The 229,764-nt window shown below is 68.1% G+C and carries 195 protein-coding genes, 1 tRNA gene and 6 pseudogenes (2 of these 202 running past the window's edge); 111 read left to right on the top strand and 91 right to left on the bottom strand.

Annotated features, from left to right (window positions below; all coding sequences use genetic code 11):
- Window positions 1-1,673: the 3' portion of an amylo-alpha-1,6-glucosidase gene (locus WS78_RS26740; RefSeq protein WP_059578784.1), read on the top strand. The gene continues 601 nt to the left of window position 1, outside the view; the window shows 1,673 of its 2,274 coding nt (coding positions 602-2,274); its start codon lies beyond the left edge, outside the window; the stop codon is at window positions 1,671-1,673.
- Window positions 1,674-1,769: 96 nt separating this feature from the next.
- Window positions 1,770-2,033: a hypothetical protein gene (locus tag WS78_RS26735; RefSeq protein ID WP_038752486.1), complete on the top strand. Its 264-nt coding sequence runs from the start codon at window positions 1,770-1,772 to the stop codon at window positions 2,031-2,033.
- 25 nt (window positions 2,034-2,058) lie between these two features.
- On the opposite strand, the gene WS78_RS36380 is transcribed toward WS78_RS26735, so the two are convergent.
- Window positions 2,059-2,490 carry a hypothetical protein gene (locus WS78_RS36380; protein WP_156437510.1) on the bottom strand — a complete coding sequence of 144 codons (432 nt, stop codon included), beginning with the start codon at window positions 2,488-2,490 and terminating at the stop codon, window positions 2,059-2,061.
- On the opposite strand from WS78_RS36380, the gene WS78_RS26725 reads away from it, so the two are divergent.
- The 4 genes from WS78_RS26725 (at window position 2,452) to WS78_RS36375 (ending at window position 4,891) form a co-directional block, all read left to right on the top strand.
- Window positions 2,452-2,928 (top strand): VOC family protein, encoded by a 477-nt coding sequence (locus WS78_RS26725; RefSeq protein WP_038752483.1) that lies wholly within the window; start codon window positions 2,452-2,454, stop codon window positions 2,926-2,928. The genes WS78_RS36380 and WS78_RS26725 overlap by 39 nt on opposite strands.
- A gap of 167 nt (window positions 2,929-3,095) precedes the next feature.
- Entirely contained in the window at window positions 3,096-3,755 is a 660-nt protein-coding gene (locus WS78_RS26720) for a glutathione S-transferase family protein (protein WP_059578777.1), read from the top strand.
- 25 nt (window positions 3,756-3,780) lie between these two features.
- Window positions 3,781-4,491 carry a DUF899 family protein gene (locus WS78_RS26715; RefSeq protein ID WP_059578774.1) on the top strand — a complete coding sequence of 237 codons (711 nt, stop codon included), beginning with the start codon at window positions 3,781-3,783 and terminating at the stop codon, window positions 4,489-4,491.
- 112 nt (window positions 4,492-4,603) lie between these two features.
- Window positions 4,604-4,891 carry a hypothetical protein gene (locus WS78_RS36375; RefSeq protein ID WP_226377314.1) on the top strand — a complete coding sequence of 96 codons (288 nt, stop codon included), beginning with the start codon at window positions 4,604-4,606 and terminating at the stop codon, window positions 4,889-4,891.
- A 1,370-nt stretch (window positions 4,892-6,261) separates the two neighbouring features.
- Here the strand turns inward: WS78_RS36375 and WS78_RS26710 are convergent.
- From WS78_RS26710 to WS78_RS36370, 3 genes are all read right to left on the bottom strand, one after another.
- Window positions 6,262-7,644, bottom strand: coding sequence for a sensor histidine kinase (locus tag WS78_RS26710; RefSeq protein WP_038752476.1), 1,383 nt, complete (start codon window positions 7,642-7,644; stop codon window positions 6,262-6,264).
- Window positions 7,641-8,303, bottom strand: coding sequence for a response regulator (locus WS78_RS26705; protein WP_059578771.1), 663 nt, complete (start codon window positions 8,301-8,303; stop codon window positions 7,641-7,643). The genes WS78_RS26710 and WS78_RS26705 overlap by 4 nt, the downstream gene beginning before the upstream one ends.
- 523 nt (window positions 8,304-8,826) lie before the next feature.
- On the bottom strand, window positions 8,827-9,066 hold the full coding sequence (locus WS78_RS36370; protein ID WP_156437511.1) for a hypothetical protein: 240 nt from the start codon (window positions 9,064-9,066) through the stop codon (window positions 8,827-8,829).
- Window positions 9,067-9,249: 183 nt separating this feature from the next.
- On the opposite strand from WS78_RS36370, the gene WS78_RS26695 reads away from it, so the two are divergent.
- Both WS78_RS26695 and WS78_RS26690 read left to right on the top strand, forming a co-directional pair.
- Complete coding sequence (locus WS78_RS26695; protein ID WP_059578763.1) at window positions 9,250-10,110, top strand: MurR/RpiR family transcriptional regulator; 861 nt, start codon at window positions 9,250-9,252, stop codon at window positions 10,108-10,110.
- A gap of 384 nt (window positions 10,111-10,494) precedes the next feature.
- Complete coding sequence (locus WS78_RS26690) at window positions 10,495-10,764, top strand: YodC family protein (RefSeq protein ID WP_081989964.1); 270 nt, start codon at window positions 10,495-10,497, stop codon at window positions 10,762-10,764.
- Window positions 10,765-10,949: 185 nt separating this feature from the next.
- Here the strand turns inward: WS78_RS26690 and WS78_RS26685 are convergent, their stop codons facing one another.
- Both WS78_RS26685 and WS78_RS26680 read right to left on the bottom strand, forming a co-directional pair.
- Window positions 10,950-11,276: a superinfection immunity protein gene (locus tag WS78_RS26685; RefSeq protein ID WP_059578759.1), complete on the bottom strand. Its 327-nt coding sequence runs from the start codon at window positions 11,274-11,276 to the stop codon at window positions 10,950-10,952.
- Between the two features lie 166 nt (window positions 11,277-11,442).
- Window positions 11,443-11,850 carry a rhodanese-like domain-containing protein gene (locus WS78_RS26680; protein WP_059578754.1) on the bottom strand — a complete coding sequence of 136 codons (408 nt, stop codon included), beginning with the start codon at window positions 11,848-11,850 and terminating at the stop codon, window positions 11,443-11,445.
- A gap of 111 nt (window positions 11,851-11,961) precedes the next feature.
- Here WS78_RS26680 and ftrA point away from each other — a divergent pair, with 111 nt between their 5' ends.
- The 4 genes from ftrA to WS78_RS26655 all read left to right on the top strand — a co-directional run bounded on the left by ftrA (window position 11,962) and on the right by WS78_RS26655 (window position 16,566).
- Window positions 11,962-12,918, top strand: coding sequence for a transcriptional regulator FtrA (ftrA, locus tag WS78_RS26675; RefSeq protein ID WP_038752461.1), 957 nt, complete (start codon window positions 11,962-11,964; stop codon window positions 12,916-12,918).
- 626 nt (window positions 12,919-13,544) lie between these two features.
- Window positions 13,545-14,996, top strand: coding sequence for a M20 family metallopeptidase (locus tag WS78_RS26665; RefSeq protein ID WP_059578746.1), 1,452 nt, complete (start codon window positions 13,545-13,547; stop codon window positions 14,994-14,996).
- A gap of 109 nt (window positions 14,997-15,105) precedes the next feature.
- Window positions 15,106-15,471 (top strand): TfoX/Sxy family protein, encoded by a 366-nt coding sequence (locus tag WS78_RS26660; RefSeq protein WP_038752693.1) that lies wholly within the window; start codon window positions 15,106-15,108, stop codon window positions 15,469-15,471.
- Between the two features lie 516 nt (window positions 15,472-15,987).
- Complete coding sequence (locus WS78_RS26655) at window positions 15,988-16,566, top strand: NnrU family protein (RefSeq protein WP_059578743.1); 579 nt, start codon at window positions 15,988-15,990, stop codon at window positions 16,564-16,566.
- Between the two features lie 428 nt (window positions 16,567-16,994).
- Here WS78_RS26655 and WS78_RS26645 read toward each other — a convergent pair whose 3' ends face one another.
- Together WS78_RS26645 and WS78_RS37290 are read right to left on the bottom strand one after the other, a co-directional pair.
- The gene (locus tag WS78_RS26645) at window positions 16,995-17,570 is read right to left on the bottom strand and encodes a hypothetical protein (protein WP_059578738.1); all 576 of its coding nucleotides are present in this window, start codon (window positions 17,568-17,570) and stop codon (window positions 16,995-16,997) included.
- A 163-nt stretch (window positions 17,571-17,733) separates the two neighbouring features.
- Window positions 17,734-18,162 carry a hypothetical protein gene (locus WS78_RS37290; RefSeq protein ID WP_161788689.1) on the bottom strand — a complete coding sequence of 143 codons (429 nt, stop codon included), beginning with the start codon at window positions 18,160-18,162 and terminating at the stop codon, window positions 17,734-17,736.
- A gap of 114 nt (window positions 18,163-18,276) precedes the next feature.
- Between WS78_RS37290 and WS78_RS37285 the strand changes: the two genes are divergently transcribed.
- The 3 genes from WS78_RS37285 to WS78_RS26630 all read left to right on the top strand — a co-directional run bounded on the left by WS78_RS37285 (window position 18,277) and on the right by WS78_RS26630 (window position 19,886).
- Entirely contained in the window at window positions 18,277-18,885 is a 609-nt protein-coding gene (locus WS78_RS37285) for a helix-turn-helix domain-containing protein (RefSeq protein WP_197419445.1), read from the top strand.
- A gap of 254 nt (window positions 18,886-19,139) precedes the next feature.
- Window positions 19,140-19,592: a GNAT family N-acetyltransferase gene (locus WS78_RS26635; RefSeq protein WP_059578730.1), complete on the top strand. Its 453-nt coding sequence runs from the start codon at window positions 19,140-19,142 to the stop codon at window positions 19,590-19,592.
- A gap of 75 nt (window positions 19,593-19,667) precedes the next feature.
- Window positions 19,668-19,886: a DUF1653 domain-containing protein gene (locus WS78_RS26630; RefSeq protein WP_038752445.1), complete on the top strand. Its 219-nt coding sequence runs from the start codon at window positions 19,668-19,670 to the stop codon at window positions 19,884-19,886.
- Window positions 19,887-20,482: 596 nt separating this feature from the next.
- On the opposite strand, the gene WS78_RS26625 is transcribed toward WS78_RS26630, so the two are convergent.
- Together WS78_RS26625 and WS78_RS26620 are read right to left on the bottom strand one after the other, a co-directional pair.
- A complete protein-coding gene (locus WS78_RS26625; RefSeq protein ID WP_038752442.1) occupies window positions 20,483-21,694 on the bottom strand; it encodes a winged helix-turn-helix domain-containing protein in 1,212 nt (403 codons plus the stop codon).
- Window positions 21,695-22,157: 463 nt separating this feature from the next.
- On the bottom strand, window positions 22,158-23,555 hold the full coding sequence (locus tag WS78_RS26620) for an MFS transporter (RefSeq protein ID WP_038752439.1): 1,398 nt from the start codon (window positions 23,553-23,555) through the stop codon (window positions 22,158-22,160).
- A gap of 512 nt (window positions 23,556-24,067) precedes the next feature.
- Between WS78_RS26620 and treA the strand changes: the two genes are divergently transcribed.
- On the top strand, window positions 24,068-25,777 hold the full coding sequence (gene treA / locus WS78_RS26610; protein WP_059578722.1) for an alpha,alpha-trehalase TreA: 1,710 nt from the start codon (window positions 24,068-24,070) through the stop codon (window positions 25,775-25,777).
- A 379-nt stretch (window positions 25,778-26,156) separates the two neighbouring features.
- Here the strand turns inward: treA and WS78_RS26600 are convergent, their stop codons facing one another.
- Complete coding sequence (locus tag WS78_RS26600) at window positions 26,157-27,047, bottom strand: helix-turn-helix transcriptional regulator (RefSeq protein ID WP_059578712.1); 891 nt, start codon at window positions 27,045-27,047, stop codon at window positions 26,157-26,159.
- Window positions 27,048-27,492: 445 nt separating this feature from the next.
- On the opposite strand from WS78_RS26600, the gene WS78_RS26590 reads away from it, so the two are divergent.
- Window positions 27,493-28,317 carry an autoinducer binding domain-containing protein gene (locus WS78_RS26590; protein ID WP_059578708.1) on the top strand — a complete coding sequence of 275 codons (825 nt, stop codon included), beginning with the start codon at window positions 27,493-27,495 and terminating at the stop codon, window positions 28,315-28,317.
- A gap of 217 nt (window positions 28,318-28,534) precedes the next feature.
- Complete coding sequence (asnB, locus tag WS78_RS26585; protein WP_059578703.1) at window positions 28,535-30,505, top strand: asparagine synthase (glutamine-hydrolyzing); 1,971 nt, start codon at window positions 28,535-28,537, stop codon at window positions 30,503-30,505.
- 44 nt (window positions 30,506-30,549) lie between these two features.
- Here asnB and WS78_RS26580 read toward each other — a convergent pair whose 3' ends face one another.
- From WS78_RS26580 to WS78_RS26565, 4 genes are all read right to left on the bottom strand, one after another.
- Window positions 30,550-31,026 (bottom strand): winged helix-turn-helix domain-containing protein, encoded by a 477-nt coding sequence (locus WS78_RS26580; RefSeq protein ID WP_059578700.1) that lies wholly within the window; start codon window positions 31,024-31,026, stop codon window positions 30,550-30,552.
- A 316-nt stretch (window positions 31,027-31,342) separates the two neighbouring features.
- Entirely contained in the window at window positions 31,343-31,570 is a 228-nt protein-coding gene (locus tag WS78_RS36365; protein WP_059578695.1) for a hypothetical protein, read from the bottom strand.
- Window positions 31,567-33,795: a xanthine dehydrogenase family protein molybdopterin-binding subunit gene (locus tag WS78_RS26570; RefSeq protein WP_059578690.1), complete on the bottom strand. Its 2,229-nt coding sequence runs from the start codon at window positions 33,793-33,795 to the stop codon at window positions 31,567-31,569. The genes WS78_RS36365 and WS78_RS26570 overlap by 4 nt, the downstream gene beginning before the upstream one ends.
- Before the next feature lie 3 nt (window positions 33,796-33,798).
- Window positions 33,799-34,260: a (2Fe-2S)-binding protein gene (locus tag WS78_RS26565; protein ID WP_038752415.1), complete on the bottom strand. Its 462-nt coding sequence runs from the start codon at window positions 34,258-34,260 to the stop codon at window positions 33,799-33,801.
- Between the two features lie 193 nt (window positions 34,261-34,453).
- On the opposite strand from WS78_RS26565, the gene WS78_RS26560 reads away from it, so the two are divergent.
- From WS78_RS26560 to WS78_RS26550, 3 genes are all read left to right on the top strand, one after another.
- Window positions 34,454-35,443, top strand: coding sequence for an AraC family transcriptional regulator (locus WS78_RS26560; RefSeq protein ID WP_059578687.1), 990 nt, complete (start codon window positions 34,454-34,456; stop codon window positions 35,441-35,443).
- A gap of 157 nt (window positions 35,444-35,600) precedes the next feature.
- Window positions 35,601-35,999: a nuclear transport factor 2 family protein gene (locus tag WS78_RS26555; RefSeq protein ID WP_038752688.1), complete on the top strand. Its 399-nt coding sequence runs from the start codon at window positions 35,601-35,603 to the stop codon at window positions 35,997-35,999.
- A gap of 91 nt (window positions 36,000-36,090) precedes the next feature.
- On the top strand, window positions 36,091-36,282 hold the full coding sequence (locus WS78_RS26550; RefSeq protein ID WP_156437512.1) for a hypothetical protein: 192 nt from the start codon (window positions 36,091-36,093) through the stop codon (window positions 36,280-36,282).
- A gap of 135 nt (window positions 36,283-36,417) precedes the next feature.
- Here WS78_RS26550 and WS78_RS26545 read toward each other — a convergent pair whose 3' ends face one another.
- Complete coding sequence (locus tag WS78_RS26545) at window positions 36,418-36,774, bottom strand: DUF3564 domain-containing protein (RefSeq protein WP_038752406.1); 357 nt, start codon at window positions 36,772-36,774, stop codon at window positions 36,418-36,420.
- A gap of 443 nt (window positions 36,775-37,217) precedes the next feature.
- On the opposite strand from WS78_RS26545, the gene WS78_RS26535 reads away from it, so the two are divergent.
- From WS78_RS26535 to WS78_RS26525, 3 genes are all read left to right on the top strand, one after another.
- Window positions 37,218-38,456, top strand: coding sequence for an SfnB family sulfur acquisition oxidoreductase (locus WS78_RS26535; RefSeq protein ID WP_059578677.1), 1,239 nt, complete (start codon window positions 37,218-37,220; stop codon window positions 38,454-38,456).
- Window positions 38,457-38,460: 4 nt separating this feature from the next.
- Window positions 38,461-39,675, top strand: coding sequence for an SfnB family sulfur acquisition oxidoreductase (locus WS78_RS26530; protein ID WP_038752401.1), 1,215 nt, complete (start codon window positions 38,461-38,463; stop codon window positions 39,673-39,675).
- 68 nt (window positions 39,676-39,743) lie between these two features.
- On the top strand, window positions 39,744-41,147 hold the full coding sequence (locus WS78_RS26525; RefSeq protein WP_038752398.1) for an LLM class flavin-dependent oxidoreductase: 1,404 nt from the start codon (window positions 39,744-39,746) through the stop codon (window positions 41,145-41,147).
- A 559-nt stretch (window positions 41,148-41,706) separates the two neighbouring features.
- On the opposite strand, the gene WS78_RS26520 is transcribed toward WS78_RS26525, so the two are convergent.
- Window positions 41,707-43,035 (bottom strand): ATP-binding protein, encoded by a 1,329-nt coding sequence (locus WS78_RS26520; protein WP_059578674.1) that lies wholly within the window; start codon window positions 43,033-43,035, stop codon window positions 41,707-41,709.
- Complete coding sequence (gene bprR / locus WS78_RS26515) at window positions 43,036-43,761, bottom strand: two-component system response regulator BprR (RefSeq protein ID WP_038752686.1); 726 nt, start codon at window positions 43,759-43,761, stop codon at window positions 43,036-43,038.
- 230 nt (window positions 43,762-43,991) lie between these two features.
- Between bprR and WS78_RS26510 the strand changes: the two genes are divergently transcribed.
- Window positions 43,992-44,738 carry a MipA/OmpV family protein gene (locus WS78_RS26510; RefSeq protein ID WP_059578669.1) on the top strand — a complete coding sequence of 249 codons (747 nt, stop codon included), beginning with the start codon at window positions 43,992-43,994 and terminating at the stop codon, window positions 44,736-44,738.
- Window positions 44,739-44,761: 23 nt separating this feature from the next.
- Complete coding sequence (locus WS78_RS26505; protein WP_059578988.1) at window positions 44,762-45,949, top strand: SDR family oxidoreductase; 1,188 nt, start codon at window positions 44,762-44,764, stop codon at window positions 45,947-45,949.
- Between the two features lie 22 nt (window positions 45,950-45,971).
- Here the strand turns inward: WS78_RS26505 and hpaR are convergent, their stop codons facing one another.
- Entirely contained in the window at window positions 45,972-46,409 is a 438-nt protein-coding gene (gene hpaR / locus WS78_RS26500) for a homoprotocatechuate degradation operon regulator HpaR (protein ID WP_059578665.1), read from the bottom strand.
- A gap of 165 nt (window positions 46,410-46,574) precedes the next feature.
- Here hpaR and WS78_RS26495 point away from each other — a divergent pair, with 165 nt between their 5' ends.
- From WS78_RS26495 to hpaI (WS78_RS26465), 7 genes are all read left to right on the top strand, one after another.
- The gene (locus WS78_RS26495) at window positions 46,575-47,264 is read left to right on the top strand and encodes a fumarylacetoacetate hydrolase family protein (RefSeq protein ID WP_059578661.1); all 690 of its coding nucleotides are present in this window, start codon (window positions 46,575-46,577) and stop codon (window positions 47,262-47,264) included.
- Window positions 47,261-48,025, top strand: a complete 765-nt coding sequence (locus WS78_RS26490; RefSeq protein WP_059578658.1) for a fumarylacetoacetate hydrolase family protein — start codon at window positions 47,261-47,263, stop codon at window positions 48,023-48,025. Before WS78_RS26495 ends, WS78_RS26490 begins: the two co-directional genes overlap by 4 nt.
- 23 nt (window positions 48,026-48,048) lie before the next feature.
- On the top strand, window positions 48,049-49,512 hold the full coding sequence (gene hpaE / locus WS78_RS26485) for a 5-carboxymethyl-2-hydroxymuconate semialdehyde dehydrogenase (protein ID WP_038752382.1): 1,464 nt from the start codon (window positions 48,049-48,051) through the stop codon (window positions 49,510-49,512).
- A gap of 69 nt (window positions 49,513-49,581) precedes the next feature.
- A complete protein-coding gene (gene hpaD, locus WS78_RS26480) occupies window positions 49,582-50,430 on the top strand; it encodes a 3,4-dihydroxyphenylacetate 2,3-dioxygenase (RefSeq protein WP_059578654.1) in 849 nt (282 codons plus the stop codon).
- A 58-nt stretch (window positions 50,431-50,488) separates the two neighbouring features.
- Window positions 50,489-50,881, top strand: coding sequence for a 5-carboxymethyl-2-hydroxymuconate Delta-isomerase (locus tag WS78_RS26475; protein WP_059578650.1), 393 nt, complete (start codon window positions 50,489-50,491; stop codon window positions 50,879-50,881).
- A 23-nt stretch (window positions 50,882-50,904) separates the two neighbouring features.
- The gene (hpaH, locus tag WS78_RS26470) at window positions 50,905-51,708 is read left to right on the top strand and encodes a 2-oxo-hept-4-ene-1,7-dioate hydratase (RefSeq protein ID WP_038752374.1); all 804 of its coding nucleotides are present in this window, start codon (window positions 50,905-50,907) and stop codon (window positions 51,706-51,708) included.
- A 9-nt stretch (window positions 51,709-51,717) separates the two neighbouring features.
- Window positions 51,718-52,524: a 4-hydroxy-2-oxoheptanedioate aldolase gene (gene hpaI, locus WS78_RS26465; RefSeq protein WP_038752371.1), complete on the top strand. Its 807-nt coding sequence runs from the start codon at window positions 51,718-51,720 to the stop codon at window positions 52,522-52,524.
- Here the strand turns inward: hpaI (WS78_RS26465) and WS78_RS26460 are convergent.
- The gene (locus WS78_RS26460) at window positions 52,518-53,351 is read right to left on the bottom strand and encodes an AraC family transcriptional regulator (RefSeq protein ID WP_059578647.1); all 834 of its coding nucleotides are present in this window, start codon (window positions 53,349-53,351) and stop codon (window positions 52,518-52,520) included. The genes hpaI (WS78_RS26465) and WS78_RS26460 overlap by 7 nt on opposite strands.
- Here WS78_RS26460 and WS78_RS26455 point away from each other — a divergent pair.
- Together WS78_RS26455 and WS78_RS26450 are read left to right on the top strand one after the other, a co-directional pair.
- Complete coding sequence (locus WS78_RS26455; protein ID WP_197419447.1) at window positions 53,271-53,804, top strand: hypothetical protein; 534 nt, start codon at window positions 53,271-53,273, stop codon at window positions 53,802-53,804. The two genes, WS78_RS26460 and WS78_RS26455, sit on opposite strands and share 81 nt — an antisense overlap.
- Before the next feature lie 13 nt (window positions 53,805-53,817).
- Window positions 53,818-54,783 (top strand): quinone oxidoreductase family protein, encoded by a 966-nt coding sequence (locus tag WS78_RS26450; protein ID WP_059578640.1) that lies wholly within the window; start codon window positions 53,818-53,820, stop codon window positions 54,781-54,783.
- 206 nt (window positions 54,784-54,989) lie between these two features.
- Here WS78_RS26450 and WS78_RS26445 read toward each other — a convergent pair whose 3' ends face one another.
- From WS78_RS26445 to WS78_RS26430, 4 genes are all read right to left on the bottom strand, one after another.
- Window positions 54,990-56,081, bottom strand: coding sequence for a porin (locus WS78_RS26445; RefSeq protein ID WP_059578635.1), 1,092 nt, complete (start codon window positions 56,079-56,081; stop codon window positions 54,990-54,992).
- Between the two features lie 514 nt (window positions 56,082-56,595).
- Window positions 56,596-57,663, bottom strand: a complete 1,068-nt coding sequence (locus WS78_RS26440) for an ABC transporter ATP-binding protein (RefSeq protein WP_038752357.1) — start codon at window positions 57,661-57,663, stop codon at window positions 56,596-56,598.
- Complete coding sequence (locus tag WS78_RS26435) at window positions 57,656-59,425, bottom strand: ABC transporter permease (protein WP_059578631.1); 1,770 nt, start codon at window positions 59,423-59,425, stop codon at window positions 57,656-57,658. Before WS78_RS26435 ends, WS78_RS26440 begins: the two co-directional genes overlap by 8 nt.
- 94 nt (window positions 59,426-59,519) lie before the next feature.
- Complete coding sequence (locus WS78_RS26430; protein WP_038752352.1) at window positions 59,520-60,608, bottom strand: ABC transporter substrate-binding protein; 1,089 nt, start codon at window positions 60,606-60,608, stop codon at window positions 59,520-59,522.
- A 128-nt stretch (window positions 60,609-60,736) separates the two neighbouring features.
- On the opposite strand from WS78_RS26430, the gene WS78_RS26425 reads away from it, so the two are divergent.
- Both WS78_RS26425 and WS78_RS26420 read left to right on the top strand, forming a co-directional pair.
- The gene (locus tag WS78_RS26425; RefSeq protein WP_038752349.1) at window positions 60,737-61,408 is read left to right on the top strand and encodes a response regulator; all 672 of its coding nucleotides are present in this window, start codon (window positions 60,737-60,739) and stop codon (window positions 61,406-61,408) included.
- Window positions 61,405-62,976, top strand: a complete 1,572-nt coding sequence (locus tag WS78_RS26420) for a sensor histidine kinase (protein ID WP_059578628.1) — start codon at window positions 61,405-61,407, stop codon at window positions 62,974-62,976. The genes WS78_RS26425 and WS78_RS26420 overlap by 4 nt, the downstream gene beginning before the upstream one ends.
- A 607-nt stretch (window positions 62,977-63,583) precedes the next feature.
- On the opposite strand, the gene WS78_RS26410 is transcribed toward WS78_RS26420, so the two are convergent.
- The 8 genes from WS78_RS26410 to WS78_RS26375 all read right to left on the bottom strand — a co-directional run bounded on the left by WS78_RS26410 (window position 63,584) and on the right by WS78_RS26375 (window position 73,109).
- Window positions 63,584-64,453 carry an MOSC domain-containing protein gene (locus WS78_RS26410; RefSeq protein WP_038752344.1) on the bottom strand — a complete coding sequence of 290 codons (870 nt, stop codon included), beginning with the start codon at window positions 64,451-64,453 and terminating at the stop codon, window positions 63,584-63,586.
- A gap of 325 nt (window positions 64,454-64,778) precedes the next feature.
- Window positions 64,779-65,744 (bottom strand): ABC transporter substrate-binding protein, encoded by a 966-nt coding sequence (locus WS78_RS26405; protein ID WP_038752341.1) that lies wholly within the window; start codon window positions 65,742-65,744, stop codon window positions 64,779-64,781.
- 631 nt (window positions 65,745-66,375) lie between these two features.
- On the bottom strand, window positions 66,376-67,578 hold the full coding sequence (locus WS78_RS26400) for a c-type cytochrome (RefSeq protein ID WP_059578623.1): 1,203 nt from the start codon (window positions 67,576-67,578) through the stop codon (window positions 66,376-66,378).
- Between the two features lie 200 nt (window positions 67,579-67,778).
- Entirely contained in the window at window positions 67,779-68,639 is an 861-nt protein-coding gene (locus WS78_RS26395) for an ABC transporter ATP-binding protein (RefSeq protein ID WP_394335896.1), read from the bottom strand.
- Window positions 68,633-69,862: an ABC transporter permease gene (locus WS78_RS26390; RefSeq protein WP_059578620.1), complete on the bottom strand. Its 1,230-nt coding sequence runs from the start codon at window positions 69,860-69,862 to the stop codon at window positions 68,633-68,635. The genes WS78_RS26395 and WS78_RS26390 overlap by 7 nt, the downstream gene beginning before the upstream one ends.
- A gap of 4 nt (window positions 69,863-69,866) precedes the next feature.
- The gene (locus WS78_RS26385) at window positions 69,867-70,940 is read right to left on the bottom strand and encodes an ABC transporter substrate-binding protein (protein ID WP_038744296.1); all 1,074 of its coding nucleotides are present in this window, start codon (window positions 70,938-70,940) and stop codon (window positions 69,867-69,869) included.
- Between the two features lie 58 nt (window positions 70,941-70,998).
- Complete coding sequence (locus tag WS78_RS26380; protein ID WP_059578615.1) at window positions 70,999-71,841, bottom strand: class II aldolase/adducin family protein; 843 nt, start codon at window positions 71,839-71,841, stop codon at window positions 70,999-71,001.
- 182 nt (window positions 71,842-72,023) lie between these two features.
- Window positions 72,024-73,109, bottom strand: coding sequence for an LLM class flavin-dependent oxidoreductase (locus WS78_RS26375; RefSeq protein ID WP_059578985.1), 1,086 nt, complete (start codon window positions 73,107-73,109; stop codon window positions 72,024-72,026).
- A 603-nt stretch (window positions 73,110-73,712) separates the two neighbouring features.
- Between WS78_RS26375 and WS78_RS26365 the strand changes: the two genes are divergently transcribed.
- Window positions 73,713-74,945, top strand: coding sequence for an acyl-CoA dehydrogenase family protein (locus WS78_RS26365; RefSeq protein ID WP_038747603.1), 1,233 nt, complete (start codon window positions 73,713-73,715; stop codon window positions 74,943-74,945).
- A 141-nt stretch (window positions 74,946-75,086) separates the two neighbouring features.
- On the opposite strand, the gene WS78_RS26360 is transcribed toward WS78_RS26365, so the two are convergent.
- On the bottom strand, window positions 75,087-76,070 hold the full coding sequence (locus tag WS78_RS26360; protein ID WP_038747606.1) for a LysR family transcriptional regulator: 984 nt from the start codon (window positions 76,068-76,070) through the stop codon (window positions 75,087-75,089).
- A 62-nt stretch (window positions 76,071-76,132) separates the two neighbouring features.
- On the opposite strand from WS78_RS26360, the gene WS78_RS26355 reads away from it, so the two are divergent.
- From WS78_RS26355 to WS78_RS26335, 3 genes are all read left to right on the top strand, one after another.
- Entirely contained in the window at window positions 76,133-76,732 is a 600-nt protein-coding gene (locus WS78_RS26355; RefSeq protein ID WP_059578979.1) for a cysteine dioxygenase family protein, read from the top strand.
- A gap of 740 nt (window positions 76,733-77,472) precedes the next feature.
- Window positions 77,473-79,542, top strand: a complete 2,070-nt coding sequence (locus WS78_RS26345; RefSeq protein WP_082717590.1) for a rhodanese-related sulfurtransferase — start codon at window positions 77,473-77,475, stop codon at window positions 79,540-79,542.
- A 919-nt stretch (window positions 79,543-80,461) separates the two neighbouring features.
- Complete coding sequence (locus WS78_RS26335; RefSeq protein ID WP_038747611.1) at window positions 80,462-81,664, top strand: porin; 1,203 nt, start codon at window positions 80,462-80,464, stop codon at window positions 81,662-81,664.
- 977 nt (window positions 81,665-82,641) lie between these two features.
- On the opposite strand, the gene WS78_RS26330 is transcribed toward WS78_RS26335, so the two are convergent.
- Window positions 82,642-82,995, bottom strand: a complete 354-nt coding sequence (locus tag WS78_RS26330) for a hypothetical protein (protein WP_038747752.1) — start codon at window positions 82,993-82,995, stop codon at window positions 82,642-82,644.
- 369 nt (window positions 82,996-83,364) lie between these two features.
- Here WS78_RS26330 and WS78_RS26320 point away from each other — a divergent pair, with 369 nt between their 5' ends.
- Entirely contained in the window at window positions 83,365-84,159 is a 795-nt protein-coding gene (locus tag WS78_RS26320) for an enoyl-CoA hydratase (protein ID WP_038747616.1), read from the top strand.
- Between the two features lie 279 nt (window positions 84,160-84,438).
- On the opposite strand, the gene alr is transcribed toward WS78_RS26320, so the two are convergent.
- Window positions 84,439-85,563 (bottom strand): alanine racemase, encoded by a 1,125-nt coding sequence (alr, locus tag WS78_RS26315; RefSeq protein WP_038747621.1) that lies wholly within the window; start codon window positions 85,561-85,563, stop codon window positions 84,439-84,441.
- A 538-nt stretch (window positions 85,564-86,101) separates the two neighbouring features.
- On the opposite strand from alr, the gene WS78_RS26310 reads away from it, so the two are divergent.
- The 3 genes from WS78_RS26310 (at window position 86,102) to egtD (ending at window position 88,870) form a co-directional block, all read left to right on the top strand.
- Window positions 86,102-86,482, top strand: coding sequence for a DUF427 domain-containing protein (locus tag WS78_RS26310; protein ID WP_059578613.1), 381 nt, complete (start codon window positions 86,102-86,104; stop codon window positions 86,480-86,482).
- Between the two features lie 173 nt (window positions 86,483-86,655).
- Window positions 86,656-87,891 (top strand): ergothioneine biosynthesis protein EgtB, encoded by a 1,236-nt coding sequence (gene egtB / locus WS78_RS26305; protein WP_038747755.1) that lies wholly within the window; start codon window positions 86,656-86,658, stop codon window positions 87,889-87,891.
- A gap of 4 nt (window positions 87,892-87,895) precedes the next feature.
- Window positions 87,896-88,870 (top strand): L-histidine N(alpha)-methyltransferase, encoded by a 975-nt coding sequence (gene egtD / locus WS78_RS26300; protein WP_038747627.1) that lies wholly within the window; start codon window positions 87,896-87,898, stop codon window positions 88,868-88,870.
- 226 nt (window positions 88,871-89,096) lie between these two features.
- On the opposite strand, the gene WS78_RS26295 is transcribed toward egtD, so the two are convergent.
- The 4 genes from WS78_RS26295 to WS78_RS26280 form a co-directional block, all read right to left on the bottom strand.
- Window positions 89,097-89,573, bottom strand: a complete 477-nt coding sequence (locus WS78_RS26295; protein ID WP_059578610.1) for a DUF3455 domain-containing protein — start codon at window positions 89,571-89,573, stop codon at window positions 89,097-89,099.
- A gap of 286 nt (window positions 89,574-89,859) precedes the next feature.
- Window positions 89,860-90,606 carry an immunity protein Imm33 domain-containing protein gene (locus WS78_RS26290; RefSeq protein ID WP_059578607.1) on the bottom strand — a complete coding sequence of 249 codons (747 nt, stop codon included), beginning with the start codon at window positions 90,604-90,606 and terminating at the stop codon, window positions 89,860-89,862.
- A gap of 157 nt (window positions 90,607-90,763) precedes the next feature.
- Entirely contained in the window at window positions 90,764-91,579 is an 816-nt protein-coding gene (locus tag WS78_RS26285) for an alpha/beta hydrolase (protein WP_059578604.1), read from the bottom strand.
- A gap of 13 nt (window positions 91,580-91,592) precedes the next feature.
- Entirely contained in the window at window positions 91,593-92,885 is a 1,293-nt protein-coding gene (locus WS78_RS26280) for an MASE1 domain-containing protein (RefSeq protein WP_059578601.1), read from the bottom strand.
- A gap of 691 nt (window positions 92,886-93,576) precedes the next feature.
- Here WS78_RS26280 and WS78_RS26275 point away from each other — a divergent pair.
- The 12 genes from WS78_RS26275 (at window position 93,577) to WS78_RS26205 (ending at window position 104,249) form a co-directional block, all read left to right on the top strand.
- Window positions 93,577-94,020 carry a MarR family winged helix-turn-helix transcriptional regulator gene (locus WS78_RS26275; protein WP_059578596.1) on the top strand — a complete coding sequence of 148 codons (444 nt, stop codon included), beginning with the start codon at window positions 93,577-93,579 and terminating at the stop codon, window positions 94,018-94,020.
- Window positions 94,021-94,107: 87 nt separating this feature from the next.
- Window positions 94,108-94,665 carry an isochorismatase family protein gene (locus tag WS78_RS26270; RefSeq protein WP_059578591.1) on the top strand — a complete coding sequence of 186 codons (558 nt, stop codon included), beginning with the start codon at window positions 94,108-94,110 and terminating at the stop codon, window positions 94,663-94,665.
- Complete coding sequence (locus WS78_RS26265) at window positions 94,662-96,128, top strand: DHA2 family efflux MFS transporter permease subunit (RefSeq protein WP_059578586.1); 1,467 nt, start codon at window positions 94,662-94,664, stop codon at window positions 96,126-96,128. The genes WS78_RS26270 and WS78_RS26265 overlap by 4 nt, the downstream gene beginning before the upstream one ends.
- 37 nt (window positions 96,129-96,165) lie before the next feature.
- Entirely contained in the window at window positions 96,166-96,363 is a 198-nt protein-coding gene (locus WS78_RS26260; protein ID WP_059578581.1) for a helix-turn-helix domain-containing protein, read from the top strand.
- Between the two features lie 348 nt (window positions 96,364-96,711).
- Entirely contained in the window at window positions 96,712-97,317 is a 606-nt protein-coding gene (locus WS78_RS26255; protein ID WP_059578577.1) for a TetR/AcrR family transcriptional regulator, read from the top strand.
- 106 nt (window positions 97,318-97,423) lie between these two features.
- The gene (locus tag WS78_RS37820; protein WP_059578572.1) at window positions 97,424-97,711 is read left to right on the top strand and encodes a hypothetical protein; all 288 of its coding nucleotides are present in this window, start codon (window positions 97,424-97,426) and stop codon (window positions 97,709-97,711) included.
- A gap of 214 nt (window positions 97,712-97,925) precedes the next feature.
- Window positions 97,926-98,606 (top strand): type 1 glutamine amidotransferase domain-containing protein, encoded by a 681-nt coding sequence (locus WS78_RS26245; protein WP_038747649.1) that lies wholly within the window; start codon window positions 97,926-97,928, stop codon window positions 98,604-98,606.
- A 376-nt stretch (window positions 98,607-98,982) separates the two neighbouring features.
- The gene (locus WS78_RS26235; RefSeq protein ID WP_038747652.1) at window positions 98,983-100,080 is read left to right on the top strand and encodes an NADH:flavin oxidoreductase/NADH oxidase; all 1,098 of its coding nucleotides are present in this window, start codon (window positions 98,983-98,985) and stop codon (window positions 100,078-100,080) included.
- Between the two features lie 1,102 nt (window positions 100,081-101,182).
- Window positions 101,183-101,944 carry an enoyl-ACP reductase FabI gene (gene fabI, locus WS78_RS26220; RefSeq protein WP_038747654.1) on the top strand — a complete coding sequence of 254 codons (762 nt, stop codon included), beginning with the start codon at window positions 101,183-101,185 and terminating at the stop codon, window positions 101,942-101,944.
- 199 nt (window positions 101,945-102,143) lie between these two features.
- Window positions 102,144-102,572: a GNAT family N-acetyltransferase gene (locus WS78_RS26215; RefSeq protein ID WP_059578564.1), complete on the top strand. Its 429-nt coding sequence runs from the start codon at window positions 102,144-102,146 to the stop codon at window positions 102,570-102,572.
- A gap of 105 nt (window positions 102,573-102,677) precedes the next feature.
- A complete protein-coding gene (locus WS78_RS26210; protein ID WP_059578559.1) occupies window positions 102,678-103,745 on the top strand; it encodes an AI-2E family transporter in 1,068 nt (355 codons plus the stop codon).
- Window positions 103,746-103,874: 129 nt separating this feature from the next.
- Window positions 103,875-104,249, top strand: a complete 375-nt coding sequence (locus tag WS78_RS26205) for an outer membrane protein assembly factor BamE (protein ID WP_038747662.1) — start codon at window positions 103,875-103,877, stop codon at window positions 104,247-104,249.
- 55 nt (window positions 104,250-104,304) lie between these two features.
- Here WS78_RS26205 and WS78_RS26200 read toward each other — a convergent pair whose 3' ends face one another.
- A complete protein-coding gene (locus tag WS78_RS26200; protein ID WP_059578555.1) occupies window positions 104,305-106,134 on the bottom strand; it encodes an alpha/beta fold hydrolase in 1,830 nt (609 codons plus the stop codon).
- Window positions 106,135-106,430: 296 nt separating this feature from the next.
- Between WS78_RS26200 and WS78_RS26195 the strand changes: the two genes are divergently transcribed.
- On the top strand, window positions 106,431-108,410 hold the full coding sequence (locus tag WS78_RS26195) for a carboxypeptidase-like regulatory domain-containing protein (RefSeq protein ID WP_156437445.1): 1,980 nt from the start codon (window positions 106,431-106,433) through the stop codon (window positions 108,408-108,410).
- A 45-nt stretch (window positions 108,411-108,455) separates the two neighbouring features.
- On the opposite strand, the gene pdxR is transcribed toward WS78_RS26195, so the two are convergent.
- Window positions 108,456-109,964 (bottom strand): MocR-like pyridoxine biosynthesis transcription factor PdxR, encoded by a 1,509-nt coding sequence (gene pdxR / locus WS78_RS26190; protein WP_059578546.1) that lies wholly within the window; start codon window positions 109,962-109,964, stop codon window positions 108,456-108,458.
- 104 nt (window positions 109,965-110,068) lie between these two features.
- Here pdxR and WS78_RS26185 point away from each other — a divergent pair, with 104 nt between their 5' ends.
- Complete coding sequence (locus WS78_RS26185) at window positions 110,069-110,788, top strand: pyridoxamine 5'-phosphate oxidase family protein (protein WP_038747670.1); 720 nt, start codon at window positions 110,069-110,071, stop codon at window positions 110,786-110,788.
- 147 nt (window positions 110,789-110,935) lie between these two features.
- Here WS78_RS26185 and WS78_RS26180 read toward each other — a convergent pair whose 3' ends face one another.
- From WS78_RS26180 to WS78_RS26150, 7 genes and pseudogenes are all read right to left on the bottom strand, one after another.
- Entirely contained in the window at window positions 110,936-112,372 is a 1,437-nt protein-coding gene (locus tag WS78_RS26180; protein WP_038747672.1) for a heavy metal sensor histidine kinase, read from the bottom strand.
- Entirely contained in the window at window positions 112,369-113,067 is a 699-nt protein-coding gene (locus tag WS78_RS26175) for a heavy metal response regulator transcription factor (RefSeq protein WP_059578543.1), read from the bottom strand. The genes WS78_RS26180 and WS78_RS26175 overlap by 4 nt, the downstream gene beginning before the upstream one ends.
- Window positions 113,068-113,097: 30 nt before the next feature.
- The gene (locus WS78_RS26170; RefSeq protein ID WP_226377313.1) at window positions 113,098-114,864 is read right to left on the bottom strand and encodes an efflux transporter outer membrane subunit; all 1,767 of its coding nucleotides are present in this window, start codon (window positions 114,862-114,864) and stop codon (window positions 113,098-113,100) included.
- Window positions 114,865-115,568: 704 nt separating this feature from the next.
- Window positions 115,569-116,819: an efflux RND transporter periplasmic adaptor subunit gene (locus WS78_RS26165; RefSeq protein WP_059578539.1), complete on the bottom strand. Its 1,251-nt coding sequence runs from the start codon at window positions 116,817-116,819 to the stop codon at window positions 115,569-115,571.
- A gap of 15 nt (window positions 116,820-116,834) precedes the next feature.
- Window positions 116,835-120,053 carry an efflux RND transporter permease subunit gene (locus tag WS78_RS26160; protein WP_059578535.1) on the bottom strand — a complete coding sequence of 1,073 codons (3,219 nt, stop codon included), beginning with the start codon at window positions 120,051-120,053 and terminating at the stop codon, window positions 116,835-116,837.
- A gap of 209 nt (window positions 120,054-120,262) precedes the next feature.
- Window positions 120,263-120,433, bottom strand: a pseudogene (locus tag WS78_RS37815) (helix-turn-helix domain-containing protein); the annotation flags it as partial.
- Window positions 120,434-120,533: 100 nt separating this feature from the next.
- Window positions 120,534-121,319, bottom strand: coding sequence for a Crp/Fnr family transcriptional regulator (locus tag WS78_RS26150; RefSeq protein WP_059578531.1), 786 nt, complete (start codon window positions 121,317-121,319; stop codon window positions 120,534-120,536).
- Window positions 121,320-121,473: 154 nt separating this feature from the next.
- Here WS78_RS26150 and WS78_RS26145 point away from each other — a divergent pair, with 154 nt between their 5' ends.
- Window positions 121,474-123,135 (top strand): acyl-CoA synthetase, encoded by a 1,662-nt coding sequence (locus WS78_RS26145; protein ID WP_059578527.1) that lies wholly within the window; start codon window positions 121,474-121,476, stop codon window positions 123,133-123,135.
- 33 nt (window positions 123,136-123,168) lie between these two features.
- Here WS78_RS26145 and WS78_RS26140 read toward each other — a convergent pair whose 3' ends face one another.
- On the bottom strand, window positions 123,169-125,142 hold the full coding sequence (locus WS78_RS26140) for an APC family permease (protein ID WP_038747700.1): 1,974 nt from the start codon (window positions 125,140-125,142) through the stop codon (window positions 123,169-123,171).
- Window positions 125,143-125,303: 161 nt separating this feature from the next.
- Window positions 125,304-127,358 (bottom strand): methyl-accepting chemotaxis protein, encoded by a 2,055-nt coding sequence (locus WS78_RS26135; protein ID WP_059578523.1) that lies wholly within the window; start codon window positions 127,356-127,358, stop codon window positions 125,304-125,306.
- An 885-nt stretch (window positions 127,359-128,243) separates the two neighbouring features.
- Between WS78_RS26135 and WS78_RS26130 the strand changes: the two genes are divergently transcribed.
- Window positions 128,244-128,573, top strand: coding sequence for a hypothetical protein (locus WS78_RS26130; protein ID WP_038747703.1), 330 nt, complete (start codon window positions 128,244-128,246; stop codon window positions 128,571-128,573).
- Window positions 128,574-128,739: 166 nt separating this feature from the next.
- Here the strand turns inward: WS78_RS26130 and WS78_RS26125 are convergent, their stop codons facing one another.
- Together WS78_RS26125 and WS78_RS26120 are read right to left on the bottom strand one after the other, a co-directional pair.
- The gene (locus tag WS78_RS26125) at window positions 128,740-129,234 is read right to left on the bottom strand and encodes a 2,4'-dihydroxyacetophenone dioxygenase family protein (protein ID WP_059578520.1); all 495 of its coding nucleotides are present in this window, start codon (window positions 129,232-129,234) and stop codon (window positions 128,740-128,742) included.
- Between the two features lie 540 nt (window positions 129,235-129,774).
- Window positions 129,775-130,725, bottom strand: a complete 951-nt coding sequence (locus WS78_RS26120; RefSeq protein WP_059578515.1) for a LysR family transcriptional regulator — start codon at window positions 130,723-130,725, stop codon at window positions 129,775-129,777.
- 58 nt (window positions 130,726-130,783) lie between these two features.
- Here WS78_RS26120 and WS78_RS26115 point away from each other — a divergent pair, with 58 nt between their 5' ends.
- The 3 genes from WS78_RS26115 (at window position 130,784) to WS78_RS26105 (ending at window position 134,866) form a co-directional block, all read left to right on the top strand.
- A complete protein-coding gene (locus WS78_RS26115; protein ID WP_059578510.1) occupies window positions 130,784-132,187 on the top strand; it encodes an aspartate aminotransferase family protein in 1,404 nt (467 codons plus the stop codon).
- A gap of 190 nt (window positions 132,188-132,377) precedes the next feature.
- A complete protein-coding gene (locus WS78_RS26110) occupies window positions 132,378-133,895 on the top strand; it encodes a CoA-acylating methylmalonate-semialdehyde dehydrogenase (RefSeq protein ID WP_038747714.1) in 1,518 nt (505 codons plus the stop codon).
- A gap of 287 nt (window positions 133,896-134,182) precedes the next feature.
- Entirely contained in the window at window positions 134,183-134,866 is a 684-nt protein-coding gene (locus tag WS78_RS26105) for a murein hydrolase activator EnvC family protein (protein ID WP_226377312.1), read from the top strand.
- Window positions 134,867-135,508: 642 nt separating this feature from the next.
- Here WS78_RS26105 and WS78_RS26100 read toward each other — a convergent pair.
- Window positions 135,509-135,880: a COG4315 family predicted lipoprotein gene (locus WS78_RS26100; protein ID WP_038747721.1), complete on the bottom strand. Its 372-nt coding sequence runs from the start codon at window positions 135,878-135,880 to the stop codon at window positions 135,509-135,511.
- A gap of 240 nt (window positions 135,881-136,120) precedes the next feature.
- On the bottom strand, window positions 136,121-136,921 hold the full coding sequence (locus WS78_RS26095) for a helix-turn-helix transcriptional regulator (RefSeq protein WP_038747724.1): 801 nt from the start codon (window positions 136,919-136,921) through the stop codon (window positions 136,121-136,123).
- 122 nt (window positions 136,922-137,043) lie between these two features.
- Between WS78_RS26095 and WS78_RS26090 the strand changes: the two genes are divergently transcribed.
- Together WS78_RS26090 and WS78_RS26085 are read left to right on the top strand one after the other, a co-directional pair.
- Window positions 137,044-138,450: an APC family permease gene (locus tag WS78_RS26090; protein WP_059578507.1), complete on the top strand. Its 1,407-nt coding sequence runs from the start codon at window positions 137,044-137,046 to the stop codon at window positions 138,448-138,450.
- Window positions 138,451-138,479: 29 nt separating this feature from the next.
- Window positions 138,480-139,610, top strand: coding sequence for a DmpA family aminopeptidase (locus WS78_RS26085; RefSeq protein ID WP_059578502.1), 1,131 nt, complete (start codon window positions 138,480-138,482; stop codon window positions 139,608-139,610).
- Here the strand turns inward: WS78_RS26085 and WS78_RS26080 are convergent.
- The 3 genes from WS78_RS26080 to WS78_RS26070 all read right to left on the bottom strand — a co-directional run bounded on the left by WS78_RS26080 (window position 139,601) and on the right by WS78_RS26070 (window position 144,027).
- Complete coding sequence (locus WS78_RS26080; protein WP_038747733.1) at window positions 139,601-141,244, bottom strand: histidine-type phosphatase; 1,644 nt, start codon at window positions 141,242-141,244, stop codon at window positions 139,601-139,603. The genes WS78_RS26085 and WS78_RS26080 overlap by 10 nt on opposite strands.
- 173 nt (window positions 141,245-141,417) lie before the next feature.
- Window positions 141,418-141,636: a hypothetical protein gene (locus WS78_RS26075; protein ID WP_038747735.1), complete on the bottom strand. Its 219-nt coding sequence runs from the start codon at window positions 141,634-141,636 to the stop codon at window positions 141,418-141,420.
- A 126-nt stretch (window positions 141,637-141,762) separates the two neighbouring features.
- Window positions 141,763-144,027 (bottom strand): FUSC family protein, encoded by a 2,265-nt coding sequence (locus WS78_RS26070; RefSeq protein WP_059578499.1) that lies wholly within the window; start codon window positions 144,025-144,027, stop codon window positions 141,763-141,765.
- Between the two features lie 211 nt (window positions 144,028-144,238).
- Here WS78_RS26070 and WS78_RS26065 point away from each other — a divergent pair, with 211 nt between their 5' ends.
- Window positions 144,239-145,249 carry a LysR family transcriptional regulator gene (locus WS78_RS26065; protein ID WP_038747741.1) on the top strand — a complete coding sequence of 337 codons (1,011 nt, stop codon included), beginning with the start codon at window positions 144,239-144,241 and terminating at the stop codon, window positions 145,247-145,249.
- Between the two features lie 5 nt (window positions 145,250-145,254).
- On the opposite strand, the gene WS78_RS36350 is transcribed toward WS78_RS26065, so the two are convergent.
- On the bottom strand, window positions 145,255-145,617 hold the full coding sequence (locus WS78_RS36350) for a hypothetical protein (RefSeq protein WP_156437444.1): 363 nt from the start codon (window positions 145,615-145,617) through the stop codon (window positions 145,255-145,257).
- Window positions 145,618-145,670: 53 nt separating this feature from the next.
- Entirely contained in the window at window positions 145,671-145,973 is a 303-nt protein-coding gene (locus WS78_RS26055; protein WP_059578495.1) for a DUF4148 domain-containing protein, read from the bottom strand.
- A 319-nt stretch (window positions 145,974-146,292) separates the two neighbouring features.
- Here WS78_RS26055 and WS78_RS26045 point away from each other — a divergent pair, with 319 nt between their 5' ends.
- The 6 genes from WS78_RS26045 to codA all read left to right on the top strand — a co-directional run bounded on the left by WS78_RS26045 (window position 146,293) and on the right by codA (window position 152,353).
- The gene (locus WS78_RS26045) at window positions 146,293-147,447 is read left to right on the top strand and encodes a porin (RefSeq protein ID WP_059578490.1); all 1,155 of its coding nucleotides are present in this window, start codon (window positions 146,293-146,295) and stop codon (window positions 147,445-147,447) included.
- A 124-nt stretch (window positions 147,448-147,571) separates the two neighbouring features.
- Entirely contained in the window at window positions 147,572-148,036 is a 465-nt protein-coding gene (locus WS78_RS26040) for a VOC family protein (protein WP_038753844.1), read from the top strand.
- Window positions 148,037-148,086: 50 nt separating this feature from the next.
- A complete protein-coding gene (locus WS78_RS26035) occupies window positions 148,087-148,407 on the top strand; it encodes a hypothetical protein (RefSeq protein WP_156437443.1) in 321 nt (106 codons plus the stop codon).
- Between the two features lie 190 nt (window positions 148,408-148,597).
- Window positions 148,598-149,860 (top strand): cytosine permease, encoded by a 1,263-nt coding sequence (gene codB / locus WS78_RS26030; RefSeq protein WP_038753838.1) that lies wholly within the window; start codon window positions 148,598-148,600, stop codon window positions 149,858-149,860.
- 4 nt (window positions 149,861-149,864) lie between these two features.
- Window positions 149,865-151,097, top strand: a complete 1,233-nt coding sequence (locus WS78_RS26025; protein WP_038753836.1) for a PucR family transcriptional regulator — start codon at window positions 149,865-149,867, stop codon at window positions 151,095-151,097.
- Window positions 151,097-152,353: a cytosine deaminase gene (gene codA / locus WS78_RS26020; protein WP_059578482.1), complete on the top strand. Its 1,257-nt coding sequence runs from the start codon at window positions 151,097-151,099 to the stop codon at window positions 152,351-152,353. The genes WS78_RS26025 and codA overlap by 1 nt, the downstream gene beginning before the upstream one ends.
- A 45-nt stretch (window positions 152,354-152,398) precedes the next feature.
- Here codA and WS78_RS26015 read toward each other — a convergent pair whose 3' ends face one another.
- From WS78_RS26015 to WS78_RS26000, 4 genes are all read right to left on the bottom strand, one after another.
- Window positions 152,399-153,703: an MFS transporter gene (locus WS78_RS26015; protein WP_059578480.1), complete on the bottom strand. Its 1,305-nt coding sequence runs from the start codon at window positions 153,701-153,703 to the stop codon at window positions 152,399-152,401.
- A 196-nt stretch (window positions 153,704-153,899) separates the two neighbouring features.
- On the bottom strand, window positions 153,900-154,832 hold the full coding sequence (locus tag WS78_RS26010) for a BKACE family enzyme (RefSeq protein ID WP_059578476.1): 933 nt from the start codon (window positions 154,830-154,832) through the stop codon (window positions 153,900-153,902).
- Between the two features lie 62 nt (window positions 154,833-154,894).
- A complete protein-coding gene (locus tag WS78_RS26005) occupies window positions 154,895-155,692 on the bottom strand; it encodes an SDR family oxidoreductase (RefSeq protein WP_059578474.1) in 798 nt (265 codons plus the stop codon).
- A gap of 104 nt (window positions 155,693-155,796) precedes the next feature.
- Window positions 155,797-156,513 carry a GntR family transcriptional regulator gene (locus tag WS78_RS26000; protein ID WP_038753823.1) on the bottom strand — a complete coding sequence of 239 codons (717 nt, stop codon included), beginning with the start codon at window positions 156,511-156,513 and terminating at the stop codon, window positions 155,797-155,799.
- Window positions 156,514-156,860: 347 nt separating this feature from the next.
- On the opposite strand from WS78_RS26000, the gene WS78_RS25990 reads away from it, so the two are divergent.
- Window positions 156,861-158,207, top strand: coding sequence for a chloride channel protein (locus WS78_RS25990; protein ID WP_059578470.1), 1,347 nt, complete (start codon window positions 156,861-156,863; stop codon window positions 158,205-158,207).
- 394 nt (window positions 158,208-158,601) lie between these two features.
- Here the strand turns inward: WS78_RS25990 and WS78_RS25985 are convergent, their stop codons facing one another.
- The 6 genes from WS78_RS25985 to WS78_RS25960 form a co-directional block, all read right to left on the bottom strand.
- Window positions 158,602-158,931, bottom strand: a complete 330-nt coding sequence (locus WS78_RS25985; RefSeq protein ID WP_059578971.1) for a hypothetical protein — start codon at window positions 158,929-158,931, stop codon at window positions 158,602-158,604.
- Window positions 158,932-159,385: 454 nt separating this feature from the next.
- The gene (locus tag WS78_RS25980; RefSeq protein ID WP_226377311.1) at window positions 159,386-160,876 is read right to left on the bottom strand and encodes a cytochrome-c peroxidase; all 1,491 of its coding nucleotides are present in this window, start codon (window positions 160,874-160,876) and stop codon (window positions 159,386-159,388) included.
- Between the two features lie 142 nt (window positions 160,877-161,018).
- On the bottom strand, window positions 161,019-162,686 hold the full coding sequence (locus WS78_RS25975; RefSeq protein WP_059578468.1) for a phospholipase C: 1,668 nt from the start codon (window positions 162,684-162,686) through the stop codon (window positions 161,019-161,021).
- A gap of 176 nt (window positions 162,687-162,862) precedes the next feature.
- Complete coding sequence (locus WS78_RS36345) at window positions 162,863-163,048, bottom strand: hypothetical protein (RefSeq protein WP_156437442.1); 186 nt, start codon at window positions 163,046-163,048, stop codon at window positions 162,863-162,865.
- A 96-nt stretch (window positions 163,049-163,144) separates the two neighbouring features.
- On the bottom strand, window positions 163,145-164,149 hold the full coding sequence (locus tag WS78_RS25965) for an alpha/beta hydrolase (protein WP_059578462.1): 1,005 nt from the start codon (window positions 164,147-164,149) through the stop codon (window positions 163,145-163,147).
- Between the two features lie 81 nt (window positions 164,150-164,230).
- Window positions 164,231-165,199: a LacI family DNA-binding transcriptional regulator gene (locus WS78_RS25960; RefSeq protein ID WP_038753852.1), complete on the bottom strand. Its 969-nt coding sequence runs from the start codon at window positions 165,197-165,199 to the stop codon at window positions 164,231-164,233.
- A 577-nt stretch (window positions 165,200-165,776) separates the two neighbouring features.
- On the opposite strand from WS78_RS25960, the gene WS78_RS36340 reads away from it, so the two are divergent.
- The 5 genes and pseudogenes from WS78_RS36340 to WS78_RS25935 form a co-directional block, all read left to right on the top strand.
- On the top strand, window positions 165,777-165,956 hold the full coding sequence (locus WS78_RS36340; protein ID WP_059578458.1) for a hypothetical protein: 180 nt from the start codon (window positions 165,777-165,779) through the stop codon (window positions 165,954-165,956).
- Window positions 165,920-167,467 (top strand): UxaA family hydrolase, encoded by a 1,548-nt coding sequence (locus tag WS78_RS25950; RefSeq protein WP_059578453.1) that lies wholly within the window; start codon window positions 165,920-165,922, stop codon window positions 167,465-167,467. The genes WS78_RS36340 and WS78_RS25950 overlap by 37 nt, the downstream gene beginning before the upstream one ends.
- Before the next feature lie 265 nt (window positions 167,468-167,732).
- A complete protein-coding gene (locus WS78_RS25945) occupies window positions 167,733-169,076 on the top strand; it encodes an MFS transporter (protein ID WP_059578448.1) in 1,344 nt (447 codons plus the stop codon).
- Entirely contained in the window at window positions 169,045-169,839 is a 795-nt protein-coding gene (gene hpaI, locus WS78_RS25940) for a 4-hydroxy-2-oxoheptanedioate aldolase (RefSeq protein WP_038753806.1), read from the top strand. Before WS78_RS25945 ends, hpaI (WS78_RS25940) begins: the two co-directional genes overlap by 32 nt.
- A 174-nt stretch (window positions 169,840-170,013) precedes the next feature.
- Window positions 170,014-170,733: pseudogene (locus WS78_RS25935) on the top strand (IS5 family transposase); the annotation flags it as partial.
- A gap of 181 nt (window positions 170,734-170,914) precedes the next feature.
- On the opposite strand, the gene WS78_RS25930 reads toward WS78_RS25935, so the two are convergent.
- Complete coding sequence (locus WS78_RS25930; RefSeq protein ID WP_059582741.1) at window positions 170,915-171,724, bottom strand: IS5 family transposase; 810 nt, start codon at window positions 171,722-171,724, stop codon at window positions 170,915-170,917.
- Between the two features lie 534 nt (window positions 171,725-172,258).
- On the opposite strand from WS78_RS25930, the gene WS78_RS25925 reads away from it, so the two are divergent.
- Window positions 172,259-172,858: a LysE family translocator gene (locus tag WS78_RS25925; RefSeq protein WP_059582745.1), complete on the top strand. Its 600-nt coding sequence runs from the start codon at window positions 172,259-172,261 to the stop codon at window positions 172,856-172,858.
- A gap of 159 nt (window positions 172,859-173,017) precedes the next feature.
- Here WS78_RS25925 and WS78_RS36335 read toward each other — a convergent pair.
- Window positions 173,018-173,305 (bottom strand): annotated as a pseudogene (locus tag WS78_RS36335) (transposase); the annotation flags it as partial.
- A gap of 887 nt (window positions 173,306-174,192) precedes the next feature.
- Here WS78_RS36335 and WS78_RS25915 point away from each other — a divergent pair.
- The 4 genes from WS78_RS25915 to WS78_RS25900 are packed head-to-tail and all read left to right on the top strand — an operon-like array spanning window position 174,193 to window position 179,790.
- Window positions 174,193-175,809: a tryptophan halogenase family protein gene (locus WS78_RS25915; RefSeq protein ID WP_059582748.1), complete on the top strand. Its 1,617-nt coding sequence runs from the start codon at window positions 174,193-174,195 to the stop codon at window positions 175,807-175,809.
- Window positions 175,809-176,894 carry a monodechloroaminopyrrolnitrin synthase PrnB family protein gene (locus WS78_RS25910; protein ID WP_059582751.1) on the top strand — a complete coding sequence of 362 codons (1,086 nt, stop codon included), beginning with the start codon at window positions 175,809-175,811 and terminating at the stop codon, window positions 176,892-176,894. Before WS78_RS25915 ends, WS78_RS25910 begins: the two co-directional genes overlap by 1 nt.
- Window positions 176,895-176,952: 58 nt before the next feature.
- Window positions 176,953-178,653 carry an NAD(P)/FAD-dependent oxidoreductase gene (locus WS78_RS25905; RefSeq protein WP_059582754.1) on the top strand — a complete coding sequence of 567 codons (1,701 nt, stop codon included), beginning with the start codon at window positions 176,953-176,955 and terminating at the stop codon, window positions 178,651-178,653.
- A 24-nt stretch (window positions 178,654-178,677) separates the two neighbouring features.
- Window positions 178,678-179,790, top strand: coding sequence for a Rieske 2Fe-2S domain-containing protein (locus WS78_RS25900; protein ID WP_059582758.1), 1,113 nt, complete (start codon window positions 178,678-178,680; stop codon window positions 179,788-179,790).
- Window positions 179,791-179,986: 196 nt separating this feature from the next.
- Here the strand turns inward: WS78_RS25900 and WS78_RS25895 are convergent.
- The 3 genes and pseudogenes from WS78_RS25895 to WS78_RS25885 all read right to left on the bottom strand — a co-directional run.
- A pseudogene (locus WS78_RS25895) lies at window positions 179,987-180,706 on the bottom strand (IS5 family transposase); the annotation flags it as partial.
- 43 nt (window positions 180,707-180,749) lie between these two features.
- Window positions 180,750-181,028: a hypothetical protein gene (locus tag WS78_RS25890; RefSeq protein WP_059582737.1), complete on the bottom strand. Its 279-nt coding sequence runs from the start codon at window positions 181,026-181,028 to the stop codon at window positions 180,750-180,752.
- A 60-nt stretch (window positions 181,029-181,088) separates the two neighbouring features.
- Window positions 181,089-181,727 (bottom strand): response regulator, encoded by a 639-nt coding sequence (locus WS78_RS25885; RefSeq protein ID WP_038753166.1) that lies wholly within the window; start codon window positions 181,725-181,727, stop codon window positions 181,089-181,091.
- 254 nt (window positions 181,728-181,981) lie between these two features.
- Here WS78_RS25885 and WS78_RS25880 point away from each other — a divergent pair, with 254 nt between their 5' ends.
- From WS78_RS25880 to WS78_RS25865, 3 genes are all read left to right on the top strand, one after another.
- Window positions 181,982-182,701 carry a hypothetical protein gene (locus WS78_RS25880; RefSeq protein ID WP_156432417.1) on the top strand — a complete coding sequence of 240 codons (720 nt, stop codon included), beginning with the start codon at window positions 181,982-181,984 and terminating at the stop codon, window positions 182,699-182,701.
- 122 nt (window positions 182,702-182,823) lie between these two features.
- Window positions 182,824-183,045, top strand: coding sequence for a hypothetical protein (locus tag WS78_RS25875; RefSeq protein ID WP_038753207.1), 222 nt, complete (start codon window positions 182,824-182,826; stop codon window positions 183,043-183,045).
- Window positions 183,046-183,431: 386 nt separating this feature from the next.
- Complete coding sequence (locus WS78_RS25865; protein ID WP_059582728.1) at window positions 183,432-186,269, top strand: AMP-binding protein; 2,838 nt, start codon at window positions 183,432-183,434, stop codon at window positions 186,267-186,269.
- On the opposite strand, the gene WS78_RS25860 is transcribed toward WS78_RS25865, so the two are convergent.
- On the bottom strand, window positions 186,239-187,135 hold the full coding sequence (locus WS78_RS25860; RefSeq protein WP_059582725.1) for a helix-hairpin-helix domain-containing protein: 897 nt from the start codon (window positions 187,133-187,135) through the stop codon (window positions 186,239-186,241). The genes WS78_RS25865 and WS78_RS25860 overlap by 31 nt on opposite strands.
- A 551-nt stretch (window positions 187,136-187,686) precedes the next feature.
- Here WS78_RS25860 and WS78_RS25855 point away from each other — a divergent pair.
- A complete protein-coding gene (locus WS78_RS25855) occupies window positions 187,687-188,169 on the top strand; it encodes a MarR family winged helix-turn-helix transcriptional regulator (protein ID WP_038753175.1) in 483 nt (160 codons plus the stop codon).
- Window positions 188,170-188,613: 444 nt separating this feature from the next.
- A complete protein-coding gene (locus WS78_RS25850; protein ID WP_059582721.1) occupies window positions 188,614-189,030 on the top strand; it encodes a cupin domain-containing protein in 417 nt (138 codons plus the stop codon).
- Between the two features lie 46 nt (window positions 189,031-189,076).
- Here the strand turns inward: WS78_RS25850 and WS78_RS25845 are convergent, their stop codons facing one another.
- The 4 genes from WS78_RS25845 to WS78_RS25830 all read right to left on the bottom strand — a co-directional run bounded on the left by WS78_RS25845 (window position 189,077) and on the right by WS78_RS25830 (window position 192,252).
- Complete coding sequence (locus tag WS78_RS25845; protein ID WP_038753179.1) at window positions 189,077-189,493, bottom strand: DUF1801 domain-containing protein; 417 nt, start codon at window positions 189,491-189,493, stop codon at window positions 189,077-189,079.
- Window positions 189,490-190,077: a hypothetical protein gene (locus tag WS78_RS36330; RefSeq protein WP_156437579.1), complete on the bottom strand. Its 588-nt coding sequence runs from the start codon at window positions 190,075-190,077 to the stop codon at window positions 189,490-189,492. Before WS78_RS36330 ends, WS78_RS25845 begins: the two co-directional genes overlap by 4 nt.
- Window positions 190,078-190,297: 220 nt before the next feature.
- Window positions 190,298-191,433, bottom strand: a protein-coding gene (locus WS78_RS25835) for an IS3 family transposase (RefSeq protein WP_394335868.1) whose coding sequence is annotated in 2 segments (ribosomal slippage) — window positions 190,298-191,178 and window positions 191,178-191,433 — 1,137 coding nt in all. Because the reading frame shifts where the segments join, the coding sequence is not laid out codon by codon here.
- Between the two features lie 734 nt (window positions 191,434-192,167).
- Window positions 192,168-192,252, bottom strand: a tRNA-Leu gene (locus WS78_RS25830).
- A 1,004-nt stretch (window positions 192,253-193,256) separates the two neighbouring features.
- On the opposite strand from WS78_RS25830, the gene WS78_RS25825 reads away from it, so the two are divergent.
- The 5 genes and pseudogenes from WS78_RS25825 (at window position 193,257) to WS78_RS25805 (ending at window position 198,563) form a co-directional block, all read left to right on the top strand.
- The gene (locus WS78_RS25825) at window positions 193,257-194,084 is read left to right on the top strand and encodes a p-hydroxycinnamoyl CoA hydratase/lyase (protein ID WP_038753182.1); all 828 of its coding nucleotides are present in this window, start codon (window positions 193,257-193,259) and stop codon (window positions 194,082-194,084) included.
- 187 nt (window positions 194,085-194,271) lie between these two features.
- A pseudogene (locus tag WS78_RS25820) lies at window positions 194,272-194,523 on the top strand (aldehyde dehydrogenase family protein); the annotation flags it as partial.
- Window positions 194,520-196,397, top strand: coding sequence for a feruloyl-CoA synthase (locus WS78_RS25815; protein WP_059581833.1), 1,878 nt, complete (start codon window positions 194,520-194,522; stop codon window positions 196,395-196,397). The pseudogene WS78_RS25820 and the gene WS78_RS25815, both read left to right, overlap by 4 nt.
- A 100-nt stretch (window positions 196,398-196,497) precedes the next feature.
- Window positions 196,498-196,842, top strand: a pseudogene (locus tag WS78_RS25810) (hypothetical protein); the annotation flags it as partial.
- On the top strand, window positions 196,839-198,563 hold the full coding sequence (locus WS78_RS25805) for a tannase/feruloyl esterase family alpha/beta hydrolase (protein ID WP_059581863.1): 1,725 nt from the start codon (window positions 196,839-196,841) through the stop codon (window positions 198,561-198,563). The pseudogene WS78_RS25810 and the gene WS78_RS25805, both read left to right, overlap by 4 nt.
- A gap of 486 nt (window positions 198,564-199,049) precedes the next feature.
- On the opposite strand, the gene WS78_RS36325 is transcribed toward WS78_RS25805, so the two are convergent.
- Entirely contained in the window at window positions 199,050-199,538 is a 489-nt protein-coding gene (locus WS78_RS36325) for a hypothetical protein (protein ID WP_156437548.1), read from the bottom strand.
- A 366-nt stretch (window positions 199,539-199,904) separates the two neighbouring features.
- Here WS78_RS36325 and WS78_RS25780 point away from each other — a divergent pair, with 366 nt between their 5' ends.
- Entirely contained in the window at window positions 199,905-200,723 is an 819-nt protein-coding gene (locus WS78_RS25780) for a hypothetical protein (RefSeq protein WP_038753192.1), read from the top strand.
- A 128-nt stretch (window positions 200,724-200,851) separates the two neighbouring features.
- On the opposite strand, the gene WS78_RS25775 is transcribed toward WS78_RS25780, so the two are convergent.
- Window positions 200,852-201,466, bottom strand: a complete 615-nt coding sequence (locus WS78_RS25775; protein ID WP_038753194.1) for a TetR/AcrR family transcriptional regulator — start codon at window positions 201,464-201,466, stop codon at window positions 200,852-200,854.
- A gap of 115 nt (window positions 201,467-201,581) precedes the next feature.
- Between WS78_RS25775 and WS78_RS25770 the strand changes: the two genes are divergently transcribed.
- Window positions 201,582-202,019 carry a hotdog fold domain-containing protein gene (locus WS78_RS25770; protein ID WP_038753195.1) on the top strand — a complete coding sequence of 146 codons (438 nt, stop codon included), beginning with the start codon at window positions 201,582-201,584 and terminating at the stop codon, window positions 202,017-202,019.
- A 178-nt stretch (window positions 202,020-202,197) separates the two neighbouring features.
- Window positions 202,198-203,295: a branched-chain amino acid ABC transporter substrate-binding protein gene (locus WS78_RS25765; RefSeq protein ID WP_059581812.1), complete on the top strand. Its 1,098-nt coding sequence runs from the start codon at window positions 202,198-202,200 to the stop codon at window positions 203,293-203,295.
- An 83-nt stretch (window positions 203,296-203,378) separates the two neighbouring features.
- Here the strand turns inward: WS78_RS25765 and WS78_RS36320 are convergent, their stop codons facing one another.
- Window positions 203,379-203,774: a hypothetical protein gene (locus WS78_RS36320; RefSeq protein WP_156437547.1), complete on the bottom strand. Its 396-nt coding sequence runs from the start codon at window positions 203,772-203,774 to the stop codon at window positions 203,379-203,381.
- Here WS78_RS36320 and trhA point away from each other — a divergent pair.
- Window positions 203,769-204,389, top strand: a complete 621-nt coding sequence (gene trhA / locus WS78_RS25755) for a PAQR family membrane homeostasis protein TrhA (RefSeq protein WP_059581806.1) — start codon at window positions 203,769-203,771, stop codon at window positions 204,387-204,389. The genes WS78_RS36320 and trhA overlap by 6 nt on opposite strands.
- An 86-nt stretch (window positions 204,390-204,475) precedes the next feature.
- On the opposite strand, the gene WS78_RS25750 is transcribed toward trhA, so the two are convergent.
- Both WS78_RS25750 and WS78_RS25745 read right to left on the bottom strand, forming a co-directional pair.
- Window positions 204,476-204,997: a hypothetical protein gene (locus WS78_RS25750; protein WP_038753203.1), complete on the bottom strand. Its 522-nt coding sequence runs from the start codon at window positions 204,995-204,997 to the stop codon at window positions 204,476-204,478.
- Window positions 204,998-205,639: 642 nt separating this feature from the next.
- Entirely contained in the window at window positions 205,640-206,470 is an 831-nt protein-coding gene (locus WS78_RS25745) for a lectin OAA family protein (protein WP_059581801.1), read from the bottom strand.
- Between the two features lie 638 nt (window positions 206,471-207,108).
- Here WS78_RS25745 and WS78_RS25740 point away from each other — a divergent pair.
- Window positions 207,109-208,581: a glycosyltransferase family protein gene (locus tag WS78_RS25740; protein ID WP_226377310.1), complete on the top strand. Its 1,473-nt coding sequence runs from the start codon at window positions 207,109-207,111 to the stop codon at window positions 208,579-208,581.
- Between the two features lie 302 nt (window positions 208,582-208,883).
- The gene (locus tag WS78_RS25735) at window positions 208,884-210,347 is read left to right on the top strand and encodes a radical SAM protein (protein WP_226377309.1); all 1,464 of its coding nucleotides are present in this window, start codon (window positions 208,884-208,886) and stop codon (window positions 210,345-210,347) included.
- Between the two features lie 294 nt (window positions 210,348-210,641).
- On the opposite strand, the gene WS78_RS25725 is transcribed toward WS78_RS25735, so the two are convergent.
- The 3 genes from WS78_RS25725 to WS78_RS25715 form a co-directional block, all read right to left on the bottom strand.
- A complete protein-coding gene (locus WS78_RS25725; protein ID WP_059581787.1) occupies window positions 210,642-211,946 on the bottom strand; it encodes a flavin-containing monooxygenase in 1,305 nt (434 codons plus the stop codon).
- A gap of 4 nt (window positions 211,947-211,950) precedes the next feature.
- On the bottom strand, window positions 211,951-213,015 hold the full coding sequence (locus WS78_RS25720; protein ID WP_059581784.1) for an S-adenosylmethionine:tRNA ribosyltransferase-isomerase: 1,065 nt from the start codon (window positions 213,013-213,015) through the stop codon (window positions 211,951-211,953).
- A 1,032-nt stretch (window positions 213,016-214,047) separates the two neighbouring features.
- Window positions 214,048-214,515, bottom strand: a complete 468-nt coding sequence (locus WS78_RS25715) for an Lrp/AsnC family transcriptional regulator (RefSeq protein WP_038743926.1) — start codon at window positions 214,513-214,515, stop codon at window positions 214,048-214,050.
- 325 nt (window positions 214,516-214,840) lie between these two features.
- On the opposite strand from WS78_RS25715, the gene WS78_RS25705 reads away from it, so the two are divergent.
- The 8 genes from WS78_RS25705 to WS78_RS37275 all read left to right on the top strand — a co-directional run bounded on the left by WS78_RS25705 (window position 214,841) and on the right by WS78_RS37275 (window position 224,628).
- The gene (locus WS78_RS25705; protein ID WP_038743928.1) at window positions 214,841-216,226 is read left to right on the top strand and encodes an amino acid permease; all 1,386 of its coding nucleotides are present in this window, start codon (window positions 214,841-214,843) and stop codon (window positions 216,224-216,226) included.
- A 32-nt stretch (window positions 216,227-216,258) separates the two neighbouring features.
- Window positions 216,259-217,461 carry an amino acid aminotransferase gene (locus tag WS78_RS25700; protein ID WP_038743930.1) on the top strand — a complete coding sequence of 401 codons (1,203 nt, stop codon included), beginning with the start codon at window positions 216,259-216,261 and terminating at the stop codon, window positions 217,459-217,461.
- Window positions 217,462-217,807: 346 nt separating this feature from the next.
- A complete protein-coding gene (locus tag WS78_RS25695) occupies window positions 217,808-218,197 on the top strand; it encodes a DUF488 domain-containing protein (RefSeq protein WP_038743932.1) in 390 nt (129 codons plus the stop codon).
- A 758-nt stretch (window positions 218,198-218,955) separates the two neighbouring features.
- On the top strand, window positions 218,956-219,171 hold the full coding sequence (locus WS78_RS25690) for a hypothetical protein (protein WP_145986896.1): 216 nt from the start codon (window positions 218,956-218,958) through the stop codon (window positions 219,169-219,171).
- A gap of 607 nt (window positions 219,172-219,778) precedes the next feature.
- Window positions 219,779-220,333, top strand: a complete 555-nt coding sequence (locus WS78_RS25685; protein WP_063889465.1) for a hypothetical protein — start codon at window positions 219,779-219,781, stop codon at window positions 220,331-220,333.
- An 809-nt stretch (window positions 220,334-221,142) separates the two neighbouring features.
- Entirely contained in the window at window positions 221,143-222,177 is a 1,035-nt protein-coding gene (locus tag WS78_RS25675) for an acyltransferase family protein (RefSeq protein WP_059581778.1), read from the top strand.
- A gap of 234 nt (window positions 222,178-222,411) precedes the next feature.
- Window positions 222,412-224,346, top strand: a complete 1,935-nt coding sequence (locus tag WS78_RS25670) for a collagenase (RefSeq protein WP_059581774.1) — start codon at window positions 222,412-222,414, stop codon at window positions 224,344-224,346.
- A 60-nt stretch (window positions 224,347-224,406) separates the two neighbouring features.
- Window positions 224,407-224,628: a hypothetical protein gene (locus tag WS78_RS37275; protein ID WP_059581773.1), complete on the top strand. Its 222-nt coding sequence runs from the start codon at window positions 224,407-224,409 to the stop codon at window positions 224,626-224,628.
- Here the strand turns inward: WS78_RS37275 and WS78_RS25660 are convergent.
- Complete coding sequence (locus WS78_RS25660) at window positions 224,622-224,939, bottom strand: DUF4148 domain-containing protein (RefSeq protein ID WP_059581857.1); 318 nt, start codon at window positions 224,937-224,939, stop codon at window positions 224,622-224,624. The genes WS78_RS37275 and WS78_RS25660 overlap by 7 nt on opposite strands.
- 760 nt (window positions 224,940-225,699) lie before the next feature.
- Window positions 225,700-226,866 (bottom strand): FAD-dependent monooxygenase, encoded by a 1,167-nt coding sequence (locus WS78_RS25650; RefSeq protein WP_059581766.1) that lies wholly within the window; start codon window positions 226,864-226,866, stop codon window positions 225,700-225,702.
- 158 nt (window positions 226,867-227,024) lie between these two features.
- Here WS78_RS25650 and WS78_RS36315 point away from each other — a divergent pair, with 158 nt between their 5' ends.
- Entirely contained in the window at window positions 227,025-227,228 is a 204-nt protein-coding gene (locus WS78_RS36315; protein WP_145986892.1) for a hypothetical protein, read from the top strand.
- Window positions 227,229-227,571: 343 nt separating this feature from the next.
- On the opposite strand, the gene WS78_RS25640 is transcribed toward WS78_RS36315, so the two are convergent.
- Complete coding sequence (locus WS78_RS25640; RefSeq protein ID WP_038743963.1) at window positions 227,572-228,321, bottom strand: helix-turn-helix domain-containing protein; 750 nt, start codon at window positions 228,319-228,321, stop codon at window positions 227,572-227,574.
- Window positions 228,322-228,681: 360 nt separating this feature from the next.
- Here WS78_RS25640 and WS78_RS25630 point away from each other — a divergent pair, with 360 nt between their 5' ends.
- A complete protein-coding gene (locus WS78_RS25630) occupies window positions 228,682-228,870 on the top strand; it encodes a DUF2964 domain-containing protein (RefSeq protein WP_038743965.1) in 189 nt (62 codons plus the stop codon).
- Window positions 228,871-229,097: 227 nt separating this feature from the next.
- On the opposite strand, the gene WS78_RS25625 is transcribed toward WS78_RS25630, so the two are convergent.
- On the bottom strand, window positions 229,098-229,547 hold the full coding sequence (locus WS78_RS25625; RefSeq protein WP_038744168.1) for a hypothetical protein: 450 nt from the start codon (window positions 229,545-229,547) through the stop codon (window positions 229,098-229,100).
- Between the two features lie 205 nt (window positions 229,548-229,752).
- Here WS78_RS25625 and WS78_RS25620 point away from each other — a divergent pair, with 205 nt between their 5' ends.
- Window positions 229,753-229,764: the 5' portion of a DUF1488 family protein gene (locus WS78_RS25620; protein WP_038743967.1), read on the top strand. 279 nt of this gene lie beyond the right edge of the window; only the first 12 of its 291 coding nucleotides appear in the window; its start codon is at window positions 229,753-229,755; its stop codon lies off the right edge, out of view.

The following is a 229,764-nucleotide window of genomic DNA, read 5'->3' as shown; positions in this document are numbered from 1 at the left end:
GGCTGCGCTACGACGGGCTCGACGCGGTCGAGCGCGGCGTGCGGATCGGCTTCGATCCGACGCCCGACACGCTCTCGGTCGATCGCGCCGACTACACGCTGACGATCGCCGCGCAGGCGTGCGTGTCGCTGTATCTGACGGTCGAGGCGCGCGTCGGCGCCGCGCACGCGAGCGGCGACGCGTTCGCGCAGCAGCCGTGCATCGCGGCGGGGCGCGGCGCGCTGCGCAAGGCGCTTGCCGCCGTGCACCGCGCGATGCGCGAGCGGCGCCGCACGATGGCGCGCGTGCACACGAGCAATCCGCTCTTCAACGCGTGGCTCGACCGCTCGCTCGCTGACCTCGGCTTGCTGACGACATCGCTCGAATCCGGCCCGTATCCGTATGCGGGCATCCCGTGGTTCTCGACGCCGTTCGGCCGCGACGCGGTGATCACGTCGCTGCAGATGCTGTGGCTGCAGCCGTCGCTCGCGCGCGGCGTGCTGCGGTTTCTCGCCGAGCATCAGGCGCGCGAGACGGCGGCGTTCCGCGACGCGGAGCCGGGCAAGATCATGCACGAGTTCCGCAAGAGCGAGATGGCGGCCACGGGCGAAGTGCCGTTCGCGCTCTACTACGGCGGCGTCGACACCACGCCGCTGTTCGTCGTGCTCGCGGGCGCGTATCTCGAGCACACCGACGACGAATCGCTGATCGACGAGCTGTGGCCGGCGCTCGAGCGCGCCGCGCAATGGGTGATGAGCGTCTGCGACCGCAACCCGCGCGGCTTGCTCGACTATCAGCGCACGTCCGCGCGCGGCCTCGCGAACCAGGGCTGGAAGGACAGCCAGGATTCGGTGTTCCATGCGGACGGCCGTTTTCCGGCCGGGCCGATCGCGCTCGTCGAAGTGCAGGCGTACGCGTGCGCGGCGTTCGACGCGATGTCGGCGTTCTCGCGCCGGCGCGGCCATGCGGCCGACACCGTGCGCTACGCGCAACGCGCGAAGGCGCTGCGCGAGCAGGTCGAGACGCTGTTCTGGATGCCGGAGGCGGGCTTCTACGGGATCGCGGTCGACGGCCACGGCGAGCTGTGCCGCGTGCTCGCGTCGAACGCCGCGCATCTGCTCGCGTTCGGCCTGCCCGAGCAGAGCCGCGGCGAATCGGTCGCGCGCGTGCTCGGCTCGACGCTCTTCAGAACCGGCTGGGGCGTGCGCACGCTCGCGGCGGGGCAGCCGCGCTTCAACCCGATGGCGTACCACAACGGCTCGATCTGGCCGCACGACAACGCGTTCGTCGCGCGCGGCCTCGCGCGCTACGGCGACAAGCGCTCGGTGCTCGATCTGCTGCGCGCGCTGTTCGAGGCCGCGGTGAGCTTCGACATGCGGCTGCCCGAGCTTTTCTGCGGTTTTCCGCGCCGGCCCGGCGAGCCGCCGACCGCGTATCCGGTCGCGTGCCTGCCGCAGGCGTGGGCGGCGGGCGCGCCGTTCATGATGCTGCAGGCGTGCCTCGGCATCTCGGTCGACGCGGCGCGGCGCGAAGTGCGCATCGAGCGGCCGGATCTGCCGGAAGGCGTCGACTGGTTGCGCGTCGACGATTTGCGCGTCGGCGACGACGGCGTGTCGCTCACGTTCCGGCGCGTCGAAGGGCAGGTGGTCGCGGCGGCGGAGCCGAGCGGCGTGCGCGTCGTCACGGTGCTGTGAAGATTGCGCTCGCTCGCGTCGGGCGCGCGGCGCTCGCCATACAATGACGGCATCGATCCACGATTCGCAACGAGCCGATAGACGGGAGGCATCATCATGACGAACGAGAAGCCGGACGAAGCGCGCCGGCAAGACGATCAGCCGAAGCTCGAGCAGTTCGAGGCGGCCGTCGATCACCTGCACGAGTCGATCCAGTCGCAGAGCATCGCGGCCGGCGCGGCGAAAGGCATCCTGTTCAGCCTGATCGAGACGCTCGGCGCGCTCGTCGGCGATCCCGACCTGCCGGAGCATGCGCGCTCCGGCTACGAGGCGCTGCGCGACAAGGCGAGCGAGCTGAAGGCGAACCTCGAGAAGCGCTGACGCGACGCGCGCGGCCGGTGCCCGCTTATTGCCGCGGCGCGGAAAGCGCCGTGCTTTCAAGGGCTTGGCGCGCGCGTGCGCAGGATATCCACATATTTGTCGACAGAAATTGTTGATAACCCGCGGCGGCGGGCCGCGCGAAGCGGCTGCCCGTTTCTTCCGCGTTATCCGCTGCGTGCGCAGCATGCGCGGCCCGGCCGACCGGCCGGATGCGATTGATCGACGCGCTTTCCGGCATCGTGTGCGATGCCGCGTCGACGCCGGCGCGCGCCGGCTGCGGCCGGCCGTTCACCTTACGGGAAAAATTTTTGCGGCGCATGTCGAATTCCGCCCGCTTCGTTCGTCGTGGCGATAGAGCGCCTCCGCGCAAGCGGCGCGCTCGATCGATGAAACCATTCGAAGCCAAGGAGCCGCGATCATGCCTGATGCAGTCAAACCGATCCCCGAGGGGATGCATTCGCTCACCCCTCATCTGATCTGCGACGGCGCCGCCGCCGCGATCGAGTTCTACAAGAAGGCGTTCGACGCCGTCGAAATCACGCGGCTGCCGTCGCGCGAGGCCGGCCGGCTGATGCATGCAGCCGTCAGGATCGGCGATTCGACGCTGATGCTCGTCGACGAGATGGGGAGCTGCGGCGCGCTCGGGCCGAAAGCGCTGAAAGGCTCGCCCGTGTTCATTCATCTGTACGTGCCGGACGTCGACGCGGTGATCGCGCGCGCGGTGGAGGCGGGCGCGAAGCTGACGATGCCCGCGGCCGACATGTTCTGGGGCGACCGCTACGGCCAGATCGAGGACCCGTTCGGCCATCGCTGGTCGGTCGCGACGCACAAGCGCGACTTGACTCCCGAGCAGATCCGCGAGGGGATGGAGCAATGCGTGCCGCCCGCGCGGTGAGCGCGGTGGCCGGCGCGTGAGGTTCGTGAGGTTCGTGAGGCGCGCGACGCGCGTGCGCCGGCCGGGCGAACGCATGACGCGGCGCGGGCGGCGTGCGCCCTGCCGCGCGTTTTTTTCGACGGGCGGCGTGCGCGCGTCGCGCGCCCACTCGACCGAGGAGGAACGCAATGAGCTTGAAGTTCTATGGGCATCCGTTCTCGTTGTATTGCCAGAAGGTGCTGGTCGCGCTGTACGAGTACGACTTGCCGTTCGAGTGGCGGCTGCTCGCGGGCGACACGCCGGACGCGAACGCCGAATTCGCCGCGCGGTGGCCGCTCAAGCACATGCCGATGATCGTCGACGGCGAGCGCACGGTCGTCGAGTCGACGATCATCGTCGAGTACCTGGGCCTGCGGCGCCCGGCGAACGCGCGGCTGTTGCCCGCCGACGCCGGCTTGGCGCTCGACGTGCGCATGATGGACCGCTTCTTCGACTGCTACGTGTCGACGCCGCTGCAGAAGATCGTGTTCGACGCGCTGCGGCCGCAGGCCGAGCGCGATCCGCGCGGCGTCGCCGATGCGCGCCGGATGCTCGGCACGTCGTATGCGTGGCTCGAACGCGCGCTCGAGGGCCGCGACTGGGCGGCGGGCGGCGCGTTCAGTCTTGCCGACTGTTCGGCCGCGCCGTCGCTGTTCTACGCGGACTGGACGCATCCGATCGATGCGTCGCTGCAGCGCGTGATCGCGTATCGCAAGCGGCTGCTCGCGCGGCCGTCGTTCGCGCGCGCGCTCGACGAGGCGCGTCCGTATCGGCACCTGTTCCCGCTCGGCGCGCCCGACCGGGATTGAATCGTTCGATCGACAGGAGACTGACATGACAGTGAGTTCCACGCTGACGCCCGCCGCCGAGCTCGTGAAGCGCAACACGACGCGCTGGCCGAACGAGAGCGACGCATACCGTCGCGCGCGCGACGCGCTGCTCGTCGAGGAGATCGAGTTGCGCCGGCACGTCGAGCGCGTCGCCGCGCTGCGGCGCACGCTGCCGCCGGGCGGCGAGGTGACGGGCGATTATCGCTTCGAAGGCGAACGCGGGCCGTGCGGCTTCGCCGGCCTGTTCGGCGACAAGGCGACGCTCGTCGTCTACAGCTACATGTTCGGGCCGCAGCGAGAGCGGCCGTGCCCGATGTGCACGTCGCTCCTCGGCGCATGGAACGGCGAGGCGCGCGATGTCGAGCAGCGCGTCGCGCTCGCGGTCGTCGCGCGCTCGCCGATCGAGCGGCTCGTCGCGTTCAAGCGCGAGCGCGGCTGGCGCGATCTCAAGCTGTATTGCGATCTCGACGGCCGGTACAGCCAGGACTATCACGCGATCGGCGCAGACGGCGGCGAAGATCCGGCGATCAACGTGTTCACGCGCCGCGACGGCGCGATCCGCCATTTCTGGAGCGGCGAGCTGGGCGGCTGGAGCGTGGACCCGGGGCAGGACCCGCGCGGCGCGCCCGATCCGATGCCGCTATGGACGATCCTCGACATGACGCCGGAAGGGCGCGGCGTCGACTGGTATCCGAAGCTCGATTATCCGGTGTGAGCGACGCGCGCGTCATCGCGGGCGCGAGGTCAGGGCGGCGGCCGACGCGAAGGCGCGCGACGGCCGCCGCGTGCGCGAGCGGTCGCTCGCAAGTTCGCGCGAGCCGGCGCGCGTGAGCGCTTTCGTTGCCATTTCCCGGGCTGCGTCGCCGACGCTTCGCGACGGTTTGTGCCGACGGTACGACGATTCCGGAAAAATGTCGATATATCAATTGTTTGGCGCTGAGTTCGCCGAGATATCCACAAGCTTGCGCACAAAATCTGTGGAAAACCCTAATGTCGAGAATGCATTGTGGATTGTTTTGTCGCGCGGGCGCTTGCGCCGTGACGAGTCGGCGCGGCGCGACGCGCATGCATGCGCATGCGGCGAACCGATTTCCGTCGCCGTGCCGCAGTTCTGACTGCTCGGCGAAAGTGTCGTCGGATCAATGTGTTGTGCGCCCGATGCTCAGGATGTCCACAAGCTTGCCAACAAAAATTGTGGACAAGGCCCGACTTCAGATCGCGCATCGAAGATTCGCCGAATGCCGAGCGCATCGCTCGATATCGCGCGTTGAAATGCCGGATGTTGATGGTCCGCACGGGCGCGAACATGGCGCGCTCGTGCCGCTTGTTTGGTGCGTACGAGAAAACGTCGGCGGATCAATGAGTTGACTGTCGGATGCCCAGCCTATCCACAAGCTTGCCAACAAAAAATGTGGAAAAGGCCGCGATGCGATCGCGTTCGCCGACGCGATGGCGCGATTGTCGAACCCCGGCCGCGACGCCGCGCCGATCTGCGCGAAAAGGGGTATGCCGACGCCATGTGCCGCTTCATTGACATGCGGAGAAAAGTGTCGCTGGATCAATGGCTTGAGAATCGGATGCTCAGGATGTCCACAAGCTTGGCCACAAAAATTGTGGAAAAGGCGATGCGGAAGCGCTGCCGGAGATGCGGCGGCCCGGCTGCTCAAGCCGGCATGGGCGAACGGGGGTTCGACCGGCGGCTCGCATGCGATGAACTTGCGTGCGCTGCTTCTTTGTCGCCCTGTTCGTGAAAATGTCGCAGGATCAATTGCTTGGGCGGCGGATGCTCAGGATATCCACACGCTTGACCACAAAAATTGTGGAAAAGCGGCTCGGCCATCGAGCATGTCGAATGGCCGGACGGCGCGAGGCAGTGCGCGAGTTGCACGCGCGAAGACGTCAAAGGCCGTTGGCGACAGCGCGATTCCGTACGTGCCGCCGCTTGCCTGAGCTGCTCGACAAAAGTCCAATGGATCAACGAGTTGATCGCGGCGCACCCCGGATCTCCACAAGCTTGCCAACAAAAATTGTGGAAAACGACGGCGCATTTCTTATGGGCGATTTCGGTGAACGGATGTTCATATGTCGCGAAGCCGACGTGAGCAGCTCTGCGCACAGGCAACGCCGCATGCCGCGTACGTGCGCGCGTAGGCGCAGCGTGCCGCATTCGTGACACCTTTGGGAAAACGCTGCCGCATCAATGACTTGATCGCCGGATGCTCAGGATGTCCACAAGCTTGCCAACAAAAAATGTGGACAAGGACGTGGCGTTCGGCGCGCGATGATCGTGCGGTTCGCGTGATGAATTGGGTGATTCGCCGATTCAGTGGTTTACCCACTCACTGGTTTGCCGATCTGCCGACAAACCGACAAACCGATCCGCCGCCCCACCAAGCAGCGCACGTGCCGACCGCAAAGAACACGCCACCTCCGCCGGGCGTCGACGCGCAACCGAGCCGGCCGCCGCGCCCGCGTGCCGCGCCGCTCACGCCCGCGGCTTCGCGCCGAAGCGTACCGTCACCGTCAACCCGCGCCCGTCGGCGCCGCTCGCGAGCGACACCTCCGCGCGATGCTGCTCGGCGATGCGCTTGACGATCGACAGCCCGAGCCCGCTGCCCGACGCCGACACGAGCTGCGCGCCGCCGCCGCGATAGAAGCGCTCCCACACGCGCGGACGATCGGCCACCGGAATGCCGGGGCCGTTGTCGCGCACTTCGAGCGCGGGCGCGCCGCCGGCGTCGGCGCGCGCTTCGACGTCGACGCGCGCGCCCGCGCCCGCATAGCGGATCGCGTTGTCGACGAGATTGTTGAGCAGCACGCGCAGCGTGTCGGCGTTGCCTTGCACGCGCACGGGCGCCGTGCCGACCGCGCCGAGATCGACATGCTGCGCGCTCGCGACGCGCGAGCGCTCGGCGACGACCGAGCGGCACAACGCGGCGAGATCGACGTCGGCGAACGTCGCCGATTGCGCATCGGGCTCGAGGCGCGCGAGCGTGAGCAACTGCTCGGCGAGATGCGACAGGCGCGTCGTGGCGGCCTGGATCTGCGCGAGGATGCGCGCGCGCTCGTCGGCGCTCGCCGTGCGTTGCAGCAGCTGCGTCTGGATCGACAGGCCCATGATCGGCGTGCGCAATTCATGCGCGGCGTCCGCGATGAAGTTCCGCTGCAGCGTGAACGAGCGGTCGAGCCGGGCGAGCAGATCGTTGATCTCGGACGCGAGCGGCTGCGCTTCGGTCGGCACGGTCGTGATGTCGAGCTGGTCGAGGTGATTCGCATGACGGCGCTTCAGGCCCGCGGCAATCGCGCCGAGCGGCCGCAGCCCGTAACCGATGCCGAGCCACAGCCCGACCGCGAGCAGCGGCAGCAGCGACAGCACCGGCCAGAGCAGATGCACGGCGATGCCCGCGATCGCCTCCCAGCGCGCCTGGCGCGGCTGCGCGACGCGGATCGTGGTGCCCGCGCTCTCGCGCACGTACGTGTGCCAGCGCTGGCCGCCCGCGTCGAGCGCCACGAAGCCGGCCGCAGCGGGCGGCGGCAGCTGCGTTGCCGGATCGGTCGTGAATTGGAGCTGGCCGCCGCGCCATACTTGCAGCAGCACGTCGTCGGAATCGTAATCGGCCGGGTGGCGCTTGCCGAGCTTGTCGCGCCCCTCGATCGACAGCTTGCCGCTGTCGTCGACCTGAATCTGCTTCGACATGCTGCGCATCTGATCGTCGAGCAGATCGTCGAGCTCGCGCAGCGCGCCCCAGTAGGTGCCCGTGCTCGCGAGCACGCCGACGACGCACGCGGCGGGCAGCAGCCACATCAGCAGCCGGCCGCGCAGCGATGCGGTGAGCCGGCGCGCGAAGCCGCGCGGCGCGCCCGTCATGCGCCGTCTCCGATCCGGTAGCCGACGCCGCGCACCGTGAGGATCGTGTCGTGGCCGAGCTTCTTGCGCAGGTTGTGGATGTGGACCTGCACCGCGTTGCTCTCGATTTCCTCGCCCCAGCTGTACAGCCGCTCCTCGAACTGCTCGCGCGAGATCACCGCGCCCGGCTCGCGCATCAGCTCGTGCAGCAGCACGAATTCCTTCGGCGACAGCGCGACTTCCTCGTCGCCGCGCCACACCTGATGGCGCGCCGGATCGAGCCGCAGCACGCCCGCCGCGAGCACCGTCTGCGCGCGCCCCGTCTGGCGGCGGTTCACCGCGCGGATGCGCGCGAGCAACTCTTCGAGCGCGAACGGCTTGACGAGATAGTCGTCGGCGCCGCAGTCGAGCCCGGCGATCCGGTCGGGCAGCGCGTCGCGCGCGGTGATCACGATCACGGGCAGCGCGTCGTCGCGGCGCCGCAGCGCGGCGAGCACCGCGAGGCCGTCCTTGTCCGGCAGGCCGAGGTCGAGCAGCAGCAGCCCGTACGGCGTCGTGCGCAGCGCGAGCGACGCCGCGTCGCCGTTCTGCACCCAGTCGACCGCGAAGCCTTCCTGTTTCAGTCCTTGTTCGAGCCCGCTGCCGATGAGCGGATCGTCTTCGACGAGCAATACGCGCATGTTTCGAGATTCCGTCAGAGCGCGGCGCGCGCGTGCGCGTGCATGCCGCTTGCGGGAATGATAAGCGCTCGATGCTTAGCGGCGGCTTAAAGCGTCGGGAAATGCGGAGCGCGACGCGATGGGGCGGGCGACGGCGGGCGCGGGTGAGCCTAGATGGTCGTAGATGGGCGATTTGGTGCGCGACGGCGCGAATCGCCGGCGCAGCGATGGATCGGCGCGCGTCGATCGAAGATTTGGGGATCGGGGCTTGAAGGCGCGCTGAAACGAGGGAGTCGCAAGGGAATGTGATGACGACATTGATGAAGTCCCCGAATGAAGTCCTCGAATGGGACGATCGGCGAGACATCGAAACGGCGAAGAAGCGGTGAATCGAGGTGGGGCAACGATCGCGGGACCGAATGAATCGACGGGTGAAACTTCGCCGGATCGAAGCGGGCGGCGAGGATCGTTGAGATTGGAATTATTGAAGGAGATCAGAAGATCGGATGACTCGAAGGCCCGAAGGTCCGAAGGCCCCAAAGCCTCAAAGCCTCAAAGCCCCAAAGCCCCAAAGCCCCAAAGCCCAAAGGCCCAAAGGCCCAAAGGCCCAAAGGCCCGAAGATCGAAAAATCTGACGATCGGAAGGATCGGAAGGATCGGAAGGATCGGAAGGATCGGAAAGATCGGAAAGATCGGAAAGATCGGAAAGATCGGAAAGATCGGAAAGATCGGAAAGATCGGAAAGATCGGAAAGATCGGAAAGATCGGAAAGCGCGTCATCCATCGCATCTTCTGCAAGCATGGCGGGCCGGCCCGACAATGCGCGCGCGAATCCGAATCACGGCGCGCTGCCGGGCAGGTCGCGGCGAACTTGGCCCCGGCCCCATCTCGCGCCGCCCGGCATTCGCAGGCATCGACCGCGCAATGCGGGTGATACCATGGCCGATCGACTTTTTCCCCGACCACGATGCCCGCCGATTTCGATGAACTCGCGTCCCTGATCCGGGCGCAATTTTCCGAGCTGAGCCCGCAATTCCAGGTGGGCGCGGCGTTCCTGCTCGATCATCCCGACGAGGTGGCCGTGTCGTCGATGCGCAAGGTCGCGCAGCGCGCGAACGTGCAGCCGGCGTCGCTCGTGCGGCTCGCGCAGCAATTCGGCTTTCCGGGCTGGAACGAGCTGCGCGATCTGTTCGTCGCGCGCGTGCGCACGCGGCCGCAGCCGCTCACGCAGCGCGCGCGTTCGCTCGTGAAGCCGAACGCGAAGGCCTCGCTCGCGGCCGATCTGCTCGCCGCGCAGCGGCACAACCTCGAGGCGAGCGCCGCGCAGAACGCGCAGGCGCTCGCCGAGGCGGCGAAGCTGATGCGCAAGGCCGCGCACGTGCATGTCGCGGGCTTCCGGTCGTGCTATCCGGTCGCGTTCGGCCTTGTCTACGGCTATCGGCTGTTCCGGCCGACGGTGTCGCTGCTGACAGGCGTGGCGGGCTCGCTCGACATGGAGCTGCGGACGATCGCGAAGAACAGCGTGACCGTCGTCGTCAGCTTTGCGCCGTATTCGGCCGAGGCGACGCGCGTCGCTCAGGCGGCGCGCGTGCAGGGCGGCAAGATCGTCGCGATCACCGACAGCGCGGTGTCGCCGATCGCGCTGCACGCCGACGCGCAACTGATCTTCACGCACGACAGCCCGTCGTTCTTCCCGTCGCTCGTCGCCGCGCATGCGCTGGTGGAAGCGCTCGTCGCGCAATTGCTCGCGCTCGAAGGCGGCGACGCGATCGCGGCGCTCGAGCAGGCCGAGGCGGAGCTGCACGCAAAGGGCGCATACGTCGTCTGAGTGCGGCGCCGCATTCGCGCGGATTGCAAAAGTCTTTCAAGCCGCCATATCCGGAGCATGCCGTTTACTCCCGGCGCATTCGATGATAAATCTGCTCCGCAATTGGAAACGTTTCCACGTATCGATGCGCTGAATTAGATTGGCGGCGATTGTTGCATTGCAAATGAAATTGCGGCGCAACACGCCGCCAAGGCCGCTCTGGCGCGCTGTCGAGCGGCCAAGGTCGCGTAACGATGCCGCCACTTATTAACCCGATTCGAAAAAAAGTTTTAATGGCGACTTGCCGGCTATTCAGTCGATTGCTAATCTGCGGGAGATGAACGAATAGCTGGATCGAAGATCCGGAAAAATGAATAAATAAATTATTTCCGAAAAAGGGCCACCATGATGACTTACCGTGATACGCATACCACTTCCTTTCGGGTCGGCGACGTCGTGACGCTCAAGACGGGCGGTCCACGCATGACGGTGACGTACGCCGGCCCGGTCGTGTTCGACACGGGCGAATGGGTGATCTGCCAATGGTTCGACGAGCACGGCGAATTCCGCCAGGAGATGTTTCCGAACGAGACCGTCGTGCTCGAGCCGCGGACGATTTCGGCGGGGCTCGCGCGGATGCGCTCGCAGTCGGTGCGCGGCGGTATGCAGGCGTGACGCGGGATCGCGCGTCCGAGCGTCAAGCATTCGTCAGGAAAACGGCGCACGCGTGAGCGCCGAACGCTGCGCCGCGGCCCGAACGGGCGCGCGGCGTAGTCGCATGTGCGGGTGGGTGCCGCTGCGTTGCCGCTCAGGCCGACCGCTATCGCGCGCGAGGACGCGAGAAACGCGGCGGGGCGCAATCAGCGAGTGCCTTGCTTTTCGGCCCAGCGCTCCTGCGCGGCGATCCGCCGCTGCACGCGTTCGACGAGGCCCGTCGAGAACGTCTTCATGCTGATCGCGCGGCGCTCGAGCAGCACCTCGCCGGCGAAATTGTTGGCCGCGTTCGGCTGCAGCGCCCAGTAGAGCGTCAGCAGCCAGCCGATTCCCGTCCAGCCGAGCAGCGCGTTGAACAGCGCGATCGTGAGCTTGTCGCCGCGGCCGCGGCGATCGGCGACGATCGCCGGAAGAAAATAGAGCGCGATCGCGACGACCGAGCCGCCAATCTGGATCAGGATTCCCATCTGCATGAGGCTTCTCCATCCGTGCTGCGGTGCGACTTGACGTCGCACCTACGATGGCGTTGATTGTCGCGCTTTTTCGGTTGTTGTGCAGACAACTAATTGTTGCGGATTCGTAACGGATCGATCGCTGCCTTACGCTGGCTTACACCGGTTGACGGCGCCTTACGCAACGTTACGTTTGCGCGCCGTCGGCGCGCGCGAGCGCGAACCCTTCGTCGAGCCAGCCCGTCACGCCGCCCAGCATCAGCTTCACCGGCCGGCCGAGGCGAGCGAGCCGCAGCGCCGCGCGCGCCGCGCCGTTGCAGTGCGGCCCCGCGCAATAGACGACGAAGCACGTGCCGCGCGCAAATTCCGCGAGCTTGCTTTCAACGATCTTTCGATGCGGCAGGTTGAGCGCGCCGGGCACGTGTCCGGCCGCGTAGAGGCCGGGGCCGCGCACGTCGAGCAGCACGAAATCGGGCGCGCCGGACGCCAGCGCGTCGTGCACGTCCCAGCAATCGGTCTCGAAGGCGAGCGATGCCGCGAAGTGCGCGGCGGCGGCCGCGCTGTCGGCGGCGGGCGTTTCGGTGACGCGGGACATGGCCGGTTCTCCTCGTGTCGAATGGTTGCGGTGGCGAACGAGCGCTCAGTATCCGGATCGCGCGCGTCGCACGACAGTGGCGCGATCGACAACTTCCGGTAACATCGCGCCATGCACAATCATCTCGTCGTCGCGCTCGCGTACGATCGGCTCTGCACTTTCGAATTCGGCTGCGTCGTCGAGCTGTTCGCGCTGCCGCGGCCGGAACTCGGCGTCGACTGGTATCGCTTCGCGGTCTGCGCGAGCGAGCCGGGGCCCGTGCGCGCGGCGGGCGGCATCAAGGTCGAAGCACCGTATCGGCTCGCGCTGATGGATCGCGCGGACACGATCGTGATTCCCGGCTGGCGCGATCCGGACGAAACGCCGCCCGAGCCGCTGTTGAAGAAGATCCGCGCGGCCCACCGGCGCGGCGCGCGGCTTTGCTCGATCTGCTCGGGCGTGTTCGTGCTTGCCGCGGCGGGCGTGCTCGACGGCGCGACCGTCACGACGCACTGGCGTTACGCGCAGCGTCTGCAGGCGCGCTATCCGTCGCTGCGCGTGAATCCCGACGCGCTCTACGTCGACGAAGGGCGGATCGTCACGTCGGCGGGCTCGGCGGCGGGCCTCGACATGTTGATGCACATCGTGCGCCGCGATCACGGCAGCGCGATCGCCAATCGCGTCGCGCAGCGGCTCGTGCTGCCGCCGCATCGCGACGGCGGCCAGGCGCAGTTCGTGCCGCGGCCGCTGCCGGGCGTCGGCGGCGATCGGCTCGCGAAGCTGATCGACTGGATGCGCGCGCATGCCGCGCAGCCGCACACGCTCGCGACGCTCGCCGCGCGCGCGGCGATGAGCCCGCGCACGCTGCAGCGGCAGTTTCGCGACGCGACGGGGCTCGGCCCGTACGAATGGCTGATCCGCGAGCGGGTCGGGCTCGCGAAGGAGATGATCGAGCAAGACCCCGCGCTGTCGGTCGCGCGCGTCGCCGCGCTCGCGGGGTTCGGTTCGGAGGAGTCGCTGCGCCGGCACTTCAGGCGCATCGCGGCAACGAGCCCAGCCGCGTATCGCCGCGGCTTCGATGCGCGTTGACGCGCGCCGCCCGGGCGGCGGCGCGTGCGCGTGCGGTGTCGGGGCGATGCGCAGACGAAGGCGGCGGGGCGGCTCGATTCGGTGCCGGAGCGGAGCGAGCGGCGTTCGGCCCGCGACATCGCGGGCCGAACGCCGTGCGTGCGCCGTAGACGCGCGTCTCTTGGGCGCGCACGTCGCGAACATGCGTATCGCGACAGCGCGCGTCGTACGACGCGCACGCTGCGAACGTCCTTGCCGCAACCGAGTGCGCATCTCGCGGCGCTCGCACGCGCACGCATCTTGAGCGCGCAGTCCGCAAACAAGCTCATCGCCTACACGAGAATCGCAGGCGCGCATCCCGAGCTACACAAAATGCGGACGTGGCACGCGCATACGTCGCATGCGAGCGGGCCGCAAACGCACATATTCCCGATGTGCGGCCGCAACACGCGTTCGGCGGCGGCTCGCCGCGACCTCGCCGTCGATGGCGGCTTCTGCGGGCCGCCGGTTTCCGATTCGGCGCGACGAACGCGCAACCGAGTTGCATCGCACAACGCGCGTCGCTTTTTTCGGCGCGTGCATAACTGCCCGCACCGGCGCTATCATCGCCACTCCACTTCCGTCAGACAGTTCGTCTGCTCCGCGCCATGACCACCGCCACCGCTTCCGCCATCGACCACGACCGCCTCGCCGATTTCATCGAACGCAAATGGAGCGACGAGATCCTGCACGCGTTGACCGACTACATCGCGGTGCCCGCGAAAAGCCCCGCATTCGATCCCGACTGGGCGAAGCACGGCTACATCGAGCGCGTCGTCGTCGACGCCGCGCAATGGGCCGAGCGGCAGCCGGTCAAGGGGCTGAAGGTCGAGATCGTGCGGCTCGCCGGCCGCACGCCGGTGATCTTCTTCGAGACGCCCGCGACGCGCGCGGGCAGCGCCGACACGATCCTGCTCTACGGTCACCTCGACAAGCAGCCCGAATTCGACGGCTGGCGCGCCGATCTCGGCCCGTGGACGCCGAAGCTCGAGGGCGGCAAGCTGTACGGCCGCGGCGGCGCGGACGACGGCTACGCGATCTACGCGAGCCTCGCGGCGCTCGGCGCGCTCGACGCGCAAGGCATCGAGCGGCCGCGCTGCGTCGGCCTCATCGAGACCTGCGAGGAGTCGGGCAGCTACGACCTGCTGCCGTACGTCGACGCGCTGCGCGCGCGGCTCGGCGACGTGAGCCTCGTCGTGTGCCTCGATTCGGGCGCGGGCAACTACGATCAGCTGTGGCTCACCACGTCGCTGCGCGGGCTCGTGTCGGGCGACCTGCAGGTCGAGGTGCTCGAGGAGGGCGTGCATTCGGGCGTGTACGGCGGGATCGCGCCGTCGAGCTTCCGCGTGATGCGCCAGCTGTTCGAGCGGCTCGAGGATGCGGCTACCGGCAATCTGCTGCCGTCGTCGTTCCATTGCGAGGTGCCCGCGAGCCGCCTGCGCGAGACCGAGGCGGCCGCGTCGATTCTCGGCGACGCCGTGTGGAAGGGGCTGCCGTGGGCATGCGGGCAGGACGGCAAGCCGGTGCTGCCGACGACCGACGATCCGAGCGAGGCGCTACTCAATTCGACGTGGCGGCCGTCGCTGTCCGTCACGGGCGCGCAAGGGCTGCCCGCGCTCGAGAACGCGGGCAACGTGCTGCGGCCGCGCACCGCGTTCAAGCTGTCGCTGCGGCTGCCGCCGCTCGTCGACGCCGCGCAGGCGGTGCAGCAGCTGAAGGCGCTGCTCGAGCTTGATCCGCCGTACAACGCGAAGGTCACGTTCAAGCCCGACGCGGGCGCGGCGACCGGCTGGAACGCGCCCGACGTCGCGCCGTGGCTCGGCGCGGCGCTCGGCGACGCGTCGCGCCGGCACTTCGGCGCCGACTGCGCGTACATGGGCCTGGGCGGCACGATCCCGCTGATGAACGTGCTGCAGGAGGGCTTCCCGGCCGCGCAATTCATGGTGTGCGGCGTGCTCGGCCCGAAATCGAACGCGCACGGGCCGAACGAGTTCCTGCACGTGCCGTACGCGAAGAAGCTGACGGCCGCGGTGGCCGACGTGGTTGCCGCCGCACGTTGATGCGCGTGTCGATTCGTCTTCATCGTTCGATGACGATCGCGCCGCCGCGAGCATGCGGCCGCGTGGCGGCGGGCGTTCGACCGCGCGCGGCGCGGCGCGGCGGCGAGCGATGAACTGGAAAGCGGAAAAGCTGCGCGCGGACGAGCTCGCCGAGCAGCTCGAAGCGCTCGGGCCGATCGGCGTCGCGCGCTTCTTCAGCGGCGCGTCGCTCAGGATCGACGGCGTGCTGTTCGGCTTCGTCCATGCGGGATCGCTGTTCCTGCGCGTCGACGATGACAATCGCGCGGCGTTCGAGCGAGCGGGCATGCGGCCGTTCTCGTATCCGGGGCGCACGCGAACGGTCGTCGTCGGCGGCTATTTCGAGACGCCCGCCGACGTGCTCGAAGACGTGGGCACATTGCGCGACTGGTGTCGCGGCGCCTATCGCGCGGCCGTTCGCGCGGGGGCCGGCGCGCGCCGCGCGAAGCGGAAGTAGCGCGGCTGCGGCACGCCGCCGCGCGGCGCGCGCCGGCACGCGCAATGGTGTACGGTGTGCGCGATGACATGTCGGCGAGACGCAACAGGGCGACAGCAGGGCGACAACAAAAAAGCGAAGTGCGATCGTGCGCGGACATGCGCAGCAAGCGTCGGGCGTCGGACGTCAGTCGTCGCGTCGCGCTTGGGCCTGCAAGCGCGGGCCGGTACCGTCGCATCCCGGTGTTGCCGGCACGAACGCGAGCGCGCGCGGCGAGGCCGGCGCAAGGCAGCGCGGCAGGTGTGCGCGGCATGGCGAGGTATCCCGATGCGCGCGCGTCGGCCGATCGCGAGATCGAGCGGGCCTTGCGGGCGTTGCGCCGCGCGCGCGGTCGTGAACCGCGCGGTGCGCCGGCGGCCCAGACGAGAAACGATGGTACGGAGGATGCGGAAGGGCGCGATGCGAGGTGTACGATGCACGGCGGCATCGTATGCCGATTCGGCCGACAACAAGATTTCCCCACCTGGAGACATGCACATGGTCGTCCTGATTCTCGGTTTGGTGATCTTCCTGGGTACGCATTCGATTCGAATCGTCGCGGGCGACTGGCGCGCCGCGCATATCGCGAGCCTCGGCGAGCGGCGCTGGAAGGGGATGTACGCGTTCGCGTCGGTGGTCGGGTTCGTGCTGATCGTCTGGGGCTACGGGCTTGCGCGCGCGGATACGGCGTCGCTGTGGTTTCCGCCCGTCGGCGTCAGGCACTTGACGGCGCTCCTGACCGCGATCGCGTTCGTGCTGCTCGCGGCCGCCTACGTGCCGGGCACGCGAATCAAGGCGCTCGTCGGCCATCCGATGCTCGCGGGCGTGATGGTGTGGGCGGGCGCGCATCTGCTCGCGAACGGGACGCTGCACGCGGAGCTGCTGTTCGCCGCGTTCTTCGCATGGGCGTTCGTCGACTTCATCGCTTCGCGTGCGCGCGATCGGCGCGACGGCGTTCGCTATCCGGCGGGATCGCTTGTACGCGACGGCGTCGCGCTCGGCGTGGGGCTCGTCGTTTGGGGGTTGTTCGCGTTCGCATTGCATGGCTGGCTGATCGGCGTGCGGCCGTTCGCATGACGGCGCGCATCGCCGCGGCTCGCCGCCTCTCGCGCGGCCCGCGTTTGCACGGCGGGCGCGGCGAACGTCGATCGACGCGCTGCCGAGTCGCGGGGCGCGCGATCGAATCGAATCGATTCGGATGAGGCCGGCGACCGGCGTCGGGCGGAGCGCGCCGGACGCGTCGGCGGCAAGCGCGTTTCTTTTCTCGCCGGCTGCGCTGGCCCGATGCGTACGTGCCGTCCGACGGCGTCGCCCGCGGCGTCGCGTTCACGGCCGCGCGCTCGTCGGCGCGAATGCGGCGCATGAGCGCGTTGCCTTCGCCTTCGAGTGCCGCTCGTCGACAAGCGGCGTCGGGCAACGCGCCGCCTCGCATTCCGCCCGGCACGAAAAGGCGCGCCGCGTCGCGTATCGGGCGACGCGCCGGCGCGGCGCGCCTTCATGCACGATCACCGGGTGCCGGTCACCGTCGTCGCGGCCAGCACGGGCATGCCGGCAACCGGCGCGGGCGACTGCTGCCGAAGCGCGACGAAGAAGTTGTAGGACCCCTGGCCGATCCACGGGATATAAACCGTGTAGCGATTGCCCGGATGTTCGCAATCCACGACGTAGGCCTGGGAATCGCCGGGCGTCGTGACCCACAGGCATGCGTATTCCGCGATCGGGTATTGGTGGGATTCGTCCCACGTCCAGTGAATGGTCGTGCTGCCCGTGCCGCTGACCGGCACGTTGACACGCTGCGGGTCCGCCGACAGGCTTCCGAACGGCGGCGGACAATTCCACATGCAGATCGGCCCCGGTTTCCATTTCTGCGAAGGGGCGCCGGCGAGCCACTGGACGAGTTGTTCCTGTTGCTCCGAAGTGAGACTGGACTGGTCGATGCCGCCGGATGCGCGCGTCGTCGTGTTGGACACGGCCGCGCGGAGCTGGTTGACGTCGAGGTCGCCGGTGTCGGCGCTCGCGGCGCAGACACCGGATACCGCCGCTTGCGCAATCACGGCGATTAATGCGGATTTGATTTTCATGATATCCCCAGGTTTTCGTTAATTGTTGTCGCGAGGAATGCTTGCCGATGCGCGGATATCAGCCGCGGGACGGCTTGGATATCGCGGCGACGGCTGAATGAAACGGGTTTCCCCGCGTGGCCGAGTATATTGAACGCGTATCGCGCGGATGGTGGATTCCCGTCTATTTTTGGCGCGACGGGGCGCCGGCCATGCGCGAGCGTTGAACGTCTCGGCGCGACGGGTAACGATCGGCGAATGCTCGGCCGAATTGATTCAAATCGAAATCGAGCGTTCCTATCTCGTCGCAAAAACGACGTATATCGGGGGCGACGTGGGCGAAACGCATATCGATATCCAGCGATTTTCGACTTTGGACGTGCCCGCGCGCGATCGATTCGAAGTCTGGACGGCCGGCGGCCATTGCGCATATTCGCTCGAGGATTCCGCGAGCGTGCCGTTCGACTGGGACTATACGGGGGCGGCCGTCGGTGCGATGTCGGTCGGCGAGCATCGCTGGCTTCACGCCGCGCGCCGCGCGACGATCAAGGCGACGCGCAACCGGCCTCGGATTCGCGCGGACGGTCTCGACGTCTGTCAATTCACGTTGCATGCGAGCGGTGCGCTCGTCTGGCAGAGCGCATCCGAAACCGGCGTCAAGCGGCCCGACGAGCTATATCTCGTCGACGCCGGGCAACCGTTCGACTCACGGATCGCCGCGGGCTCGATGCTGTGGCTCGCCGTTCCGCGGGCGCTGCTTTCGACGCGGGTGGACAGCTTGCACGGAAGTTCGCTGATGTCCGGCACCGGGCGATTGCTCGCCGATCACATCCGCTCGTTGATTCGCAACCTGCCGATACTGACGACCGCCGAGATTCCCGACATCGCCCGATCGACGGCGCGCCTCGCGAACGCGTGCGTGTCCGGGACGCCCGACGCCGTGGCGGAGGCGGGGCGGGAGATCGGCATGCTGCTCAGGCAGCGCGTTCAGCGGCACATCGACGCCCATCTCCTTGCGCTCGACCTGACGCCCGACTCGATCTGCAAGGCCGTGGGCATGTCGCGGGCCAAGCTCTATCAGCTCTTCGAGCCGATGGGCGGCATCATGCACCGGGTTCGACGCAGGCGGCTCGAGCTGGCTCGGCATGTGTTGGCGAATCCGGCGCGGCCGGCGGAGTCGATCGCCTCCGTTGCGTGGAGGCACGGGTTCGCGGACGAAAAATACTTCAGCCGGGCGTTCAAGGCGGCGTTCGGCCACACGCCGAGCGAGACGCTCGAGCAGGCGGGCGTACGCACGCGGTCGCGGCGCTTTTCCGGGCGGGCGGCGTCGTCCTAGCCGCGATCGTCGGCGTCGCCGTTCGCGCTCGCATCGCACGCCGCGCGCACTCACGCACTCACTCACTCACTCACTCACTCACTCACTCACTCACGCCGCGCGAGGCGCGAGCGCGCGGCGCGTCGAGCACGCGCTTCGACATGCATCCCGCACCGCGAAACGCGCGGCATCGTCGCGTCCCTTGTTGAACGCCTGCGCTTCGCGTTATCGTCTAAAACATTCGCCATCGGCGTTTTGTTTTCCGGAGCCCTGCCGTGTCCACCTCATCGACGTCCGCGCTGCGCTTTTCGACCGACAACGCCGAACTCGACATCGACGCGATTCACGCGTTCCTGCGCGACGAAGCGCATTGGTCGACGGGCATTCCGCGCGACGTGGTCGAGCGGGCGATCGCCGGATCGCTGTGCTTCGGCGCGTATCTCGACGAACGGCTCGTCGGCTTCGCGCGGCTCGTTACCGATCGCGCGACGTTCGCGTATCTGTGCGACGTATTCGTCCTGCGCGCGTTTCGCGGCAACGGCTACGGCCGCGCGCTGATCGATCACGTGTTCGCGCACGACGCCGTGCGCGGGTTGCGCCGCGTGATGCTCGTCACGAGCGACGCGCACGGCCTGTACCGGCCCGTCGGCTTCGTCGCGCCCGCGCATCCGGAACGCTGGATGGAACTGCATCGGCCGAACGTGTACGCGCAACCTGAGGCGCGCTGAGTACGTCGGGCGCGCTGCGTTCGTGCGCTCGCCCGCGCATACAATACGCGCTTGCCGATTTTCAGGGAGCGCATCATGACCGAGCAGGAAGCCGAACGCATCGCGACGCATCGTCATTACAAGGGCGGGCTGTACCGCGTGGTCGGCGTCGCGCGGCATTCGGAGACGGAGGAATCGCTTGTCGTCTACGAGCAGCTGTGGCCGAAGGAGCGCAGCCTATGGGTGCGCCCCGAGGCGATGTTCAACGAAACGCTCGACGACGGCACGCCGCGCTTTCGCAAGCTGAGCGGCTGAGCGCGCGACGCGCGGGCGGCGGCCGGGTTGCCTGCGCCGCCGCGATCGAAGGCCGTTCGCGGCGGCGCATCGCGTGCGCGTCGATCCTTGCTCGGCGCGGTTGGCGGCGGGCGGGCCGGTCGCTCGTTTGCGAGAATGCGCGCGGCGTCGATCGGCCGGCGGTTCGTCGGCGAGTCGAACGGGAAGTCGGCGTGCGCGTGGTGGCCGTCTGTTTCGGCGCCGCGGCTTGCGGTGGCGCGCAGCCGTTCGGGACGGCGTGCGGGCGCTTGCGGCCGAGGCCCAACTCTATGCAGTCCGTGCGCGCACGCTGCGGGAAAGCGCGGCGAATCGCATTCTCGTGAAGCGCTTCCTTGTTTCCTTGTCGACGGGCGTCGATGCGAACGGAAAGCGCGACGGGCCGGCACCGGCGACGTTCGTCAGCGCGCGCGGCGGCGGCAGGGGGGTATCGATGGTTTGCCGTCGATGCGGTTTTCGACTTCGACTTCGATTCCGGCCACGCTTCGCTTTCGGCTGTGGCTTCGCTTACGACCTCGGCGTCGCCTTCGGTTTCCATTTCAACTTCAACTTCAACCCGGCCTCGCCATCGTCCGCGTCCGTCATTGCGCGCCAATCGCCCGCGCAATCTCCTTCGGCGCATTGCCGATCGCGATCACCGGCGTCTCGTGCCAGTCGGCGAGCTTGCGCACCGCGCGCCCGACGTCGGCCGCGAGCCCCGCGCCGAGCCGCACGCCCGGCTCGATGTGCACGGCCTTCAGCTCGAACACGCGTTGCGCGCGATGCGCCTTCGCGTCGACGCGGCCGACGAGCCGCCCGCGATGCAGGATCGGCAGGCAGAAGTAGCCGTAGCGGCGCTTGTGCGCGGGCGTGTAGCACTCGATCGTGTAGTCGAAGTCGAACAGCGCCGACGCGCGCCGCCGGTCCCAGACGACCGGATCGAACGGCGACAGCAGCGTCGTGACCGTCGAGCGCAGCGCGCCGTCGCGCGCGGCGTCGACGAGCGGCGCGAGCGCGCGATGCACGAACGCGTCTTCCTTCCAGCCGTCGACCGCGACGGGCAGCAGCTCGCCCGCATCCGCGCGCGCATGCAATGCGTCGCGATACGAGCGCTTCGGCAGCCGGTAATAGTCGGCGATCCAGTCCGCGCGCACGATGCCGAGCGCGCGGCACGTGTTGTCGACAAGGCGCGGCAGCACCGCGTCGCGCGGGAGCAGATCGCGCGCGTCGTCCCAGTCCGGCAGCACGCGTTCCGCGACGTCGTACACGCGTTGGAAGTTGCGCCGCTCGGCGACCATCAACTGCCCGGTCGAGAACAGCACTTCGAGATGGCGCTTCTCGGGCTTCCAGTCCCACCAGCCGTTGCCCTTGCCGGCGCTGCGCGTGAAGTCGGCGGAGCGCACGGGGCCGTTCGCGCGGACGTGCGCGAGCAGCTCGTCGATTTCCTTGCGATGGGTCGCGTGCCAATCGGCCGCGTATTTCCAGCCCATCCCGACCGGGTTGAGCATTTTGTGGCGCATCAGTCCGAAGTCCTCGGTCGGCAGGAAGCAGGCCTCGTGCGACCAGTATTCGAACAGCCTCTTGTCGGCGAGATGCTCGTCGAGCCATTGCGGCGCATACGGGCCGAGCCGGCTGAACAGCACGAGATACGGGCTGCGCGCGACGACGTGGATCGTATCGATCTGCAACTGCGCCATCCGGCGAATCGCGTCGAGCACGTCGGCCTTGACGGCTTTGCGCCGGGGCGGGGTCAGCAGGCCTTGGGCCGCGAGGTGCAGCGCGCGGGCGGAAGCGATCGAGAGCGGAGCGGTCACGAGCGGCGAGAACGATGCAATGGGCGGACGGATGCGCCACTTTAGCGCGAATCGGCGCGCCGCGCCGTGCGCCGCGAAGCATTGCGGCGCGGGCGTCTGACAATCGTTGACAGAAGTCTGTCGGAAGTTTCCTTATAGTCTCATCGACACAAGTACTCTGCTTCCGACGCACGATACCTCTATGGCACGCAGGGAGCGAGTCCGGACGTCTCACCCCCGTCGAGACGGCCGGAGCAGTTCAAGCGGACATCCATGCGGCTTTCAGCCGGCCCCGAGTGGATGTCCGCCGATTTTTTTGGGGCGACGGATTTTCCGCGGCCCAATTCCGATCGAACTCCGAACTCCGAACTCCGAACTCCGAACTCCGAACTCCGAACTCCGAACTCCGAACTCCGAACTCCGAGCGGCGACGCGAAGCGTTCGCCCGTCCCGATTTCCCGTTTATTTCGCACACCCGATCGCATCAGCCGCGCTTGCCGCGCGCGACTTCGTCGCCCGCGTTCGGCGGCAGCCGGCGCGTGATCGGAATCGACGCGAACGAACACAGGCCGACCACGACAAACGCGGGCCAGAAGTCCGACCAGACCATCGTCGGATGCCCTTGCGCCCAATGCGACACGTGCAGCACGAGCGCCGCGACCGTCACGCCGAGGCCGAGCGACATTTGCTGGACGACGCTGCCGAGGCTCGTCGCGCGGCCCGCGTCGCGCGAGGAGATTTCCGCGTAGATCATCGAATTGAGGCTCGTGAACTGCAACGCGGGGAAGATGCCGCCGACGAGCACGATGAGCCAGATCGCGAGCACCGACATGCCCGGATGGAACACGCCGTACGCGGCGATCGCAAGCCCGGCGAACGCCGCGTTGTACATCAGCACCGTCCGGAAGCCGAAGCGCTTGAGCGTGCGCGGCGCGAGCATGCGCGTGAGCGCGCCGCCGACGGCCGACGCGCACGTGATCGCGCCGGAATGGAACGCGCTCATGCCGAGCCCCTCCTGCAGCGTGAGCGGCAGCAGGAACGGCACCGCGCCGAGGCCGATCCGGAACAGCGAGCCGCCGACGACGCTCGCGTGATACGTAGGAATGCGCAGGAAGCGCAGATCGAGAACCGGCCGCTCGACGCGCCGCGCATACAGCACGTAGAAGCCGACGAGCGCCGCGCCCGTGCCGCTCATCGCGAGCGCGGTGCCGCGCGACACGAGCGCGCCGTCGAGCAGCGTGAGGCCCATCAGCAGGAGCGCGGCGCCCGCGGCGGACAGGATGAAGCCGAACCAGTCGAGCGGGCCGGGATCGAGCTCGTGCGTGTTCGCGATGTGCTTGTTCGCGAGATAGATGCCGAGCAGGCCGATCGGCACGTTGATGAAGAAGATCAGCCGCCAGTGCAGGTACGTCGTGATGAAGCCGCCGAGGAGCGGCCCGGCGGCGGGCCCGAAGAGCGCGGGCACGCTCAGGTAGTTCATCGCGCGCACGAGCTCCGTGCGCGGCACCGCGCGGAAGATGATGATGCGCCCGACTGGCACCATCATCGCGCCGCCGACGCCCTGCACGAAGCGCGCGAACGTGAAGAGCTCGAGGCTGTTCGACGCCGCGCACAAGAGCGAACCCGCGACGAAGATGCCGATCGCGGTGCGGAACACGGTGCGCGCGCCGAAGCGGTCGGCGAGCCATCCGCAGATCGGGATGAACACGCCGAGGCCGACGACGTAGCTCGTGATCGCGATGTTCAGCGTGACGGAGTTCTGCCCGAAGTCGCGCGCCATCGCGGGCAGCGCCGTCACGATGATGTTGGCGTCTACGCTTTCCATGAACAACGCGCAAGCGACGATCAGCGGTGCGAGGAAAGCGTAGATAGCAGACGGCATGGCAACGACGCGCGATAAAGACGTCATTATTGCATCGATTGTTGCAGCATGCTTGCGCGTGCAACGACGTGTTGTCGTCGCGCGTCGCCGGCCGCGCGCGGCCCGGGATCGATGCTCGAGGCGCCGCGCCCGCCGGGCGGCGGCGCCGGCTGCGTCGCCGGGCGGAGCGTCGCGGCGTCGCGCGCGGCGTTCGGCGAGGGCGCCGCGCGCCGCTCGCGCATCCGGCCGTCGCGACGCACGACGAGCTCGCGACCGCTGCTCGCGCCCGCGAAAGCGCTGCCGCAGCGGCGAACGGGCGGGCGCGGCGAGAGCGACGCGACCGCGCTCGACGTGCGCATGCGGCGCGCGATGTCGGGCCATATGTGCGTAATGTGCGATGTACCGCTTGCCTGAACGCGGGTTTTCGTGCGAACCTGCCCGCCGCGGCATACGACAGACAAAAGCCGCGACGCACGAGGCCCGCGCGGCAGGAGACCGTATTGCCATTCATCGCGAAAACGGGAGGAGGAGATATGGTCACGCCGCGGCATCGCCCGCTTCAGCTTCATGTTGAGAATCCGTTCTATCGCCGGCTGCTGAATGCGCCCGCCTGGGTTGCGCTCGTCGCTGCGGCCGGCATCGGCTGCACGAGCGCGACGCTCGCTCGCGCCGACTCATCGCCCGCGCCGGCTTCCGCCGTTTCCGCGGCGGCCTTCGCATCGAGCGTCGCGCCGAGCGCCGCTTCGATTCCGCCGCCGCCTAGCCAGCTCTACGGCGATCTCTTCGTTGCGGTGCAAACCGCGCAGATCTTCGAAGACCAGAAGACCTTCGTCGATTCGACGCCGAACGCCGATCCCGCGACGATCGTCCAGCTCTACCAGCAGCAGAAAGGGCAGCCCGGCTTCTCGCTGAAGGCGTTCGTCGCGCAGTACTTCACGCCGCCGTCGGACCAGTCGGTGAGCCCGCCGGCGAACCAGACGCTGCGCGAGCACATCGACTGGCTGTGGCCGAACCTTACGCGCACGACGGCGAGCGTGCCGCCTTACAGTTCGCTGATTGCGCTGCCGAAACCGTACGTGGTGCCGGGCGGGCGCTTCCGCGAGGGCTACTACTGGGATACGTACTTCACGATGCTCGGCTTGCAGGAGGCGGGCCGCGAAGATCTCGTCGACGACATGCTCGATAACTTCGCATACCTGATCGACACCGTCGGCCACGTGCCGAACGGCAACCGCAGCTACTACGTGAGCCGCTCGCAGCCGCCGTTCTTCGCGTACATGGTGACGCTCGCAGCGAAGGTCGAGGGCAATCGCGTCTATCAGAAGTATCTGCCCGCGCTGCGCAAGGAGTACGCGTACTGGATGCAGGGCGAGCGCACGACGCCGCGCGGCCAGGCGGCGCGCAACGTGGTCGCGATGCCGGACGGCTCGGTGCTGAACCGCTACTGGGACGCGAGCGACACGCCGCGCGACGAGTCGTATCTCGAAGACGTGAAGACCGCGCAGCAGGCGAGCGGCCGGCCGGCGGCGGAAGTCTGGCGCGACTTGCGCGCGGCGGCCGAGAGCGGCTGGGACTTCAGCTCGCGCTGGTTCGGCGACAACCAGACGCTCGTGACGATCCGCACGACCGCGATCGTGCCCGTCGACCTGAACAGCCTGATGTTCAACCTCGAGGCGACGATCGCGAAGGGCTGCGCGGTGACGCGCGATTTCGCGTGCGTCGCCGAGTTCGCCGGCCGCGCCGGGAAGCGGGCGGTCGCGATCAACCGCTATCTGTGGAACCGCAACGGCTATTACGGCGATTACGACTGGAAGCTCGGCAAGCCGCGCGAGAACCTGTCGGCGGCGGCGCTGTATCCGCTGTTTGCGGGCGTCGCGTGGCCGGAGCGCGCGAAGCTGACGGCGAAGAACGTGCAGAAGACGCTGCTCAAGCCGGGCGGGCTCACGACGACGACCTACGATACGACGCAGCAGTGGGACGCGCCCAACGGCTGGGCGCCGCTGCATTGGATCGCGCTCGTCGGGCTGCAGCAATACGGCGAGAAGGCGCTCGCGAACGACATCGGCACGCGTTTCCTAGCCGACGTGAAGGGTGTATACGCGTCGCAGGGCAAGCTTGTCGAGAAGTACGTCGTCGAAGGCGCGGGCACGGGCGGCGGAGGCGGCGGCGAGTACCCGCTGCAGGACGGCTTCGGCTGGACCAACGGCGTGACGCTCAAGCTGCTCGATCTGTACGGCGGCTGACGCATGCCGGAGCGGGTGGAGCGCGGGCGGCGGCGAGCGGCTTGCGCTGCATCCGTTGGTTGCGGATGCAACGATCGCGAGCAGGCAGATGCATGGCCGCGGCTCGCGATCGTCGTCGATGGCGCGTTCGTCGTCGCGCGGTGAGGCTCGGCGAGCGCGCGGCGGTAGCGTGGTGTTTGCGCGGGCGTTGTATCTTGCGTCTTCGCGTCTTCGCGTCTTCGCGTCTTCGCTTTTTCGCCTCTTCGTTCGTCGCATGCCGGCGCTTTGCGTTCGCCTTTCGGGCGCGCCGCTCGTTGTCCGTTGCCGCCGCCGGCCTGCGGCGGCGTCTCTTTCGATCTCGCGATCGCGCGCGGCCGGTCGCCGTGCGTGATCACGCGAATCAGATCAACCCGCGCGCCGACGCGAAATAAGTCAGCTGAATCCGGTTCGCGACGCCGAAGCGTTTGCGCAGCTTGCGCAGATGGTAGTCGACGTTGTGTGCGCTGGTGTCGAGCCGTCGGCCGATCTCCTTGTCGGACGCGCCTTCGGCGATGCCGACGAGCAGTTCGCGCTCGAACGGCGTGAGGCGCTCGGCCGCGCGCTCGCGCGACGACGCGATCAGTTGCGGCGCCGCGAACCGGTGCGCCGACAAGCCGAGCGACAGCACCTGCTCGAGCGTCGCCGACGAGATCCAGTCGCGCGAGCGGCGCGGCGCGGTGAAGCTCGCGAACGCATGCATGCGCGTGCCCGGCACGGGCATCGAATACATCACGCCGCTGCACATGTCGTCGTCGTGCATCACGCGCAGGAAGCCGTCGAGCCCGTCCGCGCCGCGCGGCGCGTGGTCTCGCGCGAGCTGGCGCAAATCCCAGACGACGGGCATGCTCGATGCGCGCGAGCCGAGCATCCGCGGATCGACGTCGTAATGGCGGCGCCGCACGTAATCTCCGCGATACGCGGCGGGCGTGAACGCTTCGTGCAGGTACAGGCATTCGGCGTCGTCGCGCGTGAACTCGAGTGCGAAATAGGCGAACGTCGCGAAGCCCATCAGCCGCAGCAGGCTCGTCGCGATGCGGCCGCATTCGGCGGTGCCGCGCGCGCTCGCGAGCATTTCCGCCACGCCCAGGCGCGGCGCGAAGCGCTGCTCGGCATCGGTCGCGCGCCTCGCGTGGCCGCACCAGACGACGTCGATCGACTGCGCGTCGCGTGCCGCGCCGCCGGGGTTCGCGCACGACACGGGCCGCGCGACTGCCGCGGCGGCGGCGTCCTCCTGCACTGCAATGTCCGACATGACGAAAAACCTCGCGGCGGTGGCCCGATGCCGTTCGATCGAACGGACGGACGCGGTGTGCGATCGCCACGTGCACGCTCGTGACGAGCGCGTATGCGGCTCGTGCGCTCGCGACGCGAACCGGCTGCGGCGCGCGCGTTCGCGTGTGCGACGCGGACCCTTCCATCGTGCGCGGCGTGGATGCGCATGTCGTTGCCTCGCACGGCGCTGACGCGCATGCCGCAGGCGCGCGCATTGCGGACACGCTCGCCTGCGCCCGACATCCGCACGTCGCAACTCGCGCCCTTGTCGCGGGCGAAGGCATTGTACAAAGCGGCACGCTTGCGCGTAATATCCCGTAATACTAACCGCGCAGGGCAGCGCTACGAAAGCGCGAATCAAAGACCACTTGCATGCCGGGGTTCCTGCGCAACAGCGTCACGAACACAGGAAGCCGATTTTCCCCATGACAATTGCCGACAGCGCGCCGCGCATCGAATGGTTCTCGCATGCCGAGCTCGCCGCATCGCGCGGAGAATTCGCGCCGCGCGATGCACATTCTTCCGTCTCGTCGTTCGCTGCATCGCACGATGGGCCGCGCCGCGCGTCGTTCGACGTCGCGGACTGCGATGCGCGCTTGCGCGCGGCCGGCTTCACGACGCTCTGCTACGGCGCATTCGAGCTGATCGGCCAGCAAATGCTCGCCGCATATCTGCTGCGCGAGTTCGCGCCCGTGTCGTTCGTGCGCGCGTACGTCGAAGGCCGGATGTTCGAAGCCGATCCGCGCTTCGCCGAATGGCGGCAGGGCGTCTCGCCGGTCGCGTGGCGGCTCGACGAGCTCGACGCGCACGCGCGCCGCACGGGCGAGCGGCGCATGCTCGCGCTCGTGAATTCGTTGCGTGCGCATGCAATGCACAGCGGCGTGATCTTTTGCTGGCCGGTGCCGCATCTCGATTTGCGCGTCGCCGTGAGCCTCGCGTCCGAGGCGCACGACGCGTGGTTCGACGATCGCGTGATCGGCTGCGCGCTCGCGCTCAGCCTCGACGTGCATCGCGCCGCGCAGCCGCATCTCGATGCGCGCGTCGGCGGTGCGCGCGCGTTCGTGCTCGAGGACGGCGAGGCAGCCGTGCTCGAGCGGCTCGTGCACGGCCTGTCCGATCAGGAAATCGCCAACGCGCTCAGCACCTCGCTGCATCGCGTCGGCGCGCAGATCCGCACGCTCGAAAAACGTTTCAACGCGCGCAATCGCGCGCAGCTCGCCTATCTCGCGGCGCGACGTCTGCGTACATGACGAATCGCGCATCGAACGCGTGTTGGATGACGCGGCGCAACAGATCGGCGCATCGTGTACAAAATCGCGACAGCAGAATTAATTTTTCACTGGAAAAAAATGAACGCTGCAAGCCGGATTAATTGACGAATATTTTCTTCGTAATATGCGCCCAACCGACGGGTGCGAGCCGCCCGTCAAGCGATATCCTTTTCACCATTCGAACGAGATATTCGTCATGTGCGGAATCAGCGGCTTCGTGGGCCCTGTCGCATGCGCGCCGGAGACAGCCCGCGCGACCCTCGCGCGAATGACGGACAGTCTCGCGCATCGCGGCCCGGACGATAGCGGTTTGTGGGTCGATCCCGGCGCGGGTGTCGCGCTCGGGCATCGGCGCCTGTCGATCGTCGATTTGTCGGAGCACGGACATCAGCCGATGCACTCGGCGTGCGGCCGCTACGCGATGACGTTCAACGGAGAGATCTACAACTTTCGCGAGTTGCGCCGCGAGCTCGAGCGCGAGCATCGCGCGCCCGAATGGCGCGGTCATTCGGATAGCGAAGTGTTGCTCGCCGCGTTCGCCGCATGGGGCATCGATCGCACGCTGCAAAAAGCGGTCGGCATGTTCGCGCTCGCGCTATGGAATCGGGAATCGCGCGTGCTTACGCTTGCGCGCGATCGCATCGGCGAGAAGCCGCTCTATTACGGCCGCGTCGGCGGCTCGTTCGTGTTCGGCTCGGAGCTGAAGGCGCTGCGGCGCTTTCCCGGCTTCGAATCGCATGCGGTCGATCGCGATGCGCTGTGCCTGTATTTGCGGCACGCGAGCGTGCCCGCGCCGTACACGATCTACGAAGGGATTCGCAAGCTGCCGCCCGGCACCTACCTGCAGCTCGAGGACATCGAGGTCGAACCGGTGCCGCGCCGCTACTGGTCGCTCGAGCGGGTGATCGCCGCGGGCCGCGCGAATCCGTTCGACGGCGATGCGAACGCCGCCGTCGCGCAGCTCGATCACGTGTTGCGCGACGCGATCGCCGAGCAGTCGGTCGCCGACGTGCCGCTCGGCGCATTCCTGTCGGGCGGCGTCGATTCGTCGGTGATCGTCGCGCTGATGCAGACGCAAACGGCGCAGCCGGTGCAGACGTTCACGATCGGCTTCCATGAAGCGGGCTACGACGAGGCGGGGCATGCGAAGGCGGTCGCGAAGCATCTCGGCACGTCGCACACCGAGCTTTACGTGAAGCCGTCCGACGTGCTCGCGACCGTGCCGCGCATGCCGTGCGTCTACGACGAGCCGTTCGCCGATTCGTCGCAGATCCCGACGCTGCTCGTCTCCGAGCTGACGCGCCGCCACGTGAAGGTGAGCTTGTCGGGCGACGGCGGCGACGAGCTGTTCGGCGGCTACACGCGCTACTTCCTGACGCCGCGCCTATGGGGACGGCTGCGCCGCGTGCCGGCCGCGGTGCGGATGCGGATCGCGGCCGCGCTGCACGCGCTGCGGCCCGATCACGCGGACCAGATCGCCGCGCTCGTGCAGGGCGCATGGAGCGCGTCGGCGCAGCGCGACGCGTCGCCGCGCGTAGGCGACCGCCTGCACAAGCTCGCGAACGTGATGACGGCGGACAGCCGCACGTCGCTGTACCGGCTGCTGATGTCGTCGGTTCATCATCCGGAGCGCTTCACGCTCGCGGGCCGCGAGCCGCAGACGCTGATCGACACGCCGGGCGCGTGGCCCGCGGGCCTGTCGTTCGCCGAGCAGGCGATGGCCGTCGATACGCTCACGTACCTGCCGACCGACATCCTGACGAAGGTCGACCGCGCGGCGATGGCGGTGAGCCTCGAAACGAGGATGCCGTTTCTCGATCACCGCGTCGTCGAATTCGCGTGGCGGCTGCCCGAGGCGCTGCGGATTCCGAACGGGCAGGACAAATGGCTGTTGCGCAAGCTGCTGTACCGTTACGTGCCGCGGCCGCTGATCGACCGGCCGAAGCAGGGCTTTTGCGCGCCTGTCGGCGCGTGGCTGCGCGGCGAGCTGAGCGACTGGGCGGCGGAGCTGCTGAACCCCGCGCGCCTGCGCGACGAAGGCTATTTCGACGCGATGCGCGTCGAACGGCTGTGGCGGCAGCACCAGTCGGGCCGGATGAACTGGCAGCATCCGCTATGGACGGTGCTGATGTTCCAGGCGTGGCTCGAGCGTCAGCGCGCCGAGTAGGCGCGCCGCGCGCGGACTCGGTCCGCGTGCGGCGCGGGCTGCGCTCAATGGTATTCGGCGACGAGCTTGAGGTACGGCGCGGCGGACGGACGCGCGACCGGCGCGATCGGCGCGTTGGGCGCGATCGGTGCGGCCGTATCGGAGACGCGCGGTTCTTCGGTGCGCACCGCGTGCTGCGCGTCGTGCGCCTCGACGCGCGTCGTCGCCGCGCCGAACAGCACGAGCCGGTAGCCGACCGAATAGATCGGAATGATCCGCATGTTCTTGTCGAAGTCGAGGCCGAGCTTCGAGCGGATGCGCGACACGTGCGTGTCCAGCGTGCGCGACGACACCGCGAGCTCGCGGCCCCAGACCGCTTCCTGGATCGCCTGGCGCGACACCACCTTGTTCATGTTGTCGAGCAGGAATTCGACGACGTCGAACTCGCGCGGCGTCAGGTTGATCGGCTCGCCGTCGATCTCGATGATGCGGCGGACGAAGTTGATCTTGATGTTGTCGATGTGCAGATACTTGCAATCCATGATGAGCCTCGTGATTCGCAGATAAATGGGCGAACGGTACGAGGGGCTTACTGCAATTGTCGGGCCAGCATGGCGCGATGCAGCGGGAGAGCGCTTCAGAAGGTGTTTTTTTGTCGAATAAGTGCATGAATTGAAAGCGTTTTCATGCGGGTTGGGCGGGTTTGTCGCGGCGCCGGAAATGTAACAATCTGAAACCGGCTGAAGGTGTGTTACGTAGCACGGACGTTCGTGTTACGTCGCCGCGCGCGGCAACGTAACACGCGAGGGGCGGCCGGGGCCGGACGTGGCTCGGTCGCCCGGGCGATGGCATCGACAATCAGCGCTTCGAGCGCGATCGCTGCGCAAGAGGACGGACGGCCGTCTCGCACGCCGAGAAGCCGTAATCGACGGACAAGGGCGGCGGCGGACGGCGCAGCCGCCTGCCGCCGCCCGTCACGCCCGTCACGCCCGTCACGCCCGTCACGCCCGTCACGCCCGTCACGCCCGTCACGCCCGTCACGCCCGTCACGCCCGTCACGCCCGTCACGCCCGTCACGCCCGTCACGCGCTCGCGTCGCCGTCGGCGGCCGGAAACGGCAGCGTGTAGTGCCGCTTGCCCGTCGCGGCGAAGATCGCGTTCGCGACGGCCGGGCCGATCGGCGCGACGCCCGGCTCGCCGACGCCCGTCGGCGCCTCGCCCGACGGCACGATGTGCACCTCGACCTTCGGCATCTCCGAGATCCGCAGCACGCGGTAGCCGTCGAAGTTGTTCTGCTCGACCTTGCCGTCCTTCAGCGTGATCGCGCTGTGCAGCACCGCGCCGAGCCCGAAGCCGATGCCGCCTTCCATCTGCGCGGCGACGATGTCCGGATTGATCGCGGTTCCGCAGTCGACCGCGCAGACAACGCGCTCGACCTTCACGCCGCCGTGCTCGTCGACCGACACCTCCGCAACCTGCGCGACATAGCTCTTGAACGCCTCGGCGACCGCGATGCCGCGCCCGCGGCCTTTCGGCAGCGGCTTCGCCGGGTCCCAGCCGGCCTTCTCGGCGGCGAGCTCGAGCACGGCCTTCAGGCGCGGCTCGTGCGCGAGCAGGTCGCGGCGGAACAGGTACGGGTCCTTGCCCGCCTCGTGCGCGGCCTCGTCGATGAACGCTTCCACCGCGTACGCGGTGTGCGAGCTGCCGACGACGCGCCACCACAGCACCGGCACGGCGGACTTCGTCGTCGTCAGCTCGACCGACACGTTCGGCACCGCGTACGGCAGGTTCGCCGCGCCCTCGACCGACGTCTGGTCGATCCCGTTCTTCACCATCACCGGCTCGAACGGCGTGCCGGCGAGGATCGACTGGCCGACGATCCGGTGCCGCCACGCGACGAGCTTGCCGTCCTTCGTGAGCCCCGCGTCGAGCTTGTGGAAGTACATCGGCCGGTAGAGGCCGCCGTGGATGTCGTCCTCGCGCGTCCATTGCAGCTTGACGGGGGTGCCGTTCGCGCCGAGCGCCTTCGCGATCGACACGGCCTCGACGACGTAGTCCGACCACGCGTTCGCGCGCCGGCCGAAGCTGCCGCCCGCGTACAGCGTGTGGATCTGCACCTTCGACGGATCGAGGCCGGCGGCGCGCGCGGCGTTGCCCTGGTCGATCGTCTGGAACTGGTCGCCCGCCCAGATCTCGCAACTGTCGGCCGTCAGCTTGACGACCGCGTCGAGCGGCTCCATCGGCGCGTGCGCGAGGTACGGGAATTCGTACGACGCGGACAGCCGCTTCGCCGCGCCGGCGAGCGCGTGCTCGGCGTCGCCGTCGCGGCGCGCGGGCGCGCCCGCGCGTTCGGCGAGCCGGCGGTACTCGCGCATCATCGCATCGGAGCTGCGCTTTTCCGCATTCGAATCGTCCCATTCGATCTTCAGCGCGTCGCGGCCCTGCTTCGCGGCCCAGAAGCCCTTCGCGACGACCGCGACGCCGCGCTCCACCTGAACGACCGACACGACGCCCGGCACCGCCTTCGCGGCCGTCGCGTCGAACGACTTCGCCTTCGCGCCGAACAGGGGCGGGCGCTGCAACAGCGCGACGAGCATGCCGGGCATCGCCACGTCGATCGTGAACTGCGCGGTGCCGTCGGATTTCGCGAGCGCGTCGACGCGCGGCACCGGTTGGCCGATCAGGCGGAACTCGCGCGGCGATTTCAGCGCGGCCTTCTCGGGCACGGGCAGCGCGGCCGCGGCCGTCGCGAGCGAGCCGTAGGTGGCCTCGCGGCCGCTGCCCGCGTGGCGCACGTAGCCGTCGCGGGTCGTCAGCTCGGCGGCGGGCACGTTCCATTGCGCGGCGGCCGCCGACACGAGCATCGCGCGCGCCTTCGCGCCCGCTTCGCGCAGCTGCGTCCACGAATTCGCCATCGCCGAGCTGCCGCCCGTGCCCTGCAGCTTGCCGAACTGCAGGTTCGCGTAGCGCGTCGCGTCGGCGGGCGCGCTTTCGACGCGCACGTCGCGCCAGTTCGCGTCGAGCTCTTCGGCGACGATCGTCGCGATGCCGGTGTATGCGCCCTGGCCCATCTCGACGTGCTTCGCGATCACGGTCACGCTGTTGTCGGGCGCGACGCGCAGGAACGCGTTCGGCGCGAACGCGCCCGCGGCGGCTGCGCCCGAGGCAGGCGCGGCGGCGAGCGCCGGGCGGCTCGCGTCGAGCCATTCGAAGCCGATCGTGAGGCCGACGGCCGCGGCGGCGCCCGCGGCCTTCAGGAACGTGCGGCGGGACGCGCGGGCCGCGTCCGGGAGATCGAGGTCGGTGGTCATCGCTCAGGCCTTCAGGGTGGCGGCCGCTTCGTGGATCGCGGCGCGGATGCGGGTGTAGGTCGCGCAACGGCAGATGTTGCCGTTCATCGCGGCGTCGATGTCGGCGTCGGTGGGCGCCGCGTTCTGTTCGAGGAGCGCCGTCGCCGACATGATCTGGCCGGACTGGCAGTAGCCGCATTGCGGCACCTGCAGCTTGACCCACGCGGCCTGGACGGCCTTCGCGGGCTTGCTCGCGAGCCCCTCGATCGTCGTCACGCGCTTGCCGGCGACGGCCGCGAGCGGCAGCACGCACGAGCGCACCGCCTGGCCTTCGAGATGCACGGTGCACGCGCCGCATTGCGCGGCGCCGCAGCCGAACTTCGTGCCGTGCAGGCCCGCGTTCTCGCGGATCGCCCAGAGGAGCGGCATCGCGGGATCGGCGTCCAGCGTCAGATTCTTGCCGTTCAGCACAAACGAGGTAGACATGGACAATCTCCGTGGGGAAAACCCCGGACTTGGCGCCGGGTGATAGCCGGCAGTGTGAGGGACGGACCGCCGCTGCGTTCACACAATCCTGCAAAAATATTGAACAATCCTGCAAATCCCCCGGCGGGCGCGGCGGTGGCGTCGGCCGCACGCGCCTGCTACGATCACGACGACCGACGCTCGTTCATTGACGATGGAACAGCGCTACACCCCATTCGAACCCGCCGCGCACGCGGCGCCCCCCCGGTCCGATGCGCGGCCGCCGCCGCTCGCGCCGCGCGAGGCCGCGCGCCGTGAGCTCGCCGCGCTGATCGACCGCTTCGCGCCCGCCGACGGCGCGTATCCGAGCGCGATTCCCGCGCTGTCGTTCTTCCGCTGCTCGTCGCCCGTCGATCTCGGCTGCAGCGTCACGCGCGCCGCGTTCGTGTTCGCCGCGCAGGGCGCGAAACGGGTGACGGTCGCGGATCAGGCGTACGAATACGATCATCAGCACTGCCTCGTCACGTCGGTCGATTTGCCGATGCTCTCGCAGGTCACGCGCGCGTCGGCCGACGCGCCGTATCTGTGCGTGAAGATCGCGCTCGATTTGCAGCGGATCGCCGAGCTCGCGGCCGAGATGCGCACGCCGCCGCCGGACGCGGTGCCGACGGGCGAGGGGATCGTCGTCGGCGAGCTGTCCGAGCCGCTCTTCGACGCCGCGCTGCGGCTCGTGCGATTGCTCGATACTCCAGACGACATTCCGATTCTCGCGCCGCTGATCGAAAAGGAACTGCTGTACCGGCTGCTGACGAGCGGGCAGGGCGCGCGGCTGCGGCACATCGCGGTCGCGGGCAGCCAGACATACCGGATCGCGCGCGCGATCGAATGGATTCGGCACCACTACGCGGAGCCGCTCAGCATCGATGCGCTCGCGCAGCAGGTGAACATGAGCGTGTCGTCGCTGCATCATCACTTCAAGTACGTGACGACGCTGAGCCCGCTTCAGTATCAGAAGCAACTTCGGCTGCACGAGGCGCGCCGCTTGTTGATCGGCCAGCACGGTGACGTCGGCTCGATCGCGCTCAGGGTCGGGTACGACAGCCCGTCGCAATTCAGCCGCGAATACAGCCGCCTGTTCGGCGCGCCGCCGTTGCGCGACGTCGTGCAGTTGAGACGCCGCAACGGGATCGGCGTGCAGGAATGAACGGCGCGTGGCGAGCCGCGCATCCGTTGCAAAGCGAGACGCCGGTCTCGATTCGCAGGGTTCGGCGCGCGGCGAGGGATGCGCGTCTCATGCGCTTGGCGGTGCCGTTCGCGCGCGCGAGCGCGAACGATACGGCAATGCGAACATGAATATGAAAATGAAAACGAATCTGGACACCGAAACGGCCGTCGACGTCGTGCACGCGTTCTGGCGCTTGATGGGCACGAACGACTTTCATGCGGTCGCGGCCGTGCTCGCCGACGACTTCGTGCTCGAATGGCCGCAATCGAACGAGCGCATACGCGGCGCCCGAAACTTCGCGCTGCTGAACAGCGAGTATCCGGCGCATGGGCGGTGGACGTTTACGATCGGTCGCGTGATAGGCGGCGCGCACGAGGCCGCGTCGGACGTATCGGTCACCGACGGCGTTCAGCGCGCGCGGGCGATTTCGTTCTTCACGGTGGTGCATCGAAAGATCGCGCGCATCGTCGAGTTCTGGCCCGAGCCGTACGACGCGCCATACGACCGCTCGCATCTGGTCGAGCGGATCGAGTAAGCGCGGCGGTATGAAGGCGGCGCTCGGCGCGGCGGATTGCATTCGCCGCGCCGTGGCCGTGCGTTCGCGCGTTGCGTGCGCGAACATCATCATGCGCGACGCGCACGCAAGCTCGAGCATCGCGCATCGTCGAAAATCAATCGGGCGCTTTGCGGCGACCAGTTCGACGCGCGCGTCGCACGGCGACATGCCGCACTCGCACGGCGCGCGCGAACGGCGGTCACGCGAACCGTCGAATCGCGAACCGTCGAACCGCCAGCACAAAGCGGCGTTCGCCCGTTGAGCGAACGCCGCTGTCGATGCAATGCGTGGTGGTGGTGTGGAAGGTCTGCTGCCGACCGACGTATCCGATCCGAAAATCGATTGCATCGGCCTATCATGTGCGCGGCGCCCAGTGCAGGGCCGGACGCGCGCGCGCTCAGCGCACGATCGTGAATCCCTGATGTTCGGGTTGGATCGATGCCGAGTCGACCGCTTGCAGGCGCCACGCGCCTTGCGGATTCTTGCCGCCGAGGACCGCGTCGCCGTGCTCTTCGTCTTCGGACGAAGGCTGTACGTTCGAGAACGACAGCCCTTGCAGCCGGCACAGCGCTTCGCCGCTGTCGGCCGAGCACAGCGCAACCGCGCCTTCGACGTCCTTCACCTTGCCCCACGCCGGCAGATCGATGCCTTGATGCGCTTCACGCGACCACAGTTGCTCGTCGGTGTCGAGCCACAGGACCGCGAATTGCTGCGCAGAGGAATCGCTGCCATTGATTCGAATGGTGAGGCGCATGCTTCGTCTCCTTTCGAAGGTTAGCCGGTGAGCTTTCTCAGTCTAGGTGGATTGACGCGGAACGCAAGCGGCGTTGCGAAAAGATTGATGCGGGTCGCATCGCCCGGCACTGGGCAACGCGCGCGAATCATCAATGCATAGCGTGCCGTGTGCGGACTCTTCTGCGCAATCGGGTGTTTTCATGAGCGATGCTTGCATACGCGCGTCACATTGATCCGATTGCTACGCGCTGTTGCGTCGCGCAAGCGCTTCGCGCGGATGTGTCGCGCAGGTGTGTCGCGAAGGTGTGTCGATTTGCCGCCCGCATTCGATTGCACGCACCGCCAATGCAGCGCGCGCGATGCACATTTTCCGGCGCGCGGAATAACGATTCCCGAATCGATCGGTTGGTCGCGACAGGCCCCATTGATAGATTGGTCCCTTGTTCTTCAACGGAGACAAGCATGTCCGCGATCCATGAGACGGCCGTCCAACCCGCGCGCGGCGAGCCCGCGCGAGACGCGCATCTAATCGCGAGCGACGCCGAGGCGATCGACGTCGCGCGCACGCTCGCCGAGCGGCTCGCGCAAGGCGCCGCCGAGCGCGATCGCGAGCGCCGGCTGCCCTATGAAGAAATCGACTGGTTCTCGCAATCGGGCCTGTGGGCGATCACGGTGCCGAAGGCGCACGGCGGCGCGGGCGTGTCGCACGTGACGTTGACCGAGGCCGTGAAGATCGTCGCGGCCGCGGACCCGTCGCTCGGCCAATTGCCGCAGAATCACTTCGGCCTCGTCGACGTGATCGCGCTCACGGGCACCGACGAGCAGAAGCGCTTTTTCTTCGGCGAGATCCTGAAGGGCAAGCGGTTCGGCAACGGCTTCTCGGAGAAGGGCACGAAGAACGTGCTCGATCTGAAGACGAGAGTGATTCGCGACGGCGACGGCTATCGCGTCGACGGCACGAAGTTCTATTCGACGGGCGCGCTGTTCGCGCATTACGTGCCGGTGCTCGGGATCGACGAAGAGCGCAAGGGCTGGCTCGCGTACATTCCGAAGGGCACGCCGGGGCTCTCGGTGGTCGACGACTGGTCGGGCTTCGGCCAGCGCACGACCGCGAGCGGCACGGTGCGGCTCGAGAACGTGCGCGTCGCCGCATCGCACGTGTTCCCCGCGCATCGCGTGTCGGATGCGCCGACGCTGAACGGCCCGCTGTCGCAGATCATCCAGGCGGCGATCGATGCGGGCATCGCGCACGCGGCGCTCGACGATACGCTGCGCTTCGTGCGCGAACGCTCGCGCCCGTGGATCGACAGCGGCGTCGAGCGCGCGGCCGACGATCCGTTGACGATTCGCGAGACGGGGCGCCTCGTGATCCAGTTGCACGCAGCCGATGCGCTGCTCGAGCGCGCGGCGCGCACGCTCGACGAGATCGCCGCGCAGCGCGACATTTCGGAGGACGACGTGGCGCGCGCATCGGTCGCGGTCGGCGAGGCGAAGGTGCTGACGACCGAGATCGCGTTGCTCGCGAGCGAGAAGCTGTTCGAGCTCGCCGGCACGCAGGCGACGCTCGCCGAGCACGGCCTCGATCGCCACTGGCGCAACGCGCGCACGCACACGCTGCACGATCCGGTGCGCTGGAAGTATCACCTCGTCGGCAATTACTATCTGAACGGCGTCGCGCCCGCGCGCCACGCGTGGAATTGAGCCGATGAACGCGTTCACGCAGCCGGCCGCCGCGCGCGCGGCGCGGCGGATTTCGAACGACGCCGAGGCGCTCGAAGCGGCCCGCGCGTTCGCGGCGACGATCGCGCCGGACGCCGCCGCGCGCGATCGCGAGCGCCGCCTGCCGTACGCGGAGCTCGACGCGTATTCGGCGACGGGCCTCTGGGGCATCGCGGTGCCGCGCGAATTCGGCGGCGCGGCGGTATCGGCCGCGACGCTCGCGGAAGTGACCGCGATCGTGTCGGAGGGCGACCCCGCGATCGGCCAGATTCCGCAGAATCATTTCTTCATGCTCGAAGTCTTGCGCGTGAACGGCACGCGCGATCAGCAGCGCTTCTACTTCGAGCGCGCGCTCGCGGGCGAGCGCTTCGGCAACGCGCTGTCCGAGCGCGGCACGAAGCACGTGCGCGATTACCGGACGACGATCACGCCCGACGGCGCGGGCTTCCGGCTCAACGGCCGCAAGTTCTATTCGACGGGCGCGCTGTTCGCGCACTGGGTCCCGGTCGTCGCGAAGGACGCGAACGAGCGGCTGCACGTCGCGTTCACGCCGGCGCACGCGCCGGGCCTCGCCGTCGAAGACGACTGGAACGGCTTCGGCCAGCGCACGACGGGCAGCGGCACGACGCGGCTCGACAACGTGTATGTCGACGCATCGGCCGTCGTGCCGTACAGCGACGCGTTCGACGCGAAGCCGACGCCCGTCGGCCCGCTCGGCCAGTTGCTGCACGCGGCCGTCGATCTCGGCATCGCGCGCGCCGCGTTCGCCGACGCGCGCCGCTTCGTGCGCGAGCGCGCGCGGCCGTGGATCGACAGCGGCGTCGCGCGCGCGAGCGACGATCCGCTCACGCTCGAGATCTTCGGCAAGCTCGCGCTCGATCTCGACGCGGCGGGCGCGCTGACCGAGCGCGCGGGCTTGCGCGTCGACGCGGCGATCGACGACGCGAACGAGCGCACGGTTGCGTCCGCATCGATCGCGGTCGCGAAGGCGCGCGCGGCGACGACCGAGATCGCGCTCGCCGCATCGTCGCGCCTGCTCGAACTCGCGGGCACGCAAGGCGCGCTCGCCGAGCACGCGCTCGATCGTCACTGGCGCAACGCGCGCACGCACACGCTGCACGATCCGGTGCGCTGGAAATACATCGCGATCGCCGACTACTACCTGAACGACACGCTGCCGCCGCGCCACGGCGCACTGTGACGCGCGCCGCGCATCGCGCGCAACGCAGGCGGCAACACGCATCGACCGAATCGAGAGACTGCTTCACCATGACCCGACAGATCCGCTTCAACGCCTTCGACATGAACTGCGTCGGCCATCAGTCGCCCGGGCTCTGGGCGCATCCGCGCGACGAGTCGTGGCGCTATCGCGAGCTGAGCTACTGGACCGAGCTTGCGCAACTGCTCGAACGCGGCAAGTTCGACGGCCTCTTCATCGCCGACGTGCTCGGCATCTACGACGTCTACCGGAGCAGCGGCGAAGCGGCGATCCGGCAAGGCGCGCAGGTGCCCGTCAACGATCCGATCCTGCTCGTGTCCGCGATGGCGGCCGCGACGCGGCATCTCGGCTTCGGCGTCACGTGCTCGCTGTCGTACGAGCATCCGTATCCGTTCGCGCGACGCATGTCGACGCTCGATCATCTGACGGGCGGACGCGTCGGCTGGAACGTCGTCACGTCGTATCTCGATAGCGCCGCGCGCAACCTCGGGCTGCCGCAGCAGACGAACCACGACGAGCGCTACGCGATCGCCGACGAGTATCTCGAGGTCTGCTACAAGCTGTGGGAAGGCTCGTGGGAGGACGACGCCGTCGTGCGCGACGCCGCGCGCCACGTGTTCGCCGAGCCGTCGAAGGTGCATCCGATCGGCCATCACGGCCGTTACTACGACGTGCCCGGCATCCATCTGTGCGAGCCGTCGCCGCAGCGCACGCCGGTGCTCTATCAAGCGGGCGCGTCGAAGCGCGGCAAGGACTTCGCCGCGCAGCACGCGGAATGCATCTTCGTCGCCGCGCCGTCGCGCACGATCCTGAAGGCGTTCGTCGCGGACATCCGCGAGCGCGTGAAAAAGTTCGGCCGCGATCCGCACGACGTGCTGATCTTCAACCTGCATACGGTGATCACGGGCCGCACGTCGGCCGACGCGCACGCGAAGCACGCCGACTATCGCCGCTACGCGAGCGACGAAGGCGCGCTCGCGCTGATGTCCGGCTGGACCGGAATCGATCTGTCGAACTACGGGCTCGACGAGCCGCTCGAGCACGTCGAGAGCAACGCGATTCAGTCGGCCGTCGAGGCGCTGTCGAGCGCCGATCCGACGCGCAAGTGGACCGTGCGCGAGATCGCCCGCTGGGGCGGCATCGGCGGGCTCGGGCCGGTGTCGGTCGGCGACGCGCGCGAGATCGCCGACGATCTGCAATCGTGGGTCGACGAGACCGACGTAGACGGCTTCAACCTCGCGTACGCGGTAACGCCGGAGACGTTCGTCGATGTCGTCGAGCTTGTGGTGCCGGAGCTGCAGCGGCGCGGCGTCTATCAGACCGACTACGCGCCGGGCACGCTGCGCGAGAAGCTGCATCGCGCGGGGCCGAGGCTGGCCGCGCCGCATCCGGCCGCGCGATATCGCGTTGGCCACGAGCATGCGGCGGCGGAGCGCATCGCGGCGGAAGAGTGAAGGAGGGCGGCGTGTCGGCGCGACTCGGCGGCGAACGCGGGCCTCGGCCACGACGCTGGCGATGGATGATTCGACGGGCTGCCGCAACGGCGCGAATCGCACTGCGCGATCGCGGCATCGCGTGATGCGGTGCGCGACGATTCGGACGATGACGCGAGCGGGAATGCGCGCGGCCGGATCGCCGCGGCGAATCAAATGCGTGACGAATCGCCGATGAATCGCCGATCGGATTGCTGACCACGTTGCCGATTGAGTTGCTGATCGAGCTGCAAACCGCGCGCGCGATCGAATGACGAATCGTGCGGCAAACCGCATGGCGATTCAAACGATGAATCGAACAACGAACCTAACGACGAAGCAAGGCCGCCACGCGGAAGCGATGCGTCTCGACGGAGCGGCGCGCATCGTGCCGATGAATCGTTTGTCGCTTCGTTTTTTGCTTCGTTTGTCGCTTCGTCAGTTGCTTCACTAGCGGCTTCATTCGCCGTTGCACCGACGCGTCCGGCGCTTACCCCACCCGCGATTCGACGCTTCCACCGCCTCCCCCGCCAACCAGGCGTTAGGCCGCCGTCGCCCGCGCCTTCTGGTCGTGAGGCGGCGATTCGAGCGCCGGCAGCGTGATCGCGAAGCGCGCGCCGCCGATCGGCGCGCCGTCGAGCCGCACGTTGCCGCCGTGCGCGAACGCGACGCGCCGCACGATCGTGAGCCCTAGGCCGAAGCCGCCCGTTTGCCGGTCGCGGCTCGAATCGAGCCGATGGAACGGCTCGAACACGCGGTCGCGATCGGCGGCCGGAATGCCGGGGCCGTCGTCGTCGACCGTCAGCACGAGCGCGCCCGCGTCGCCGAGCGACGCATGCAGCGAGATCGTCGTCGCCGCGTAGCGCATGCCGTTGCGGATCAGGTTCAAGAGCGCGCGCGCGACGAGCTTCGGATCGCACACGTGGCAAGCGGGCGCGCCGCGCATCGATACGTCGAGCGTGAGCCGGCGGTCGGCGATGTCGTTCGCGACGCTCGCGGCGACGCTGTCGATCAGCTCCGAAACCGTCACCTGCATCAACGCGAGATGCCGCTCGCCCTGTTCGAGCCGGCCGATCGTCAGCAGCTCGGTGACGAGCTCGTCGAGTTCGCGCACGTCGCGACGCAGCGCTTCCTGCCGCTCGTGCATGCGCTCGGCCACGTCCGGCGACGCGAGCAGCGCGAGGCCGAATTCGAGCCGCGCGAGCGGTGTCTTCAGTTCGTGCGAGATCCCGTGCATCATCTCGCGCTGTTGCTGGATCGATGCTTCGATCCGCTTCGCCATGTCGTTGAACTGCTGCGACAGTTCGTAGATGTTCGATTTGCGCGATACCTGCGCGCGCGTCGACAGCCGGCCGCTGCCGAACGCGCGCGCGGCCGCCTCGAGCTTGCGCAGGTCGCGCCAGTGATAGTGAATCCACAGCGCGACGGCGAGCAGCGTCGCGAGCGCGACCGTCAGATAGGCGTAGATCTGGATGTCGAGGCTCGTCGGCTCGTCCGGGCGCGCGTGCAGAACGGTGCCGTCGACGAGCGGCATGAAATAGTCCCTGCCGTCGTAGCTGATCGCGATCTCGCCGCGATCGAGGTCGCGCTGCTGCCTGGCGCTCAGCATCTTGCGGGCCGCGTCCATCGAGATGAACTCGAAGCCTTCGTTGCCGCGCTTCGCGAGCTCGCGCAGCGCCTGACGCCGCTCGGAGCCCGGATGGCGCTCGAGATAGTCGTTCAGCACGAACGCATAGGTGGCGAGCGTCTCGCGCGCCGCGCTCGAAATTCGCTCGTAGAAGAAGCGGTTGAACGATGTGTTGATGAAGACGATCGCCGCTGCGCCGCAGACGACCACGACGAGATACAGCCTGACGAGCGAGCGCAGCATTCAGTCATCCCAGGCAGACGGGCTGAACAGATAGCCGCGGCCCCAGATCGTCTTGATCTTGTGCGGCTCGGACGACGCGTCCTCGAACCGGCGTCGCAGCTTCGAGATGCCCGAATCGACGGAGCGGTCGAGGCCGTCGAACTCGATGCCGCGCAACTGCTTCAGGATGTCGTCGCGGCTCAGCACGGTGCCCGCCGCGCGCGCGAGAATCAGCAGCAGGTTGAATTCGGCTGTCTTCAGATCGACGGGCTCGCCGCGCCACGTGACCGTGCGGTTCGGCGGCGAGATCGTCAGCTCGCCGAACACGAGCGCCTCGCTCGCCGGCGAGTCGACGGGCGCGCCGGCAGGCTGCGCGCGGCGCAGCAACGCGCGAGCGCGCGCGACGAGCACGCGCGGCTCGATCGGCTTCGTCACGTAGTCGTCCGCGCCCGTCTCGAGGCCCGCCACCTGATCGTAGACGTCCGAGCGCGCGGTCAGGATCAGCACCGGCACGTTCGAGAACGCGCGGATTCGGCGGCACACTTCCATGCCGTCGAGATGCGGCAGCATCAGGTCGAGAATCACGAGCGCGGGCTGATGCTCGCGCACGGCCCCGACGGCGAGGTCGCCGCGCCGGACCACCGTCACCGAGAATTCGTAGCTGTCGAGATACTCGCGGATCAGCTGCGCGAGGCGATCGTCGTCTTCGATCAGCAGCACCCGGTATTTGAGCGGCACTTCGTTCATGGTCTCCTCGGCGTGGTTCTGCGCGCGTGAGCGCCGGCAGCGCACGCGCATTCTAGCCGCGCGCGCCGCACGCCGGGGGCGGCTGCAACAATCGCCGACAATCGGACACAAATCCGCACATATTCCTGAAACATTCGGGACAGATTCGTCGTGCGCACGAACCTAGACTGCGGACTCCTTGACTCTCGCCCGTCACCGTGCGCCCGCCCATTCACTCACTTCGGTATTGCGTGCCGTTCGCCGGCTTCATGTCGATTGCGGCCGCGCATGCGGAAAACGTCTACACGCTGTCGATCGGCGGCGGCTTCGTGCCGCGCTACGCGGGCAGCAATCAGTATCACGGCGTGGTCGCGCCGTCGTTTTCCGCGGAGTTCGACAACGGCATCTTCATCGGTCCGCTCGACGGCATCGGCTACAAGCTGAAGCTGCCGGGCGACGCGTTCGTCGCGGCCGCGCTCACGTACGACCCGGGCCGCTCGGACGAAAACCGCTTCGACCTGCCGGGCTCGAACTACCTGAAGGGGATGGGCCGCGTACCGGGCTCGGTGCTCGTCGCGGTGCAGGCGGGCGTGAAGCTCTACGGCGGCAGCGTGCTGAGCGTGACCGTGGACACGCCCGTCACGCACACGTCGCGCGGCGTGTCCGGGCACGTCGATCTCGCGGTGCCGGTATTGAGCGCCGGGCGTCACGAAGTCGTCGTGACGGGCTCCGTGCATGCGGGCTCGGGCCGCTACACGCAGACGTTCTACGGCGTCACCGGCGCGCAGGCGGCGGCGACCCGCTTCGCGCCGTATTCGACGAAGGGCGGCATCGACAGCGCGTCGATGTCGGTCGCATGGACGTACGCGTTCTCGAGGCACTGGTCGGCGGACACGACGCTCGGCGTCACGCGTCTCATCGGCCGCTACGGGGGCAGCCCGATCGTGCAGCAGAAGACCAATTATTTCGGAGTGTCTTCGCTGACCTATCGTTTCTGATTTTGAAGAAGGAGGTGGCCATCGTGCTGATCTGGAAAACCGCGCTTTCGCTGACCTGGCGAGCGGGCCTCGTGTCGCCCGCGAGCGTGCCCGCCGCCGCCGCGCACGTCGGCCGGATCGTGCTCACCGGAGCGACCGGCTTCATCGGCGGCGCGGTGCTCGTGTCGCTCGTCAACGCCGGGCTGCTCGATCGCGTCGTGTGCGTCGTGCGCGCGTGCGACCGCGCGCATGCGCTCGCTCGGCTGCGCGAGGCGGCGCTCAAGAGCGGGCTCGCGCCGTACTGGGCCGCGCGGCTCACCGAGGCGAACGTGATCGCGGGCGAACTCGACGGCGCGTTCGCCGACGTCGACGCCGCGCGTCTTTCGTCGGCGTCGCACGTGATTCACTGCGCGGGCGTTGCGTCGCTCGCCGACGCGAGCGTCGTCAACGAGACGAACGTCGATGCGACGCTGCGTTTCGCGCGCCGCTTCGCGGGCAGCCGGCGGCTGCAGCGCTTCGTGCACGTCGGCGCGGCGTTCGCGTGCGGGATCAAGGCGCGCGGCACGATCCGCGAGGACGACGCGCCCAAGCGCGGCCGCGAGGTCGATTTCGCGCCGTACACGCGCGGCAAGCGCGACGCGGAAGCGCAGTTGCGCGCGCTCGGCCTGCCGCTCGTGGTCGTGCGGCCGTCGTGCGTCGTCGGCCATACGCTGCTCGGCACGCAGCCTTCGGCGAGCACGTTCTGGATGTTCCGGATCGTTCACGCGGCGCGCCGCTTCACCGCGCGGCCGATGGCGCGCATCGACGTGATCGCCGTCGACGATTGCGCGCGCGCGCTGATGCTGCTCGCGCTGAAGCCGTCACTCAAGTACGACACGTACCACGTGTCGGCGGGCGACGAAGCGCCGAGCGTCACGCAGATCGTGCGCGCGATGGACGAGGCCGTGGGGCTCGACGGCGAGCCGCGCTACGCGCTCTGCTCGTGTGCCGAGTTTACGGCGATCGCGCGCGACGTGCTCGGCCGCCGCGACGCGCCGCGCGAGCGCGTGATCCGGCGCGCGTTGCAGTCTTACGCCGCGTTCGCCGAGCTCGACCACGTGTTCGACAACTCGCGCGTGCGCGACGAGATCGATTTCGAACCGCTGCCGTTCGTCGATTACGTGAACGAATGCATGCGCACGTCGCGCGGCATCGACGTGCTCGCGCAGATGCCGAGGACGGCGGCGCGCTGAGCGTGCGCGCGGCGGCCGCGCGTCACGAGCCGCCGACTTCGATCAGCTTGTCGAGCGCCGCGTACACTTCGCCGAGCGCATCCGCGCCGAAGCGTTGCTCGATGAGCCGGTACTGCTCGTCGATGCGCGGGCTGATCTGCGTGACAAGCTGACGACTTTGCGGCGTCAGGCTGACGATCAGCCTGCGCTGATCCTCCTGGGCGCGCGTGCGGCGAATCAGGCCGTCGCGCTCCATCCTCTCCAGCACGCCCGTGAGGCTCGGGCTCAGGATGCAGCAGCGCTTCGCGATCTGCCCGGCTTCGAGCTCACGAGACGGTTCGCCGTCCAGCACGCGAATGATCCGCCATTGCTGCTCCGTCAGCGCAAATTCCTTCAGGATCGGCCGGAACCGGCCCATCAACGTTTCGCGGGCCTCGAGCAGCAGCATGGCCAGATTGCGGTGATCGAACGTACGATTCATGAGGTTCCTGGAAGAGCAGTTGATCCACTCATCTTAGCAGGGCGAAAATCGTCGGTGACCGCCTTATCACGGCTATCAGGGTTATCGCGGTTGTTCTTTTCGCGTGCTGTAGTTAATATGTTAAGTAATTGACCCGGCCGCGCGACGCGGCGGAGGATGAAACGCATGGAGCTGTCCCTTGTCGTCGACGGCGCGCCGGCCGAAACGGTGCGCATCGGCACGGTATACGGCGCGCTGCTCAACGATCGCGGCGCGCTCGCGGCGCTTGGCGACGCGGTGCATGCGCCGCCGTACAACAAGCCGCCGCAGGCGCCCGTGCTTTACGTGAAGCCCGCGAACACGCATGCGGGCGACGGCGCGGCCGTCGTCGTGCCGGCGGGCGTCGACGCGCTCGAAATCGGCGCGACGCTCGGCGTCGTGTTCGCGCGCCGCACGACTCGCGTATCGGTCGAACAGGCGTTTGATTTCGTTAAAGGTTTTACGCTCGCGAGCGACGTGTCGATTCCGCACCCCGATTATTATCGGCCGGCGGTGCGCTTCAAGTGCCGCGACGGCTTTTGCCCGCTCGGGCCGGCGATCGTTGCGCGCGCAAGCATCGGCGACGCGGACGCGCTCGCGGTGACGGTGCGCGTCGACGGCGAGCGGCGCTACGAGGCGAGCACCGCGAACCTGATCCGCTCCGTCGCGCGGTTGATCGCCGACGTGTCCGCGTTCATGTCGTTCGACGCGGGCGACGTGCTGCTCGTCGGCGTCGGCCTGAACGCGCCGCGCGCGGCGGCCGGCAGCGCGATCGAGATCGACGCGCCGGGTATCGGCACGCTGCGTCACACGTTGATTGCGGAGGGCGCGCGATGAAGACCGCACGCGTAGTGTTCAACGGCGCGCTTCACGCGGCCGAGCCGCTGGACGAAGGGCTTTTGCGGCTCGATACCGGGCGCGTGCTCGCCGAGACGGATGTCTCGTGGCTGCCGCCCGTCGCGCCGCGCACGACGTTCGCGCTCGGCCTGAACTACGCCGATCACGCGAAGGAGCTCGCGTTCAAGGCGCCGACCGAGCCGCTCATCTTCCTGAAGGGGCCGAACACGTTCGTCGGCCACCGCGCGCGGACGGTGCGGCCCGCGGACGCGACGCACATGCATTACGAGTGCGAGCTCGCGGTCGTGATCGGCCGCGAGGCGCGCCGCGTGACGCGCGCGCGCGCGCTGGACTACGTGCTCGGCTACACGATCGGCAACGATTACGCGATCCGCGACTATCTGGAGAATTATTACCGACCGAACCTGCGCGTGAAGAACCGCGACACGTGCACGCCGCTCGGGCCGTGGCTCGTGAGCCGCGACGAGATCGGCGATCCGGGGAGTCTCGCGCTTCGCACGACGGTCAACGGCATCGAAACGCAGCGCGGCAACACGCGCGACATGATCTTCGACGTCGCGTCGCTGATCGAATACATCAGCGGATTCATGACGCTCTCGCCCGGCGACCTGATCCTGACCGGCACGCCCGAGGGGCTCGCCGACACGAAGCCGGGCGACGAAGTGATCACCGAGATCGAGGGCCTCGGACGGCTCGTCAACACGATCGTCGGCGAAGCGGATTACTATCGCGCCGGCTGACGCCGCCGCACAAGGAGAGACGCATGAGCATCAAGCACTGGATCGGCGGCCGGGAAGTCGACAGCCGGGAGACGTTCACGACGTTCAACCCGGCGACGGGCGAGCCGATCGCCGAGGTCGCGTCGGGCGGCGCGGAGGAAATCGACGCGGCGGTGCGCGCCGCGAAGGACGCGTTTCCGAAATGGGCGAACACACCGGCGAAGGAGCGCGCGAAGCTGATGCGCAAGCTTGGCGAGCTGATCGAGCGCAACGTGCCCGCGCTCGCCGAGCTGGAGACGCAGGACACCGGCCTGCCGATCTCGCAGACGAAGAAGCAGCTGATCCCGCGCGCGTCGGAGAATTTCCACTTCTTCGCCGAAGTGTGCACGCAGATGAACGGGCGCAGCTATCCGGTCGACGACCAGATGCTGAACTACACGCTGTATCAGCCGGTGGGCGTGTGCGCGCTCGTGTCGCCGTGGAACGTGCCGTTCATGACCGCGACGTGGAAGACCGCGCCGTGCCTCGCGCTCGGCAACACCGCGGTGCTGAAGATGTCGGAGCTTTCGCCGCTCACGGCCGACCAGCTCGGCCGCCTCGCGCTCGAGGCGGGCATTCCGGCCGGCGTGCTGAACGTCGTGCAGGGCTACGGCGCGACGGCGGGCGACGCGCTCGTCCGGCATCCGGACGTGCGCGCCGTGTCGTTTACGGGCGGCACGTTGACGGGCAAGCGGATCATGGAGCGCGCGGGCCTGAAGAAGTATTCGATGGAGCTCGGCGGCAAGTCGCCCGTGCTGATTTTCGACGACGCCGATTTCGACCGCGCGCTCGACGCGTCGCTCTTCACGATCTTCTCGATCAACGGCGAGCGTTGCACGGCGGGCTCGCGGATCTTCGTGCAGCGGACGATCTACGACAGGTTCGTCGCCGAGTTCGCGCGCCGCGCGAACAACCTGATCGTCGGCGATCCGGCCGACGAGCGCACGCAGGTGGGCTCGATGATCACGCGCGCGCACTGGGAAAAGGTGACGGGCTACATCCGGCTCGGCGCCGACGAGGGCGCGCGGCTCGTCGCGGGCGGCCCGGACAAGCCGGCGAACCTGCCCGCGCATCTTGCGAACGGCAACTTCGTGCGGCCGACCGTGTTCGCCGACGTCGACAACCGGATGCGCATCGCGCAGGAAGAGATCTTCGGGCCGGTCGCGTGCCTGATTCCGTTCGACGGCGAGGAGGACGGGCTGCGTCTCGCGAACGACACGTCGTACGGCCTCGCGTCGTACCTGTGGACGCAGGACGTCGGCCGCGTGCACCGGCTCGCGCGCGGCATCGAGGCGGGCATGGTGTTCGTCAACAGCCAGAACGTGCGCGACCTGCGCCAGCCGTTCGGCGGCGTGAAGGAATCGGGCACCGGCCGCGAGGGCGGCGAATACAGCTTCGAGGTGTTCGCCGAGATCAAGAACGTGTGCATCTCGATGGGCAGCCATCACATTCCCCGCTGGGGCGTGTGACGCCCGCCGACAACGAATGATACGCCGCGCGCGGGCTCTGTTTGCCGGCGACGCGGCAGGAGACTCACGATGGGAAAGCTGTCACTCGCCGCGAAGATCACGCACGTGCCGTCGATGTATCTGTCCGAGCTGCCGGGCAGGCATCACGGCTGCCGTGCGGAGGCGATCCGCGGCCATCAGGCGATCGGCGAGCGCTGCCGCGCGCTCGGCGTCGACACGATCGTCGTCGCCGACACGCACTGGCTCGTCAACGCCGGCTATCACGTGAACTGCAACGGGCATTTCGCGGGCGTCTACACGAGCAACGAGCTGCCGCATTTCATCCGCGACATGCGCTACGAGTATCCGGGCAATCCGGCGCTCGGCCATCTGATCGCGGCGGCCGCGAACGAGCGCGGGATCGGCACGCGCGCGCACGAGATCGACAGTCTCGAGCTCGAGTACGGCACGCTCGTGCCGATGCGCTACATGAACGCCGATCAGCATTTCAAGGTCGTGTCGATCGCCGGCTGGTGCATGTGGCACGCGCTCGACGAGAGCCGGCGCTTCGGCGAGGCGCTCAGGCACTCGATCGAAGCGAGCGATTCGAACGTGGCGTTCTTCGCGAGCGGCTCGCTGTCGCACCGTTTCAACGACAACGGCAGCCCCGAGGAGGCGATCCACATGATCAGCCGCGAGTTCTTCCGGCAGGTGGACCTGCGCGTCGTCGAGCTGTGGAAGCAGGGCGATTTCGCGACCTTCTGCAAGATGCTGCCCGAGTACAACGAGCACTGCTTCGGCGAAGGCGGCATGCACGATACCGCGATGCTGCTCGGCCTGCTCGGCTGGGACCGCTACGACAAGCCGGTCGAAATCGTGACCGACTACTTCGCGAGCTCGGGCACCGGGCAGATCAACGCGATCTTCCCGCTGCCTTGAGCGGCGCGACGATTCGCTTCGGATGCCGACGCAATTCTGAAGAACACGGAGAGCCGACATGCCTCACATCATCGTCGAATACACCGCGAACATTCGCGACGACGCGCGGATTCCCGTGCTGCTCAAGACGATCAACGAGACGCTGATCGCGCAGGGCGGCGTGTTTCCGACGGGCGGCATCCGCTCGCGCGCGATCGAGCTGCAGGACTACTGCGTCGCCGACGGCACCGCCGACGACGCGTTCGTGCACGTGACGCTGAAGATCGGCTCGGGCCGCGACGACGCGACGAAGAAGGCCGCATGCGACGCGCTGTTCGACGCGATCAAGGCGCATTTCGCCGCGCTCTACGAACGGCGCTATCTCGCGCTGTCGATGGAGCTGACCGAGTTCAGCGAGACGGGCTCGTACAAGCACAACAATATCCACGCACGCTACAAGCGCGGCGCGTGACCCCAACCCCGACAACGAAGACCATGCTAGATTCCGCCACCATCCAGCTGCTCGCGCGCCGGCTGCACGCCGCCGAGCGCGAGCGCAAGCAGATCCGCCAGATCTCGCTCGACTACCCGGAGATCACGATCGACGACGCGTATGCGATCCAGCGCACGTGGGTCGCCATGAAGCTTGCCGAAGGGCGCGTGCTGAAGGGGCACAAGATCGGCCTCACGTCGAAGGCGATGCAGTATTCGTCGCAGATCGACGAGCCCGATTTCGGCGCGCTTCTCGACGACATGTTCTTCGAGGACGGCGCGGCGATTCCGGCGCACCGCTTCATCGTGCCGCGCGTCGAGGTCGAGCTCGCGTTCGTGCTCGGCAAGCCGCTGCAAGGGCCGCACTGCTCGGTGTTCGACGTCTACGACGCGGTCGACTACGTCGTGCCCGCGCTCGAGATCATCGACGCGCGCAGCCAGTCGATCGATCCGGACACGAAGCGCCCGCGCAAGGTGTTCGACACGATCGCCGACAACGCGGCGAACGCGGGCGTCGTGCTCGGCGGGCGGCCCGTGCGGCCGATGGACGTCGATCTGCGCTGGGTCGCGGCGATCATGTCGCGCAACGGCGTCGTCGAGGAAACGGGCGTCGCGGCGGGCGTGCTGAATCACCCCGCGAACGGCGTCGCGTGGCTCGCGAACCGGCTCGCGCGCTTCGACGTGTCGCTCGACGCGGGCGAGATCATCCTCGGCGGATCGTTCACGCGGCCGTGCGCGGCGAAGAGCGGCGACACGTTCAACGTCGATTACGGCCCGCTCGGCGCGATCCATTGCCATTTCGAATGACGGACGACGATGCTCATTCCTGACAACACGTTCAAGGCCGCGCTCGCGCGCGGCGAGGCGCAAATCGGGCTGTGGCTCGGGCTCGCGAATGCCTACGCCGCGGAGGTCGTCGCGGGCGCGGGCTTCGACTGGCTGCTGATCGACGGCGAGCACGCGCCGAACACGGTGCCGACGATCCTCGCGCAATTGCAGGCGATCGCCGCGTATCCTTCGCATCCCGTCGTGCGCGTGCCGTGGAACGACGCGGTGGTCGTCAAGCAGGTGCTCGATCTCGGCGCGCAGACGCTGCTCGTGCCGATGGTGCAGAGCGCGGGCGAGGCGCGCGCGGCCGTCGCGGCGACCCGCTATCCGCCGCACGGCGTTCGCGGCGTCGGCAGCGCGCTCGCGCGCGCGTCGCGCTGGAACCGCGTCGACGATTACGTGCGGCAGGCGAACGAGCGGATCGCGGTGCTCGTGCAGGTCGAGACGCGCGCGGGGCTCGACGCGATCGACGCGATCGCGCGCGTGGACGGCGTCGACGGCGTGTTCATCGGGCCCGCCGATCTCGCGGCCGATCTCGGGCATCTCGGCGATCCCGCGCATCCGGACGTGCAGGCGGCGATCGATCGCGCGATCGCCGCGATCGCCGCGGCGGGCAAGGCGGCGGGCATCCTGAGCGCGGACGAGCGCGCGGCGCGGCGCTATCTCGAGGCCGGCGCGACGTTTGTCGCGGTCGGCGTCGACACCACGCTGCTCGCGCGCGGCGCGCAGCAGCTCGCCGCGCGGTTCAAGTCGCCGGCAGGCGGCGCGGTTCGCGCGGGCGACGGCACTTACTGATTTCGGCTTGCGCCGGCATCGATCGGCGGCGCGTCGCCGCGCCGCCCGCCGGGCTTCGCGTTCACGTACTGCCCGGGCGTCGTGCCGAGCGTGCGGCGGAACATGTCGATGAACGCGCTCACGTTGTCGTAGCCGAGGTCGAGCGCGACCGTCGTCACCGTCACGCCGTCCGCGAGCCGTTCGAGCGCGCGCAGCAGGCGCGCCTGCTGACGCCATTGCGCGAACGTCAATCCCGTCTCGGACACGAAGCGGCGGCTCAGCGTGCGCGGCGCCATGCCGGCCCACGCGGCCCATTCGTCGACGCGGCGGTTGTCCGCGAGATCGCCGGCGAGCGCGTCGGTGATCCGCACGAGCCGCGGATCGCGCGGGCGCGGCAGTCCGAGCGATCCCGTTTTCGCCGCCGCGATCTCGTCGAGCATCACGTCCGCAATCCGCGCGCGCGCGCCGTCGAGCTCGCCGCCGCGCCAGCTCGCCGCGCGGCGTACGGCTTCGCGCAGCAGCGGCGACGTGACGATCGCGCGCGGCGCGTCCGGCAGCGTCGCGCATCGGTGCTCCGCGATGAAGACGCTCCAGCCGGAGAACGGCCCGAACGAGCGCAGCGAATGCACGCGATGCGGCGGAATCCAGATCGCGTGGATCGCGGGCACGACCCAGTCCTCGTCGTCGAGCCCGATCGACACGAGCCCGCTCGACGTGCCGACGAGTTGTCCGCGCGCGTGGCTGTGGCGCGCGGTGGTGCGCGCGCCGTGCTGCGTCAATTCGACAGCGGCGACGAACGGGCCGTCGGACGACGTGACGAGTTCGATGGGAAGAATGGGATCGAGCATGGCCTGAATACCGTATCGAATGGCCTTTATACCGGAGACCGGTCGCGCGCGCACGTCTACACTGCGTTCACTTCCATTCGATTCGGCGCGCCGCGCCTGGCGGTGCGAGCCGAATCGGTTCCCCACGTACACGTCGAGCGATGCGAGGCGTCCAGCGTCGCGAGCCGCGCCCCCGCCACGGCCGCGGTTCTCGCGAACGCGCGCGCGCCGGCTGATTGCGGCGCGATTCGGGGTGACTCGGGGCGATTCGCCTCGACGCGCAACGACGCGGCGGGGCGCAAGCGCAGCGGGCGCGCTGCCGATGATGCCGTTGCCGATGCTGCCGATGTCGACGCCGATGTCGACGCCGATGCCGATGCCGATGCGTCGGCCGCGGCGCGCGCGATCGACTCGTTCGACGGTCCCGACATTCACGACGCGCGGCGATCGAGCGATCCCGCTGCGACCCAATGATCAAGGAGCCTTCATGAAAGCTGCTGTCGTCCTGGGCGCGGGCCAGCGCCCGGCCTACGCCGAATTCGATTCGCCGGGCGCGTCGCCCGGCCATCGCGCGATCGACGTGACCGCTTCCGCGTTGAGCCGGCTCGCGCAGGCGCGCGCGTCGGGCGCGCATTACTCGTCGACGGGCCGTTTCCCGTTCGTGGCGGGCGTCGACGGCGCCGGGCGTCTCGACGACGGCCGGCGCGTCTACTTCTTCGGCCCGCAGGCGCCGTTCGGCGCGATGGCCGAGCGTACGCTCGTGCCCGAAGCGAACTGCATCCCGCTGCCCGATTCGCTCGACGACGTCACGGCGGCCGCGATCGCGCTGCCGGGCATGTCGTCGTGGGCGGCGCTCACCGAGCGCGCGCGGCTCGCGGCAGGCGAGACGGTGCTCGTCAACGGCGCGACCGGCACGTCGGGGCGGCTCGCCGTCCGGATCGCGAAGCACCTCGGCGCCGCGAAAGTGATCGCGACCGGGCGCAATGCGAACGTGCTCGATGCGCTGAAGTCCGCGGGCGCCGATGTCACGATCTCGCTCGCGCAGGACGACGGGCAGGTGGCGCGCGCGTTCGAGACGCATTTCCGCGCGGGCGTGGACGTCGTGCTCGATTATCTGTGGGGCGCGAGCGCGCGGGCCGCGCTGATGGCCGCGGCGAACGCGTCGCCCGAAGCCCGCCCGGTGCGCTTCGTGCAGATCGGCACGATCGGCGGCGCCGACGTGCTGCTGCCGGGCGCGGTACTGCGCGCCACGGCGATCACGCTGATGGGCAGCGGCCTCGGCAGCCTTTCGCTGCCGCGCCTGCTGGATGCCGCGCGGGCGGTGTTCGAGGCGGCGCGTGCGGCCGGGTTGCGGATCGACACCGAAACCGTGCCGCTCGCCGACGTCGGCGCGTATTGGGACGACACGAGCAGCCTGGTTCGTCCGGTGTTCACGATGGGCGCGTCCCGGTGACGGGCGCGCGGCCGCGACGATATGCGGCGCCCGACGCCCGACGCCCGACGCCCGACGCCCGCCTCCCGACGCCTCCCGACACCACCCGACACCGCCCGACACCGCCCAACACCGCCCAACACCGCCCGGTCGCCGGGTACCGTCCGGTGCCGTCCCGCGCCTCCCGTGCCGTCCCGCGCAATCGCGTGCAATCGCGCGCCGTTCGCTCAGAACCGCTGCTGCATGCCAAGCGTCACGCCGGCCTGCGTATCGGCGTAGCCGACCGAATCGCGCGACACACCGACGTTGCGCCCATGCTGGGCGATCGCGAAGCCGCCCGCCGCATACAGCACGGTGCGCTTGGACAGCGAATATTGCGCGCGCAGCGACACGAGCGTCGGATCGGCGTCGGTGCCGCCCTTGATGTTCTGGTGATAGACCGCGCCGATCAGCGAGAACGCCGGCGTGAAGTCGTACGAGCCGCCGATCCAGTACATGTCGCTCAACTGCGTCGCCGCCGCCGTGTGGAACGTGCGGCGGTAGTTGCGATAGCCGGCCATCGTCTTCAGGTTGCCGAAATCGTAGCTGACGCCCGCATGAATGCCCTGCACGTAGTCGACCGGATCGGCGGGGCTCACGCTGTCGCGCGCGCCGTTCTGGCGGTCGAACGTGACGACCGCCGCGAACGCGCCGCTCTCGTAGCCGAGCGCGAAGTCGTACTTCGCGCTCGTCTTCATGCTGCCCGGCACATTGCCGAAGCCGTACATCGCGCCGAAGCGCAAGCCGCCGTACGCGCCGTCGTAGCGCACCGAGTTCGACGAGCGCGTGAACATGCCGTCCTTGCGGCCGCCTGTGGCCGTCGACGACGTCGCCCACGAATAATTCTGCGCGTAGCCCATCGGGTCGAACGGCAGCATGTAGTCATACGTGACGGTGAAGTTGCGTCCGAGCGTGAGCTCGCCCCACTTGCCCTTGAGGCCCACCGTCGCGCGCCGCGCGAAGATCGAGTCGGGGCCGTCGTCGAAGCCGCCGTTCGCGAGGTCGATCCCGCTTTCGAGCCGGAACACCGCCTTCAAGCCGCCGCCGAGATCCTCGACGCCGCGCAGGCCCCAGCGCGACGTGTTCTTGTTGCCCGACTTCAGGCGCAATGCGCTGCCGCCCTCCGGCGCGGCGTGGTTCGCGTATTCGACGCCCGCGTCCATGATGCCGTAGAGCGTGACGCTCGACTGCGCGAGCGCGTGGCCGGCCGCGAGGCTCGCGCACGCGGCGAGGCCGGCTGAGATCGCAGCCCTGCCGGCGTTTCGGCGATGCTTTTTCATTTTCGGTGTCTCCGATTGAGTGGTGGTTGTTTTACGTGGCGCGCGCACGTTCGCCGTCAGGCGGCGTGCGCGCGCCGGGTGCGCCGGCCGATGCCGGCGCGGGCTTGCTGCTGGGTGCTACAGGGGATTGCGCCGGGGCGTTCGGGGCGGGTTCGTCGCGCGCGTTCATGCTTCGCGAGCCGGAGCGACGAGCGCCGCCGCATGCGCCGGGCGATGCGTCGCGGGTTCGCGCGAAGGCGGCGCGGTGTGCGTGGCGTTCGGCGTCGTTTGCGGTTGCATACGGCATCGCATACGGCCGCGTATCCGGCAGCATCTGGAATCGCACCCGGCATCCCGCGCGCCGAAAGCGCCGCATCACCTCGAACTTGCGTTGCCGAACGCCGAACGCCGAACGCCGAACGCCAAACGCCAAACGCCAAACGCCAAACGCCAAACGCCAAACGCCAAACGCCAAACGCCAAACGCCAAACACCAAACACCAAACACCAAACACCGAACACCAAACGCCCCCCGGTCAGCCCGCCTTCGCGAACGCCCAGCAATCGTTCGCCGGAAACTCCAGCCAGTGCCGGCCCGCCGCGCGCGGCGCCGAGCCGAACGCGCGCAGCCGCAGCTCGCCGCAATGGAACAGGTATTCCCAGCGGTCGCCGAGATACATCGACGTGACGAGCTCGGCGGGCAGCCGGTTCTCGCCCGGCTCGTCCGCAACCTGCACGCGCTCGACGCGGATCACCGCGTGCGCGTCCTCGCCTTGCCGCAGCGCGCCGCGCGCGAGCGCTGCGAGCCGCCAGCCGTCGCCCGCGAGCGTCACGCGCTCGCCGTCGATCGCGTCGACGCGCGCGTCGATCCGGTTGTTGCTGCCCATGAACTCGGCCGTATAGAGCGTGCGCGGCGCGCCGTACAGCTCGGCGGGCGTGCCTTCCTGCTCGATGCGGCCGTCGCGCAGCAGCAGGATGCGATCCGACATCGCCATCGCCTCGGCCTGGTCGTGCGTGACGCAAAGCGCCGACAGCCCAAGCGACACGATCAGCTCGCGCAGCCACGCGCGCGCTTCCTCGCGCAGCTTCGCGTCGAGGTTCGACAGCGGCTCGTCGAGCAGGATCACGGGCGGGTTGTAGACGAGCGCGCGCGCGATCGCGACGCGCTGCTGCTGGCCGCCCGACAACTGGTGCGGATAGCGTTCGGCGAGATGGCCGAGGCCGAGCTGGTCGAGCGCGGTCTGCACGCGGCGCTTGATCTCGCCCGCCGCGACGCGGCGCAGCTTGAGACCGTAGCCGACGTTCTCAGCGACGCTGCGGTGCGGCCACAGCGCGTACGACTGGAACACGAGGCCGAGCGAGCGCGCCTCGACGGGCAGGTCGACGCGGCCCGCGCCGTCGAAGAACGTGCGCTCGTCGAGCCGGATGCGGCCGGACGACGGCGTCTCGAGCCCCGCCACCGCGCGCAGCAGCGTCGTCTTGCCGCTGCCCGACGCGCCGAGCAGGCACACGACTTCGCCCGCTTTCAATTCGAACGACACGCCCTTCAAGATCGGGTTCGCGCCGTAGCTCAGATGCAGATCGTCGACGATGAGCTTATCCATGCAGTTTCACTCCGAAGCGCAACGCGACGGCGAGTCCCGCGCCGACCATTGCGATGTTGATGACGGACAGCGCGGCGACCTGATCGACCGCGCCCGTCGCCCAAAGCGACACGAGCAGCGCGCCGATCACCTCGGTGCCGGGCGACAGCAGATAGACGGCCGTCGAATATTCGCGCTCGAAGATCATGAAGATCAGCAGCCACGCGGCGAGCAGGCCGAAGCGCACGAGCGGCAGCGTCACGTCGAGCGACACGCGCGCGCGCGTCGCGCCGACGCTGCGGCCCGCTTCCTCGAGCTCCGGGCCCACCTGCAGCAGCGCGCTCTGGATCACGCGCATCCCGTACGCGAGCCACACGACCGTGTACGCGATCCAGATGCTCCACATCGAGCTCTTCAGCTCGCGCAGGCCCGGCACGAACAGGAAGATCCACAGGAACGCGAGGCCGGCGAGAAGGCCCGGCACCGCGCGCGGCAGCAGCACGATGTAGTCGAGCATGCGCGCGGCCCAGTCGTGACGGCGGTGGCCGGCGAACGCGACGAGCGAGTAGAAGCCGATCGCGAGCGCGCCGCCGATCACGCCGATGCCGAGCGTGTTGAAGATCGCGCGCACGAGGTTGTCCTGCTCGAACAGCTCGACGAAGTTCGCGACGGTCAGCACGTCGGCGAGCGGCACGCCTTCGCCCCAGTTCGTGACGAACGCGCGCAGCACGATGCCGGAGATCGGCACGATCACGGTGAGTGCGAGCCACGCGGCGACGATCGCGAGCGCGACCCAGCGCCACGCGCGCAGCGGCAGCACGGTCGGGCGGCCCGCCTTGCCCTTGACGGTCACGTAACGGCTCGCCGATTTCAGCAGATGGCGTTGCAGCAGCACGAGCGGAAACGTGATCGCGATGATGCACACGGCGACGGCCGCCATCAGGTGATACGACGGCACGCCGAGCTTGTTGGTCAGCTTGTACAGGTACGTCGCGAGCACGAGATGGCCTTCGGGGTCGCCGAGCACGAGCGGCAGCCCGAACACTTCGAAGCCGAGGAAGAACACGAGCACGCCCGAGAAGAGCAGGGCGGGCAGCGTCATCGGCAGGCTCACGTCGAGCGCGACGCGAAACGGCCGCGCGCCCGTCACGCGCGCGGCCTCCTCGACGTCCGAGCCGAGGTTGCGCAGCGCGGCGGACGCGTACAGGTACACGTGCGGCACGTGCGTCAAGCCGACGATCACCGTGATCGCGAAGATCGAATAGATGTTCCACGGCACGGACGAGATGCCGAACAGCGCCTTGAACCACACTGAATAGAAGCCGACCGGGCCCGCCGCGACGACGTAGCCGAACGCGAGCACCATCGGCGACACGAACACGGGCGTGAGCACGAGCGGCTCGAGCCAGCGGCGGCCGGGCAGATCCGTGCGCACCATCAGGAACGCGAGGATGCCGCCGAGCGGAATCGAGATGAACAGCATCCCGCCCGCGATGACGAACGAGTTCTTCGCGGCGGACCAGAAGTCGGGATCGGTGAAGATGAAGCGGAAGCCTTCGATGCCGAGCGTCCTGTTCGCGTCGAAGAACGGCGCGGTCAAGAGGCTCTGGAACACGATGAACGCGATCGGCAGCGCGACCGCGATCGTCAGCACCGCGACGACGATCCAGCGCAGCATGCCCGCGAGCGGCCAGAGTCCGCCCGCCGCCGGCGCGGGCGGCGCGCCGTCGCCGCGCGCGCGCGCGACGGGCGCGGACGGTCGGCCGCTGGTGGTTGTAAGCATGAGTTTGCCCTTGCGGCCCGCGGGCCGCGTCGATGGAAAAGGAAAGCGGGGAGGGCGCGCGCGGCGGCGGCCGCGCGCGCTCACGCGTGCGGGCTCAGCGCTTGAGCGCCTGCTGCCACTGCTTGAGGAACGCGAGGCGCTTCGACTGATCGAGGTAGACGAGCAGGCCCGAGCCGATCTGGATCGGCTTGAGCGAATCGCCGAGATCCTGCGCGAGGCGCGTCATCGACGTCTCGCCCGACACGTCCGTGCGGATCGAGTAGAGATTGGCCTGGTTCGCGATCAGCGTCTGGCCGCGCTTCGACAGCAGGTAGTCGACCCACAGCTTGGCCGCGTTCGGATGCTGCGCCTGCTTCGAGATCGTCACGAGGCGGCTCACGACGAGCGTGTAGTCCTTCGGAAACACGTAGCCGATCGACTTGTCCTTCTTCGCCTTTGCGTAGGCATACGAGCCGATGATGTTGTAGCCGACGAGGTTCTCGCCCGACGAGATCCGCTCCATCATCGCGCCCGTGCTCGACTGCAGCTTCGGCCCCGCCGCGCCGATCGCGCGCACGAGCTCCCACGTCACCTGTTCGTTCACGTGCGCGTCCTGCGTCAGGTAGTTGAAGCCGACGCCGGACTTCTCGATGTCGTAGGTCGTCACCTTGCCCTTGAACTTCTCGGGCTGCGATTGCAGCAGCCTGATCAGATCGGCGCGCGTCTTCGGCACGTCGTTCTCGGGAATCAGGCGCTTGTTGTAGACGATCGCGAGCGGCTCGTAGGTCGTGCCGTACGCCTGTTTCTGATACTGCGCCCATTGCGGCACGTTCGGCGTCTCGGGCGAATCGTACGCGGCCATCAGCCCGTCGTTGACGAGCTTCACCTGCAGATCCATCGCCGAGTTCCACAGCACGTCGGCGCTCGCGCTTTTCGCGGCGCTTTCGCTGACGTAGCGGTTGTAAAGCTCGGTGCTGTTCATGTCGTTGTATTCGATCTTCACGCCGTACAGGCTTTCGAAATCCTTGATGAGCGGGCGCACGAGCGCGGTGTCGGTCGTCGAGTAGACGACGAGCTTGCCTTCCTGCTTCGCGGCGTCGATCACGCGTTGGTAGTTACCCGGATAGCCGGCCGGGACCTGTGCGCAGACAGTGCTTGCGGCGACGAAAAGAGCGGCGGCGATGGCGGCCGGTGCGTACTGCATGTCTTCCTCCAGTGGCGTCTTGGTTGGTTCGAGTGACGCGGATGGTACGCGGCGCGCACTTTCAGCGCGCTTTCATTTTTCGTCACAATCGCTTTCTTTTGATTATGGATTTCCCGAGGTTTTGCTTGATGCGTGTGCTGCTCGTCGAAGACAACCCGATCCTCGCGCAGTCGCTCGCCGACGCGCTCGCCGCCGCGCGTTTCGCGGTCGATCACATGGCGGACGGCGAGGCCGCCGACCACGTGCTGCACACGCAGGACTACGCGCTCGTGATTCTCGATCTGGGGCTGCCGAAGCTCGACGGCCTCGAAGTGCTGCGGCGGCTGCGTGCGCGGCGCAATCCGGTGCCCGTGCTGATCCTGACCGCGCACGGCTCGGTCGAGGACCGCGTGCGCGGGCTCGATCTCGGCGCGGACGACTATCTCGCGAAGCCGTTCGAGCTGACCGAGCTCGAGGCGCGCGCCCGCGCGCTGATCCGGCGCAGCCTCGGCCACGAGCACACGCGCGTCGAATGCGGGCCGCTTGCGTTCGACAGCGTCGATCGCAGTTTTCGTCTGAATAATGACGTGCTCGCGCTGACGCCGCGCGAGCGCTCGGTGCTCGAGGTGCTGATCCTGCGCAACGGCCGCGCGATCAACAAGGAGACGCTGTCGGAGAAGATCTTCGGGCTCGACGAATCGGTGAACGCCGACGCGATCGAGATCTACGTGCACCGGCTGCGCAAGAAGCTCGAGGGCAGCGGCGTCGCGATCGTCACGCTGCGCGGGCTCGGCTATCTGCTCGAGGCGCAGCCGCGATGACGCGGCTCAATCTGCGCGCGCAGGTCGCGCTGTGGCTGTTGCTGCCGTTCCTCGGGCTGCTCGCGCTCGATTCGTGGCTCACGTACCAGCGTGCGATGAACGCCGCGCACGTGGCGTTCGATCGCACGCTCGCGTCGTCGCTGAAGTCGATTCGCGAGGGCGTGCGGCTCGTCGGCGGCGAGGTCGAGGTCGATCTGCCGTATCTCGCGCTCGAGATGTTCGAATCGAACGACGGCGGCAAGATCTACTACCTGATCCGCGACGACGACGGCCGCGCGATCACCGGCTACCGGGATTTGCCGATGCCGCCCGCGAAGGCGAACGCGCCGCTCTACACGACGGCGTTCTACGACGCCGTCTACCGCGGCGAGCGGCTCAGAATGGCTGCGCTGCGGCTGCCCGTGCACGACGTGCCGAGCGCGCTGACGCGCGTCGTCTGGGTGATGGTCGGCGAGACGATCGAGGCGCGGCAGGCGCTCGCGCGCGAGATCCTCGTCGGCTCGCTGCTGCAGGAGGGCCTGCTCGTCGTGCTCGCGCTCGGCATCGTGTGGCTCGGCGTCGGGCGCGGGCTGCGGCCGCTGAACCGGCTGTCGGCGAAGGTCGCCGCGCGCGCGGAGGACGACCCGACGCCGCTCGAGACGCTCGGGCTGCCGAGCGAGGTCGCGCCGCTCGTCGAATCGATCAACCAGTACGTCGGGCGCACGCAGCGCATGCAGGTCGCGCGGCGGCGCTTCTTCGCCGACGCCGCGCATCAGCTGAAGACACCGCTCGCGGCCGCGCAGACGGGCGTCGAGCTCGCGCTGCGGCCCGCCGAGCGCGAGCGCGTGAATGTGCATCTGCGGCGCGTGAACGGCGCGGTGCGGCAGGCGGCGAAGATCGTCCAGCAGTTGCTGTCGCTGTCGCGGCTCGAATCGGATGTCGCGCCGGCGATCGAGCGCAAGCCCGTCGCGCTCGCGAAGCTCGCGCGCAGCGTGACGCTCGACTGGTCGAGCGTCGCCCGCGCGCGCGGCATCGATCTCGGCTTCGAGCAGCACGCGAGCGTCGACGTGATGGGGCGCGCGGATCTGCTCGGCGAGCTCGTCGGCAACCTGATCGACAATGCGATCCGCTACGCGGGCGACGGCGCGGTGATCACGGTGCGGATCGCGCGCGACGGCGAGCTCGCGCGGCTCGAAGTGATCGACGACGGGCCGGGCATCGCGCCCGACGAGCGCGACGCGGTGTTCGAGCGTTTCTATCGGAGCCAGGCGACGCTCGCGATCGACGGCACGGGGCTCGGGCTGTCGATCGTGCGCGAGATCGCGCGCGTGCATCGGGGGAAGGTCGAGCTGGACGATGCGGCGGGGACGGGCGGCGTGAGCGATGCTGCCGGCATGAGCGCCATGAGCGCCATGAGCGGCATGAGCGGCATGAGCGGCATGAGCGGCACGAGCGGCGTGGGTGGCATGGGTGGCATGAGCGGCGCAGAGCGCGACGGCGGCGGGCCGGCGGGCGCGCGTGCGGCAGGCGCTCGTGCACGGGGCCGCGGGCTCGTCGTGCGGGTGACGCTGCCGGTTCATGCGGCCTGAGCGCTCGATGTGAGGCGGCGGGAGGTCGATTTTTCGTTTGGGGGCGGCGGGCGGACGGGCGCGCTGCGATGCGGCGGATAACGGATTGCCGGCGGCGGCCTGCTCGACGATCGGCGCTGTTGATGCATGCGATGCGGCGTGATTCGAGGCTTTCGTTGTGAAGCCGTTGGAGTCGACGGGATCGCGCCAGGCGGGAACGGCAATGGGATCGCTTCACATGCCTGAAATGCGTTCAGTACTTTCAGTACTTGAAGCGCTTGAAATGCCTTCAGTGCCTGATGTGCCTGAAGCGCTTGAAATGCCTGAAATGCCTGAAGTGCCTTCAGTGCCTTCAGTGCCTGAAGTGCCTGAAGTGCCCGAACTGCCCGAACTACCCGAAGCATTCGAAATGCTGGAAGCAGAACAAGCGCCCGCCGAAGATCGCCATCGCCGCATTTCGCATTTCGCCTCGTGTTCGCGGCGCGGAGCGCTCGCTCCCGATCTCGCGGCTGGTTGGGGGCCGGCGACGCATACGACGCGCATGCCGATGCGCTTCGACGCGGCCCTCCACTGCGTCGGCCCGCCGCGCCGCCGGCCATGGCCTCGCACGCGGGCGCAAGCGCGGACGTCACTCGCGGAACGCGATCTCCGCGTCGACCGACTGCCCGACCTCCAGAAACGCGCCTTCGCCGTTCACGACGATCGCGTTCTTGCCGAACGTCAGCGCGCCGTCGAATTGCGCGCTGCCGCGATAGACGCTCATCGTGTCGGTCGGCTCGTTCGGCCAGGCCGGGTCCGGCGCGCCCGTGCGCTGGTCGATCGTCGGGACAGGGCAGCGCGTGCAGAGCTTCACGAGGCTCAGGCGCACGCCGCCGTCGCCGGTTTCCACGTCGAGATAGTCGACATAATCTTCCTCGTACGCGTCGAGGCCCGTCAGCACGACGTTCGGGCGGAAGCGGTTCATCGGCACCGCGCTCGCGCCCTTGCGGCGCAGCCGCGCGTTCAGGTCGTCGAGCGACGATTGGCCGACGACCAGGATCGGAAAGCCGTCCGCGAACTGCGCGTACGACGTGAACGCGCCCGTCCATTTCGCGCCGACGACGCGCCGCGCGTCGGGCGCGAAGCGCGCGAGCCGCGCGGGCGTGCCGAGGAACTCGCTGAACCAGGCTGCCGCGTGCGCGCCGGCGTCGAGCGCGTTCACGGTGTCGCGCCAGACGGTCGCCGCGAGCGGCTGGGCGCCCGCGAGCGCCGACGCCGCGAGCGGCGTGCGCAGCTCGGGCATCCCGGGCGCGTCGACGACGAGCTCGCGCTCGCCGATCGCCGTGCGCACGAGCGCGAGCCGCGGATGCGTGCGCTGCGTGATCATCATGCCCGCCGGGTCGGTGACCATCCAGTTGCGGTCGTATTCGAGGCCTGTCACGTGCAATTGCGCGCGCACCGTCGCAATGCCCGCACAGGACTTGATCGGATAGACGAAAAGTTCGCTGATGACTGGCATGGCGCTCGAGCCCGGGGACCGGTACGGATTAGCAAAAAACGGCGGCGGAACCGTGATTCTGCCAGATTGCCCGCGTATGCAACTGTCCGCGTCCGAGCGCGCGCACTAGACGCGCCTGGGCCGCGCGGGGCCGCACCTGCCTCCGCAAGGTGGATTGGGCGTCCGCGCGGCGGCCGCGCACGGGCCGATCGCCGCGTCGCGCGGCGCTTTGCGCCGCTTGACATGCGTGCCGCCGCCGTCGCCGAACGCGGGTTTTCCGCCATCGAACGCGGTCCCGCCGGGCGGATTGCCGCGGCCGCGCGCCGGATATCGGCGTGAGCCGCCGCTAGCCGGACGCGAGCGGGAAGGCGCGATCGAACGTGGGCCGCACGTCGAGCGGACGCTTCAGCAGGCCCGCCTTCAGATAGAAGTCCGCGGTGCGCTGCTGTTCGGCGACGATCGCGTCGTCGATCGGCTGCCATTGCGTGCGGCGGCGCTCGAACTGCAGGCGCGCGGCGGCGGGCGGAATGCCGATGATCCGCGCGAGCGCGGCCGAATACGCGTCGACGTGCCGATACGACCACGCCTGCGCGCGCGCGACCCGCTGCAGGAAGTCGCGCAGCGCGTCGCGCTTCGCGGCGATCGCGGCGTCGGTCGCCGCGACGTAACTCAGGCCCGACCACAGCCCGCGGCCGTCGACGAGCACGCGTGCACGGCCGCTCGTCTGCGCGAGCGCGGTGTAAGGCTCCCAGGTCGCCCATGCGTCGATCGAGCCGCTCGCGAGCGCGAGCATCGTGTCGGCGGGCGGCAGGAAGCGGAAATCGACGTCGGCGGGCGCGAGGCCCGCCGCGTCGAGCGCCTTCAGCGTGACGAAGTGGCCGATCGAGCCGCGCGTCGTGCCGACGCGCTTGCCCTTCAGATCGGCCGCGCGGCGCAGCGGCGCGTCGGGTGCGACGACGACGGCGGTGCCGTACGGGTCCGAGCGGTTCGCGCCGATCACCTTCACGCGCGCACCGGACGCGAGCGCGAAGATCACGGGCGCGTCGCCGATCGGGCCGCAGTCGACCGCGCCCGCGTTCAGCGCTTCGGCGAGCGGCGCGGCGGCGGGGAACTCCGTCCACTGGATGTCGTACGGCACGCCCGCGAGCGCGCCCGCCGCTTCGAGGAGCGCGCGCAGGCCGCCTTTCTGGTCGCCGGCTTTCAGCAGCGGGCGCGCGAGCGCTTGCGCGCGGGAAGCGAGCGGCGCGGCCACGGCGGTTGCGGCGGCGTAGGCGAGGAATCGCCGTCGGGTGGGGTTCGGTGTCGATGTCATCGGGGTGTCGGGCGTGTGGATGCCGGGTGGCGGTTGGTCGGGATGCGGGCGGGCGACGCCGATCGCGGCGGGCGAGCGGCCGGCGGCGTTCGGCGCGGTTGCGGCGATCGGGGCCCCGGTTGGCTTCGCGGGGCGAGGTGCTTCGTCGTGCCGGCGCGCGGCGTCGGATGGGGCCGCGGCGCTTCGGCGGCGTACGGCGTTTCGTGTTTTCCGGGCATTCATCGGGCCGCAGTGTGTGAAGCGCTCAAAACGCTTGGTGGTTGAAATTGTGGGCTTGCGGTTCGGGGTTCGAAATTCGAAATTCGGAATTCGAAGCTCGACGCTCGACGCTCGACGCTCGACGCTCGACGCTCGACGCTCGAAGTCCGAAGTCCGAAGTCCGAAGTCCGAAGTCCGAAGTCCGAAGTCCGAAGTCCGAAGTCCGAAGTCCGAAGTCCGAAGTCCGAAGTCCGAAGTCCGAAGTCCGAAGCCCGAAGCCCGAAGCCCGAAGCCCGAAGCCCGAAGCCCGAAGCCCGCGATTCGAATCGCGCGCGTCGAGCCGAAAAGTTCAATCGACGTCGCTTTCCGTTGCCGCATCGCCGGCGCGGTCGTCGTCGGCATCGGCCGTCGTCCATCGTGCATGGCCCGCGCCTCAATGAACGAAGCCGCCCTGCACGTCGCGCACCGGCTCCGCATCGATGCGCAACAGCAGCGCGGTCAGCGCGTCGCCGCCGCGCGCCGGTGTCGGTGTCGGCGGAGGCTGCGGGCGGCGCGACGGACGAGGCGACGCGCACAGCAGATCGGCGTCCCGCCAGCCGGGCGCGCCGGGCTTGGCCGCCGCGCGAAGCCAGCCGTCGCGGTCGGCGAGCAGTTGCGCGCCGGCGAACGCTCGCGGCGCGACGCCCGTGAGCGCGGCGAACGTATCCCATGCGCCGGGCGTCGCCGCGACGCAGGCCGCGCGACCGGCCGCGCCCGGCGCCGCGGGCGAACCGCCGTCGCGCGTGACGAGCAGCGTCTGCCAGCGCGCGTCTTCGACAGGCGGCGTGTCCCGCTCGCCGAGCACGACGACGCGCACGCGCTGTCCGCCGCGCCAGTGCGCGAGCGGTTGCGGCGGGCCGCCGGCGCAGCGCACGTCGAGCGCGGGCAGTCGCACCGGCAGTGGCCAGCCGTCGCCGCCATGCGCGCCGCCGCGCGCGGCGAGCACGCGCAGGTAGTCGAGCGCGGCCCAGACGTCGTCGTCCGACAGGCGGCCCGCGAAGCCCGGCATCGTCCGCGCGCCGTGCGCGTCGCGCATGCCGGCGAGCACGCGCCAGAATAGTTCACCGTCGAGGCGGCGGCCGAGCAGCGGTCCGACGACGGTCGGCGGCCAGCGCTCGAGCGTGTGCGCGAGCGGGCCGTCGCCGCGGCCGTCACCGCCGTGGCAGCTCGCGCAGTGCGCGGCGTAGACGCGCGCGCCGCGCACGGCCGATGCGACGGAGAACGGCTCGGGGCTCGCGTGGAAGCTGGTCGGCACGGCGTCGGCGAGCCATAGCGACGGCGCGGGCCACGGCGCGCACGCGGCGAGTAGCGCGGCGATCGCCAACAGTGCGATGCGCCGTCGGCGCCGCATGAGCGCGGCGGCCGCGATCGGCAACGCGATCGCGGTCATCGCGAGCGCCGCGGCAAGCGCGCGGGCGGCGCCGAGATCGAGCCGCAGCGTCTCGGCGGCGATCCGCCGCGCCCACGGCCATGCGGGCTGGCCGTGACTGTCGCCCGCGAGCCCGAGCGCATGCGCCGCATGCAGCAGCGCGAGCTGGGCCGCGTGCAGCGCGCTCAGCAGCGCGTTCAGCCAGAGCTCGGCGGGCGGCGGGCTCATCGCTTCACCGACGAGCGCGGTGCGCCGCGCCGCGTGCGAATCACATCACACGCGACATCCCGTTCGACATCCCACCCGACATCCCACCGCGCATCGCCTGCAAGCCGCATGCGCACGACGTCGGGCGCGCGTTCCGCGCAAACGGATCGCGCGCCGTCAACGCCGCGCCTTCCGGCCGTCATTCGCCGCGCCGCCACCGCTCACCAGCTCGCGTCGAGCCCGAGATGCGACAGCGCGTCGCGCCGCAGCTCGGCGAGATGCGGATCGCCGCGATGGCGCGGGTAGGGCAGATCGACGCGCAGCTCCGCGACGATGCGCGCGGGTCGCGGCCCGAACACGATCACGCGCTGCGCGAGAAAGAGCGCCTCCTCGACATCGTGCGTGACGAGCAGCGCGGAGAAGCGCGTGCGCCGCCACAGCGCGGCGAGCTCGGCCTGCATCGCGAGCCGCGTCAGCGAATCGAGCTTGCCGAGCGGCTCGTCGAGCACGAGCAACTGCGGATCGTTGACGAGCGCCCGCGCGAGCGCGACGCGCTGCGCCATCCCGCCCGAGAGCTGATGCGGGAACGCATCGGCGAACTCGGTCAGGCCGACGCGCGCGAGCGCTTCGTCGACGCGGCCGCGCTCGCGCTTCAGCACGCCGCGCGCCTGCAGCCCGAGCGCGACGTTCGCGCGCACGCGCCGCCACGGATACAGCGTCGGGTCCTGGAACACGACGATGCGCGACGGGTCGGGCCGCCTGATCGGCGCGCCGTTCTGCAACAGCGCGCCGTGCGTCGCCGCATCGAGCCCCGCCACGAGCCGCAGCAGCGTCGATTTCCCGCAGCCGCTCGGCCCGAGCAGCGCGACGAACTCGCCGGGCGCGACCGACAGCGTCACGTCGTCGAGCACCTGGAGCGGCCCGCCCACCGTGTCGAACCAGTGGCTGACGCTTCGCACGTCGATGCGCGCGCCGGCCGGCGCGGCGCTCGGCCCGGCGGACGTCGCGGCCGTGTTCGACGGGGCCGCGCGTGCGCCGGCGCGGGCATCGGCCGCCCGCGTCGCCATCGTTTCGCTCACCATTTGACGGTTCCTTTCTGCCACGCGAGCGCCCGGTCGCGCACCGCGAACAGCAGCGTGATGAGTCCGGAGAACAGCAGCGCCATCACGATGAGCGCCGCGTACATGTTGACGTACGACGCCCAGCCCTGCGCCCAGCTCAGATACCAGCCGAGACCCGATTTGACGCCCATCATCTCGGCCGTGACGAGCACCGTGAACGACGCGCTCAAACCCATGAACAGGCCGACGAACACCTGCGGCAGCGCGGCCGGAATCGCGACGCGCAGCACGAGGAAGCGCGCGTTCGCGCCGAGCGTGCGCGCGACGTCGTAATACGCGTTGTTCACGCCCGCGACGCCGGACCACGTGAGCACCGCGACCGGAAAGCCCGTCGCGAGCGCGATCAGGAACGCGGCCGCCGAATAGCTCGACGGGAAGAAGTAGAACGTGAGCGGCAGCAGCGCGGTGGCGGGCACGGGGCCGAGCACGCGCAGCACCGGATGCACCCAGTAGCCGATGCGCCGCGACCAGCCGATCGACACGCCGACGAGAAAGCCGACGATCGCGCCGTACAGGAAGCCGATGCCGAGCAGCTTCAGCGTGTTGCCGGCGCTGCCGGCGAGGCGCGGCCAGTCGTCGACGGCCACTTCGATCAGCGCCTGCGGCGGCGCGAAGAACGGCGTCGGCAGCAGCGCGGTCTTCGCGGTCAGGATCTCCCAGGCGGCGAGGCCGAGCGGCAGCGCGACGAGCCACGGGCCCGCGCGCCGCAGCGCCGCGAGGGCCTCGAGCGCCTTGACGGCTTTGACGGCTTTGACGGCCGCGCCGGCACGCGGGCCTGGCGCGACGCGCGCGAACGCGCTCAGCGCCGCGAGCGCGGCCAGCGCGGCGGCGACGGCCCAGGCGGCGGCGCCGATCTCGTCGGTGTACGCCCAGTCGGCGAAGCCGACGATCCGGTTCGGCCACAGCCGCGCGATCGCGCCGAACGCGAGCCAGGCGACGGCCGCGACGAACCCGGTCAGCCACGGCGCGGCGGCGTTCGCGCGGCGTGCGGCGGCGTCGCGCGTCGCCGCGCACGCGCCGCACCCTAAGGCGTGCGTGCGTGCGGCGCGCTGCGCGGTAACGTCGGGCGACGACGTGGAGGCGGAAGCGGAAACGGAGGCGGCCGCGATGCCGGCCGAGCGCGTTCGCGCGCCGTCGACGGCGGCCGACGGCGTCGCGGACGTTGCGTGAGGTAGCGTCGCCATCGGTTCACCCCAGCACGTTCGCATAGACCTGCCGCGCGAAACGCTGCGGGTCGGTCGATTTCTTGATCACGCCGATCCGGCGAAAGTCGTCCGCGTAGAACGCGATCTCGCTTTGCAGATCGACGTTGGTCGGATGGTGCGTGTAGGTGAGCGTCGCGTACAGCTTGCGCAGGTCCTCCGGATCGATCTTCGGCGAATACTTCGCGAACACCTTCGCCGATTCGCCCGGATTCTCGTGCGTGTAGTCGGTTGCCTGCACGATCGAGCGCGCGAGCGCGGCGGCGGCCGGCCGGTCGTCGCGCACGAGCGCGCCGCGCGCGCCGATCACGCAGCACACCTTGCGCGCGTATTCGCCGGACAGGTTCGTCGCGAGCTCCGCGTATTTGCCCGCGCTGCGCTTTTCGAGCAGGTAGAGATTCGGGTCGCCGTCGGCGATCGCCTGGATCTCGCCCTTGTCGGCCGCGACGCCGAGCAGATCGGCCGGATACTGCCGCCACGCGACGTCGCGCTCCGGATCGACGCCGTGCTTCGCGAGCAGGATCGAGAAGAAGTGCTTGCCGGGCGCGGCGAGATCGCTCACGCCGACCGTCTTGCCCTTGAGCGCCGCGAGCGACGTGACGCCCGCCGCCTTCGCGCCGACGAGGCGCACGCAGCCGCCGTGCGAGCTGCCGATGATCTTCACGTCGAAGCCCGCCTCGAGCGGCTTGAGCCACCGGTGGATCATGCCGACCGCGGCGTCGGCCTTGCCGGTGGCGATCGATTCGAGCAACTGGTCGGTCGAGCCGCTGTAGTTGATCAGGTCCACCGACAGGCCGTTCTTCTCGAAGAAGCCGAGCTCCTTCGCGACGACGATCGGCGTGAGGCAGAACGCGTTCTGGTTCCACGCGAACGTGAGCTTCTTGAGCGGCGGCGCGGACCAGACCTTGCGGCCGAGCGTGAGCGCCGGGGCCGCGAGCGCGGCCGCGCCCGCCGCGCGCAGCAGCTTGCGGCGGCCCGATGCGGGCGGCGTGGATGCCGGCGCGCGCGCGTCGCTGGCGGGCGCGGCGTCGGGCGAAAGGGCGTCGGGGGCACGTGTCATGACGAAGATCTCCGGGCGTGGCGAGGGTTGAAGCGGCGCGACCGCGCGTCGGTCGCGCTCAGTCGAGCAGGTCGGGCTCGGCGGCGACGAGCGCCGCGTACAGGCTTTCGAACGCGTGCAGCGCGCCGTCGGGGCCGCCGATCTGGCCGTGCGTATGGCGCGCGGTTACCGCGTCGATCGGGCGCGGCGCGCCCGCGGCCTCGGCGAGCAATTGCGTGTGCGCGGTGTCGTCGAGCGCGATGTACCACCACGCGGCCGCCTCGACGCTCGGCCCGGCGGTCAGGATTCCGTGGTTGCGCAGGATCGCGCCCTTGTGCGTGCCGCCGCCGCCGGGCTTCGCGAGCGCGCGGGCGATCCGCTCGCCTTCGCCCGTGTCGACGACCATGCCGGTGAAGTCGTCGAAGAGCGCGTGGTCCTCGAAGAACACGCACGCGTCCTGCGTCAGCGGGTCGAGCGGGCGGCCGAGCGTCGACCACGCCTTGCCGTACGTCGAATGCGTGTGCGCGGCCGCGACGACGTGCGGATGCGCGTCGTGGATCGCGGCGTGGATCGCGAACGCGGCCTTGTTGAGCGGCTGGTCGCCGATCACCGTCTCGCCTCGGCCGTTGACGAGCAGCAGATCGGACACCTTGATCCGCGAGAAATGCACGCCGAGCGGGTTGACCCAGAAGTGATCGGTCAGCTCCGGATCGCGCGCGGTGATGTGGCCGGCGAGGCCGCGATCGAAGCCGTGCCGCGCGAACAGCCGGAACGCGCCGGCGAGCCGCTCGCGCCGGTGCCGGCGCTCCGCTTCGACGCCGATGCGCGGCGCGGGCGGATCGAACCAGAATTTCTGCTGCGGCTGCGGATTGAGCGCGAGGCCGGATGCGGAGCGAGTTTCGGCGGACAGGACGGCGGACATGGCGTGGACGGTTTGATTAGCGTGAGTGGCGGTGGCTGATGGCGGCTGGCGGCGGTTTGCGATGGTCCGCAATGGCCGGCGGATCGGCTGAGCGGCGATTGATGCGAATGGGCCGAGGAGCGGGCGCGCGAATGGCCGATGCGGCCGTCGAGTCGGCGCGACGTCGATCGAGCCCGGCTCGCTCACGCGACCTTGCGGGCCGCGTCGCGCGCGGCGACGCGCTCGCGCACGCGCGGGATCAGCTCGCGGCCGTAATCGATCGCGTCGTCGAGCGGGTCGAAGCCGCGGATCAGGAACGTCGTGACGCCGAGGTCGTAGTAATCGGCGAGTGCGTCGGCGACCTGCTCGGGCGTGCCGACGAGCGCGGTCGAATTCGAGCGCGCGCCCGTGAGCCTCGCGATTTCCGTCCACAGCCGCGTGTCGACGCGCGCGCCGCGCTCGGCCGCGGCGAGCAGCCGCCGCGCGCCTTCGCTCTGCTGCGGGCTGCCCACGCCGAGCCCGGCCGCTTCGCGCAGCCGCCGCGTCTCGTCGAGGATGCGATGCGCGCGCGCCCACGCCGCGCCCTCGGTTGCGGCGAGGATCGGGCGGAACGACACCGAGAAGCGCACGTGCCGGCCGTGCGCGGCCGCCGCGGCGCGCACGCGCGCGGTCAGCTCGCGCACCTGGTCGAGCGATTCGCCCCACAGCGCATAGACGTCCGCGTGCTTGCCGGCGACCGTGAGCGCCGCATCCGACGCGCCGCCGAAATACACGGGCACGTGCGGCTTCTGCGCGGGCTTCACTTCCGAATAGCCCTGCCTGAAGCGGTAGTGGACGCCCTCGTGATCGAACGGCTCGTCCTCCGTCCAGATGCGGCGCAGGATGCCGAGATACTCGTCGGTGCGGGCGTAGCGCGCATCGTGGCCGAGAAAGTCGCCGTCGCGCTGCTGCTCGTCGTCGGAGCCGCCCGAGATGAAGTGGACCGCGAGGCGGCCGCCGCTGAACTGGTCGAGCGTCGCGATCTGCCGTGCGGCGAGCGTCGGCGCTGTGAAGCCGGGGCGGTGCGCGAGCATGAAATGAACCCGCTCGGTGACGGCCGCCGCGTACGAGATCGTCATCGTTGCCGACGGCCCGGTCGAATGGTGCGGCACGAGGATGCGGTCGAAGCCGGCGCGCTCGTGCGCCTGCGCGAATGCGCGGACGTAGTTGCGGTCGACCGCGTTGCCGGTCGGCGGATGGATCTCCGATTGCTTCTGGCTCTGGATCATGCCGATGATCTCGACGCTCATCTGTGTCTCCGATGCGGGGCGCCCGGGCACACGGCCGGGCGGTTCGATGCCGGCCCGGCGCGCGGCGTGAAAGCGCACGCGGGCCGGGAATCCGGAGCGCAGATTACCGCCAGGATCATGCAACAGATAAATAATAAATATCGGAATCCATATCGCATTTGCATGGTTTGCCGGGCCGGGCGGCGCGCTTACGCTGTGGGCGATCCGTTTCGTTCGCGTGCGCTCGCGCGCCGGGCGGACGGTTTTTTTGACGATCGATCGGCATCGCGATCGACTACGACGATGGAACGTTCGCAGATGGCTTCTCTCTTTGCCGAATCGCCTTTCGCGCCCGCAGGCGGCGACGCGCGCGAAGCGGGCTCGCACGACGACGGCGCGGCGGCCGGCGGCGCATGCGCATTGGCCGATCGCGCGCCGGGCGAGGACCTGTCGCGTCCGAGCGATGCGCGCGGCGGCCGCGCGCCGGTTGAGCGTGCAGCCGCGGCGGCTGCGCAGGGCGCATCAGCGGCGCCGATCGCATCGACGGCATCGACAGCATCGACAGCATCAACAGCATCAACAGCATCAACAGCATCGACCCCGCCGACTACTTCGCCCGCCCTCGTGCCGCCCGAGTTCGCGAGCACCGCGAGCGACGACGCCCGGCTCGACGCGAGCCTCGCCGAGCTCGCGCCGCGCATCGCGGAGGGCGCGGCGCGGCACGACGCTGACGGCAGCTTCCCGCACGCGCATTTCGAATGGCTGCACGCGCACGGCCTGATCGCGCAGGCCGTGCCGCGCGAGTACGGCGGAGGCGGCGCGACGCTCGCCCGCGCGCGCCGGATCGTCGGCGCGATCGCCCGCGCGGACGCCGCGACCGCGCTCGTGCTGACGATGACTTATTTGCAGCACCGCGCGCTCGGCCGCGCGGACAGCCGCTGGCCGGCGGCCGCGCGGCGCGCGGTGTTCGCGAGCGCGGTCGCCGACGGCGCGTTGATCAACGCATTGCGCGTCGAGCCCGAGCTCGGCTCGCCCGCGCGCGGCGGGCTCCCGGCGAGCGTCGCGCGCCGCGACGGCGACGGCTGGCGCATCAGCGGCCACAAGCTGTACAGCACCGGCATCCCGGCGCTGCGCTGGCTCGCGGTGTGGGCGCGCACGGACGAAGCGCGGCCGCGCGTCGGCGTGTTTCTCGTGCCGCGCGACGCGGCGCGGGGGCAGGCGGGCGGCGACGGCATCCGCGTGATCGAAAGCTGGAATCACCTCGGGCTGCGCGCGTCGGGCAGTCACGAGGTGGTGTTCGACGACGTGCGGATTCCGCTCGATCACGCCGTCGATCTGCGCGCGCCCGACGCGTGGGCGCCGACGGGCGCGAGCCAGGCCGACGTCGATGCGCACGCCGACCAGCAAGCGTGGATGATCGTGCTGCTCGGCAGCCTGTACGACGCGCTCGCGCGGGCGGCGCGCGACTGGGTCGTCGGGTTCGCGAAGGCGCGCGCGCCCGCGAGCCTCGGCGCGCCGCTCGCGACGCTGCCGCGCGTGCAGGAAATCGTCGGCGAGATCGACGCGCTGCTGCAGGTGAACCGCGTGCTGCTCGACGATGCGGCCGCGCGCGCGGATGCCGGCGCGCCGCTCGACGTCGACGCGAGCGGGCTTGTCAAATTCACGGTGACGAGCCACGCGATCCGCGTGACGGAGCTGGCGTTGCAGCTATCGGGCAATCACGGGCTGAGCCGCCACAACCCGCTCGAGCGCCATCATCGCGACGCGCTGTGCAGCCGGATTCACACGCCGCAGGACGATTCGATTCTCGTCGCGGCGGGACGCGCGGCGTTCGCCGCGCATGGCGATGGGCGGTGACGCGTTCCGAGGGGCGTGCGACGACGTGCGAAGCGAACGGCGTGAACGGCGCGATGAACCGCGCCGCGCGCCGCGATGCGGCCTGCAACGCCTGGCGCGTGGCGTGCCGCGCCGCATCGGCCGGCGCGGCCGCGCTCGCGCTCAAATCGAATCGCGCGCCCGTTTCGCGGCGCCGTCGATTCGCCCGCGCGGCGATCGCGTATCGCGAGCCGCATGCGGCTCGCGCGCATCGCCGAGCGCGCGCAATCGCGTCCGCGCGAGCTGGCCGATCGCGCCGGCAGGCGCGGCGAGGCGCGAAGCGTGCTCCCGCCGCAGCGCCCACAGATCGATCTGCGGCTTGAAATCGGCGATCGGCACGATGTCGAGCGCGTCGCGCAGCGGGCTCATCTCGACGAGCGGCAGCGGCATGAGGCCGAGGCCGAGCCCGTTCGCGACGCTCTGCAATTGCAGCTCGCGCCCGTATGTGTCGAGCGTGACGCGCAGCGGCAGCCGCTGCGCGTCGAGCGCGCGCTTCAGGCCCGCGCGGAATCCGCAACCGTCCGGGTTCAGCACCCAGCCGGCCTCATGGCAGTCGGCGAGCCGGTAGCCGCGGCGCGGAAAGTCGCCCTTGCGCGCGACCACGACGAGCCGCGTGCCGATGAGCCGCTCGCCCGCGACATGCGCCGGCAGCGCGATCTCGCGCGCAAGGAACACGAGCGCCGCGTCGAGCGCGTCGTGGCCGAGCTGGTCGAGCAACGCGCCGCCCCAGCCGGTCGCGACTTGCGGCGCGAGCGCGGGCCAGCGGTCGCGCAGCATCGCGAGCAGATCGAGCAGCAGCAGCTCGCCGATGCCGTGCGTGAGCCCGAGCCGGAACTCGCCCGCCGGCGGCAGCGGCTCGGCGACGAGCTCGCGCAGCGCGCGCATCTCGCGCAGCACCGTGCGGCACTGGTCGTGCACGCGCCAGCCCATCTCGGTCGGGCGCGGCGGCTTCGTGTTGCGGTCGAGCAGCTCGACGCCGAGCGCTTCCTCGAGATTCTGCACGCGGCGCGTGATCGCCGGCTGCGTGATGCCGAGCTCGGCCGCCGCCAGGCTCAGCGACTGGCAGCGGACCACGGCGGCGTATGCGTCGATGTCACTGATTTTCATGTTTGTCTTGCATGGAGTTTAAGGTGCATCATGTCGAACAATCATATTCGAAGAGGCTGCCGATGAGCGCGCATTCTTTGCATAACGAATCCTCTGCAGCTGCGTTGCGCGCGAGCGTGCCGTTGCGCGCGTTCGTCGCCGCGTTCGAGCGGCTCGTCGACACGCGCCCGGACGAGCCGCGCATCCTGCGCGACGGCGCGGCGCTGCTCGCGGATCTCGTCGCGCGCGACGACTGGCTGCCCGCCGCGTATGCCCGTTGCGATCCCGAGCGCTACCAGCAGTTCCTGCTGCATCTCGATCCGGCCGCGCGCTTTTCGGTCGTGAGCTTCGTGTGGGGGCCGGGGCAGACAACGCCGATCCACGATCACACCGTCTGGGGGCTGATCGGCATGCTGCGCGGCGCCGAGTATTCGCAGCCGTACGCGCTCGCGCCCGACGGCCGGCCGCTGCCCGCGGGCGACGCGGTGCGGCTCGAGCCGGGACGCGTCGAGGCGGTGTCGCCGTCGGTCGGCGATATTCATCGCGTGAGCAATGCGTTCGCCGATCGCGTGTCGATCAGCATCCATGTCTACGGCGCGGACATCGGCGCGGTCGAGCGCTCGGTCTACCGCGAGGACGGCACGCGCAAGCCGTTCGTTTCCGGGTATTCGCGTGTCGGTTGAGCGTGCGCTTCGGGCGGTTGCGTTGCCGCGGGCATGTCGGTCGATTCGGCGTCGCTGCCGGCTTCGCGCGGCGGACGGACGGTGCGCCGTGTCGCGTCGATCGCGCGGCGCGCGATATGCAATGGGCGTCGGCGTGCGCCGGTGCCGCGTTGCGTGCCGAGCGCCGAGTGTCGAGCGCCAAGCACCGAGCGCCGAGTACCGAGTACCGAGTACCGAGTACCGAGTACCGAGTACCGAGTACCGAGCGCCGAGTACCGACTGTCGACTGTCGATTCGATTCGGCGCGGGGCATTGGGCGTTGCGTGTCGCGTGTCGCGCGTTGCGCGTTGCGCGTCGATGCGCGACGGTCGCCGCCTGCACGCCCGACCGCTCGCTCAATCGGTCGCTCGCGCGTATGCAGCGGACTCGCATGCGATCCGTCCGTATCGTGAGCTTTCCGTGTTCCGCGTGTCGCTTGCCGGCATCGTTCGCTTTGCCTGCTTCGGGCATTCCGCGCGCTTCGTGTGTCTCGCATGCTTTGCAAGTTCCGCGGCCACTCGTGTTCGCGGCGGATCGCGAAGTTCAGCGGCGCGACGGTTTCCGTTCGGAAGCAACGTCGCAGCGCCTGCCGCATGTGGATTCGATTCGGCGGCAACGCGCGCATTTGCTCGACCACGTCTTCTCTCGTGCCGCGCGTCGATATGCATCGACGCGGCGCAACGTAGTTCTCCACCATCCAAACTTCCGGCTGCCCTGATCCGATGAGCCTCGATTCCGTGACCGATCCTTCTTCCTCGTCGCTCCGCGACACCGCTCCCGCTCCCGCGCCCGCTCCCGGGGGCGATTCGGCGCCCGCGAGCTTCCCGACCTTATCCGCCGCCGACGTGCGCGCCGCGCTGCTCGCCGGCGCGGAGATCGCGCTGATCGACGTGCGCGAGGAAGACCCGTACGCGCACGGCCATCCGCTGTGGGCCGCGAACTTTCCGCTGTCGAAGCTCGAACTCGAAGCGTGGACGCGCATTCCGCGCCGCGACACGACGATCGCGGTCTACGGCGAAGCGCTCGGCGAAGATCTCGCGCCGCGCGCGGCCGCCGTGCTCGCGGCGCTCGGCTACACGCGCGTGCATCGGCTCGAAGGCGGGCTCGACGGCTGGCGGGCGGCGGGCGGCGAGCTCTTCATCGACGTGAACGTGCCGAGCAAGGCGTTCGGCGAGCTCGTCGAGGCGCAGCGGCACACGCCGTCGCTGTCCGCGCAAGAGGTGCGGCAGTTGATCGACGCGCGGGCCGACGTCGTGATCGTCGACGCGCGCCGCTTCGACGAATACCAGACGATGAGCATTCCGACCGCGACGAGCGTGCCGGGCGCGGAGCTCGTGCTGCGCGTGCGCGAGCTCGCGCCCGATCCGGCGACGCGCGTGATCGTGAACTGCGCGGGACGCACGCGCAGCATCATCGGCACGCAGTCGCTGATCAACGCGGGGCTGCCGAACCCGGTTGCGGCGCTGCGCAACGGGACGATCGGCTGGACGCTCGCGGGGCAAACGCTCGAACACGGCGCGTCGAGGCGCTTTCCCGAGCGCGTCGACGCGGATCGGCGCGAGGCCGCGCGGCAGGCGGCGCGCGGCCTCGCACATCGCGCGGGCGCAACGCGCATCGCGCTGCGCGATCTGCACATGCTCGAGTCCGACGATCGCACGCTCTATCGCTTCGACGTGCGCACGCCGGACGAATACGCGGCCGGCCACCTGCCGGGCTTCGCGAGCGCGCCGGGCGGCCAGCTGGTGCAGGAGACCGATCATCATGCGCCCGTGCGCGGCGCGCGGATCGCGCTCGCGGACGACGACGGCGTGCGCGCCGACATGACCGCGTCGTGGCTCGCGCAGATGGGCTGGGACGTGCGCGTCGTCGAGCCGCTCGACGCGCATGAGCGCAGCGAGCGCGGGCAGCCGGCGGCGCGCGCGCCGCAGCCTGCGGAAAGCGCGACGGTGTCGGTCGGCACGCTAGCCGAGTGGCTCGGCTTGAAAGCGGTGGAGCGCGAGGCGGTGAACGGGCGGGCGGAAGCGCTTGCTTCACCGCGGACCGGCGCGATCGCGCAGCGCACGCAAGACGGGCGGAATGCGCTGGACGCGACGGATGCGCGTGACGTGCATGACGTACGAGACATACGAGACATACGAGACATACGAGACATACGAGACATACGAGACGAGCGAGACGAGCGAGACGAGCGAGACGAGCGAGACGAGCGAGACGAGCGAGACGAGCGAGACGTGCGCGCAGACGAATTCGCGCGCGGAGGGAGCGGCGGGGCGGCGGATCGCCGAGCCGACGCGCGACTGGACGACGCGCAACGAGGATCGCTTGCCGAACGCGTCGTGCCGCCGCACGACGCGCCGCTCGACGTGGCGGTCATCGACGTCACGGCGAGCGCGAACTACGTGAAGCGGCACATTCCCGGCGCGTGGTACGCGGTGCGCGCCCAACTGGGCGACGCGCTCACGCGCATTCCGCGTGCGCGTCGCTATGTCGTGACTTGCGGGTCGGGGCAGTTGGCGGCGTTCGCGGCGGCGGACCTGCGCGCGCTGCTGCCGGAAGAAGCGTCCGTCCACCTGCTCGACGGCGGCACGCTCGCGTGGCTCGCCGCGGGCCTGCCGGTCGAGAGCGGCGAGACGCGGCTGGCGTCGCCGCGCATCGATCGCTACCGGCGTCCATACGAGGGCACCGGCAACGCAGCGGAAGCGATGCAAGCGTACCTCGATTGGGAGTTCGGCCTCGTCGAGCAGCTTGGACGCGACGGCACGCATCGATTCGAGGTGCTCGGGGCACTTTGAGCGCGCGTCGCGCGTATCGTGAGCCGAACGGGCTCCGATGCGGGGGCGGTTGCGTCGAGCGCAGAGAGCGGCGAAGGCGGGGAGACGATAAGCGGCTCGATAGCGCGTGATGCTCTTCGGCGCGAGATCGCGCGATCGCATTCGGCATGGCGGCGAGCGAGGGCGACGCTTGTGGCGGTCGATCGGCTTTGCTCAGCGCGCGTGGCCGTGGGCTGGGATATCGTGCGCGGGTGTGATCTGTGCGTTCCTCGCTTCGAGCGTCGAGCGTCGAGCTTCGAGTTTCGAGTTTCGAGTTTCGAGCGTCGAGCGTCGAGCGTCGAGCGTCGAGCGTCGAGCGTCGAGCGTCGAGCTTCGAGCTTCGAGCTTCGAGCTTCGAGCTTCGAGCTTCGAGCTTCGAGCTTCGAGCTTCGACCTTCGACCTTCGACCTTCGACCTTCGACCTTCGACCTTCGAGCGCCTGGTTCCAAGTTCCGAATGCGAAGCCCAAGGCTTGAAAAAAACGCACAGATGTACCCGCCGTCGACTACCCGCATGAACCGGTAGCACACCCCGCACCGGCCACCCGGATTCGCCGCAAGCCATTGACCCATCGAGTTTTTCCGCCGCGCCTGCACCGGCCGACGAATTTCAGAATCATCACACGAAAGCAGGTTGGAAGCCGTCTGGAAGGACTGTGTGAATGTAAATTCGGGTAAATCCGGGGACGAGGGAACCGGTTCCAGCAATCGCCGCGCACACCCGCGAAACCCTTGTCCGTGCAGCGTTGAAACTAACTAGTTAGTGAATCCCCGCGTTGCGCGGAGCCGACGGATCTTTATTCTTCGTTTTGCTGCACGGACGAATCGGTGAGAATGGCGACCGCATGGACAGGCCATGTGCGTGACACACACCACAAAAATTTCTTGAGGACGGAGAATCAATGAAAAAGCGCGCAGCGGCCGCGATGACGGCCGCCGGATTGGCGGCAGTCGCCACGGCACACGCTCAGAGCAGCGTGACGCTTTACGGTATCGTCGATAACGGCATCGCGTATCAGAGCAGCAGCACGTCGCTCGGCTCGACGACGGGCGGCCGCTCGGCGGTGAAGATGTCGACGGGCGTGTGGGCGGGCAGCCGCTTCGGCCTGAAGGGCAGCGAGGACCTGGGCGGCGGCTCGAAGGCGATCTTCCAGCTCGAATCGGGCTTCAGCACCGCCAACGGCACGTCGCAATTCGCGGGCGGCATCTTCACGCGTCAGGCGTGGGTCGGCCTGACCAATCCGACGTACGGTACGCTGACGGCCGGCCGTCAATACACCGCGTACTACTCGCTGCTGTCGCCGTACAGCCCGACGACCTGGCTCACCGGCTACTTCGGCGCGCACCCGGGCGACATCGACTCGCTCGACACCAGCTACCGCACGAACAACTCGCTCGTCTACATGTCGCCGAAGTTCTACGGCTTCACGTTCGGCGGCTCGTATGCGTTCGGCGGCCAGCCGGGCAGCGTGAACGCCGGTTCGACGTGGAGCGCGGGCATCCAGTACATGAACGGTCCGCTCGGCATCGCCGCGGCGTTCCAGCGCGTGAACAACTCGACGTCGGGCGGTGGCGACTGGGGCGCGAACTCGGCGACGTCCAACGGCGGCGCGCAAACGGCCGTGTCGGCGATCAACAACGGCTACAAGACCGCGCAAGCGCAGCAGCGCGTCGCGGTGACGGCCGGCTATCAGTTCTCGTCCGCGTGGGACGTCTCGGTGTCGTACTCGAACGTGCAGTACATCCCGGGCGTCAACTCGGCGTTCCGCAACACCGCGATCTTCAACACGGCGGGCGCGGTGCTGCACTTCAAGCCTTCTGCTCAGTGGGATTTCGCGGGCGGCTACGCGTACACGCGCGCGACGCAATCGAATGGCATCACGAGCTCGGCGCAGTACCACCAGTTCACGCTGTCGCAGTACTACAGCCTGTCGAAGCGCACGGGCCTCTTCGCGGTCGAGGCGTATCAGCGCGCGAACGGCAAGACGCTCGCGGGCGGCAAGATCATCGACGCGACCGCGTCGATCGGCGACGGCTTCAACACGTCGCCGTCGTCGTCGCGCAGCCAGGTGGGCCTCGGCGTCGGCCTGATTCACCGCTTCTAAGCGCCAAGCGTCGGCGCGACGCTCGGCGTCGCGCGGGCAGCCGCACGAGCAGCCGGCCTTCGGGCCGGCTGTTTTTTTGTACTTGCGCAAAGCATGCGCGCGCGCGGTTCGGGCGCGCGCGTCGGCGCGGCGTATGGTGATGGCGTCGCGTACGAGGGCGAGGGTTCTTCGGCGTTCGCGCGCCGCGCGGCGTTGTTCCGGCGCCTTCCGATGGCGGCCGCGATCGTCAACGGCAACGACGCGCCGTCGTCTCGAAAGATGTCCCGCGCGTCACGCCAAGCGGTCCGTCTCGCATTCACCGGACGCAAGTCTGGCCGATCCGAAGCGGATCGAAGCGTACGCCGCAGATGCGTGAGGGCGGTCGGTGCCGCTTGCCGCCGCTGCCCTCGTTCCGGAATTCCCTTCCGGCGACTTCTTGGCGATCCCGTGGGAAATGCCGCATCCCGATGATCCCCGCCCGGCCGGCGCGCAAGGTCCGGCGGGCGTGTAAGCACGGGGCGGACGCCGCGTGTCGACCGCTTGGTCAGAGGAAGAATCGATTCGGGTACCCGAGCGACGTCCGTCGAGCCGTTGCCGTCAGCCGGGCACCTCGTTCTTGCCATCTCTGCTCGTCCGCCGTCCGTCAGCGTGCATGACGTTGCGCTCCGCAGGAACGCGCCGCTCGAACGGACATCCCCCGAGAGGCGTCAATCGTGAATCGCATGCGCTCTTCGTCCCGGCATCACGCGCGCGACGGCGCGCCGCGCGCGGCGTTCGTTGAGTGACCGACGCGCGGTTCGTTCGGCGTTGACCGTCAGGCGATGCGGAGTTTCGCGTGCCGTGGAATGTCGAGCGTATTGCGCGGAAGAAGCCGGCATTCGTCAATCAGGCCATCGGCGCTCCGCATTGCTCGGCGGCGCGCAGCGGAACGATCGATCGGTTTCGACGCATCCGCGCGTTCGGCGTTGCGCCGATGTCGGGCCGCGCTTGACGCGCCGTCAGCGCTCGATGTCGACGCCGTAGCCGCGCGTGCCGACGCGCAGCACGTTGCCGTCCGGCGTGAACAGGCGGGGAATGTCGGGGGCGGCGGGCGACGGCAGCGCGGGCGTTGTGCGCGGTGCGTCGTCATCGATCGCGCGCGGCTTCGGCGCGATCTTCACGGCGGTGGGCGGATGATGCATCCGCGCCTCGACGACGTGCGGCGCGACGCGCTTGCGCTTCGCGGCAGGTGCGGCCGGTTTGCGGGCGGACGGATCGTGGCGCACGCCGTTGCTTTGGCCGGCGCGCGCTTCGGGCGGATTCCAGATCTCGACGTAGCGTTCGCTCGCGAACGCCGAGAAAGCGAAAGCCAACAACAGCAACCCGCATCCAACCAGTTTCACTATGTCTTCTCCGTGGCCCGTCTCGCGATACCCGATCGACCTCGGCCGCGCGCCGAAGCGCAGGCGGCTCGTCGGACCGTCCGGCGGCACGCGATTCTCGCATGGATCGCCGATGGCGAGCACTGTATGAATATACAGCTTTTTGCGGCGATGTCCACCGCCGCGGCGCTCTTCGGCGGACGGTGTCGGTTTTTCGCCGCATCGACGGATTCGCCTGCGCGCATCGCTTGACGCAACGCGGCTTGATCCGGACGGGATACGGTGTACCTTGGTTCGACACGCGCCGGGCGATGTCGCCGTCCGCACCGGCGCGAGCACGTGCCCATCGAGGAGGACGACATGGAACCATCCAGCCAGGCGGCGGTGCCGCCGCTCCTGCGCGACGATCGCGACGGCGTCGCGACGCTGCGCCTGAACCGGCCGTCGCAGTTCAACGCGCTGTCGGAGGCGCTGCTCGGCGCGTTGCAGCGCGAGCTCGCCGCGCTCGCGGGCGACCCGCGCGTGCGCTGCGTCGTGCTCGCCGCCGAGGGCCGCGCGTTCTGCGCGGGCCACGATCTGCGCGAGATGCGCGGCACGCCCGATCTCGCGTACTACCGCGACCTGTTCGGCCGATGCAGCCGCGTGATGCAGGCGATTCACGCGCTGCCCGTGCCCGTCGTCGCGCGCGTGCAGGGAATCGCGACGGCGGCGGGCTGCCAGCTCGTCGCGTCGTGCGATCTCGCGATCGCCGCCGACACGGCCCGCTTCGCGGTGTCCGGCATCGACGTCGGGCTGTTCTGCTCGACGCCCGCGGTCGCGCTGTCGCGCAACGTGTCGACGAAGCGCGCGTTCGACATGCTCGTCACCGGCCGCTTCGTCGACGCGGCGACGGCCGTCGACTGGGGCCTCGTCAACGAGGCGGTGCCGGAGGATGCGCTCGACGCGGCCGTTGCGCGCACGGTCGCGGAAATCGTGTCGAAGAGCCCCGCCGCGGTGCGCTACGGCAAGGCGATGTTCTACCGGCAGCGGCAGATGCCGCTCGACGACGCGTACGCGTATGCGTCCGACGTGATGGCGCGCAACATGATGGAAGAGGATGCGTGCGAGGGCATCGACGCGTTTCTCGAAAAGCGGCCGCCGCGCTGGCGGACCTGAGCGCGGCGGCGTTTGCGCCGCCGCGCGCGCGGCCGATCGTGTGCTTCGCATACTGCGCGAATCGTTTCGCGCGCGCGGACGTGATGCGTTCGATCGGCCGAGGGCGCGCGAGGTTGCGCGAAGTCACGAAGTCGCATGAAGTCACGAAGTCACGAGATCGCACGAAGCCGGCCGACGGCGGGACGGTATCCGGATGCGCGAATCGCCTGCGCGACTTCGAACGCGGAACCGCCGGCGCGGCGCGGCGCGCCGCCCCCGCGCCGTTGGCCGCCGTTTCGCTCAGCGCCCGTAGCTGCCGGTGCGCGCGGGCTCGATCCGCGCGGCCGCCGCGGGATACGGATCGACCGCGACCGGCACTCGCCGCGCGAGCGCGCACATCAGCTCGTAGCCGATCGTGCCCGCGGCTTCGGCGACGTCGTCGACGCGCACCCGCTCGCCCCACAGCTCGACCGTCGAGCCGACGCCCGCGTTCGGGCACGGCGTGAGATCGACGGTCAGCATGTCCATCGACACGCGCCCGACGAGCTGCGTGCGCACGCCGTCGACCGCGATCGGCGTGCCGGTCGGCGCGTGGCGCGGGTAGCCGTCCGCGTAGCCGCACGCGACCACGCCGATGCGCATTTCGCGCTCGGCCGTGAAGCGCCGCCCGTAGCCGACCGTCTCGCCAGGCGATAGCGTCTGCACGCCGATGATCCGGCTCGTGACGGTCATCGCCGGGCGCAGCGGCACGTCGGCGATGTGCCGCGCGGCGCCCGTCGGCGACGCACCGTACAGGATCGTGCCGGGCCGCACCCAGTCGCGATGCGCGCGCGGATGCCACAGCACGGCCGCCGAGTTCGACAGCGTGCGCTCGCCGGGCAGGCCGTCCGTCGCGGTGTCGAACTCGCTCATCTGCCAGTCGATCTCGCCTTCGTCGGCGTTCGCGAAGTGCATCATCAGCGCGATGCCGCCGATCGACGGCGCGGCGGCCGCACGCTCCCACGCGGCGCGAAACGCGCCCGGCCGATAGCCGAGCCGGTTCATCCCGGCGTTCATCTTCAACTGGATGTCGATCGGCCGTGTCGTCCTCGCGGACGTCAGCAACTGCAACTGCTCGTCGCCGTGCACGGCGACCGTGAGCCGATGGCGCTCGGCGATCTCGACGTCCGCCGCATCGAAGATGCCCTCGAGCAGCAGCACGGGCTTCGTCCAGCCGAGCTCGCGCACGCGCACCGCTTCGTCGAGGTCGAGGAGCGCGATGCCGTCCGCGCCGGCGAGCGCCGGATAGATGCGCTCGATGCCGTGGCCGTAAGCGTTCGCCTTGACGACCGACCAGACGCGCGAGGCGGGCGCTTGTTGCCGGACGATCGCAAGATTGTGCGCGACGGCTTCCGGATGAATGCGGGCGACGATGGGGCGGGGCATGAATTTCTCTGCGAAGTCAAGGCGGCGGGCGCTCGTGCGCGGCGCGCCGCGAGGGTCGATCGGAGGCGCTCGTTCGGTGCATATTCATCGTGCGAGACGCCATTGCCAGTGTTGGCCGCTATGGTATTTGCAGATTGATGGTTTTATTTAATGTATTTGTCGCAATTTCAGTAAAAACTGACGGGTGCTGCAAGCGTGCGGCGCGCACCGTCGCGCGCGAACGGTTCGTTGCGCGCGGCGGCTGACGGCCGGGCCTCGTCGAGCGCGGCGGACGGTCTGAAAAGGGCGATGTGCATCGATAGCCGGAGCCGGCCGCATGTTTGCGGTCATGCGGGAACGGAATCTGCGAAGACGCGAACCCGAGCGAGCCGTGCGCGTCGCGCTTCGATCGTCCCGCGACGCGCAATTAACGGCGCATGCAACGGTGATTGTTCGTTCGCCCCAACTTCAGAATTCGCGGCTCGCGCGTCGCTTCCCGCGCCGCGGCGGCGTACGATGTCGCCGAAGTCCGACGTGTTTCGCCACCGGAGGCGCTTTCATGACCCAGTCAAGTCACCCCGTCAGGATTCCTGGCCCGGACCATCCGATCACGATCGACGCGACGCGCGAGCGCGTCGTCGTCCGGGCGGCCGGCCATTCGCTCGCCGACACGCGCGATGCGCTCACGCTGCGCGAGGCGTCGTATCCGCCCGTGCAATACGTGCCGCGCAAGGACGTCGACCTGTCGCGGCTCGAGCGCACCGCGCACACGACCCATTGCCCGTACAAGGGCGATGCGTCGTACTACAGCATCAAGGGCGCCGGCGAGCGCGGCGTCAACGCGGTTTGGTCGTACGAAACGCCGCACGACGCGGTGAAGCAGATCGCCGGCCATCTCGCGTTCTATCCCGATCGCATCGATTCGATCACGATCGGCTGACATCGAAGCATCCATCCATACGAACGGGGCGAGCCGCGCAGACGGCGCTTGTTTGTCGCGCGCGGCGTCGCGATTCGGATCGCGACGCCGCGCGCGTGTCCTATTCTTTGTTGCATGGGTTCGCGGGCGGCGCGTGGCGCGCGCCGCCGAACCATCCAGTCGGGACGGTGCACATGACGAAAAACGAAGAAGCGACGCGCGGTCTCGCGTCGGATCTCGCGCGCGGCTTTGCGCACGTGCGCAGTGGCAGCGTCGCGCTCGCGAAGCCGCTGTCCGCGGAGGATCAGGCGTTGCAGTCGATGCCGGACGCGAGCCCGACGAAATGGCATCTCGCGCACACGACCTGGTTCTTCGAGACCGTGATCCTCGCGCGGCACGCGCGCGGCTACAAGCTGTTCGATTCGCGCTATCCGTACCTGTTCAATTCGTATTACGAAGCGCTCGGCCCGCGCCATGCGCGGCCGCAGCGCGGAATGCTGTCGCGCCCGTCGCTTGACGACGTGCATCGCTATCGACGCCACGTCGACGACGCGCTGCTCGAGCTGCTGCGCACGGCCGATCTGCCGTCGCTCGTCGCGATGGAGCCGGAGATCACGCTCGGCCTGCATCACGAGCAGCAGCATCAGGAATTGCTGCTGACCGACATCCTGCACGCGTTCTCGCTGAATCCGCTGTTGCCCGCGTATCGAAGCGATGCCGCGCCGCCGGGCGACGACGCGCCGCTCGCGCGCGGCGCCGCGCGCTGGCTGTCGCGGCCGGGCGGCGTCGTCGAGATCGGCCACGACGGGCGCGGCTTTTCGTTCGACAACGAGCGGCCGCGCCATCAGACGATTCTGCGGCCGTACGACATCGCCGAGCGGCTCGTGACGAACGGCGAATTCGCGGCGTTCATCGACGACGGCGGCTACGCGCGCCCGGAGTTCTGGCTGTCCGACGGCTGGGCGATCGTCCTGCGCGACGGCTGGAAGGCGCCGCTCTACTGGATCGCGTCCGACGGCGGCGAAGGGCTCGGCTGGCGCGAGTTCGGGCTCGACGGCCTGCAGCCGCTCGTGCGCGATGCGCCCGTGTCGCACGTGAGCTTCTACGAAGCGGCCGCGTATGCCGAGTGGGCGCGCGCGCGCTTGCCGACCGAAGCCGAATGGGAGGCCGCGTTCGACGCGCCGGGCATCGCGCAGATGATGGGCTGCGCGTGGCAGTGGACGCGCTCGTCGTATGACCCGTATCCGGGCTTCCGACCGATGGCGGGCGTCGCAGCCGAATACAACGGCAAGTTCATGGTCGGGCAGCAGGTGCTTCGCGGCGGCAGCGTCGCGACGCCGCCGGGGCACGCGCGCGCGACGTATCGCAACTTCTTTCCGCCGGCCGCGCGCTGGCAATTCACGGGAGTGCGTCTTGCGAGAGATATCTGAAGGCATGAAGGAAGCCGCCGCGGGCGTGGCGATCGAGGCGATGTGCGACAGCGCGTTCGGTCGCGACCTGCTCGCCGGCCTGCGCCGCTCGCCGCGCAGCATTGCGCCGAAGTACTTCTACGACGCGGCGGGCTCCGCGTTGTTCGACCGGATCTGCGAGCTGCCCGAGTACTATCCGACGCGCACCGAGCTCGCGATCCTGAAGCGCCGCGCGCACGAGATCGCCGCGCAGATCGGCCGCGACGCGAACCTGATCGAATTCGGCGCGGGTTCGCTGTCGAAGATTCGCGTGCTGCTCGATGCGTGCGCGGCGTCGAATCCTCCGGCGCGCTATCTGCCCGTCGACATCTCGGCCGAGCATCTCGCGCAATCGGCCGCCGCGCTGCGTGACGCATATCCGTGGCTCGACGTGCAGCCCGTCGTCGCCGATTATCTGCAGTCCGAGCAAATGCACGCGATCGAGTGCGCGAAAGGGCGGCGCGTCGGGTGCTTTCTCGGCTCCACGATCGGCAACTTCTCGCCGGACGAGGCGCAGGCGTTCCTGCGGCGCGCGGCTTCGCTGCTGAAGGGCGGGGGGCTGTTGATCGGCGTCGATCTCGTGAAGGACGTGTCGATCCTCCACCGCGCATACAACGACGCGGCGGGCGTGACGGCCGCGTTCAATCTCAATCTGCTCGAGCGCGCGAACGCCGAGCTCGGCGCCGACTTCGCGCTCGACGCGTGGGCGCATCGCGCGTTCTACGACGTCGAGCATCAGCGCATCGAGATGCATCTCGTGAGCCGGCGCACGCAGACGGTGCGCGTCGCCGGGTACGCGTTCCGGTTCGAGGCGGGCGAGACGCTGCATACCGAGAACTCGCACAAGTTCACGGTCGACGGGTTCCGCGCGCTCGCGCGGGGGGCGGGGTTCACGCCGGGGACGGTGTGGATCGACGACGCGCGCTTGTTCAGCGTGCATTGGCTCGAGAGTCGCGCCTGACGCTTCGGCGGGCGGCGCGGCGATCCGGGCGTGCGCCCGCGTGCGGGGCGCGTGCGGTGGCGCCGATCGATCGCGTTTCGATCGCGTGCCCGTCTTCGATCGCGTGTCCGTCAACCGCGCGTGCATCGAGCGCGCACGTCCTCCCATCACATGCGCGTCGCTCGCATGTGCGCCGATGCCGACATCGCGTGAAGCGGGCGTCCGCTTGCTCGCCGCTTCGCTCGCGTCACTTCCAGAAGACGTATCGCGCGTAGTACGGCGAACTGCCGAGTTGATGCTCGGCCGTGCACGGCGTGGCGGGTGCGGCGCCGCCTTTCGTGTCGAGACGCTGCACGTAGCGCACGGACGCGAGCGAGCCGCTCGCGGTCGCGTGCGTCGACAGCAGCAACTGCGGAATGCTGTCCGCGTTTGGGCTGGGCGCATCGGCGATCTTCTCGCCGACGATGCGGCTGCCGTCGCGCGCTTCCCATGACGGGCCCGCGCCGTGCCGGATCGCGGCAGTGCCGGAGGGGTCGTAGAGCGTGGCTTCGGGGTGCTGGAAGGTCCATGCCAGACGGTGGTTGGCGTCGTACTCGCAGGCGTAGATCTGAACGCCGGCGGCGGTCGTGGTCTGGGCTTGGGCGGCGTCCTGGGGAATGAGGTTCGATGGAGGCGGGGCCGCGTGGGCGGCCAGGGGCGCCAATGTCAGCAGCGCCGTCGTCATTCGACGAGCGATGCGGTTCCGGATTTTCCTGTTGGCCTCGCGCGTTGCGCACCGGCCGGAACGGCGCATGGATTCGGCGTTTTTTCGCATGGTGTCGATCGTGGTAGGGATAGGGCAAATCAAGCGTAGCCGATGCGCTGTCGTATGCAAGCCGTTCCAACGCGGCGACGTCGGGCCATCAGCGGATCACGCGTGCCGGCGGGCGGCAGACCCGATGGGTAAACGCATCGAGCGATCGGGATGACGGAAATCGGCTTGCGGCAGGCGAAGCGGCTTTCGGTCGCGGTCATTCGACGTGACGTCGCGCACGGAGCTTGTTCAACGCATCCAGATACGAACCGGGTGCAGGTCGAATCTCGCCTTCAGGTCCCATCACATGGATCGTCGGATCGCCGCCGACCACTTGGAGGCCGGGCGGCAACGCAAGGAATCTGATCAGGTCGGCTCTGTCGATACCCAATTGATAGAGCGAAATCCTGACGAACCGCGCGGGATCTTGCGAACCGGCTTCGTCGGCCAGATCCGTGAGCGACCAGCCCGAGTCCGTATCGCAAGCAGCGGCGCGCGTCATCAGCACGCGGCCGGCACGCTTGTATTCGACGTGCGCCACGGCGCTTTGTCGTAGCGACGGAAAGTCCGGTTGCCGATCCGCGGCGATGCTTTCGGCGACGTCTTTCTGACTGCGCAGGTGCTTCAGCGTGTTGTTGGCCGAATCGACGAACTTGATCGGAATCGCCTTCATGTCGGGTTCCATGACGCGCAGAAAGCCGCACGCCCCGGCCTCGATCATGGTCAGCATCCAGCCGATTTGCCGCGTTTCTCCGGCGCGGAACCGCTCGCCTTCGGCGACGCGATGCTCGAAATGGCGTAGCAGCCAATTGGCGTCCTGAGCCGGGATCGCGCGGTCGTCAACCTGAATCCGGAATTCCGGATGGCCGAACTGTTTGCAACCGACGGTTCGATGAACGGCGGCGTTTGAGCGCCGCGCAGCTTGTTGCGAGCCGGGCGCCCGGAACAGCGAGCGAAAGTCCATCGATCGTTTTCCTGGATGGCGAGCGGTGAATTGCCGACGATCCGGCTTGCGGCGTCGAGCGACTGCGTGCCGCCGGGTTCAGGCGCGCAAGGGGGCTCGACGCGGCGCCGCGGCCCGACCGGCACGTGCCGAGGAGAGGGCGCGTTCGCGCTCACGTTCACGGTTCGACCCGCCGCATCCTGCGCGCCATCGCCGGGCTCGCCGCGTGCGACGGATCGAAGCCGAAAAACGTCAGAACCTGCCGGGCGACCTCATCGCGATCGTTGTCCGCGCAGATCATGTGGTAGCTGTTCTCCAGCACGATCCCGCGCGCGTCGGGCAAGCGCTTCAGCAGGAAGTCGGCCGAGCGCAGGCTCGTCAGCTCGTCCTCGCGCGCGTGCAGCACGAGCGTCGGACATTGCGTGTCGGCTGCGGCCGCGTGCGCCCAGTTGCGCATCCGGTCGACCTGGCGAATGCACGCAAGCGGCACCCATGGGTAGTGGAAATTGTCCTGACGCTCGAACTTCTTCTTCACGATCGCGCGAATCGTCGGATTCTTGATGCCGAACGGCTCGCCCTCGTCGACGCGTAGCCGCTCCGACACGCCCGGCACGCGATACAGCAGATGTCTGAGCGATCGATACCAGGGCGTCGACCAGCCGTCGATGAACATCGGCGTAGCCAGCAACGCGAGCCGCCCGCGCGCATGCCGCACGCGCTGGCACAGCAGCAGCGCGACGAGCGCGCCCATGCACATGCCCGCGACATGCAGGGTCTCGTACTCGCCCTCGAGCGCGCGATACTGCTCGGCGACCGCGTCGAGCCACGCTTCCGCGCGCACGCCGACGAGATCCTCGGGGCGCGTGCCGTGCCCCGGCAGCGTGATCATGTGCGTGTCGCCGCCCGCCCGGCGCATCGCCTTGTGCAGCGAGCCGAGATCGTACTGCGTCCCGCCGAGCCCGTGGATCAGCAGAATGCCGGTCTGGCCGGTCATGTCGCCCGCTCGCTCATTCGTCCGCCGGCCACACGCGCTCGATTTGCCAGACGCCCGCGACGACCGTCACGTCGACGTTCGAGTCGAGCAGCGGCGCGCCGTGGTCGGTGATCGTCTGCGTGCCGCCGTCGCGCCGCACGACGCGCAGCGACAGCGACGCGCGCTCCTCGCCCGCGATCTCGGCGCGCCAGTAGTCGCGCAGCGCGTCGCGGTCGCCGGGGTGCACGCGTTCGAGCACGCGCGATACGCTTGCGATCTGCGAGGCGCCGACGCCGACGCCGAATACGCGCTCGACGTCGCCGCTCCAGTCGATTCGCCCGGATTGCGGATCGAGCACGTACGCGATCTGGCCGGCGCTCGCGAGCGCGAGCTCCATATTGTTCTGCAGTACCGCCGCGTGTTCGTGCACGCGTTCTCGGGTCGTTTTCAGCGTACTCACCGTCAGCACCAGCAGCGACGCAACCGCGAGATAGAGCTGGGCCTCGAGCAGCGAACGGCCGTGATGCGCGTCGAGCGACGCGAACGGGCCGTCGCCCTGCGCGGTCTGCATGATCACGATCAGCGCGAGCGCGAGCACCGACGATGAGCCTGCGCGGCCGCCCAGCAGCAGCGCCACCGCGACGGTCAGGAACAGCGGGATGTAGGTCATCGCGAAGCCGGCGCCGATGCCGAATTTCGACGCGCTGTCGCCATCGAAGATCGCGAAGGCGCCGATCACGACCAGCGCGAACGCGACGAAGCCGAGCATCAGGTCGAAGCGTTCGTGATCGCCCGAGCGATGCGCGCGGAAGCGCGACCACGACGCGAGCACCGGCGTGACGAGCAGCACGCCGACGAAATCGGACGCGGCCCACACGAGGCCGACGTCGATGAACGACGCGCCGTTGACGAGCGCGTACCAGGCCGCTCCGCCGATCGCGCCGAGCACGCCCGCGATCACGCCGGCCAGGATCACCGAGCGCAGGAAATACAGGCCTTCGAGCGAGAAACGGATGCGCCGCACGAACCCTACCGCGAGCGCGGCCGCGCCGACCTCGTCGATCGTGAACAGCGCCGCGTTGAACAGGTTGCCGTGCTCGATGCCCGTCAGCGCGAGCTGCGCGGCCAGGAACGCGGCGGCCAGCGTCGGCCATTCGCGCACGGGGCGCAGCATGAACGCGCCGATCGTGACGCCGGCCGGCAGCCAGATGTAGCCCGTCTGCCGCACGGGGCCGTTGAACGCGTGCGAGATGTAGCCGGTCGCGAGATACAGCGCCGCCCAGAGCAGCGCGGCGACGAGTTCCGTCCGGTAACGCTTGTTGTTCATCGAGGATTCCTGTGTGCTGCGCCGCGCGGGCGAGCGCGCCGCCCCGTCCGTTGGAGGTGGCGCGCCGGCGGCCCTGCAAATGCGCGATGCGCGAATGATATGCGTCTGGCTCGCGGGTTGGAATACCTGGGCGAAGTTCGTGAGGCGTCGCGGCATCGGGCTTCGACGCGCGGATCACCGCCGGCGGACTCGCAGCCTGGTGCTCGCGGCCGTGAATGATATCGTGCTGACCGGATAGGTTTCTCGTTGCCTCTTGTCTCCATTCGGCAAGAGGGCGCTTTTCTCGCAACGACAAGGGGAGAAGAACACGCTGAATGATCGGTCCGCCGGCGTAGCGGATCATCCAGGCCTCGCCGCGCGCGCGAGACGGCGCGCCATCCGACTATTCAACGAGCGCGATCATGGCATGGGGCAGCGCGGCTGGATCAAGCGAAGGTGCGTGCGTCCACGGACGATCGACCTCGGGGCGTGCGATCGGCGCTTGCCGATCCGTCGCTGCCGCTCGGACTCACGCCGCAGGCTTGTCCGCTTACGCGCAGGGAACGGCCTTTTTGCCAACAAAGCCAATTCGCGATTGCAAGCTCGATGAAGAGCGTCTCGCCCATCCAACCTTTGGGCGGTCAATCTTTGCGGACCGGCAATTTAGGCAGTTTAACTTGCAAGTTTAGCTGTCGTATTCTATGCTCCTCTCATGACTCGTTCACCCATATCCGATCCTTCGCTGGAACTCACCGTCACTGACCTGACGTTGGCGATTGGCCAACTGGTGCGCAGGCTTCGCTCGGAAGCCAATCCCGGCGAACTCAACTTGTCCCAGTCGAGCGTGCTGGCGCGGCTGGAACGTGAAGGCCCGATGACGACGGCCGATCTTGCACGCGCGGAATCGATGAAGCCCCAGTCGATGAAGTCGATTCTGGCCGGCCTCGAAGAAGAGGGGAGCGTCGAGCGCCGGCCTCATCCGACCGACGGCCGCCAGATACTGTTCGCGGCCACTTTGAAGGGTCTTGAAGAGCGTCGGCGGCATACCGTGGCCAAGCGCGAATGGCTGATCGCGGCGCTTGCGGGCTTCGACCGGACGGAGATCCAGACGCTCGCCGCGGCTATTCCGCTTATCAGGCGGCTCGGCGACTCTTAACGTTCCGAACGGCGCGCAGTACGTCCGGCAGCGAAGTGCCGCCGGCATGCGGTTCTTCTCATCCGCATAAAATCAGGAGTGCATATTATGAGCGTAACGACCCTCGACCCGAGAACGGCACTGGTCGCCATCGATCTTCAGAAAGGCATCGCCGGGCTGCCGGTCGCCCATCCCATCGGCGGCGTCCTCGCGTGCGCCGCTGCCTTGACCGCCGCGTTCCGGAACCGCGGTTTGCCGGTCGTGCTGGTCAACGTCACGGGCGCCGCACCCGGCCGGACCGAACGAAGCTACAGCCTCGAAGGCTTGCCGGCGGATTGGGCGGATCTCGTGCCTGAGTTGAACGCGCAGCCTGACGACCTGCTGGTGACCAAGAGGACGTGGGGCGCTTTCACCAATACCGATCTCGAGGCACGGTTGAAGGCTCTTGGCGTTACCCAGTTGGTGCTCGCCGGGGTCGCCACCAGCATCGGCGTGGAATCGACCGCCCGCCACGCCTATGAACTCGGGTTCAACGTCACCCTGGCGCTGGACGCGATGACCGACATGAGCCTCGAGGCGCACGATAACAGCGTCGCCCGGATATTTCCGCGATTGGGCGAAACGGGCTCCACGCAGGCGATCGTCAGCCTTCTTGATCGCGTATGAGTTTGCCGCCGAAGGACAGCCCCCCGGTGTCGACTGCGGGCGACGGTCAAGCCGATCGCCTCGCTTCCGGCGTGTGGAAAGTGGTCTGTGTCGCGGCCATCGGCTCCTTCATGGCGCAACTCGACGCTACTGTCGTCAACGTATCGCTCGCGAGCCTTGCCGCCGATCTGCACGTCAGCCTTTCTGCGATCCAGTGGGTGACGAGCGGCTATCTGCTGGCGCTCGCGCTGACGCTTCCGCTCAATGGCTGGCTCGTCGATCGCATCGGCGCCAAGGCCCTCTATCTCTGGTGCTTCGCGGCCTTTACCCTCTCTTCGACACTGTGCGGGCTGGCATGGTCCGCGAATTCACTGGTGGCCTTCCGTATCGTCCAGGGCATGAGCGGCGGCCTGCTCGCGCCGATGGCGCAGATGATGATCGCCCGCGCCGCTGGCAAGCAGATGGCGCAGGTGATCAGCGTCGCCGCGTTGCCGGTCCTGCTCGCGCCTCTCTTGGGGCCCGTCGTCGCCGGCGCGATCGTCCAATTCGCCTCCTGGCGTTGGCTTTTCCTCATCAACCTGCCGGTCGGCGTCCTGGCGCTCGCACTGGCGGCGGCATTCCTGTCCGATGATCGGCAGGAGACACGGCCGCGCGGCCTCGACCTGCTCGGGCTGACCCTGCTATCGCCGGGGCTGGTGCTGTTCCTTTACGGTTCGGATCATCTGGGCGAGCGCATCGGTGTCGTCGCCCTGGCTGTCTCCGTCGTGATGTTCGCGCTGTTCTGCCGTATGGCGCAGGCCAAGGGTGACGCCGCGCTGATCGACCTTCGGCTGCTCAAGGGCAAGGTGTTTTCCACGTCGATCGCCACCATGTTCATGGTCAACGGCGTCTCCTTCGCAGGCCAGATGCTGATTCCGGTCTATCTGGTCCGCGCCTGCGGTCTGTCGCCAGGCCGAACCGGCTGGCTGCTTGCGCCTCTGGGATTGGGCATGATGTGCGCCTATCCATTCATGGGCCGTCTCACGAAGCGGTTCGGCATTCGCAAGCTCGCGGCCTGCGGCGCGCTCACGGCTCTGGCAGGGACTCTGCCGCTCGTCTTCCTGTCCCGGCACGGCCTGGTCGTCTCCGTCCTGGCGGCGAGCCTCTTCATCCGGGGTGTCGGTGTCAGCGCCATCGGCATTCCGTCGATCGCGTCGGGCTATGCGTCAGTGGCGCGCCAGGATCTGCCGATGGCGACGACCGCCATGAACATCGTTCAGCGCCTGGGCGGCCCGACGTTGACGACACTCTGCGCGACCTTCCTGGGGTGGCGTTTGTCGGGCGCGCCCGATACCGCGACGACGTCCGGCGCCTTCGTCGCGGCGTTCAGCCTGCTTTGCGCTCTGCACGCGCTGCTGTTCCTCGTCACTCTCCGGCTGCCCTGGATGGTTCCTCACTCGGGCGCGGCGCTCCAATCTTCCGCCGCGGATTCGCGGCCTGCCTGAAGAACCCGGTATCGATCGGTACCTGACGCGTTGGCGCATGGGCATTGCTGCACAGCTGCTGGAGGAAACCGAGCTACGGCTGGGTGAAATCGCGTCGCGCGTTGGTTATGGGTCGGAATTTTCTTTCAGCCGCGCATTCAAGTTGGCGCGCGGCGTCTCGCCGGTCCAATACCGTCGGGAACGGCAAGGCTACATGGCAACCGGCGAGCACGAGCTTGGATCGGTTGCGCCATAGTTGATCGGCGCAACGCATGAGCCTCGGTCGTTCATGCAAAATCAGCAGGCGGTCCGCTGCTTGAGCGAGGCAGCCGCTTGATTGATCGTGCGCCGACCATGGCTAACGACGGAAACTGGCCGATCTCGGACAACGCACCGCACGACACGACAAAGTTGCGCCCGCCGCGCGATAGGCGAGCAGCCAACGGGCGACGGCGCGATCAAGAACGCGAAGCCCGGACCGCGCCGACGTCGCCGATTTGTCCCGCCGTTTTCAGCCGTGCGGCCAAGCGCATCCCGCGCCGGCCTCAGGGCCAATTTCCGGTTGCTAGACGACTGGTCTAATCTCGCGCTATCATCCACCCTCATGAACGCAGCAGCCACCACCGCCGACGTCCGGCAGCACATCCTCGACACCGCCAAGCCCATCATGCTCTGCAAGGGCTTCACGGGCGTCGGCCTGAACGAGATTCTGGCGGCGGCCGGCGTCCCGAAGGGGTCGTTCTACCATTATTTCGGGTCGAAAGAGGCATTCGGCGAGGCGATCCTCGAGTCCTACTTCGCCGACTACCTCGCGCACCTTGACGCGTTGCTCGTGCGCGGCTCCGGCCCCGCGGCAGACCGGCTGATGCGCTACTGGGGCCAGTGGCAGCAGATGCAGGCGGGCAACGACCCCGAAGGCAAGTGCCTCGTCGTGAAGCTCGGCGCGGAAGTCTGCGATCTGTCCGAAGCGATGCGCGTGGCGCTCGAGCGCGGCACGTCGCAGATCGTCGCGCGGCTCGCCGCGTGCATCGCGGCGGCGTTCGAAGACGGTTCGCTGAAGGTCGATCTCGACCCGCGGCAGACGGCCGCGATGCTGTACGAGCTGTGGGTCGGCGCGACGCTGATCGAAAAGATCTGGCGCAGCGGCGAGCCGCTCGCGATCGCGATGGCGACCACCCGGCGCATCCTCGGTTTGCCGGGAGCACGCTGAACGCGAATTGCGATGCGCGGCGGCGCGTACGATGAAAGTCGAAATCGCGCCGCCGCGTTTTTTGCGGTCATTTTATAGACGACTGGTCTATTAGAGGGCATGCAACATGCGACAGTTCGACGATCGCAACGCGATCCGAATCCGGTTCGACAAACGGATCGATGCACGATCGATCCACGCTTGCCGAGCGCCGAAAGCGCCCGACGCGAAGCCGCGTCCGTTCGACGATGACAGGCGGGGCGACGAACGCGCCGATGAACGCGCCGAGGAATGCGCCCGCGGGCGCGTCGACGAAGCCGTGCGGCGGGACATTCGGGCGGTGGGAAGCGCGCACGGTGCCGGCGTGCGATGCGCGCACGCCGCGTCGAGGCCCGATTGCTCCGATACGGACTGAAGCGATGCGGCGCACGACATGACGCACGACATCACGCGAGCCGCGCAACGCGACGTGGCCCGGCAGCGGGGCGGCACTCGATGCACGCCGCGGCGAAGCCCACGCTATCTCGCGGCGCGGGCAAGCAGGCGGCCGGCCGCCTCGGCGGCGCATGGCCGGCGGGCCCGTCCGGGCCGCGCCGCCTGATTCTCAAGACATCAAGGAGGGCATCCAAATGAAGATTCTCGTAGTCCTGACTTCGCACGACGAGCTCGGCGCGACCGGCAAGAAAACCGGCTTCTGGCTCGAGGAGCTGGCCGCGCCGTACTACGCGCTGAAGGACGCGGGCGCCGAGCTGACGCTCGCGTCGCCGCGCGGCGGGCTGCCGCCCGTCGATCCGAAGAGCAGCGATCCGGCGTCGCAGTCCGACGCGACGCGCCGTTTCGACAAGGACGCCGAAGCGCAGGCCGCGCTTGCGTCGACGCGCAAGCTCGCCGACGTGTCGATCGACGATTACGACGCCGTGTTCTACCCGGGCGGCCACGGCCCGTTGTGGGATCTCGCCGAGGACCGTCATTCGATCGCGCTGATCGAGCGCGCGATCGCGACGGACAAGCCGGTCGCGGCCGTTTGCCACGCGCCCGGCGTGCTGCGCAACGTGAAGGGCCCGTCGGGCGCGTCGCTCGTGAAGGGCCGCAACGTCACGGGCTTCTCGAACAGCGAGGAGGCGGCCGTCGAGCTCACCGAGGTCGTGCCGTTCCTCGTCGAAGACATGCTGAAGTCGAGCGGCGGCCATTACTCGCGCGCGGCCGACTGGGCGCCGCACGTGGTCGTCGACGGGCTGCTCGTCACCGGGCAGAACCCGGCGTCGTCGGAGCCCGTCGCCGAGGCGCTGCTCGAGCTGCTCGAGCAGTAATACGCCGCGCGGGCGGCCGCGTTGCGCGTCGCCCGCGGCGTTTTCGTCGAGTCGATTCAACTCGCGTCGAGGCATCGAGCCGGATCGAGTCGCGTCGATTTGCATCGCGGTGCGTGCGCATCGCCGGGCGAGGTCGTCGCGCCGCATCACCGGCATCACCTGCGTCACGGAATCACCGAATTACCGCGTTACCGCGTTACCGCGTTACCGTGTCACCGCGTCACCGCGTCACCGCGTCACCGCGTCACCGCGTCACCGCGTCACCGCGTCACCGAATCACCGAATCACCCGAATCACCCGAATCACCCGAGTGGAGTCACCCGAGTCACTCGAGTCACCTCACCGACCCTAAACACGAACATCGAAGGAGTAGTAGATGGCTGCATTGTTCGAACCGTTTCAACTGAAGGACGTCAAGCTGCGCAACCGCATCGCGGTGCCGCCGATGTGCCAGTACGTCGCCGAGGAAGGCGTGCCCAACGAGTGGCATCACGTGCATCTCGCGGGCGTCGCGCGCGGCGGCGCGGGGCTCGTGATCGCCGAGGCGACCGCGGTGTCGCCGGAAGGCCGCATCACGCCGGGCTGCACCGGGCTCTGGAACGACGAGCAGGCCGCCGCGTTCGAGCGCTCGGTCGATGCGATCAAGGCGGCGGGCGCGGTGCCCGGCATCCAGCTCGCGCATGCGGGCCGCAAGGCGAGCGCGAACCGGCCGTGGGAAGGCGACGATCACATCGCCGCGGGCGACGCGCGCGGCTGGCAGACGATCGCGCCGTCCGCGGTGCCGTACGGAGCGCATCTGTCGAAGGTGCCGCACGAAATGACGCCGGACGACATCGCGCGCGTGAAGGCCGATTACGTCGCGGCCGCGAAGCGCGCGCGCGACGCCGGCTTCGAATGGCTCGAACTGCATTTCGCGCACGGCTATCTCGCACAGAGCTTCTTCTCGGTGCATTCGAATCGCCGCACCGACGCATACGGCGGCTCCGCGGAGAATCGCGGGCGCTTTCTCGTCGAGACGCTCGCGGCCGTGCGCGAGGTGTGGCCGGAGCGCCTGCCGCTCACCGCGCGCTTCGGCGTGATCGAATACGATGGCCGCGACGAGGAGACGCTCGCCGAATCGATCGGGCTCGCGAAGCGCTTCAAGCAGGAAGGGCTGGATCTGTTGAGCGTGACGGTCGGCTTCTCGACGCCCGACGCGCGCATTCCGTGGGGCCCCGCGTTTCTCGCGCCGGTGGCCGAACGCGTGCGCCGCGAAGCGCAACTGCCCGTCGCGTCCGCGTGGGGGATCGATACGCCGGCGCTCGCCGAGCGCGTCGTGAAGGACGGGCAGCTCGATCTCGTGATGGTCGGCCGCGCGCATCTCGCCGATCCGCACTGGCCGTATCGCGCGGCGCTCGAGCTCGGCGTCGAGCGCGCGTCGTGGACGCTGCCCGCGCCGTATGCGCATTGGCTCGAGCGTTATCGCGCGGCCTGACGGCGCGACGCGGCGCGGCGTGCCGCGCCGCGCTACCGGGCGGGGCGCGGGCGCGCCGGGACGGGCCGGCGAGGCGTTCGGGGCGGCATGCGGGGCGGCGTTTTGCGCGGCGTTCGGGGCGGCGGATGCGGCCTCGATCGGTCGGTGCCTCGATGTCGCGTGCTTGAATGCGTGTTCGCTCGCGAAGCGGGCTCGCGCGAACGAGCTTTCGCCGCGCGACATCGTCACGGCGCGGATGACCTGATAGCGGGCGGACGGCGAGATGTCGTCCGCCCGTTTTTCGTTCGGCGCTCGCGATCGGCATCGGGTCGAGGCTGCGTGAAAATGAAAACGCACGCCGAACGCGCCAGTCGAGAGAGTCGACCGTTCAGATCGCGCGGTATTGGCTGCGTGACAGCGCGGGAAGGGTAAAGCGACACTCGACAACCGAGTGGATTTGCGTTTTCACGCCGCCTCGGTCGGCGGGAGGCGTTCAACGTCGACGCTTGCGCGGCGCGGCGTTCGTCATGTGTCGCGCGATAGGTTCCTTCGACGAAACGCGCGTTGTTTTTTGAGGCAGGAATGGACGGCTTCGGATCGGCGGGCGTCACTTGGCGTCGCCATTCGCCATTCGCCATTCGCCGCACCCCGCACCCCGCACCCCGCACCCCGCACCCCGCACCCCGCACCCCGCACCCCGCACCCCGCACCCCGCACCCCGCACCCCGCACCCCCGGCTGCTCGCCGCTTGCCATTCGCCATTCATCGCTCGCCCATCGCCCATCGTGTGCGCACTCGTCGCGCGGCGTTCATCATGCGCCGCGCATGGCCGTCCCGCGATGAAGCGCGCGCCGATTTCAACAGGCGCAATGCGATTTGCGCTCCCGCATCCTGTTGACATCGATCAACACGCGAACCGCATCGATCCCCGACAGTCGACGGGCGGAGCGACGCGCATCCGCCCGCTCGGCCAGCATCGAAGGCGGCCGGGCATTCGCGGCGCGAATACGCCGGCCCGCATCCACCGGCCGCCGACGCGCCCGCGCCGCCGGCATACCGCTTCGCGCGGCGCGATCCGGCCCGTCGCTCGGCGGCTCATGCTCGACCGTCGAAGGAGATCCCTATGCGTCTTCCGAACAAGCGTGGCTTGATCATCGGCATTGCAAACGAAAGCAGCATCGCGTTCGGCTGCGCGCGCGTCATGCGCGAGCAGGGCGCCGAGCTCGCGATCACCTACCTGAACGACAAGGCCGAGCCTTATGTCCGGCCGCTCGCGGAGCGTCTCGGAAGCGGGCTCGTCGTGCCGTGCGACGTGCGCGAGCCCGGCCAGCTCGAAAGCGTGTTCGCGCGCATCGAGCGCGAATGGGGGCGGCTCGACTTCGTGCTGCACTCGATCGCGTACGCGCCGAAGGAGGACCTGCATCGCCGCGTGACGGACTGCTCGCAGGCGGGCTTCGCGATGGCGATGGACGTGTCGTGCCATTCGTTCATTCGCGTCGCGCATCTCGCCGAGCCGCTGATGGCGAACGGCGGCTGCCTGCTGACGGTCACGTTCTACGGCGCAGAACGGGCAGTCGAGGACTACAACCTGATGGGGCCCGTGAAGGCGGCGCTCGAAAGCTCGGTGCGCTACCTCGCCGCGGAACTCGGGCCGCGGCGCATTCGCGTGCACGCGTTGTCGCCGGGGCCGCTGAAGACGCGCGCAGCGTCCGGCATCGACCGCTTCGACGCGCTGCTCGAACGCGTGCGCGAGCGCACGCCCGGGCATCGCCTCGTCGACATCGACGATGTCGGCCATGTCGCCGCGTTCCTCGCGAGCGACGATGCAACTGCGCTGACAGGCAACGTCGAATATGTCGACGGCGGCTATCACGTCGTCGGCTGACGGCGCGGCGCGCAACTTGCAGCGGGCAGCTGCGTAACGGGCACCTGCGTAACGGGCGTGCGCGGCGGGCGCTCGCGCGCGTTTGCACGTATTCGAGCATGTTCGACGGTGTTTGAGCGCGTCGCGCCTGCGCGATAAGATGGCCGTCTCGATTCGACTCGCCATCCCGCTCGCCATCCGCCACGCCCGAAGGACTGCCATGCCGCCCGTCACGCTCGTCGTCACCGATCGCCCCGAACCCGCCCAGATCGATTTCATCGATGCGGGCCTCGCCGCGTACAACGTCGAGCGCGCCGGCGTGAACGACGAGCGTGCGCTCGCGGTGTTCGCGAAGGACCCGGACACGGGCGAGCTGCTCGGCGGCCTGACGGGCCGCACGTCGCTCGGCCTGATGTTCGTCGATCTGTTCTATCTTGCCGACGCGCTGCGCGGCGATGGCATCGGCCGCGCGATCCTGCGGCTCGCCGAGGAGGAAGGGCGCGGGCGCGGCTGCGGCGCGGCCGTGCTGTACACGATCAGCTTTCAGGCGCCCGCGTTCTACGAGAAGCTCGGCTGGCGCCGCTTCGGCGAAGTGCGGTGCGATCCGCCCGGCACGAGCCGCGTGTTCATGACGAAAACGCTGCGCTGAGCAGGCGCGCGCGACGGTCGGCCGCCGCACCGGCATCGTCGTGCGCGTCCATTAAGATGGCGATGTCGCGGCGCGCCGCGCTTTCCCAATTCGCCAAGAGTCCTCATGGTTCAGAACGCACCTGTCTCGCCGGAGCCGTCCGGCCGCCCGAAGGCCCAGTCGATCGCGCTCGGCGCGCTGTATGCGGCGCTCGTCGCGCTCGCGTTGTGGGTGATTCGCGATTTCATTCCCGCGATCGCATGGGCATGCGTCGTCGCGATCGCGCTGTGGCCAGCGTTGCGCCGCATCGACGCGCATCCCGCCTTTCACGGCCGCGCGACGCTCGTCGCCGCCGCGTTGACGACGGCGATCGCGCTGCTCGTCGTCGTGCCGATCGCGGCGGGGCTCGTCGAGGCGGTCGACCAGAGCCACGAGTTGCTCGGCTGGCTGCATCGCGCCGAGCAGGCGGGCATTCCCGCGCCCGACGCGCTGTCGCGTCTGCCGTTCGGCTCGCAGCAGGCGAGCGCGTGGTGGCAGGCGAATCTCGCGAAGCCGCTGCATCCGGCGGCGGTGAAGGGCGTCGACAGCGGGACCGTCGTCACGTTCGGCCGCCACTTCGGTTCGCGCGTCGCGCACGCGGCGGTGCTGTTCGGCTTCATGCTCGTCACGCTGTTCGTGATCTTCCAGGCCGGCCCGCGCCTGTCGGGCGCGCTGCTGACCGGCGTGCGGCGCGCGTTCGGCGACAACGGCGCGGCGCTGCTGCAGCGAATGGCGGCCGCGGTGTACGGGACGGTCACGGGGCTCGTCGTCGTCGGCTTCGGCGAGGGCGTGCTGCTTGGCATCGCGTATGCGTTCGCCGGCTTGCCGCATGCGGCGCTCCTCGGCCTCGTCACGGCCGTGGCCGCGATGCTGCCGTTCTGCGCGCCGCTCGTGTTCTGCGGCGCCGCGCTGTGGCTGTTCGTGCAAGGCGCGGCCGGCTGGGCGATCGGGCTCGCGGCGTTCGGCTTCGTCGTCGTGTTCGTCGCCGAGCACTTCGTGCGGCCGGTGCTGATCGGCAGCTCGGCGCGGCTGCCGTTTCTGCTCGTGCTGTTCGGCATTCTCGGCGGCGCGGAGACGTTCGGGCTGCTCGGCCTGTTCGTCGGCCCGGCGCTGATGACGGTGCTGACCGTGCTGTGGGCGGAGTGGGTCGATTGACGGCGCACGTCGAACGAACGGTGCGTTGTTTTTCCGACTGTTTTAAGAAAATTCAACAAAAAGACAGCGAAACGTCGATTAGCATGCAGTTTTCCACTGCGACGGCATCGCGCCGCACGGTTGAGCCGCATGCCATTCCAGACGACGAACCGCACCGTTCCCGCCCTCGCTTTTCCGCTCGCCGCCGCGCTGCTGTTGAGCGGCTGTTCGTGGTTCAGCGGCTGGTTCGATTCGTTCTCGTACGCGAGGCTGCCGCTGCCGAAGGCGGCCGCGCAGCCGGGCGCGACGCAGACGCAGATCGTGGCGGCGGGCGGCAATCCGGCGAGCGTCTGGATGGTGCGCAACGGCTCGGGCGTCTGCTACAACTACGATTTACGCCACGGCAACGACCATCGTCCGTACTACGTCGTGTTCGATCGGCGCGGCGTCGTCTCGCGGCACGGCTTCGCGACCTGCTCGGAAGCCGACCGCGGCGGCTTGCTGCGCGGCTCCGCCGTTCGCTGACCGGCGCGGCGTCCGGGCGCGGCGGGCGGCTCTTGCGGTGGACCTACTGGCGGACCTATTCGTCCGCGCACGCATGACGCGCGACGGATTGCCGGATCGAACTCAGAATGTCCCGCCAGTGCGAATAGATCAGAAAGTGCCCGCCATCCGCGATTTCATGCAGACGGGCGCCCGGAATGCGCGCCGTCAGCCGACGCACGGCGTCGATCGAGATGTGCCAGTCCAGGCTGCCGTGAAAGAGCTCGACGGGCATCGCGAAGCGCTCGCCGTCGATTTGCCAGCCATGGACGTTCAGCAGCGTTTCGGCGACGAAGTGCCGCGTGCCGTGCCTCACGCCGGCCAGCAATTCGCGCGCGTAGTTTTCGCGAAATTCCGCATGCTCGAACACCCGGCGATCCACTTCCGGCATCGATTGCAGGATGGATTCGATATAGCCGTACACGTCCTTGCGAATGCTGCGTATCACGACTTGCAGTAGCGGCGGCAGCAGGTTGGGCGTGTAGCGCGCCACCATCAGCGCCATGCGGAAATGGGCCGAGTATGCGCGGATATCCTCGAAGCGCTCGACGGGAGGCGTCGCGCCCACGACGAACAGCGCATCCACGCGGTCCGCCATCGCTCGCGCGGTGGCGAGCGCGTAGGGCGTGCCCGCCGAATAGCCGAGCACGGCGAAGCGCGTCAGATCGAGATGATTCGCCAGGGCCGCGACGTCCGCCGGCCAGTCCGACACTCGCCGCCCCGGCATCGGATCGGAATCGCCCGTGCCCGGACGCTCGGGAATGATGAGCCGGATGGACGCCTCGCGAAGCAAGGCGTCGTCCGGATGCCGCAGGTGCCGCGAGCACGACAGGCCGTGCATCAGGATCAGGGGAAGGCCGTCCGGATCGCCGCTGTCGGACCACGCTAGCCACCGGCCGTCGGGCAGGCGCAGGCGCCCGTCCTCTTGCGCGGGCGAACGCGCGGCGGCCGCGGGAGGCCGGCGCAGGCGAGACCATGGTTGCGCCGTTCCGGTTTGATCGAGCCAGAGAGGCGTCGACCAGATCGCCTGAACCAGTTCCGGTTGGCGCCGCACGCCGATCTTCGCGAACACCGATTTCAGTTGGGTCTTGACCGTGTTCACGCTCGTGCCGAGATCCTGCGCGGCGTCCTCCAGCGTCATCCCGCGCACGAGCCGCTGGGTGAGCCGCGCTTCCGCCGCGCTCAGGTCGAAGAGCGCGCTCAGGCCGGCTTCCGGCACGAGCGGCGCATCCGAGCTGGCGACCCAGACCATCGCGTGCGCGTTCGTTCCCGCTTCCCGTGCGACGCGGCTCACGAGCACCGACAGCGCCGCTTGCCCGCCGTCGAGCCGGAATGCGGCCTGCGTTTGCGCATGCTCGGGCGCGTCGCGCAACGCGTCGTCGAGAAGCCGCCGGGGCCGCGATTCCAGGCGGCCGGCGACGATCGCCAGGCCGCCGTGGCCATTCAGGATCGATCGCATCGCCCGGTTCATGTGGACGATCGCGCCGTTGCGCGCCACCAGCGCGATGCCGACCGGCAGCCGATCGAGCACGCTTTCGCTCAGGCATCGCTGCCCGTCGGAATCGGTCAGCCGCTGGCGCATGTCGCAAGCCCGGACGAAGTGCGGCGCGAGAAGCGTGAAGATCTGGCGTTCGGCCGCCGTCGCGCTCGTCGGCAGCGGGTTGCCCATGCCGTCGAACCAGCTCGCGACCATGCGGTCAGTCTCGTGCCGCGGAATCGGCAGCGCGTCGTGAACGCGGGCGTCCGACAGGAAATCCGCCATCGCCTGCAGCAGATGCGGCCACAGGTCGTCGTCGTTCGCCGTCTCATAAATCAGGCCAATCAGGCTCGACAGCGGCCCGGCCGGAAATTCAGTGCGTTCGTTCATCCCGCCCCCCTCGACGCGGTGCCGCCTCGAGCCTCGATCATGACATGCCGCCGCGCTCGATCGATACCTCGAACGGGTGATGCGCCGCGATCGCATTCCGACCACGATGGGTGCCGGATCGAAGCGCGGCGTCGACGCGATTCGGTCCAGGCGCCACTCGGTGGCTCTTCCTGAAAATGATACGCACGGCTAAGGGGACGATGATGAAAAATCAGATCAGGCTACGGCTTGCCGCGATGGGTGTCGCGACGGCCATTTCGTCGATGCTGGCGGGTTGCGGCGCAGACGGAAATTCGGTGGGCGGCGCAAACGCCAATTCGGGCCCGGGCGGCGCGGCGCAGGGCGCGACCGTGAGCGGCACGGTCGCAAGCGGCAGTCCGGTGCCGAACGCTGTCGTCACCGCCGTCGACGTGAACGGCAAGACCGTGACCACCCAGGCGGGGGGGAGCGGCGCGTATACGCTCGACGTGACCGGGCTCGCGCAGCCCGTCGCGCTCGTCGCGACCGATCCGGGGGGCCAGGTCGGCCCGTTCGTCTCGGTGCTCGCGAGCACGCCCGCCGCCGGACAAAGCGCGACGGCCAACGTCACCACGCTGACGACGGCCGTCAGCGCGCTCCTCACGCCCGGGGGCAATCCGCTGGAGCTTGCGATACCGGCCAATTTGAGCGCCGAGGTCACGCCGGCCAAGGTGCAATCTGCCACGCAGGTGCTCGACACGTATCTCACGCACTTTCTGAGCGCTGCCGGCGTGTCGAACCCCGCCGCATTCGATCCGATCGGCGCGCCGTTCTCGGCAAACCATGCCGGCGCCGACGCCGTGATCGACATGTTCCGGATCGTCGCTCAAGGTTCCGCGACGTATCTGACCTTCATCGGCGCGACGTCGGCGCAAGGAAACGTCGACCTGACGCTCAACGCGCAGCAGTCGCCGGGCAGCGTGCCGCAACCGCCCGTCCCCGAGGCCGCCGCGACGGTTGCCTCGCTGAACGCCGGCCTTGCGAGCCTAGTCGCCGACATGCAGGCATGCGTGGCCGCGGGCGGCACGGGGGCCGCCTGCAACGTGGTCGATCCCGGCTACATGGACAACGGCTATGCGCGCATTTCCCGATACGATGCGAATCTGCAAAGCGCCACCGTCGTGTTCGGCACGCCGTCGATCGTCGAGACGGTCGGCATTCCGAATGCGACCGGGGGGCAAGGCGCCACCGGCGCGTTGATCGGCATTCCTTATGCGTTGAGCGCGCCCGCGCAAGGGCAACCGCAGGCGTATCCGTACACGCTCTACACGACGGTGCAACCGTCGGTTCGAACCCGCTATGGCTGGGACATCGTCGGCAACCAGCTGCCCTTCGATATTTCGGCGACGTCGCGCGCGACCTATCGCAATTTCCACGACAGCTTCGTCAATTCCACGGGAAGCCACGATGCGAGCTTCTTCGATGCGGGCGTCACGTTGGGCGTGAACCTGGGCGGCCCCGGCGGTCGCAACATCGATGCCGCCCACGTGACGGGGCCCGGCCTGCCGAGCGCCGGATTGTGGCTCGTGCATTCGACGGTCACGGGGGACGGTTCGCTGGCGATCATGGCGAAGCAGCCGTCGTCGCAGCCGGCGCCCGGAACCACGACGGGCAGCAATACCAACGAATATCGCTGGTCGTGGGCCACGCTGCCGGGCGGCGCGTTCACGCCGCCCGCCAAGGGCTTCTGGAGCACCGGCAAGCTCGACGGCTCGCTGCCGTTGTACGGCGCTTACACGTTCACGCTATACGACTCGACGGGCGCGGCGCTCGGCACTTACAGCGTGTTCAATCCGACGCCGCTCATCGATGCGCAGGCGGGGCTCAACGCCTACGGGCAGGGCAACGACGCGGCCCATCCGCAAGGCGCCTGGCCGGTGCTGGGCGCCGACGTGGCTGCGGGTTTCCTGTCGGCCACGGGCGCGTACGCCGGCGCGCAAGCCGCGTTGAACGTGGACTTCACGCCGCCGCCTTCGCCTTCGCCGAACCCGGCGCAATTGACGCTCGGCAAGATCAACGTTCAGAGCGAGGACCAGAACAAGGCCGGATGCGAAGCGACCGTGCCGGTCACGAGCGGCGCGACTTCGGTCGCGGTGGCGGCGCCCACGTCGCCCATCGCGTGCAGCTTCCTGGCCGTCGACAATGCGTCGGATGCCGCCTATCGCATCGTGCAGTTGCGCAGCAAGAATACGCAGGGGGTGCAGTTCTACCTGAATGAAACCTACCGCAGCGGCCAGAACGCGCCCGATGCTTCGTAGCCCGGAGCCGATGGCGAGCGGGCTCGCGCCCGCGCGCCGTCCGGCTCATCTCGCGGCGTCTCGCGCCGGTTTTCGCGCGCCGCGCCGCGCATCGTCGATCGCGAGGCCGATCCGCCGCACGCATGCGTCGATCTGCTCGGTCGGCACCGCGCCGTAGCCGAGCACGAGGCCGTTGTACGCGGCGCGATCGGTGCCCGGCAGGCAGAAGCGCGACAGCGGCCGCACCGTGATCGCGCGGGCGAGCGCCGCGCGCGCGACGTCGACGTCCGCGACGGGCGCGTCGAGCCGCGCGGACAGGTGCATGCCGCCCGCGCCGCCCGACACCGTCAGCGCGCCGCCGAGATGGCGCGCGAGCGCGGCTTGCAGCACGTCGCGCCGCTCTTCGTAGAGCCGGCGCATGCGGCGCAGATGCCGCGTGAAATGCCCGGCCTCGATGAAATCGGCGAGCGCGAGCTGCTCGGCGAGCCGGCCGCGCGGCGCGAGCGCGCCGATCGTGCGGCGCAGCTCCGGCGCGAGCGCCGCCGACGCGACAACGAAGCCGATCCGCAGCGTCGGAAACATCGTCTTGCTGAATGTGCCGAGATAGACGACGGGCGCGTCGTCGCCGAGGCTTTGCAGCGCGGCGAGCGGCGCGCCGAAGTGGCGGAACTCGCTGTCGTAGTCGTCCTCGATGATCCATGCGCCGGCCGCGCGCGCGTTCGCGACGAGCGCGATGCGCCGCTCGACGCTCATCACCGCGCCGAGCGGATACTGATGCGACGGCGTGATGTAGACGAGCCGCGGCGGAGCCGCGCGCCAGTGCTCGGCGCTCGGCGCGAGGCCGTCGGCGTCGACGGGGATCGGCACGAGCCGCAGGTCGGCCGCCTGGAACGCCGAGCGCGCGCCGACGTAGCCGGGATTCTCGATCCATGCGGTGTCGCCCGCGTCGGCGAGCGTGCGCGCGCACAGGTCGAGCCCGTGCTGCGTGCCGTCGGTGACGAACACCTGCTCCGCTTCGCAGCCGATTCCGCGCGACACGCGCAGATATTCGGCGATCGCCTGCCGCAGCCGCAGGTTGCCGCCGAGCGGCGCATGGCCGAGCTGCGCGGGGCCGATGCGCCGCCACGCGCGCTCGGTCGCGCGGCGCCACGATGCGAGCGGAAACTGGTCGAGCGCGGGCATGCCCGGCAGGAACGACAGCGGCTCGCGCTCGTCGTCGACATCGGTGTCCGGCAGATCCGCGGTGCGTCGCGACAGCACGGGCCGCGCGTGCGCGGGCGATGCGGCCGCGCCCGCCGCCGGCAGGCCGACGCGCGCGACCATCGTGCCTTGCCGCCGCGCGACGACGAAGCCCTCGGCGGCGAGGCGCTCGTACGCATAAAGCACCGTGTTGCGCGCGATCCGCAGCGTCTCGGCGAGCGCGCGCGACGACATCAGGCAGGTGCCGGGCTCGAGCGTGCCGCTCAGGATCGCCGCGCGCAGGCAGGCATAAAGGCGATGCTGCTGCGACGCGCGCGCGAGCGCGTCGTGCGCGTTGTCCCGCTCGAAGTTCGACAGCAGCACGCCGTAATCCATCGTGGCTCCAAAAATGATCGATCTCATGGATCTATTCATGGTGCCACAGATTTTCTATCGTCGAGCCCATCGAAACGATCATGTCCATCCAGGAGCCACGCCGAATGACCTCGACCGCAGCCGAATCCGCTCGGCCCCCGACCGCGCCGAGCTCGCGCACCCGCGTGCGCCGCGTCGCCAACCGCGGCCGCTATGATCGCGCGACCCTCGAAGCGATTCTCGACGACGCGTACGTATGCCACGTCGCGTTCGCCGACGAGTCGGGCGTGCACTGCATTCCGACCGCGTGCTGGCGCGAGGGCGATCATCTGTACATCCACGGCTCGAACGGCAGCCGGATGCTGAAGCTCGCGGCGGCGGGCGCGCAGGTGTGCGTGACGGTCACGCATCTCGACGGCCTCGTGCTCGCGCGCTCGGCGTTCAATCACTCGATGAACTACCGGTCGGCGGTGATCTACGGCGAGTTCGAGGTCGTGCCGGATGCGCGGAAGGCGGCCGTGCTCGATGCGTTCGTCGAGCGGATCGCGCCGGGCCGAAGCCGCGACGCCCGGCCGGGCGACGCGAACGAGCTCGCGGCGACGACCGTGCTGCGCATCGCGCTCGACGAAGCCGCGACGAAGATCCGCGCAGGCGGCCCGAAGGACGACGAGGCGGATCTCGGCTTGCCGGTGTGGGCGGGCGTGCTGCCGATGCGCGACGCGCACTTCGCGCCGATCACCGACGCCGCGCCGGCGGGCGTGCCCGATTACGTGCGGCGCTGGCAGGACGCGGTGCCGCTGCGCGAGACGGACGACGAGGAGGCGAGGCGCGTCGCGGTGCGCTGAGTCGCATGCGCGCTCGTATGCGCTCGGCGATGGGGCGGGGCGGCGGCTTTCGGCGACGGGGGCCGCGGGCGCCGCGCGCATCGACGCGCGCGGGGCGGCATGGGCGGCGCGGCGTTGGCGACATCGAACGCGCCGGCCGCCGGCCGCTCAAGTCGTCTTCAGCGTAGGCCGCGGCCCGGCTGCCGCCGTGCGCGCGTCGTGCGCCTGCGGCGCGGCGTCGGCGGGCCGCGCGGCGACCGAGAACCCGATCGTGTTCCAGCCGCGTTCGCACGACACGAACACGGCGCCGCCATGCATCTCGGCGACGGCCTTCACGATCGACAGCCCGAGGCCGTGATTCTCGTTGCTGTTCGCGCGCGCTTCCTCGATCCGGTAGAAGCGCTCGAACAGATGCGCGCGCGCGGTCGCGTCGATCGGCTCGCCCGGGTTCGACACCGCGATCTCGACGGTTTCGCCGCGCGCCGCGATCGTCACGCGGATCGTGTTGTCCGGCCGCGTGTGCTGGATCGCGTTGATCAGCAGGTTCGTCATCGCGCGGCCGAACAGCGACGGATCGACGCTCGCGCGCGCGTCGCCGGCGAGCTCGGCGCGCAGTTGCGCGTCGTCGAACGACATGTCGAGAAACGCGAGCATGCGCGTGACCTCGGCCGCGAGCGACACGTCGGCGAGATCGGTCGCGCGCTCGCCGCGGTCGCGGCGCGCGAGGAACAGCATGTCGTTGACGATGATCCGCAGCCGCTCGAACTCCTCGAGATTCGATTCGAGCGTCTCGCGCAGCCGCTCGGCCGAGCGCTCGCGCGCGAGCGCGACCTGCGTCTGGCCGATCAGGATGCTCACGGGCGTGCGCAATTCGTGCGCGACGTCCGCATTGAACGATTCGAGCCGCTCGTGCGCGTGCTCGATCCGTTCGAGCGCGCCGTTGAACGAGCTCGCGAGATCGTGCAGCTCGCGCGGCAGCGCGTCGGTGTGCAGCCGCCGGCGCCGGTTCGCGGGGCCGAGCGACGCGGCTTCGCGCGACAGCCGCGCGAGCGGCGCGAGCCCGACGCGCGTGACCGCGCGGCTCAGCAGCAGCGTCGCGAGCGTCGCCGCCGCGATCAGCGCGGCGAGCGTCAGCATGATGTGCCGCAGCATCTTCTGCGTGCGCTCGCACGCGGTCGACACGACGAGCGTGAGCGCCGGGCGCTCGCCGCTCGCGGGCAGCGCGACGGTCTTCGTCATCACGTCGTATTCGCTGCCGGGCGGGCGCAGCCGCAGGAAGCCGTCCGCGGCGGGCCCGTCGGGCTCGCCTTCGACCGGCTTGCCGAAGCGGAACGCCGGATCGGCGCTGTCGACGTGATAGCGGGTCGAGCCGTCGGGCGGCTCGAGATCGGCGAGCTTGTCCTGCGTGATCTTGAAGCGCGCGGCCGTCGTGCCGTGCGACACGATCATCGCGGCGATCTTCGTGCGCGTGTCGAGCGTCGCGCGCAGCTCGGCGAACAGTTGCCGCTCCATCATCGCGAACAGGCCGACGCCGACGAGCGTGAACACGAACAGCGACGCGACGCCGAACAGCACCGACAGCCGCCTGGAAATCGAGCGCGTCATGAGCGTTTGGCCTCCGCGTCCTCTTCCGCGCGTTCCTCGAGCACGTAGCCCATTCCGCGGATCGTGTGCAGCAGCTTGTCCGCGAACGGGCCGTCGAGCTTTGCGCGCAGCCGCTTGATCGCGGTCTCGACGACGTTCGCGTTGCTGTCGAAGTTCACGTCCCAGACGAGCTCGGTGATCGTCGTCTTCGACAGCACCTCGCCGCGCCGGCGCGCGAGCACGCCGAGCAACTGGAATTCCTGCGCGGTGAGGTCGAGCCGCACGCCGTTGCGCGTCGCGCGGCGGCTGATCAGGTCGACGCGCAGATCGCCGATCGAGATCAGCGTCGATTCCTGCACGCGCGCGCGGCGCGTGAGTGCGCGCAGCCGCTCGACGAGCTCGAGGAACGAGAACGGCTTCGTCAGGTAGTCGTCGGCGCCGCCGCGCAGGCCGCGTACGCGGTCGTCGACGCGGTCGCGCGCGGTCAGCATGATGACGGGCGTGTCCTTGTGCGCGCGCAGCGCCCCGAGCACGCCGAAGCCGTCGAGTTTCGGCAGCATCACGTCGAGGACGACGACGTCGTAGTCGTACTCGAGCGCCATCCATGCGCCTTCCTCGCCGTCGGTCGCGGCATCGACGATCCAGCCCTCGTCGGCGAGGCCGCTCTTCAGGTAATCGACCACTTTCGCTTCGTCTTCGACGATCAGTACTTTCATGTGTTGTCCCGTTGTGCCGGTCGCGTGCCGCTATGCCGCGCCGGCCGGCGTCGCCCCGGCGTTCGCCGTAGATTGTGCGCCCATCCCGGCGGATCGTGCGGATTCGGCTGGCGTGACGGCGAGCCATGCGGATGCGGCCGGCGCGGATGCGGTCGACGTGGATGCGGCCGACACGGAAACGGCCGATGTCGCAGTGGCCGACGCGGCAGTAGCCGGCACGAAGGCGGTCGACGCGGCGGCTTCGCCTGTTCCAGCCTCGTTCCCGACTCCGACTCCGACTCCGACTCCGGCTCCGGCTCCGGCTCCGTTCGCCGCCGCGCGCGTCGCGGCATCCCGCGACGCAGCGGCCGGCATCGGAGCGCCGCCTGCCGGCCGCTGCGCCTCTTCCGTCTCCACCGCGCTCCACCCGCCGCCGAGCGCCTTCGCCAGATACACGACGAGCGCCGCGCGCTGCCCGCGAATCTGCACTTCCTGCCGCTCGCTCGCGAGCAACTGCTGCTGCGCGCCGATCACGTCGATGTACGCGGTCAGGCCGCCCGCGTAGCGGTCCTGCGCGAGGCCGACGAGCCGCTGCGCATCGTCGACGGCCGCCCGCGCGCGGCGCTCGGCCTCGTCGAGCACCGACAGCCCGGTTACCGCGTTTTGCACTTCCTCGAACGCGGTCAGCACGGTTTGCCGGTAGTTCGCCTGCGCGGCCGCGTAGCCCGCCTGCGCGTACGCGACGCCTGCCGCGAGCCGGCCGCCCTCGAACAGCGGCTGCGCGAGCGACGCGCCGACCGACCACAGCAGGCTCGGCGCCGTGAAGAGGCTCGCGAAGCGGGTCGCGTCCCAGCCGAGCGCGGGCGAGAGCGTGATGCGCGGGAAATACGCGGCGCGCGCGACGCCGATTTCGGCATTGGCGGCCGCCATCGCGCGCTCGGCCGAAGCGACATCCGGCCGGCGCTGCAGCAGCTCGCTCGGCAGCCCGGCGGGCAGCGTCGGCGCGGTGAGCGTCTGTACGCGCGGCGGGATCGAGAACGCCGGCGCGGGCGTGCCGGCGAGCGTCGCGATCGCGTGCTCGAGCTGCGCGCGCTGATTGAGCAGCAGTTGCGTCTGCGTGCGCGTCGCGTCGAGCTGCGCCTTCTGCTGCATCAGATTGAGGCCGGACACGGCGCCCAGGTCATGCTGCGCGGACACGAAGTCGAGCGCTTTGCGCTGCAGCGCGACCGAGCGGTTCAGCACGTCGATCTCCGCGTCGGTCTCGCGCAGTGCGAGGTAGCTTGTCGCGAGGTTCGCCGTCATCACGAGGCGTGCGTTCGCGAGGTCGTCGCGCGCCTGGTCCGTCGACGCCTGCGCGGACTCGACCGAGCGGCGAATCCGGCCGAACAGGTCCGGCTCGTAGCTGACCGTCGCGCCGATCTGCATGTCGTTCTGCACGGTCGAATGATTCGCCTGCGCGTAGTTCGTGAGCGGGCGGTCGGCCGAGATCCGCGCGCGCGACGCGCCGGCGGCGAGGCCCGCGCTCGGCCATTGCGCGGACGCGACCGACGCGAGCGTCGCCTGCGCCTGGTCGTAGCGCGCGGCGATCGCCTGCACGCTCGGGTTGTGCGCGAGCGCGCGGGTTTCGAGCTCGTCGAGGAGCGGATCGCCGAACGCGCGCCACCAGTCGGGCGCGAGCGACGCGCGCGCGGGCGCGGCGGGCCGCCAGTACGAATCGGCCGGGTCGATGGACCAGGCGGCGGGCGTGTCGACGGGCGGGCGGCGGTAGTCCGGGCCAACCGTGCAGCCGGCGAGCGCGAACGCGGCTAGCGCGAGCAACGCGAGCGGGCGGTGCGGCCGGCGTGAACGCGATTTGGGCGGCGGCAGATCGGGAGAATTCGGCGAATTCGGCGCGCCGCTTGTATACGGCGATTGAAGCGAGCAGCGAATTTCGGGCGAACTGGCGGGGGTGGCTGAATCGGCGGAGGTGCGCGAACGGGCGCGGGTGGGCGAACCGGTGAGGGTGGACGAATCGGCGAAGGTGGGCGAACCGGTGAGGGTGGACGAATCGGCGAGGGTGGCCGAATCGGCGAAGGTGGGCGAACCGGTGAGGGTGAACGAATTGGCAAAGGCGGACGAATCGGTGCAAGCCGGCGAAAGGGCGAAGTCCGGCGCTCGCGACGGTTTCCGCGTGCCGGTCGATCCGTGCGGCTTGATCGCGACAGACGTATCGACCGCACCGACTGCACCGACTGCACCGACTGCACCGACTGCATCGACTGCATCGACCGAACCGATCGAACCGATCGCACCGATCGCACCGATCGGCGAGATCGGCGAGATTACCGGGATCACCGGGATCACCGGGACAACCCGGACCACCCGGATTGCCGTCCTGATCGAGTGGACCGCCCGGATCATCGCCCGAACTGCCCGAACCGCCCGAACCGCCCGAACCGCCCGAACCGCCCGAACCGATCCCGACGACGCGAACGGCCGAAGCCCCCCGCGCCGACCGCGCGCGCCGAACGCGATGCGCGCGCTCACGTCCGCGCTCCGGCCGCCTGCGCGGGCATCGGCGCGGCCCGCCCGCTCTTCGGCGGCTGCGCGACGATCACCGCGTCGCCGTTCGCGAGCGAATCGCTCGGATTCAGCACGATCCGGTCGGCCGGCGCGAGGCCGCCGTCGATTTCGAGCGTCTGCCCGAGCGTACGCGCGATCGTCACGCGATGCAGCCGGATCTGCCCGTTCGCCTCGACCACCGCGACGCTCGGCCCCTCCGCGCGGAACAGCAGCGTGTTCGCCGGAATCGTCAGGTTGCCGGCCGGCGCCATCGGCAGCGTCGCCTTCACGTAGGCGCCCGGCATCAGCTTGCCGTCGCCGTTCGGCAGCGTGATCTCGATTTGCAGCGTGCGCGTTGCAACGTCGATCGCCTGCGCGGTGTGCGTGATCGTGCCGTCGAACGTCTGCCCCGGCAGCTCGGGCTGCGCGACGCCCACGTGCTGGCCGAGCCGCCCCTGTTGCGCATATGCCTGCGGCACCTGCACGTAGAGGCGCAGCCGGTCCGCCTGCACGACCGTGAAGAGCGCGCGGCCCGTGCCGCTGTTGCCCGCGTTGACGAGATCGCCGACGTCGATGTTGCGCTGGGTGACGATCCCGTCGACCGGCGCGACGATCTTCTGGAACGATTTCAGCTCGGTGAGGCGCCGCATGTTCGCCGCGGCGGCGGCGACGTTCGCGACGCCCTGGTTGTACGCGCCTTGCCGATCGTCGAGCTCCTGCTGCGACACCGCATCGCGCTCGCGCAGCTGCCTCGCGCGATCGAGCGACGTTTTCGCGAGCGCGAGCGTCGATTCGGCCTGCTGCCGCTGCGCGACCGCCTGCGCAAGCTCCTGATCGAGCTCGGGCGTGTCGAGCTCGGCGAGCAGCTCGCCCTGTTTCACGCGCGCGCCGATGTCCGCGCGCCAGCGCAGCACGTAGCCGCTCGCGCGCGCGTAGATCGGCGCTTCGACGTAGCCGCGCAGCGTGCCGGGCAGCGTGAGGCGGCTCGCGCCCGTCGCCGCGCTCGGCTGCACGACGCTCACGTACTGGCGCGCGTTCTGCGCGGCGAGCGCGTCGAGCCGGTTCGCGCGGCTCCAGTCGGCGACGAGCGTGCGGAGCCCGCCCGCCGCGAGCAGCAGCCCGACGGCGGCGAGCGCCCATTGCGCGCGCTTCCACATTTGCGCGCGCGCGGGCAGATCGAGACCGGATTCGTCTACGTGTATGCCGACGGAGCTGTGATGTTTCTCTTCCATGGATTCAACCGGTTCTCAATTCGGGTCAACGGAACGGGGCGCGGCGTCGCCGGCACGCTCGGCCGCGGCGCGGCGCGCGCGGCGCTTCGCGAGCCGCTGGTGGACGCCCGCGAACACGAGCGGCACGAACAGCAGCGTCGAGACGGTCGCGAGCAGCAGGCCGCCGATCACCGCGCGGCCGAGCGGCGCGTTCTGCTCGGCGCCGACGCCCAGGCCGAGCGCCATCGGGATCATGCCGATGATCATCGCGAGCGCGGTCATCAGCACCGGGCGGATTCGCGTCGCGCCCGCCTCGAGCGCGGCCGTGAGCGGCGGCGCGCCGGCCTCGAGCCGCTGCCGCGCGAACGCGACGACGAGAATGCTGTTCGCGGTCGCCACGCCGACCGTCATGATCGCGCCCGTGAGCGCCGGCACCGACAGGTGCGTGCCGGTGATGTACAGCATCCACGCGATGCCGGCGAGCGCGGCGGGCATCGCGCTCACGATGATGAGCGGATCGAGCCACGACTGGAAGTTCACGACGATCAGCAGATAGACGAGCACGATCGCCATCGCGACGCCCGCGCCGAGGCCGAGATACGACGTGCGCATCGTCTCCACCTGGCCGCGCATCGTGATCGTCGTGCCGCGCGGCAGCGTCGCGCGCGCGTCGTCGATCGCGCGGCCGATCTCGGTCGCGACCGAGCCGAGGTCGCGGCCCTCGACGCTCACGAGCAGGTCGATCACCGGGCGGATGTTGTAATGCGTGACGACGGCGGGCGACACGCCCGGCACGATGTCGACGAGATTGCCGAGCAGCTGGTACGGCGCGCCCGCGCGGCCGCTCGCCGACACGGGCGTCGCGAGCAGGTCGCCGACCGAGCCGACCTGGTATTGCGGCGTCTGGATGGTCAGCGGATATTGCACGCCCGTCTTCGGATTCACCCAGAACGACGGCGCGGTCTGCGACGTGCCGGCGAGCGAGATCAGCAGGTTCTGCGCGACGTTCTGCGCGGACAGGTCGAGCTGTTGCATGCGCGTGCGGTCCATGTCGGCCGTGAGGCTCGGCTCGTCGTTGCGTTGCAGGACGTGCGCGTCGACGGCGCCGGGAATCGCGCGCACGCGCTTCATCAGCCGGCTCGCGATCGCCATGTTCGACGCGAGGTCGGCGCCTTGCACCTGCACGTCGATCGCGGCCGGCTGCCCGAAGTTCAGGATCTGCGTGACGATGTCCGACGGCTGGAAGAAGAACTCGACGCCCGGAAAGCGCGCGGGCAAGAGGCCGCGCAACTGCTCGACGTAGCGCTGCGCGCTCGCGTGGCCGGGCTTGAGCGCGATCAGGATCTCGCCGTCGAGCGTGCCGATCGTGCCCGCGTTGCTGTACGACAGGTTGATGCCGCTCACCGGCAGCCCGAGATTGTCGACGATCGTGCCGAGCTCGGCGGCCGGCACCGCTTCGCGGATCGTCTGCTCGACCTGGTCGGCGAGCCGCGCGGTTTCCTCGATCCGGTAGCCGGTCGGCGCGCGCATGTGCAGGCGGAGGTTGCCCGCGTCGACGCTCGGGAAGAAGTCGCGGCCGAGCGCGAACACGAGGCCCGTCGACAGCACGCAGAAGCCGAGAAAGAGCGACGCATGGAAGCGGCGGCGCACGAGCAGCACGCTCAGCAGCACGATGTAGCCCGCGCGCAGCCGCTCGAACGCGCGCTCGAACGCATGATGAAAGCGCGCGAAGCGCGACGGCCGCGCGGCGGGCGCGGCTGGGCCGATGCCCGGGCGGTGCTTGCCGAACAGCAGCATCGCGAGCGTCGGCACGAGCGTGCGCGACAGCACGTACGACGCGAGCATCGCGAACACCACCGCCTCGGCGAGCGGCACGAACAGATAGCGCGCGACGCCCGTGAGGAAGAACATCGGCACGAACACGACGCAGATGCAGAGCGTCGACACGAGCGCGGGCACCGCGATCTCGCCCGCGCCCTCGAGGATCGCCGTGCGCAGGTCGGAGCCCAGATGCAGATGGCGTTCGATGTTCTCGATCGTGACCGTCGCGTCGTCGACGAGAATGCCGACCGCGAGCGCGAGGCCGCCGAGCGTCATGATGTTGATCGTTTCGCCGAGCGCGGCGAGCGCGAGCAGCGACGTGAAGATCGACAGCGGAATCGAGATCGCGATGATGAGCGTGCTGCGCCAGTTGCCGAGGAACAGCAGGATCATCATCGCGGTCAGCGCGGCGGCGATCAGCGCCTCGTGAATCACGCCCTGGATCGCCGCGTCGACGAACACCGACTGATCGAAGAGCGGCGTGATTTTCAGATCCTCGGGCAGCGTGTTCTCGACCGACGGCAGCAGCGCCTTCAGCGTGTTGACGACGGCGAGCGTCGACGCGTCGCCGCTCTTGAGCACCGACACGAGCACGCCGCGCTCGCCGTCCTTGCGCACGACGTTCGTCTGCGGCGTGAAGCCGTCGCGCACGTGCGCGACGTCTGACAGATAGATCGTCGCGCCGCCCGTCGTCCGCACGGGCAGCCGGTTCAGCTCGGCGAGCGTGTCCGGCGACGCGTTCGTGCCGACGCGGTATTCGGTCTGGCCGATTTTCGCGGTGCCGGTCGGCAGCACGAGGTTCTGAGCGTTGACTGCATTGACGATGTCGGCGGGCGTCATGCCCTTCGCGAGCAGCGCCTGCGTGTCGAGATCGACGGAGATCACGCGCGTGCGGCCGCCGTACGGGTAGGGCACCTGCGCGCCGGGAATCGTGATCAGTTGCGGACGCAGGAAGTTCATCGCGACGTCGGCGAGCTGCTGCTCGCTCATCGACTGGCTCGACAGCCCGAGCTGGATCACCGGAATGCTCGACGCCGAGTAACTGATGATGAGGGGCGGCGTCGCGCCCTGCGGCATCTGCCGCACGATCGCCTGCGCGGCCGACACCGTCTGCGCGATCGCCGTCTGCGTGCTCGCGCCGGGCTGCAGGAAGATCTTGATGATCGCGATGCCGGGCAGCGTCTGCGATTCGATGTGCTGGATGTTGCTGACGGTCGTCGTCAGCGTGCGCTCGTGGACGGACGTGATCCGGTCGGTCATCTCCTGCGCGGACAGGCCGTTGTAATTCCAGATCACGCTGATGACCGGAATGTCGATCGACGGCAGCACGTCGGTCGGCGTGCGCATCAGCGCGAGAGGCGTGGCCAGCAGGATCATGATGGCCATCACGATGAACGTGTACGGGCGCTTGAGCGCGAGATTGACGATCCACATGGAGGGCGGGTGCTCAGACGGGCGGGCGTTGCGTCGGTGGTCGGGATCGCATGATAAAAAAGCGCGCCGGACGTGTCGCTGACGCGAAGATGGCGGATTTGTCAGGAAGGGATCGTCGGAGGAATCGGGCGGGGCGGGCGTCGGCGCGCAGGCTTTGCCGGACCGGCCGGATCGGGGTGGCGCATTCGGCTGATGATTGGCGGGCTTGGGGCGAAGCCCGCATCGAGCGCGACGTCGGCGATCGGCCGGCCGAGCTTCAACCGCGCGCGGCCGTATCGAATGCGCCGGTTCGCGAGAGACGCATGCGGCTTCATCCCGTAACGCGCGCCGAACGCGCGGACCAGATATGACGGCGACAACCCGGCCGCCGCACAGATAGATGTCGTCGAGCGGCAGCGCGTGCGTGCGACGCCCGTCGACGCACGGCTCAGCCGCCCTCGGGCCGCCCACAGGCCGCCCGAGCGTCGCGGCGGCCCTTCGTCAGATCTGCTCCATCCCGAACGCCGCGAGCCTCGGCAGATCGAGCACGTCGATCTGGTTGTACGCGACACGCAGCGCGCCGAGCCGCTCGAGGTGCCGGAGCGCCTGATTGATCCGCTGCCGCGACACGCCGACGAGCATCCCGAGTTCCTCCTGCGAGATCGCGAGCGTCGCGCCGGTGTCCGGATACAAGTCGGGATTGAAGAGCTGCGCGAGCGATTGCGCGACGCGCGCGTTCACGTCGAGCAGCCGGCTGTTCTGGATCGACGCGATGAACTCGCCCATCCGGTTGTTCAACTGGCGGATCACGAAGCCCGTGAACGGCAGGCTGCTGTCGAGGAGCGCATGGAACGTCGCGGTCGGCACGAACAGCACGAGCGAGCGCTGGACCGCGATCACGTCGTACTTGCGCAGCTCGCGCTTGATCACGCTGCCTTCGCCGAACCAGCCGCCCGACGGCACGCCGGAGAACGTGCAGCCGCGCCCGGACGCGTTGTAGATCGCGAGCTTCACGAGCCCGCGATGCACGCCGATCCAGTATTCGGTGGGCGCCTGCCGGCGCGCGACCCAATCGCCCGCGTCGTGATGCTCGGCGTGCGACTGCGCGACGACGAGCGCCTGGTGCTCGGGCGCGAGCGCGTTGAACCAGCCGCAGTGGGAGAAGAGCGCGCGAAGATCGCCGGGCCCGGTCGCGCCGGCCGTATCGGCTGGCGGCGCGTCGAGCGGCGGCGCGCGGCGAATCGTTTGGGCGTCGGCTTGAACCTCGGCTCGAGCGTCGTCTTGCATCACACAGGGTTTGCGAGGATAGGGAATACGCGCGGTCGCCGGCGGGGAGTCTGTCGCTTGGGTGACAGACGGCTCACAATGGCCGCGAGTAGGCTTGTCCAATTGGACCACAAACCAACGATATCGAGGCGCGAGCCTTGCAGGAGACGACATCATGACGCAGAGGTTCGAGGAGGGACTCGGCAAGCGCGACGCCAATTACGTGCCGCTCACGCCGATCGATTTCATCGCGCGCGCGGCCGAGGTGTACGGCGCTCGCCTCGCCGTCGTGCACGGCGACGTGCGCCGCACGTGGAGCGAAACCTACGCGCGCGCACGGCGGCTCGCGAGCGCGCTCGAGCGCGCGGGCGTCGGGCGGGGCGACACGGTCGCCGCGCTGCTGCCGAACATTCCGCAGATGATCGAGGCGCACTTCGGCGTGCCGATGGCAGGCGCCGTCCTCAACGCGCTGAACACGCGGCTCGATATCCCGTCGATGCTGTTCATGCTGCGCCACGGCGAGGCGAAGGTGCTGATCGTCGACACCGAGTACGCGGAGTTCGCGCACCGCGCGGCGCTCGAGGTGCCGGGGCTCGCGATCGTCAGCGTCGCCGACGCGATGCCCGCCGATCCGGCCCGTTTCCGTGGCGCGACCGACTACGAGGCGTTCCTCGCGGGCGGCGATCCCGCGTACGCATGGAAGCCGCCGTCCGACGAATGGGAGGCGATCGCGCTGAACTACACGTCGGGGACGACGGGCGATCCGAAGGGCGTCGTCTATCACCACCGAGGCGCGTACCTGGCCGCGATCAGCAACATCCTCGAATGGGACATGCCGAAGCACGCGGTCTACCTGTGGACGCTGCCGATGTTCCACTGCAACGGCTGGTGCTTTCCGTGGGCGGTCGCGGCGCGCGCGGGCGTGAACGTGTGCCTGCGCAAGGTCGACGCGAAGCTCGTGCTCGACCTGATCCGGCGCGAGCGCGTCACGCACTACAGCGGCGCGCCGATCGTGCAGGGCGCGATCGCGAACGCGCCCGCGCAATGGCGCGAGGGGATCGCGCACAAGGTGCATGCGTTCGTCGCGGGCGCGGCGCCCGCGCCCGCGGTGATCGCGAAGATGAAGGAGATCGGCTTCGATCTCACGCACGTCTACGGGCTCACCGAGGTGTACGGCCCGGCGACGGTCTGCGCGAAGCAGTCGCACTGGGAATCGCTGCCCGACGAGGAGCTCGCGCAGCTGAACGCGCGGCAGGGCGTGCGCTACCACCTGCAGGCGGGCGCGACGGTGCTCGATCCCGACACGATGGCGCCCGTGCCGGCGGACGGCGAGACGCTCGGCGAGATCATGTTCCGCGGCAACATCTGCATGAAGGGCTATCTGAAGAACCCGCACGCGACCGACGAGGCGTTCGCGGGCGGCTGGTTCCACACGGGCGACCTGGGCGTGCTCACGCCCGACGGCTACATCCGGATCAGGGACCGCCGCAAGGACATCATCATCTCGGGCGGCGAGAACATTTCGAGCATCGAGGTCGAGGACGCGCTGTACCGGCATCCGGCCGTCGCGGTCGCGGCGGTCGTCGCGCTGCCGGACCCGAAATGGGGCGAGGTGCCGTGCGCGTTCGTCGAGCTGCGCGAAGGGATGAGCGCGACCGAGGAGGAGATCATCGCGCACTGCCGGCTGCTGCTCGCCGCGTTCAAGATCCCGAAGGCGGTGCGGTTCGGCGAGCTGCCGAAGACGTCGACCGGGAAGATCCAGAAGTTCCAGTTGCGCGCGCAGGTCGGCTCGAGCTCGGCGATCGATCTGGCGGGGAGCGCCGGCAAGAAGCCCTGACGCGCGGCGCGGCGACGCTCCGGGGCGCGCCGCTTACCCGACATTCATCGGCAACAACACCATCTGCCGCCCCTGCTGATGCAGCCGCGCCTGCAATTCGACGGGCGTCTGGTTGTGCAGCCACGCGGTCAGGAAATTCACGCGCCGGAAGATCAGCTTGCTCGCGAAGCAGACGCTGTTCGGAAACTCGTCCATCGTCTCGTCGGCGAGGCGCATGAATTCCACGATCGGATGCGTGCCGAACGCGATCCGGTAGTCGGCCGCGATCCCGTGGCGCCGGCAGTGCGCGACGTAGTAGTCGAGCGACGACGTGATCGCGTGCCGCAGCCGTTCCAGATGCTCCTCGCCGTCGTAGCTCTTCGCGTCGACTTCGCCGACCGCCAGAAAAATCACGTTGCGAAAGTGCCCGGGGAAGAGCCGGTTCACCCACAAGAGCGCGTGCATGCTCGCGCCGCGATGCTTGCCGACGAGCAGCACCGCGGTCGGCTGCGCCGGATCGGGCTTGCCGGGCGCGGCGCCCTCGTCGACGGCGGGCGGCTCGCCGGCGAACAGCGCGTCTTCTTTCGCGAGCTGCGCGCGCGTGTCCGAGTAGTGGCGGTGGATCAGCAGGCACGCGGCGATCACCGCGCTCGTCACGAGCACCGTCAGCCAGCCGCCCGCCGTGAACTTCTCGACAAGCGTGATCACGAGCACGACGCTCGTCACCGACAGCCCGAGCGCCGACAGCGCGAAATGCCTGAGCCAGCCGGCGTCGTCGCGGCGGCGCCGCCACCAGTACGTGCAGAGGCCGAGCAGTGACATGCTGAACGTCAGGAACACGTTGATGCTGTACAGCACGACGAGCACGTCGACGTTGCCGTGCGTCCAGAGCAGGATCAGAAAGCTCGCGACGCCCATCACGACGATCCCGTTCTGCCGCACGAGCCGCGTCGACAGATCGCGGAAATGGCGCGGCACCCACGAATCGGAGGCCATGTTCGACAGCACGGCCGGCCCGTCGAGAAAGCCCGTCTGTGCGCCGACCAGCAAGAGCCCCGCCTCGAACGCGAGCACGGCGGCCAGCAGCGCGTGGCGCGCGAACGACGAGCCGAGCCCGAGGTGGTCGATCACGCTGCCGAACACGACCGCGTTGAGCGTCTGCCCCTCGACGGGCTTCGCGTGCCACAGCATGTAGAGCAGAATGATGCCGCCTGCGGTGAACGCGAGCGACGTCGCCATGTAGAACATCGTCACCTTGCCGCTCGGCACGCGCGGCTCGGCGAGCATGTTGACGTTGTTCGACACCGCTTCGAGGCCCGTGTACGTGCCGCCGCCGAGCGAGAACGCGCGCATCAGCAGCGCGATCATCACGAGCGGGCCGAGCGTGTGCGACATCCCGCGCGCCTCGCCGAACGCGTCGGGCACGACGTTCGCGAGGTTGCTGCCGTGCGCCGCGACGCCGTAGACGATGAGGCCGAAGTGCAGCACGACGAAGCCGACGAAAATCGGCAGCAGCACCATGATCGATTCCTTCATCCCGCGGAAGTTCAGGCCCGTCATCAGCACGATCAGCGTGAGCTCGGTCGTGAGCTTGAACGCCTGCGCGCCGACGGGCAGCAGGCTGAAGAATGCGTCGACGCCGCTCGCGAGCGACGTCGCGACGGTCAGCACGTAGTCGACGAGGAGCGCCGCGCCGGACACGAGCCCGGGCTTCGGCCCGAGCAGCGCGGTCGACACGCGGTAGCCGCCGCCGCCCGTCGGGAACAGCTCGATCACCTGGTTGTAGCCGAGCGCGATGATGAACACGGTCGCGGCGGTCGCGAGCGCGAGAAAGAGCGCGAGCGGCGTGTGCTGGCCGAGCGCGAGGAACGCCTCTTCCGGGCCGTAGCACGACGACGACAGGCCGTCCGCGCCGAGCCCGACCCACGCGAGAATCGGCGTGACCGCGATCGCGTGCCGCGTGCGCGGGTCGAGCGGATCAAGCGGCTTGCCGAACAGGAATTGCCACATCTTGTCGAGCGAGGTCATCGGTTCCCTCCGGTGCGATCGCATCTGGCCGTGCATCCATGCCGCGAGCACAAGGTAAGGGAGCCGCGCGCCGTCTGTCAGTCGGCGTTATCCATGAGACGGATGCGCGAGCTTTCGGATGCCTGACGATGCGCCCGAAAGCTTACGAACGGCGTACGCGCTCAATGCGCGGCGACGCGGGCCGATGCCGCGCGCGTTTCGTCTCGCGCATGCGCGCGTTCTTCCGCCGCGAGCTTGAACACGCTGACCGCATGCGCGAGCTGCGCGGCCTCGTCGCGCAGCGCGGCGGCCGCGCGCTCGGCGTCGGCGATCAGCGTCGCGTTCTGCTGCGTCGCCGCGCCGATCTGCGTGACCGCGAGATTCACCTGCTCGATGCCGCTCGACTGCTCGCGCGACGCCGCGCTGATCTCGGCGATGATCGCGCGCACCTGGTCGACGCGCGCGACGATGTCCTGCATCGCCGCGCGGGCGTCCTCGGCGATCCGGAAGCCGTGCTCGACCGTCGTCGCCGATTCGCCGACGAGCGCGTCGATCTCCTTCGCCGCCGCGGCGCTGCGCTGCGCGAGCGCGCGCACCTCGGAGGCGACGACCGCGAAGCCCTTGCCGTGCTCGCCCGCGCGCGCCGCCTCGACGGCCGCGTTCAGCGCGAGGATGTTGGTCTGGAACGCGATTGCCTCGATCACGCCGGTGATCTCGGCGATCTTGCGCGCGACGCCCTGGATGTCGCCCATCGTCGCGACGACGCGCTGCACGGCCGCGCCGCCCGTCGTCGCGGCGGACGACGCGCCCGTCGCGAGCGCGTTCGCCTGCGCCGCGTGGTCGGCGTTCTGCTGGACGGCCGCGGTGATCTGCTCCATGCTCGCCGCGGTCTGCTCGACGCTGCTCGCCTGCGTCGCGATTCGCGCGGCCATGTTGCTGCTGCCCGCCGCGATCGTCACGGTGCCGTGCGCGATGTCGGCCGCGCCTCGGCGCACCTGCGCGACGATCCGCGCGAGGCCGTCGCCGATGCCGTCGACCGCGCGCACGAGCCGGCCGATCTCGTCGCCGCGCCCGCTCGCGTGCGGATCGGCCGGGCCGTCGTGAACGCCGCGCGCGGCGATCCGCACGCTGAGATCGCCCGCCGCGAAGCGCTCGGATGCGTGCGCGGCCGCGTCGAGCGGTCGGCTGACGACGCGCTTGACGACCGCGACGAAGAGCGCCGCGAACGCGAGCACGAATGCGCAGCCGATCGCCGCGAAGCGGTTGCGGGTCGCGCGCATGCCGGCCATCACTTCGTCGTCGATCGCGATGCCGCCGACGAGCCATTGCCACTGCGGGACCGTGACGAACGACACGAATTTCGCGCGCGGGCCGCTGTCGGACGCGGCCGTGTCGGTCGACGTGTAGGACAACTGGCCTTCCTTCGCGGCGAGCATCTGCGCGTACGGCGCGGCTGCGTCGTCGGCGCGCTGGCCCGCGCGCTGCGGATGGACGATCAGGTTGCCGCGCGTCGGGCCGTTCGATGCGTCGAGCACGAAGTAGTAGCCGTGCTCGCCGATCTTCAACTGGCGGATGCCGTTCTCGACGAGCCGCATTTCCGCGCCGACGTCGATGCCGACGAACAGCGCGCCGACGATCGCGCCGCTCGCGTCCGCGATGGGCTTGTATTGGGTGATGTAACGTTTGCCGAACAGCGTCGCGAGACCGGTATACGTGTTGCCGGCGACGAGCGGCGCGTACGCGGGGCCCTTGCGGTCGAGCAGCGTGCCGATCGCGCGGCTGCCGTCCTGCTTTTTCAGCGACGTCGTCACGCGGACGAAGTCGTCGCCCTTTCGCGCGAAGATCGTCGCGATCGCGCCGCTCTTCAGCAGGAACTGGTCGGGGATCGAGAAATCGAGGTTCAGCGTCTGGCCGCCCGCGGTGAGCGCGGGCGTCGCGACGCCCGCGACGTCGACGGTCCGCGCGGGATCGAGCGCGTAGCCGGGCGGCAAGAAGCTCCCGAGGAGCGTCATCGCGCGGCTCGCCTCGGCGGTGAGCGCTTCGTCGAAGAGCGCGATCATCGCGGCGATCGAACGGTCCTTCTCGTCGATGCGCGTGTGAACCTGGCCGGCGATCTGGCCGGCGGCGGCGTGGGTCAGCGCCCAGACGAACGCGGCGAAGAGAAGCGCGAAGAGCGCGCTCGACAGCGCAGCGAGGCGTGCGCCGACGCTCGCGCGCCGCAAGAATGGCACGTTCATGAATGACTCCGAGTGCGGTGGCGGGGACGTTGGCGGAACGCACGCGTCACCGCTCTCTGATGGCGTGGTTGTCGGCAGGCGCGGGGGATTCTTTAGGATTTTGTAAGGGGTTGATCCGGGTAGGGCGGCGAGGCTTCACGCAACGGCGAGCGGCGGGTTCAGGGCAGCGGCGCGCTCGGGGCGCAGGCGGCGCTCGGGATGAGCAACCGCGACACGCGGGCGGACCGGGAGCCGGCGATACGGAAGGCCTGAGCCGCTTTTTCAGGTCGAACTTCCGGCCGAACTTCAATGATCCATTGGCTTTTCGCCGGAACAACCGAGTCCATTTGGCTGAAGCGGGTCTGTCGCGGGGCCGCGCGGTTCGATCCGGCAGTCGCGGAGGGCAATCGGGCGGGATCGGGGGGAATCTTGCGCGAATGGCCTGCCGGCCGATTGCGGTGCCGTCGGCCGCGAGCCGCCACAGAGATCGAACGGCGGATTTCGCGTATCCGTTGTGGCGGAGAAGGGGGCGCGAAAAGCGTCGGGGCGTTGAACAGGTCGCCGGCGTATCGCGTATTCTCGCTCGTGGTTTCCCCGCTTCAACGCCATGCGTTACGTAACATTTTTGAATCGTTTTGACGCCGTCTGTGCGTTTGGGCCGACGCGGCGCGGAGCGGGGGGGCCGCGGGCACCATGGGACATGCTGCCTCGGACGGCCTGTCGACGGCCCTGACGGCTCATCTCCGTCCTTCCGTCGCGTGCGCCGCACTTGACGTTGTCGACGCTGGCACGGTTTCTGCGTCGCATCGAATACGAGGGCCGCGCCGGCCGAACGGCGCGGATTCAGGCAAACTGGTCGGGCGCATCCGCAAGATCCGCTCGTCCCCAAGCAGCACGGTGCAATACATGGACACGCTCCCGAACCAGTCCGACGCGCAATTCCAGGCCTTCCTGGCGAAGCTGCTCGAGCAGCCGCAGCCCGCCGTCTGGACCGAAAAGCAGCAGATCGAGCTCGACATGGCGCGCGAGCTATCCACCGAGATGCTGCAACTCGCGGAACGCATGCAGGCGACCGACAAGACGGATCTCGAAAGCTGCCTCGTGCTGCTCAGGCACGCGAAGGTGCTCGACTTCATCCTGTCGTCGCTCGCCGCGCGCCGCGACATCCATCCGCGGACGCTGCGCACGATCTTCAAGCTCGCGAAGCTCAAGGTTCACGATTCGTATCCGGAGTGAGCGGAGCTCGATCGAACGACGCGAGCGGGCATTCGCCGCCGGCAGTGCGCGGCGGCCTTGATGCGGCGGCCGTCGTCGCGAACGCGCAGCGCACGGCTGCCGCAACCGCACGCCGGTGTCGCGCGATGGGCGCGATGGGCGTGACGGGCGTGACGGGCGTGCGTGCTCAGCGCGTGACGAAAGGCGGCGCGACATCCGGCTTCGCGCGCGCGAACTTGCGTTCGCGCAGCAGTCCGACCCGGCCGTTCTCGCGCGCGGTCTCGTTGCCCGCATCGTCGAGCAGCACGAGATCGCCGCGCATCACGTTGAACGTGACGACCGCGCCCGTCTCCGATGCGATCGCCTCCGGCGTGTGGTGCGAGCCCGCCGGCTCGAGCAGCGTGCTTCCCGGCCGCGCGATCCAGTCGTATTCGCGATAGCGCCACTCGCCCTGCAGCGTGTAGACGAACACCGCGCCGTCGTGTCGATGGCGCGGCAGCGCGAGCCCGACCGGCATCCTCAGCAGCACGGTCATCTCGTCTTCGGCGACGTTGATGTGCAGGTACTTGATCGCGAGCCCGGGCAGGCTCGCGTCCATCGGCAGCCACGGACGTTCGTCGTCCTGCAGGCACGAGATCGGCGGCAGCGGCGCGGCGGGGGCGGTCGGCAACGGTGAATTCATGGCTTGGCGCGGCGCCGCATCGGCGCGGAAGTATGCGGGAAAGCGCGATTATCGCAGAGCGGGCGGCGGTGGACGTCGGCATCGTCGGCGCGGCGCCGCGCATGCCCGTAACGGTTGTCGCGCTTTCCCCGCGACGGCGTTCGCCGGCTTGTCATCGAGCGGGCGCGTGGCGTTGCGCACCGCGCCCGGCTGAGGCCGCGGGTCGATTGAAGCTTGATTGACCGGCAATGGCGGGCGTCAGGCACGCAGTCAACGCGTCGTTGCGGTTTGAATGTGCTGCGGCGGCGGGCCGTAGCGACGGTGTTCTTTCGCTTTTCATTCGCATGAGTGGGTAAAAGCCAGGCTGACGCGAACGAACGTCGACACGGGCAGCCTCGCGTTCGACGGCGGCGCGGAGAAATACAACGAGATATCGCAGGCGTGGACGGTTCCGTATCGTCTCGACAGGCGGCAATACATCGCGTGGGTCGATGGGCGGCGGCGGCATGGAAATCAGCGGCCCCATGGACTCACCCTCCAACGGTTCGATCGTCGTCGCGCTCACGCCTTCGCCCGCGCCGCCGCATGCGCGATTTCCAGGCAATCCTGAAACAGCAGCGCCGCGCGCGAAGGCCGCGGCGAGCGCCGCAGCAGGCTCACGAACCGGCACGAGTAATGGAACCGCTGCGGTGCGACGGGCCGCATCAGCCCCTTCGCCTCGAAGCTCTGCGCATAGTGATCGGGCAGGAAGCCGAGATACCGCCCCGACAGGATCAGCGTCGCGATCGACTCCTGGTCCGACGCCGTCGCGCTGCGCGTGAGCTTCGCGCGGTGGCTCAGCTCCATGTTCGGCGAGTGGTAGCCGAGGCCGGCGAACGCGTAGCCGCGCACCTGGCGCCACGTGAGCTTCGCGTGCGGCGCGTCGAAGAGCGGATGGCTCGCGCCGCAGTACAGCAGCATCCGCTCGTCGAACAAGTCCATGTAGACGAGGCTGCCCGAGCTGCGGTGCGCGGGGATGATCCCGACCTGATAGCTGCCGTCGATGATCCCGCGCTCGACCTCGTTGATCGACGCGACGTGCAGGTTCAGCGCGACGTCCGGCGCCTCGTCGTGAAAGCGCCCGATCGCGTCGCCGAGCCGCGCCTTCGGGTTCGTCGCGGTCTTGTCGAACACGGCGATGTGCAGCTCGCCGCCCATCCGGTCGTGAATTCCGTCGACGCGGCTCCTGAACGCCTCGACCGACGCCAGCAGCCGCAGCGTTTCCTCGTAGACGGTCTGGCCCTCGGGCGTCAGCGTGAAGCCGGCGCGGCCGCGCCGGCACAGCACGAGGCCGAGGCGCGTTTCGAGATCCTTCACGTGCCGGCTGATCGTCGAGATCCCGATGTTCAGCTCCAGCTCGGCCGCCGCCATGCCGCCGCACTGGACGACGCTCCTGAACACGCGCAGCAGGCGCAAGTCCATGTCGGTCAGCTGGCCGAGGAGCGCGCGGCTCTTCGGTTTTCTTGCTTGCATAAATGCTCAAGTAAACATTGATATTGCGATATTCAAAAGACTATTCGTCGACTCGACAATGCGCAACATCTTCATTCATCCGCGCCGCGCCGCGCTGCCGACCGACATGAACGCTCTGACCGAACCCACGACCCCCGACACGCCGCTGCGCACCGATGCGCAGTGGCTCGACGCCCACTGGATGCCGTTTACCGCGAACCGCCAGTTCAAGCAGGACCCGCGGATCATCGTCGAAGGCAAGGGCGCGTACTACACGGCAGCCGACGGCCGCAGGATTTTCGACGGACTGTCCGGCCTCTGGTGCTGCGGGCTCGGCCACGGCCGCACCGAGATCTCGGACGCGGTCGCGCGCCAGGTCGCGCGGCTCGACTACTCGCCCGCGTTCCAGTTCGGTCATCCGCAGTCGTTCGAGCTCGCGAACAAGATCAAGGCGCTCACGCCGGCCGGCCTCGACTACGTGTTCTTCACGGGCTCGGGCTCGGAGGCGGCCGACACGTCGCTCAAAATGGCGCGCGCGTACTGGCGCGCGAAGGGCAAAGGCACGAAGACGCGCCTGATCGGCCGCGAGAAGGGGTATCACGGCGTGAACTTCGGCGGCATCTCGGTCGGCGGGATCGGGCCGAACCGCAAGCTGTTCGGCCAGGGCCTCGATGCGGACTTCCTGCCGCACACGCAACTGCCGGAAAACAGGTTCTCGCGCGGGCTGCCCGAGCACGGCGCCGAGCTCGCCGAGCGCCTGCTCGACCTGATCGCGCTGCACGACGCGTCGAACATCGCCGCGGTGATCGTCGAGCCGTTCTCCGGCTCGGCGGGCGTCGTCGTGCCGCCGAAGGGCTATCTGCGGCGGCTGCGCGAGATCTGCACCGCGCACGACATCCTGCTGATCTTCGACGAAGTCATCACGGGCTTCGGCCGCGCGGGCGCGATGACGGGCGCCGATGCGTTCGGCGTCGTGCCGGACATCATGAACGTGGCGAAACAGGTGACGAACGGCGCGCAGCCGCTCGGCGCGGTGATCGCGAACCAGGACATCTACGACACGTTCATGGCGGCGGGCGGCCCCGACTACATGCTCGAATTTCCGCACGGCTACACGTATTCCGCGCATCCCGTCGCATGCGCGGCGGGCGTCGCGGCGCTCGATCTGCTCGAGAAGGAAGACGCGATCGGCCGCGTGCGCGCGCTCGCGCCGCATTTCGAGGCGGCCGTGCATGGCCTGAAGGGCGTGCGCCACGTGGCCGACATCCGCAACTGCGGGCTCGCCGCGGGCCTGACGATCGAGCACGCGCCGGGCGAGCCTGCGCGGCGTCCGTACGAGATCGCGATGCATTGCTGGAAGAACGGTTTCTACGTGCGCTACGGCGGCGACACGATCCAGCTCGCGCCGCCGTTCATCGCCGAGAGGCACGAGATCGACAGCCTTGTCGGCGCGCTGAACGACGCGCTGCTCGCCACCGCGTGACGACGCGGGGCCGCCGCGCGCGCGTCGGGCGGCGGCCGAAACGGCGTTCGCCGCGCCGGGGCGGCGCGACGGCAGTTCGCCGCCGAAGCGGTTCGGCCGCGGCGCGATGCGCTCCGGCTTGCGCGGCGGCGCGCGTTCGCCGCATCGACGAAACACACGAACGAAACACACGAATTCAGGAAACACCGCGATGAAACACGACAGCAACGTGACCTCCACCCTCGGCCATCTGATCGACGGCAAGCGCGTCGACGGCGGCGAGCGCGTCCAGCCGGTGTTCGATCCGGCGACGGGCACATCGACGACGAGCGTGCGGCTTGCCGACAAGCCCACGGTCGAGGCGGCGATCGCGGCCGCGCAGGCCGCGTACCCGGCGTGGCGCAACACGCCGCCGCTCAAGCGCGCGCGCGTGATGAGCCGCTTCAAGACACTGCTCGAGGCGCACGCGGACGAGCTGTGCGCGCTGATCACGGCCGAGCACGGCAAGGTGCTCGCCGACGCGATGGGCGAGCTTCAGCGCGGCATCGAGAACGTCGAGTACGCGAGCTACGCGCCGGAGCTGCTCAAGGGCGAGCACAGCAAGAACGTCGGCCCGGCGATCGATTCGTGGAGCGAGTTCCAGGCGCTCGGCGTCGTCGCGGGCATCACGCCGTTCAACTTCCCGATCATGGTGCCGCTGTGGATGTGGCCGATGGCGGTCGCGTGCGGCAACACGTTCGTGCTGAAGCCGTCGGAGCGCACGCCGTCGTCGACGCTGCGCATGGCCGAGCTCGCGCTCGAGGCGGGCCTGCCGCCGGGCGTGCTGAACGTCGTGAACGGCGACAAGGAAGCCGTCGACACGATCCTGACCGACGCGCGCGTGAAGGCGGTGAGCTTCGTCGGCTCGACGCCGATCGCCGAAACCATCTACACGACGGGCTGCGCGCACGGCAAGCGCGTGCAGGCGTTGGGCGGCGCGAAGAACTTCGCGGTCGTGATGCCGGACGCCGACATCGGCAACGCGGTGAACGCGCTGATGGGCGCCGCGTACGGCTCGTGCGGCGAGCGTTGCATGGCGATTCCGCTCGTCGTCGCGATCGGCGACGAGACCGGCGACAAGGTGGTCGAGGGCCTCGCGGCCGAGATCGCGAAGATGAAGGTCGGCCCGGGCACGGGAGAAGGCGTCGACATGGGGCCGCTCGTCACGCGGCAGCACTTCGAGAAGGTGGCGGGCTTCGTCGAAGCCGGTGTCGAAGCGGGCGCATCGCTCGTCGTGGACGGCCGCGGCGTGAAGGTCGACGGCCACGACGGCGGCTACTACCTCGGCCCGTGCCTGTTCGATCACGTGAAGCCCGGCATGCCGATCTATCAGCATGAGATTTTCGGGCCGGTGCTCGGCGTCGTGCGCGTCGCGTCGCTGGCCGAAGCGATGGCGCTCGTCGACGCGCACGAGTACGGCAACGGCACGTGCCTGTTCACGCGCGACGGCGAGGCCGCGCGCTTCTTCAGCGACAACATCCAGGTCGGGATGGTCGGCATCAACGTGCCGCTGCCCGTGCCCGTCGCGTATCACTCGTTCGGCGGCTGGAAGCGCTCGCTGTTCGGCGATCTGCACGCGTACGGCCCGGACGCGGTGCGCTTCTACACGAAGCGCAAGACGATCACGCAGCGCTGGCCGTCGGCCGGCGTGCGCGAGGGGACGGTGTTCAGCTTCCCGTCGAGCCGCTGAGCAGCTTTGTAGTTGGCCCATCCAGGCCGTTCGGCGAAGCGTTTCGTCGACGGCCTGTTCGAAGCCCGCGTAACGCGGGCTTTTTCTTTTGTGCTCGTGCTTGCGTGTGTGCGTGTGTGCGTGTGTGCGTGTGTGCGGAGTGCGGCTTGCCGCTTGCGCGGCGTACGCGCGCGATACGCATCGTCTCCGGTTGGACCACGGCGCGCCGCGCGCGACGGCCGGCGGCCGCGGCGGTCCTGCGCCGCATCGGGATGGCGCTGTAAGAATATGCAAGGAAATTGTATTGAATGGATCGTGCGTGGTATCTCTTCCCGGCGTCGCGCGCCGGCCACGGCACGCGCGCGACGTGCCCAGATCCATTGCAACAGAGAAGTGAGAAGCCGATGCCGATGATGTCGTATACGAAGCCAACCAATCTTTCGGACAAGTCCTTCACGGTCACGCTCGCGCTGCGCGCCGCATGCGCCGCCGCCGTCGCGGCGCTCGCCGCCTGCGCGACGCAGCCGGGCTCGACTCCAGCGGCGGGCGCCGCGGATGCGAAGGGCGCGGTCGCAAGGCAGTCGCAGCAATCGCAGCAGCCGCGGCAATCCGCGGCGTCCGCCGCCGCGCCGAGTTTCGCGTGGCCGGTGCGCGGCCCGATCCTGAAGAATCCCGACGATGCGAAGCATCCCGGCATCAACATCGGCGGCGCCGCAGGCGAGCCGGTGAAGGCCGCGGCGGACGGCGTCGTCGCTTATGCGGGCGACAGCCTGCGCGGCTACGGCAGCTTCGTGATCGTCAAGCACGACGACGTGTATCTCAGCGCCTACGCGCACAATCGCAAGCTGATGGTCAAGGAGGGCGACAAGGTCGCGAAGGGCCAGACGATCGCGGAGATGGGCGACAGCGACGCGGATCGCGTGATGCTGCATTTCGGGATTCGACGCAAGGGCGTGCCGGTCGATCCGTTGACGTATCTGCCGGCTCTGTGAGCGCGTGGAGGGCTGGCCGAGCCGCGTCGGCGGCGCGCGGACGCTGATGCGCGCGCTTGTGTGCGATGCGATGTTCGGGTTGCGGTTGCGATCGCCGGCGCGATCGCTGCCGGCGCTGCCGGCGCATCGGCAGCCGTGACGCGAGCGGTTCGTCGTCTCGTGTCGACGCACTTCACTCGTATCGCTCAAGAGTGCGGCTCAAGAGCGAAGCACGCGCGAATCAAGCGCCGCGAAGCATGCGCCGCGCGCCTCGGCCGCACGGTGTTTGCGAGGCGGGCGCAAGGCTTCGCAGGCCGGAATAGTTGCAGGAACGCGCAAGTATCGAGGTGTTTGCTGACGAGTTCGTCCTCTGCGATCGCGATGCGTAGGCGGCCCGCGCGGCGAGTGCGTGCCGATCGTGCAATCCGTCGGCGCATCGCGCGCTGACGCAACGTACGCACCGCGCTCGATCGGCTCGCGCTCAAGCGGCCGCTGCAAACGACGTCGCGGCGGTTGACGCGATGCGCGCGAAGCGCCACGCTGCAATGCTCGTGCTCGTGCTCGTGCTCGTGCTCGTGCTCGTGCCCGTATCCGCGCTCGCGCTCGCGCCCGCGCGCCGAGCGCGGCGAGACGCCGTCACGTCCCGCCGCGCCGCCCGCGCGCCTATTCCTTCACCGCGTGCCAGACGTCCTTGAAGCCGTCGCCTTTCTTGTCGCCCTTCGCGGCATCCTTTGCGAAGAAATAGAGCGGCTTGCCCTGGTAGGCCCATTGCAGCGTGCCGTCGTCGCGCTTGATGATCGTGTAGCCGCCCGTCGGCTGATCGGTCGCGCTCGCCTTGTACGGCGGCCAGTTCGCCGAGCATGGGCCGCTGCACATGCTCTTGCCCGAGTTCGGGGTGTCCTTGTCGAACGTGTAGAGCGTCATGCCGTTGGCGGCGACCAGCATGCCGCCGCTCGGCATCGCGGGCGCATCGGCGAGCGCGGCGCTCGAAGCGAATCCGAGCGCGAGCGCGCATGCGACAAAAGCGGTTCTCATGTGTGTCTCCTTGTTCCGGCGGGCGCGGGGGCCATTCGAACGACGTGAGCGATTGATGCGAGCGCCGTGGCGTTGTTCTCGCATCGCTGCGGTGTCGCATCCGTTTCGCACCCTTTCAAAACATAGGCGGTTTTGCGCACGGAGGAAAGGCGATCGTCGACGGCGAATTCGATGCATCGCCGGCCGCTTTGCCGCTTCACCGCCGCTTCATCGCCGCCTCACGGCGGTTTCATCGCGGCGTCACCGCGGCGCGTCGTGCCCGAGCGCCTGCAGGAACAGCGAGAACAGCTCCGGCTGCGACGAAATCCCGAGCTTCGAATACAAGTGCCGGCGATGCACCTTGACGGTCTCGGGCGAGATCGCGAGCCGCTCGGCGATCGCCTTCGACGAGTTGCCGCGCAGCACGAGCCGCGCGATCGCCATCTCGCGCTCGGTCAACAGTTCCTCGCCGAAGCTCGCGAGCGCCCGCTCGACGCGTGCGGCGAGATCGTCGTTCGCGCCCGTGCGCGATGCGTCGCCTTGCAGCCGGCGATGCTGGCGGATCGCCGCGAAGAGCCACGGCGAGCATGCGGCGAGGCGGCCGAGCGCGCCGGTGTCGAAGCGCGCGTGCGCGCCGAGCGACAGCGACAGCATCTCGTCCGGCCGCGTGCGCACGATGATCTGCAATTCGTCCTCGCCGACCGCGTCGCGAAAATAACTGAGGAAATACTCGCTTTGCCGGAACAGGTCGGGCGCGACTTCCTCGAGCCGATAACAGCCGTCCGCGAGGCCGTCGTGCGCGGCCTGCAGGAACGGATCGAGCAGATAGAGCCCGTCGAGATACAGCGGCACGGGCGACGGCCCGCTCGCGCCGCCCGTGTCGTATTCGTCGAGCACGACGGGCACGCCGTCGCGGCCGAGCGCGGTCGCGAGCGCGTTGTCGAACGGCACCATCTCGTTGAGAAACAGAATCAGAAAGCGCCAGAAGCGCGGCTCGCCGAGGTGATCGAGCGCGCGTCCGAACGCTTGATGCATCGCTACTTCGCTGAACAGTCGATCCATGTGCGCCCCGATTTGGCGTAACCCCAAGGGGGAATGGCGGCGTGCAATTTGGCTTCCTAGACTGCGCGCCATGCGTTGCCCGAGTATGGGCGTTCAAAAAACCTGCGGCAAAGGAGAGCAAGATGGCGATGATATCGGAGTCCTCGAGCACGGCGGCCGCCGCGCCGGCCGAAACGCGCGCACGGGACACGCTCGTGCGCTCGCTCGGCGTGCGCGACGTCGTGATGATCACCGTGTCGGGCGTGACGCCCGCGAGCTCGATCTTCGTGATCGCGCCGTTCGCGATCCAGCAGGCGGGCAGCGGCGCGGTGATGTCGTTCGTGCTCGGCGGGCTGCTCGCGTTCGCGTTCGCGCTTTGCTACGCAGAACTGAGCGCCGCGCATCGCAGCGCGGGCGGCGAGTACGTGATGGTCAAGCGCGTGTTCGGCGCGCTGCCCGGCTATCTGACCTTCGTCGCGGTGCTCGCCGTGAACGTGTTCATTCCGGCCGTGCTCGCGAGCGGCGCCGCGCCTTACCTGAATGCCGCGCTCGGCACGCAGTTCGGCAATCAGTCGGTCGCGCTCGCGATCGTGCTCGCGAGCTATGCGCTAGGCATCCTGAACATTCGCACGAACGCGTGGATCACCGGCGCGTTTCTCGTGATCGAGATCCTCGTGCTCGCGCTGATCGCGTATCTCGGCTTTTCCGAACCGCATCGCCCGGCGCTCGCGCTCGTCAATCCGGTCGTCGTGAGCGGAGCCGCGCTCGTGCCCGCGACGCTCGCCGCGATCATGCCGGCCGTCGGCACCGCGATCTTCTGCTACAACGGCTTCGGCGCGGCCGTGTTTCTCGCCGAAGATCTCGAAGGCGGCAACCGCGACATCGCGAAGGCCGTGATCTGCTCGCTCGCGGTGATCCTCGTCGTCGAACTCGTGCCGCTCACCGCGATCGTGCTCGGCGCGCCGTCGTTCGTCGAGCTCGCGAAAAGCGCCGATCCGATCGGCTACGTCGTGCGCGCGCTCAGCAATTCGGGCGTGTCGCGCGTCGTGAGCGGCGGCATTTTCCTGTCGGTGTTCAACGCGATCATCGCGATCGTCATCATGGTCGGGCGCTTCCTGTACAGCAGCGGGCGCCATGCATTGTGGTCGCGCACCTGCAACGGCGCGTTCACGCGCATCCATCCGCGCCTCGAGTCGCCGTGGATCGCGACGCTCACGCTCGCGGTGCCTTCGACGCTGCTCGTGTTCGTGTCGAGCCTCGACGAGCTGACCGCGTTCACGGTCGATCTGCTGCTGCTCATCTATCTCGCCGTCGGCATCGCGGCGCTTGCGAGCCGCGTGACGCGGCGCGACGTCGATCATCATTACCGGATGCCGTGGTGGCCGCTGCCGCCCGTCGTCGCGATCGCCGGAGCGGGGTATACGCTCTATACGACGATCGCCGCCGCGACCAAGCCGACCGACCTGTACATCATCGCCGGGCTCGCCGTCGTATCGCTCGCGACTTATGCACTCTGGGCGCGCCGCAGCGCGGCGTTCCGCGAACTCTGAACCACGAACCGAAAGAGAGGACCATCAGCATGCGCATACGAGATCTGGGCATTCGCATCGGCCGCGGCAAGCCGGGGCGCTTCAACGCGATCACCGACGTCGCGGGCGTGCGGGTCGGGCATCGCACGGTGCACGTCGACGCGGGCGACGCGTCGGCGCATACCGGCGTGACGGTGATCGAGCCGCGCGCCGGCCGCGCGCGCGACGAGCCGTGCTTCGCGGGCGTTCACGTGCTGAACGGCAATGGCGACGCGACCGGGCTCGAATGGATTCGCGAGGCGGGGCTTTTGACGACGCCGATCGCGTACACGAACACGCACAGCGTCGGCATCGTGCGCGACGCGCTGATCGCGGCCGAGCGCGCGCAGGGCGGCGCGCGCGATCGCGAGCACGTGTACTGGTGCATGCCGGTCGTGATGGAGACGTTCGACGGACTCCTGAACGACATCTGGGGCCAGCACGTGCGCGTCGGGCATGTCGCGCAGGCGCTGGCCGCCGCGCGTTCGGGCGCGGTCGAAGAGGGCTGCGTCGGCGGCGGCACCGGCATGATCTGCCACGAGTTCAAGGGCGGCATCGGCACCGCGTCGCGTGTCGTCGCCGACACGGCGGGCGGCTGGACGGTCGGCGCGCTCGTGCAGGCGAACTACGGGCAGCGCGCGGCGCTGCGCGTCGCGGGCTATCCGGTCGGCGAAGTGCTGCACGAGATTCATTCGCCGTTCCGCGCGCCGGGCGCGGCGGGCGAGCCCGGCATGGGCTCGATCGTCGTGACGCTCGCGACTGACGCGCCGCTGCTGCCGCATCAATGCACGCGGCTCGCGCAGCGCGCGAGCGTCGGGCTCGCACGCGTCGGCGGCGGCACCGACAACTCGAGCGGCGACATCTTCGTCGCGTTCGCGACCGGCAACGCCGGCCTGCCGATCGCGAGCTACGGCCGACCGGGGCCGACGACGGTCGGCGTGCGGATGGTCGCCGACGAGCACATCTCGGCGCTGTTCGATGCGGCGGCGGAAGCGGTCGAGGAGGCGATCGTCAACGCGCTCGTCGCGGCGACCGATCTATCGGCGCGCGGCGTGCAGGTCGAGGCGCTCGGCGCCGCGCGGCTCGTCGACGCGCTGCGCGAGGCCGGCTGGCGGCCGCGCGCGGGCGACGCTCAGCGATAGCCGTGGCAGCGTTTCAAGCCCGCGTAGTCGTAGAAGCGGCTGCCGGGCGCGATCCGCGCGTCGTCGCACGCGGGCTGGAAATCGGTTTCGCGCTCGTTGTACAGCATCTTCACGATGAGCCGTGATCCGTTGCGATACACGTCCCACTGCAGGTTCGCGGCCATCGGCGACACCGTCTCGCCGCGCCACGGGTTGCTCGCATACGTGTAGGTTTGCGCCTGCGGCACGGGGGCGAACACGTTCCCGAGCTTCAGGATCGACGCGAACGGGATCACGACCTCGGCGTGCGTGAAGCGCAGCTTCGCCGCGTTCGTCAGGTCGCCGCGTGCGATCGCGTCGATCTCGCCGAAGAAATCGTCGACGAGCGCCTGCGCCATCCGGTACGTGACGGGATTCGCTTCGGCGACGCCCGGGCCTTTCCCGTAGAAATCCTCGGCGTCCTGAAGATACGCGAGGTGCTCGGCCTGCGGCGCGGCGATGTAGCGCTCCATCGCGACGCCGCCTGTTTCGGCCGTCATCGCGGGCGCGACCTGCAGCAGGTTGTACAGCACGTTCGCGGCGTCGGCGGCCGATTTGATCTTCGTCTTGCCGTCGCCCTTCACCGTGTTGGCGAATTTGCCGTCCGCCGACGCGAACGCGTAAGCGCCCGTGTTCGAGAACGTGTAGCCCGCGGTGCCGAGCTTCGCGACGAACTCGGGCGCGACGAGCCCGGCGAGCACCGCTTGCGCGACCTGCGCCGTTTGCGGCGATTGCACGATCGCGTCGAGTTTCGCGGCGGCGACGGGATCGCCTCCGTAGGCCTGATACGCGAGGCTGTCGCGATAGGTCGCGTAATACGGATCGGCCGTCGACGCGACGAGATCGGTGGCGGGCTTCAGTGCATGGAAGTAAAGCAGGAAGCGATTGACGCCCGCGGCTTGCGCAACCGGCGCGCCTTCCGGATAGCCGGCGGGCGCGGGCGGCAGCGTGATCGCCGGCGCGAGCGCGGGGCGTGCGGCCACGAGCGCGCCGGAAAAGAACGTCGCGCTGTCGACCGCGCGATCCTGGCCGGAACTCACGACGACGATCTTGCGCGCCGCGTTGCCCGCCGCCGCGCCGGCAGCCGAGTCGAACAGCGCGGGCAGCCGCGTGAGCAGCCGCGCGGCGAGCTGCCGGTGCTCGCGGATGCCGACCTGCGTGAGATTGCCGTAGCCGGGCGTCGAGATGCCCGCGACGCCATAGCCGAGCAGCGCGTTCGCCCTCATCATCGCGAACGTGTCGGCCTTCAACTGCCGGCCGAGCGGCGTGAGCGCGCCGTCGGCGTCCGCCTTCTGCAGCATGTCGTAAATCGCGCCGTCGTACTTGAAACCGGACAGCCCGCGCGAGCCGTGGCGCGCGACCATCTCGGTATAGACGGGCGCGTAGCCCGCGGGAGGCGCTTCGTACGTCGAAGCGTCCTGCTGTGGACGATAAGGCGTCTTCGTCTGATAGTAGGTGGGCGCGGCGGGCGCGGGAGAGGGCGCCGGCGCTTCGGGCGCCGGATTCGGCTGCGCGGCGGGCGGCGTGCCGTTGTCGTTCACGTCGCCGGCGCCGCAAGCGGCAAGCGCGGCGCACAGCAGGGTCGGGGCGAGGAGGCGGGCGAGGCGGCGTTTCATCGAAACGGAGGAGCGAGGAAGAATCGGCTGGAAGGCACCGCCGCTCGTCGGAGTGTTGCGCGTGCGGTGAGTCGAGCGCGCAGTCTCGCAAATGAATTTGACAGCTTGAAGTCATGAAACGGAAAGCTCGTGTCGAGCTTTCCGTTCGGTCCCGAGCGCGGCGCGCACGACGCTTAGCTGCCGAAGTAGATGTTGCAGAAGCTGACCGGGCCGACGCATGCGTTCGGTTCCTGGCCGTCTTGATGAGCGGCGGGGACGCGGCCGGCGGCTTGCACGGCCTCGGTGCGGTTCGCCGGTTGCCGGCCCGCGTCGGCGGCGGCGGGTTGCGCATGAGCGGCGGCCATGACGGCGGACAGCGACAGCGCGACGACGGCGATTTGCAGCGACTTCATTTGATTTTCTCCTTGAGGGTTTCCGTCTTGCTCGACGGTGATGAAACTATATGACCCGAATCGGATTGAATTAATCGCCGGGCGTGGGGAGCTTCTTTCCATTTCGCACAACGATCGTTTCGCGTGTCAGCCGCGCGAGCCGCGTCTTGCGCGCACGCGTTCACGGGCGCGCGAGCCGCGATTGAAAGGCGCGTCCCCGTCGATCAGCGCGCTGCGGATGAAGTGCAGGCAACTGACGATGCGCTGCATCTGACGACGCTCGGCGGGCACCGCGGACCACAGGTGCTGCGTGTGCCGGACCGCACGGATCGCGAGATTGACGGACTTCAGCGCACGCGCGAGCCGATGCGCGTCGGGTGTCTCGAAAAGCCGTGGCAGCGCATCGCGCACCGCGTCGATCAACGCGCGCCAGCGCAGCGCCTGTGCGGGCTGCGCGGCCGTGAACGCCTGCATCTCGCGGCGCAAGTCGATCACCGCATGGCCCACTTCGAGCGTCGCGAGCATCCAGCGCAGCGCGTCGCGATGCCGTCGCGAGCGCTTCGTGAGCAGGTTGCGCAGTTGCGACATCAGATCGTGCGAGCTCGACTGGAAGCGCTGCTCGAGGCCCGACAGCGGGCCGTCGCACGCGAGCGTGATCTGGCGGCGCAGATCGCGCGCGATTCTGCCGGTGAGCCAGGGCATCTCGGCGGGGAACACCACCGCGAACGCGATCGATGCGGCGAGCATCGACACGACGAGCGCGAGGCCGTTGTTGATCAGCGCATCGGGTGCATAGACGATCACGTTGTCCGGCCCCGCGAGCAGGCAGAAGAACACGACGAAGCCGATCCCGTAGCCGGACTTGCCGGGGCGCGTCGCGAGATACGCGCCCGCCGCGAGCGCGGGGGCGAGCGCCGCGCACAGGAGCGGGAAGCCGTCGATGCGCGGATACGCGTAGCAGACGTACAGATAGCCGGTGAGCGTCGCGAGCGCCGCGCCCGCGGCCATTTGCGCGACGAAGCGGCTCGCGCGCGGCGCGGTCGAGCTGAGCGCGCACGCGATCGCCGTGCCGATCACCGCGAGAGCACCGCTCGACCATTCGGACGCGATCCAGAACGCGCTCATCGCGCCCATCGCGACGAGCGTGCGCAGGAACGTGAAGCCGACGAAGTAGCGGTTCGTCTTCACCGCGTAGCGCGTGACCGAGCGCTCGAGCACGTGGCTGTCGAGCGCGAGCGACGCGTGCGTTTCAGCGTAGCCGAGGAATTCGTCGACGAAGCGGTGGAGCAGCTCGATCGCGGTGTCGAAGTCGAGCGCGCAGGCCGGGGCGAGCGTCTCGACCGCGCGGCGCGACGCGCGCGCGCGTTTCGGCAGCGCGGCGAGGTACGCGCTCAGCTCGACGAGCGCGGGCGATGGTGAAGGTGAAGGGGAAGGTGAAGGTGAAGGCGACCGCGACTGCGTCGCGCGCCGTTGGGCGGAGTCGCCGCGCAGCGCGGACAGCGCGGCCGACAGCGCGTCGACATGCGGACCGATCGCCGCGAGCACTTCCACCGCGTGACTCGCGCGCAACCGCTTGAGCAACTGATGGAACGCATGAAGCCGCGCGCACGCGTTCATGAATTCGCTGTTCAGCCGCGCGAGCCGCCGGCTGCGCGCACGGATGTGCGGGTCCTCGAACGACGCGAACGCGCGCGTGGCCTCGAAGCCGACGATGCCGTCGACGAAGTCGGCGAAGCGCCGCTCGAAATCGCCGCGCTCGACCGCGCCGGCGAGCGTGCTCGCGGCGAACGCGACGAAAGCGGCGTGCCGCGCATTCAGCGTGCGCATCAGCGCGTCGCTCGAGCTGAGCGGAAACACGAGCGCGCTGACGGCGCCGGAGCAGAAGATGCCGACCGCGACTTCGGCCGCGCGCGTGAGCGCCGACAGGAACAGCGTGTTCGGCGCCATCACCGCGGGCAGGCCGATCAGCGCGGCCGTGTAGCCGGCGAGCACGTAGCCGTACCAGCGAAAGTGCCGGTTGCGCACGGCGGCCGCGATGCAGCCCGCGACCCACAGCGTGATGCCCGCCATGTACAGCTCCGGCTGCTGCGCGAACAGGCCGCCCAACGCGAGCGCGGCCACGAGCCCGACGCCCGTGCCGACCACCCGATAGAAGCTCTTCGCGAGCACCATCCCGCTCATCGGTTGCATCAGCACGAACACGGTCGTCATCGCGATTCTCGGCTGCGACAGGTCGAGCAGCATCGCGATGCCCATTGCGGCGAGCGCGGCCGCGATCGTCTTCGCGAGATGCAGCCAGACGAGGCCGTCGCGGCCCGCCCAGTCGCGCGCGAGCCTGGCGACGCTGCGCAGCCGCTCCTGCCATCGTTGCGGATCGATGAGGAATCGCTGTAGCGCGGGCTCGTGCTTCATGGCTGGTGCTGGTGGCGGTGCTGGTGGCGGGCGCGAATCGGGGCCTCCGGCCTCGCGCGACGACGCCAGTCCGACCGGAGAGGCGCCGATTGTAGGAGCCGCGCGCACGCGCATTAACGCAACCGCAGGGAAACCATAGTTGCCGTGGCGGCAACAATGCGCAGGTTCCGCTGGAGGACAATATCGGCTCTACGACAGGTTTCGAACGGGAATGGATACGCTACAGAACATGCGGGTGTTCGCCCGCGTGGTGGAAGCGGGCAGCTTCACGGCGGCCGCTCAATCGCTGAATTCGACGACGGGCGCGATGTCGCGCGCGGTGTCCGAGCTCGAGGCGCGGCTGCGCACGCGGCTGATGAACCGCTCGACCCGGCGCCTTGCGCTCACGCCCGCGGGCGAGCGCTATCTGCTGCGATGCCGGCAGATCCTCGCGGACGTCGATCAGGCGGAGGAGGAAGCGAGCTGCGCGCACGAGCGTCCGGCGGGCGTGCTGCGGATGCACAGCTTCGCGAGCATCGGCCAGCATTACGTATTGCCTGCGCTCACCGCGTATCGCAGTCAGCATCCGGACGTGTCGATCGAGCTCACGCTGTCGCAGCGGATGCCCGATCTGTTCGACGGCTCGAGCGACATGGCGGTCGTGACCGCGTCGTCGCTGCCCGATTCCGAGCTCGTGTCGCATCTGCTCGGCTCGACGTTCAGCATCCTGTGCGCGACGCCCGCGTATTTGCGTGCGCACGGCGCGCCGCGCACGCCGCGCGATCTCGCGCGGCACGCGTGCCTCACGCTGCGCACGCCCGCGTTTCCGACGCACGAATGGCTGCTCGAAGGGCCGAACGGCACCGAGGAGATCAAGGTCGACGGCCCAGTGCAGACCAATACCGCCGAGTCGCTCGCGGTCGCGATCCGCGCGGGCATCGGCATCGGCATGCTGCCGCTTTATGCGGCGATCGAAGACCTGCGCTGCGGCAAACTCGTGCGCGTGCTGCCCGCGCACCGGCTGCAGAAGATGAACGTCTATGCGCTCTATCCGTCGCGCCGCTTCATCGACGCGAAAGTGCGGACCTGGGTCGATGCGCTGCGCTTTCACATGCCGAAGATGATCGCGCGCGACGAAGCGATGCTGTCGGCGATCGGCGCGGAGGCGTCCGATGCGACGCAAAGCGCGATCGCCGCGTCGCTCGAAGTCGGGCTCGAAGCGGCGCACGCGCTCAGTCACTGAGTGAGTCACTGAGCGAATCCTCCGATATCGACGCGATGCGCGGCCGCGCTCGACGGGCGGCCGCGCGTTGCGTGTCGCGCCTTGTTTTCTTCGGGCGTCGCGGGTGTCGGGCAGCGGAGATTGCACGGCGTGGCGGCTTTCATCGAGATGATGCACACGTTCGCGGGGGCGCCGCGCTTCGCTTCGGCCACGCGCGGCCAAACAAACAAGGGGACGACGCGCGGATCGAGCGGCTGCGACGGAAATGCCGCGAAATGGCCGCTGAATAAATAGAGAAGCTGCTGAACAGCAAGACAGCAAGACAGCAAGACAGCAAGACAGCAAGACAGCAAGACAGCAAGACAGCGAAGAGACGACGCATCTCGCATCGCCTCTTCATCCGTGATGTCTCCTTGCCCGACGTCTCCTCAACGACGTTCGTTTACTGCACGCCCGCCGCGGGCTTGCCGGCTTGCGCCGCGCCCGCGACGGCGGGGCCGTACGCGGCCTCGGCGGCCTTGCGCGCGGCGAGGCGCTTCGCGTCGAGACGGCGCTGCGCGGCCTGAATGTCGTCCGGATAGGTCGTTTCGTTGCCGCGCGACGGCTGGTAGCCGACCGATTCCAGATCGACGAGCTCCTGAACGACTTGCGCGCGTGTGAGCGAGCCGTTCGACGATTGGGCAAACGAGACGACCGGTGCGGCAAGCACGAGGGCGGCGGCAGCGGTGACGACGATCGATTTCAAGATGACCTCCAGTGTGATTCGATTCGATGCAGTTCGCGGTTCAACGATCCGAACTGACGAAGCAGAGTCTACGCAGCGGCCGCGCGCGGAAAAACCGGCCGCGCAGGCAAGCAGCCTTGCGGATTGCACAACACTGAAAAACAGCAGAGCGCGTCGCGCGGCCGATCGGGGTGAGGCTTCGTGACGGAAGTGTGTCCGTTCGTTCCGGCCTGCGCAAAGAAGCTCTACGCGCCCGGCCGCTGATTCTCGGCGGACGAATCCCTAAACTCGGTCGTCGTCGAAGCGAGTCGTTTCATTCCAATCAACAAGGAGTTTCGTTGTGAAAAACATCCGGTTTGCATGCGCAACCGCAGGGGTCCTGGCCGCGACGGCCGCGCACGCGCAGAGCTCGGTCACGCTGTACGGGCTGATCGACGCGGGGATCATGTATACGAACAACGTCGCGAGCGGCAACTCGCACGGCGGGCTCGTGCAGGCGACGACGGGCGCCGTCAACGGCAGCCGCTTCGGCGTGCGCGGCACCGAGGATCTCGGCGGCGGGCTGAAGGCGCTGTTCGTGCTGGAGAACGGCTTCAACTCAGAGAACGGCAAGCTCGGCCAGGACGGCCGCCTGTTCGGCCGCTTCGCGTACGTCGGGCTGTCGGACAATCGTTTCGGCACCCTGACGATCGGCCGGCAATACGATTCGCTCGTCGATTTCGTCGCGCCGATGTCGGCGACGGCGGGCACGTTCGGCGACGCGAGCTTCGCGCACCCGTTCGACAACGACAACCTGAACCACTCGCTGCGGATCAACAACGCGATCAAGTACACGAGCAACACATATGCGGGCTTCAGGTTCGGCGGCATGTACGCGATGTCGAACAGCACCGGGTTCGCGGCGAACCGCGCATACAGCTTCGGCGCGAGCTACACGCGCGGGCCATTGAACGTCGCGGCCGGCTACCTGCAGATCGACGGCTCGAAGGGCACGACGGCGGGCAGCCCGGGCGCGGTCGACGTCGTCGAATCGGCGGCGAACGGCAGGGGCGGCTTCTCGCTCGGCGCGGACCGGATGCGCTCGTACGGCGGCGGCATCAACTACGCGTTCGGCCCGGCGACGGCCGGCTTCGTGTACACGCGCGCCGAATACGAGAACACCGCGTCGTTCGGCTCGACGGGCGGCACGGTTCGCTTCGACAACTACGAGCTGAACGGAAAGTATCAGGTGACGCCAGCGTTCAGCGTCGGCGCCGCGTACACGTATACGGACGGCCGCGTCGACAACACCGTCAAGTACGGTTCCGATCCGAAGTGGCATCAGGTCGATCTGCAGGCGGTGTACCGTTTGTCGCTGCGCACCGATGTCTATCTCGAAGGAATGTACCAGCACGCGTCGGGCCGCAACTACGTCGCGATGATCAACACCGCGGGCGGCGCGTCGTCGACAGGCAATCAGGTCGCGGCGGCGGTCGGGTTGCGCACGCGCTTCTAGCGGCGCGGGCGCCGCGCGGCGTTGCGCGCGGGCGAGGGACGAAGCACGAATTTGCGGCTTGACACGGCGCGCGGCGTTGGCGACAGTGGTTTGCCGTCGACACGACACCGAAGGAGCCGCTCGCATGAATGCCTTATCCCGACGCCCGTCGTTCAGCAGCGCGGTGTTCTACCGCGATCCGCGCGCCGCGCTCGAATGGCTCGAGCGCGCATTCGGCTTCACGCGCGAGCTCGTCGTCAGCGATGCGCAAGGGCGTGTCGCGCATGCGCAGATGTCGTTCGGCGACGGCATCGTGATGATCGGCGAGGGCGGATGGAGCGACTTCGCCGTCAGCCCGTCGTCGGTCGACGGCAGGAACACGCAATGCGTGCACGTGCGGCTCGAATCGGGCATCGACGCGCATTGCGAGCGGGCCCGCGCGGCGGGCGCCGTGATCCTGCAGGCGCCCGCCGATCAGTTCTACGGCGATCGCACGTACCGCGCGCGCGATCCCGAGCGGCACGTCTGGACGTTCGGGCAGACGGTGCGTGACGTATCGCGCGAGGAGGCGGAGCGGGACAGCGGGCTGAAAATCGAGGGCTGGCAGTGAATGCGGCGTGACGATGCGGCGCGCGGGCCGCGCGTTGCGTTGTTGCGCCGTTGCGTCGTCATTTCGCCGCGACGTCATTTCGTCGCATCGTCGCGCCGCGGCATCGCGCACGCGCCGCGTCGCTCGTCATGCTCGCGTCGAATTTCGTCGCGCCGCGCCAATCGGCCGCGTCGCGCCGCGACTGCGCACGCTTGCCGCTCGCCGTCCTTGCCGCATGTCCATCCGCACGCTTTTTCGGCAAGCGCTTTCCGACCGATTTCCCCGAAATATGCCCGCCAAGTTTCCGACATAATCGGAAATTTTTTCAATATAGCGACGAATCAGTTTTTCCCGGCCTGAATTACTCGCCTTGGATTGCGTTATTGCATTGAGCGCTTTGCACAGTAAAATGGCGGCCGGGCGCTGACGTGATGAGCGGTGCCTGTGCAAAGTGAACGGCGGGGATTGTCCGCTTTGCCGTATTCGAGTTCGATTTCGGTATTAATTGTCCAAATCGGGATGCGACGGCTTGATTGGCCGCGCATCATCCGTTCACGCTGAAATGCTGGAGACCAAAAAACGATGGCGACACGGGGTGAGTTCTCATTGAGCGAAGTGCCGGCACACGAGCGCAAAGGCGTGCTGTCGATCACGATGGTGCTGCTTAGCTTCACGTTCTTCACGGGCACGATGTTCGCGGGCGGCAAGATCGGCGTTGCGTTTCGCGTCGTCGACATGCTGTGGGTGGCGGTCGTCGGCAATCTGCTGCTCGCGGCCTACGCGGCGGCGCTTGCGTTCGTCGCGTCGCGCAGCGGATTGAATTCGGTGCTGATGGGGCGCTTCTGTTTCGGCGAGGTCGGCAGCAAGCTGTCCGACTTCCTGCTCGGCTTTGCCGAGCTCGGCTGGTACGCATGGGGCACCGCGACGGTCGCGATCGTGCTCGTCAAGCTGCTCGGCTGGCCCGCGTCGGTCACGACGCCGCTGATGGTGCTGTTCGGGTTCGGCTTCTCGATCACCGCGATCGTCGGCTATCGCGGGATGGACGCGCTGTCGCGCGTATCGGTGCCGCTGATGTTCGTGCTGCTCGTCGTGTCGATGTGGATCGCGACGCGCGACGTCGGCGGCTGGCCGGGCCTCGCGAAGATCGTGCCGACGCAGCCGTTGAGCTTCGCCGCCGCGGTCACGATGGTGTTCGGCACGTTCGCGAGCGGCGCGACGCAGGCGACGAACTGGACGCGGCTCGCGAAGAGCGGCCGCGCGGCCGTCGCCGCGAGCATGATCGGCTTTTTCGTCGGCAACGGGCTGATGATCGTCGCGGGCGCGTACTGCGCGATCGTCTATCAGCAGTCCGACATCGTCGAAGTGATGATGCTGCAAGGGCTGTCGATCGCGGCTGTCGTGATGCTCTGCATGAACCTGTGGACGATCCAGGGGCCGACGATCTACAACGTGTCGGCGGCCGCGTGCCATCTGCTGCGCAGCGAGCGCCGCCGCACGCTGACGCTCGTCGGCGCGGCGGTCGGCATCGTGCTCGCGATCGGCGGCATGTACGAACTGTTGATTCCGTTCCTGATCCTGCTCGGCTCGATCATTCCGCCCGTCGGCGGCGTGATTCTCGCCGATTTCTGGTATCGCCACCGCGGCCGCTATCCGGCGATCGCTGCCGCCCGATTGCCGCGCTTCAATGTCGCGGGGCTCGCCGCGTATGCGATCGGCGCGGGGCTCGCGTATGCGTCGCCGTGGATCGCGCCGCTCGTCGGCATCGCCGCGTCGTCGCTTAGCTACATCGCGTTCGTGCAGATTGCGGAGCGCATCGCGCGTGCGCCGTCGGTCCAGGGAGAGTGAAGCGATGAGTCTGACCGTCAGCGAGATCCTGCACCTGCCTGGCCTCGAGGAGCTCGAGCTGCGCGCGGGCGAGCGCGGCGTGCAGCGGCCGGTGCGCTGGTATTACGTCGCGGAGAACGAGGGCATCGCCGACTGGGTGATGGGCGGCGAGCTCGTGTTCGTCACCGGAATCAATCATCCGCGCGACGAGGCGAACCTGCTGCAGTTGATTCGCGAAGGGGCGAAGAGCCGCATCGCCGGGATGGTGATCCTGACGGGCGAGGCGTTCATTCGCCGCATTCCCGATTCCGTCGTCGCGCTTGCCGAGCAGTTCGACATTCCGCTGATCGAGCAGCCGTATCTGCTGAAGATGGTGATCGTCACGCAGTTGATCGGCACCGCGCTCGTGCGGCACGAGAACACGCTGCGCTCGCAGCGCGACATCGTCAACCAGCTGCTGACGGGCGATTACCCGAGCATCGACATCGCGGCCCATCGCGCGCGCAACCTGCAGCTCGCGCTCGACAGGCCGCGGCGCGTCGTCGCGCTGCGGCTCGCGGGCGTGCCGGCGCTGTTCGACGGACGAGAGCCGGCCCTGGCCGAAGCGCTGCTGCAGGAGGCGCGGCAGACCGTGCAGCGCGGCCTCGACGACTGGCTGCGCGACGCGCACGGCGCGCTGCCCGTCGTCGAGCAGGGCGAGCTGTTCGTGCTGCTGCTGCCGTGCGACGATCCGCGCTTTCGCAAGAGCAAGCTCGCGCTCGGCGCGCTGCGCGACGCGCTGAACCGGCAGATCGGCCCGCTCACGCTATTCGTCGGAATCTCGTCGACGGTCGGCGCCGCGCGCCACTATTGCCGCGGGCTCGCCGAGGCGCGACAGGCGCTCGGCGTCGCCGAAGGCATGCGGCCGGGGCTGGGGCTGTGCGATTACAGCGAACTCGGCGTATTGAAGCTGCTCGCCGCGATCCCCGATCCGACGCTGATCGACAGCTTCGTGAAGGAAACGCTCGGTAATCTGCTCGACAGCAACCGCAAGCATCCGACGATGCTGATCGAGACGCTCGAGGCGCTGCTTCAGGAGAACGGCAACGCGATCAAGGCGGCCGAGCAGTTGTCGATTCATCGCAACACGCTCAATCACCGGCTGCGCAGGATCGAGACGCAGTCGGGGCAATCGCTCGCCGATCCGTATTTTCGGTTGAACGCGTCCGTCGCGCTGCTCGCGTGGCGGATGTCGGACACGCAACGACAGGAGTTCTGATGAAGCTCATCAACGCGACGCTGCGCAAGCGCAGCGGCCTTTTCAGCATCGCGCTCGACGGCGACACGATCGTGAGCGTCGAGCAGCAGGCGGTGCGCATCGACACGCAAGGCGCACCGGGCGCGGACGAAGTCGACGTGGAAGGCAAGCTCGTGATCCCGCCGCTCGTCGAGCCGCACATCCATCTCGACGCGGTGCTGACGGCGGGCGAGCCCGAATGGAACATGAGCGGCACGCTGTTCGAAGGCATCGAGCGCTGGGCGCAGCGCAAGGCGACGATCACGCATGCGGACACGAAGGCGCGCGCGCATGCGACGATCGGGATGCTGCGCGACCACGGCATTCAGCACGTTCGCACGCACGTCGACGTCACCGATCCTTCGCTCGCCGCGCTCGCGGCGATGCTCGAAGTGAAGCAAGAGGCGCGCGCGCTCATCGATCTGCAGATCGTCGCGTTTCCGCAGGAAGGGATCGAATCGTTCGAAGGCGGCCGCGCGCTGATGGAGCGCGCGATCGAGATGGGCGCGGACGTCGTGGGCGGCATCCCGCACTTCGAGAACACGCGCGAGCAGGGCGTGAGCTCGATCGAGTTCCTGATGGATCTCGCCGAGCGCACCGGCTGCCTCGTCGACGTGCACTGCGACGAAACCGACGATCCGCATTCGCGCTTTCTCGAAGTGCTCGCCGAGCAAGCGCGCGTGCGCGGCGTCGGCGCGCGCGTGACGGCGAGCCACACGACCGCGATGGGCTCGTATGACAACGCGTATTGCTCGAAGCTGTTTCGCCTGCTCAAGCGCTCGGCAATCAATTTCGTCTCGTGCCCGACCGAAAGCATCCATTTGCAGGGCCGCTTCGACACGTTCCCGAAGCGCCGGGGCGTCACGCGCGTCGCCGAGCTCGACCGCGCCGGCATGAACGTGTGCTTCGGGCAGGATTCGATTCGCGATCCGTGGTATCCGCTCGGCAACGGCAACATCCTGCGCGTGCTCGACGCCGGGCTGCACATCTGCCACATGATGGGCTATCAGGATCTCGCGCGCAGCCTCGACTTCGTCACCGACCACAGCGCTCGGGCGATGCATCTCGGCGAGCGCTACGGCATCGAGCCGGGCCGGCCCGCGAACCTCGTCGTGCTCGACGCGAGCGACGACTACGAGGCGCTGCGGCGGCAGGCGAAGGCGCTGCTGTCGATTCGCGGCGGCGAAGTGATCATGCGCCGCGCGCCCGAGCGCATCGACTATCCGGCCGCGCGCTGACACATGGAGGCGGCGGGTGCATGCGGCCCGCCGCTCCTGATGCCGTCACTCGCACCCGTGCCTGAGCCGCAGGCTCGCGAGCGCGGCGACGACGAGCGCGATCGCGAGCCACGCGAGGCCGTTCTTCGCGTGGCCGGTGGCCTGTTCGATCGCGCCGACGACGGCCGGGCCGACGAAGCCGCCGAGCAGGCCGCACGTGTTGACGAGCCCGAGCCCGCCCGCGAGCGCGCTGCCGGAAAGGCGCGAGGCGGGGAACGTGAAGACGATCGACTGCACGACGAAGAACATCGACGCGGCCGCGCACACGCTCACGAGCGCGGCCATGGGCGGCGCGTACGCGGCGCAGACGAGCCCCGCCGCCATCACGACGAGCCCCGCGCACAGCATCCGCCGCGATTGCGACGCATCGCGCGCGAAGCGCGGCAGCGTCGCCGCGCCGAGCGCCGCGGCGATCCACGGCATCGCGGTCAGCAGGCCGACGACGACCGGCGTGAAGCGCCCCGATTCGCCGACGATGCCGGGCAAGAAGAAGATCATCGTATAGATCGTCAACTGATGGCAGAAGTACACGAAGATCGCGAGCCAGATCTGCGGATCGCGCAGCGCGGCCCCGAACGCGTGCGCGCCGTGCGCCGCCGCGCTCTGCGCCTGCTCGCTCGCGAGCGTGCGCTCGAGCGCTTGGCCGAGCTCGGGCGCGAGCCAGCGCGCGTCGCTCGGCCGGTCCGGCAGGCAGGTCCAGACGACGAACGCGAGCACGATCGCCGGAATGCCCTCGACGATGAAGAGCCATTGCCAGCCGTGCAGCCCGAGCGCGCCGTCTAGCTCGAGCAGCGCGCCCGCGAGCGGGCCGCCGACGATGTTCGCGACGCACACGCCGAGCAGGAAATAGCCGGTCGCGCGCGCGCGTTCCTCGCCGCCGAACCAGTAGGTCAGATACAGCATCACGCCGGGAAAGAGCCCGGCTTCCGCGGCGCCGAGCAGAAGGCGCATCGCGTAGAACGACGTCTCGCCGCGCACGAGCGCCATCGCGACGGACAGCGCTCCCCACGTGATCATGATCCGCGTGATCCAGAACCGCGCGCCGACGCGATGCATGATCAGATTGCTCGGGATTTCGAACAATGCGTACGTGAGGAAGAAGAGCCCCGCGCCGAGGCCGTACGCGGCCGATGAAAGGCCGAGATCGATGCTCATCGAGTGCTTCGCGAACGCGATGTTCGTGCGATCGAGAAAGCTGATCACGTAGGCCGCGATCAAGAGCGGCATCAGCTTGCGAAACAGCAGGCGGTTCAGCGACGAGCGGGCGTCGCCCGCGGGTGGGCAGAGGGCTTCGGCGTGTTGAGCGGACATGAATGCGACTCCGGTAGGGACGAGCCGGAGCGCACGGCAAGCACGGCGCTCCGCGTTCAGCAGGTGACGGGCAGATGCGCGGGTCGCGCGCCGGCGGCGCTCGTGGGGAGCGGGGCGAAAGGCGGCCTGCCGGGCATCGGCGCATGCCGATGCCGCGTTTCTGCGCTTGCGTGTCGAATGGTCGGGCGGCGCCGTGTCAGAAGTTGACCGCGTCGCCGCCCTTGAGCGCGAGCATCGCGCGCGCGTCGGCGGGCGTCGCGATCTCGAGCGACAATCCTTCGAGCACCTGACGAATCTTGCGCACCTGTGCAGCGCTCGATTCGGCGAGCGTGCCCGGCGCGATCCACAGCGAATCCTCGAGGCCGACGCGCACGTTCGCGCCTTGCGCGGCGCCGATCGTCGCGAGCGGAATCTGGTTGCGGCCCGCGCCGAGAATCGACCACACGTAATCTGCGCCGAACAGGCGGTCGGCCGTGCGGCGCATGTGCGCGAGATCCTCCGGATGCGCGCCGATGCCGCCGAGCAGACCGAACACGCTCTGGACGAAGAACGGCGGCTTCGCGAGCCCGCGGTCGACGAAATGCGCGAGGTTGTACAGGTGCGAGACGTCGTAGCACTCGAATTCGAAGCGCGTGCCGTTCGCGCCGCAACTCGTCAGGATCGCTTCGATGTCCGCGAACGTGTTCTTGAAGACGAGATCGCGGCTTTTTTCCAGATGCTCGCGTTCCCACGGGTGCCGGAATTCGCGAAAGCGCTCGAGCATCGGATAGAGGCCGAAGTTCATCGAGCCCATGTTCAGCGACGCGACCTCGGGCCGGAAATGATGCGCGGGGCGCAGCCGCTCGGCGACCGTCATGTGCGGGCTGCCGCCCGTCGTGATGTTGATCACCGCGTCGGTGCGCGCCTTGATGCGGGGCAGGAATTCGGCGAATACGGCCGGGTCTTGCGTCGGCCTGCCGTCGGCGGGATCGCGCGCGTGCAGGTGCAGGATCGCCGCGCCGGCTTCGGCGGCCGCGACCGCCGCGTCCTCGATCTCGCGCGGCGTCACCGGCAGATGCGGCGACATCGACGGCGTATGGATCGCGCCCGTCGGCGCGCAGGTGACGATGACTTTGCGGGTGCTGGCCACGTTAGGGCTCCTTTCCATGCTCGGCGGTGAGGGGCGATGAAGGGCGATGACGGAGCGGCGGGTCAGAGCGTCTCGACGTTGCCGCAGACGGAAATCGCCTGCCCGGAAATTCCGTGGCCGCCCGGCGAGCAGAGGAACAGCGCCGTCGCGGCGATTTCGTCCGGATCGGTCATCCGGCGCAGCGAGATCTTCTCGAGATAGCGCGCCTCCATCTGGTCGTAGTCGATGCCGAGCTGCGCGGCGCGCGCTTCGATCACGCGGCGCATCCTCGGCCCGCGCACGATGCCCGGCTGGATCGCGTTCACGCGGATGCCGAGCGGGCCGAGCTCGATCGCGAGGCTCTTCACGAGGCCGACCACCGCCCACTTGGTCGCCGAATAAGGCGTGCGAAACGCGTAGCCGAGGCGCCCCGCGACCGACGACAGCGCGATGATCGCGCCGCCGTGCGGCGCGTCGCGCAGCATCGGCACCGCGCGCCGTGCGAACTGGAACTGTGCGTTCAGGTTGATTGCGACCGTCTGCTCCCATTGCGCGGGATCGATCTCGTCGATACCGCCCGTCGGCCCGGCGATGCCCGCGTTGTTGACGAGCACGTCGAGCCCGCCAAGCGTGCGCGCGATGTCGGCGAACACGCGCTCGACGGCGGCCGGATCGGCGACGTCGGCGAGCGTCGTGCCGAGCGCGGCGCGCGACGGCCGGCCGGCGAGCATGGCGAGCGCCTTCTCGGACGCGTCGCAGACGTGAACCTTGCCGCCGCATTCGGCGAACGCGTCGGCGATCGCGAGCCCGATGCCGGACGCGCCGCCGGTCACGAGTACGCGCAGCCCCGCGTACGGTTTCAGCAGATCGAGTGCAGTCATGATGTCTGTCTCCTGTGATGTCTGTATTTTTTTGATGTCGCCGATGACGGGCGAGATGCTCGACGGGCTGCGCGCCGCGCGCGCTGCCTCGAAGGCTGGACTGCTTATTCGTTCGCGAGCCGGCGCGGGCCGAGCCGCTCGCGTTCGGCCGCGAGCGTCGCGGCGAGATCGTGCGCGGCGCCGCCGATGTCGAGCGCGATGCCCGCGCGCGCGCCCGCGCCGTCGCGCCGCTCGAGCGCGTCGACGATCGCGCGGTGCGCGTCCATCGAGCGCCGCATGTGCGGGACGTCGAGCGCGACCATGTTCAGGAATGGGCCGATGCGCATCCACAGGTTCTGGATGATCGCGAGCGTGTTCTCGCTCGCGCCGTGCGCGTAGATCGCGCTGTGGAACGCGAAGTTGCTCTGCAGGTACGCGCGGCTTCGGCCGGCTTCGACGTGCGCGTTCATCGTCTCGCAAATGCGCCGCACGCCGGCGATCTGCGCATCGGTCATCCGCGCCGCCGCGCGCTCGGCCACGCAGCCTTCGAGCGCGATGCGCACGTCGCGCAGCTCGTCGAGCATCTCGACGGTCATCGGCGGCACGACGAGCGCCCGGTTCGGGCCGTCGGCGAGCGCGCGCTCCGCGCGCAGGCGCGTGAGCGCGGCGCGCACGGGCATCGTCGACGAGCCGACCGCCTCGGCGACGCTGCGCAGGCTGAGCGCCTGGCCGGGCGCGAAGCGGCCGCTCATCAGCGCCTCGCGCAGTTGCTGGTAGACCTTGTCGGCCATCGTTTCCTGTTCGATGGCCTTGAGCGCGGGCGGGACGATGCGCGGTGCCAAGTCGGGCTCCTTTGGGTTTGATGTGTGATCCGTGATCACACTTGCGATGTCACGCAGTGTTGTCGATGCGATGCATGCAGTCAAGTGCGAAGCGATCAGGGAAAACGCGGGGGCGGTGGCTTGCAACGTCGGGCGCCGAGCGGAGCCGCGTGACGTGGGCGGCCTCGGGGAAGGGCGACCCCGTCGGTTCGCCACGCGTCGCGCAGCGACGAGTGCGTTGAATTCATCAATAAAGAAGAAAAATCCATTTGTTTCATGATTGACCGACGCATACGATGGCGCCATTCGTTCATGCCGAGCCTCTTCGCCGACGCGCGCCGGCTTGCCCATTCGAATCGCCATCGCCCATGTCCGCTCCGATCGCATCCGCTTCTGCTTCCGCTTCCGCGGCTTCAGCCGCTTCGTCGACGTCGCCCGAATCCGCGCCGACGGCGGCCGCCGCCGCGCGCAGCCCGCTCGTCAAGCTCGCGGCCGTCACGTTGCTGACGGGCGTCGGAGCGGGCCTCGGCGGGATGCTGCTTGCGTTGCTGCTGCATGCGATCCAGCACGCCGCGTACGGGTACGACGTCGCGCACATGATCGGTGACGAGAGCTTTCTGCAGGGCGTGACGGCCGCGCCGCCGCTGCGTCGGCTTGCCGTGCTGATCGGCTGCGGCGTCGTCGCGGGCGGCGGCTGGTGGGCGCTGTACCGGTTCGGCGCGCCGCTCGTCAGCATTCGCCGCGCGGTGCGCGCCGACGATTCGCGGATGCCGGTGGTCAGCACGACCGTGCATGCGCTGCTGCAGATCGTCACCGTCGCGCTCGGCTCACCGCTCGGCCGCGAGGTCGCGCCGCGCGAGATCGGCGCGATGTGGGCCGGCTGGCTCGCGCATCGCGCCGGGTTGCCCGCCGCCGACGCGCGCGTGATGGTCGCGTGCGGCGCCGGCGCGGGGCTCGCCGCCGTCTACAACGTGCCGCTCGGCGGCGCGCTCTTCGTGCTCGAAGTGCTGCTCGGCACGTTCGCGTGGCGCGCGCTCGTGCCGGCCGTCGCGACGTCCGCGATCGCGGCGTTCGTCGCGTGGATCGGGCTTGGCAACGAGCAGCAGTATCACGTCGCGCCGCTTGCGGCGGATGCGTCGCTGGTCGCGTGGTCGGCCGTCTGCGGGCCGCTGTTCGGCGCCGCCGCATACGGCTTCGCTCGGCTGACCGCGCACGCGCGGGCGCGCGCGCCGAAGGATGGGCGGCTGCCGGTGCTCGCGCTCGTCAATTTCGCGATCGTCGGCGCGCTCGCGATGCACTTTCCTCAACTGCTCGGCAACGGCAAGGGGCCGGCCGCGCTCGGCTTCGACGGACAGCTCGCGATCGCTCTCGCGGCGACGCTGCTCGTGCTGAAGGTGGCGATCACGTGGGGCAGCCTGCGCGCGGGCGCCGAAGGCGGGCTGCTGACGCCGGGGCTCGCGAACGGCGCGCTGCTCGCGATCGTGCTCGGCGGGCTATGGAGCGTCGCCTGGCCAGGCATGCCCGCCGGTGCGTGCGCGATCGTCGGCGCGGCGGCGTTTCTCGCCGCGTCGATGCAGATGCCGCTCACCGCGACCGTGCTGATCGTCGAGTTCACGCGCGTCGGGCATGATTTCCTGATTCCGATGCTGATCGCGGTGGCGGGTTCGGTCGCGGCGTTTCGCTTGATCGCGCGGTATAGAGAGAAGCGGGCGTGACGGGCGGATCGGCGGCCATCGACGATGCCGCGAGACGATATCCCGAAGGGCAAATTCGATTTGCGATGTCGTTTTATTCGAAGCCCTAACGACGACGCGCAGCGTATCGCGTGACGCGCCGCGTGCGGTATGGCGTACCGCGTGCGGATCGCGGATCGCGGACCGCTGATTCTGACTGCGGATTCGGCATGCCGTGCGCGATGCGACATGGCTCGCCGCACGTCGCGTGCGCCGCGGCGAGCGGCTGGGAGGAAGGCGACGTCGCGCGCACCTGCGGCGATGCGCGCCGACGCCCGGCGATGCCTGTCGCATGTTCGCGCCGGCAGGCATCGCGGCCATCTGCGCGAAGATCGCCGACGCATCGCGCGACGCGCATGCCGCGCCCGACGCCGCATCAGGCCGGCGTCTCGGCGATGCACGGCAGATGCGGATTCTGCCCCCGGCCGCTCGTCGTATCATCGGCGCCGGCGTAATCGGTGCGGTAGATGTTGACCGTGAGATCGGTGTTGGCGACGCTGATCACGGCGAGCGCGAGCGTGTCCGGACAAGGGGCCGGGTGTTTCGGGTCCTGCAACGCACACGCGACGACGACGGGACGCGAGGGGAGCGCCGCGGGGAACGGCACCTTGACGGTCAGCGGCGCATTGGTCCATGGCTTGCCGGCCGGAAGTTTCTCGCGCGGGCCGACGACGTGCGTACCGACGAATTTTTCAGCATGTCGAATTCTCCATCGTGTTGTCGATGTGGCGCGAAGCACGAGCTCGTCAATGACGGACGGCCGCACGTGCGTGATGGAAACCGCACGACGCGACGAACAACTCGGAGATTTTTTGGCTTGCGAACGTCGGTGGCCGCCGGTGACGGCGAATGCGTAGCGGGGCGGGTGCGGTCCGGCGCGGCGACGAATCGCGCGCCAAGGCGAATGCGATGCGGCGCGCGCGGCGCGCGGGGCCCGGATCGTCGACACGGGCGGGCCTGGAATCCGCGCAAGCAGGCGTGCGCGATTCCGGGCCCGCCGCACATCGGACGAAGCTCAGAGCCCGTTTGAAAATTGATGAAATGGCGAATTCCAGCTCATCTGGTCCACGCCTGCATTCCTTGCCCACGGGCTACTTTCAAAGCAGTGCGCTACATCAGCGTGGCTACGAGGGCGGAAATTTGCATTTCCAAACGGGCTCTCAGCGCTTCTCGTCCGTCAGCGTGTTCAGGAACGCGACGATGTCGCGCATGTCCTGCTCGGTCATCGCGGGCGCGTCGCCGGGCTTGCGATCGAACGGCGCGTCGGCGACGTCGACGTTCGCGCGATACGCAGGCGGAATGTCGTCGTACTGCCGGACCCGGCCGCTCGCGTCGCGCGGATACACCTTGCCCGGATCGACACTGCGCAGGTTGTAGAACGCGAGCACCTGATCGAGCGAGTGATAGACGCCGTTGTGGAAGAACACGCGTCGCGTCGCGACGTTGCGCAGCGACGGCGTCGCGAACATGCCGCAGTATTGCGTCTGCGTCTTCAGGTCTTCGCGGAACGGCCCGCAGATGCCGAGATCGTAGAACGCCGGATTGCGGTTCTGCGCAAGCGCGCGGTTGCGCGGCGCGCCGAGCGCTTCGTACTGGTAATCGGTGAACATCGGCGGCAAGCCGTCCGCGGCCGGCTTCGACAGATGGCAGCCCGCGCAATTCGCCTTCGCCGGATCGTTGAAGAGCCGCATCCCGCGCAGCTCGGCCTGCGTGAGGCGCGCGTCGCCTTCGAGCCAGAGGTCGTACTTGCTCGAATACGGATGGAACGACGGGTCCTCGACCTGGTAGCGCGCGATCGCGAACATTGCTTCGGATACCGTAAGACGCGCGTCGTCGAAGATGCGCGGGCCGAACAGCTGCCGGAACTGCGCCGCATACCGTGCGTCGGCGAGCTTGCGCGCGACGTCGTCGATGCTCGCGTTCGCCATTTCGACGGGATTGAGCAGCGGGCCGAACGCCTGCTGCTGCAGCGTGTCCGCGCGGCCGTCCCAGAACATTCCGCCTTGCGGCACGAGTTGCGGCGCGGCGGCGGCGCCAGCCGTCTTCTGCTCGCGCACGACGCCCGCCGCCGAGGCCGCCTGCTGCGCGACGCTCGCCGCATCGTCGCTCTCGGACGAGTCGGGGCCGATGCTGAAATTCGGCTGACGGTACAGGTACATCAGCGACGGCGGGGGCCGGTAGCCGGGCCGCGTGAGCGCGGCGCCGCCCAACTGCACGTCGAGATCGTTCGGCGGCCCATATGCGCGGTCGGGGCTGTGACACGACGCGCACGACTGGCGGCCCGACGCGGACAGCGCCGGATCGAAGAACAGCGCCCGGCCGAGTTGCGCGACCGCGCTCAGCGGTTCGGCGCTCGGGCGATGCAGCGTGACCGGATGCGGATTCGCGCCCGTCAGGTTTTCGACGATCGCGCCGACCGCGTCCGGCGCATGCTCCGGAAACGCGAGCGCGAACGCAGCGGAGCCGAGCACGCCGAATGCGGCGAGCGACAGCGCGTGGCGCACGGCGCGCGCATTGCGGCGGCGCACGTGGGGCGAGCCGGCGGGAGGCGCGGCCGCCGCGCGCGCATCGGGCCGGGCGGGGCGGCAAGGCCGCGCGGCAGCGGCGGATCGGGCGGGCGACGCGGATTGCGCGGAAAGCGGTTCGGCCATGCTGGAACGTTCGGTCGTCATCGTGCAAACGAAAAATCCGGCGCGCGGCGCGCCGGAGCGACGGCCGGCCGACGCGCTGCGCGCCGGCCGGCCGCGTGTCGGGCGTCACGCGGCGGCACGCCGCGCGACACATCCGGACCGGTCACATCGAGGGCGCCGCCGCGACCTTCGTGCCGAGCGTCGGATCGAGGTACAGCGGCGCCGCGTTCACCGTGCCGGTGAAGTTGAACAGATCGCGCATGTCGCCTGCCGTCGCGTCGAACGAGCCGCCGCCGATCCGCTGGCCGCCGAGCCAGTTGTCCTCGATGAAGCGGACCACCGACGCCTGATCGATCAGCGTGTGGCTCACGTAGTTCTGCTTCGCCCACGGCGACACGACCACGAACGGAATCCGCGTGCCCGGGCCGCAGCGGCCGTTGACGGGCGCGCCGTTGATGCCCGTCGTCGCCGTGCCGGAGCCGCACGCGCCGTTGCCGTTCAGTTGATCGACCGCGTCGAACGACGCGCGCGTCGGGCTCGCGTACGCATGGTCGTACCAGCCGTCCGAGTCGTCGTAGGTGATGATCACCGCGGTGTTCTGCCAGTCGGGCTGCTGCTGCAGGAAGTTGATGACATTCGTCACGAACTGCTGCTCGTCGAGCGGATCGGAGTAGCCGGCGTGCGCATCCTGCGCGGCGGGCGCCTTCAGGAAGCTGACCGACGGGAAGTTGCCCGCCTTCACGGCCGCGAAGAAGTCGTCCGAATCGTACTGATGGTTCGCGGGCTCAGGCGTCTTGCCGTCCGTCTGCACGCTCGAGCCGATCGCCGCGGTGGAGCTCGGGCGCGTGTGCTGCGGGTTCGCCGTCGACGCGTAATACTGGAACCAGTTGTGGTGCGGGATGTAGTCGGTCGTCGCCGCGTTCACGGCGGTCGCGATCGTGCTGCGCTTGCAGCCTGTCGTGCCGTTCGCGTTCGTCGTCGACAGGTTGAAGCCGCCCATGAAGCCGCCCCACGTGATGTTGCGCGCGTTCAGCAGATCGCCGATGTTCTTGCCGGACATCATCGCCTGATCGGTCTGGCTCGAGCACATGTCGTAGCCGGGGTCGACGTCATTGATCATCGTGAGGCCGCCCTGGCCGTCGTTGATGTAGTACGACGTCTTCGCGAGCGTCGATGCGGCCTTCGACGTCTTCACGATCTGCATCCCGTTGGTCTGGCCGGCGATCACGTTGAGCGCGCCCGGCGTCGACGGGCCGTAGGTCGACGTATACGCGTTGTCGCTCATCGCGAAGCGCTGCGCGTAGTTCCACAGCGCCGTCACCGTGTTGCCGTCGAAGTAGCCCATCACCTGGCCCGTCGTGCCGAACGCGCCCGCGCCGCCGCTCGAGCCGTTGCCCGTGTATTTCGGGAAGAGATCGGCGAGGCCGTTGTCGTATGCCTGCTCTTCGGCCGTGTACGCGTGGTTCTGGTCGGCCGTCGCGGCCTGCGTGCGGTCGAGGCGGAACGGATTCGTCGCGCCCGTGCCGTTCGCCGGATTCGTCGCGTTCGGATTCGCGGTGAGCAGGAGGCCCGACAGGCCGTTGACCGACGGCGTGCCCGACGCCGCGCTGAACGCCGGCTCGCCCGGCGGGTTCGCGGCGCTCGGATAGGTGCCGAAGTAGTGGTCGAACGACACGTTCTCGCCGTAGATCACGACGAGGTGCTTGATCGGCGTCGCGGTTTGCAACGCGTTCTGCGACGTGACGGGCGCGGAGCTGTCGGTGCCGCCGCAGGCATGGAGGGCGATGGCCGATCCGGCGCACGCGGTGGCGATCAAGGCTCGACGAAACATCAGATGGGACTCCCAGGAAAGGCCGTTCGGATGACGCGAATCCGCGGCGGATCGCGCGGCGGGAACCGGTCGCGCGGGAAGCGCGGGCGTCGGGGACGCGCCGTGCGCCGGAAACGAAACGGCAGCATTGGACCAGTTTGGTATGAAGCTATGGAGGCGATGCGCCTTCGACGCAATTACAGGTTGATGTCGGCGGCGTTACGGATGGAAAGCGGATCGTAGGAGAGCGGGCCGCGTGTTGGATCGATCGATCGAGCGCGCGTGCGGGCGCGCCGCGTGGTTTCGCGTTGTGCGGCGTGCGAGTTGCGATGCGTGTCGGGTCGTGTCGCGTTGCGTTGCGCCGGCGAAAGCGCGGTGCGCATGTCGTGTGGGGCGGCGTGCGCGGCCGCGCGGCTTCGCCTCGCGCGATCGCGTGCGCCGCATCGCGCGCCGCGCGATGTACGCTGCGCGCGATCGCGTCACGGCAGCAACCGGTTCAGCCGCGCCCATTGCTCGAAGAGCGCGGGCCATGCGCGCACGGCGCTGCCGGGCTTGCCCATCCCCCAGCCGTGGCCGCCCGTCTGGAACGCGTGCAGCTCGACGCTCACCTGCGCTGCGCGCAGCGCGCTCGCCATCAGCAGGCTGTTGTCGATCGGCGCGATCGGATCGTCGAACGCGTGCGCGAGAAACGTCGGCGGCGTGCGCGGACTCACGTGCAGGTTCGCCGACAGCGCCTCGCTGTCCGCCTGTGCCGGATGCGCGCCGACGATGTGCAGGCGCGTGCGCGTGCGGTCGAACGGCGGCATCAGCGTCAGCACCGGATAGAGCAGCGCGGCGAGATCGGGGCGCGCGGATTCGCGATCGGCGTCGTCGACGCTCGCGTAGCGTCGTGCGTCGGGCTCGACGGCGGTCATCCCGGCGAGATGCCCGCCCGCGGAAAAGCCGACGATCGCGATCCGCGCGGGGTCGAAGCCGTCGCGCTTCGCGCGCGCGCGAATCACGCGCATCGCGCGCTGGCCGTCCTGCAGCGGCGCGAGCCGGGACCAGCCTTGCTCGGGAAGCCGGTAGACGAGCTCGAATGCGGTGACGCCCAGCGCCTTCAGCCACGTGCACATCGGCGTGCTCTCGTTGCCGAGCTCGACGTGGTCGTAGCCGCCGCCCGCGATCACGAGCGCCGCGCCGCCGGTGCCGCGCGCGGGGCGATAGACGTTGAGCCGCGGCCGCGCGACATGCGACACGCTGCCGTGCTTGCCGCTCCGCTCGCCGTCGCCCGCGCCCGTCGTCGCGATCGGGTCGGGTGCGGGGCCGGGCCACAGCGGAATCGTTTCGTCGGGAGCGGCGCGCGGCGCGTCGTCCGGCTGCGGCGACGGTGATGTCGGTGTTGGCGTCGCGCGCCCGGCGGCCTGCGCGTGCGCGCACGGCACGGCCGCGTCGAGCGCGCCGGCGAGCGCGGCGCCGAGCAGGCTGCGTCGGGTGAAGTCCATGTCGAAGGCTCCGGATCGGAATCAGAGGGCGACGCCGTTCGAGCGGCGTCGGCGTCGGGGGCGAATTGTCCGCGTGCGTCGCTACGCGCTGTCGCGTTCGACGAGCGTGAAGCCGACGTCGACGACGCGCCGCTCGTCGGCATCGCGCTCGATCCGCTCGATCAGGAGCGACGCGGCGAGCTTGCCGATGCCGGTGCCGTCGATGCGGATCGTCGTCAGCGCGGGCGTCGTGTCCTTCGCGAAGGTCTGGTCGCCGTAGCCGAGCACGCGCAGCCGTTGCGGCACCGCGATTCCGCGATGGCTCGCCTCCATCAGCACGCCGAGCGCGAGGACGTCGGCGCCGCAGAAGATCGCGTCGACGTCCGGCATGCGTTCGAGCAGCTCGCCGAGCGCGCGCCGGCCGTCGCCGAGCGACGCGGGCGATTCGGCGGCGATTACCGGGATTGCGGCCGCCGCGCCGAACGCGTCGACGAACGCTTGCGTGCGCACTTGCGCGCGCCGGTCGCTCGGCGTGACGACGGCGGGCCGGCGCGCGCCGCGCCGCTGCAAATAGCGCGCGGCGGCTTCGCCGACCTCGCGGTGCGAGAAGCCGACCAGCATGTCGAGCGGCGAGCGCGTCAGATCCCACGTCTCGACGACCGGAATGCCCGACGCGCGCAGCTTGCCGCGCGCGTGCTCCGAATGCGCGACGCCCGTCAGCACGATGCCGGCCGGGCGCCGGCCGATCACCGCGTCGATGAGCGCGTCCTCGCGCGAATCGTCGTAGCCGCTCTGGCCGATCAGCAACTGGTAGCCGGCCGCCGCGAGCTCGTTCGTCAGCGCGGCGACCGTCTCCTGGAACACGCTGCCCGCGATCGTCGGGATCAGCGCGACGATCAGCCGGCTGCGGTTCGACGCGAGCGAGCCGGCGACGAGATCGGGCGTGTAGCCCGTCTGACGGACCGCGGCGAGCACGCGCTCGCGCGTGTCGGCCGACACGAGCTCGGGCGTGTTCAGCGCGCGCGACACCGTGACTTTCGTGACGCCCACCAGCTTCGCGAGATCGTTCAGCGTCACGCGCCCGGTGTTCTTGCGTGCACGGCGGGCGGGCGGGCTCGGCGCGGCGGCGGGGGCGGGCTGGGGTTTCGTCACGGGCAAGGTGGTTCGATTCGGGTTATGGAGGGTAGCCATTATCGCAAAAGGCGGCTACGATCGCGGCTATGTTACCGGTTACATGAACCGGTAACATAGATCTGGAGAATCGCGGGGCGACGGGCGTTGGAGCGCGGCCGGCGTCGTCGGGGCATCGCGTGCATGTGCTCGCGTCGCTTCGCGGCGGCGCGGAAGGCGGGCGGGCCGAACCGTGCGCGTACCGCGACGTATGGACGAGCCGGTTGGACGGCGTGTGTTTTGCCCGATGCGGGAACGGAGCCGTCGGTCCGGGACGCAGGTTGCAGGCGGCTCGCTTGGAGGCGTGCCTCGAGGCCGCTCGCTTTGGGGCCGCTTTGGGGGCCGCTTCGAGGCGAGGTTGATCTGTCATGCGACGTCGCATCGGGATGCGGTGCGCGAGCGCCCACGGCAATGCCGATGCGCGCCGCCGACGTCGCGACCGGCCTCGACATCGAGGCCGAAATCGACGCCAAGGCCGATGCTGAAAGCCGAAGCCGAAGCCGAAGCCGAAGCCGAAGCCGAAGCCGAAGCCGAAGCCGAAGCCGAAGCCGAAGCCGAAGCCGAAGCCGAAGCCGCAACCCACGTCGGCGCGCCCCGCCGACAAAGAACGAAGGAGCAGGAATGTCGCAGCAACGCCCGGCAGGCGCCGGTCCCCTGATCCGGCTGCACGCGGCCGACAACGTGCTGATCGCGCGCGACGCGCTGTCGCTTGGCCAGACGCTCGCGCTCGACGGCGTCGCGGTGCGGATTCGCGCGCAGGTGCCGCCCGGCCACAAGGTCGCGGCCGCGCCGATCGCGCGCGGCGAGCCGATCCGCAAGTACGACGCGGTGATCGGCCGTGCGGCGCGCGACATCGCGCCGGGCGAGCACGTGCACACGCACAACGTCGAGCTCGTCGATTTCGCGCGCGATCCGGGCTTCGGCCTCGACGTGCAGCCCGTCGACTACGTGGCCGCCGCCGAGCGCGCGACGTTCGACGGCATCGTGCGCCCGGACGGGCGCGTCGCGACGCGCAACTTCATCGGCATCCTCGCGTCGGTGAACTGCTCGGCGACCGTAATCCGGCAGATCGCCGCGCGATTCACGCAAGAGCGGCTCGCCGCGTTCCCGAACGTCGACGGCGTCGTCGCGTTCGCGCAGACGAGCGGCTGCGGGATGTCGTCGCCGAGCGAGCATTTCGACGTGCTGCGCCGCACGCTCGCGGGCTATGCGCGCCATCCGAATCTCGCAGGGGGCCTGATCGTCGGACTTGGTTGCGAGCGCAACCAGGTCGCGGATCTGATCGCGTCGCAAGAGCTCGACACGGGCCGGCTGATGCGCACGCTCGTGATGCAGGAGACGGGCGGCACGCGCGCGACGATCGAAGCGGGCGTCGCCGCGATCGAAGCGATGCTGCCCGCCGCGAACGACGTCGTGCGGCGGCCGGTGCCGGCGAGCCATCTGAAGATCGGCCTCGAATGCGGCGGCTCCGACGGCTTTTCCGGCATCACCGCGAACCCCGCGCTCGGCGCGGCGATGGATCTGCTCGTGCGGCACGGCGGCACCGCGATCCTGTCGGAGACGCCCGAGATCCACGGCGTCGAATACATGCTGACGCGCCGCGCGGTGTCGCCGGAAGTCGGCCGCAAGCTGCTCGAGCGCCTCGCGTGGTGGGAACGCTACACGCGCGGCCACAACGGCCAGTTCAACGGCGTCGTCGGCCCCGGCAACCAGCAGGGCGGCCTTGCGAACATCTTCGAGAAATCGCTCGGCTCGGCGATGAAGGGCGGCACGACGCCGTTGCAGGCCGTCTACGAATACGCGGAGCCGATCGATCGCGCGGGCTTCGTGTTCATGGATTCGCCGGGCTACGACCCGGTGGCCGTCACCGGGCAGATCGCGAGCGGCGCGAACCTGATCTGCTTCACGACGGGCCGCGGCTCGATGTTCGGCTCGAAGCCCGCGCCGACGCTCAAGCTCGCGAGCAACACGCCGATGTTCGAGCGGCTCGGGGAGGACATGGACATCAACTGCGGGCGGATTCTCGACGGCGAGCGCACGGTCGAGGAGATGGGGCGCGAGATCTTCGAGCACATCCTGCGCGCGGCGTCCGGCGCGCGGACGAAGAGCGAATTGCTCGGGCTCGGCGATCACGAGTTCGTGCCTTGGCATCTCGGGATCGTCAGCTAGGCGGCGCGGCACGGCGAACGGTCGGTGCGGCGGCGAATCGGCAAGGCGACAAGGCGGCAAGGCGACCGAGCGGTCGAGCGGCAAATCGGCAAATCGGCAAATCGGCAAATCGGCAAATCGGCAAATCGGCAAATCGGCAAATCGGCAAATCGGCAAATCGGTAAATCGGTAAATCGGTAAATCGGTAAAGCGGTAAAGCGGTAAAGCGGTAAAGCGAATACGCGGCGAAGTACGCGAAGCATCAAGACAATCTCGGAGACACACCATGCAGCACACCCCGCAACGCGGCACGCGCTCGAACGTGCGCTGGATCGTCGCCGGCCTGATGTGGGCGGCGATCGCGATCAACTATATCGACCGCACCGTGCTGTCGGCCGCCGCGCCGCACATCCAGAAGGAATTCCATCTGGGCCCGGTCGAGATGGGCATCGTGATGTCGGCGTTCTTCTGGTCGTACGCGCTGCTGCAATTGCCGGCCGGCATGCTCGCCGATCGCTGCGGGCAGAAGAAGGTGCTCGGCTTCGCGGTGTTGTGGTGGTCGCTCGCGACCGCGGTGACGGGGCTGTCGAACGGCTTCAAGTCGCTTGTCGCGCTGCGCGTCGCGCTCGGCGTCGGCGAGGCGGGCGCGTACCCGAGCAACGCGGGCATCACCGCGCGCTGGTTTCCGAAGGCGGAGCGCGCGACGGTGGCCGCGATCTTCGACAGCGGCTCGAAGCTCGGCAGCGCGATCGCGCTGCCGCTGATCGCGTGGCTGATCGCGGCGTTCGACTGGCGCGTCACGTTCGCGGCGACGGGCGCGCTCGGCATCGTCTGGAGCGCGGCGTGGTTCGTCGTGTTCAAGGATTCTCCCGCGCGGCACAAGCGCGTGAACGCGGCCGAGCTCGCGCACATCCGCGGCGGGCAGCCTGCCGCGCGCACGGACGCCGGCGCGCCGCGCATGCCGTGGTATCGGCTGCTCGCGCACCGCAACGTCTGCGCGATGTGCATCGGCTTCTTCATGATCAACTACAACTCGTACTTCTTCATCACGTGGCTGCCGACCTATCTCGTCAAGGAGCGCGGGATGGGGCTGATGGAGATGGGCTTCATGGCGTCGCTGCCGCTGTTCGTGTCGATGTTCGTCGAGGTGCTCGCGGGCTGGGCGTCGGACCGCGTTCATGCGTCGGGCCGGCTGTCGCTGACCGCGACGCGCAAGCTGTTCCTCGTCGTCGGCCTCGTGATGGCGTCGAGCATCGGGCTCGCCGCGTTCGCTCAGTCGGCGGCGCTCGCGGTGTTTCTGCTGTGCGTGGCGAAATCGGGGATGACCGTCGCCGCGTCGCAGGTGTGGGCGCTGCCCGCGGACGTCGCGCCGGGCAACTCCGTGTCGATGGTGGCCGGATTGCAGAACATGGTGTCGAACCTCGGCGGCGTCGTCGGGCCGATCGTCACGGGCGCGATCGTCGGCGCAACCGGCTCGTTCATGCCCGCGCTCGTGTTTTCTGCCGCGCTGATCGGCGTCGCGATCGTCAATTACCTGTTCCTGCTCGGCAAGGTCGAGCCCATCGTTTTCAACCACAACGTTTCCGGACCGGCTCTTCATGAACGCAACAACGTCAACGCCCGCACTTAATCCCTTCAAGGCCGCGCTCGCCGGCAAGCGCCGGCAGATCGGCTTCTGGCTCGCGATGAGTGACCCGTATCTCGCCGAAGTGAGCGCGACGGCCGGTTTCGACTGGCTGCTGATCGACGGCGAGCACGCGCCGAACGACGTGCGCAGCATCCTCGCGCAGTTGCAGGCCGTCGCGCCGTATCGCGCGGAGCCGATCGTGCGCCCCGTGACGGGCGACCCCGCGCTCATCAAGCGCCTGCTCGACATCGGCGCGCGCACGCTGCTCGTGCCGATGGTCGACACTGCCGACGACGCGCGCGCGCTCGTCGCCGCGGTTCGCTATCCGCCGCGCGGGGTGCGCGGCGTGGGCAGCGCGGTCGGCCGCGCGTCGCGCTGGAGCGCGCGCACCGATTATCTCGACATCGCGGACGACGAGGCCTGCCTGCTCGTGCAGGCGGAGACCGTGACCGCGCTCGCGAACCTCGAAGCGATCTGCGAGGTCGACGGTGTCGACGGCGTGTTCATCGGCCCGGCCGATCTCGCGGCGTCGATGGGGCATCGCGGCGATCCCGCGCATCCGGACGTGCGGCGTGCGATCGAGGCGGCGATCCGGACGATCGTCGCTTCGGGGAAGGCGGCGGGCACGCTGACGTCGGAGCCGGCGCTCGCGCGACGCTATTTCGATCTCGGCTGCACGTTCGTCGCGGTCGGAGTCGACATCCTGATGTTTGCCGGCGGCGCGCGCAGGCTGGCGGGCGCGTTTCTCGGAGGCGCGGAGGGGTGAGGAGGACGATTGCTCGGAGCGTCTTGCGTTGCGCGTCGTGCATGGTGCAGCGTTCGACGCACGACGCACGACGCACGACGCGTTCCATGCGTCGCGCCTCTATCAGGCTGTTGAAATTGGATACGGTGTAAACGAGCGCTGTGGGCGGTGCGTTAGAGATATCGTGTTCATGATCTCGAAACGTTCTTTACCGAAGTCATGAGTTTGGCCGACAAGCAAGGGCTGCTCTCCAGAGAACACTTCTCGGTGGATGGCACGCTGATCCAGGCATGGGCCAGCCACAAGAGCTTCCGGCGCAAGGACGGTTCGGACGATCCGCCGGCCGGCGGTGGCCGCAATGTCGGCACCGACTGGAAGGGCAAGCGGCGCAGCAACGACACGCATGAATCGAGCACCGATCCGGATGCGCGCCTGTTCCGCAAGGGTAGGCAAAGCGGAGTCATCCTTTGTTATCAGGGGCACATCCTGATGAAGAACCGCTCGGGCTTAGTGGTCAGCGCCGTGGCCAGCCACGCCGACGGTTTCGGCGAACGCGTAAGTGCATTGCGCCTGCTCGACTGCGTGCCGGGTCGTCACGCCAAGACGCTCGGCGCCGACAAGGCTTACGACATGCGCGACTGCCGAGCGCGTAAGGTGACGCCACACGTCGCGCGCAACGACGCGCATCAAGGCGGCAGCGCGATCGACGGCCGCACCTCTCGGCACGTCGGCTATGGCATTAGCCAAGTGATTCGCAAGCGCATCGAAGAGCACTTCGGCTGGGGCAAGAGCGTCGACAGGATTCGACAGACCGCGTATCGCGGCATCACGCGAGTCGACCAGCACTTCAAGCTGACGATGCTGGCGAGCAACCTGACTCGAATGACTCGAATACTGGCAGCGGTGCCCAAGGGGCAATGCGATGAGCCGCCCAAGCGCAGCCGTTGCGCGGCAACGCGCCGGCCGGCCCGCTCGCAAGCGGGGCGTCCGGCACGATCCATCGGCAACTCAGCGGCCAATCGCATACGAAACCCTTTTAAACAGTGCCCCGATCGTCAAAACAAGGCGCTTTTCAACGCCCTCATAGAAGGGCCTGTTATGAACCTAGATGAATGAAGGCGATGATTTTGGGCAGCATTAGACAGGTGAAGGCGAGGAAATGGAATCCGGCCAGCGTGTGAGGCAAGCGTTTACCGTCGCGCGCGAGGCGTCGAAAGCGCGCAGCCCATGAGAAGCTGCGCTCGACCACCCAGCGTCTGGGCAGCAACACGAAACCGCGCTTGGCCTCGGTGTGCTTGAGCACCTCCAACTCAATGCCGTGGCTTTGTGCTGCCTGACGAGCCGCTTCGCCGGTATAGCCCTGATCCACGTACGCAAGCGCCACGCTCTGGCCGGTCAATTCTTGTACCGCATGGGCCAATTGCTCGACCTGTGTGCGATCCTGCTCATTGGCCGGTGTCACATGCAGTGCCAGCAACTGATCCGGAGTATCGACCGCCAGATGCACTTTCGAACTCTTGAGGCGCTTCGCGCGGTCGTAGCCGGTGCGCGAGCCGGATTCCGGTGTCGATTGCAATGTACGGCTGTCCAGGATCGTGGCACTGGGTTGCGCTTTGCGTCCATCGCACACGCGCAACGGTTCTCGCAGATCATGCACGTTCACCTCGAAACAGTCCGCTCGCATCCAGCGCTGCGTCTGTTGATAGACCGCTTCCCACGGGGGCAGGTCATTAGGCAACATGCGCCACGGCGCGCCGCTTCTGATCAGCCAGCGCAGCGCATTGAAGACCTCGCGAAGTTCGTGGCGGCGTTGTTCGCTGTCTTCTCGCACCAGCGCCAGATACGGCACAACGAACGACCATTCTTCGTCGCTGACATCGCTCGGATAAGGCTTGCGGGTTTTCATCCCGACATCTTGTCTTATCGGCGGCAAAGTTCATAACACCCTCTAGCCATTGGCGGATTTGACCAGTGGCATATTCAAAGTGAAACACAGGTGATGTTTGTTTTCATCGTGCCGGTTCTTATCGCGGCTGTTGGAGTCATCCTGATCGTAGTGGGCCCAATTAAACGATTCAGGGCGCGCGATTGAACCAGGCACGCGGCAATTGCCGCTTTACTTTGCGGCGCGAAAATCGGTGTGATTGGGTAACAGTGTTTGCGTCGACTTTGAATCAGGAGCAGGAATTTCCATGCGCGGCATCATTCGGGTCGGCGACGTACAATTTGTTGCACAACGGCAACGCTGTGACAAATGCGCTATTCCCCCTCCAACCCCTTGAAACCAGGCGGTTTTCGCTTGATCGCCGTTAGCATGGTTACTGAGCACCACTAGCGCTTATTGTGAACGCCAACAGCTGCCCGAATGCAGAATGACTAGCAACTAATACGACAGTTCGCCCCGACGCGTGGCGACCGTCATCGACACCAAGGAAGCAAGATGCCGACATTCCAGGTGATGTTGAAGATGGCACTCTACGTTTCGCTGGTCCTGGCCACGCCAGGGCCGACAAATACCCTGCTGCTGTCCTCAGGAATCAAGGTCGGCTTCCGGCAATCGTCGCCTCTCCTGGTTGCAGAGGCATCGGGCTATGGCATCGCGATATCACTGTGGGGTTTCTTCCTGGCGACATTCGCGGCCACACGGCCGTGGCTTTACGATGCGCTGAAGCTGGGGAGCTCGGCCTATATTTTCTATCTCGCCCTGCAGCTATGGAAAAGCCCACGCTTTGAAGACATCCAGTCGGGTACCATCGGCTTTCGCGACATGTTCGTCGCGACGACCATGAACCCGAAGGCGTTATTGTTCGCCACTGCGATCTTTCCCCCGCAGGCTTTCGTATTGGTTCCGTTCTATCTCTGCTCGATCGCGGTCTTCACGGCGCTCACCGTGACGATCGGTTCGATGTGGCTTACCATCGGCGGCGTCTTGACGGCGCGCCGATCTCTGGCCACACATACCGGAACGCTGCTTCGCGGTGCGTCGGTCGTGCTGTTGATGTTCGCGGGCACGCTGGTGTTTTCCGTACTCAACCGCTAGCAGGCTGTTGAAATTCTCTCGCGAGGACTACGGGTGAAAATTTCCGACCTCGTAAACGCTCTACAAGCCGCTCGCGCGACTTCGGGAAGAGGTGGACGACCCGCGAAAACCGTCTGCGATCCCCCTCAAAGTAGTTTTTCAACAGCCTGCTAGAGCCTGTTATGAACCTAGATGAATGAAGTCGATGATTTTGGGCAGCATTAGACAGGCAAAGGCGAGGAAATGGAATCCGGCCAGCGTGTGAGGCAAGCGTTCATCGTCGCGCGCGAGGCGTCGAAAGCGCGCAGCCCATTAGAAGCTGCGCTCGACCACTCAGCGTCTGGGCAGCAACACGAAACCGCGCTTGGCCTCGGTGTGCTTGAGCACCTCCAACTCAATGCCGTGGCTTTGTGCTGCCTGACGAGCCGCTTCGCCGGTATAGCCCTGATCCACGTACGCAAGCGCCACGCTCTGGCTGTCTTATCAGCGGCAAAGTTCATAACACCCTGCTAAACGCAGGGAGCAGGTCAAGACCACCTAAATTAGCAAAGATTGACATATTTGTTTCGAAAATGGTGTCGGCGTTATTTCTTTATTGTGAATTCAGATGTTCATTTCGCATTTTTATTCAATAAATTCATCGGCACGCACGCTATAAATGAAAAAGTGAATTTACTTTTTTGAAAAATAAAAATAGTTTTTTGGAAAAAATTCGTCGATATTTTTAAGGATTAAGTATTTCTCTGGATGAATTGAGGTTGATATGAAATTTTGCGAGGTGTGCCATCGTGAACACTGCTATGGTGTATCGGAGAGGTTACGTGCATGGTACGGCAAGCCTCGGGAAGCTGACGTTGTCCGAGCATCTCGATGCGCTAATGGAGATTGCCGCATCGGCAAGTCAATCTGTTGATGCGGCATCCCTTACGCGGTGCGCCGCCGATGCGATGAGCGCCTCGCATTGTTCGATTTCGCTTCTATTTGAACCGAGAGGGGAACAGCCTCAGATCAAACTCCGGGGATGCAGCCAAGGATGTCCGGATATTGCGTGGAGGGACGTCCTCCATGGCCCTGGAGAGGTGGCTGGCGCCCGCAAGGCAGCCTTGTCGGGGGGGGCCAGTCCGTCCGCCGCTGCGGACCGGTGCGCTGGACGGTGTGCTGTCGTCAGGCGATGGGGCGGTTGGAAGGTCTTTTCACGGAGCGTTGCCGAACTTCGCTGCGATTCACTATGCCTTCCCGGTGTCATTTGTCGTGATGAGCCAGACACGTTATGACGCGTTATCGGACGAGTTGCGAGTTCAGCTCGATAAGGCGGCACTATCCATTCAGGTTTTAAATCCCATGAGAAGAGTGTCATGAGCAACCCGATCAAGCATATCGTCATCGTGGGCGGCGGCACCGCGGGCTGGATGGCCGCCTCGTACCTCGTCCGGGCGCTCCAACAGCAGGCGAACATTACGCTCATCGAGTCTGCGGCGATCCCCCGGATCGGCGTGGGCGAGGCGACCATCCCGAGTTTGCAGAAGGTGTTCTTCGACTTCCTCGGGATACCTGAGCGGGAGTGGATGCCCCAGGTGAACGGCGCGTTCAAGGCCGCCATCAAGTTCGTGAACTGGAGGAAGTCTCCCGACCGCTCGCGCGGCGATCACTTCTACCATTTGTTCGGCAGCGTGCCGAACTGTGACGGCGTGCCGCTTACCCACTACTGGCTGCGCAAGCGCGAACAGGGCTTCCGGCAGCCGATGGAGTACGCCTGCTACCCGCAGCCCGGGGCGCTCGACGACAAGCTGGCGCCGTGCCTGCCCGACGGCACCCGCCAGATGTCCCACGCGTGGCACTTCGACGCGCACCTGGTGGCCGACTTCCTGAAGCGCTGGGCGATCGAACGCGGGGTGAAACAGATGGTCGACGAGGTCGTGGAGGTTCGCCTGAACGACCGCGGCTACATCTCCAGCCTGTCCACCAAGGAGGGGCGGACGCTGGAGGCGGACCTGTTCATCGACTGCTCCGGCATGCGGGGGCTCCTGATCAACCAGGCCCTGAAGGAGCCCTTCATCGACATGTCCGACTACCTGCTGTGCGACAGCGCGGTCGCCAGCGCCGTGCCCAACGCCGATGCGCGCGTGGGGGTCGAGCCGTACACCTCCGCGATCGCCATGAATTCGGGGTGGACCTGGAAGATTCCGATGCTGGGCCGGTTCGGCAGCGGCTACGTCTTCTCGAGCAAGTTCACCTCGCGCGACCAGGCCACCGCCGATTTCCTCAACCTCTGGGGCCTCTCGGACAAGCAACCGCTCAACCAGATCAAGTTCCGGGTCGGGCGCAACGGGCGGGCGTGGGTCAACAACTGCGTCGCGATCGGGCTGTCGTCGTGCTTTCTGGAGCCCCTGGAATCGACGGGAATCTACTTCATCTACGCGGCGCTTTACCAGCTCGTGAAGCACTTCCCCGATACCTCGTTCGACCCGCGGTTGGCCGACGCATTCAACGCCGAGATCGTCCACATGTTCGACGACTGCCGGGATTTCGTCCAGGCGCACTATTTCACCACGTCGCGCGACGACACGCCGTTCTGGCTCGCGAACCGGCACGACCTGCGGCTCTCGGACGCCATCAAGGAGAAGGTTCAGCGCTACAAGGCGGGGCTGCCGCTGACCACCACGTCGTTCGACGATTCCACGTACTACGAAACGTTCGACTACGAATTCAAGAACTTCTGGTTGAACGGAAACTACTACTGCATCTTTGCCGGCTTGGGCATGCTGCCCGACCGGTCGCTGCCGCTCTTGCGGCACCGACCGGAGTCGATCGATAAGGCCGAGGCGATGTTCGCCCGCATCCGGCGCGAGGCCGAGCGTCTGCGGACGAGCCTGCCGACGAACTACGACTACCTGCGGTCGCTGCGTGAGGGCGACGCGGGGCGGTCTCGCAGCCAGCCCGGGCCGACGCTCGCGGCGCCGGAAATCCTGTAGTGGAGCGCACCCTGGACCGGGTATGCAAATTCGCGGCCACGCACGCCGCGGTGGCGGCCTGCGATTCGCTGCAGGCGCGCTCGCTCGTTCTGCAGCTGCCGGGCCTGAACCGTAAAAAGGATGTGCCCGGCATCGTTGGCCTGTTGCGCGAGTTCCTCCCGGCGCGTGGCGTGCCCTCCGGCTGGGGCTTCGTCGAGGCCGCCGCCGCGATGCGGGACATCGGGTTTTTCCTGGGGTCGCTCAAGCGGCACGGACACGAGCCCGCGGACGTGGTGCCCGGGCTCGAGCCGGTGCTGCTCGACTTGGCGCGCGCGACCGACCTGCCGCCGCGCGAGACGCTCCTGCATGTGACAGTCTGGAACCCCACGGCGGCCGACGCGCAGCGGAGCTACACCGGGCTGCGCGACGAAGCGCATCTGCTCGAGAGCGTGCGCATCTCGATGGCGGCCCTCGAGGCGGCCATCGCGGTGACCGTCGAGCTGTCCGACGTGCCCCTGCGGTCGCCCGCGTTCGCGCAAGGGTGCGACGAGCTAGCGGCCTACCTTCAGAAAATGGTCGAATCGATCGTTTACGCTTACCGCTTTATCTCGGTGCCGGTCTTCTACGACGAGCTCCGCCCCTTCTACGAACCGATTCGAGTCGGGGGCCAGAGCTACCTCGGCCCCGGTGCCGTGGAAATGCCCCTCTTCGTGCTGGAGCACGTGCTGTGGGGTTCGCAATCGGACCACCAAGGTTATCGAGAATTCAAAGAGACGTACCTGCCCTACGTGCTTCCCGCGTTCAGGGCGGTCTACGCCCGGTTCGCCGGGGGGCCAGCGCTCGTCGACCGCGCGCTCGGCGAGGCGCAAGCGGCCGGCGCGCGGGGCGAGCACGTCGGCGCCGGGCTGGCTGCCCTCGACCGGGTCTTCGAGGTCCTGCTGCGCTTCCGGGCGCCTCACCTCAAATTGGCGGAGCGGGCGTACGAAGTCGGGCGAAGCGGCCCCACGATCGGCAGCGGGGGGTACGCGCCCAGCATGCTCGGCGATCTACTCACGCTCACGCGTGCCGCGCGGTCCCGCCTTCGCGCCGCGCTCGACGAGCCCTGACACCTGACGCTTGACGCGTGCGGCCATGTGTTCCATCTCACAAGGAGAGTGTGCCCCCATGACTCAGAAGAGCCCCGCGAACGGGCGCGACAGCAACCACTTCGACGTGATCATCCTCGGCTCGGGCATGTCCGGCACCCAGATGGGGGCCATCCTGGCCAACCAACAGTTTCGCGTGCTGATCATCGAGGAGTCGTCGCACCCGCGGTTCACGATCGGCGAATCGTCGATCCCCGAAACGTCTCTCATGAACCGCATCATCGCCGATCGCTACGGCATTCCGGAGCTCGACCGCATCACGTCGTTCTACTCGACGCAGCGTTACGTCGCGTCGAGCACGGGCATCAAGCGCAACTTCGGCTTCGTGTTCCACAAGCCCGGCCAGGAGCACGACCCGAAGGAATTCACGCAGTGCGTGATTCCCGAGCTGCCGTGGGGTCCGGAGAGCCATTATTACCGGCAAGACGTTGACGCCTACCTGTTGCAGGCCGCCATCAAATACGGCTGCACGGTCCGCCAGAAGACGAACGTGACCGAATACCACGCCGACAAGGACGGCGTCGCGGTGACCACCGCCCAGGGCGAACGGTTCACCGGCCGGTACATGATCGACTGCGGAGGCCCCCGCGCGCCGCTCGCGACCAAGTTCAAGCTCCGTGAAGAGCCGTGTCGCTTCAAGACGCACTCGCGCAGCCTCTACACGCACATGCTCGGGGTCAAGCCGTTCGATGACATCTTCAAGGTCAAGGGGCAGCGCTGGCGCTGGCACGAGGGGACCTTGCACCACATGTTCGCGGGCGGCTGGCTCTGGGTGATTCCGTTCAACAACCACCCGCGGTCGACCAACAACCTGGTGAGCGTCGGCCTGCAGCTCGACCCGCGTATCTACCCGAAAACGGACATCTCCGCGCAGCAGGAATTCGACGAGTTCCTCGCGCGGTTCCCGAGCATCGGGGCGCAGTTCCGGGACGCCGTGCCGGTGCGCGACTGGGTCAAGACCGACCGCCTGCAATTCTCGTCGAGCGCCTGCGTCGGCGACCGCTACTGCCTGATGCTGCACGCGAACGGGTTCATTGACCCGCTCTTCTCCCGGGGGCTCGAGAACACCGCGGTGACCATCCACGCGCTCGCGGCGCGCCTCATCAAGGCGCTGCGCGACGACGACTTCTCCCCCGAGCGCTTCGAGTACATCGAGCGCCTGCAGCAGAAGCTTTTGGACCACAACGACGACTTCGTCAGCTGCTGCTACACGGCGTTCTCGGACTTCCGCCTGTGGGACGCGTTTCACAGGCTGTGGGCGGTCGGCACGATCCTCGGGCAGTTCCGGATCGTGCAAGCCCACGCGAGGTTCCGCGCATCGCGCGACGAGGGCGACCTCGATCACCTCGACAACAACCCCCCGTACCTCGGGTACCTGTGCGCGGACATGGAGGGGTACTACCAGTTGTTCAACGACGCCAAAGCCGAGGTCGAGGCCGTGAGCGCCGGGCGCAAACCGGCCGAGGAGGCCGCGGCACGGATTCACGCCCTCATCGACGAACGAGACTTCGCCAGGCCGATGTTCGGCTTCGGGTACTGCATCACCGGGGCCAAGCCGCAGCTCAACAACTCGAAGTACAGCCTACTGCCGGCGATGAAGCTGCTGCACTGGACGCAAACCAGCGCGCCGGCAGAGGTGAAAAAGTACTTCGACTACAACCCGATGTTCGCGCTGCTCAGGGCGTACATCACGACCCGCATCGGCCTCGCGCTGAAGTAGTCGGCCGACGACGACACGAAAACGATGAACGACGTTCAATTGGATCAAGCGGGCACCAAGGAACATGCCCCGGGGGCGTACGACGCGACCACGCGCGTGGCCGCGAGCTGGTACGTCGCGATGCGCTCGGACGACCTCAAGGACAAGCCGACGGAGTTGACGCTCTTCGGCCGTCCGTGCGTGGCGTGGCGCGGCGCGACCGGGCGGGCCGTGGTGATGGACCGCCACTGCTCGCACCTCGGCGCGAACCTGGCCGACGGGCGGGTCAAGGACGGGTGCATCCAGTGCCCGTTTCACCACTGGCGGTACGACGAGCACGGCCAGTGCGTTCACATCCCCGGCCACAGCCAGGCGGTGCGCCAGCTGGAGCCCGTCCCGCGCGGCGCGCGCCAGCCGACGTTGGTCACCGCTGAGCGATACGGCTATGTGTGGGTTTGGTACGGCTCCCCGCAGCCGCTGCACCCGCTGCCTGAAATCGCCGCGGCCGACGTCGACAACGGCGACTTCATGCACCTGCACATCGCGTTCGAGACGACGACTGCGGTCTTGCGGATCGTCGAGAACTTTTACGACGCGCAGCACGCGACCCCCGTGCACGCGCTCCCGATCTCGGCCTTCGAGCTCAAGATCTTCGACGATTGGCGCCAGTGGCCGGAGGCCGAGTCGCTGGCCCGGGCGGGCGCGTGGTTCGGTGCCGGGATTGACTTCACCGTGAACCGCTACTTCGGGCCCCTCGGCATGCTGTCGCGCGCGTTCGGCCTGAACATGTCGCAGATGAACTTGCACTTCGACGGCTACCCCGGCGGGTGCGTCATGACCGTCGCGCTGGACGGAGACGTCAAATACAAGCTGCTCCAGTGCGTGACGCCGGTGAGCGACGGCAAAAACGTCATGCACATGCTCATCTCGATCAAGAAGGTGGGCGGCGTCCTGCGCCGCGCGACCGACTTCGTGCTGTTCGGGTTGCAGACCAGACAGGCCGCGGGGTACGACGTCAAAATCTGGAACGGGATGAAGCCGGACGGCGGCGGCGCGTACAGCAGGTACGACAAGCTCGTGCTCAAGTACCGCGCGTTCTACCGGGGCTGGGTCGACCGCGTCGCCGAGACGACCGCTCGACCGCACCGCCGCGAGTGAGCGGCGATGCGTGAGTCGGCGGCTCTAGCAGGCTGTTGAAAAGCGCCTTGTTTTGACGATCGGGGCACTGTTTAAAAGGGTTTCGTATGCGATTGGCCGCTGAGTTGCCGATGGATCGTGCCGGATGCCCCGCTTGCGAGCGGGCCGGCCGGCGCGTTGCCGCGCAACGGCTGCGCTTGGGCGGCTCATCGCATTGCCCCTTGGGCACCGCTGCCAGTATTCGAGCCATTCGAGTCAGGTTGCTCGCCAGCATCGTCTGCTTGAAGTGCTGGTCGACTCGCTTGATGCCGCGATACGCGGTCTGTCGAATCCTGTCGACGCTCTTGCCCCAGCCGAAGTGCTCTTCGATGCGCTTGCGAATCACTTGGCTAATGCCATAACCGACGTGCCGAGAGGTGCGGCCGTCGATCGCGCTGCCGCCTTGATGCGCGTCGTTGCGCGCGACGTGTGGCGTCACCTTACGCGCTCGGCAGTCGCGCATGTCGTAAGCCTTGTCGGCGCCGAGCGTCTTGGCGTGACGACCCGGCACGCAGTCGAGCAGGCGCAATGCACTTGCGCGTTCGCCGAAACCGTCGGCGTGGCTGACCACGGCGCTGACCACTAAGCCCGAGCGGTTCTTCATCAGGATGTGCCCCTGATAACAAAGGATGACTCCGCTTTGCCTACCCTTGCGGAACAGGCGCGCATCCGGATCGGTGCTCGATTCATGCGTGTCGTTGCTGCGCCGCTTGCCCTTCCAGTCGGTGCCGACATTGCGGCCACCGCCGGCCGGCGGATCGTCCGAACCGTCCTTGCGCCGGAAGCTCTTGTGGCTGGCCCATGCCTGGATCAGCGTGCCATCCACCGAGAAGTGTTCTCTGGAGAGCAGCCCTTGCTTGTCGGCCAAACTCATGACTTCGGTAAAGAACGTTTCGAGATCATGAACACGATATCTCTAACGCACCGCCCACAGCGCTCGTTTACACCGTATCCAATTTCAACAGCCTGATAGAGCCGAGTGCGTGCGCGGAATTTCGTGTGGGCCGCAGTCGCGCGCGACATGAAGTCTTGCGGCGAAGGTGCGTCAAAAGACGAATCGCGGACAAGGTGAGGTGTCGCGCCGCGCACGTGAAGAACCGCGCGTCGCCGCACGATTCGCGAATCCGCGACATGCGCAGCGGATCGCCGATCCTTTGCGCGACCGTGCAACGAACGAGCGCCGATTCGTTCGGCCACTCCCGCTTGTCGAGCACGTGCACCCGGCAGATCCGAACGGTCTTCGCACGGATAACGCCACGCGCTTGCCGCCCCGGCGGCGTTCACGGCGGATCGCCGATCCGATGCGCGACCGCGTAGCGAACGAGCGCCGATTCGTTCGGCAGCTCCAGCTTGTCGAGCACGTGCGCCTTGTAGATCCGGACGGTCTTCGCGCTGATCCCGAGCGCCTGCGCGATCTCGACGGGCGTGTCGCCGGACGCGAGATGGCGGAACACTTCGAATTCGCGTTTCGACAAGCGCTCGTGCGGCGGCGCGCCCGACGGCGAATGCAGGTTCCCCGCGAGTTGCTCGGCGACGCGCATGCTCACGTACACGCCGCCCGACGCGATCTTGTGAAGCGCGGCGATCAGCTCGTCGCAGCCGCTTTGCTTCGTCAGATAGCCCGACGCGCCCGCCTGAAACACGTCGGCCGCGTGCCGCTGGTTGGCGCGCGCGGTCATCACCAGAATGCGTATCGACGGCGCGGCCTGACGAATGCGACGCATCAGGTCGACGCATTCCCGGCCGAGCGTGTCTTGATCGAGCAGCGCGACGTCGGCGCGGCCTTGTTTGACGAGCTCGAACGCGGACGCCGCGTCGCCCGCTTCCCCGTCGATCGCGAAATCGCCCGATTTTTCGAGAATATGTCGCAAGCCGTCGCGCAGCACGGCGTGACGGTCCACCACCAACAGCCTGATCATCGGCGAAGCCTCGTAGCGCGAACCTGTTTATGGCCTTCGTGTCCCGGTGGTCGACGGGCACGCCGCCGTGCGTCGCGACGGCGCGCGAACGCATGCGGCGATCCGGCCGAACTCCGGACGCTTGTTCCCCGGACCGTTGCGTCGCGCCGGGCGGCGATCGGCGATCGCCGGGCCCGGTCACGCGCGTCGCGACTGGTCGCCACGGCTTGAAAGAATCGAGGCCGCCGCTTCGCGCAAGCCGCGCGGCGGCGACGATGCCCGGCCGCGCGCGCGATGCGACGCACGCCGCTCGGGGTGTTGTTCACGTCATCGGGATCGTCGCCCGCCGGGCGGCGGACGCGTGGCCGTCGCGAGCGCCACGTTTCAATCTTATGCCGGCATGCTTACGCATTCCTGATCGTTGCGCACGCAATCGCATCGGTGAAATCGCGGATGACGTTACGCCGCGCGGCTTTGCGGTTTGGTCATACCGTACGACGACTGGGCGCGTGCGCGACGGAGGTTCGAGCGCCGGCCGTTTCCGATTCGATGCGATCGGCCTCGGGCGAAGAAGCGCGCGATGCGCATTCGATGGCGATCCTCGCGAGCCGCTGCGCGGCGCATCGTTTGCCGAGCGCAGGCGACCCGGCGATCCGATTGCGCGCACCGCGTGCGAGCGAACGACGGTCGACACGTTTCGGGCCGCCCGAAAACGAATCGCTAATGAAGCGCTTACGCCCGATCCGATCGCGGCGGCCCCCGGCGAAAGGCGTCACGGGCTCGCGTGTCTTCCTGGCGCAGGATGCGACACGTGCGCGCACGCGAGCCCGGGTCGGAACGGGGAAAACGTTTTCGAAACGCTCGCGTTTCGCATCGGCGCATCCGCGCGAATTGCCGAACCGCGGCGCATCTTCGCGCGCTCGGCGATCGAATCCGCAGTGGAATCGGAAAATTCCTACAGCCCGGCGCGCGGACGCTGTGTGCTTATCTCGTAATTGCCGATTTTCTTTCGCCGTCTCGACTTGCACAGTGCGATGGAACGCAGTTTCGATCGCGGACGAAGCGAGAGCGGAGCGGCCGAGGCGGGCCGACGTCGCTCGATGCCGGAGACATGACCATGTTGACGCCCCATGAATTCTCAACGCTGTTGTGCATTGCGCGTTCGCCCCAGGACGTCGACGAGGCGGACCCGGAATTCGTTTCTCTCGTCGAAATGGGCCTCGCGATGACGGCGGTCCGAGGGCAGCCGATCGTGCCGGGTTCGCTGCTGACGTCGCGCGGCCGCGAATTGCTCGAGCGGATCGTGTGCGTGAAGGCGGCGGCCGTGCAGAGGGTTTGAGCGGGGCCGTTCGATTCCGGCGCATGCGACGTAGACGCATGGCCGGATGACGGTTGCAGCGCACGACGGCGGCGCCGGCCGATCGACGAACGTTGCCGTTGTCGACGGGCGCAAAGCGCTGCGGCGCGATTTCGTGCGCGATCTCTCGCGCGATGCCGTGCATTCGCGTTCGCGTCGCTCGTTGACGCAACTCAAGTCCGTTCGCCGCGCGAAGGCGCACGCTGATCATCGGCGCAGCGCGCGTTTGGCCGTGTGAAGAACGGCCCGCGCGCGGTGCGATTCGCGCGGCGCGCGACGCCAGGCCATGCGGCATCGGGCGAACGAAGCGAGCCGACACGCGCCGCGCGATGCGCGCGCCGTCTGCGATCATTGAACGGGCGACAAGCATGGAACACCCGCACCGCCTCTCCGACAACGCGGCGCGTCTGCTCGCGTTGATCGACGCATTGCTCGCCGAGCTGTACGGCGAGCGCAACGGTCATCGTCGCGCGACGCTCGACGCGCAGTTCGAGCGCGATCTCGGCTTCGACAGCCTGACGCGCGCGGAGCTGTTCGACCGGATCGAGCGCGCGTTCGGCGTGCGCTTGCCCGTCGACGTGTTTGCGTCCGCGGCGACGCCCGCCGACGTCGCGCGCGCGCTCGCCGACGCGCACGCGCAACCGCAAGCCGCGCCGGAAGAGGACGCGCCGCCGACGCCGGCCGCCGACGCCGCCGCATGGCCCGTCGAAGCCGATACGCTGATCGACGTGTTGCGCTGGCACGCCGAGCGACATCCCGATCGCGTCCACCTGCGGCTGCTCGAAGACGGCCTGAGCGCGACGCCGCTCACCTACGGCGAACTGCACCGGCGCGCGTCGGATCTGGCGAGCGGCTTGCGCGAGCGCGGCATCGATCCGGGCGACACGGTCGCGCTGATGTTGCCGACGGGGCTCGACTATTTCGTCGCGTTCGCCGCGATCCTGTATTGCGGCGCGATTCCGGTGCCGATCTATCCGCCCGCGAGTCTCGCGCAGCTCGACGAGCACGTCGTGCGTCACGTGCCGATTCTCGAGAATGCGCAGATCAAGGCGTTGATTGCGTTTCGCCAGGCCGTCTCGGTCGCGCAGCTTCTGAAGCTTCGCGTGAGCACGCTGCAGCACGTGTTCACGCCCGGGCAGATCGAAGGCCGCGAGCGGCTGCCGCCGTTTCGCGCGGCAGCGAGCGATATCGCGCTGCTTCAGTACACGTCGGGCAGCACCGGCACGCCGAAGGGCGTGATGCTCAGTCATGCGAATCTGCTTGCGAACATCCGCGCGATGGGCGAGCGGATGCGGGTCGACGCGACCGACGTGCTCGTGAGCTGGCTGCCGCTCTATCACGACATGGGGTTGATCGGCGCGTGGCTCGCGCCGCTTTATTTCGGCATCCCGGCGATCGTGATGTCGCCCGTCGCGTTCCTCGCGCGCCCGGCGCTCTGGCTGCGCGCGATCTCGCGATATCGCGGCACGATCACCGCCGCGCCGAACTTCGCTTACGAGCGTTGCGCGCGTCATCTCGCCGCGCTCGAGCCGACCGAATTCGATCTGTCGTCGCTGCGCTTCGCGTGCTGCGGGGCCGAGCCCGTCCACGCCGACACGCTGCGTGCGTTCGCCGCGCGCTTCGCGTCGTGCGGCTTCGACGCGCGCGCGCTGACGCCCGTCTACGGTCTCGCGGAAAACACGCTCGGATTGACGTTTCCGCCTCCCGCGCGCGGGCTGCGCGTCGATCGGATCGCGCGCGAGCCGCTCAACGCGGGCGGCCGCGCGGTGCCCGAGTCGGGCGGCGCGAACGCGCTCGACGTGCCGAGCTGCGGCTATCCGCTCGACGGCACCGAGCTGCGGATCGTCGACGACGACGAGCGCGAGCTTGCGCAGCGGCAGGTCGGGCGCATCGAGTTTCGCGGCACGTCGGCGACGCGCGGCTACTATCGCAATCCCGCGCAGACCGCGCGCCTGTTCCGCGACGCATGGCGCGATACCGGCGATCTCGGCTATGTCGCCGACGGCGAACTGTACGTCACCGGGCGCGTGAAGGACATGATCATTCGCGGCGGCCGGCATTTCTTCCCGTACGAACTCGAAGAGGCGATCGAGCGGCTGCCGGGCGTCGTGACGGGCGGCGTCGCGGTGTGCGGCGGCGCCGATCCCGTCAGCGGCACCGAGCGCGTCGTGATTCTCGTGGAAAGCGAAGCGACCGATGACGCCGCGTGCGAGCGGCTGCGAACGAGCGTCAACGACGTGACGGCCGCGCTCTGGGGCGCGCCCGCCGAGCAGGTGAGCATCGTCGCGCCGCACGGCATCCTGAAGACGCCGAGCGGCAAGATCCGCCATGCCGCGACGCTCGCGCAGTTCGAGCGCCACGCCGGACGGCTGCCGCAAGCGAGCGCGTCGTGGCGGCAGCTCGCCGATCTGGCGGCGGGCAGCGTCGCGCCGTTCTGCGGGCGCGCGTGGCGGCGCGCGGCGCGGGCGCTTCGCGGGCTGTACTGCTGGTGGCTCGTCGCGCTGCTCGCGCCCGCGCTATGGGCGCTCGTCGCGTATCGGAAGGATCTTCAGGACAACTGGCAGCTCGCGGCGTATGCGTGCCGCACGTTCCTGCGTTTCGCCGACGTGCGCACGAACCTGATCGCCGATCCCGACGCGCTTGCGGCCGGGCCGTCGATCGTCGTCGCGAATCATACGAGCTACCTGGATGTCGTCGCGTTGCTCGCGCTGCTGCCGTATCCGGCGCACTTCGTCGCGAAGCGCGAGCTCGCGGCGCGGCCGTTCGTCGGGCGCTTCCTGCGCGCGCTCGGCACGCGCTTCGTCGAGCGGCGCGAGTACGGCCGCAGCGTCGAGGACGAAGCGCGGCTCGTCGCGCAGGCGGCCGCCGACGAAACGCTGCTGTTCTTCCCGGAGGGCACGTTCACGCGCGCGGCGGGGCTCGCCGCGTTCCGCCTCGGCGCGTTTCGCGCGGCGTGCGCCGCGCGGCGGCCGGTGGTGCCCGTCGTCGTGAGCGGCGCGCGCGCCGTGTTGCGCGACGGCGAATGGGCGCCGCGCCGCGGCGAGATCACCGTGACGATGCTCGCGCCGATCCTGCCGGACGGCGAGGACTTCGGCGCGATGGCGCGGCTTCGCGATCGCGCGCGCGGGGCGATTCTCGCGCACTGCGGCGAGCCCGACTTGCGCGACGACCGCGCTCAGCGCGCGGCGTTCGCGTCCGTCGCGTAATACGCGCGGCATTGCGCTTCGCGTCCGCGCACCACGCGCTTGCCGATCAGCGCGCCGTGCGTCTCGGTGACGACGGTGCGCTGATGCTCGTCGTGATCGCTGTCGTAAAAGTACAGGATCACCCAGTCCGCGGTGCGGCCGAGTTCGTGCGCGCGGCCGGTGTTCGAATAGAGCGCGGTGAAGTGCCAGTCGTCGCGCGTCGCGTGCAGCACGGGCAGCCACGCTTCTTGACGCGGGTTCAGCCGTTTCGGCGCGATCTTCGGCAGCGCGCCGGCCGCGGCCTTCTCGCGATAGAGCCGGTCGACATCGAGCAGCACGGAGACGGAAGGCTCCAGTGCGGGCGTCGCGCGGCGCACGAGCGCCTGCCGGCCGCGCCGGCGGCTCAGCAGACTCTCGAGCGCCGCGCGGATGCCCGCGATCCGCCGCGGGCCGAGCCCTTCGACGGTCGCGAGGCGGCCGTCGCGCACGGCGAGCTCGAGATCCTCGAGTGTGTCGATGTGGAGCGCCTCGTGGATGCGCTCGGCGAGCGCGCGGCCGACGCCCGGCACCATCTGGAACGACAGCGTCGGACTGGCCGAGCCGCGCAGGCGGTCGAGCTGGCGCCAGCGGTCGGTGATCAGCATCTCGGCGATCGCGCGCGCGATGCCGAGGCCGATGTGGGGCAGGGCGTCGAGCGCGTCGATGCCGCCCGCGTCGAACAGCTCGCGGACGTCGCGATCGAGGCTCGCGACCGTCTCGGCGGCCGACCGGTACGCGCCGGCCCGATACGGATTGGCGCCCTGCGTTTCGAGGAGCTCCGCCGCCTCGAGCAGTCGGTCCGCGATGTGCCGGTTGTCCGTCGCGGCGGTGGGTGGGGCAGTCTGCATCGTTCGAAGGCGGTGGGTTGCGCGGCGGGGCCGGGCCCGCATCGGCGGGCGGCGCGAGCGTTCGTCGCGCGGCCCGATCGAGCGGCATGGTTTCGGCGCGCGCGGCGTGCCGCGTGCGCCGAGCGGTCCGACGAAAGCGCGGGGAGCGCGGTCGGGGCGCAGGCGGCGGGGCGAATCAGGCGGCGCCGTGCCTGTGCCCGCGCGCGTACCTGCACGCGTATCGCTTCACGCCGCGATCGGTCGGCTCTCCAGAAAATTCTCACGGAACGAATGCTCGGGAAATTGACGCGCGTCAATGGTGTGTGATCCGAGCGCGCACGGCATGCGGCGCGAGGTTGGAAGGATTCGTGGCGCGTGTCGTCGCGCGATGCGACGCACGCACGATGGAAGCGATTCCGCGGCGCGACGCCGCGCGCCGTTTGCGGATACACGTGTTCGCCGCGCTTGGCGGCGGCCGGAACGGCGGAGACCATCGTGGATGGCCGACGACGTGCGCGGCCGCTGGTAAGATACCGCCCGATCCTGTCCCACCGCCGAGAGCCCGCCGCCCGATGAAGCCCGCCGTCAAGCGTTCGACGAAGCCAGCCGACGCCGCTCGCGCCGCGGCGAAAGCGCGCGCGCCGCAGCGGCTCACGTACGTCATCGGCAATCTCGACCGGCTGCTCCGCCGCCACATGACCGATGCGCTCGCGCCGCTCGGCATCACGCTCGCGCAGTACACGGCGCTGTCGGTGCTCGAGGCGCGCGGTCCGTCGTCGAATGCGAAGGTCGCCGAGCGCTCGTTCATCACGCCGCAGTCGGCGAACGAGGTGATGAGCGCGATGGCGGGCCGCGGCTGGATCATGCGCGAAGCCGATCCGAATCACGGGCGCGTGATCCTGCTGCGCGTCACGCCCGGCGGCGTCGCGATGCTGCGCGAATGCGAAGCCGCGCTGCGGCCGCTCGAAAGCCGGATGCTCGACGGCGTGCCGCACGCCGACGCCGAAGCGGCGCAGCGCTGGCTCGAGATTTTCGTGCGCAATCTGCGCGGCTGATTCGCGTCGCGCGCTTTCGTTGGCCGAATCGAGTTGCTTCGACGGCCGGAACTGTCTTGCCGCCGCGCCGCGTCGAGTTGCGTCGGGCCCCGCCGCATCGGCGAGGTTTTCCGCTGTTGGTCACGAGCTGCCGTCGCGCGCCGCTGAAGCGCGCGTCCCGGCGCTGCCGCGGCATCGTTGCGCGGCGCGACAGCGCATCGAGCGCCGATCTTCCGCTGAAAAAATCATTCAGAATCATTGCGTTGCGAGCGAGCGACTTCCCGTGCATGCAATGTCTTGTTAATTTCATACAAATCACCGAATTATTTCTTGCGATTGACCTATCGAATCTCACAAAATGGCTGCCGTCGGCCCTTTCGGGGGCGCGTCCGGTGACGGATCGGCCGCCCCCGGCCGCCGCGTTTTCTCACCATCCGCGAATCGAACCGCAGCCAAGGTAGATCCATGTCCCGTCCCGTTTTCGAGGCCGTACGATTGGACGACGTCGTATTGCAGCCGTCCCCCATCAACCCGGCCTGGGTTCTCGAAGGCAATCCCGTCGCGCGCAGCGGCCAGTGGTCGTGCAGCCCCGACTCGACGACGTCGATGTGGGTTTGGGATTGCACCGCCGGGCGCTTCAACTGGCACTTCGACTGCGACGAAACCATTCACGTGATCGAAGGCGAAGTGATCGTCACCTCGGAAGGCCAGGCGCCGCGCACGCTGCGCGCCGGCGACGCCGCGCTGTTCCACGCCGGCAGCCGCGCCGAGTGGCACGTGCCGCAGTACGTGCGCAAGCATGCGATCCTGCGCCCGCATATCCCGAAGCCGGTGCTGTTCGTGCACAAGGTCGTCCGCAGGTTGAGCAGCACGCTGCGGTGACGCTTGCGCGGCGGGCGGGCGCGCAGCGGCGCGCGGCTTGCGCTGCCTACTTCGCGCGCTTGGCCTTCGCTTTTTGGCCGGCCGCATTGAGCGCGATCGCGGCGCGCACGAGCGCCTTGAACGCGTCGGCGTCGGGCGCCTCGCCTTCGTGGATGTCGATCGCGCGCCGGACGTTGCCGTCGAGGCTCGAGTTGAAGAGCCCGGCCGGGTCCTCCAGCGACGCGCCCTTCGCGAAGGTCAGCTTCACGATCGACTTGTACGATTCGCCGGTGCAGATGATCCCGTCGCGCGACCAGACGGGCGTGCCCATCCACTTCCATTCCTCGGCGACGTCCGGGGCGGCGTCGCGGATCAGCTCGCGCACCCGGCTCAAGGCGTCGCCGCGCCAGTCGCCGAGCTCGGCGATCCGTTTGTCGATCAGCTCGGAAGCCGACGGGCTTTCCGTCGAATCGGTCTTCTTCATGTTCTCCTCCTGAAGACGTCGGGACTCTTCGGCGTTCGGCGCGATTTTGCGTTGCGGTCGCGGCGTTGGGCGCCTTCGTCTCGCTGCCGCGGCATGTTCGGCCGACGCGCTCTCATGGTCATCGGCGCTGTCGCCGCCCGGACGGCGGCGTCGGCGAATGCGGCTCGGCGGTCGACGGCGCGTCCGTCACGATACGCGATCCTCGGCACGGCCGCGCGACATTCGTTTATCGGGCGCGAAGCGCGCCGGGTTTCGTCGACAGGGCGTGCGGGGGGCGGTGTGACGCCGTTGCTGGCGCGATCATCGAAAAATGGGCGGGCAATTGCCGACAGATCGTCGCGAAATGGCCGCGAAATGGCCGCGAAATGGGTGGAAGGCGGCCGCGATACGGTTTCCTCGCCCGTCGAACGAGGCGCGCGGCCCAACGCGGCCCAACGCGGGCGAACGGACAGCTTCGCCATCGCGCGATAAGCGGAAGGACTGATTGCGCACGCGCTTCTGCACGCGTGAATCACGCGGGCCGAATCAGAAAAGACCGCGTGCACCACGGCGATCGTCGCAAGTCGCTCGTCGCGGTTGCGCATTCGATGTCCGGCGATCTCGATTCCACCGCCCGCTTGAGCCGCGAACACTGCAGACGGCGGCGCGCGAACTGCCGCTGAAGCGTGCGGCGGCGACGCGTGCAGCGCCGCTGCGCCTTGTCGTGGCTGCGCTGCGCTCGCATGGTGGCCGACGGCTCTCATAGAGGTGGCCTCACTCGTTCGGACAGTTTTCTGAGATTTTTAAGTGGAACGTCCGAGGCAATCATGCTGCCGATTTGATCGCAGGCAGCGTCGCGAAGTATGCCTCATCCGGCGTCCGATCCGCCAGGCTCGAATGGGGCCGTTTTCGGTTGTACAGCTCGATGTAGTCGCCGATGGAGCGCCGGGCATGGCTGACCGACTCGTAAGCTCGCAGGTAAACCTCTTCGTACTTGACGCTGCGCCACACGCGTTCGACGAACACGTTGTCGCGCCAGGCCCCTTTACCGTCCATCGACAGCCGCACGCCTCGACCCAGTACGGCCTCGGTGAACGCGCCCGCCGTGAACTGGCTGCCCTGATCGGTGTTCACAATGTCCGGCAGCCCGTAGCGCGCGAACGCTTCCTCGAGCGCCTCGACGGCGTGCACTGCTTCCAGCGTGATCGCCACCCGGTGCGAGAGCACCTTGCGACTTGACCAATCCACTACTGCCGTCAGGTACACGAAGCCTCGCGCCATCGGAATGTATGTCGTGTCCAGTGCCCACGCCTGATTGGCCCGGGCGATTTTCATGCCGCGCAGCAGGTACGGCCAGATCTTGTGCTGCGCATTGCGTCGGCTCGTGTTCGGCTTGCAGTACAGCGCTTCCACGCCCATGCGTTTCATCAGCGTGCGCACGCGGCGGCGGCCGACCTCATAGCCTTCCCGGCGCAACAGACGCGCCAGCATCCGCGCTCCGGCAAACGGAAACTCCATGTGCAGTTCGTCGATCCGCCGCATCAGCAACTGGTCCGCCTCGCTCACTGGCTGCGCCCGGTAATACGCGCTCGATCTCGCGATGCCAACCAGTCGCGTCTGTCGCGAAACCGGCAGCGCATGCGTACGGTCAATCATCGCTTTGCGCTCAGCAGTCCGGCTTTGCCGAGCGCTCCTGACAAAAAATCGTTCTCCAGCGTCAACTGTCCGATTTTCGCGTGCAGCGTTTTCACGTCCACCGGCGGCTCGTTCGACGGTGGAGCGGCCGCGCCGAACACATCCGCCGCACGCTCCTGCAGTTGCCGCTTCCACTCCGTGATCTGGTTCGGGTGCACATCGAACTGCTGCGCCAGTTCGGCCAGCGTGCGCTCGCCCTTGACCGCCGCCAGGGCCACTTTCGCTTTGAACGCCGCTGAGTGCGTCCGTCGGGTTCTCTTCGTCATCTTTCCGGTTCCTTTGCCTGCATTATCGCTGGCTCAGGCCCCGGGCATTCCACTTACCCGACTGTCCGAATTTGCGCGGCCACCTCTCATCCAGAACCTCGCCTCGGCGCGTTGGGGCGGGTTGGGCTAGCGAATCGCTGCGAAACCAGTAGCCATGCAGGCTGCCATCATCTCGCGAGCCCAAGGGCTGAGTTTTTGCGAAGGTCGGAAAGTCTGGCGATGATTTGAAGTCGCCGCGAAGGACGGAGCGTGCCAGTTCCTCGAGCACAACTCTGCTGTCCACGCCACACGGGGGTGGAAAGCCGTCCTTCGGGCAGTACCAGAGTTCCACGCGCTCGATGTCTGACGCGCCGGCTCTGCGCGCTTGCCAATTTGAAAAAATGGAATGTCCAACCCGAGGAAGCGGTCATCGACCGATTGGCGCGTGTTGCCCTGCGCTCAGAGTCAGGTTCGGGTGCGCTCTGTTACTCGTCTTTCAGAAACACAAGCTCACACACCATGACGATGTGTATAGGCTATCGATTCCGGGGGGGATGTCCATGCCGGCTTATGTGCGGGTGAGAACCTGTCACCTCAGACCACTGCGTTGAAAATAATGGTCCGTAGCACTGCCGGCTCTCAGGGCATCTTCGCTTTGTTCGAAGAGCAACTCCGACCATAACCTTCCGTCTCGCGTTAGCGCTAGCTTCCCCGAGTGTCGCTCATGTTCAAAGCGCATGAGCGTGCAAATACTTTGGTGCCGACGGCGAGACTCGAACTCGCACAGCTTTCGCCACTACCCCCTCAAGATAGCGTGTCTACCAATTTCACCACGTCGGCATTTCAATGCAACCGGGATGCACTAGGTCCCGTATCGCGACAGCCTTGCCAGCCAGGACTTAGGCACGGCATTGTATTGTGCACCAAGGGCATGTTGAGATAAGAACCCGCACGCCTCTCGGCGCAACCCCTCAAGATAGTGCGTCTACCAATTCCGCCACCTGGGCAAGGGGCGCAATTGTAGCGGCTAAATGAATTCTTGTGAACTGTCTCGCAGCGGGAAAGCGGGAAAGCGGGAAAGCGGGAAAGCGAGACGATGCGACCTGGCCATGCGTTCCGCAGCGGCGACGCGATTGTCTTTGCGTTGGCGACGTCGGGCGGAATGGCGGCATGGGCCGGAATTCGGGCCGCCGTCCGATCCACCGTCCATCTTTCGTCTTTCACCTTGTTCCGGTATTCATGAAGCCGGCAGGGAGCGCGTAATTCGACTCGCGTGTCCAGCCGGGCAACTTGCTCCCGCCGCTTCGATTCGTCGTGAAGTGTTCCGCCGCGCGAGCGCGGTCGCGCGATCCGAGCGGCTCCTTGTCGCGACGTTCATGATGGGGCGGCTTCGGAGCGCAAGCTGCTGTTCTTGCGATGCACCGATGTCGGTCGCGGCGTAGCGCTCGGGTCGGCGATTCGTCGGAAAGGCGCGTTGATTGATGCGGCCGCGATGTTCGCCAATGTCCGTTTCGCCGTTCCTTCGGCAGGTCGGTCGCGCGGCGATCAAGCCGTGCTCGGCAGGACGGATAGTCAACAAGGAGCGCGGTCGCATCGACTCGCGGGCCGGCTTCTCAATCGGCCTCTCGCTTGGCTTTTCGCTCGGGCTCGCGTCGCCTCGCGCGCCTCGCACGCAGCATGTCGACTTGCGCGTCTCCGAATGTCCCCGCCGGTCTCCCGCCATCGTTCTTCGTCCGATCGAGTGTTTGTCCGAGCCTCCGTCGATACAGCTTTACATGTCAGGTAACCTGATATTAAATGAGCGTCGAGCCGCGTATCGCGACGATGTCATTGGAGAAAGATCGATGAGTTATGAAGGTCGCTGGAAAACCGTCAAGGTGGTCGTCGAGGGGGGGATCGCGTGGGTCGCGCTGAATCGTCCCGACAAGCGCAACGCGATGAATCCCGCGCTGAACGCGGAGATGATCGACGTGCTGGAGACGCTCGAGCTGGACGCCGAGGCGCGGGTGCTCGTGCTGACGGGCGAGGGCGACGCGTGGACGGCCGGCATGGACCTGAAGGAGTACTTCCGCGAAGTCGACGCCGGCCCCGAAATCCTGCAGGAGAAGATCCGCCGCGACGCGAGCCGCTGGCAGTGGCAACTGCTGCGCATGTACGCGAAGCCGACAATCGCGATGGTCAACGGCTGGTGCTTCGGCGGCGGGTTCTCGCCGCTCGTCGCGTGCGATCTCGCGATCGCCGCCGACGAGGCGGTGTTCGGCCTGTCGGAGATCAACTGGGGCATTCCGCCCGGCAACCTCGTCAGCAAGGCGATGGCGGACACGGTCGGTCATCGTCGGGCGCTGTACTACATCATGACGGGCGAGACCTTCACCGGCCCGCAGGCCGCGCAGATGGGCCTCGTCAACCAGAGCGTGCCGCGCGCGCAACTGCGCGACGAGGTGCGCGCGCTCGCCGCGAAGCTGCTCGACAAGAATCCGGTCGTGCTGCGCAACGCGAAGCACGGCTTCAAGCGCTGCCGCGAGCTCACGTGGGAGCAGAACGAGGACTACCTGTACGCGAAGCTCGATCAGGCGCAACTGCGCGATCCCGAGCGCGGGCGCGAGCAGGGGCTCAAGCAATTCCTCGACGACAAGTCGATCAAGCCGGGGCTGCAGGCGTACAAACGTTGAGCCGAAGCCTCACGGGGCGCCGCGCTTGCGACAGCGTGACAGCGTGACAGCGTGACAGCACGCCAACGCGCCAACGCGACACGCGGCGCCGAAACGAGACGGACTGGAGACAACGATGACCGACAGACGGATGTTGATCGGCGGCGCATGGCGCGCGGCCGAAGACGGCGCGACGTTCGAGCGGCACGATTCGGTGACGGGCACGCTCGCGTCGCGCGCGCCGGCCGCGGGCGTCGCACGCGCGCTCGCCGTCGCGCGGCGGATCGAATCGGGAATCTGCCACGTGAACGGGCCGACCGTTCACGACGAAGCGCAGATGCCGTTCGGCGGCGTGAAGCCGAGCGGCTACGGGCGCTTCGACGGCGCGGCGTCGATCGCGGAATTCATCGGGTTGCGCCGGATCACCGCGCAGACCGCGCCGCGCGCGTTTCCGATATGAGCGCGGAGGGCTTCGCCGTGTCCCGTCTTTTCTCCGATGCGCCGCGCTATCGGAGCGCGGACGTCGCGCGCGGCGCCGCGCACGTCGAGCCCGACGGCGACGGCTGGCGCATGCGCGCCGCCGAGCCGCTCGGCGCGTACCCCGAGCGCCTGACCGACTGCCTCGCCGCGGGCGCGCGCGATCATCCGGCGCGCGTGCTCGCCGCGCAGCGCGGCGCCGACGGCCGCTGGATCGAGATCACGTACGCGCAGATGCTCGAGCGCGCCCGCGCGCTCGGCGAAGGGCTGCTCGCGCTCGACCTGTCCGCCGAGCGGCCGCTCGCGATCCTGTCCGGCAACGATCTCGCGCATCTGCAGCTCGGCTTCGCGGCGATGCTCGCGGGGATTCCGTACGCGCCGGTGTCGCCCGCGTATTCGCTCGTGTCGACCGATTTCGGCAAGCTCCAGTACACGCTCGGCGTGCTGAAGCCGGGCGCGGTGTTCGCCGCCGACGGCGACGCGTTCGCCGCCGCGCTCGCCGCGGCCGCGCCGGCCGACGCCGCGGTGATCGTCGCGCGCGGCGCGCCGCCGCCGCGAGGCCGCCCGGCGCCGTTCGAGCGCTTGCTCGACACGCGGCCGCGCACGATCGACGCCGCGCACGCGCGCGTCACCGCCGATACGCTCGCGAAGATCCTGTTCACGTCGGGCTCGACGAAGCAGCCGAAGGCGGTGCCGACGACGCACCGGATGATGTGCAGCAACCAGCAGATGTTGCGCCAGACGATGCCGGAGCTCGCGCGCACGCCGCCCGTGCTCGTCGACTGGCTGCCGTGGAATCACACGTTCGGCGGCAGCCACAACGTCGGCATCGCGCTCTACAACGGCGGCACGCTGTACATCGACGACGGCCGGCCGACGCCCGAGCGCTTCGGCGAGACGGTGCGCAACCTGCGCGAGATCTCGCCGACGATCCATTTCAACGTGCCGAAGGGCTGGGAGGAGCTGACGGCCGCGCTCGAGCGCGACGCCGCGCTGCGCGCGTCGTTCTTCGCGCGCGTGAAGCTGTATTTCTTCGGCGGCGCGGGGCTGTCGCAAGCCGCGTGGGAGCGGCTCGACCGCGTGACGCAGGCGCATTGCGGCGAGCGGATTCGAATTCTCGCCGGGCTCGGGATGACGGAGACATCGCCGTCGTGCCTGTTCACGACGGGGCCCGTCACGGGCGCGGGCTACATCGGGCTGCCCGCGCCCGGCTGCGACGTGAAGCTCGCGCGCTGCGGCGACAAGCTCGAGCTGCGCTTCAAGGGGCCGAACGTGATGCGCGGCTACTGGCGCGCGCCGGCCGATCCGGGCGGCGTGTTCGACGGCGACGGCTACTACAGGAGCGGCGACGCCGCGCGCTTCGTCGATCCCGCGCGCCCCGAGCTCGGGCTGATGTTCGACGGGCGCCTCGCCGAGGACTTCAAGCTGAGCTCGGGCACGTTCGTGAGCGTCGGGCCGCTGCGCGCGCGGGCGGTGTCGGCGGGCGCGCCGTACGTGCAGGACGTGGTCGTCACGGGACTGAATCGCGACGACATCGGCCTGCTCGTGTTCCCGCGGCTCGACGCGTGCCGGCGGCTCGCGGGGATCGCGGGCGACGCCCCGGCCGCGCAGGTGCTCGCGTCGCCGGCGGTGCGCGCGCAGTTCGCCGGATGGCTCGCGCGGCTCAACGAAGCGGCGACGGGCAGCGCGTCGTTCGTCGCGCGCGTGTGCCTCCTCGATGCGCCGCCGTCGCTCGATCTCGGCGAGATCACCGACAAAGGCTCGATCAATCAGGCGTCCGTGCAGCGGCATCGCGCGGCGCTGATCGACGCGCTGTACGCGCAGGCGCAGGCCGATCCGCTCGCGATCGTCGCGTAGCGGACCGAAGCGCCGAGTGGAATCGAGCCGAACCGGATCGAATCGAACCGGATCGGCAAGTCGGGTCGCATGCGGCGCGCGCCGAGACCGCCTGCCCGGCATGCGCACCGATCCGTTCTTCGTCGGCGCCGCGTACCGGGCCGCGCCGTTGCGCGCACTCGACGGCGAGGGCTACCGGATCGTCGATGCGCGGCACCACCCGCGAGCCACGTTGGCGATGCCGCGCGCGACCTGCTCGCTGTCGAAGCGCACGGCCGTCTACGCGCGGACCGCGCATCTATGGAACGGCGCGCACGCGCGCTACTCGGTGAGCGGCGGCGGCGGTGGCGGCACGAAGCACGCGCCCGGCATCGGCCGGCTCGGCGCAATGGCAGGCATTCGCCAGCTGTTCCGAGCCCGCGCCATTCGTCTGTCATCCGAATTTTTCGCATGGAGCCGAAGATGAAATCCAAGCACATCGCGCGTCGCGTTCGCCTGCTCGCCGCGCCGCTCGCATGCGCCGCGCTGCAGGGCTGCGGCGTCGTCGTCGATTCCGCGCTGCCGCGCCTCGCCGCCGCGACGCCTGCCGCGATGACCGAAACCTGCGGCACGCTCGCCGCGAAGCTGCGCTTTCCGAACACCGCGTTCACGTCGGTCGCGACCGCGGCGGCGGGCGCGCTCCGCATCGCCGGCAAGCCGATCGGCGAGCATTGCGTGATCGAGGGCAAGATGAACGAGCGGGTGAGCGCGGTCGACGGGCAGACGTATGCGATCGGCTTCGAGATGCGGCTGCCGAAGGCGTGGAACGGCCGCTTCTTCTATCAGGCGAACGGCGGGCTCGACGGCAACGTCGTGACCGCGACGGGCGACATCGGCGGCGGCGGGCCGCTCGACAACGCGCTCAGGATGGGCTTCGCGGTGATCAGCTCCGACGCGGGGCACGGCGCGAAGCAGAATCCGCGCTTCGGCGTCGATCCCGGCGTGCGGCTCGATTACGGCTATCGCGCGGTCGATGCGCTGACGCCGATGGCGAAGCAGGTGATCCGGATCGCGTACGGCAAGGCGCCGGAGCGCAGCTACTTCGGCGGCTGCTCGAACGGCGGCCGTCATGCGATGGTCGCGGCGGCGCGCAACGCGGGCGAATACGACGGCGTCATCGCGGGCGATCCGGGCTTCCATCTGCCGAAGGCGGCGATCGGCGAGATGTTCGGCGCGCAGCAGTTCGCGCGGATCGCGACCGCGACGACCGCGTCGGGCCAGCCGGACCTCCGCAGCGGCTTCACCGACGCCGAGCGGCGGTTCGTCGCGAGCCGCATTCTCGCGAAGTGCGACGCGCTCGACGGCGTTGCCGACGGGCTCGTCGAGGACGTCGCCGCCTGCCAGGCGCACTTCGATCTGAACGCCGACGTGCCGGCCTGCGCGAACGGCGCGCGCACCGGCCAATGCCTGAGCGCCGCGCAGAAGCGCGCGCTCGCGAACGTGTTCGCCGGCGCGCGCAACGGCGCGGGCGACGCGCTGTACGCGAGCTTTCCTTTCGACGCGGGCGTGAGCGGCGGCAACTGGGCCGAATGGAAGCAGGGCAATTCGGTGACGCTCGATCCGGGCGCGGCGGCGTTCACGTTCACGACGCCGCCGCGGCCCGCGTCGGTGCTCGCGAACCTCGAGGCGTACGCGCTCGGCTTCGACATGGACCGCGACGCGCCGGCGATCTTCGCGACGAGCGGCGTGTACGTGGAATCCGCGTGGTCGTTCATGACGCCGCCCGACGAGGCGAACCTGTCCGCGCTGAAGCGGCGCGGCGGCAAGCTGATCGTCTATCACGGCACGAGCGACCCGGTGTTCTCTTCGAACGACACGACCGACTGGTACGCGCGCGTGATGCAGGCGAACGGCGGCGACGCGAGCGACTTCGCGCGTTTTTTTCGCGTCGCGGGGATGAACCATTGCTCGGGCGGGCCGGCCGCCGACCAGTTCGACATGCTGACGCCGCTCGTTGCGTGGGTCGAGGCGGGCCGCGCGCCCGACGCGATCGTCGCGACCGCGCGCGACGCGTCGAACGCGGCGCCGAATCCGGACGTGCCGGCGTCGTGGGGCGCGGGGCGCACGCGGCCGCTGTGCCCTTATCCGCGCGTCGCGCGCTACGACGGGGGCGACGTGAATTCGGCGGCGAGCTTCAGTTGCCGATAGCGGCGGTTCGCGCACGCGCCGAGCGCCGCGCGGGCGGGCGCGCGGCGGCCATGGGGCGCGTCCGGATTCGCACGCTCGAATTCTTGCGCGCCGCTCATAACGTGCGCGTCGGCGGGCAGCCGAGCGCCGTGTCCGCGACGGCCGCCGCGCGCATCGACACGATCGCGCCGGACCCGCCGATGTAAGGTTCGTCGAATGGGAAGCGTTGACGAGCGCGCTCCAGCAGCCGGCGCCATGGACGCTCGCCGGCACGAAGCGGGCGCCGATGGCGCGGGTCTTCGATTTTTCGAGGCCGTGACGCGCGGCTGCGGCGGAATGCGCATCCTTCACCGGGCTGGGCTGGGCGCGGTCGGCGCGTGAATGTCGACGACCGGACGACCAGACCAGCAGTCGACCTGGCGTCGTCGCGCTCCTTGCCGATATGCGTCGGCGCGCAGGTCGCGGAGCATCGGCATGACCCTCGGCCCGCGTTATTGGCGGCCAAAATCATATCGGCATGCGACATTGATTCTCGCCGATATTTCGACCACTCTTGAAAATCCGCGGCGAGGCGCTCGACTGTTTTGGGGCGATGCGATGCGATGCGATGCGATGCGCCGTCGCCAGTCCGTCGCGGGGCGAGGCGGCTTCCGGCCGAGACGGAAGCGGGCGTGCGGCGATCTCGCGAATGAGATTGTTCTCGAATTCGAATTCGAATTCGCCGATGCGACGCGCCAGTTCGCGTCGCGGCGGCGATGCGGACCGGCGCATGCGAGCCGGCGCCGAGCGGGGCCTCGGTGTGCTTTCCGCTTGATCGGGATTCGAATCGACGCCGCCGATTCGGAGCGGTTTCAAGAGCGGCTGGTGAGCGGCCTGTAATGCGCGGCGCTCGCCGTCAGCCGCGATGTCCGGCTCCTTGCGGGCCTCGAGGCGCGCGATGGCCGTCGGGCATCCGGTCCGGGCGTTCGTCGGGCGGCTTCCGGCGTGCGCGGCCACGCCAGTCACGCGCCGGCAGCGCGGGCATCGCCGTATCGTTCGAATCGACGCGGCCGACGCGGTCGATTTGGTCGATTCGGCCGGGCGGTCGCGGCAACGGAGTGCGCGACGACGCCGTCGGCTCCGCACGCCGGCCGGCGATTGAGCGCATCGATGCGCCGCCGGGAGCAACGAACGGCGATGAAGGGCGACGAACGGCGACGAAGATCGACGAGGAGCGACGAAGCATCGCAAGAGAACGCAACCGCAGCGCCGTCGGATGCGAACCGACCGTTGCGTCTCGCTGAACGTCGGCGCCGATCGGCGCCGCATTCGATTGAATCGGCAGAAGCCGCGCAACCGCACTTTCTACAGTGGAGGACCGCGATGAGTTTTCTGAACTACGGCACCCGGACGACCCCGCGCTGGACGATCGACCAGCCGATCTTCACGATCGTGCGCGCCCGTCAGGGCCGGCAGGCGACGTATGTTCCGGGGCGCCAATTCGGCGCGTCGTGCGCATCCGTGTTGCTCGGGCCCGATCTGAAGATGCCCGGCCAGGGGCGTCACAACCCGCCGCAAGTGGGCGGCGCGCCGTGGGACGTCGTGATGGCGGGCGGCCCGGCGCTGACGTTCGTTCAGGACGAGAACCCGAGCTACCGGCCGTGGGTGCGCGGGCACCTGATCAACGGCGGCTGGGGCGGCTCGGGCCGGGACTGGCGCAATCTCACGCCGCTGACTCATTCGGCCAACATGAATCACAAGACGGTCGAGACGTACATCAACAACTTTCTGGAACTGAGCCGCCAGTACGAGGCGAGCGGCCGGCGCGACGCGTGGTACGGCGTTTACTACTGCGTCCAGTGCGCGGCGGACCCGTTCGCGTTGAATCCCGGCGCGACCGATCTGTACACGTATGCGCCGAGCTTCATCCGGATCGGCTGGCGCGCGGTGCGTATCGACAAGCCGGTCGGCGGCAGCACGGCGCTCGGCGTGGCCCAACTGGCGGTCAACGAATTGACGGCCGGCGCGCTGAATGCTGCGCCGGTGCTTCCGTTTGCCCCGCCGGCGCGCGCGTGGGGACCGAGTCCGACGCTGCCGCTCGGCGAGCGCCCGGGCGATCCGGTGCTCGGCTCGTTTCCGGGCGACTGCCCGCCCGCGGCCGGGAACGGCTTCGACGGCTGGGTCGAGGTCCATCAGGGGTAGCCCGCGCGCCGCTTCACCTTCGCCTCCGCCGTCGCCGTCGCCGCCGTCGCCGCCGCGATCAGGCCACGAACGGGCTACGAATGGGCTACGAATGAGCCACGCGCGGCGGCGGCCGCACGACCGGCGCCTTACTTCGACACCGACCGCCATGCCGCGACGGCGAGCTCGTCCCGATACTTGACGGGCGTCGCCTTGACCCGGCCGCTCAGCCACGCGCGACAGTAATTCTCCGATTGGCCGACGATCAGCGACGGCAGCAGTTCGGCCGGCCATTGCGCCATCTCGTCGCGCCCCGGCGCCTGCGCGAACCAGGCGAGCACGCGGCGATTGCGCGAGCGGTTCTTTTCGGCCAGCTCGTCGGCGCGCGGCCCCGACGCGACCGCCGTGCGCGCCATGAACTGGAACCGCGCGAACTCGGGCTGCGCGCTGACCCAGTCGACATAGCTGTGGACGAGCGCGGTGACGCCTTCCCGCGCGGTCGTCGCGCGCCCGAGATAGTCGGCGAGCAGTTGCGCCTGATCTTCGATCGCGCACAGGAAGAGCGCGGCGATCAGCCCGTCCTTGTTGCCGAAGTGGTGATAGATGTTGCCGACGCTGGTGTCGCAGCGCTCGCGGATCATCTCGATCGTCGTCGGTTCGAGCCCGTGGTCGTTGAAGCAGGCGAGCGAGGTCGCGAGGATCGTGCGCTTCAGGGTGGCGCGGCGGCCGGGAAACTGCCGCGTCAGGATGTCGAGGGTAGGCAAGCTGGGTCGCGAAGGAAAAACGAGGGTCACGCAATGGTACCTTGACGCCGGTCGCGGAAACAGAATATTCTTCCGCAACAGAACATTGTTCTGTTTTGCCGATACAGGAGACGACATGAGCCAGGTTCTCGATATGTTCAACGCGGCCGGGGCCGCGCAATTCAGCAAGATGGTTTGTCAGATGGCGCCGTATTTCGGCACGATCGAGCCGGAGGTCGTCGGGTTGCAGCCGGGGCGCGCAGAGGCGAAGGTCGGTTTCCGGCGCGAGATCACCAATCACATCGGCACGGTCCATGCGATCGCGCTGTGCAACGCGGCCGAGCTGGTCGCGGGGCTGATGACCCAGGTGTCGATTCCGGACGGCCTGCGCTGGATTCCGAAGGGCATGACCGTCGAATACCTGGCGAAGGCGAAGACCGACGTGACGGCCGTGGCCGACGGCGCGGCCGTCGACTGGCAGAGCGAAGGCGACAAGATCGTGCCGGTCGAGATCACCGACGCCGACGGCAACACCGTGTTCACCGCGCGGATCACGATGAACATCAAGGCCTGACGCTTCCGGCGCCGCGCGGGGCGCCTGCGCCTGCGCCTGCGGCGCGAAGGCGCCCCGCGCGGCTCGCTGCAACGAATTTTGACCGGGTATCATCCGATCATATGATCAACGCCCGACCAACAAGGAGACTGCAGTGAGAAGGAAAACCGACAAACTGTTGCCGATCAGCGCGGCTGCGATGGTGATGGCCGTTGCCGCGACTCATGCGATGGCCGACCAGGTCGTGAAGATCGGCAGCGCCGAGCCTTTGACGGGGGGCATCGCCCACCTCGGCAAGGACAACGAGAACGGCGCGCGCCTCGCGATCGAGGAGATCAACGCGAAGGGCCTCACGATCGGCGGCCAGAAGATCACGCTCCAGCTCGACGCGCAGGACGACGCGGCCGACCCGCGCACCGCGACGCAAGTCGCGCAGAAGCTCGTCGACGGCAAGGTCGTCGCGGTCATCGGCCATTTGAATTCCGGCACGTCGATTCCGGCGTCGAAGATCTACAGCGACGCGGGCATCGTGCAGATCTCGCCGTCGGCGACGAATCCGGCCTACACGCAGCAAGGTTTCAAGACGACGTATCGCGTCGTCGCGACCGACGCGCAGCAAGGCCCGGCGCTCGCGAACTACGCGCATTCGAAGGGGATCAAGACGGTCGCCATCGTCGACGATTCGACGGCGTACGGCCAGGGGCTCGCGAACGAATTCGAGAAGCGGGCGAAGGCGCTCGGCCTGAAGGTGCTGTCGCACGACGCGACGAACGACAAGGCGGTCGATTTCCGCGCGATCCTGACGAAGATCAAGGGCACGAATCCCGACGCGATCATGTACGGCGGCATGGACGCGACGGGCGGCCCGTTCGCGAAGCAGGCGAAGCAACTCGGCCTGCGCGCGAAGGTTTTCTCGGGCGACGGCGTGTGCACCGAGCAGTTGCCCGCGCTCGCGGGCGCCGCGGCCGACAACGTCGTGTGCTCGCAAGCGGGCGCGGCGCTCGAGAAGATGCCGGGCGGCGCGGCGTTCCAGGCGAAGTACGAGAAGCGCTTCAACCAGCCGATCCGCTTCGACGCGCCGTTCACGTACGACGCGGTGTACATCGTCGTCGATGCGATGAGGCGCGCGAACTCGACCGATCCGGCGAAGATTCTCGCCGTGATGCCGAAGACGAACTATACGGGCGTGATCGGCACGACGGTCTTCGATGCGAAGGGCGACCTGCAGCACGGCGTGATTTCGCTGTACGACTTCAAGGGCGGCAAGAAGACCTTCCTCGATCAGGTCACGATGTAGTTGAGCCGCGCGGCGGCGTTGGCCGCCGGGTTTGCCGGCGGCACGAAACGGGCGGGCGCCGGACGTGGCGCCCGCCCGTTTTTTCATCTGGCGGGCGGGGCGAAGAGGATGCGCCGCCGACGCGCAACCACGCCGATCGACGCCGCCGTCAAGGGGCGCGCACATTCGTTCGACGCCTTGTGGCCGGCCACCCGCTTCGTCGGCGCCGCGCGCGCTGTGACCGCGAAAATCGCGAAGCCGCGTGTCGGGCGGAGCGCGAAGCGACGGCGGCCGCGCACGTCGACGGCATCGCGCGGGCCTGGGCCGGCCGCATCCAGACCCCGCGCGGTGGGCTCTCGGCTCGCCGGACGGGCGTCGGCGCGCGTCGATTTGATCTGAAGCCCCTTCAGCGAACCAGGCCGCACCGCTTTCTTCTCGGGACCGGTATCATCTGAGCTATTTGTCTTGGCGAAACCGTGCGGGGGGGTGGCGTCGTGCATGTCGGTGAGCGTTTCAACAGCATTACCCATCTCGTGGGCGCGGTGTTGTCGGTAGCGGGGCTCGCCACGCTGGTGACGATGGGCGCCCTCGACGGCGACGCATACAAGGTGGTGAGCTTCAGCGTGTACGGCGCGATGCTGTGCGTGCTCTACGCGATCTCGACGCTCTACCACAGCGTGCGCGGCCCGCGCCTGAAAGCCATTCTGCAGAAGTGCGATCATTCGGCGATCTATTTGCTGATCGCAGGCAGCTACACCCCGTTCACGCTGGTCACGCTGCGCGGGCCGTGGGGGTGGTCGCTGTTCGGCGTGAGCTGGGGGCTCGCCGCGTTCGGCATCGTGCAGGAGCTCACGCTCGGACGGCGCACGCGCAGCATTTCGATGGCGCTGTACGTCCTGATGGGTTGGCTCGCGCTCGTCGCGATCCGCCCGCTGATCCACGCGCTTCCTGCGGCGGGAACGGCGTGGCTCGTCGCGGGCGGCGTCATCTATAGCGCCGGCATCTACTTCTTCATCAACGACGAGCGCATCCGTCACGGGCACGGCATCTGGCATCTGTTCGTTCTGGCGGGCAGCCTGTGCCAGTTCGTCAGCGTTGCGGGCTACGTCGCGTGACGCGAAGCGGGGCGCCCGATCGCCGATTTGCCTGCGCGTGCGGCTCGTTCGGCTCGTGCGGGGCGGCGGGCGCCGCCGCGCTCGGTTCACCCGCCATGAACGCCGATAACGTCCTCGTGCACGTTCCATCCGCCTTCCACGTGCGTTTTCGCCGCGCCGTCGCGACCCAGTGAAGCGTGAAGCCCTGTGATCTGCGCGGCGGCATGACGTCCCATATCGGCGATTCCGCTTGCGGCCAGCCGGTTTTGCCAAATGGACTGATCGCCGTTCCGAGCGGCCTCGGTTTCCATCCGGCATAGCTCGGTCAGGTTCTCGCTCGTCATCGGCTGCTCGCGCAATTCCGCCATCGCCGGATTGTCGTGCGCCGCGTCGACCAACGCCGGCGACGCACCGGTCGTGGCGGCAAACGCCGCAGCCGCGGCGTTCTGGAGTTCGCCGACGGTGCCTCTCTTGGCAAGCGGCATCAGTCCGCTCAGCGCACCGTCCGATTGCTTGCGTTGAATCTGATGCGCCGGTGCTTTCGAATCAGCGTTCGTCCTGGAATTCGAATCGGTGGCGGATACCGACGTGACCGACGATCCGCCGCTTGTTGAAATACTCGAGCCCATGCCATCTCCTTGATTGTGTCGCCTGCCGTCGCGCAGCGACAGATATGGTGTTGCGAGTATCGCCGGGGGGGCGCAGATCGATTCGCCGTGCCGGAAGTCACGTCGCGAAACGCGAACATCCTGACGCGATCAGATATGGCGGGATGGGCTCACTGGCGGGACCGCTCGCGAAGCAGCGAGACAGCGAAGCGGTAAGGCGACGAAGCGGTAAAGCAGTAAAGCGATAAAGCAGTAAAGCAATGAAGCAATGAAGCAGCCCGAGCGGCGCGCGAAGGTTTTCTCGAGCGACGGCGTGTACGCCGAGCAGCCGTGCGCGCATGCGTGCGTCGCGGCCAAGAACGTCGTGTGCCCGCAAGCGGGCCGAACCCCGCGGCGTCGAGCTTCCGTACGACACGTTTCAACGAGCCTTACGCGTCTCCGGTTTTGGGAAAGGCGAACGCACACCTGCGTGCGTCGGCATCGCGCGATCGAGATATCGATGGATTCCCGCGAGCCGCGGATACGAAAACGACGTTCTCGAGCGCCGTCCGCAGACGCGCGCCCGGAACGCCGAAGCAACGGCCTCGTGAATCGCCCCGTTCGCCATGACGCCGGCGGGCGAGCGGGACGACTGGAGCGGTGTAACCTCGAGCCTTGCCGACGTTATTGCGGCAATGCCGTGGCGCGGAAGCCGATCGGGCCCTCGCCGCTGTAGGTCATGGTGCCGTGGAACGTGTTGCCGTTGTCGCCGGAGGTGATGTAGAGCTCGACGACGTTTTGGCCCGAGCGGCAGCCGAGCAGCCAGACGCCGCCCGGATGCCACGGAGCGGACGTGCCGCCCCACTGATTCTCGACCGCGTAGTTGTTGCCCGTGACCGCATTCCCCTTGAAGCCGATCGGGCCCTCGCCGGCATAGGTCATGTTCCCGTTCAGGGTCTTGCCGTTGTCCGTCGAGCCGATGCTCACCGCGACGACGGCCTGGTCACGCGCGCCGATCACCCAGACGCCGCCGTTGTGCCACGGCGCTGTCGAGCCGCCCCATTGATTTTCGACCGCGTACACGCCGCCGTCGGCCTGCTGGCTCTTGAAGCCGATCGGGCCTTCGCCCGCATAGGTCATCGTGCCCGCGAGATTCGCGCCCTGGTCGCCGGATTCGAGTTTGAGCGCCACCACGTTCTGATTGGAGCGCCCGCCGATGATCCACGTGCCGCCCGGGTGCCAGGGCGCGGAGCTTCCGCCCCACTGATTTTCGACGTTGTACGTATTGCATTGCGTGAGCGTCGCCCTGAAGCCGATCGGGCCTTCGCCGGCATAGGTCATCGTGCCGGTGAGCGTTCTTCCGCCATCAGCGGATTTGATGTCGATCGCCACGACGTTCTGACCGGAACGGCATCCGAGCACCCACATGCCACCCTCATGCCACTGGGCCGACGAGCCGCCCCATTGATTCTGTACGTGCTGCAGATTGTTGAAGCCCTTGCTGGTCTTTGCCATTGTTATCTCCGTTGATAGTACGGGTGACGCGGGAGTTCAACCCGCGTGCGGAGAACGGCCTTGCACATGGATTGTCGTTGTTGCGCCCGTCGTCCTGTTCCAGAAGGCGAGCGCCGTGGCAGCGCGATCGACTATGGGCAAGGCACGGGCGCTTTTGCAATTGCACGGCCGATCAAACGAGATGGCCACGATCTACCTGCATGATGAGTCGATTTGTTTCTCGCAGGCGATCGACGCTGCGGCTCGTTCTCAAAAAAAGTAGTTCAGCTTCGACCCTCTCACAACTACTAGAACCCGTAGGTATGCGGCGGGCTCCGCGATGGCGTGGCTGCCCTGACACCGGTGCCGGGCCGAGGCCGAATCGAACGCACGGCAGGGCATCGCTCCGCGAGATACCTACCATTACTGAGAGGCGCCTGTCCTCGAGCGATGGCCTAGACTTCACTCATTTCACCTGGCCTCGCGCGCGAACTTTCGAGTCGGCACCGGTACTCGTCATATCACGCGCGCGCCGGCGCATCGGCGCATCAGATCAGCTTCGACACCGAACTTTTTCCGGTGTGGGCGTGCGGCGCGCCATGTGCATCATCCGCTAGAGCGACTTTCGCATACTTCAAAAACGATGGATGGGATGCCTAATGAATTCGTCCGGTGCCATTCGAGAGGAACCGCAAGCCGCTCATCGGGAAAAAGTCCTGTTCGGAATTTCAATGGACGGCGTGCTGGCTTCCGGCATCACCGAGGAGTTTTTGAAAGTCGCGTCGATTTTCAATGGGCACGGCTATCGAACGTATCTCGATCTCGGCTATGACATCAGGAGCGATAAGGGCGATTTCTTTCGGCCTTACGCGAACGAAGCCGAGGCGTTGCCTGATTGGCTCGCGTTGGCGCGCATCCGAGGTCTCGCCGAGGTGAGAGGCTACACGCAGCGTCTGGTCCGGGAAATGCTGGAGCAGATCCGCGATGGGGACGGCGAGCGAATACGCCGATGCCTCGGCGGGGCCATCGTGCCTCGGATTGCCGCATCGATCGTGGATACCTGGCGGCGTCTGGATGTTTCGGTCGTCATCGTGGAGAACGGGTCGCTGCCGGAGAATCTGCTGTTCTCCGAGGCTTTGCGTCTGGCAATCGAGCAGTACGGGCGCGAAAAGCGCAAGGGGCCGTTCGTGCTCTGGCGGGATCACGATCTGATGTGGTTCAGCGAAAGCGAGAAATACGGAGGGCCTGCGTTCGAACACATTCCGAAGCCGCCCGTCTCGAAGTACATCCGATACGCGACCCTCACGAACACCGCCAGAAAGCGGTTCAACGAGTGGGCCCCGCACATCGATGCGACCGTGTTGCCGAACTGCTTTCGGTTCGAGCAAGCCGCAATCGACGACGCCAATCGGCATTTTCGTGCGCACTACGGCATTCCCGCCGATGCGCTGCTGATCGCGCGGTGTACTCGGGTCATTCCGCAAAAAAGGCTGGATAGAGACATTTTCCTTTTGCATGCGTTGCGCGAATCGATGCGTTCGTCGGGCAGCGAGCGGTCCGTTTATCTCTTCGTGACGGGGCCGACCGGCGAACACGAAGAGGAGCATGGCCGACTGTCCCGCATGGCGATCGAGCTGGGAGTCGACGCACAGGTCATCTACGGAAACGGACTGTTGCCGTGCTCGGCGCTGTGTCGCCCGTCGAATCGCGCGTCGCGGGAGCCCCAGTATTCCGTCGGTGATCTTCTGGCGCACGCCGATCTGAGTTCGTTTCTGACCTCGTACGATTACGAAGGCTTCGGCAATCCTCCCGCCGAGGCCAGCGCCCAACAGCGCCCGTTCATCAGCAGCACGTATGAGCTGTACGACGAGGTATACGGGGAAAAGGGATTCAAGAGCCTGCTTTTGCGCACGCGGAAGGATTGGGATGGAATGCCCGACGGCGCCTATGCGCACGCCGTGCGGGAGCTTCTGCTCGACGAACGACGGCGGCAACGATGGGCTCGTTTCAACTTCGAGCTCGGCAGAAGGCACTTTTCCCTGGAGTTCTTGCGGCGCCGGCTTCGCGCATGCCTGCCCGGCGCGCTCGATAGTGCGTCATCCGAAACGATGCGTGATGCAATCAGTGCCTAGGGCCTGTTCCCGCTAATCACGGGCTTGCGAACGTGCCTTTGCGCCCGCAGGGCAAGGAGAGAGGAGGCGCAATAGCCGTCGGCTATTGCAACGACGAACGACGCCGCTATGCGGGCACAAAGGCACGTTCCCGTGACCGAAAAAAATCCGTCGAGGGGCTGGCCGCCAGAAGGGCCGATCGCTGCGTCATGCTCCTCGCGAATACGTCGAGTATTCGCTTCGTCGCAATCCTTGCGCTCGGCCCTTCTGGCGGCCAGCGCAAGCCCGTTATTAGCGGGAACAGGCCCTAGGAGGTGCCATCGATGTCCAGCTCGCCCATCCTGATGCTAGAACGTGTGAGTCCTCGAGAGAGCCTGATGATCGTCGACGGGGATTATCCGCGGCCGCGTGCGGCGGACGTGTTGTGCCGGCCCGAGAACGATCATCTTCTTCGATACGTCGTGAGCGACCCGTTCGGTTCGCACGTGTTTCCGGGTACGAGGGCGTGCTCCCGCGAACGGTTTCTTCAAAATCTTCAGGCCGAGCTGGAGGAACGAAATCCCTATTTTTTGTGGGCGACGATTCCGCTTTGCCAATACCATTGCTACTTCTGTCAATTTCCCATCGTCATGCGCAAGCGCGATGCGGCGGCGTTTCGCGAGCAGGCTCGAAACTGGGTCGAGCTGAACATCGCCGAGGCCAGGCTGTGGCTGACGCGGGTGCCTGCGTTACGCGACGCTCCGGTTGGAGAGTTTTGCCTGTTCGGCGGAACGCCCACTCTTTTGCCCGACGATCTGCTGGCCGAGCTTCTCGATTTCTACCGGTCGAATTTCGGGTTCAACGCCGGCACCACCATTCGCATCGAGGGCAGCCCAGACAGCCTCACGAGCGACAAGCTCGCGCTTCTCCATGAAAAAGGATGCCGAAAGATCACCTACGGCATTCAGTCTTTCGACGATCGGCTGGTTGCGCTCGCCGGGCGAGAACACACGGCCGAGGAAGCCCGGGCGGTCATTCGCGACGCGTTCCGGTTGGGCTTCGAGCGGGTGGACGGCGATCTGATCTACGGATTGCTCGATCAACGTGTCGCGGGTTTCTGTCACGACGTTCGGCGCATGCTGGAACTGGGTTACAGCACGGTCGTGATGACGAAGCTGCACCTTCGCGCGTTCGGCGAAACCGGCACCGCGATCGCGGGCGTTCCCGCCAGGTGGCAGAGCCCGGCGAGCAGGGCGCGCGCATCGCGGGAGGGCCATCGCTGGCCGAGCTTGGGCGAGCAATATCAGATGCGCGAGGCGGCAGTCGCGTTGCTGGAGGATGCCGGGCTCTTCGAGTATCCGACCATGTATTTCCAGAAGCCGCAAACCGGATGCGGACGATGGAAGTCGCTCGTCCTCGATCAGGACAAGCAGTTCGCCGAAGTCGGAATCGGGTTGGGGGGCAGTTCCGCGACTCGGCGTTGCGCGGCCAACGTCGTGACGCGGCCGGGAGAGTACGTCGATGCGATCGCAAGCGGGGAATTGCCGCTCGAGCAGTCGGAAATGAGCGCGGAAGAGGAGATCGCCAGCTCGATGCGCCGCGCGCTCACCACGTGCCAGCTGCTTCGAGACGATTGGCATCGCGCGAGGTTCGCCGGCAGCTCGCTCTTCGATCAGCGCTGGAAACCGGTGTTTCAGAGCCTGGAGCAGCGAGGGCTCACGACGATTCGACCCGCGGAGGGCACGGTCGCGCTCACCGGCGTCGGCAAGACGCTGGTCGAGGCCATCGTCAACACGGAGATTCGCTGAGCGGTTGTCCGAACACGCGCTGGGGCCGCGCCCCGCCGGCCTGTTGAAGCCGCGCGCATTCGGCCGTCGAGCGACGGACGAGTCTTGCCCGGACGCGATCGAGAGAAAGCTGCGTCGCGATTCCGCCAGCGTCGTCATGGCGGGCGAAGGGGGGCCGATGCGTGGGCCCACTGTCGGGCTCGTCGAACGCGTCGGGGCCGATGGCCGCGGCGCGTTTCGATACGATGCCGAAGCAACGCCGGACGGTGGCGCCGACGCGCCCCGCGTCGACGATGACGTGCTCGCAGCCGCGCATCATGATCGCGTGTCGGCGCGGCGTCGCAGCCGGGCGGCGATATAAGGCGCGTCGAGATGGAACCCGGCTACCGTTCCCGAGGACTGCGTACGAAGTCCGTGGAAGCCCAGCCAAAAGAAGCCTTCGACCGGCGTTTCGCAGGATGCGGGCAGTCCGCGAGAATTCAGTGCCCGGCGGACCGCGCCGATCCGCAGCCAGCTCAGGTCGGTGCGCCAGCCCGTCGCCCACACGACGGCGCGGATGCCGTGCTCGCGCAGCGCCAGGCGCGCGGGAGGAGTCGACGCGAGCAGCGGGGGATAGGGCTGCCATGCCGGCTCGATGGTCGGTGGCGGATACCGTGCCCGCTCGCTCGCGTTCCGGCTTGCGATCCAGCGCTCGATGCGATCGATCAGTTCCCGGCAGCCTTGCGATGCGCATGCAACGTTGGCGTGCAGATCCTCGTCGAACGTCGCGATTGCGCCGTCCGGCGAGATGCCGTTCAGTCGCCCTAACAATTGAACGCCGAGCCGAGCCAATGAATGGTGAGAAATCGGATGATCGTGGCCGACGATGGGCATGCGGTCGTGTTGCCCGGCGGAATGCGCGAATGGGCTCGCCGGCGCGCGCAGCAGCCCGATGCGGTCCAGCCAGAACATGATGTCCTCGCCGCGGTAGCTGCGTGGGGTTCCCTCGACTCTCGACGTCGCCAGGTACACGCGGCGGCCGGCCCCGGCCAGTTCCTCGCTGAGCTGCACGCCCGTTTGTCCGCCGCCGACCACCAGAACCGAGCCGTCCTGGACGGCCGAAGGGTTCGTATATGTCCCGACGTGAAGTTGTTGCACGTCGGTGCGCAGATGCCGCGCAAAGTCGGGAATGCTCACGAGTTGATAATTGCCTGGCGCGGCGACGACGTTCAGCGCGTCGTAGCGCTGCGGGCCATCGTCGCTTTCGACGTGTATCCGGAAACGCCCGCCTTCGATCCGCTCGACCGAGCAGACCCGGCAGTGCTCGCGAATGGGAAAGCGCCGCTGTGCGATGCATGCGTCCCACATCCGTACGATCTCTTCGAGCGGGATGCTTCGCCGGGTGCCGGGAAATCCGTCGGTTTGCCCCATCAGCCGTGAATAGGCGAGCGGAGAGTTGATTCTGAACGAATCCCAGCGCGCCGAGCGCCATTGTTCGAGTGCGCGCGCCTTCTCCAGCACCACGTGTTCGCGCCTCTCGCGTTGCAGGACGTAGCTCATGCAAAGGCCCGCGTGACCGGCGCCGATCACGACGGTGTCGATGCGCTTGTCTCGTCGCGTGCTCTCCGTCGACCGTGTCATGCCGTTACAGAATCAGCATGCTGTCGCCGAACATGTCGAATTCGTATTCCCCCATCTCGAGAATCTCCGCGTAGCCGCGCATGAGGAGATCCTTGCCCGCGAAAGCCGCGGTCAGCACGATGTGGCTCGATCGCGGGCGATGCAGGTTCGTGAGCAGCCCGTCCGCGATCTTGAACTCGAATCCGGGATAGATGTAGAGCTCGGTCCATCCCGCTTGGGCGCGGAGGGCGGCGCCCGGCTCGCCATGCGCCGCGAGCGATTCCAGCGTTCGCATGGCCGTCGTGCCGATGGCTATGATGCGGCGCTTCTCCGCGCGCGCGCGGTTGATTTGCTCGGCTGCCTCGGCGCTCACTTCGAAGTACTCGGGCCTCACCTTGTGATGCTCGATCTCGTCCTCGCTGATATGGCGAACCGCGAGGATTTCCGTCGCGCCGACATGCAGCGTGACGTAAGCGAATTCCACGCCTTTTTCGGCGATTTCCTTTAGCACGTCGGCGGAGAAATGCAGGCCTGCTGAAGGAATTTCCAGCGAGCCGGGCTTCTTGGCATAGACGGAGCGGTAGGCGTCGCGCCTGGTGCTCCAGTAAGCCGGGTTCAGTTGGAGCTCGTCGTCGCAGCGCCATCCGTATCGATCGAGGACGCGAGCCAATTCCTCGGCGGGTTCGAATCGCGCCCGCCAGAGTCGGTCCGGCTGTGGCGCGAGCAGCGTGCAGGTGAGGCGGTCTTCGTCGGTGGAGGTCAGCGTGAGGCCGGCTTTCGGCGACAGGGAAGACCGGAGCTCGACGATGTTGGTTCCGTCCGGCTCGTGACCGTACACGATCACATGGGCCGATTCGTCGGCATGCTGGAACGACAACGTGTTCGACAGCATGTAGCTGTCGTTGAACACCAGGAGATCACCCGGATGAAGATGGTCGGAAATCGTCGAGAAGACCGTGTGCTCGATCGTTGCCGCCGCGCGATCGAGAACGATCATTTTGCCGCTGTCGCGACGCCTGCCGCGCAATTCGACGGGATCGGTCGGCACGGCATTCCGATCAAGGCCGAAATCAAAATCGTCGGTTTTCATCGTTTATTGTCCTTTGTAGTTCATTTTTTTGAACTGAATCCGATGAGTCGGCATGCGCGTATGCGCGGCAATCATTCTTGGTCGATGCGCGTCGTTGTATTGTCTTCGGCGCCGCAAGATGAATTGAACCATGCAGATCTAACCGAAGGAAGGCGTTGAAACAGGCCGGAGCTTTCGGTGTCTTGGTCATTTACAGACTAGGACATGCCGTATCCGTTTTCAAATAAATAGAGAAATCGAAGCGCGCTTTTATTGGGGTTTGCGTCACTCGGGAAATTGGCGTCATTCGGTTGCTTCCGGCATGCCGGGACGGTCGGCGAATGCTTGCGGCCGCTCGCCGGCATGGGCCCTCCGGGGCGGGGCGACGAACCGAAATGCGTGATCGGCCGGCAGTCCCCATTCGGGCTCGACAGGAACGATTTCGAGAGTGGATGCGTAATATGCTCCGGACGCCATTGCGCCGGCCGCGACGATCCTCTTCTATCGGAATCGGCGGTGGTCTGGCGTATTAGGGAAGAAGCGCATATGCCGAATTGAATATATCGAGGCGTCGAGAATTAAGCCGTCGGCATGACGAAATATTCGAAGAGCAAGCCGTGTCGATGAGAGTTGATCGAGCAATTTCCCATGAGCGCCACGGGCTCGGCCACAGACTTTTTCCGGCGCGAATTGCGGCGGGTCTATGGGCGCATGCATCACGGAAATGAATGGCGCGCCGGGTCGGCTCGGGATTGCGCGGTCGCGCTGCCGGACCGTCGGCGTCGGCTGCCGACTGCGAGGATCACGCCGCGGTTGATTGCGGGTGCGAGCCGCGGCCCGATTCAGGACAGCAGGACATCAAAACATCGCTCGATCGATCGGCGCTGATGCGGGCGGCTTATGCATCGCGACGATTGCCGGCCGCGGCCATTTCCCCCTAGGAGCCGGCCGCGACCCTACCGTTCTCCCTGACGAGCCTCATTGGCCGACTCGCGTTCATTCGCGGCGCGCGCTTCTCTCGAGCGCGGCGTGTTTCCGCGCCCGTTCGCGCGGCTACAGCGGCATCGCGCTCGTGCACTTGATCTCGTCGAGACACACGCTCGAATGCACGCCGCTCACGCCGGGGATGCGCATCAGCGTGTCGAGCAGGAACGTCGACAAACCCTTCAGATCCGCGGCGACGACTTTCAGCACGTAGTCGATATCGCCCGTGACCGAAAAACACTCCTGAATCTGCGCGAGCTCGGAGACGAGCTTCTGGAACGTCGACAAGTCGCGAATGTGGCCTCGCTCCATCGTCACCTGGACGAACGCGGTGACGCCGAAGCCGAGCGTGTCGGCGTCGAGCCGGGTCTCGTAGCGCTTGATGGCGCCGAGTTCCTCGAGGCGCCGGTGCCGCCGCAGCGTCTGCGCGGGCGACAGCCCGACGGCCTTGGCCAGCTCCAGATTGGAGATGCGGCCGTTTTCCTGCAGGATCTCGAGCAGATGGCGATCGATGCGATCAAGAAGCGGTTCTTGCATTTTTGTTTCCCTAGTTGTCTCCCGGATGCAATTTTATCTCATAATGTAGGGTTTGCATGAAGGGCTTACGAAACCCCATTTCATCCTGCCGGCGATAAACTGAGCCCCGATTTTTGCGCGAGATCAATGAAAAATCGGTGCGCGCACGCACGGGCGGGGAGCGGTTTTCCCGCCCGACGCACGACGACGCACGCCGCGCAGGAATTCGGCATCCCCAGCCCGGCCGCTCGCCGCGACATCCGCGCGCGGCCGGAACAAGTACACGGCGCCCGGCCGGGTCCGAAGGCGCACCGCCTCCAGAAAGGGCGGATGAGACGGAGAAGACATGGTTTCAGAACAGGACAACGACGGCCTGAAGCGAGGGCTGAAGAACCGCCACATCCAGCTGATCGCGCTAGGCGGCGCGATCGGCACGGGGCTTTTTCTCGGCATTGCTCAGACGATTCAGATGGCGGGGCCGTCGGTGCTGCTCGGCTACGCGATCGCCGGTGTCGTCGCGTTCTTCATCATGCGGCAGCTGGGCGAGATGGTCGTCGACGAGCCCGTCGCCGGCTCGTTCAGCTATTTCGCGAACAAATACTGCGGGCACTTCACGGGCTTTTTGTCCGGCTGGAACTACTGGGTGCTGTACGTGCTCGTGAGCATGGCCGAGCTGTCGGCGGTCGGCATCTACGTCCAGTACTGGTGGCCGGGCGTGCCGACATGGATCTCGGCGCTCGTGTTCTTCGTCGCGATCAACGCGGTGAACCTCGCGAGCGTCAAGTCGTATGGCGAAACCGAATTCTGGTTCTCGATCATCAAGGTGGCCGCGATCGTCGGGATGATCGGCTTCGGCGGCTATCTGCTGCTGGCCGGGCACGCGGGCCCGGACGCCGGCGTCGCGAACCTGTGGCGGCACGGCGGCTTCTTCCCGAACGGCATCGGCGGCCTCGCGATGGCGATGGCGGTCATCATGTTCTCGTTCGGCGGGCTCGAGCTCGTCGGCATCACGGCCGCCGAGGCGAACGACCCGTCGCACAGCATCCCGCGCGCGACGAACCAGGTGATCTACCGCATCCTGATTTTCTACATCGGCGCGCTCGGCGTGCTGCTGTCGCTGTATCCGTGGCAGAAAGTCGTGACGGGCGGCAGCCCGTTCGTGCTGATCTTCCACGCGCTGTCGAGCGACGTCGCCGCGAACGTGCTGAACGTCGTCGTGCTGACGGCCGCGCTGTCGGTCTACAACAGCTGCGTCTATTGCAACAGCCGGATGCTGTACGGCCTCGCGCGGCAGGGCAACGCGCCGCAGGCGCTCGCGCGCGTGAACCGGCGCGGCATCCCGATCGCGGCGCTCGGCATGTCCGCGTTCGCGACCGCGCTCTGTGTGGTGATCAACTATTTCATGCCGGGCAAGGCGTTCGAGCTGTTGATGGGACTCGTCGTATCGGCGATCATCATCAACTGGGCGATGATCAGCGTGATCCACCTGCGGTTCCGTCAGGCCAAGCGCGCGGCGGGCGAGCAGACGCGCTTCAAGAGTCTCGGCTATCCGCTGACGAACTATCTCTGTCTCGCATTCATGGCGGCCATCCTCGTCGTCATGTTCCGGACGCCCGATCTGCGCCTGTCGGTCTACCTGATCCCCGTGTGGCTCGCGGTGCTCGCGATCGGCTACCGGTTCCGCCAGCGCGGCGCCGGCTATGCGCTCGGCGACGGCGTCTCGGCCCGGTGACCCCGATTTTTCTTCATCAGTCAGAAACCGCCATGTTTGAACATATCGATGCATACCCCGGCGATCCGATTCTCACGCTGAACGAGAACTTTCAGAAAGATCCGCGCACGCGCAAGGTCAATCTGAGCATCGGCATCTATTTCGACGACGACGGCCGGATTCCGGTGATGGGCGCCGTGCGCGAGGCCGAGGCCGCCGTGCAGCGCGAGTCCGGTCCGAAGCCGTATCTGCCGATGACGGGGCTCGCGTCGTATCGCGACGCGGTGCAGGCGGTCGTGTTCGGCGAGGAGAGCGCCGCGCGCGCGGCCGGATGCGTCGCGACGGTCCAGACGCTGGGCGGCTCGGGCGCGCTCAAGGTGGGCGCGGACTTCATCAAGCGCTATTTCCCGGATTCGCAGGTGTGGATCAGCGATCCGAGCTGGGAGAATCATCGGTTCATCTTCGAGCGCGCGGGCTTCACGGTCAACACGTACCCGTACTACGACGAGGCGACGGGCGGCCTGAAGTTCGACGCGATGCTGGCCGCGATCGACGCGCTGCCGAAGAAGAGCGTGGTGCTGCTGCACGCGTGCTGCCACAACCCGACGGGCGTCGATCTCGACGACGCGCAGTGGCTGAAGCTGATCGACGTGCTGCAGGCGCGCGAGTTGCTGCCGTTCGTCGACATGGCGTATCAGGGCTTCGGCGCGGGTCTCGCGGCCGACGCGTTCGCGATCCGCGAGCTCGCGCGCCGCGGCGTGCCTGCGTTCGTCGCGAACTCGTTCTCGAAGAATTTCTCGCTGTACGGCGAGCGCGTGGGCGCGCTGTCGGTGATCTGCGACGACGCGGCGGCGGCCGAGCGCGTGCTCGGCCAGCTCGCGGGCGCGGTGCGGTCGAACTACAGCAATCCGCCGACCTACGGCGCGAAGATCGTCGCGCGGGTGCTGACGACGCCCGCGCTGCGCGCGCAATGGGAGGAAGAGCTCGCGGCGATGTGCCGGCGCATCGCGAAGATGCGCAGCGCGATCCACGACGGCCTGCGCGCGCACGTGCACGGCGAGGCGCTGTCGCGCTACGTGAAGCAGCGCGGAATGTTCACGTATACGGGGCTCACTGAAGCGCAGGTCGATTGCCTGCGCGAGCAGCACGGCGTGTACGTGCTGCGCTCGGGCCGGATGTGCGTCGCCGGGCTGAACGAAGCGAACGTCGGCATCGTCGCGGAAGCGATCGGCGCCGTGATCGCGAGCGGCGTTTGACGCGGTGACGCGCGCGGGCGCGCGGGGCCGGTCGGGAAGCCGGGTTGCGGCGCGCCCGGCGTGTTTGGGGAGCGGTGCTGCGCTGCGTGCCTTCGGCCGCGCGCCGGTGCCGCATCGACAGGCGCGGGCGGCGGCGCGACGTGGCTGCCGCCGCGGTGCCGCTGTCGTGCCGCTGTCGTGCCGCCGTTTACGCAAGACGATGAGCCGTCGGCCGGCGGCGATGGATGTGCATCGTCCGCCGGGGCTTTGCGTGAACGTGTGCGCGCCGCATTGTCCGGCGGCGCGTGGCGCGCGGATTTGGCGTCTGCGCGCCACGCGCGCCGGCCACTCTGAACGGGAGTCCAGCATGAGCATCAGCATCGTCCAACTCGGCAAGCCGCGCGCCGGCGACGAGGGCTTGCGGATCGGCACCGTGCGCCGTCCGCCGCGCGGCGTGCCGAAGGAAGAATTCGCGTCGCGCGACTATTACGACGTCTGGCTGCCGACGCTGTCGCCGAGTCCGGAGCTCGTCTCCGAAGCGCTGGCGGCGCAAACCGACGCCGAATGGAAGGCGTTCGCGCGCAAGTTCCGCGCCGAGATGAAGCATGGCGACGCGAGCAAGGTGCTCGACGTGCTCGCCGCGTTGTCGGCGACGTCGAATTTCGCGATCGGTTGCTATTGCGACAACGAGGCGCGTTGTCACCGCGGTATCCTGCGCGAGCTGCTCGCGGAGCGCGGGGCGTCGATTCGTTCGTGATCGGCGGGGTTTGGGGCGCGGGACGTTGCGCGCGAGACTCGATCGCGGCGTCATCCGCGACGCCTCTCATGCGAGGGCGCAGACTTTGCGATCGCGATCGTGGGCACTCGTCGGATACGGGGTGTCCGCTTTCACCGGACGCGGATGCATCGGCACCTGCGAAACACGCGGCGAATGGCTGTGCAACGTGCTTTGCGAAGCGGAGCCGTACATCGATCGCCTTGCGTCCGGCGCGTCATGCGAAGGATGCGCTGATCCAATTCGCTGTCGCGACTGATGACCATGGATGCCAACGGCGCACGTGCCGACCGGCCACTCGGCGCGCATCGAGCAGGTTGCGTGGGAATGCGATGCCGGGAGGCGGGCGGACGACGACGCCACGTTTGTCGCTCGCGCTCGCGTAGCTTGCGACGTGCTTCTCGATTTCGCCCGGCACGGCTGCCCTCATCCGGTTTGACTCCATTCGATTCCGGCAATGCGGCACGATTCGCTGCCCTTGGCGTTGCCGACTTTCGGCCGAACTGCAGTCGGCCAGCGGTTCCGCCTCAGTAGGTTTGCTTGAACCCTTGACTCCAAGCTCCCTGGCTGCTGATCGAGTCGGGCTCGTTGGCTCGTTGCCTGGCGCGCGGCCTCACGATCATGGTCAACCGGCGGCGAGCGGTATCGTCCGGATGCGCGACCCGCTGCGGAATCGGGACGCGACGTTGGCGCCGAGGCCGTCGGCAACTGAGCGCCAAGGCTTGCCGGGAAGGCCCGCGATGACGAACCTGATTGGCCTGATCGGTGCGCAACCGGCCGGTTGCCTCTTGCCCGTATGTGGCCGGAGTTCGGAGCAGGTCGTCGCGCGCTTCGGCTTGCGTGCAACGCGCGTCGATTTCCAGGCCGCAGACGGCAGCCGTATCGTTCGCGACGGCTCTGATGCGTTCGGCGACGCATTCGGTAAGTTGCTCGAGGCGCGCTTGAGCGTTCGTTGATCGCGGGTCGGTCAGCCCGGCTTCTTCGGCCGCGAACCGTCAAAGCGTTTGCTGCGGATGCGTCTTGCCGGACGCTCGGCGCCACCCGGCGCTCGAATGGCGGCGGACGTACGTGCCGATCTGCCCTTTGACGGGCCGTCGGCCGCGCGCTCCGTCCTATTCGCAGCGGCCGATCATGTTCGGATATCGCGACGGTGCGCGACTTTTCCTTTCGGCCATTGCACTCGACTCCGTCGATAGCCGGCCTGGCATCCCCACGCTCGCAGCAGGCTTTGTCCATGCGCTTCCTCCTCCCGGCTGCCTTGCCGCCGGATGTCGGCGCGCGCGGTCGCCTTCACGTTCTCGGCGGTTTCACTCAATGAACCGCGATATTCCGCGGCGCGGGGTTTTCCGTGGAGCCGAGCGGGGCTTGACAGGCGCGCCGAGGTCGCCGCAACGTGCTCGGGCGATGGATGAATCGAAATCAAGGCGATTTTGGCTAATTTTTTGAAAAATCAACCGTATAAAATACGTACCATCGCCATTGAGTTTGTATGAATATTCTAGATGTCTATGTGTAATTGTCTATAAAATGCCAGTTTTTCGTTTAAAACAAAAATAGACCGAAATGACTGAAGCGACCGTGGTTAGAATGGCCCGTTCGGGCGATTATCAGAACATTATTTCTCTGCAAAAAGCGAATCAAATCGCGAATCTCTCCGAAGCCGAGCGCAAGAACGGCTTTCTGTCCGCCGAGATTCCCGAGGCCAAGATCGAGGCGCTCGCGACCGACGCCGGCATCGTCGTCGCATACGAACAGGCGGAATTCGCTGGCTTTTTCTGCGTTTCGCGTCTTGACCAATGGCGTGGCAATGCGATCATCGACGCGCTCGCCGCATCGTTCGAAGATGAGCGCGACGCCGCCTCCAGCGATTTTTCAGGAAACGCCTGCCTATTCGGGCCGATGTGCCTGAGCCAGGTGGCGCGCGGAAAAGGCATTCTCGAGAAAATGATCGATCTTGCAACGGCGTCGGCCAAAACGCGTTTCAGTGCCGCGATCAGCTTCATTGCCGTCGATAACGAGCGATCGCTCAATGCGGTTGCAAAACTCGGATATAAACCCGCCCATCGCTTCATGTCCGGCGAGCGCGAATATCACGCGCTGACCGTCGATTTCGTTTGAGCGAGAAAGGCCCCCTTTGGGAGGGGGCTGGGGAATGCGGGTTCGAATCCTGTCAGGCGTGCCGCCATTTGTCCGTCGACAATAAAGGGCGTGACGATGCCGCGGGAATGCTCGATCACTAGCGGTTCAAGGCGGCTCAAGGTGGTTCAGGCGTCGCTGGCGCCAGTCGTCGAGCGCTTGAGCGAAGCCTCTGCGACGCCGGTGGACAACGCGGTGCCATTGCTGGGTGCTCCACCCGCGACGGCACCACCCGCGACGGCGCTACCCGCACGCGTGCAGCGCGAGACCGAGTTGAGCGAGCGCGCGGCCCACGTGGCGCTTGCGGCGCAACGGGTCTCGCAGTCGATTCCAGCCTTGTCGCAGGCAGCCTGACCGTGAGCGGGCCGAATGGCGTAGACGGCTGAGCGTCGGCGCAGAGTCTGACGCCCTGGATTCGACGTCCCGGGCTCCGAGGCGGCTGCGCAGGCTGGCGGCCGTCTCGGCTCACGTTCGCCGTTGATCGCCGTTGATATAAGCGCGGCGATGCGAAACCCTGCTGTTTTTCCGATGTCCGGCGTTGCGCCGCCGGCCGTCGCGAATTGCGACGATGTTGTCGATCCACTGATCCGCGAGCGCCTGCGCCGCCCCGTTGTTCGCCCGCGTCGGTCCCATTCGGAGCGGCCTGCCGGCACGCAGGCGCACACGCATGCGTGCTTGGCGAAGACGCGCCAAACGCGGCGCGCGCCGAAAATTGGCGAATCCGCACCGGGTTTTGTCGCGTGCGCGCAGGCGAATCGTGCGACGCTCCGACGATTTGAGTCGAGAGCATCATGAAGAATCCCGCCGGCCCATTGCTGAGCAACATTCAGGCTGCGCGAGCCGTCGCCGCTTTGTGCGTGGTTGCGTATCACCTCGGCGTCATGCCGTTCGGGCAGATCGGCGTCGACGTCTTCTTCGTGATCAGCGGCTTCATCATGTCCTATGTCGCGCCGAAGGAGGGCAATGCGTTCTTCATCAAGCGCGTGATCAGGATCGTGCCGCTTTACTGGATGCTGACGATCGGCGTGTATGCGATTGCCGTTGTAAGGCCGCAATGGCTCAACACGACGACGGATGGCGTCGCCTATCTTTTCAAGTCGATGTTCTTCGTGCCGTACGTCAAGGAAAACGGGAACTGGGGGCCGCTGTTGAGAAACGGGTGGACGCTCGACTTCGAGATGTTCTTCTACCTCGTCGTGGCGGCGGCGCTCGTCGTCGTCAGGCGGCAATACGCGACGATCGCGGCCTCGGCGGCGCTGATCGTGTTCTGCCTGTCCTCGCAGGCGGTCGGCGCCGGGAGCCAGGTGGCCGACTATCTGGCGCAGCCGCTCGTGATCGAATTCTGCCTGGGCGTCGCGTGCTATTGGATCACCCGCGCGCGCGCCTTCGACGCGGCGCCTCGCGGGTTGTTCGGCGCGGGCGCGATCGCGGCGCCGTTGCTGGTCGTCGCGCTGTATCCCGAATTCGGCGATCCGGTCGGTTTCCAGCGCGTGCTGCAGTACGGCGTCCCGGCGTTCGTGCTGATTGCTTCGCTGCTCGGGCTCGAGAAATCGGGCGTGTCCAGCCGCAACGCGATCCTCGCGAATCTGGGCGCGGCCAGCTATTCGATCTATCTGCTGCATCCGTACGTGATCGGCGTGGCCGAGAAGATCCTGAAGATTCATCCGGGCGCGGGCACGGTCGGCGGATGGTGCGCGGCGGCGGCGGTGGCGCTCGTCGTCTGCGCGGCGGGATGGGTCTGCTACAGGTATGTCGAGATGCCGATTCAATCCGCGTTGAGGTGGCGATCGAGCGCGGAACGCCCGATGAGCGCGCGGGCGAATTGAAGCGATGAGCCGGCGGCCGGCGAATGCGCACGAGTCGCCTTCACGCGAGCCGGCTTCACGTGGCGACTTGATTCGCGCATCGGCGATGCTTCCGGCTGGATTGTTATAAAAATCGATTTTAATGCTTGAATAATTCAGTCTGTTAAAATGCATTAATTTGCTCGATCATTAAATTGACTTGTTAATCATCGGTGTTATATCTTCGGCGATCCAAAATAACCGAGGGCAAGTCAAATGCTAATAACGGAGGTGTGTCGCAAGACCCGTCGCTGGTCCGCCGTCGTCGCGATGTCGGTATTCGCGGGTTTGATCGGATCGGCGGCGGCCAATACGCAGCCGGCGCCGCAAAAGCAGGCGCGCATGCCGCGCGTGCCGCAGAACCTGCCGGTTTCGCCCGAGCAGGCCGAATACAATCTGCCGCTCAGCAAGCAGGATCGCGCGACGCTGATCGAGCCGTCGCGGCGGAATAAGGCGACAAAGAACGGCAAGCACGGCGCGCCGGGCGCCGATTGCCGCGACATGTCGGCGATGACCCAGTATCGCGGCGCGGCGCTCGCCGATTACATCGCGAATCTCCCGGATTATGAATGCCATTACGGTTTGTTCTCGGTCGATAAATCGCTGGCCACGCAGATTTTCAGCGCGGAAAACGTGTATGCCGTAGCGAGCCGTTTTACGCAGGAGGCATCTCGCTACGACGCGAGCAATTTGATTTTTGTCAATTTGCTGATTTATTTGCGTTCCGCTTATTACCAATATGATGTATCGGGTCTCGTCAATCCGTTTCCGGAACTCGCCGATCGGCTGCGCCCGTATATCCGACACAGCCTCGAGGGCGACGCGCTCTATCGTGAGAATTCGCGTGCGCCGAGCACCGCGAACGAGCTGATGAAGCTCATCACGAACATGCGGGACGAGGCGTACTACCTGCCGACGCTGAAGGATCGCATCGCGTTCTACACCGCGAGCGCGACGAACCCGCAAGCGGCGGCGCCGCTGTTGCAGCGGAGCGCGGCGGGCGGCTTCACCGGCTTGCTGACGGTATTCTTCTACGCGCATCAGCGCAGCGGCGCGCAGCAGATGCTCGACAGCGACGCGACACTGCCGGAGACGCTCAATCGTTTCGTCACCGCGAACCGCGCGAGCCTGTCGAACACGAGCGCGGCCTACCAGCTCGCCGATGCGTCGCGCGAAACGTATCGCTTTCTCCGCTATCCGGCGCAGAAGCCGCGCGTGAAGAAGATGATCCAGGACATGCTCGGATCGACGAGCATGACGGGCGCGGGCAGCGACCTGTGGCTGGCGGCGGCCGAGGCGGTCGACTACGGCGACGCGGGCAACTGCGCGGACTACGGCACCTGCGACTACAAGAAGCGGCTGACCGACGCGGTGCTCACGCACCGTCACGCATGCAGCGCGAGCGTGCGCATTCTCGCGCAGGACATGACCGGGCCGCAGCTGCAGTCGGTGTGTACGGCGGTCGCGCAGCAGGACGATTACTTCCACCGGATGATGAAGACCGGGCGCAAGCCGGTCGCGGGCGATCGCAACGACACGATCGAGCTCGTGATCTTCGACGACTACGAGAACTACCGAAAATATGCTTCGGTAATCTACGGGATCAGCACCGACAACGGCGGCATGTATCTCGAAGGCGATCCGTCGGCGCCCGGCAATCAGGCGCGCTTCATCGCGCACGAGGCGTCGTGGCTGCGGCCCGAGTTCAAGGTCTGGAACCTCGAGCACGAGTTCACGCACTATCTCGATGGCCGCTACGACATGGCGGGCGATTTCGCGGCGAGCACCGTGAAACCGACCGTCTGGTGGATCGAAGGCGTCGCCGAATATCTGTCGAGGAAGAACGACGATCAGGAATCGATCGACGCCGCGCGCACGGGCGCATACCGTTTCTCGGACGTGCTCGCGACGCGTTACTCGTCGAGCGACTACGTCGCGCGCGCATACCGGTGGGGCTACATGGCGACGCGCTTCATGTTCGAGCGCCATCGCGCCGACGTCGATACGATCGTGTCGCGCTTCCGCACGGGCGATTACGACGGCTACGAGAACTACGTCGCCTACATCGGCGGCCGCTACGACAACGAGTTCGCCGACTGGGCCCGCAATGCGACGACGGCGGGCGAGCCGCCGCTGCCGACGGCGAGATAGGCCGGCGCGACTGCCTGAGCACGCGCGCGGGACGACGGCGGCGCGAACGAAGCGAACCCGATGGGGCGCGATGATCGTGCGCTGTTCACCCGCGCCGTCGAGTTCGGGGCGGGCGCGCCGGCGGCCGGCGACGGCACGAATGCCTGCCGCCCGCGGCGCGTTCGCTCAGCCAACGCGCGAGAGCGCGCGGTGTGCGCGGTTGTCGTCAGCGCATCGGGCGAGCGCCGTCGATGGGCGGCGCCTATCGCGGCCGGCGTAGCCGGCCCGCGCGTCGATCAGTGATGACGATAGGGCGCGTCCCAGCCGCCCGACGTCGGCGAGACACGCTGGCCGGACTGCATCGCTCCGCCGGCGGAGCCGCCGTAGCCCGACAGGTCGGCGCGGCCGTTGGCGGGCGCGATACGCGCTTCGGCCGCCTGGATATTGGCCGGATACTGGTTCTTCGAAGGCTGATAGCCGGCTTTTTCGAGTTGAGTCAGCTCGTCGCGCACTTGCGCGCGCGTCAGCGGCCCGTTGGACGACGGCTGCGCGAACGACAGGGCCGGAACGGCGAGCGCGAGCGCGAGTGCGGCCGTTTTCAGAGCGGATTTCACGATGCATACCTCCATTTGTCGCCGCTGCGGGCAGGCGTGCTCGCAGCCGGCCACTGAAGCTTGACAAATCCGCCTTAAGGGAGAATTAACGGCGTCGCATCGAACGCTGCCGTATGTCATGCGGTACGAGTGCGCGATCGGACGGTGAGAGACGTCGCGCGGCCGACGTGCGGTCGCGAAAGCCGGCCCGCGATGGCGCGCGGCGATGCGCGATCGAGCGGCACGACGGGCGCGACACGACAATCGCCGCAACGCCGCAACGCCGCAACGCCGCAACGCCGCAACGCCGCAACGCCGCAACGCCGCAACGCCGCGACCGGACTGGCGAAAGCGGCGTTCGATGCGCATGCGCGGTATCCGCGCGCATCGCGCCGTTCGTCCGGCCGAGGGCGAGAACGGGCGGCATGGGGCCGCCTCCCGTTCGCCGGCGCTCGGCCAGGACGAATCGCCGGTACGAGTCGTTGCGGCTTTGATGCCGATGCATCCCCGTCACGGTGGGGCGATTCGCTCGCGCGGCATCGCGGGAGCCGTGCTTCGCGCAGTCCGCTCGCTCCACGAGGCGAAGCGACTCAACGGCGCGACATGGCGACGCGACATGACGCCACGACGCCACGACGCCACGACGCCACGACGCCACGACGTTACGACGTTACGACACCACGACACCACGACACCACGACACCACGACACCACGACACCACGACACCACGACACCACGACACATCCGCAGCGATTACTCGGAATATCCGGTCATCCTCGCTCACGCTTCGACGGCCGTCCCGAGCAACGCGGAATCGCGCCCGCTCGTCTGCAATTGCGAACGGAAGCTCGCAAGGAGCGCGGAGCGATCGTGGTACGTGGTCGCCAGCGCGTGGCCGTAGGAAATCACCGCTTCGTTGACGGGATGCCGCGCGCGCTCGAACCGGCCGAGCGCATCGGCGAGCGTGGACTGTCCGCTCAAGTACGCGTCGAGGCACTGGCCGAGCTCGCCGGCATCCTCGATCGCGAGATTCATTCCCTGGCCGGTGATCGGGTGAATGCTGTGCGCGGCATCGCCGAGCAGCGCGACGTTCTGCTTGTGATAGCAGTCGACGTTCATCCGCCCGAGCGGGATCAACGGGAACGGCGTTTCCGCGCCGATCACGGCCATCGCGTCGGCGCTCTCGTCGCCGACGAACTCGCTCAGGCGCGCGATCAGTTTCGTGCGCGTGGCGTCGGCGAGATAGCCCTGCATTTCGTCGGCGGGAAAGCTGACCACGATGCGCGTGGCTTCGCTGCCGATCGGATAGAAATACGCGAGGCCCCGGCTCGAATCGACGTACAGCCGGTTGCATGCGCGAACGCTGTCGGTCAGCGCAATCGTGCCGAACGCCATCGGCGTCGCATAGGGAATGCGCTCGGCATCGATGCGCAGGATGTCGGTGCGGACCGTCGAGCGCGCTCCGTCGGCGCCAATCAGCACCTTGGGCGCGACGGTGCCGCCGTCGCTCAGCCCGAGCGACGTCACCGCGCCGGCGGCATCTTGCTCGATACGCTCGATCGACGTCTCGAAGCGCAAATCCACGTTGGGCAGGCCGTCGAGCTTGACGAGCAGCAGGCGTCGCAACTGCTCGCACGGAATCAGGATGAAGAAGCCGAGCGCGCTGGACGCGCGATAGTCGAGCGAAGCGATCGGTTCCTTGTCGTGGAACAGCTTCATCGCGTCGCGCCTGAGCCCGCCGGCGGCGAAGACGTCGTCGAGCAACCCCATCTTGCGAATGACGTCGATGCCGGAAGGTTTCAGCAAATCGGCGCCGTTTTGCGCGCGGTTGCGCGCCACGCGCTCGACTACCGTGACACTGTGGCCGCGCGTTCCGAGCAGGTACGCCAGTGCGACGCCTGCGATGCCGCTGCCGTTGATCAGTACATCGACTTGCTTGTTTTCCATAGTGGGTTCGTTTTTTTTCCAGTGATCGCCGTCGACGGCGCTTCCCGGCACCGAGCGGGCCCCATCAGGCGAATTTCGACGCGGGTCTATGAGCGATATCCGTGTGCCGCTTCGATTTTTTACGATGCTTTATTCGTGATTTTTAAGTCGCCAAATTAATGATTGATACGATTTTGTCGGCATTCTTGTCGATCCGGTTCGCGATGAATGTTGCGTTCGTCCGGGATCGACAGGCAGCTTCCCACGGCGGGCCGGCGATCGAGCGCCGCGAAATGAATGCATCGCTCGCCGTCCGCGCGGGAAATCGTATTAAAGATGCAAAAAATATGCAAATAAATATGATGGCGGGAAATAAAAATTGAATGGGAACCGCGTTTAGGGTGGGGCGGATTATTTGTTTTGAATTATTGAAAAATATAGCGATTCATTTCTTTAAAATTGAAATGAATGTGATGATTGAATTGATCGCTGATGCGGAAATTCGCGATGACGCAGCGCATGCGTCGCGCGACGCGTTCGAGCATGCGTTCAGCCGCATGCGAATCGTGATGCGATACGGACGACCGAGCGTTATGCGAGCGGTGGGCGCGATTGCCGTGCGCGCGCGTGCCGTTCAACGGCGACGCGCGCCCGAGCGTCGCGGAATCGAAGCCCGCACGCGCTACAAGGATAGGCCCCGGCGTGCCGGCATCGCTTGCTCGGCATTCAGCGGGCGGTTTTCTTCGCGCCGCGACGCACGGCGCCGTTCGTCGCGGCCGTGCGCGCGGCCGGCGCCTGCTTGCGTCGTCCGGCCTTTTGCGTCGAAGGCGCCTGCGCCTGCGTCGGCTCGACCTTCCCGCGCGCCGCGCGTGCGCGCGGCCGCTTCTGCTCGCCCGGCAGCGAAGGGAACGCGGGCTGTCCGTCGCCGAAGAGCGGCAGCGTGCCGACCGCGATCAGCTCGACGGGTTCGTTGCCCACGTTCACGACGCGATGCCGCTCGTGCGCGTTGAAGTGCAGCGAATCGCCGGGGCCGAGCGGGTAGTCCCGCTTGCCGACCGTGTATTGGACGCGCCCCGACAGCACGAACACGAATTCGTCGCCGGCGTGCGCGACCCATTCGGAGCAGTAGCCTTCCATCATCGACACCTTGACCGCATTGAGCTGGCTGCCCGCGAAGGTGGTCGACAGGCGCTCGTAGCGCTGCTGCGTCGGACGGATCGAATACGACTCGCGGCTGCCCTGGTGCGAATCCGGCTGATCCTGACGGGGCTGGTCGATGAGTGCGGCAAGCGGCGCGCGCAGCGCTTTGGCGACGTTGACGAGCGAAGAAATCGAAATGCCGGTCAGGTTGCGTTCGACTTGCGACAGGAATCCGACCGACAGGTTTGCCTCGGTGGCGATCTCGAGCAGCGTTTTCTTCAGCTCGCGGCGCAGGCGGCGGATGCGTCCGCCGATGTGCATGATGTCCGAATCCATGAATCTCCCACGAGGCTACGGTTGCCGTTCGACGCAGACAAACGCGCGGCGCGCGTTGGCGATTGCATCGTCCGCGCCCGTTCGCGCGGGCGCGGCGCGGCGATGATGCCCGTGCATTGTACAGCGACGCTTTTCGCTTTTTACGCGTGTGGAGGCGCATTTCTACGCGCGTTTCCGACGCTGCGCCCGGCACGTTCGCGCGCCCGGGCGGCGCTTGACTCAGGTCAAGGCCGCCGTCGCGCGACGGGCGATCATACGCAAAGGCTGGATAGGAAGCACGAGCGTCGATCGCGCGTGACGACACCGGCGGCGCGGCCGCGCAGGATCGAGCGGCCGCTCACACGAAGCCAGGAGACCGTCATGGTGCGCAAATATCGGGTCGTTCTCGCGACCATCGCCGTGTTCATTTCGCTCGCGGGGATGATGGAGGCGGTTCGCGGCCTGCTGTTCGACAGCAACGCCGAATTTCTCTATGGCGTGGTCGCGCTGTCGCTCGGCGTCGCCGCGTTTGTTGTGCTGCTCAATCCGACGCCGAAGGACGAGCGCTGAGCGTATTGAAGCGCACGTTTTGCACGCGGCGTGCGCGCTGGCGTGTGTTGCGCATCGAGCGGCGCGCTCGCCGAGGAATGCGTGCACCCGGGCGCTTGCCCATGCCGCGCCCGCGCGCGGCGCGATCGTCGCAAGAGCTCAGTTGTCGCGGCGTTCGGGGCCGAGAGCGATCGCCGGCGGCCCGCCCGCCCGGCGCATTCCGGTTGCCCGAATCGCGGGCTCGCCGTTCAGCCCGGCTCCACCGCCGAATGCGCGCGCTTGTCCGCGAGCGGCAATTCTCCCCACGCGAGCGGAATGAACACGGTGCCGCCTGCTTTCTCGATCGTCTCGACGAACGTGCCGAGCGTCGCGCCCGCGGCGATCGACAGCGGCTCGCCGCCGAAATAGCTTTCGGTCCGAAGCCACGGCGCGAGCCCTTCGTTGATGTCGACGACGCTGCAGGTGAGCGCGCCGCGCCCGGCCTCGGGCGGCAGCAGCGGGCCGTCGAACGCGACGCGCAGGATCTGGTCCGGACTGTCCCCGTAAGGCGGCCCTGCGTACAGCTCGTAAGGCGCCTCGCTCCAGCGGTCGCCGCACTGGCGATCGAGCGGCAGGCACGTGAAATAGGCCCACGGACTGCGCACGAAGCACAGACGATACGTGTCGCGCACGCCCTCGAGATTCGCTTTCAGTGTCATCGCTCGCCCCATCGTTCGACGCTCGCGGCGCCGGCGCGAGCGATGAAACGATCATCGTTGCGCGGCGTGCCGGCGGGTTGACGCAGATCAACCGTGCGCCGTGCGCGGCCGATTGACGTGGGTCAAGCGTGCGCGGCGCCGCGGCTCTATGCTGAGGCATCGATGGGTCCGCTGCCCGGCCGGGCAGCGGCTACAGGAGGTTGTCATGTCGGTCATG

The organism is Burkholderia savannae, from assembly GCF_001524445.2.
GTDB classification, from domain to species: Bacteria; Pseudomonadota; Gammaproteobacteria; order Burkholderiales; family Burkholderiaceae; genus Burkholderia; species Burkholderia savannae.
Note: the sequence above shows the minus strand (reverse complement) of the source record. Positions and strands in the feature narration are given on the sequence as shown.

Bases quoted from the DNA above. Each gene is read 5' to 3' on its own strand.
- WS78_RS26735 (WP_038752486.1), top strand. From the start codon at position 1,770: ATGACGAACGAGAAGCCGGACGAAGCGCGCCGGCAAGACGATCAGCCG.
- WS78_RS26725 (WP_038752483.1), top strand. From the start codon at position 2,452: ATGCCTGATGCAGTCAAACCGATCCCCGAGGGGATGCATTCGCTCACC.
- WS78_RS36380 (WP_156437510.1), bottom strand. From the start codon at position 2,490: ATGCATCCCCTCGGGGATCGGTTTGACTGCATCAGGCATGATCGCGGC.
- WS78_RS26720 (WP_059578777.1), top strand. From the start codon at position 3,096: ATGAGCTTGAAGTTCTATGGGCATCCGTTCTCGTTGTATTGCCAGAAG.
- WS78_RS26715 (WP_059578774.1), top strand. From the start codon at position 3,781: ATGACAGTGAGTTCCACGCTGACGCCCGCCGCCGAGCTCGTGAAGCGC.
- WS78_RS26710 (WP_038752476.1), bottom strand. From the start codon at position 7,644: ATGACGGGCGCGCCGCGCGGCTTCGCGCGCCGGCTCACCGCATCGCTG.
- WS78_RS26705 (WP_059578771.1), bottom strand. From the start codon at position 8,303: ATGCGCGTATTGCTCGTCGAAGACGATCCGCTCATCGGCAGCGGGCTC.
- WS78_RS36370 (WP_156437511.1), bottom strand. From the start codon at position 9,066: ATGGATGACGCGCTTTCCGATCTTTCCGATCTTTCCGATCTTTCCGAT.
- WS78_RS26695 (WP_059578763.1), top strand. From the start codon at position 9,250: ATGCCCGCCGATTTCGATGAACTCGCGTCCCTGATCCGGGCGCAATTT.
- WS78_RS26690 (WP_081989964.1), top strand. From the start codon at position 10,495: ATGATGACTTACCGTGATACGCATACCACTTCCTTTCGGGTCGGCGAC.
- WS78_RS26685 (WP_059578759.1), bottom strand. From the start codon at position 11,276: ATGCAGATGGGAATCCTGATCCAGATTGGCGGCTCGGTCGTCGCGATC.
- WS78_RS26680 (WP_059578754.1), bottom strand. From the start codon at position 11,850: ATGTCCCGCGTCACCGAAACGCCCGCCGCCGACAGCGCGGCCGCCGCC.
- ftrA (WP_038752461.1), top strand. From the start codon at position 11,962: ATGCACAATCATCTCGTCGTCGCGCTCGCGTACGATCGGCTCTGCACT.
- WS78_RS26665 (WP_059578746.1), top strand. From the start codon at position 13,545: ATGACCACCGCCACCGCTTCCGCCATCGACCACGACCGCCTCGCCGAT.
- WS78_RS26660 (WP_038752693.1), top strand. From the start codon at position 15,106: ATGAACTGGAAAGCGGAAAAGCTGCGCGCGGACGAGCTCGCCGAGCAG.
- WS78_RS26655 (WP_059578743.1), top strand. From the start codon at position 15,988: ATGGTCGTCCTGATTCTCGGTTTGGTGATCTTCCTGGGTACGCATTCG.
- WS78_RS26645 (WP_059578738.1), bottom strand. From the start codon at position 17,570: ATGAAAATCAAATCCGCATTAATCGCCGTGATTGCGCAAGCGGCGGTA.
- WS78_RS37290 (WP_161788689.1), bottom strand. From the start codon at position 18,162: ATGCAACGTGAATTGACAGACGTCGAGACCGTCCGCGCGAATCCGAGG.
- WS78_RS37285 (WP_197419445.1), top strand. From the start codon at position 18,277: ATGCTGTGGCTCGCCGTTCCGCGGGCGCTGCTTTCGACGCGGGTGGAC.
- WS78_RS26630 (WP_038752445.1), top strand. From the start codon at position 19,668: ATGACCGAGCAGGAAGCCGAACGCATCGCGACGCATCGTCATTACAAG.
- WS78_RS26620 (WP_038752439.1), bottom strand. From the start codon at position 23,555: ATGCCGTCTGCTATCTACGCTTTCCTCGCACCGCTGATCGTCGCTTGC.
- treA (WP_059578722.1), top strand. From the start codon at position 24,068: ATGGTCACGCCGCGGCATCGCCCGCTTCAGCTTCATGTTGAGAATCCG.
- WS78_RS26600 (WP_059578712.1), bottom strand. From the start codon at position 27,047: ATGTCGGACATTGCAGTGCAGGAGGACGCCGCCGCCGCGGCAGTCGCG.
- WS78_RS26590 (WP_059578708.1), top strand. From the start codon at position 27,493: ATGACAATTGCCGACAGCGCGCCGCGCATCGAATGGTTCTCGCATGCC.
- asnB (WP_059578703.1), top strand. From the start codon at position 28,535: ATGTGCGGAATCAGCGGCTTCGTGGGCCCTGTCGCATGCGCGCCGGAG.
- WS78_RS26580 (WP_059578700.1), bottom strand. From the start codon at position 31,026: ATGGATTGCAAGTATCTGCACATCGACAACATCAAGATCAACTTCGTC.
- WS78_RS26570 (WP_059578690.1), bottom strand. From the start codon at position 33,795: ATGACCACCGACCTCGATCTCCCGGACGCGGCCCGCGCGTCCCGCCGC.
- WS78_RS26565 (WP_038752415.1), bottom strand. From the start codon at position 34,260: ATGTCTACCTCGTTTGTGCTGAACGGCAAGAATCTGACGCTGGACGCC.
- WS78_RS26560 (WP_059578687.1), top strand. From the start codon at position 34,454: ATGGAACAGCGCTACACCCCATTCGAACCCGCCGCGCACGCGGCGCCC.
- WS78_RS26555 (WP_038752688.1), top strand. From the start codon at position 35,601: ATGAAAACGAATCTGGACACCGAAACGGCCGTCGACGTCGTGCACGCG.
- WS78_RS26550 (WP_156437512.1), top strand. From the start codon at position 36,091: ATGCGCGACGCGCACGCAAGCTCGAGCATCGCGCATCGTCGAAAATCA.
- WS78_RS26545 (WP_038752406.1), bottom strand. From the start codon at position 36,774: ATGCGCCTCACCATTCGAATCAATGGCAGCGATTCCTCTGCGCAGCAA.
- WS78_RS26535 (WP_059578677.1), top strand. From the start codon at position 37,218: ATGTCCGCGATCCATGAGACGGCCGTCCAACCCGCGCGCGGCGAGCCC.
- WS78_RS26530 (WP_038752401.1), top strand. From the start codon at position 38,461: ATGAACGCGTTCACGCAGCCGGCCGCCGCGCGCGCGGCGCGGCGGATT.
- WS78_RS26525 (WP_038752398.1), top strand. From the start codon at position 39,744: ATGACCCGACAGATCCGCTTCAACGCCTTCGACATGAACTGCGTCGGC.
- WS78_RS26520 (WP_059578674.1), bottom strand. From the start codon at position 43,035: ATGCTGCGCTCGCTCGTCAGGCTGTATCTCGTCGTGGTCGTCTGCGGC.
- bprR (WP_038752686.1), bottom strand. From the start codon at position 43,761: ATGAACGAAGTGCCGCTCAAATACCGGGTGCTGCTGATCGAAGACGAC.
- hpaR (WP_059578665.1), bottom strand. From the start codon at position 46,409: ATGAATCGTACGTTCGATCACCGCAATCTGGCCATGCTGCTGCTCGAG.
- WS78_RS26495 (WP_059578661.1), top strand. From the start codon at position 46,575: ATGGAGCTGTCCCTTGTCGTCGACGGCGCGCCGGCCGAAACGGTGCGC.
- WS78_RS26490 (WP_059578658.1), top strand. From the start codon at position 47,261: ATGAAGACCGCACGCGTAGTGTTCAACGGCGCGCTTCACGCGGCCGAG.
- hpaE (WP_038752382.1), top strand. From the start codon at position 48,049: ATGAGCATCAAGCACTGGATCGGCGGCCGGGAAGTCGACAGCCGGGAG.
- hpaD (WP_059578654.1), top strand. From the start codon at position 49,582: ATGGGAAAGCTGTCACTCGCCGCGAAGATCACGCACGTGCCGTCGATG.
- WS78_RS26475 (WP_059578650.1), top strand. From the start codon at position 50,489: ATGCCTCACATCATCGTCGAATACACCGCGAACATTCGCGACGACGCG.
- hpaH (WP_038752374.1), top strand. From the start codon at position 50,905: ATGCTAGATTCCGCCACCATCCAGCTGCTCGCGCGCCGGCTGCACGCC.
- hpaI (WP_038752371.1), top strand. From the start codon at position 51,718: ATGCTCATTCCTGACAACACGTTCAAGGCCGCGCTCGCGCGCGGCGAG.
- WS78_RS26460 (WP_059578647.1), bottom strand. From the start codon at position 53,351: ATGCTCGATCCCATTCTTCCCATCGAACTCGTCACGTCGTCCGACGGC.
- WS78_RS26450 (WP_059578640.1), top strand. From the start codon at position 53,818: ATGAAAGCTGCTGTCGTCCTGGGCGCGGGCCAGCGCCCGGCCTACGCC.
- WS78_RS26445 (WP_059578635.1), bottom strand. From the start codon at position 56,081: ATGAAAAAGCATCGCCGAAACGCCGGCAGGGCTGCGATCTCAGCCGGC.
- WS78_RS26440 (WP_038752357.1), bottom strand. From the start codon at position 57,663: ATGGATAAGCTCATCGTCGACGATCTGCATCTGAGCTACGGCGCGAAC.
- WS78_RS26435 (WP_059578631.1), bottom strand. From the start codon at position 59,425: ATGCTTACAACCACCAGCGGCCGACCGTCCGCGCCCGTCGCGCGCGCG.
- WS78_RS26430 (WP_038752352.1), bottom strand. From the start codon at position 60,608: ATGCAGTACGCACCGGCCGCCATCGCCGCCGCTCTTTTCGTCGCCGCA.
- WS78_RS26425 (WP_038752349.1), top strand. From the start codon at position 60,737: ATGCGTGTGCTGCTCGTCGAAGACAACCCGATCCTCGCGCAGTCGCTC.
- WS78_RS26420 (WP_059578628.1), top strand. From the start codon at position 61,405: ATGACGCGGCTCAATCTGCGCGCGCAGGTCGCGCTGTGGCTGTTGCTG.
- WS78_RS26410 (WP_038752344.1), bottom strand. From the start codon at position 64,453: ATGCCAGTCATCAGCGAACTTTTCGTCTATCCGATCAAGTCCTGTGCG.
- WS78_RS26405 (WP_038752341.1), bottom strand. From the start codon at position 65,744: ATGACATCGACACCGAACCCCACCCGACGGCGATTCCTCGCCTACGCC.
- WS78_RS26400 (WP_059578623.1), bottom strand. From the start codon at position 67,578: ATGAGCCCGCCGCCCGCCGAGCTCTGGCTGAACGCGCTGCTGAGCGCG.
- WS78_RS26395 (WP_394335896.1), bottom strand. From the start codon at position 68,639: ATGGTGAGCGAAACGATGGCGACGCGGGCGGCCGATGCCCGCGCCGGC.
- WS78_RS26390 (WP_059578620.1), bottom strand. From the start codon at position 69,862: ATGGCGACGCTACCTCACGCAACGTCCGCGACGCCGTCGGCCGCCGTC.
- WS78_RS26385 (WP_038744296.1), bottom strand. From the start codon at position 70,940: ATGACACGTGCCCCCGACGCCCTTTCGCCCGACGCCGCGCCCGCCAGC.
- WS78_RS26380 (WP_059578615.1), bottom strand. From the start codon at position 71,841: ATGTCCGCCGTCCTGTCCGCCGAAACTCGCTCCGCATCCGGCCTCGCG.
- WS78_RS26375 (WP_059578985.1), bottom strand. From the start codon at position 73,109: ATGAGCGTCGAGATCATCGGCATGATCCAGAGCCAGAAGCAATCGGAG.
- WS78_RS26360 (WP_038747606.1), bottom strand. From the start codon at position 76,070: ATGAAAATCAGTGACATCGACGCATACGCCGCCGTGGTCCGCTGCCAG.
- WS78_RS26355 (WP_059578979.1), top strand. From the start codon at position 76,133: ATGAGCGCGCATTCTTTGCATAACGAATCCTCTGCAGCTGCGTTGCGC.
- WS78_RS26345 (WP_082717590.1), top strand. From the start codon at position 77,473: ATGAGCCTCGATTCCGTGACCGATCCTTCTTCCTCGTCGCTCCGCGAC.
- WS78_RS26335 (WP_038747611.1), top strand. From the start codon at position 80,462: ATGAAAAAGCGCGCAGCGGCCGCGATGACGGCCGCCGGATTGGCGGCA.
- WS78_RS26320 (WP_038747616.1), top strand. From the start codon at position 83,365: ATGGAACCATCCAGCCAGGCGGCGGTGCCGCCGCTCCTGCGCGACGAT.
- alr (WP_038747621.1), bottom strand. From the start codon at position 85,563: ATGCCCCGCCCCATCGTCGCCCGCATTCATCCGGAAGCCGTCGCGCAC.
- WS78_RS26310 (WP_059578613.1), top strand. From the start codon at position 86,102: ATGACCCAGTCAAGTCACCCCGTCAGGATTCCTGGCCCGGACCATCCG.
- egtB (WP_038747755.1), top strand. From the start codon at position 86,656: ATGACGAAAAACGAAGAAGCGACGCGCGGTCTCGCGTCGGATCTCGCG.
- egtD (WP_038747627.1), top strand. From the start codon at position 87,896: ATGAAGGAAGCCGCCGCGGGCGTGGCGATCGAGGCGATGTGCGACAGC.
- WS78_RS26295 (WP_059578610.1), bottom strand. From the start codon at position 89,573: ATGACGACGGCGCTGCTGACATTGGCGCCCCTGGCCGCCCACGCGGCC.
- WS78_RS26290 (WP_059578607.1), bottom strand. From the start codon at position 90,606: ATGGACTTTCGCTCGCTGTTCCGGGCGCCCGGCTCGCAACAAGCTGCG.
- WS78_RS26285 (WP_059578604.1), bottom strand. From the start codon at position 91,579: ATGACCGGCCAGACCGGCATTCTGCTGATCCACGGGCTCGGCGGGACG.
- WS78_RS26280 (WP_059578601.1), bottom strand. From the start codon at position 92,885: ATGAACAACAAGCGTTACCGGACGGAACTCGTCGCCGCGCTGCTCTGG.
- WS78_RS26275 (WP_059578596.1), top strand. From the start codon at position 93,577: ATGACTCGTTCACCCATATCCGATCCTTCGCTGGAACTCACCGTCACT.
- WS78_RS26270 (WP_059578591.1), top strand. From the start codon at position 94,108: ATGAGCGTAACGACCCTCGACCCGAGAACGGCACTGGTCGCCATCGAT.
- WS78_RS26265 (WP_059578586.1), top strand. From the start codon at position 94,662: ATGAGTTTGCCGCCGAAGGACAGCCCCCCGGTGTCGACTGCGGGCGAC.
- WS78_RS26260 (WP_059578581.1), top strand. From the start codon at position 96,166: ATGGGCATTGCTGCACAGCTGCTGGAGGAAACCGAGCTACGGCTGGGT.
- WS78_RS26255 (WP_059578577.1), top strand. From the start codon at position 96,712: ATGAACGCAGCAGCCACCACCGCCGACGTCCGGCAGCACATCCTCGAC.
- WS78_RS37820 (WP_059578572.1), top strand. From the start codon at position 97,424: ATGCGACAGTTCGACGATCGCAACGCGATCCGAATCCGGTTCGACAAA.
- WS78_RS26245 (WP_038747649.1), top strand. From the start codon at position 97,926: ATGAAGATTCTCGTAGTCCTGACTTCGCACGACGAGCTCGGCGCGACC.
- WS78_RS26235 (WP_038747652.1), top strand. From the start codon at position 98,983: ATGGCTGCATTGTTCGAACCGTTTCAACTGAAGGACGTCAAGCTGCGC.
- fabI (WP_038747654.1), top strand. From the start codon at position 101,183: ATGCGTCTTCCGAACAAGCGTGGCTTGATCATCGGCATTGCAAACGAA.
- WS78_RS26215 (WP_059578564.1), top strand. From the start codon at position 102,144: ATGCCGCCCGTCACGCTCGTCGTCACCGATCGCCCCGAACCCGCCCAG.
- WS78_RS26210 (WP_059578559.1), top strand. From the start codon at position 102,678: ATGGTTCAGAACGCACCTGTCTCGCCGGAGCCGTCCGGCCGCCCGAAG.
- WS78_RS26205 (WP_038747662.1), top strand. From the start codon at position 103,875: ATGCCATTCCAGACGACGAACCGCACCGTTCCCGCCCTCGCTTTTCCG.
- WS78_RS26200 (WP_059578555.1), bottom strand. From the start codon at position 106,134: ATGAACGAACGCACTGAATTTCCGGCCGGGCCGCTGTCGAGCCTGATT.
- pdxR (WP_059578546.1), bottom strand. From the start codon at position 109,964: ATGGATTACGGCGTGCTGCTGTCGAACTTCGAGCGGGACAACGCGCAC.
- WS78_RS26185 (WP_038747670.1), top strand. From the start codon at position 110,069: ATGACCTCGACCGCAGCCGAATCCGCTCGGCCCCCGACCGCGCCGAGC.
- WS78_RS26180 (WP_038747672.1), bottom strand. From the start codon at position 112,372: ATGACGCGCTCGATTTCCAGGCGGCTGTCGGTGCTGTTCGGCGTCGCG.
- WS78_RS26175 (WP_059578543.1), bottom strand. From the start codon at position 113,067: ATGAAAGTACTGATCGTCGAAGACGAAGCGAAAGTGGTCGATTACCTG.
- WS78_RS26165 (WP_059578539.1), bottom strand. From the start codon at position 116,819: ATGGAAGAGAAACATCACAGCTCCGTCGGCATACACGTAGACGAATCC.
- WS78_RS26160 (WP_059578535.1), bottom strand. From the start codon at position 120,053: ATGTGGATCGTCAATCTCGCGCTCAAGCGCCCGTACACGTTCATCGTG.
- WS78_RS26150 (WP_059578531.1), bottom strand. From the start codon at position 121,319: ATGCAAGACGACGCTCGAGCCGAGGTTCAAGCCGACGCCCAAACGATT.
- WS78_RS26145 (WP_059578527.1), top strand. From the start codon at position 121,474: ATGACGCAGAGGTTCGAGGAGGGACTCGGCAAGCGCGACGCCAATTAC.
- WS78_RS26140 (WP_038747700.1), bottom strand. From the start codon at position 125,142: ATGACCTCGCTCGACAAGATGTGGCAATTCCTGTTCGGCAAGCCGCTT.
- WS78_RS26135 (WP_059578523.1), bottom strand. From the start codon at position 127,358: ATGAACGTGCCATTCTTGCGGCGCGCGAGCGTCGGCGCACGCCTCGCT.
- WS78_RS26130 (WP_038747703.1), top strand. From the start codon at position 128,244: ATGGACACGCTCCCGAACCAGTCCGACGCGCAATTCCAGGCCTTCCTG.
- WS78_RS26125 (WP_059578520.1), bottom strand. From the start codon at position 129,234: ATGAATTCACCGTTGCCGACCGCCCCCGCCGCGCCGCTGCCGCCGATC.
- WS78_RS26120 (WP_059578515.1), bottom strand. From the start codon at position 130,725: ATGCAAGCAAGAAAACCGAAGAGCCGCGCGCTCCTCGGCCAGCTGACC.
- WS78_RS26115 (WP_059578510.1), top strand. From the start codon at position 130,784: ATGCGCAACATCTTCATTCATCCGCGCCGCGCCGCGCTGCCGACCGAC.
- WS78_RS26110 (WP_038747714.1), top strand. From the start codon at position 132,378: ATGAAACACGACAGCAACGTGACCTCCACCCTCGGCCATCTGATCGAC.
- WS78_RS26105 (WP_226377312.1), top strand. From the start codon at position 134,183: ATGGATCGTGCGTGGTATCTCTTCCCGGCGTCGCGCGCCGGCCACGGC.
- WS78_RS26100 (WP_038747721.1), bottom strand. From the start codon at position 135,880: ATGAGAACCGCTTTTGTCGCATGCGCGCTCGCGCTCGGATTCGCTTCG.
- WS78_RS26095 (WP_038747724.1), bottom strand. From the start codon at position 136,921: ATGGATCGACTGTTCAGCGAAGTAGCGATGCATCAAGCGTTCGGACGC.
- WS78_RS26090 (WP_059578507.1), top strand. From the start codon at position 137,044: ATGGCGATGATATCGGAGTCCTCGAGCACGGCGGCCGCCGCGCCGGCC.
- WS78_RS26085 (WP_059578502.1), top strand. From the start codon at position 138,480: ATGCGCATACGAGATCTGGGCATTCGCATCGGCCGCGGCAAGCCGGGG.
- WS78_RS26080 (WP_038747733.1), bottom strand. From the start codon at position 141,244: ATGAAACGCCGCCTCGCCCGCCTCCTCGCCCCGACCCTGCTGTGCGCC.
- WS78_RS26075 (WP_038747735.1), bottom strand. From the start codon at position 141,636: ATGAAGTCGCTGCAAATCGCCGTCGTCGCGCTGTCGCTGTCCGCCGTC.
- WS78_RS26070 (WP_059578499.1), bottom strand. From the start codon at position 144,027: ATGAAGCACGAGCCCGCGCTACAGCGATTCCTCATCGATCCGCAACGA.
- WS78_RS26065 (WP_038747741.1), top strand. From the start codon at position 144,239: ATGGATACGCTACAGAACATGCGGGTGTTCGCCCGCGTGGTGGAAGCG.
- WS78_RS36350 (WP_156437444.1), bottom strand. From the start codon at position 145,617: ATGCGAGATGCGTCGTCTCTTCGCTGTCTTGCTGTCTTGCTGTCTTGC.
- WS78_RS26040 (WP_038753844.1), top strand. From the start codon at position 147,572: ATGAATGCCTTATCCCGACGCCCGTCGTTCAGCAGCGCGGTGTTCTAC.
- codB (WP_038753838.1), top strand. From the start codon at position 148,598: ATGGCGACACGGGGTGAGTTCTCATTGAGCGAAGTGCCGGCACACGAG.
- WS78_RS26025 (WP_038753836.1), top strand. From the start codon at position 149,865: ATGAGTCTGACCGTCAGCGAGATCCTGCACCTGCCTGGCCTCGAGGAG.
- codA (WP_059578482.1), top strand. From the start codon at position 151,097: ATGAAGCTCATCAACGCGACGCTGCGCAAGCGCAGCGGCCTTTTCAGC.
- WS78_RS26015 (WP_059578480.1), bottom strand. From the start codon at position 153,703: ATGTCCGCTCAACACGCCGAAGCCCTCTGCCCACCCGCGGGCGACGCC.
- WS78_RS26005 (WP_059578474.1), bottom strand. From the start codon at position 155,692: ATGACTGCACTCGATCTGCTGAAACCGTACGCGGGGCTGCGCGTACTC.
- WS78_RS25990 (WP_059578470.1), top strand. From the start codon at position 156,861: ATGTCCGCTCCGATCGCATCCGCTTCTGCTTCCGCTTCCGCGGCTTCA.
- WS78_RS25980 (WP_226377311.1), bottom strand. From the start codon at position 160,876: ATGGCCGAACCGCTTTCCGCGCAATCCGCGTCGCCCGCCCGATCCGCC.
- WS78_RS25975 (WP_059578468.1), bottom strand. From the start codon at position 162,686: ATGTTTCGTCGAGCCTTGATCGCCACCGCGTGCGCCGGATCGGCCATC.
- WS78_RS36345 (WP_156437442.1), bottom strand. From the start codon at position 163,048: ATGCGCACCGCGCTTTCGCCGGCGCAACGCAACGCGACACGACCCGAC.
- WS78_RS25965 (WP_059578462.1), bottom strand. From the start codon at position 164,149: ATGGACTTCACCCGACGCAGCCTGCTCGGCGCCGCGCTCGCCGGCGCG.
- WS78_RS36340 (WP_059578458.1), top strand. From the start codon at position 165,777: ATGCTGAAAGCCGAAGCCGAAGCCGAAGCCGAAGCCGAAGCCGAAGCC.
- WS78_RS25950 (WP_059578453.1), top strand. From the start codon at position 165,920: ATGTCGCAGCAACGCCCGGCAGGCGCCGGTCCCCTGATCCGGCTGCAC.
- WS78_RS25945 (WP_059578448.1), top strand. From the start codon at position 167,733: ATGCAGCACACCCCGCAACGCGGCACGCGCTCGAACGTGCGCTGGATC.
- hpaI (WP_038753806.1), top strand. From the start codon at position 169,045: ATGAACGCAACAACGTCAACGCCCGCACTTAATCCCTTCAAGGCCGCG.
- WS78_RS25930 (WP_059582741.1), bottom strand. From the start codon at position 171,724: ATGAAAACCCGCAAGCCTTATCCGAGCGATGTCAGCGACGAAGAATGG.
- WS78_RS25925 (WP_059582745.1), top strand. From the start codon at position 172,259: ATGCCGACATTCCAGGTGATGTTGAAGATGGCACTCTACGTTTCGCTG.
- WS78_RS25915 (WP_059582748.1), top strand. From the start codon at position 174,193: ATGAGCAACCCGATCAAGCATATCGTCATCGTGGGCGGCGGCACCGCG.
- WS78_RS25905 (WP_059582754.1), top strand. From the start codon at position 176,953: ATGACTCAGAAGAGCCCCGCGAACGGGCGCGACAGCAACCACTTCGAC.
- WS78_RS25900 (WP_059582758.1), top strand. From the start codon at position 178,678: ATGAACGACGTTCAATTGGATCAAGCGGGCACCAAGGAACATGCCCCG.
- WS78_RS25885 (WP_038753166.1), bottom strand. From the start codon at position 181,727: ATGATCAGGCTGTTGGTGGTGGACCGTCACGCCGTGCTGCGCGACGGC.
- WS78_RS25880 (WP_156432417.1), top strand. From the start codon at position 181,982: ATGCCCGGCCGCGCGCGCGATGCGACGCACGCCGCTCGGGGTGTTGTT.
- WS78_RS25875 (WP_038753207.1), top strand. From the start codon at position 182,824: ATGTTGACGCCCCATGAATTCTCAACGCTGTTGTGCATTGCGCGTTCG.
- WS78_RS25865 (WP_059582728.1), top strand. From the start codon at position 183,432: ATGGAACACCCGCACCGCCTCTCCGACAACGCGGCGCGTCTGCTCGCG.
- WS78_RS25860 (WP_059582725.1), bottom strand. From the start codon at position 187,135: ATGCAGACTGCCCCACCCACCGCCGCGACGGACAACCGGCACATCGCG.
- WS78_RS25855 (WP_038753175.1), top strand. From the start codon at position 187,687: ATGAAGCCCGCCGTCAAGCGTTCGACGAAGCCAGCCGACGCCGCTCGC.
- WS78_RS25850 (WP_059582721.1), top strand. From the start codon at position 188,614: ATGTCCCGTCCCGTTTTCGAGGCCGTACGATTGGACGACGTCGTATTG.
- WS78_RS25845 (WP_038753179.1), bottom strand. From the start codon at position 189,493: ATGAAGAAGACCGATTCGACGGAAAGCCCGTCGGCTTCCGAGCTGATC.
- WS78_RS36330 (WP_156437579.1), bottom strand. From the start codon at position 190,077: ATGCGCAACCGCGACGAGCGACTTGCGACGATCGCCGTGGTGCACGCG.
- WS78_RS25825 (WP_038753182.1), top strand. From the start codon at position 193,257: ATGAGTTATGAAGGTCGCTGGAAAACCGTCAAGGTGGTCGTCGAGGGG.
- WS78_RS25815 (WP_059581833.1), top strand. From the start codon at position 194,520: ATGAGCGCGGAGGGCTTCGCCGTGTCCCGTCTTTTCTCCGATGCGCCG.
- WS78_RS25805 (WP_059581863.1), top strand. From the start codon at position 196,839: ATGAAATCCAAGCACATCGCGCGTCGCGTTCGCCTGCTCGCCGCGCCG.
- WS78_RS25780 (WP_038753192.1), top strand. From the start codon at position 199,905: ATGAGTTTTCTGAACTACGGCACCCGGACGACCCCGCGCTGGACGATC.
- WS78_RS25770 (WP_038753195.1), top strand. From the start codon at position 201,582: ATGAGCCAGGTTCTCGATATGTTCAACGCGGCCGGGGCCGCGCAATTC.
- WS78_RS25765 (WP_059581812.1), top strand. From the start codon at position 202,198: ATGGTGATGGCCGTTGCCGCGACTCATGCGATGGCCGACCAGGTCGTG.
- WS78_RS36320 (WP_156437547.1), bottom strand. From the start codon at position 203,774: ATGCACGACGCCACCCCCCCGCACGGTTTCGCCAAGACAAATAGCTCA.
- WS78_RS25750 (WP_038753203.1), bottom strand. From the start codon at position 204,997: ATGGGCTCGAGTATTTCAACAAGCGGCGGATCGTCGGTCACGTCGGTA.
- WS78_RS25745 (WP_059581801.1), bottom strand. From the start codon at position 206,470: ATGGCAAAGACCAGCAAGGGCTTCAACAATCTGCAGCACGTACAGAAT.
- WS78_RS25740 (WP_226377310.1), top strand. From the start codon at position 207,109: ATGAATTCGTCCGGTGCCATTCGAGAGGAACCGCAAGCCGCTCATCGG.
- WS78_RS25735 (WP_226377309.1), top strand. From the start codon at position 208,884: ATGTCCAGCTCGCCCATCCTGATGCTAGAACGTGTGAGTCCTCGAGAG.
- WS78_RS25725 (WP_059581787.1), bottom strand. From the start codon at position 211,946: ATGACACGGTCGACGGAGAGCACGCGACGAGACAAGCGCATCGACACC.
- WS78_RS25720 (WP_059581784.1), bottom strand. From the start codon at position 213,015: ATGAAAACCGACGATTTTGATTTCGGCCTTGATCGGAATGCCGTGCCG.
- WS78_RS25715 (WP_038743926.1), bottom strand. From the start codon at position 214,515: ATGCAAGAACCGCTTCTTGATCGCATCGATCGCCATCTGCTCGAGATC.
- WS78_RS25705 (WP_038743928.1), top strand. From the start codon at position 214,841: ATGGTTTCAGAACAGGACAACGACGGCCTGAAGCGAGGGCTGAAGAAC.
- WS78_RS25700 (WP_038743930.1), top strand. From the start codon at position 216,259: ATGTTTGAACATATCGATGCATACCCCGGCGATCCGATTCTCACGCTG.
- WS78_RS25695 (WP_038743932.1), top strand. From the start codon at position 217,808: ATGAGCATCAGCATCGTCCAACTCGGCAAGCCGCGCGCCGGCGACGAG.
- WS78_RS25690 (WP_145986896.1), top strand. From the start codon at position 218,956: ATGACGAACCTGATTGGCCTGATCGGTGCGCAACCGGCCGGTTGCCTC.
- WS78_RS25685 (WP_063889465.1), top strand. From the start codon at position 219,779: ATGACTGAAGCGACCGTGGTTAGAATGGCCCGTTCGGGCGATTATCAG.
- WS78_RS25675 (WP_059581778.1), top strand. From the start codon at position 221,143: ATGAAGAATCCCGCCGGCCCATTGCTGAGCAACATTCAGGCTGCGCGA.
- WS78_RS25670 (WP_059581774.1), top strand. From the start codon at position 222,412: ATGCTAATAACGGAGGTGTGTCGCAAGACCCGTCGCTGGTCCGCCGTC.
- WS78_RS37275 (WP_059581773.1), top strand. From the start codon at position 224,407: ATGGGGCGCGATGATCGTGCGCTGTTCACCCGCGCCGTCGAGTTCGGG.
- WS78_RS25650 (WP_059581766.1), bottom strand. From the start codon at position 226,866: ATGGAAAACAAGCAAGTCGATGTACTGATCAACGGCAGCGGCATCGCA.
- WS78_RS36315 (WP_145986892.1), top strand. From the start codon at position 227,025: ATGATTGATACGATTTTGTCGGCATTCTTGTCGATCCGGTTCGCGATG.
- WS78_RS25640 (WP_038743963.1), bottom strand. From the start codon at position 228,321: ATGGATTCGGACATCATGCACATCGGCGGACGCATCCGCCGCCTGCGC.
- WS78_RS25630 (WP_038743965.1), top strand. From the start codon at position 228,682: ATGGTGCGCAAATATCGGGTCGTTCTCGCGACCATCGCCGTGTTCATT.
- WS78_RS25625 (WP_038744168.1), bottom strand. From the start codon at position 229,547: ATGACACTGAAAGCGAATCTCGAGGGCGTGCGCGACACGTATCGTCTG.